Here is a 229,437-nt window from a genome sequence, read left to right on the forward strand (position 1 = left end):
CACCGAGCCCGAGCCGGTCCTGCCAGCAGACGGCCGGTGTGCCGGCGGTCATCGGACGGCGTCCGCGGGGGCGGCGGCGCGTACGGTGTCGCGGAAGGCGCGCGCCCGCTCGCGGAGTGCTTCGAGGCTGCCGCCGTCGGCCGCGTCGCTGATCAGCGGCGACCCGACACCCACCGCGGTAGCCCCGTGCGCGAGATAGGCCCCGGCCGCGTCGGCGTCCACCCCCCCGACCGGCACGAACGGCGCGTCCGGGAACGGGCCCTGCAGTGCCCTCAGATATCCGGGGCCACCGGCCTGCGCCGCGGGAAAGATCTTGAACGCGTCCGCACCGAGCCGCCGTGCGGCGACGATGTCGGTGGGGGTCATCACCCCCGCGAGGACGGGCAGCCCGAGCCGCCCGGCCTCCGTGACGGCCTCGCAGACGGCAGGGGTGACGACGAAGCCGGCTCCCGCGTTGCGTACCGCGTGCGCGTCCTCGGCGGTGAGGACGGTGCCCGCACCGAGCGGTGCACCGGGGCCCAGCGCGGCGCGGGCCCGGCGGATGACGTCGAGTGCGTCCTTTCCGCTGAGAGAGACCTCGATGAGCGGGAGGTGCTCCTCCGCCAGGGTCAGTACGGTCCTGAGCGCGGCGTCCGCGTCGTCGCCGCGCACGATGGCGACGATCCGGTGGGTGCGCAGCGCGGTCAGCAGATCCACGTGTGAGTTCCCTTCCTGTCTGTGTCTTCTGGTGCCGTGTCGGTTTCCGGCTCCGTCTGTTGCGCTTGTTGTGTCCACGACTCCGGTGCCTGCGCAGCCAGGGTGAGACGCCAGCGGACCTCGCCGCTGCGCGGGACGCACGCGGCGTCCCCGTCCCGCGCGGCCGCCAGGTCGAAGACCCGGCCGAGCATGGGCTCGACCCCTACGGACCGGTACGGCTCCTGCTCGGGGAAGCCGCCGAGGTTGCGCCACAGCGCTACGGACACCGGCTGGCCTTCGGCCTCGACGGCCATGCGCAACGTGGCCGCGCCGTCGCGGACGTACACCTGCGGGGTGTCGACGATGGCTCCGACGGCCGTCCCGTCATCCGGCCCGAGCCGGTCGAGCCCTTCCGTCCGCCCGGGCTGCGACGGCCAGGAGCAGGGAGTCCACCGGGCGCCGCTGTCGGGATAGAAGCGGGTCGGCGCGCCGTCCCTGATCCCGATATGGGCCTCCTCCGAGAGATCGAACAGCGCGTGCGCGGCCCACAGGAAGCGGTAGCCGGGTTCGGCCGTGAGCCGGTAGTCGGCCACTGCGCAGCCCCCGTTGCTGCGAATCCGGCGGCTGAGCCGGAAGTCCGGGCAGTCGACGGACTCGGTGCCATCGGCCCACTGCCAGGGCCGGGCCCAGGCATCGCCGTGGTCGGGTGTGCCGCGTATGGTCGGTACGCATTCCTCCAGTCCACCGGCGTCGGCGAAGGCGTCGCCCGGACGGACGCCGGGGCGGCGTGGCTCCTCGCGGTGCCAGAGCCATTCGCGGCCGGCCGCACGCAGGGACGTCCACCGTCCGCCGTGGGCCGGGTCGGTCTCGATCCGCGGCGGGGTCATGGCGCTCACCACTCGGCGAAGGCGCCGTCGTCGTGCCGCCACACCGGATTGCGCCAGGCGTGTCCTGTCCGGTCGGCCGCGCGTACGGCTTTCTCGTCGACGGTGATGCCGAGCCCCGGCAGGTCCGTCCGCCGCGCCCGTCCGCCGACGAAACGGAACGGTTCGGTGTCCACGACGTACGACAGCAGGTCGGCGTCCTTGTTGTAGTGAATGCCCCGACTCTGCTCCTGGATGAGGAAGTTCGGGGTGGCGAAGGCGATCTGGAGGCTGGCCGCGAGGGCGATAGGGCCGAGCGGGCAGTGCGGGGCGAGCTGCGCCCCGTAGGTCTCGGCGAGCGAGGCGATGCGGTGGACCTCGGAGATGCCTCCGGCGTGCGAGAGGTCCGGCTGGGCGACCGTGATGCCGGCCGTGAGGGCGGGCAGGAACTCGGCGCGCCCGTAGAGCCGTTCGCCGGTGGCTATGGGGACGGCGGTGGCTCCGACGAGGGCGGGCAGCAGATGCCCCTGCTCGGGCAGGAGGGGTTCCTCCACGAACAGCGGGTGCAGGGGCTCGATGGCGTGCAGCACCCGGCGCGCCCCGGCAGGACCGAATCTTCCGTGCATGTCGATGGCGACATCGCGGCTGGGACCGAGCACTTCGCGGGCGGCGGCCACCCGTTCGACGACGGCGGCGGTCTCGGCGGGGGTGACCAGTGGTGAGGTGCGGCCCGCCGCGTTCATCTTGACGGCGGTGAAGCCGGCCTCGACCTGGGCGGTGATCTCCTCGGCGAGCCGGGCGGGTTCGTCGCCGCCCACCCAGGCGTAGACCCGGACCCGGTCGCGCACGGGGCCGCCGAGCAGTGCGTGCACGGGGGCACCGTAGGCCTTTCCTGCGATGTCCCACAGGGCCTGGTCGATTCCGGCGACGGCGCTGGAGAGTATCGGGCCGCCCCGGTAGAAGCCGCCCTTGCTGAGCACCTGCCAGTGGTCCTGGATGCGCAGCGGGTCCTGTCCGATCAGATATTCGGCGAGGACATCGACGGCGGCCCGGACCACCTCGGCCCGGCCCTCGACCACGGGTTCCCCCCAGCCGACGACACCCTCGTCGGTCTCGATCCGGCAGAACAGCCAGCGTGGCGGTACGAGGAAGGTCTCGATGCGAGTGATCTTCACCGGTTCGCGGTCCCCTCGTCGGTGGCCGGCCGGGTGCCGTGGACCCGGTCGAGGTCGCGTACGGCCTGGTCGAGCAGGGCACGCATGGCGCGTTCGGCGGCGGCCGGGTCGTTCGCCCGCACGGCGTCCAGGACGGCACGGTGACTGGGTACGGGGTCCTCGCCGTGCAGTGAGCTGTGCACGATCTCGTCGCGGTGCGCGAGGCCGGACTCGATGACCATCTCCATGCGTTCCAGCAGTTCGTTGTGGGTGGCCGCGAGGAGCGCGCGGTGGAAGGCGAGGTCCGCCTCGACCGCGTGGGCCGCGCCGCCCTCCTGCTCGCCCATCGCGGTGAGGGCCGCTTCGAGTGCGTCGAGGTCGGTATCGGTGCGGCGTTCGGCGGCCAGCCGGACGGCGGCCGGCTCGATGATGCCGCGCACCTCACCGAGGTTGCGCAGCAGCGCCAGGTCGGCGCCGGATTCGGGGCCGCCCGCGAACTGCCAGCGCAGCACGTCCGCATCGAGCAGATTCCAGTCGGAGCGGGCTCTGACGAAGGTGCCGCGCTTCTGGCGCGCGTCGACCATCCCCTTGGCGGCGAGGACCTTCAGGGATTCCCGCAAGGCGGTCAGGCTGACGTCCAACTCGCCCTGCAGTGCCACGAGATCGAGTGTCGCTCCTTCGGGGATCTCGCCGCTCAGCACCCGGCGCGCGAGAGTCTCCACGGTCTGGCCGTGCACTCCGCGGCGCGCGTATGGCGTCATGTCTGTGTACCTTTCTGGTGTGCGATGGGTACGGAGACGGTCAGGCCGAGGCCTTGACGACGGACCAGCCGCCGTCCACCAGCAGGCTCGATCCCGTGATGTAGGACGCCTCGTCGGCGGCGAGAAACGCAATCGCCGCCGCGGCCTCCTGGGGGGTGCCGAAACGCTTGGCGGCAGTCTCGGTGACGCTCTGCCTCCGGTCCTCCTCCGGGACCCGGTCCCATGCCCCGGTGAGGATGGGGCCGGGCAGGACGGCGTTGACCCGCACCTCGGGTCCGTACTCCACCGCCAGTTGTCCGCACAGAGAGAGCAGCGCGCCCTTGGACGCCGCGTACGCGGGATGTCCGGGGATGCCCTTGTGGGCGTGGACCGAGGAGGTGAGCACCACGGCGCCGCGGCGTTCGCGCAGGTCGGGCAGGACCGCACGGAAGCCGAGGAATGCTCCGGTGAGGTTCACTGCGAGCTGGCGCTCCCACGAGGTGACGGTCATCTCGTGCGCGGGGGTGACGTCGACCGTGAAGGCGTTGCTCACCAGGACGTCGACGGGGCCGAAGGTGCGCGCCGCGGAGACGATCCGCCCCCAGTCGCCCTCGTCCGCGACGTCCGTGCGGACGAAGAGGGCCCGGCCGCCCGTTGCTCGGATGCCCGCGGCGACACGCTCGCCCGCGACCTCGGCGATGTCGGCGAGGATCACCGCGGCGCCTTCGGCGGCGAGCCGTTCGGCGGTGGCCGCGCCGATGCCCGACGCGGCTCCGGTGACCACTGCCACCTTGTCGGCGAAGCGGGTGTTTCCGTTCATGGGGCTGTCGGCTCCTCGGGTGGTGATGCTGTCGGCGATTCTGCCGGTGGTGCCGTTCGGACGGTTGGCTACTGCCTCATGCGTACGACGAGTTGGACTGCGGGGTGACCAGAAAGGTGCGGCTCTGTGCTGTGCTGAGGTGTGCCTGTGACTCCGCATGCGCGCCCACGGAACGAGGCCCGGCCTCCTGACCCAGGCGGCCGGGCCCTCGTTCGGCTGATACAGACTGACGGGGCAACCGGGCCACCGTCAAGATTAATTACTAATTTATCTATTGGTGACTGGGTCGGTTCCCTGCCCTGCGGCTTTCGGCCGCGCGGGTCACGAGAGTCCGATCCGGCTCATGGGTATCCGCTGGTAGCCGGGGAGGTGAGAGGCGATCAGGTCGTCGTTGCCCAGGGTCGGCTTCCCGTCCACGACTGTCACGACGCCGGGGTCGGCAGTGAGTGTCAGATTGCGGTCAACCGTTCCGTACGTGCGCGCGGACGGGGCGATGTCCAGCGCGGCGACGGTGTAGAGCGCGTTGTACTCGACGACGTTGTACTTCGGGTACGCCGGCTGGTCGTCGGCGATGTTCACGAGGTTCGGATAGCGCGACCGCCACGGCTCCTTCTGGTAGGGAACGGCGGCCAGCAGGTTGTACATCCCCCACGCGCCGCCGGGTGCCACGTTCTCCGCCGCCCAGTTGAGTCCTCGTTCGTCGAGCGTCACCGAACGGCCGGACGACAGCATGATGTTGTTGGTGATGATGTTGTCCCGGCCGCCGCCGACCTGGAAGGCGGTGTCGACCTTGTAGAAGATGTTGCCGAACATCGTCGTTCCGCAGAAGCAGTCGTCGAGGTAGACGCCCGAGGCGAAGTGGGATCCGCCGCTGCCGACGATGTCGTGCAGGAAGTTGTAGCGGATGACCGTGCCGCGTCCGGTCCACTCCCGTCCCGCGTAGATGGCGCCGGCGTCGTTGGTCTCCTTCACCACATCGTTGATCTCGTTGTACTCGATCACGTGGTCGTTGCCGCGGAAGAGGATGGCGACGTGCGGCGCGTCGTAGATGTGGTTGTTGGCGACGTGGTTTCCGACACCGGCGAGTTCGACCGCGGGGCTGTACGTCAACTGGAGGCGGCTGTAGTCGTGGATCTCGTTGCCGACCGCCCGGTTGCGCGCCGGGGTGAGGGTGGCCCGGTCACCGCCGGCGAGGGCTATGCCCCCCTGGCCGGTGGCCTGGATGTGGCAGCCGCGGACCTCGTTCCGCGTTCCGCCGTGCGGTCCGGCCGAGACACTTGAGTCGCCGATCGTGACCGCGCGACCGCCCAGGAGCCGCAGGGTGCAGTCCGCCACCGTGTTGGACGTGCCGTCGGTGATGACGATGCCGTCTCCGCGCGACCCCTCGAACATGAGGTTCGCGAACGTGACATTCGAGCAGCCGTTGAGGACGGCCATCGGGTCGGCGAGCAGCGACAGTTGCACCGACGCGCCGGACAGGTCACTCGGCGGGTACAGGTACAGCTTCCCGGTGGCCCGGTCGAGGTACCACTCACCCGGCGAGTCGAGTTCCTCAAGCACGTTGTAGTAGTAGTAGCGCTGGCCCGCCTTGACGCTGTACATGCTGGCGGTCTTGGTGGAGACCGTCTGCGCCGCCGGGTCGATCGCCTTGATCTGAAGGTTGCCGTCGGCCCACTCGTAGAACCAGTAGCCCTGCATCCACACGTCACTGGTGTCGGTCCAGGTCGACGGCCGGGGGTCGGTGTACTTGAACGTGGCCCCCTTGGCGAATTCGGCGGCCATCTTGTCGGGGTCACCGAGGACGCTGCGGGGGTTCCCGCCCGGGTCGATGACCTGGCCGACGGCGAGGAACCCGGTGCTCGGGTAACGGGCGAGGGTCATCGCCTCGCTGTTGAAGAACAGTTCGGGCGGGGTGACCGTGCGCGGCAGGCCGTATCCGGTCTGGACGATCTGGCCGTAGTCGTTGATCCCGAGCGCCTTCAGGTCGAACTCGCGGACGATGTCACGTGACCCGGCCGGGAGACGGTTGCGTATCGCCTCGTCGCTGACCGCCTCGAACCCGGTAGCAGGCAGGTCCACGCCGCCGACGAGCCGGACCTGTTCGCCGTTGTAGGCGGCGTAGGTGACCGGCCGGCCCGGCGCACCGGAGTCCTGCGCTTCGAGGGTGAAGCTTCGCGTCCGCCGGTACGTGCCGCCCCGGAGGAAGACGGTCACCGGTGCCGTGGCACGGCCCGGCGCCCCCTGCCGCCAGGTCCGGATCACGTCGCGCGCCTTCTCCAGCGTCGCGAGCGGCGCGGCCTGCGTGCCCCGGTTCGAGTCCTTCCCGTTCGTTGCCACGAAGAAGGACTTCTGGTCCTTGGGCCGGTCCCGCCGGTCACCGGTACCGGCGTAGGCCGGCCCGGCGATGAGGGCCGCCGACGCGACCGCGCCGACGGCCCCGGCAGCCCTGAGGAGATCACGTCGAGAGAATCTGGACATGTTGTGCCTTTCGTAGGTGCCTACTGGAACCGGGCCCTCGGTCCGGGCGCACAGCGCCTCCGGCCGAGCCTGCGTTGCACGACGCTCCGACTAATCGATAATCGCTGAGCGATAAGTAGTGGGTCGGCGGTGACGAGTGTCAAGGGATCCTTCAAAACCCGCTGAATGAAGCACAGTTCGCACGGAGTGCAGGTTGCGAACGGGTAACGCCTCCGTCGACAGGCCTTGACCGTCGTCCGCCAGGTCCTCGATGGTGAGCTCGCTATCGATAAGCGATAAGCGATAAGCGATCGATGGAGGTTTCGATGGTTTCGGGTTCTCGCCGGCACCTGGTCAAGCTGGGTGCCATCGCCATATCCGCCGCACTGCTCACGGGCTGCTCGACCGGCTCGGACTCAGCAGGCGGCGACAAGAACATCCGCATGCTGGTCAACATCACTCCGGTGCTGACCAAGCAGTTCTACAAGGACCTGGTGGCGGGGTACGTCGCCAGTCACCCCGGAGTGAAGGTCACGATCGAGGCGCCCACCGGCAGGGGCATCGAGGACACGCTGAAGCAGCAACTGGCCGCGGGCAGCCCGCCCGACATCCTCGCCGGCGGGCAGAACACGGCTCTCGCCGGACAGATGGAGCCGCTGCCCGACGAGCAGTGGGTGAAGGACGCACCGTTCGCGGAGGCGTCCGAGCTGGACGGCAAGGTGTGGATGGCCGGCACCGGCGTCCAGCTCCAGTCGCTGGTGTTCTACAACAAGGCTGCCTTCGCCAAGGCCGGTGTCACCGGGACGCCCAAGACGGTCGACGAGTTCACCGCCGCGCTGCGCAAGCTGAAGGGCGCCGGTTACACGCCGCTGCAGACCGGTGGTGAGTGGACCACCGGCGCGCAGGCCCTGATGATGGCCAACCCGAACGTGATGAACACCGAGCCGCAGTGGTACGCGAAGCGGAACAAGGGCTCCGTGACCTTCGCCGGCAGCAACTACGCCAAGTACCTGGGCGTCTACCAGTCCTGGATCAAGGACGGTCTGGTTCCCAAGGACGCCAACGGCATCAAGTACCAGGACATGATCAACAACTTCACAGCCGGCAAGTCGGCGACGATGGTGATGGGCAACTGGCTGGTGGCCTCGCTCGCCGAAGCGAAGCCGGGCATCGACGCGGGCGTGTTCCCCGTCCCCACGTTCGACGGCTCCACGCCGCCGCAGGCGGCCAACCCGGCCATGCCGTACTCGGTGCTCAAGAGCTCCAGGCACGCGGACGCGGCAATAGACCTGGTGAAGTACCTGGTCAGCGACAAGAAGGCGATCACGAAGGCGCTGAGCGTGGAGGGCAACTTCCGTACCGGATACAGCTACGAAGCCTCCCCGCTGACCAAGGACATCGCGAAGCTCCTCGACGAGGCCGGCGGCAAGACCGTGGCGATCGGCCCCGGGCTGGGGGACAACTCTTCCCCGGCGGGCTTCCCCGCGGAGTTCAACACCCAGGTCCAGAGCATGTATCTCGGGACGACAGCCGATCAGGTGGCGGGTGCCATGGACAAGTGGTGGGCCGCGAATGCGCCCAAGTAACGTGACGCTTACCGCTCCTGGACCGTCGGACAACCCGCCGGTCCCCGAGCGCCCCCGTCACACTCACCACACTTCCCCGCGCCCGCTGCGCGCACGCGCCGCCCGCAGCCTGCCCAGCATCTTCATGGTCGGCCCCGCACTGGCGGCGATCGTGGCCTTCATCCTCATCCCCGTCGTGGTCGCCGGACGGCTCAGCCTCACCGACTGGGACGGTTTCTCCGACAACTCCAAATTCGTCGGCCTGGACAACTACGTTCAGCTGTTCCACGACCCGGACGTGGCGAGCGCGGCATACGTCACGCTCGTGATCGCGGTGGTCGGCACCGTGGCCTGCAACGTCCTCGGCCTGGGCCTCGCGGTCATGCTCAACGGCCAGGGGCGCGTCAAAGCGATGCTGCGGGGCCTGTTCTTCTACCCGCACGTGCTCGGCGCGGTCATCATCGGTTTCCTGTGGTCGGCCATACTGAGCAGCGAAGGAGCGGTCAACACCCTCCTGACCGCGGCGCACCGCTCGAAGATCCCGTTCCTGTCCGATCCGCAGTGGGCGCTCGCAGCGGTCGTCTTCGTGGTGATCTGGTCGACGTTCGGGGTGAACGTGGTCCTCTACCTCGCCGGGCTGCAGACGATCCCCGAGTCGCTCCTGGAGGCGGCGCGCATCGACGGCGCCTCACGCTGGCAGACGTTCCGCCAGGTCGTGCTGCCGATGCTGGCACCCACGGTGACGATCAACGTGGTCCTCGTACTCGTCCAGCTGCTGCGGGTCTACGACCTGGTACTGGCGATGACCGACGGTGGTCCGGCCGGCCACACGCAGACGTACGCGTACCTGGTCCTGTCGGAGTCGTTCCTGAACGGGAAGATCGGCTACGCCTCGGCCCAGAGCATCGTCCTCATGGTCGTCATCGCGGTGCTCGCCGTCGTGATCGTGGCGCTGCGCCAGCGCAGCGAGAAGGCGGTGGAACTGTGAACCGCAATGCAGGCAGCCGGGTCGGCTCGGTCATGCTCGGTCTCTTCGCACTGGTCATGCTGGCGCCGCTGTACCTCGTGATCGTCAACGCGTTCAAACCGGAATCGGCGATCCGTCAACGGCCGTTCTCCGCCGACCCGGGCGTGCTGTCCACGGACTATCTCCGATCGGCGCTGTCGTCGCCGGACTACAACATCATCAAGGCGTTCGGTGTGACGGTGCTGTTCGTAGTCCTGGTCAACGCGCTGTCTCTGGCGCTTGCCGGTCCGGCCGCCTACGTCATCGCCCGGGGTACCCGCCCGTGGCACAAGGGGATGCTGCTGGTGTTCCTGGCCGGGCTGTTCATCCCCGGGCAGGTCCTGGTCATCCCGGTGATCTACGTGCTGCGCTTCACGGGTCTGATGGGCACGATCCCCGGCTTCGTCATGTACGAGGCGACGCTGACCCTGCCCCTGTCGATGTTCCTGTTCGTGGGCTACATCAAGTCCATCCCCCGGGAGCTCGACGAGGCGGCGCAGATCGACGGCGCGGGCCGGCTGCGCACCTTCTGGCAAGTGATCTTCCCGCTGATGCGGCCGGTCGTGGTCACCGCGGTCGTCCTGCACACCATCGGGGTCTGGACGGACTTCGTGAACCCGCAGATCGTGCTGGGCCCGACGTCGGGCCTGTATACCGTGATGACCGGCGTGTACTCCGCTATCGGTCTGCACACCACCGACCTGTCCGTGGTCTATCCGACGCTGCTCCTGGCGATCGCACCGGTGCTGGTCTTCTTCGTGATCATGCAACGCAAGATCGTCGGTGGCCTCACCGCCGGCGCGACGAAGGGGTGACCGTGGGCAAGCACATGGTGAGCGTGACGGCGTCCGTGCCGGCCTGCGAACCGCCGGCCTGGGCCGTACTGCAACGACAGCTGTTCTCGGTGCTGGACGACGCATGGCGGGTCTTCGAGGACCGGTACTGCCACCCCGACGGCGGGCTGCGCTTCGACGGGGAACTGAAAGGCCGTGACGGGGCGGACGACTTCTACGAACCGTTCTTCAACTGGCCGATGCTGTACATGCTCGGCGGGGCGGACGACCTGCTCGACGCCAGCAAGAAGCATTGGAACGGGATCACCCGGCAGCTTTCCGACGCCGGGTTCCTGGTCGACGAGTACGAGCGCGGGTACGACTGGTTCCACCAGGGCGAGTCGCTGCTGATGTTCTACGGGATCTGCGCGGCCGACCCGTCCGACGAGGCGTTCCGCCGGCGGGCGCTGCGCTTCGCCGACCTCTACCTGCCCACCTCGCCCGTCGGCAACGTCGACGGCTCGCAGCGGATCATCCGGGCTCCGCACACCGGGGCCGGCGGGCCGCGCCGGGGGGTGGATGACGCATGGGCGCAGGGGTTCGGCGCGGAACTGACCAACATGAAACCGTACGGCCTGCCCCTGGAGGATCTGCCCGGCATCGACACCTGGGACGACCTGGCCGACCCCGTCAACGCGCGGCGTATGGGCGAGGCGATGAACCGGCGGCTCGGCGACGGCGACGTCGCGGTGAACCTCGCTTCCACCTCGCTGATCGCCAACGCGTGGCTGTACACGGGCGAGGACCGGTACCGCGACTGGCTCGTCGACTACGTGCAGGCCTGGCGGGACCGGGCCGCCGCCGCGGGCGGCGTCATCCCCGACAACGTGGGGCCCTGCGGGGAGGTCGGTGAGCTGCACGACGGCCGCTGGTACGGCGGCCCGTACGGCTGGACCTGGCCGCACGGTCTGCACAGCGTCGGCGCGGTCGCGGTCGTCGCTGCCATGAACGCCGCTCTGGTGACCGGCGACAACGCGTGGTTCGACCTGGCCCGTGCCCCACTGGACCGGGTGCTGGAAGAGGCGACGCGCGGGCCGGTAGGTGACGGTGACTCCAGCATGGCCTCGACCTGGCTCCAGCGCCTCGGCCCTGATGCCGACAGCGACCTGCAACTGGTTCCCTACCGGTACGGCCTGCACGGCTGGTTCGACCACCAGCCGCTGCAGATCGCCTTCCCGGCCTGGATCTGGTGGTGCTCCGGCGACCCGCAGGACCGGCAGCGGCTGGACCGCGTGGAACGCGAATGCGGCTACGACTGGACGACCGTGCACGCCTTCCGCGACAAGGAGGAGGCTGGACACGAGGCGCCGTGGCTCGCCTACCTCGACGGTCGCAACCCCGACTACCCGGCCCGGGCCCTCGGTATGGCGCTGGGTCAGGTCGCCCGCAGGATGGCACTCGTCCACGAGGACGCGTCATCGGTCCGCACCGATGACATCCACTGGTGGCAGCGGCTCAATCCCGTGGTGACCGAGATCCTGGTGCAGCTGACCACCGGCGCTCCCGCCGCTCCTTACAACGGCGGGCTCCAGCAGTCCCGGGTGCGCTACTGGGACGCCGACCGCGGCCGTCCCGGCCTGCCGGCCGACGTCGCCGCCCTCGTCGACGGGCTCGACGAGACCCGGGTCGGCGTCCAGTTGGTCAACCTGAGCAATACGCAAGAACGGCGTGTGGTCGTCCAGGCCGGCGCGTTCGCCGAGGACGGCATCGACCACGTCGTGGTGGATCAACTCGACGACGGCTACCCCGGCCCCAACCGCGCCTACCGGGCGGACGAGTTCACGACCAGTACCCGGCGCATCGACGTGCGCGACAACCACCTGCTGGTGATCCTGCCGCCGGGTACCCGGCTCGGCCTCGACATGCAGGTCCGGCGCCACCAGTTCACCCCGAGCCACCCCACGTTCGACCGATACCAGGAGAAGCAGAATGACGACCGATGAACAGGCCCAGCCGGTGTTCCCCCTCCCGGTGCGCGGCGACGCGTACCAGCGTGCCGATGCGGAACTGGTGGGCCAGATGGGCCAGGTGAGCAGCGCCACCGCGTGCGCGAAGCTCCACGGCATGGGCATCAGGCGCACGTGGATGGAGGGGCCGCAGCCCCTCGCGACCGGGCAGAAGATCGCCGGGTCGGCGTTGACGCTCCAGTTCATGCCGCAGCGCGAGGACATAGCCAGCGGCCTGGCCCAGGAGGCCGTCGAGCGCCAGACCGCCCTGTGGGCGGTGCTGGAGGCGGTACAGCCCGGTGACGTCCTCGTCATCCAGGCGTACGGGTCGGCGTTCAGCGGCTGTGTCGGCGACATGCTCGTCCGCTACTTCAAGCGCAAGGGCGGCGCCGGGATCGTCGTCGACGGCCGGATCCGGGACGCTCCGCGGATCCGCGAGCTCGGCGTGCCGATCTGGTGCACCGGCACCACCCCGCACTACGCCTCCCAGTCGGAACTGTTCCCCTGGGCGTACGACGTGCCGGTTGCCGCCGGCGGAGTGCTGTGCCTGCCCGGCGACATCGTGGTCGCCGACGACGACGGCGCCGTCGTCGTCCCCCAGGCGACCGCACCCGAGGTGGTCGCCACGGCCCAGGACCACCAGGAGTGGGAGGTGTTCAGCCGGATGCGCCTCGACCAGGGCGCCAAGCTCGGCAACTACTACCCGCTGACCTCGGAGTCGCGCGCGGAGTACGAGCAGTGGCGCGACCAGCAGCGGTCGTCGCAGCGATGAACCAGGTCTCGGGCCCGGGTGTGCTGGGCCGCACCGGTCTCACGGTCGGCAGGCTCGGCCTGGGCTGCGCGCCCCTGGGCAACCTGTACGAGCCGGTTCCGGAGCAGGACGCCACCGGCACGGTGCATGCCGCGCTGGCGGGCGGGACGCGCCTGTTCGACACAGCTCCCCGGTACGGCAACGGCGTGTCCGAACAGCGCCTCGGCCAGGTGCTGGCCGGGGTGCCCAGGTCCGAGGTCGTCGTCGCGACCAAGGTCGGATACCTCCTGACCGGCGACGGGGCCGAGCCGGACTTCTCCTACGACGGCACCATGCGGTGCCTGGAGGAGAGCCTGACCCGGCTCGGCCTGGACCGGGTGGACATCGCGCATGTGCACGACCCCGACCACCATGAGCAGGAGGCCCTCGCGGGGGCCTTCCGCGCCCTGATCGACCTGCGGGAGCAAGGCGTGGTGTCGGCGGTGGGCGCGGGCATGAACCAGAGCGCCATGCTGGAGCGGATCGTCACGCGGGTCGACGTGGACTGCGTGCTGCTGGCCGGCCGGTACACTCTCCTCGACCAGGAAGCTCTGACGGGCCTGTTGCCCGAATGCGAGGCTCGCGGTGTCGGGGTCGTCCTGGGCGGGGTGTACAACTCCGGCCTGCTGGCCGATCCGCGACCCGGCGCGAGGTACGACTACCGGACAGCCGAACCGCACCAGGTTGCCGCCGCGCTGGCCATCGCGGAGATCTGTGCCCGCCACGGGGTGCCGATGAAGGCGGTGGCCCTGCAGTTCGGGTGGGGGCATCCTGCCGTGTCCACTCTGGTCGTCGGAGCCAGGACGGCCGATGAAGTGCGGGAGAACCTCGCCATGGCGCAGACCACCGTCCCCGCCGACCTGTGGGCAGAGCTGCGCGCGGCGGGGCTGCTCCCGCAGGAGGTGCCGACGCCGTGACCGCCCTCGACGCACACGTCCACTTGTGGGACCCCGGCCTGCACGACCACGCGTGGCTGCGGTCCGCGGGCGAACTGAACCGCCCCTTCCTCCTCGACGACCTCACCGCGGCCGCCGGATCGGTGACGGCTGTGGTCGTGCAGGCCGGGCGGACCGTGGCCGAGGCCCGTTGGCTGCTGAGCCTGGCCGCGCGGTCCGCACGGCTCTCCGGCGTCGTCGTCCACGCGGATCTCGCCGATCCGGCCGCTGTGGACACGATCGACGCACTCCGTGCGGAGGACGGGAGTTCGGCGCTGGTCGGGGTCCGTGACCCGGTCGGGGCAGGCGAGGGCGCCCGTCTCGGACTGCCCAAGGTGCGGCGTTCACTCGCGGCTCTCGGTGAGCGGGGCCTGACCATGGACCTGCTGCTGGGGCACGGGACTCTGCGTGAGGCATACGCAGCGGCCAGGGACCTGCCGCAGGTGCGGTTCGTCGTCGACCACGCCGCGATCTCGGCCGTCAATGTGCGGCGCGAAGGCCTCAGCGAATGGGCCGCGCAGCTGACGCCACTGGGCCGACTACCCAACGTGGTGTGCAAGTTGTCCGGACTCGGCAAGGCCACCGCCGAGCCGGGCGGAGTGCCCATGGATGCCGTTGCTCGGGTGCTGCTCGACGTGTTCGGGCCACGCCGGCTGATGTTCGGGTCCGACTGGCCGGTCAGCACACAGTGGTCGGCGTACGAGGACGTGGCCGGGGCCGCGGCCGGTGTGCTGGGCGGGCTGACCGCGGACGAAGCCGCCGCAGTATGGGGCGGAACGGCCGTCGGGGCCTACGGACTCGATCCGGCGGGCACGTCCACCATGGACAGGATGACAATGATCCGGCAGAGGGAGCACTGATGACTGGTCTGAACGATCTGCTCGAACAGAACAGGGGCATGACGTCGGGCGGGCTGCTGTCCGACCGCGTCTACCGGCTGCTGCGTTCGGCCATCCTGAGCGGCGAGATGGCGCCGGATCAGCGGATCGTCGAATCCGACATCGCCAAACGCCTGGGCATCAGCCAGGCTCCCGTGCGCGAGGCCGTCAAACGGCTGGTACACGAGAGCCTGGTCACTCACGTGCCACGGCTGGGCAGCCGGGTCGCCAGCATCTCGATCGAGCAGGCCGAGCAGGCACGAGAGCTGCGCGGTCTGCTGGAGGAGTTCGCCGCCCGAGCCGCCGCCCAGCGCCGCGCCGAGGGCTACGTCGACCAGCTGAACTCGGTGATCGACGACATGCGACGGGCGGCCCTGCACGACGACCCGAGCAGCTTCCGCGACAGCGACATGGCTTTCCACCGCCTCGTCTGCCAGGCCAGCGGCAACCACCTGCTGCCGCGGTTGTGGGAGGTGATGGAGCCCAGTCTCTGGACGCTGCGCGTGGTCTCCAACCCGTTCTACACCGGCAGCCGCGACAAGCTGGTCGACGAACACGCGCGCCTGCTCGACATACTCGTCAACGGCCGGGAGGACGACGCCGCAGAGGCCTTCCGTCGCCACGCGACCGGCGCGGCCAAGCCGTCGCAGCGCGACGAATAGGACCATCCGGCTGCAACACGGTAGGCGGGCGCGATCCGTACCGCGACCGTGTTCACCCATGACCGCGGTGAACGGTACGGGTCGCTGTCGGTGTACGGCGAACCGGTGGGCGCGGGCGACGTGTTCGCCAGCGGCCACCGGTACTGCCCTCTCCCGGCGCTGACTTGGGTGGCCCGGCTACGGCTCGGCCACCTGATCACCGGCGCCGGGGCGTGACCGGAAGGCCGGGCCGCTGCCGGTCATGGACGCCGCTCAGTCACGCATCGAACGACATTGGAGGTTCCGCATGCCCCGGCAAGGCGCGCACGCCATGGGCTCCACCGATACCACCCGGATTCTTCTCACGGGCGCCGCTGGCAGGGTCGGCACGCAACTGCGGCCGCTGGCGGCGCGGGAGGGCCGCACGCTGCGGCTTCTCGACATCACCACGCCGGCCGCCGTCGAAGGGAGCGGAGCGGAGGAGACCGTGATCGCCTCTCTCACCGACACCGAGGCGCTGCTGGAGGCATGCCGGGGCGTCAGCGCGATCGTCCATCTCGGCGGCCAGAGCGTCGAGTCCACCCTGGACGACGTACTGGACCGCAACGTGCGCGGCACACTGAACCTCCTGGAGGCGGCCCGGCTGGCCGGCGTGCCCCGGGTCGTCCTCGCCTCCTCGGCACATGCCGTCGGCTTCCACCAGTACGACGGCACTCCGGTCGCCGCAGACGCACCGGCCCGCCCGGACACCCTCTACGGCTGGAGCAAGGCCGCGATCGAGTCCGCCGGGCGCCTGTACCACGACCGCTTCGGCATGGACATCATCTGTCTGCGCATCGGAAGCTGGTTCCCGACGCCGAACGGGATGCGCGGGCTGTCCACCTGGCTGTCACCGGCGGACGGACACCGCCTCGTCGAAGCCTGCCTGAGCTGCCGCGAACCCGGCTACCGGATCGTCTGGGGAGTCAGCCGCAACACCCGGGGCTGGGTGAGCCTGGCCGAAGGTGAGGCGATCGGCTACCACCCGCTCGACGACGCCGAGCAGTTCGCACCCGAGGTGATCGGCGAGTGCGGCCTGCCGGACCCTGCCGACCCGATCACACCCCGGCTCGGGGGCGACTGGTGCGCCATCCCGCTGGGACAGACCTTGTGACAGCCATCCGTTCGTAACAGCCATCCGTTCGTAACAGCCGTCCGTTCGTGACAGCCATCCGTTCATAACAGCCATCTGCTCGTAACAGTCGGCCGAGTACCGCCTCGGCCGAGGTAACCCTTGAAGTGGAGATTCATCCATGAATACCGTGAAATGCGATGAACGAACAACGCGGCTCTCGGGACTGCTCTCCTTTCCTCTGACTCCCTTCGACGACGCCGACGAGGTCGACCTGGACGTCTTCGCCTCCCACGTCGAGGCACAGATCGCCGCCGGACCCAGCGGGCTGTTCGTGGCGTGCGGCACCGGCGAGTTCCCCGCGCTCGGGCTCGACGAGTACCGGCAGGTCGTGGCCACCGCGGTGAAGCAGGTCGCCGGACGCATACCGGTGTTCGCCGGGGCGGGCGGAGGCCCGCGGGTCGCGCGGAAGTTCGCGCTGGCCGCACAGGAATGCGGCGTCGACGGACTGCTGTTGCTGCCCCCCTATCTGCTGACGTCCACCCCGCAGGGGCTGGTGCACCACATTCGCTACGTCGCCGCGGCCACACCGCTGCCGATCACCGTCTACCAGCGGGCCAACGCGGTCCTCGATCCGGCAGCCGCGGTGGAGCTGCTCGACATCCCGAACGTAGTGGGCATCAAGGACGGCCGCGGCGACGTCGACGCGATGCTGCGCCTGGTCACCGCCGTACGTACCAGCGGACACCCCCGCGCCGCCGAGTTCGGATTCCTCAACGGCCTGCCGACTGCGGAGCTCAGCGCACGGGCTTACGCAGCGATCGGCGTGGAGAGCTACTCCTCGGCGGTGCACTGCTTTGCCCCCGACATCGCCACCGCGTTCCACCGGGCTGTGCGCGACGACGACGAGGAGGCGCAGCGAACACTGCTGACGGAGTTCTACCTGCCGTTCGCCGCGCTGCGCGACCGCGTGCCCGGCTACGCCGTTTCGCTGGTTAAGGCCGGTGCGCAGCTGGCCGGTCTGGCCGTCGGCCCCGTCCGCCCGCCGCTGGTGGAGGCCACACCGGAGCACGTCGCGCAACTCGCGTCCATCGTGGACCGCGGACGCACGGCGCTCCGTCGACTGGAGGAGTCCCGCGCATGACGACTGGTTCTCGTACGAGGAAGGGCCCCATGGAGCCACAGAGCCCGTCAGGGCACCCCACGATCGTCGACATCCGCATCACGCCCATCGCATTCCCTGACCCGCCGTTGCTCAACGCCGTGGGCTGCCACGAGCCGTGGGCGTTGCGCGCGATCATCGAAGTCGACTGCGGCGACGGACTCGTCGGGCTCGGCGAGACCTACGGCGACGCCTCGCACCTGGCGGTGCTGCGTACGGTGGCACCGCTGCTGATCGGGCTGGACCCGTTCCGGACCGAATACATCAAGTCCGTGGTGGACGGGCTGCTCGGCACCGTTGACGCGCCGTCGGAGAAACTCGGTCCGTCCGGCGGCATGGGCCCGGAGAAGGTGTCGCTGCGGGTCTTCTCCGCATTCGAGGTCGCCTGCCTCGACGTACAGGGCCAGGCGATCGGCCGTCCGGTCCACGATCTCCTCGGCGGCCGGGTACGCGACGCCGTGCCCTTCTCGGCGTACCTGTTCTACAAGTGGGCGCAGCATCCCGGCGATGCCCCGGACCTCTTCGGCGCCGCGCTCGACCCTGCCGGGATCGTGGCCCAGGCCCGGACGATGGTGCAGAAGTACGGCTTCCAGTCGATCAAGCTGAAGGGCGGTGTCTTCCCTCCCGACGTGGAACTCGACGCCATTCGCGCGCTGCGTGAGGAGTTCCCCGCGCTGCCGCTGCGCATCGATCCCAACGCCGCGTGGAGCGTCGAGACCTCCCGTCGGGTCGCCGCCGAGACTCAGGGCCTGCTGGAATATCTCGAAGATCCGACCGAGGGCCTGGCCGGCATGGCCGCCGTCGCCGAGACCGCCGGGATGCCGCTGGCCACCAACATGTGTGTGGTCTCCTTCGACCACATTCCCGAGGCCGTCGATCGCGGCTCCGTTCAGGTCATCCTGTCCGATCACCACTACTGGGGCGGACTGCGGCAGTCTGTGCGCCTGGCGGGCATCTGCGAGACCTGGGGCCTTGGCCTGTCGATGCACTCCAACAGCCATCTCGGCATCAGCCTTGCCGCGATGACCCACCTCGGCGCGGCACTGCCGCAGCTGTCCTACGCCGCCGACACCCATACGCCCTGGCAGCTGGGTGTCGACGTGGTGGAGCGCCCGCTGACCTTCGTCGACGGCGCCGTGCCAGTGCCGATGTCGCCGGGGCTCGGCGTGCGGCTGGACCGGGACGCGCTCGCCCGGCTGCATGAGAACTACCTTCGGCAGGGCATCACCGGACGCGACGACACGGGTTACATGCGCCGGTTCCACCCGGACTTCAACCCGACGAAGCCGCGGTGGTGACCGGGGATCCGGTCAGCCTCTCGGGGCACGCCTACTCTCCACGACTCGCTCGGAGTCGGTGACCACGCATGGGCCGTGACAGCTCGTGTCGACACACGGAGGCTCGGGGACGCGAGTGGCCGCGTCTGGCCCTCACGTCCCCGACGCGGACAGGGGCCTGCCGCGCCAGTTCATGGAGATGTGGGAAAAGAGCCGGTGCTCAATCCTGTTCCATTTCGATGTGCCCGGCCAGTGCCGTTGCTTGAGTGTGCCAAGCAGTTCACGGTGACGTTGTAGGAGCGCGGTCGGTCCGGACGGCGCGTGCGCGAAGGCGCTGTTCTTGATGTCCGCGATCGCTTGTTCCACCACAGCGTGCCGTCGGTAATCACGTTCGGCGTCCCTCGGGGAGGGCGGAGAGCCGGTGAACGCGGCGTGGTAGCGCCAGGTGTCGAAGAGCGTGCCCTGCCCGGCGGGCTGGGCACCAGGGCCCAGGCGGTGGAGTACTTGTCGTAGCCGCGGTCGGCGAACAGCCGGCCCGGCCGGCGCCTCGGTCGCCCTCGTGTTCCGCGGATGCGGGGGGTCGCGTCCAGCAGGGGCATCAGCCGGGAGACGTCGTGACGGTTTCCGCCGGCCAGCGAGACGACCAAGGGGGTGCCATGCCGGCCGTTGATCAAATGGTGCTTGCTGCCGAGTACGGCCCCGGCCACGCTGATGAACTGGGCAGACTGGCGCAGACGCCACGTCATTGGGGTCCCCGCGGGGTGCAACCGGTCAGCAAGGACCGATCCCCTTCCCGCAGTGGCGGCAGGGCCATGGTTGCGTCCCACGCGCGTCCGTTACGGGTTCCCGGCCCGTCATCGAATTCCCTCCGTACCGTGACCCCTCTGGCGCGATGTGACAGTGGTACGTCAAGATCACCTGGCCGGCGGTTCTGCCTGGCCGGAGCCGGACGTCGAAATCACGTACTGCTACGCGGGAACCAGTGCACGAGCGGAGAGGGGAAGACGAACGCCATGCTCGATGCGGCCGGTCTCGATCCTGCGGAAGTACGCGCATACCGCAGCCTGGTCAAGATGCCCGCGGCCACGCCGCACCAACTTGCCCGCCGTCTCGGGTTGTCCGATCGCGAGGCAGCCGCACTGCTCGACACGCTGGCGGCCAAGGGCCTGGTCAGCCGCGCCGCGGGCTCGGCTCACCGGTTCCGGGCGTCGCCGCCGGACCTGGCGCTCGGCCCTCTGCTGCTGAGCAGGCAGCAAGAACTGCACGCAGTGCAAGCCGTGGTGGCGCAGCTCACCGAGGAGTACCGCAGTGGGGCCGGGCGCCGTGGTTCGACCGACATGGTCGAAACCGTGATCGGGGCACCAGCCATAGCCTCGATGTTCGACCAGTTGCAGCGAGGTGCCCGGGAGGAGGTCCTGGCGCTGTGCAAGCCGCCGAACATTGTGGTCCCGTCCGGGGGGAACGACACCGAGCTCGGGGTACTGAGTTCGGGGGTGGGGTACCGCGCCGTATACGAACGGGCGGCGTTGGAGGTGCCGCCCGAGGTGTTCCGGATCCGCGAGTTCATCCGGAAAGGTGAGCAGGCCCGTGTCGCCTCGCAGGTTCCGGCGAAGCTCGTGATCGTGGACCGGTTGCTGGCCCTGCTGGTGTCCTCGCCCGCACGGTCCACCGGTGCCGACGGGGACGGTCCGTCCGGCGTCGGCACCAGCCGGGCGCCGGACGATTCCTCCGCCGGACCGTCCGGTGAAACGCTCGTTGGCTCGTTCGACGAAACCGCCGATGAGCCGTCCGCCGTCCTGGTCCACCCCGGTGTGCTGCTCGACGCCTTGCTCGCGTTCTTCGAGAGTTTGTGGGCAGGGGCCTCTCCGCTGCTGCTCACCGAGGACGGCCAGATCGGTGAGAGGAGCCCCGGACAGGCTCCCCCGCCCGAGGACCTGCTCCTGATCTCGTTGCTGCTCACCGGACTGACGGACACCGCCATCGCCGGTCAGCTCGGGCTGAGCCTGCGTACGGTGCAACGCCGTATCCGCGACCTTCTCGAGACCGTCGGGGTCCGCACCCGGATGCAGCTGGCCTGGGAGGCAGCCCGCCACGGATGGCTGTGATCCCCTGCCGGACACGCAGTACTGATCAAGGGCCCTCGACCTGTTCAGCCGGGTCGAGGGCCCCTCGTACGGAAGGCTCCGGTGCGGAGCACACCGTTATCGCCGATTGATCACTTCCCGAACACCTGGAATTCCGAGGCGCGCACATTGAACGCCGACGGGGAGCCGGTGGCGCAGTCGGTCACGTTGTTCGGGTCGTTGTCCTGCTTGCCGGCGTACGCCGGGTTGCCGACGCACTGGTTGGTGATTGCCTCGAAGCGCAGATCGGTCGCCGTGGTCACCGGGATGTCGAAGCTGCGCATGGTCAGGTTCGGCGCCAGCGGACGCGGCTTGGCCGTCTGGAAGGCGTCCTTCGGGCTGAGGTACACGACGTGGAACTGCTTGGCCTGGGAGCAGTCAACGGTCGCGGTACGGGTGCAGGCCGAGACCTCGAACTGACGAAGGGCCGAGAAACGGCTCTGGCTGCCGGTGTCGCCGCCCGGGTCCTTGGCATTGGTCGGCCTGTTCAGGGCACTTACCTGAACGCGACGGATCTTGCTCGCGCTGTCGCCGGCCAGGTGGACGAAGACACCCTTGCCGCTCACCGAGGTCTTGGTCTGTTCACCGACGAACGCCCAGTTGGTGCCCTCGTCGTCATCGATCAGCGCCGACAGGTTCATTCCGTCGCCGCCGGTGATGGCGGCACCAGCCGCCGCCGAGGCGAGGTTGGGCTGCATCTTGACCTTGACCGTCTGCTTGGAGCCGTCGGTCACCTCGAAGTCGAACGGCATCTGACCGTAGCCCGGGGCGACCGCGATCGCATCGTAGTGGCCCTTGGCGAAGGCCGCCTTATTGCTGAGGTCCGCGGTCGTACCGGCGATCGGCGTGGTCCGCGCGCTGAACTGACCAATGTAGACACGAGCGTTGGGGATCTCGTCCCCACTGTCGACGATCTTGAAGGTGATGTTGCCGTTCACGTCGGCAGGGGTCGCGAAGTCTGCGTGCGGCCGGGTGTCACTCGTCGAGAGAGCGGTGGCGTCGGTACCCAGACCGCGCTTGGAGAACGCACCCCACATGACGTCGAGGTCGTCACCGTGGTGGCGGATCTTGTCCGCGGCGAGCATCGCGTCACGGGCATCGACCATGGTGACCTTGCCCGTGCCCATCAGCAGGTACGAGTCGAACATCAGCTGGATCCAGCGGCGGCCGCCGCCGCACTTGTCGACCGCGGTCTTGCCGGCCGCGCACGAGGCGAGCACCTCCTGGGACGGCTCGCCGTACTTACCGACGAGCGCTCGGCGCACCTCGTAGTTGACGGCGTTCCAGATCTCGCCGTCGGAGTGCACCTCCGCCCCACCCATGTCGTAGCTGAAGTTGGAATAGTTGAGCGGGCTGTTGTCAATCGCGAAGTTACGGATGCCGCGCTCGTTGTTGTCGGTCACATACGGGCCGACAACCCACGGATCGACCCCGGCCGGGACCGCGCCCGTCTCGATCAGTCGCTCGGTGGAGACCAGGTCGCTCCAGGACTCACCCATCGAGCCGCCGTGCGCACCGGAGAGGCCGGTGGTACCGCCGCCGATCATGCGGTTGGTGATGGCATGGGTGTACTCGTGGCCGATGACGGAGTTGTCGAAGTCACCATCGGCGCAGCGCCCGTAGAAGGCGCCGGCCTGCGGCTGCCACAGGTACATGTTGGTCAGCGCCACGCCTCCGTCGGCACCGGTGCTCTGGTTGGCGTTGTTGCGGGTCGCCGGATTGTTGCCACCGGAGCGGGCGACGCCCATCTCCGGATCGCCACCCTTGCCGCCCAGGCCGTAGTTGTCGCTCTGCATGTTCCACGTCTTCTCGGTGAAACCGAGCTGGTACGAGAAGTCATGCATGATGTTGTGCTGGACGAACAGGTTGCCGAGCGCGGCGTCCCGGTCGGGCTGGGACGGGTCGGTCAGCACCTTCGGGTCACAGCCGCTGGCGTGCCAGGCGTCGGTGAAAGCGTAGTCGTACACCCGGTCGGGGCGGACGTCCGGCGTGATGCCGAGCCAGTTGCGCCCGCTGGCGTTCAGGCCGTCGCTGCTGAAGGCGTTGGCGCCCAGCGTCGTGCCCAGCTTGTAGTAACTGCCGTAGCTGCCGCCGCCCTCACCGGACGCTATGTCCCAGGCGTGGTGCGGCGAGGCCGGAGCGCTGTTGCTCATCACTCGGTCACAGCCCGGTCCCGCCACCCAGCACACAGTCTCGCGGGTGTCCTTGGACGAGTCGTCCAACGGGGGCGAGAAGGAGAACGCCTTCCACTGCGGATTACCGTCGTGGTCGGCCGCGACCTCGTCCTCGACGAGGGACCGGCGGGACAGCACCTCGCCGGTACGCGCGTCCACGATGCTGTCGTACAGCTGCGGGTCCTCGTCGGCCTTACCGACCTGCACCTGGTAGGCGGAATGCACGGTGCCGTCCGGGTCGGCGACCACGACCGCGCGTACGAGCTGCGTGCCGGTCAGCCCCGCAGCGTCGTACTTCTGCCAGCCGTCGGCGGCATCTGTCGAGGTCAGCTTGCCAGGAGTCATCGTCACGTCGGCCAGCGCGGCCTTGATCGCGTCCTGCGCCGAAAGGGTCGCCGGCTTCGGCGCACCGGTGACCGGGGCGAGCGCGCCGGACACACTGACCACGGTGCCGTCGACGACACCGACGGAGACCTGGCCGTCCTGACCGAAGGGCTTGCCGTCCACCTCCTGGGCGAGCAACACCGCCGCGCCCTTGCCGATCGGGGTACTTGACACCAGCTTGAGGCCGTCGACCTGATCGGCGGATATACCGAAGAGGTCCACGTTGGCCTTGAGGTACGCCCGGGCCGTTTGTTCCGGCTTGGTCGGCAGCCCCTTCGCCAGGGCGGCACCGTCGCCGTCCGACACGACGGTCGTCGGCGTGCCGTACCGGCTCCAGCTCACCCTCGCGCGAGCCTTGGCCGCCGCACTTCTGGCCTTCGCCGACGGAGCCTTGTGGGCCCCGGGCAGGTCCTTGTCGGACTTGCCGTGCTGGTGCGAGGCGAACGCGCCCGAACGGGATTCCGACGGCTTCTGCCCCCCGGTTCCAGGGGCCGCACCGGCGGACGGGACCTGTGCCACCGCCATGACGGCTGCCGAGGCCAGCGCCAGTGCTGCCAGCCGTCTTCGCGCGAAGTCCATGCGCATACGTGCTCCTCCTTGTGGGAAGTCCGGACCGGGATCACCCGTTCCGGATTGCGCGGAGCCTGGCACGGGTCGGGGGTTCACTGGAACGGTTCCTTCGTGGCGGAGTTACGACACTGCACAGTTCCGCCAAACACCCCCGCCGACGGAGAGCGGCGCTACTGACAGAGGGCGCCTCGACTGCGGTGAGCAAGGAGTGACGCTACTGAACCTGAAGCCGGCCCGTAGGGCGGTCGAACGCGACGACGAGGCGGTCGAGTTGTGGAAGAAGGAGGTGTGACCGCAGGTAGAAGCACCGCGGCGGCCCGCGGGGCCCGGATCGTCTGCGAGGACGAGGCCGGCCAGTCGTTGAGGCCGCCACGGGCCAGGACCTGGGGCCGGGTCGGCCAGACGTCAGTGGTCCGGGTACGGGGCCGGGGTTCCGAGGCGATGGCGATCCCGCAGGCGCACGGACGGGGCGGCGCAGAGCAGCCCGTAGGGGACGTCGGCACCGAACCTACCCGCACAAGGCACATGGGTGGAGGAGAACGTCAGCGGGCCTCTGGCAGATCCGCGGAGAGCTGCACGGCCCCGGTGCAGGCCAGTCGGTCTGCCACCTCGACGCACGCCTCAGCCCCCTTCGGGCTGGTCGCGGGCAGCATCGGGCTGCTTCTACCGTGCGTCACCCTGTCCCGGTGCGAGGCGAGCAGCTCGTCCGCTCCGGATCGGATCGAGACCTCCAGGGCGCCGCCGTGCACGTCCGTCTCCACCTCGGTCCAGACGGTGGCGCAGGACGGGCTGAACCGGAGCCGTACGGCGTAGGCATCCTCAGTGACGGTGCTCTCAGTGCGGGCATCCCGGTTGCAGCGGGAGGAGCCCGGATACTGCCCCCGGCAGCTTTCCTTGCGGCAGGACGCCGCCTGCCCTTCCGGGCTGCCGCCCGACAGGGCCGGGGCACCCACGGCGCAGGCCACGGCGCCCAGTGTGGCGCAGACAGCCAGCACGACGGCCGTCCGCAGCCGTCGCACCCGGGCAGTCACCGCGAGGGGAAGCCGCGGCGCAGGGGTCTGGGGCGCCGAGCTCAGCGGTCTGGTCTCGGCCCGGCAGGCGTTCTCCCACAGCGCGATCAGCGGCGCCATCTCCGTGCCCCCGAGTCGCCCCAGCGCCTCGACAGCGGTACGCGGCGGGAGCTTGACGCCGTTGAGATAACGATGCCATGAGGACTTGCTGTGGGCGGTCCGTGTGGCCAGCGCCGCCAGGCTCAGCCCGGTCTGCTGTTTGAGGTCGCGCAGCCGCTCCACCAGCAGCAGCCCGTCGGGGCCGAGCGAGTCGGGCAGGTGCTGCCAGCGAGCCGTCGCTTGCTCCTTCATGCCGTTCCCAGTCCTTCCGTCCGGCATCCGGATCACCCCGGATCGCGTGATGTGTGCCCTGGGGCCAGGGCGGCCACACGCACGGCCGGAGTCATCGGGCGATCGGCTTGTAGTACAGAGAGAAGGCGCGGTCCGAGGATGGGCCCTGGGTGAAGCCCAGACACAGCCAGGGTCCACCCCGGCGCAGCACAGCCAGGCCCTCCGGCTCGCGCGGGTAGAGCCCCCTCGCAGTGTGGTCCAGCACCTGCTGCACCACGCGGCCGGTACGCACGTCGATACGGAACAAACGGACGTCGCCGGTCGAGCCGGCGAGGTTGTCGGCGCCGTATCCGTGGCCGAGCAGCTGGTAGGCGTACGGACCGTACAGCGCCATGCCCTGGAAGGGGAGCCCCAGTTCGGCGCCGGGCTGAGCGAAGCCGGTGACCGGCCGGAAGTCCCCGGCCGCGAACTGTTCGAGCCCGTACACCCGGTAGCGCGCTATGCCGCCCACCTTGTACCGCAGCAGCAACCGGTTGTGAGCCGGGTCGAGGGCCACCTGGTTGTTCGTGGAGCCGGGGAGCGGGCGATGCGTGGCGATCCTACGGCTGGCGCGGGTCAGCACCCGGCCCGCGGTGAAGGTGAAGCGGCAGATGCCGCGGCCGTAGCCGGAGGCCGGCTGTGCGTCCCACTCCGTCCACAGAGCGCCGGCGCGGCGGCCTGTGTCCTCCACGCCGAGGGCGCTGCCGTGGCCGAAGCCCAGCAGGTACATATCGCCGGTGAGCGCGCCGCCCATGGTGAGCCGGTTCAGGCACATGTCGCCGCGGGCCGCGCGCTCGGCACGGGTGTACGCGCGCGGCTCGCCCGGCAGCCGGACGCCGCCCTCCATGACTTGGAGTGCGTACATGTGGCCGTGCCGCTCGTCGAAGGCGAAGGACTGCAGCACCGTGGAGTGGTGCAGCCGTGCACCCTGGATCCACGGCTTGCCTGCCGACGCCAGGCCGGCCGGCTGAGCCCTCGGCTGGGCTTCTGCCCTGCCGGCGGGGAATGTGGCGGCCAGTGCGACCGCGGCTCCGAAGCCGAGGACGGCTCTGCGGCCCGGACTGGGTGGACGGGAAAGGGACATGAGGGTCTCCTCACTTGCTCGACAGCTTCGTGAACGGGCCGGCCCGCCCCGTGAGCGGGACGGGCGGGCCCGGCGGCTCAGCACCAGGGGACGGCGCTCACGTTGCGGACGTAGCGGGCGGAGACGTAGCCCTTGTTGTGGGAGAGCTTGTACCAGCGGTGGTTGCCGCGGACGTTGCTTCCGTACTTCGTGCAGGGGATGTGGACCGTCTTCTTGCAGGAGATGTGGACCGTGCTGCCGGGACGCAGCGAGCCGATGACCCGGTAGCCCGTGCCCGGGCCGGAGCGGATCCTGAGCGGCATGTGGCGGGTTACCACGCGGCCCTGGACGTAGCCGGCGCAGGGCCGGCTCGTGGAGTGGCTGGGCTCCCACAGCTGCGGCGGAGCCGTGCGTCGGTGGGGCATCTGCTGGTGAGGCGCCGCGTGCCGCTGCTGCGCGGCGGCAGCGGTGTCGGCGGAAGCGACTGCAGCGGGCAACACCGCGATCGCCGCAATCGCGGCCACGAGGCTGCGCTGGATCGTGCGATTCATGGGCTCTCCTATGAGGGTGTCTTCAGGATCGGCTGAGCGAGACCCTGTGTCGCTCAGCGTTTCCTGGCCCTCGGACAAAGATTCCGTCCCACGCGTTTCTGGGAGAAACTGGGACGTCCCACCCGAGGGGACCAGCGCGATTCCCGGCAGGCTGCGGATAAGGCCCCGTCAGGGTGGGCGGTGACCAGTTGTTCGATCTCGTCTTCCAGCGCCTTGGGGCGGGCCTTGCCGGCTACCGGCTCGTCGGCGAGTTCGCGGATGAGTTCGGCGGTGCGCCGCTCGCCGGGAAGTGCGAGGTGGTGGGCCCGCGCGGAGTTCACGGCGGCGTCCGCCGGCGCCTGCGCCACGGTCTGCTCGCTGACGCCGTGCCAGCCCAGGTGGCCAGCGATGCGGGTGGTTCCGGCGCGCCGGATCCTGCTCGCGATGACGTAGCGGCCCAGCAGGACGAGTCCGGACTTCGTCGTGGGGTCCACGACGCTTTCCAGGCCGGGGTGGATGCCCGTGAGCAGATCCCGCAGGCGCGCGGTCCGCGCTGTGGCCTCCTTATGAGCGTGGTGCGGTGGCTGACGAGCAGAGCCGCAGTGCCACGCCGGCTTCCTCGGGCAGGTTCACCACACGTAGATCAACGCGGAGCGCATATTCCCCGGACATGGTTGATCTTCGCTCCGTCGACGTGGGAGGAGTCCGACTGGCCGACGCACTGCCGGCCAGACCGGACGGCACGGTCCCGCGTCTGTGAGGCGAAACGGGCGGATCAGTGGGTGCGACGCCCCGCGACGAGCCGATAGATGGCCAGGACGATGACGGACCCGACGACGGCGGCGATCCAGGTGGAGAGATGGAAAAAGCCGTTGATCGAGTGCACGCCGAAGATGACCTTTCCGAGCCAGCCGCCCAGAAGGCCCCCGGCGATGCCGATCAGCATCGTGATCAGGCAGCCGCCGGGATCCTTGCCAGGCATCAACGCCTTGGCGATCGCACCGGCCAGTAATCCGATCACGGCCCACGCAATAATGCCCATGGCGCACGCACCTTTCATTAAAACGCTGTTGTTGGCGGAATACCACCATCCCTTGTGCCCCGCCCCGATTTCTGTAAACTCGCTGGCCGCCCTCGTGGGACAGCACCATCAGCGGGCTGCCAACCCCTTCGGTGCGACGCTGCCGGCGCGTCACCGGGCCGTGAACGAGGACCCCGCTCGGACGAGGGCCTGTGCACAGCGACCGTCACACCCCGACGAGTAGGGTCCACAGCCGGCTTTGGCGGCTGGGGGCGCTGCCGGTGCATGGCTGTTGCTCGCTTCGGCGATGCTGGGGCCGACGCCAACGCTGAGCGGGAGTTCTGCCTTACCGGGTACGTAACAGTCCGGCCAAACAGCCCAGCCAAAGCGCGTCCTGCCAGTCAAGTGGCGTGTTTCGCAGGGTCGTTCGGACGCTTGCCGGAGGCGCGAAGGGGCCCCGGGTAGGGGCGGCGGACGGTAGCCAGGCACGATGGAGATGGTTCGTAAAGCTGCTCCCGCTGTTCCTGCGCTCGCTCACCCGCAACTCTTGCGCGATCACCGCGGTCTTCTCACCCGCCGCGAACCACCCGTCGGCCTCCAGCCGCACCTGTTTCACGAAACGCCGCCAGCAGTCAGGCCCTTACCCTCCGCATACCGCATCCCACCGGCATACCGCAGAGATGACCACGAGCAGGGGTGTGAGCGCGACTGCAGGGCCGCGGCCTGCACATCCAAAGATCCATCCAGAGATCCGAGGCAGTGACCGCTGAAAGCCGCCTCGTAGCAGGGGCCCGGACTTCTTTGGCCGCGCAGTTCACTCGATTGGAGCGTTTGAGTCGCCACCTTGAACGACGTGGGCTTCTTATTGAGCTGCACCGCAACGGAGTTCGACTGGAAGGTGGCGGATGTACAACGTGTGCGCCGAACCCGTAGCGACGGAGAATGGCAGCGGACTCTCGTGGCATGGTGTCGACTGCGAGGGCACCGTCCTGTGCGCTTGGACCTTCGGCGACAAGCCGGCGTCGACACCAGACGGCGTGTGTGACCGCGATGACAACTGTCGCAGCTGCGTGAACCTCGTTGCCCAGGCAGTTCGTCCTTGTCCCGTCACGGCGGATACGTCCAATCGTGACGTGGATCGCCTTCGGTGTCACGTGGGGAACCGTGCGGACCATTACCCACGGTATTCGCGGCGGATGGCTGCCCTGGGGGAACGTCTCCGCCGGCGGCCGGCACCTGCACCACTACAACTTCGGCATCGGCATCCTTGCCGGCATTGGCATCATCGCCGTACGCGGTGACGAGCGCGCCGTCGGCCACTCGGCCGTCGCCGCTGCCTACGGCGCAGGAACTGCCCTCATCGCCGACGAATTCGCCCTGCTCCTCGATCTGCAAGACGTCTACTGGGCCAAGCAAGGACGCATCAGCGTGGATGTCTCCCTCGGCATCCTTTCCGTACTCGGCGCGTACCTGACCGCCAAACCGTTCTGGCACGAGTGCGCACGGGCGACCCACCACCACGTCGTCGCCGCCGCAAAGCAACACCTGACACCCGCCGGGTAGACCGCCCCGGGAACCAACCGCCGTGCCAGTGCCCGCGCGCGGGCACTGGCACGAACGGCGCTGCGGACGGGGACCCGCCCGGCCAGATCGCGGTCCACGTACGCATAGATCGCGTCCAAGGTGAGGGGCCTGAAGCTTGGAGCGCTCCCAACAAGCCGTCCGGCGTGCTCATTTATCTCGACCTGAGTCAGCCGTGCTGGTGCTGGACGAGCGCGGGCGGTGTCCTGCTCATGTACCAACCTTCGACGCGGGGTCCGACGAGGTCGGACGGCCAGCCTGCGGTCTCGACGGCGGCATCGTAGACGGCGTCACCGAACGCCACGATGGCCTGGTGCGGGTCCGCTGCCTCTCTGAGCTTGGCCCACGGCAGACGAACCAGACCAGCGTCGGGATGCCAGGCGGCGCCCTCAACACCCCAGGACCGGCCCTCGAGACCGTCCGGCTGGGGCCAGATGTACGCGTACATGCCGACGTTCGGCGCCTTGGCATCCCCGAAGGAGAATCCCACCGACACGTACGCTTCGAGCTGGGCGTTCTGCATGAACGGCGGCTGGTGGGGCGGCGGCACGGTGGGACGTGCTCGGAATCGCGTGGCGGACAGGTCGAAGCCGCCCCACATCACACCGACCCGGGGGCGGTGTCCCAGGAAAGGGGCCTGCCACGCCTCGAGCCCGTCAGCGGCGAGGTTCAATGCTGTCCAGATCAGCCGGGCCGCGTGGCCATCCCAGGTGCGTTCGACGTGATCGTCCTCGAAACGCGGTGGGGCATCCGGAATCTCGCAGATCAACGAGCTGCGCGGTCGGTGTATCCCGAGCTCGTCCGCCGCATCGCAGAAGGACGCATAGAACGTGGCGACTGATCCCTTGGACAATGGCACCGTTCGCGAGCCATTGTCGGACTCGATGACCACGCCACCGTCGAGCAAGCTGTAGTGCACCGCGAAGGTCACGCCTCGCTGCCGAAAGGTTGGGGTACTGAGCCCCCGGGGGGTGACATCGAGGACGATGTTTCCCCAGCCGACTTCGAAGGGCTCGTCGAGGGTGTATTTGCCTGCGACCTGTACCACCCGGTTCACGTAGTCAACCATGGGCGCCAGGTCCTCATGGACCAGCGTCGGCCACGCATTGAGACGTTCGCTCACGAAGAGCCTCCCAGCGTGTCGATGGGATCAGCGGGAGGGGACGTCGGATGCCGCGCCCGCGTCGTTCTCCAATTCTCACACGCAGATCAGAGTCCTGCACGATCGGGCCGGCCGGCATCTGCCTGAAGCCACAGGCGTCGAAGCAATATGAACGCTTCGTCGCGACCCCAGTCATGAGAGCGGCGTTCGTGGCAGGTTGTGGCGTCGGCCGCGCGTGCCGTCGGCCACGCGTGCGTAGGACACGACCGCCGTCTCGCACGAGATGGCGGTCGTGTCCAATCGTACGCGGGCCCCGGTCCGGCAGGGTGTCACGGCTTGCGGGCGAGGCCGCCGTGCTCGCCGATGGGTTCCGGAGTGGGGGAAGTCGGGTCCGGGCGCCAGAAGGGGACCGAGACGACCCCGGGGTCCAAAAGTTCCAGGCCGTCGAAGAACGCCGCGATTTCATCGACCGGGCGCAGGAAGTACGGTACGGCGCCGGTCTCGTTGTACGCGTCCTGGGCCTGTTCGTAGTCGGCGTCGATGCCCCGTGAACCGTCGTTGATGAAGAGGTAGCTGCCGGACGGCAGTCCGTCCATCAGGCGGGTGACGGTGTCGCGCGCCTGGTCGTAGTCAGCGACGTGGCCCAGGATGTTGCTGAGAATCAGGGCGGTGGGGCGGGTGAGGTCCAGCGTCTCGGCGGCGGCCGCCAGGATGCGATCAGGGTCGGACAGGTTGGCGTCGACGTAGGCGGTCGCCCCCTCGGGGGTGGAGGTGAGCAGGGCACGGGCGTGCGCGAGGACCAACGGGTCGTGGTCGACGTAGACGATCCTGGTCTCGGGGGCGAGCCGCTGGGCGACCTCATGGGTGTTGTTCACGGTCGGCAGGCCGGTCCCGACGTCCAGGAACTGCCGGATGCCCGCCTCGGTGACCAGGTACGTGAGGGTGCGGCGCAGGAACGCACGGCTGCTGCGGGCGATGGTGACGATCCCGGGGAAGACGGCGCTGTATGCGTCGCCGGCTTCCTCGTCAACGGGGTAGTTGTCCTTCCCACCCAGCCAGTAGTTCCAGATCCGGGCCGAGTGCGGCACCGAGGTATCGATCTTCTGATGCGCCGCCGGACCGGGCGACGCGGCGTGGTCGGTCATGGGTACCGTCCGTCTTTCAACCGAGGCGTGAACTGTCAACGCACAACCTACGTCCCAACAACATGGACGCGTACATCAGTTCACGTTTCCCGTGGGCTTGATCAGCGTTGATTTTCCGAACAGGTCTCCACCCGGTCGGTACGAGATCCCGCACCGGCAGCCTCGCCGCCGGCCCGATCCATGTGGGCTGGGCCCCGCCCGGTCCGCCGTCGCGGACGGCGCCACAGCCACCATGATCCTCACCCCCGAGTCCGCAATCCGGCCGTCTGACGCGTGAGTTCCTCGCCGTCGGACGCTCGGATATAGGGCCGGCCGGACGGCGGCGCCTGGTCGTGGTGCCGCTCGCCCTTCCCGCCGCTTCCGGCGGGCAGTCGTTGCCACGCCTCGGGTGTCCGGCCCGTGAACCGGTCGACGCGCGGGCCGTGGACCAGTCGGAGATCCTGCGCCTGCGCGAGTGCAATGCCGCTATGCGGCCCGTAGGCGTCCGATGAAGTCGGCGGCACCGTCCATCTGGCGATAGGGCTTGAACGCTGTTGCGAGCCCGCGGACCAGGGTCACACACCGCTCGGCGCCGATGCGGCTTGCGAGATCAAAGGATTGCGTCGTACCCATGGGTCCGTGAGTTCATTTCGGCGTAGCACCGCATCGTGATCCACCACCCGTAATGACCTTTGAAGGCGGGCCCTAATACCAGAAGCCTTTGACAACTGCTCTTCCGGCCATGGCGGCACGCTGGTAGAAGGCAAGGAGGCCAGCATGATGCTGGTCATAGATGTCCCTGACGTCCTCTTCAGCCCAGCCGGGACCGAACGCTGTGTGCAGCTCAGGGCCCGCCGCCTCCCAGAGGACGTCGAACGAGACGTCCGCCAGGAAGGCTGACGCTCGCCGCACCGTGTCCGGGGGCAGGTGGAGGAAGGGCGGTTGCTCGTCGGCAGGGTGGTAGACGATGTCACCGCCAAAGATGGGCAGTTCCCACGCTCCACCTCGCCCCCCGGATAGATCACTGCCCGCCTCGTAGAGTTCGTGCACCGAACTGAAGTCCTTCTCGATGGACTCCGCGATCCCCGCCTTGTACTCCGCCTGACGGGCGTCCCAGTCCCAGGCAGCCCCCATGAACTCCTCAATCCAGGCGTAATCGAGCCGGACCTCGGAGTTCTGGACGGAGCGCAGATGCATGTGGAAGCTCACCGCGCCCCCTTCGTCCCGAACGACCCAGCGTGCCCGGGCCGTCAACGCCGGAAGCTTATCCCGGGGCGCTGGCACCGGGTGGGTGCCGCAACCCAGGCGTTTCATCGCGGCTGTAGGCAGCGGCACGCCGGCCCGCAGCCGGCTCAATCAGCCGTTGGGACACTCGCCGCCGACGTACATGCCGCCGCTTTTAAGACGGCCCTGTAGGGCTGTGTCGAAATTGGATCACGAGAGCCGGCGCTGTGGCTGGGGGTGGGCGTCATGTGGTTCGGTCGTGCGGATGGGCGCCCGCGGCGAGAAGCATGGCGATCGCTTCGGGGCAGGGCCCGGATATCGCCCATTCAAGCGGGGAACGGCCCATGCCGTGGTCCTCGCGAAGATTTGGGTTGGCGCCGTGGGCGAGCAATGCACGCACCGTTTCGGTGTGGCCCCAGCATGCTGCCGCGCACAGGGGGGTGCCTTCCGTGCCGCGTCCGCTTTCGGAGTTGGGCGAGGCCCCGGCTGCCAGCAGACAGAGGACGTTGTCGGTGGCTCCCATGACTGATGCCGCGTACAGAGGAGTGGTGCCCTCGGTGTCGCTTGTCTCTGGGTGGGCCCCGGCCCGCAGTAGTGCATTGATGTGGGCGCTGTCGCCGAATGTCGCCGCCTCGACGAGACGCTCCGACAGTTTCTTTTGCTGCCGTCTGTTCATGGTTGCTCAGACTAGGTGGGTCAGTAACGGCTTGGCTGCAGCCGAGGCTGGAGCGCGAGGTCTCAGCTGGGCCGTGGGCTGGCTAGGCTACCGGTCATGAATCCGGCCATGACCACCGAGCCCGTCATCCTTGGTGCCAAGGAGCTGACCTCCGATCCGGAGCTGGGCGGCCGGATTGCGGAGTCGGCCCACCAGATCCTGGCGACCCTGGTCAGTGGAGATGCCGCGCTTGGCTGGGTCGAACCACCCTCGCGGGATGAGGTGGCGGAACTTCTCGGCCACGTCGTCTCTGCGGTGCAGGCTGGGGATGCGGCCCTGCGTGCGGCTTACCTCGACGGTCGGCTTGTCGGGTTGGGGTACTGGCTCCGCTACGCCCGACCGACCCATCGGCCACACGGGGATCTGGAGAAAATCGCGGTAGATGCTGCTGCCCAGGGTCGTGGCATCGGTCGGGCGCTGACCGCTGCCTTGATCGCTGATGCCCGGGAGGCGGGTATCGAGGTCCTCACCCTGGACGCCCGTGGCGACAACACCAATGCCCTGCACCTCTACCGGTCGCTGGGTTTCACCGAATACGGCCGTCTCCCCGACTTCGTCGCCGTCGGTGAACGCCGCTACGACAAGGTCTTCTACATGCTGGACTTCCGCCAACGAGGCTGACCACTGTCACGCACGAAGGCCCGGCGGCGACCCGCCGGCGCTACCGGGCCCTGTCTGGTGCCCCGATGTTGGCGGCCGGTGTCAGGCTGCGCTGGTGCTCGGGGGCGTCGATCACGCTGCCCAGGTCTTCGATTCCCTCCGATGACTCCTTCCGAGATCGCTTCCTCCCGGATCGTGCCTCAGCCCTCGCGGAACTCGCTCAGCGGGCGCTCGAACCGACGGGCCGCTATGTCAGCACTGCCATGAACCCGGGCCGCCGCACGGGTCGTTCGGATACCGTCTGATCAGCTCGTACCAACGATGAAAACGGCCAAAGGCCCCCGGCTGAGAGGCCCTGGATGGGGCCCTGCACGCTGGTTTCTCAGGCCCCGTCCAGGGCCGGACGGTGCCCGCCGGCATCAACCGCAGGGCGAACGGAAGTTCACCGGGAGGAGGAAGCATGCGGCAGTAGCCGCACGCCTCCTGATGCAACATGACTCAAACCAGTTCGGGTTGCGGTTCCGGTTGCCGCGCTGATGCGGCCTTCGGTTCCCACCGTTTGGTGGTCCGTACGTAGGCGAGGACCACTGAGGCAGTCGCCAGAATGAGAAGTGGTCCAAACACCCACGGATATCTGGCCATCTCCATCGGAAGGTAACGATATGACACCAAGAGTGCAGCGAAGACCGTTGTGCCGTAGGTGACCAGCTGGATTCCTGACCGGTCCCAGCCACGTTCGAGCGAGCGCAGCGCAGCCTCGATCGTGACCGTGAACACCACGCCGGCAGCGATGTCCGCGCCGTAGTGGTAGCCGAATCCCAGTGTTGCGCCGAGCGTGGCAATCAGCCAGAAGGCGCCGGCGAATTGCAGAACCTGCGGGCCCTTGCGGGAATGAATGAAGATCGCGGTGGCCCACGCCGTGTGCAGGCTCGGCATGCAGTTGCGTGGGGTGATCTCGTCGAATGGCATGTGGCGCGGGGTATTGATCGGCGGCGGGGTGTCCGGCCACAGGTTGGCCACCGCCCAGTGTCCGCCGTCGGCGCCGTAGGCGAAGATCGGTCCGACCACCGGGAAGATCATGTAGATGCCGGGCCCGAGGAGGCCGATGACCAGGAAGGTGCGCACCAGATGATGGCCCGGGAAGCGTCGTTCGACCGCCACGTTACGCAGCTGGTACAGCGCGAAGATGACTGCGGCCACCGCAAGCTGCGTGTAGACGTAGTCGAGAAAATGGAACCCGATCGGGCCGGTGGCCTTGACGATCCGACCTACCAGCCACGACGGGTTGCCCAGCGCCTGATCGGCGGTTGCCACGTATTGGTCGAGCACCGCAGGGCGGGTCTTCGATGTGATGAGTAGCCAGGTATCGCCAGTCTTGCGGCCGGCCACCAGCAGCAGGCCCAGCCCGACGCCCTTCAGTAGCAGGACACGTTCCCGGCCCGTGCGGCGCGTGAGGGCGATGACCGCATAGCCCAAAATCACCCACAACGCGCCGTTGCCGAAGGGGTGGCCTTCGGTCACCTTGGCGTCGGCCGCCCACCGCACCAGCGCGAAGGTGACGTCGATGCCGATCGCGACACCGGCCCCGATGAACCGTTGCCGCCAGGTGAGCACCACCATCATCAACGCCATACTGGCGTACAACAGGAAACCCGATTTGGGGGCGAATACCACCTCTTGCGCCTGGGTGGTGATCGGCCCCGGCAGGCCGTAGTGACGCGCGGCGATCTCCAGCGCGATGAGGAATCCGAAGGCCACCGCCGCCGCCGTGACCCACAGCGCCGCTCGTGGCCGACGCCACGCAGCGAACGTAATTCTCCAGTTTATTCGCGAAAACACCCGCGATACTATCGATATCAATTGTTTGCCCGATTTGTTAGGTGTTGGTTAAGTAGGTGACCCTTCGTGCCGGATGGTGCTGCTTTCCGGTGAAGGGCGGGCGATGAGGGCGATCGCCATGAATTCGATCATGTTATCGGAGTGGTGCCGATGGGGTGGCTGGTCACGGATGGTGCGTAGGTCAGTCGATCCTGGCTCGATGGTCCAGCGTCTCGGGAACGACCATGAAACTCTCGACGCACGGTGGACAACGAGGGTGACGACACGGATTACCCAGCGGCTCCAAAGCATCGTGGTCGCCCTGGCCGGGCGTGTATTCCCGTCGCGTAGGCGCTCTTCTTGCTACGTCCTGTCCGGCGGGAAAGTGCGTGACTGTCGCGCTTTCGGGACTGTCGGGGCGGGGCGCGAAAGAAGCACCAAGGGGGAAGGCGGGAGAGGGAGAATCGGATTTCGTGGGGAAGTTGTTGCCGCGACAGCGACAGTCGCGGCAGCCTTCGGCGTGTTCGGTGTGGTTCCGGCCGGCGCCGCGTCGGAGGGGAACCTTGAGGGGACGTGGATGTCCACCTCGGTATGACCAAGTTCCTGGTCCACTACGTCGACAGCAGTGGCCGACCGCAGTGGCCGACAGCAATGGTCGACAGCAGTGGGGGGAGCACTTCGGATCTGCGATCACCATCCCGAAGAGACGCTCACGCACGGGCACTCGACCAGTGCGTCCGCATCCGACTCGCTCGCGCGGCGCACAGCGAACTCCCCGAGTTTCTCTGCATCCACGAGACCATGCTGTCGGCCCACCTCGCCTACGTGCCCGTCCGGTCTGCTGTGGCGGCGCTCTGAACCGCCGTGCTGCCGCCCCCCGTTGTCCGTGCCGCACCGCGGTCCGCCATGGAGCTCGTCAGTGCCGAACGCCCGCCGAGCAAATTTCCGCTGATCGGTAGTGAGGGGCGGATCACGGGGGTACCGTAGCCGAACCTGAGTCCGACCAGGCCGTTTCGGCCGCACGAGGTGACGAACGATGAACAATTACGCGCTGTCCGTACCGCATCCGACGAGCGCGCACCCCGCCCGCGTCTACAACGTCTGGCTGGGCGGCAAGGATCACTATCCGGTGGATCAGGAGGCAGCGGAACTCGCTGCCCGGGCGAACCCGACGATCGTGCCGTCGGTCCGGGCCAACCGGGCCTTCCTCGGCCGCGCCGTACGTCACCTCGCGGCGGCCGGGGTACGTCAGTTCCTCGATATCGGTACGGGCATTCCCGCCGCAGAGAACACCCACGAGGTGGCCCAGCGGACCGCTCCCGAATCGCGTGTCGTCTACGTCGACAACGATCCGATCGTCCTCTCCCATGCGCGGGCACTGCTGGTCAGCGGCCCCGAGGGGCAGACCGACTACGTGCAGGCCGATGCGCGGGACGTGGACACGATTCTCGACGCGGCCTCCCGCACCCTGGATCTGGACCAGCCGGTCGGTCTCATGCTGGTGGCGATCCTGCAGTACATCAAGGACGCCGAGGACCCGTGGGACGTCACCCGTCGGCTGCTGGACCGGCTTGCCCCCGGCAGTCACCTCGTCCTGTCCCATCCGGCCGTCGACGTCACCGCCCCCGAGGTCGCCGAATCCATGCGGATCTACAACGAGCGCGCCGCCAGCCACGCCTCCGCCACCCCCCGCACCCACGAAGAGGTGCAACGATTCTGCGATGGCCTGGACATCCTGGAACCGGGCGTTGTCACCCTGACCCGCTGGCGTCCCGGACCGTCCGATACCCCGGACGACACCCTGCCCATGTGGTGCGCCGTCGCCCGCAAGGCTTGACCGGCGACTTCCCCGCCCTGCGTCTCACCGGCAGCGGCTGGGTCGATCACAATCACGTTCTGAGCTCGCTTGTGGCCGGGCTCCGCCTCGATGCCACAGAGCTGACGTGACAGCCGTACGCGCCCTGTGAACGGATTGCGTCACGGCCCACGCGACAGCATGGCACTCGCGTGGGCGCCTGGCCCATGTCGCCCACTCGCCGCGGTGGCGGCGTTCGGGCTGACGGAACCTGGCCCGGGGACTTCCTCAGCAGGCTCGTGTGACCGATGTGGGCCACGGACGCGTCCTGGCCGAGGAAGTCCGCCCGCTGGTGACCGTAGGGCCGGCCCGGCCCGCCCTCGACCGCACTGAGCAGCTCGGCGGGACGCGGCCCTCCGCCGAGCTGCTGTGTGCGGCAGGGCCGCGGCTCGCGCCATTGAGGGGGGCCTGTCGTCCTCCTCTGCTCGGGCCCGCCGAGGCGGGTGTGTGCATCATCGGAGCAGGCCGCACCGGACTATGGAGCGCCTACCCCCTCAAGAAGGCGTGACCCGAGTGGGACATCATGGTCCTGGAACGGGAGTTCGCGGGTTCGAGGCGTCAGGGCGCAACGGTGGCCGGCCGGCGGCCAAGGCGCCCGGATCGTCTGATCGGTTCGCCAACGAGCACGGCTGGGCCGCCGTGTTGAGATTCCAGGAAACTATGACCGCCAGGGTCGACAGGATGCTCGGGGGTTCTGCGGCGGGAGAAGTTCGATGCGGACCCGATCAAGAGCGGCCACCTGGGTGAGGGTGGTGGCGCACGCACCAGCCCAACTGGATCTGCTGCGGAACTCTGCGGCCACTTACCGAAGCTGGGACATCGCGACGAAGTCCTGCTGTCATCAGTCGAGTGGGAACGCAGGGTCGGCCTGTCGGGGGATCAGGCCAATACGTGGCCGATGAGTTCCTCGCCGAAGACGTCGTAGACGATGACGCGAATCTGCTGCGAGTAGATGGCGGAGAAGGTCTCCACAATGGTTTTTGCCGTGGACACGGGGTCCTCGACGGAGGGTTGGGCCGTCGTTCATGTCGGTGGAGAGGGAGGAATTTCCGGATTCGGTGTCCCAATCACCGTTGATCTTCTGGACTCGTGCGGCAGCCTTCTGCTGGCTTTCGGTGCCGTGCTTATTTACCGCGACCGGAACTCTCGTGCCTGCTTGGAGGACTTGGCCTGATTGGTGTCCTCGGGGAGTTTCGTGGCTATGTTGGTGGAGGGACGGGCCCGGCAGAGTCGCCATGGAGACTGCATCCGGTGAGCAACGCGGCCGTGACTGCAAGCATTTTTTTGCGGGCTCGCATTCACCGCGAAAGACCAATTGTCTGTAGCGTTCCGCTCCGATTACCCTTGATCACAAGCCGCCGGCCCGCGACCTGAAGACCTTTCCGCCTTCTCTGCCCGGCGTCCACCGAGGAGTTCAGCGACTGACGCACAACGCAAGGACGAGAGCGATGACTACAGAACCGTCCCCTGAAGGTCCCGGCCCCGTACCCAGTCGACCGGATCCGGTTCCGCATGACCCGCAGCCACCACCCGAACCGGGCCCCGGCAAACCTGAACCCCACCCGGGACCGGAACAGCCCCCGGCGCCGGAGCCCGGATCCCGCCCCGTCCCCGAGCCGCCCGACTGACCGGGCGCTCTGCAGCCCTTCTTTCATCAGTTGCTTGTGAGCGTGCCCCACTGATTGCAGCCTCATCAGGGTGATCGGCGCAAGATGGATACGGGTAGCCGAGTGGGCCGTGCACCGCCCGTTTCCGGGCATTCTTTCAAGATTGCGCGGCCGTCGGAGCATGGCCTCGTCGGACGCGTGCAGCGGCACCGCCGGTCAGGGTTCGTTGCTCGCTGAAACGTCGCTGATGACCGCCTCCATCGCGCGCACGCGTGGGTCATCCGGGTCGGTCGAGGCGACCTGGCGGAGCCTGTGACGGGTATGAGGTGCGGTCCGGTGCCGGCGAACCCGCCGTACACACCGTCCGCGAACGCCCGCCTGCCGCGTTGCGGTTCGGCTCGCGCCTGGGAGGCGGGCGACGACGGCCGGGCAGTGATCGACACGCTCTGTACCAAGGTCCCGCGGTTCGTTCCTTTCGGGCCTGTCCCAGCGACATGGGGTTGACCGTCGCGAGCATTTACCGAGAACCGGCGTCGAGGTAGCGCCCGTACGAGGTGTCGAGGTATCGGTCCGCCATCAGATCGGCGAACAACTGCGCGTGGATCTGTTCCGTCCGTCCCGCACCGAATTCGTCGTACTCCGCAGCGGCCGTTCCTGCTGTGGCCCGGCCCGTCAGGAGCGGTAGAAGCAGGGCGGAGGACACCCCGCCTCGGGCTTACGGAAGCTTCATGGTGCTTCCTCTCGCCGCCCCCTCCGGTTGCTCCGGGGGCACCGCACGACAGGAGTGCCGACGGTCGCGACAGATATCCGCACAGGCCCAGGCATCCTCTGGCCCCGACCGGAGGACGCCAGGGGCCGAGATCCCGGCCGAACGCTACGTATACGGCATTATCGGCGAAAAGATCCAAGAAATCGAGATCGCCCGCAACGACGATTCCGTATCGAGCGGCGAAGGGGAGAACTCCTTCAGAGCTTCGGATCCGGAGGGCTCCGTTTCGGCCGTGACCCAAATGGCGGGCTGCGCGGACACCAAACCTCCGTGACTCAACGGCACGTGCCGGGCGCCGCCCGGGCAGTCGGTCACGCAGCCGGTCAGGATCTTTTGCGCCGTGTCCCAAGGGGCCTGTTGCCCCGCTCGGGATGCGTAAACCTGGACGCCGATCACTCTGGAGACATGGCAGAGCTATGCCGGTGAGTGGCGGCCTCCTCAGCAGGTACCGATCGGCTGTATACCCATGAAAAGGTGACTACCCCATGAATAGCGGAAACAGGATTTTGCTTGCCGCCGCGTTGGCCGGCGGCTATGTGTTGGGCCGCACGAAGAAAGGCCGGTTCGCTCTCACGGCGGCGTCGTATATCGCTGGACGCCAATTCGGACTCGAACCGCGACAGCTCGTGACCCAAGGGATGCGCAAGCTCGGGGAGATCCCCCAGGTTGCGGAACTGGGTGAGCAACTGCGTGGAGAGGCCATGGATGCCGGCCGGGATGCCGTCACCGCCGCTTTCAACCGTCGACTGACGACGCTCGCCGATTCGCTCCATGAAAGAACACTCCAGCTCGAGAGTGGTGGGGAAGAACCGGAAGAGGAGGAAGAAGAGGAAGAGGAGGAGCGCGAGGACGAGTACGCACGAGACGGGGGAGAGAGGCCGGAAGAGGAGTACGAGGAGGAGCCCGAAGAGGAGTACGAGGAAGGTGAGGAGGAAACCGAGGACGAAGAAGGTGAGGAAGGGGAGCCGGAGAGGGAGGAGCCCGAAGAGCGGCCCCGCCATCGCACTTCCCGAGCTGCTGAGGAGCCTGCGCCAAGGAGGCGTGAGTCGGCCACGTCGACCGCCGGCCGACGTGAAGCGGAAAAGCGGGGAGCCCCCGCGAAGAGAGACGGGCAAAAACCGGCAGCCAAGAAGGCCACCAAGAAAGAGGCGGCTTCCAGTAGGGCCGCTGCGAAGAAAACAGAGCCCGCCAAGAAACCAGCAGCCAAGAAGTCGGAACCTGTCAAGAAAGCCATCGCGAAGAAGACGCCTGTGAAGAAGGCGCCTGCAAAGAAGGCTGCCGCAGGGAAGAAGAAGACTGCTCCTGCTGCCAAGAAGGCTGTCAAGAAAAGTACGAAGAAGGCATCAGCGCGCGTCGAGCGCCGGAGGTAACAGGTCATGTCAAGAACGGAACAGGGCAATGCGAACTCGGGAATCGATCGACTGCGTGAAGAACTCGGGGACTATCTGAAGGCTCGGGTAGGGGATCTGGCCGAAAAGGCCGGCGACAAGCTGATCGACGCGACGGACCAGCTCACCGGCGTCGCTGAGAACGGCGGATCACTCTCCAAGGTCGGAGCCAACCTCCTCGGAGGCGACTCCCCCCTCAAGGCCGTGCTCTCCGGGACAGCGGAGAACGTCAAGGACAAGCTCGTGGGGAAGGCCAAGGATATGTTCGGCGGGGGAAAGGGGCGCAAGTCAGGAGACAAGAAGGTCACCAACATCATCGAGGTCATCGATGTCGGTGTGCCATTGCGTACGGCCTACGACCACTGGACGCAGTACGAGAAATTCAGCAGCTTCACCAAGGGTGTACGGGATGTTTCTCGGACCGATGAGACGTCCAGTAACTGGAAGGCCAAGGTCGGTCCTTCGACCCGGGGTTGGAAAGCGACCGTTCAGGAGCAGGTACCGGATGAGCGCATTGTCTGGACGTCCGAGGGGGCCAAGGGGTCGACGCGTGGTGCAGTCAGCTTTCATGAACTGGCGCCCGGACTGACTCGCATTGTTCTGGTCGTCGAATACTACGCTTCGGGATTCTTTGAGAAGACCGGAAATCTGTGGCGTGCTCAGGGGCGGCGACTTCGGCTGGACCTCAAACACTTCCAGCGTCATGTCACGTTCACCGACGAAGAGCCCGAGGGCTGGCGAGGTGAAATTCGCGACGGTGAGGTCGTACAGACCCACGAAGAGGCTCTTGAGGAAGAAGAAGCCGCGGACTACGACCGAGAGGACGCCGAGGACTACGACGCGGAGGACGAGGCAGAGGGCGACATCGACGAGGAGAACGAGGACGAGGATGACTGGGAGGAGAGCGACGAAGAGCAGGACGATGAAGATGAAGAAGACAGCAGGTGAGTTGAGGCCCCGTCACGTTCCTTGGCAGACAGTCGTATTCATGTCCTGGTGGAGCGGTGCAGCAGCCCGTCGGTCCCTGCGGAACGGGAAGATGCCGATTCTTCGTCGACGAGCTTGTGAGGCGTCCGTGTCGTCACTCACCGGCCGGCTGCAAGGGGCGCTGTAGCTGATCCCGACGCGGTGATGTGTTACCGAGCGCGGGCGAACCGGACCGGCACCGAATGGACCGGACGCGGGCCCGCCGTCGCCCCGAGTGCGGCGGGTCGCCGTCGTGGCTGTCAATGCCTCGGCATGTCCATCCTTCAGTGCTTGAAGACGTCCTTGCCCTTCTCAAATACCTGCTTCACCTTTCCCTTCGTCTTCTGGGCCCTTCCCTTTCCCTCCAGGCTTTCATTGCCCACGGCCTTCCCGACCGTTTCCTTGGTTTTCCCTTCTGTTATTTTTCCGATGTTCTTGGTCTTCTTTCCGATGCCCATGTCGTGCTCCCTGGGATCATTCGGGTGGTGGCAGTAGAGTTCCGAGCGGTCCGAGATCCAAATTGAGATCTTCCATGGAAAGGTCGTACCGGGCGCAGAGCTCAATCATACGACTGTGCAGAATCATCAGAGTGGCTCCCAGGCGCTCCTCCTGTTCCTCGCTGAGATCTCCTGCGTCGACCCGCTGAAGGGCTTGGCGTTCCATGAGCTGTCGCAGCAGCTCGACGATGGTGAGGACGAGCTTGATCAGGTCCCGTTCCACGGTGTCCGGGTCCGTGGTGACTCGGTGGGCCGGCCTTCGCGCCTCCGTCCCGCCCCGGGGCGGGACGTCCTGTGGCACCGCGGGCAGCATGCGGAAGGCACGGGCGGCGGCGTCGGCGACCTCGTCGAGGCGGTTGCCTGGTGGACGGTCCTCACCTGTCATGGTCGTCTCCGACGGGTGCTGAGACGGCATTCCACGGGGAGGGATTCTGCTCGCTGATGGAGACGATCAGCGCGCGCAACGATATGCGCACGAGGTCGATATCGGCTATGGAAAGCACGATGTCACCGGTGAGGACCACGCCTCCGCTGAGCAACCGGTCCAGCAGGTCGATCAGTGCGATCTGCCGGTCCGGCAGGGGCTCCTCCGGCGTGGCCGTCGCCGGCAGGCTGCCCGCCGCCCTCATGGCGCGGCCCTCTTCAGTGGTTCGGCCTCGGCGGGGGTGGCGAAGGAGTACGGGGCCCACGGCCCGGTGACTTCGACGCGTACCCCGGGAAGCCCTTCTGCGGCCCTCATCACGTCGGCGCGGAATCCTTCGGCATGGTGCAGCGGCACAAGGTAGGCGTCGTTGACGACGTTCTCTCCGGGCCTGCGGGCGAGTTCGCCTTGCTGCGGCCGGTGCTGGACGCGATCGACCGCAAGAGCGCGGGCGGCGGCCTCGACCCGCTCAGCTGCCCGTTCGGCGTTCCGGTAGGCGTCATCGCGGGCGTGTCGCTGTGCTCTGCGCCGACTGAGGTACGCCCGCCCCGGGCTCAGGCCCGTATCCGTGGGTCCGTCGGCCGGATTCTCGGTCGCCTCGGCCGCTTCGGCATAGATCTTGACGCCCCACTCCACCTGCGCTGCCAGGTCGGTCAGTCGGCGGTCGAACGCCTCGTGGCGGGCGCTGAGCATGAGCCGTACCCGCTCGTCGTCCAGGTATACCGTCGCCAGACGAAGCGGCAGGACGGTGGTGCGGGCGGCCAGCGCCTCAATCACACGGTGATGGGCGCGGGCCACCGACTCCAGCCAGTCCAAGTCCTCGAGATGGGCTCGCAGCGCGGCTTCCTGGAAGTCCCGCTCGGGTACCGGGCTCACGGCGATCACCACATCGTCGCCTTGTCCCGCACGCACCAGGTGCACCGGCGTATCCGCTACTCCAGGGAGTCCGGCGAGAGTTTCCTCCAGCGATCCGTCGGCGTCCCGTGCGACGGCGTACGCATAGATGATGGCCTCGGTCATGGCTTGTCCCGCTTCTCGCTGCGGGGGCCGGAACCTGCCCGTTCGGTGCGTGAGGTGCGGCGGCGAGCCGAAGGACGACTCTCCTCGTCCTCGGCCGCTGGCAGCTCACGGTCCTCGCGCAGCGCCGCGATCTCGGCTTGAAGCCGCTTGTTCTCCTCGGCGAGTGACCGGTAGCCGTCGTTGGCGCGGGAGGAAAGCGCGGGGTCGTGCTCCCACCAGTCGATGCCCATTTCCTTCGCCTTGTCCACCGAGGCGACCAGAAGGCGCAGCTTGATCGTGAGCAACTCGATGTCCAGGAGGTTGATCTGGATATCGCCTGCGATGACGATGCCTTTGTCCAGGACCCGCTCCAAGATGTCGGCGAGATTGGCCGAGGAGCCCTGGCCGTACGGAGCGGACCTGGACGGGAGGTCGCCCAGCCTCCTGGCGACGGGTTCGGTCACGACCGCTGCACCTCGATTCCCTGGTATCCCGGCTCTTCAACGGGAGCGCGTGGCAATGCTCCCGTTCCGAGGCTGCTGCGATCAGGCACCGGTGCCCTGGACATGAGCCCTGATCTCGTCCAGCCGGTCCAGCAGTGCGTCCTCGCGCCGGTCGAATGTTTCCTCGTCGATGTCTCCCGCAAGGAGTTGTCGTTCGAGTTCGGCGAGTTCCCGTTCGACGGGTGCTGGGTCGTAGTACTCGTTCTCCGCGGCCTCGACGACGCGCTCCATGACCCAGGCCACGCCGCGCACCGGCGCCAGCGGAAGGGTCGCGAGTTGAGTCAGCAGTCCCATGAGGGCTCCCTAGATGAAGCTGTAGGCGGGCAGCGGACCGAGCAGCCGCAGGTCGAAGTCCTCGCCCAGTTCCTTGGCGAGACCTTGCTCCTCGCTGAGGAAGCTCTTCTCGTTGTCCCGGTCCACAAGGAAGGACACATTCAGGAAGTCGTTCCCGGTCGCCTGCGACGAGCGTTCCTCTCGCGCGAATCCGCGCAGCGTATCGAGGACTCCGGCCGCGAGTTGATCCTGCCGCGCCTGCACTTCCTGCGCGACCAGTTCCCCGAGGGCGAGCGGCAGTTCCGGGTTGCTGTTGCCACTTCTGATCGCCTCGTTGAGCTCGCGGGCCTCGTCGGACTCCTGAAGGATCTGGCGCAGCAGCGCGTTCTCGTCCTGGGCGGCCTTCAGGTGGTATTCGACGCAGCCCTCCAACGCCCGCAACCGTTCGCCGAACTCATCCGCCCGGTCCTCCAGAACCGCTCGTACGGCATCGTCGTCCGTGGTGGTGAAGCCGAACTGCAGCGGCAGAACCGTGCCGTCGGCCATCAGCCGCTCCTGGACAGCCTGGTGTGCGCCGAGATCCCGACGTTTGGGCCGTAGCTCCTCGGGGGCGTCGCTGACGACCGCGGACAGCCTTCCGGTGTGCACCGTGCGGAGGGTCGTCGGCGGGTCTCCCACTCCGTCGAGGCCGTCCAGGCGCTGCGGATGGGTGGTCAGGACGATGGAGTAGACGTATACGGCCATGACTCACTCCTCGCGGCGCCGGGCGGCAGGCCGACGCCTCGGCCGCTCCCGCCTCTCCTCGGGCTCCTTGCGCCTCTTTCCGGACTGTTCGGTCTCCTCGTCGTCGCCTCCCTTGAGGGCATCGGTCAGCACTTCGGCGGCCCCGCTCAGGGCTCCCTTGGCCTTCCCATGCGCTCCGCCCTCGGTCACCTCGCCGACCAGGTCGGTCAACTGGGAAGGCGCCTTGCGGCCCTCCTCCAGGTCGAGGCGGTTACAGGCCTCCGCGAAGCGGAGATAGGTGTCCACGCTCGCCACGACGATGCGGGCATCGATCTTGAGAATTTCGATACCCACCAGCGATACACGCACAAAGACATCGATGACCAGACCGCGGTCCAGAATCAGTTCGAGGATGTCGTAAAGGTTCCCGGACCCTCCTCCACCGCCCCTGGAAATGGCTCCTCCGCCTTGCGGCACCACAGTCATGGTGCCTCCTTTCAGCGGCTCACACCCGGCTGCCCGCGCGGGCTTCTCGTTCGTCCGGCGAACGGTGCCGCGGGCGTGCGATGCCGGGCCTCAGCCCCGGTCGATCTGCCCTCGGGTATAGCGCCGGATGCGTTCGTACGCCACCAGTTCGCCCTCCTCGTCCAGCATCACCCGGTAGCTGGCCATCACGCTGGTCGTGCCGGGGACACGTTCCAGTTCCAGGACTTCTACGTCCGCCTGCCAGCCGTCTTCCGTCGGCTTCAGCGCCGAGACGGATTCCGGAGCTCGTCCGAGCAACTCCTGAAGCTGCTCTGCCGCGTAACGTATGGCCCGCGGAGCCGAAACCCGGCGGGACGTCTGTTTCTTTTCGCTTGTTGGGCTGCCGGCTCGTCCAGTGCTGGTTTTCCTGGCGGTCTCCTTGGCGGGCTTCTTGCTGGACGGATGCCGGACACGCTCTGTCTCGTCCTCTTCGCCTACGGCCATGTTCCCTCTCCGGAATTTCGGAGACGACATGCTGCCCGCGCCATATTCACAAGACGCCATTACATGATATACGGTCCGGGCCGGCCGCATCTCGGTCTGCCGAGCACGGCTCCGTCCAATGCTGGGTGCAGTCTTGCGATCACGTGACGAAGGTCCTGCCGGCTCATTGACGCCCACGGCCGCGCGAGAATCGCTGCGAGCCGGTGGGCGCGCTATACCCCGAGTAGGTATAACTGGCCATTTCCTGAACGGTTGCTCTCGCCGCGTGCAGGGATCACAGTGAAAAGGGAAGGCTTACGCGAGATCGGAGCACATCGTGATCATTCTCGGGATTATTTTGCTTGTCGTCGGGTTCGTGACCAGTATCTCCATACTGTGGACGATCGGGATCGTTCTGGTGGTGCTCGGGGCTGTCCTGTGGGTCTTGGGATCGCTGGGGCACGCAGTCGCTGGTCGAAGGCACTACTGGTAGAGCGGTAGGGCCATCCGTCCGTCAGCCTCCCATGCCTTCGGCGTCGCTCACCAGCGGGCTGGGCTCTATGGGGGAGGCGGCAGAGAAAGATGAATCCGGGGAAGACAGGTACGAACAGCTCTGCCCGTTCTTCGTTTTCAGCGATGCAAGCGAGGAGTTATGTCGACCGGAACCCTCATAGCGATCATCGTCGCCATTGTGATCGTGTTGTTGCTGTGCGCACTGGTGGCCTCGACGGTCGCACGCCGACGTCACCTCAAAGAGCGGTTCGGCCCGGAGTACGAGCGGGCCGTGGAGGACAAGGAGAGCCGCACGGCGGGCGAACGCGAGCTGCGTGAGCGCGAACAACGCCACGATGCACTGGAGATCAAGCCACTGTCGGCGATGGAGCGGGACAAGTACGCCGAGGGCTGGAGCCGAGCGCAGGGGCGGTTCGTCGACCAACCGGACGAGGCGGTCCACGAGGCCGACCGGCTGGTGACCGCGCTCATGAGCGAGCGCGGCTACCCGACCAAGGGATTCGAACAACAGGTAAGCGACCTGTCGGTTGAACACAGCCGCACCCTGGACCACTACCGCGCCGCCCACGACGTCAATGTCCGCAGCGGCGGTCATCAGGCCACCACGGAAGAACTACGGGGCGCGATGGTCCACTACCGCGCCTTGTTCGACGAGCTTCTGCACGATGGTCACCAGCGGTGAGTAGCGGGCGCGAGCGCGCGATGGCGCCTACAGGACGGACTCGGCGGGGCATGCGGCGGAAGACGAGGCGGCAGGTGATCGGCGTACACGCGGGCACGGGGCGGCCGTCCAGGTCGTCGGCGGCGAAATCCGTCCGGCGGAAGTCGATGCCGGGGTCGGCGTGGTTCTGTCGGGCGGCGGCCAAGGCTGTGGGGGAGCAGTCCCCTGAGCGACAGGGTGATCCTCTCACCGGGCAGGCTCATGAGCGTTCCGGGACGGGCGGCGTACTGGGGCGCGGTACGGAGCCACGGGGTTCCGCTGCGTACTGGGCGGCCTGTGTGGCGAACATGGCGGCGTAGCGGCCCTGGGCGGCCATGAGTTCGTCGTGGCTGCCGTGTTCGGTGAGGCGGCCCCGGTTGAGTACGTAGATGGTATCGGCGTGGCGGACGCCGGACATGCGGTGGGTGACCAGCACGACGGCCCGGTGGGGGCCGGCGAGTTGGCGGACGGCGTCGAAGGCGGCGATCTCGGCCTCGGGGTCGAGGGCCGAGGTGGGCTCGTCGACGATCAGCACGCTGTCCGCCGGAGCGGTTGCCGTGCGCCAATGGGCGCGGGCCAGGCCGATCTTCTGCCATTCGCCGCCGGAGAGTTCGCAGGCCCCGCGGAACACGCGGGCCAGCAGGCTGCGCAGGCCGTGGGGGAGTTTCGCGATGACCGGGGCTGCGCCGGCGTAGTCGACGGAGGGCTGGAGTTCCTCGTGCTCGGCGTGCCGGTCGGGGCGGCCGATGCGGATGTTCAGGGCGGCGGTCACCGGCCAGCGCTGGAAGTCCTGGGTGAGCAGCGCCACGCGGTCGAACACCTGTGAGCGGTCGAGGCCGGACAGCTCGTCGTCGCCCCAGTGCACCGTGCCGTCCTGTGGCAGCAGCAGCCCGGCGAGGACCTTCATCAGGGTGCTCTTGCCCGAGCCGTTCTCACCCACGACAGCGGTCACCGAACCCATGGGAAACGCTATCGAGACTCCGTCCAGCGCGGGAGCGTCACGGTCCGGATAGGAGTAGGTGACCTTGTCGAGGACGACTTCGCCCACCCGCTCCGGCAGGTGCTGCCCGCCGTCGGGGATGCGTCGTCGCGCGGCCTCCGCCAAGAACCGGTCGTGGTCCTGCACGTAGAGGCTCTCCTCGTGCAGCTGGTTGACGTTCATGACCAGCGCACCCAGACTCGCCGAGCCCGACCGCACCGCGATCACCGCGGTACCGGCCACGGCCAGGCTCATGTGACCGGCCATGATCAGCCAGAGCATCACCCCGTACGTGCCGGCCATCGCCAGACCGGACAGCGCGGCTGCCACCAGCTCGGTCAGCGCCTTGCCGTTCGCGAGCCGCTTCTGCTCGGCCTCGGCGCTCTCGGCCATGCCGCGGTACTTCTCCAACAGGAACGCACCGACCGCGTGGATCCGCACCTCCTGGGCCGCACTGCGCTCGGTCAGCAGGTTTCCGATCAGACGGCTGGCGCGTACGTGCTCGACCCACGTCATCACCGACACGTACCGTTCCTGCGCCACCCGCATCGCTCCCCAGCCACGAGGAGCCGCGATCAACAGCAACATCGGCAGCAGCACCGGGTCCAGGACGGTCAGGATGCCCGCCGTGGCGATCAGGGAGATCGTTCCGTTGAGTGCGGACACGCACGCACTGATCATGCGCCGGGCGGAGGCGGCCCCGAACTGGGCCACATCGATCAGGCGGCGGAACTCCGGATCCTCGATCGCCTCCAACTCGACCACCGTGGCCGCAGCCAGGTACTCCGTCGTCGCGATCCGCTCCACCAGCGGCTCCAGACGGCCTGCCCGCGACGTGGACAGACCGGCGAGGCCGGCATTCACCACCGCGACCACCGCGCCGATCACCAGCGCGGGCAGAGCAGTACGCAACCGGTCGACGGCATCCCCGCCCCCGAGCAGCGCGTGCATCACGGAGTTGACCGCCAGCAGACCCACGGCCGCCGCGATGCCCTGCCCGACCTCGCTCACACCGACGACCAGCAGCGCCGGCCGGTCCGCCGTCCATGCCCGGCGCAGCGTACTGCCGACCAGCCGGGGCATGGCGCGGATCGCCGAGAGCATGGTCAGATCCAGTCGGGCATGCTCGTGCTGGGCAAAACCCAAGTCGTAGCGCAACGGCCCGCCGAACAGCTCCTGTTCGGCTGCGGAGACCACCGGCTCGACCATCCGGACACGGTGTAAGAACTTCCTCACGTACTGCCTCCTCGAGTGGGGTCCGTCCAGTTCAGTGCCATGTACGAAGGGCCTTCGACGAGCATGCGGAAGATGGCCACGGTGTACGGGTGAGAGTCCCTCGGGGGCTGTTCCGTCGGTACCCGGAAGAGACCGTCGTGTTTGTCAGGCTCCGCGTGGTACGGCTTTCCCGTCCAGACGGGCCACTGCGCTCGAAGTCGATCAGCGACAATCGCTGCCCGTCCCACAGAGGATTGTGCTCCCAGAAATCTCCATGACGCAGCCCCATCTGGAGTCCATCGGTCATGTCCGGCAGCCTCGACGTGAACCGCCGCAGCAGCAGAGCCTCGTCGGCCGTGACGCAGGCGCCTGCCCGGTGCAGATTCTTCTCCACGCCGACAGCCACATCGGTGCCCACCGCGTGCGCCTGTGCGCGGGACTCGGCGGTCATCGTCATCGCTTCGTGGAAGCGGCGCAGCAGCGCTCCTGCCTGGCGGTGTGCCTCGCGTTGCACGCGGGGCGACAAATCCTGCCCTTCGAGGGGCGTTCCCCTGGTGGCGGTCAGGATCACGGCGAGAAGATGAGGCGAACTGTCCACGAGCGCCGCTGCCTTGCCTGCCCCGAGCGCCGGCACCACGTGCCGGTAGGCGAAGGTCTCCCTGGTGCAGAACTCCGGCCCGGGTGCGACCTTCACGAAGTACCGGACCCCGTTGCGCACGCGGACCTTTGCGGACCCGGGAGTTCACTCGCTCGTGCGAGGCGTCCCGCACTTCGGAGATCGGGCCTACCGCCTTCGTGGCCCAGCGCGCGATGTCAGCGGGCATCGCTGTGGCCGCACTCATGCCGGGTACCTCGGATCCCGGCGTGATGAGACCCCGGCCACCGAGCGGCGTCCGCCAACGTTACGCACTCCTGGCGCGGGTGCCGGAAGATCGGTTTCGAACACGGGATGAAGGACGGTGAAGAAGAGCGAGTGATGCACGACGACTCCCGCGATGCGATGAGGCGGACAGGTGCTCGGACAACGTGGGGTTCGTCGTCCCCGTCACGGGTGTGAGCGGGCGAAATCTAGAACGTGATTTCGCATCGCCCGTGTGATCCCGGCGGAATGCCCCTCGCGCGATGTGATGGTGCGTTCGAATCACTCCTGTGGGTGTGGGTACTCCTATCGGGGGATTACGTGGATGGCTGGAGGCGTGGTCACGGTCGCACTCCCGCGCACGACGGCTGAGCCTGGAGACGACGTGTGTGGGGATGGCGGGACCGAGGGGCGCGGCGTCATCGACGACGCTGCGAAGGTCCTGCCGGGAGAGGCGCGCTCGACTACGTCTGAATGGACGCCTGCGACCGGAGCGAGGGGGAACGGGCGTGGGGTGGAGAACACCCAAGGCTGCTTCACCACCCCACGCTCCGTGGCGAGTTGGAGATCAGTCCAGCATGTCCTCGATCAGGTCGGCAGCCCGCGGGGTGCCGCCCTCGGCTCGTGCTTCGGCCTGCAGCAGCGCCGAGCGCCGGGTGGTCTCCGCATCGGTGACCAGCTCGGCAAGCGCTGCCCGCAGGTTCGCCGCGGTGGCGTCCGGGGTGTCGATGCGGCGGGCCACCCCCAGTTCGACGAGCCTGTCGGCGTTGATGAACTGGTCGGCGGCCTGCGGGACGGCGATCATGGGAACACCGGTGAACAGTCCTTCACTGCTGCCGCCCATGCCTGCATGGGTGACGAACGCGTCGGACTGCTCCAGAACCGCCAACTGAGGCAACCACGAGTGCACTTCGACGTTGGCAGGGATGGTGCCCAGTTCACCGGGGTCGGTGTACTTCCCGATCTGGAGCACGACATGCCAGCCGGGCAGGTTCCCATAGGCCGCCAGGCACTGGCGGTAGAACTCCGGCCGGCGTGTGAACGCCGAGCCCAACGAGATCAGCAGCACGTTCTCGGCATCGGCCGGACGCGTCCAGCCGCCATCGGCCGCCCGTGTGCCGAAACAGGGACCGACGAACGTCACCGTGTCGTTGTCGACCTGATCCGCGTACGGCTGCATCGCTCGCGGGATCAGGGCCAGGGCGCGCGCGGGACGGCCCGAGAAGGCGTCCACATCGGTGGTGGACGCCCCGCAATCGGTGAGCCACTGTGCGAACTTCGCCCGGTACGCGTCGGCGCCCGGCAACTCCCACACGTGCGCCGTGACGTCCTGGTCGTAGCCCGTCCAGGCGACGAACGTCGGTGACAACTGCATGACGGGACGGTCCTGTGCCTCGGCCAGGGCGCGCGCGGCGTACGCACCGATGTCGTACAGATAGAGGTCCGCGCTGTCGTGGTCGTACGCGGCGCGCAGCTGAGGGAGAGCTTGAACGGCGTCGTCGAGGAAGAGGTCCATCGCGGCGATGGGGTCGTCCGGCCAGTTGTTGTCGGCGAACGGCAGGACGGAGTCGTACGGGACGAATTCCGCGCCGGTGGCGGTGATCAGGTCGGCCACTGCCGGGTCATTGGCGTACGTCACCCGGTGATCCCGGGCTACCAGTTCGCGGATGATCTCAAGGCTCGGAAGGACGTGGCTCACGACGGGGATACCGACCATCGCGATGTGGGCACGGCGACGGGACATGGAAGATCACTCATTTCAGGTCTGCGGCGAAACGGACACGGCTAGCCGGTGCGCCACCGAACCGGAAGGAAGCCCTGGTGTCGGGACGCACGGGTATGCGGGGCAGGAACGGGGTCCTGCCCGTCCGCGTCAGCCGTAGAACTGAAGGAAGTGCATGTCCGGGACTCTAAACCGCTTCCGGGCTCTCGGCACGGCATTTTTGCGAGTACTGCGGGCCGGGCAGTTCCGTCAGCACCGAGGACATCGGCGAGGCGGTCGGCGTTTCGGACCCAGCATCTAGCGGCATTTCCCCAGCAGGACCGATCTGTTGGTGTCCGCGGTGGTCCGTGGCGGTGAGCGGCGCCGGCTCCATCGTGGGCCAACTCCTTCTCGCGTCGTACGAGGCCTTGGGCACCGCCCCCGGCAGCGTCGGCGACGCGGGGCGCCCGGCGGTCGCAGTCCCGCGGCAACGCCGAGGCGGCTTCCGGGACGCGTTCAGTGTGCGCACGCCATGGCCCGGCGGCACTCCTGGCAGGACCGAATGGGCGAGTGCGTCCAAGGGCGGGAAGGTCCGATCGGCGCGGGATGCAACAGCCGTCCGTACTCCCTATGCTGGGGTGAGGGATCGGTAGACCGTGCTTCACTCCCATCGGCTGGGTAACGCCGATCCGTGCGGCTGGCGCGGCGAGCACCGATACGCACAGCCGGCCCTGCCACTCGGTGTCACGCCGGGCCACGTGCTCGGTGACGCACTTCCGCTGATGCCCATGACGCGTGGAGCCATTCATGACCACACCGAGAGACCTCCTGATCGCCGCCATGGACATGTCGAACAGTCGTCCGGTGGGGCGGGGCGTTCTGTCGCTGGTGCTGGCGGGCGGTGAACTGATCGACCTCCTGGGCGCGGAAGCCATCAGGCTGGACGGCGATCAGATCGTGCCGGGCCACCCGCCTGCCATGACGGATCGCCTTCTGGACGAGGCCGTGTCGTCGCTCGTGCGGGAAGAGCCGTACGAGTCGCTCGACGACTGGCTGTGGCGCAGGGGGCGCGGTCTGGCCACGGCCTACCTGGATGCCCTGGAGGCGGAAGGGCAACTCGCTCGGCAACGGCACACGCGCTGGACGCCTTCCCGCTCCAGCCGGACGGTGTTGGTCGACACACCCGCTCGCCGCGAGGCGGCCGACCGATGGACGTCCGATGAACCCGTTCTCGCCGCCCTTGCCGCCGCCGTCGGAATCCGCGACAAGCCGACCGGTGACTCCCCGGCCGTGGCCGACGACGCGGTGGCGACGGTGCTCGCCGCCGTCGATGACGCGTTGAGGGACCTGGAGTTCCAACGGCAGCGGCGAGCCATCGACGACGCGGCCTTCGACAACATCTGGCGCGGCGGCTGACCGCGACGAGAGGGGTGTGGGGAGCGGGGCGGACACCGCTGGTACGGTGCCGAAGCCCGCAGGACCCCGGCCGGCACCGTCAGCGCGGCGGTCCGCCGCTCTCCGCTCCGGTCACGACGGGCAGCTCCGAGGGCAGCCCCCATTCGCTCCAGGACCCGTCGTACACGGCCAGTTCGCGGTACCCCGCCAGCTCGGCCCCCAGCGTCAGAACGCAGGCGGTGACGCCCGATCCGCAGCTGAAGAACAGCCGCTCCCGTTCCCCCGCGAGCGCGCCGAACGCGGCGCGCAACTCGTCCGCCGGGAGCATCCGGCCGTCGCGCTGGAGCTCCCCGAAGGGCAGATTGACCGCCCCCGGCATATGGCCGGCGCGCAGCCCCGGACGCGGCTCGGCGACAGCGCCGGCGAACCGCTCCGCGGAGCGGGCGTCGACGACGGCCGCCGCGGGGTCGGCCAGAGCCGCGACCACCTCGTCGCTGCCGACGACCAGCCCCGGGCGCGGCCGAGCGATGAAGTCGCCAGGTGCCACGGCGGTCGCGGACACGTTGTCCTCCAGCGGCTGCCCGGCCTCGGTCCAGGCGGGCAGGCCACCGTCGAGCACCGCTGCCCGGTCGAAGCCCATCGCGCGCAGCATCCACCAGGCACGCGCGCTGGAGTAGATGCCCACGCGGTCGTAGACGACGACGGTGTCGGAGTCGTGGACGCCGAGGGCGCGCAGCTCGTCGGTGAACAGGTCGGCGTCCGGCATCGTGTGGGGCAGCGGCCCCGTGTGGTCGGAGAGCGCCCCGTCGATGTCGAAGGGCCGCGCTCCCGGAATCCGCTGCCCGGAGCCGCGGTGTGTGCCCACGGAGCCATCGAGGACCACCAGCCCCGGCGCGCCGAGCCGCGCCGCCAGCCAGCCGACCCCGACCAAAGGGCCCGGGAGCGTTACGGGAAGGTCTTCCCGGGTTGCGTACGCCGGCACGTCGTCGCTCACGTCTGCTCCAGGTCCAGGTCAAGGTCCGGAAATGAGGGCCACCCGACTCGAACCGTGTGGCGATCACAAGATCGCAGCGGCCCTCGGCCGGTGTCAACAGCGGTTCGCCGCCTCCGGGACGTCCGGCCCGACCGCGCCTGGCAGACGGTGTTCACCGACAGGTGCGACATCCATGGCGTCAGTGTGGTGCGGACGCGTACACCTCTCTCGCGTTGTCCGTGGGTTTCGGCTTGCTCCGGCCGCACGGTCCCGCCGCGAACGCGTGGAGCAGATTCTCCGTGGAACGGGTGACGAAGGCCCCCGTACGGGCGTCCATGCCGTGGTTGCGTCCGTTCTCGCGGGTGCCGGCCATCAGGGCCTCGACCCACCGCATCGTCCCGGAGGCGAAGACGCCCGCCCCGCTGGGCACGGTGTAGTAGGCGGAGTCGGCATGACTGGGTCTGCCCGCGCAGACGAGAGGGGAGTGGGCGATGATTTCGAGCGGCGCCGGGGTGGGCATGCCCGGAGTGAGCCGGTCGTACTCCACTCCGACCAGGTGGTCGAAGGAGTCGCCTCGCTTCACGCCCGTCCCCTCGAAGAGCCAGTGGTCGCTCCGGTCGACGACATACGGGGCGTCCACGGGATAGCCCTCGTAGAGGACCCCGGTCAGAGAGGATTCGGGGGAGGCGCCGGGCGGTTGGCGGAAGTCGTTGGTCGGCATGTCCGGGTGTTCGGCGAGGTAGGGGTCCTTCCGGTAATCCGTCTTGTAACAGACGACGGTGCGGTCGGCGCCGGTGGCGTCCGGTTCCAGCCTGATCCTGCGGTAGCAGGCGTTGGCGCCGAGGAAGGCCACGTTGGTGCCCGCGTCGCGCGCCCGGGTGACGTAGGCCCGTTGCCGCGGTGTCCAGTACTCGTCGTGTCCCAGGGAGAGAGCTCCGGCGGCGTTGTGGAGAATGCCGGGGTCCCGATGGATGTCCATGCCCGTGGTGTAGGCGAGCGGGATGCCCAGCCGCTCCGCCAGGACCACCGCCGCCCGTTCGTAGACCATGAACTTCTCGGCGCCGTCGTGGTCATAAGGGCGGTCGAAGCTGACGGCGAGCGACCGCGTGCTGTACGCGCCGTTCTCGCCCTGGTAAAGGCTGTACCCGCCCCATGCGTTGTACGCCTGCCACGTCGCTACGGCGTGCATCAGCACGATCCTGCCCGCCGCGCTCGCCGAGCGGACGATCAGTGGAACGTAGCGCTGGTGGCCGTTCTCCGCGTCCAGCCGCAGCAGATACGCCCCCTCCGGCCACCCGCCGGTGCGGACGTGGAGTGTGCGTCGCCAGTCCGCCCGTACGGTACGGGTGACCTGGATCAGCCGGGGACGGGCCTGAACCGACCCGGCGACACGGTCCGAACGCCAGACCCGTCGCGCCTGCGCCCCGTCGTACCAGCCGACGCGGTAGGCCGAGACCCGGAATGCCGGGGCGGTGGTGGAGACGTACAGGCCGAACTCCTCACCCGGCAACACGCTCACCTTGTCGGTGTAGCCCTCGATGGCGTCGGGCGGTCCCACCGAACGGATTCGCCAATCGGCGTCTCCCGGCCGGGCGCTCTCCCCCTGGCCGGTGGGACGGCCGGTGCCGGGCGGGGCGGACCCGGTCGCGGAGGAGCGGCAGCCGGTCACCGCCGCGCCGCCGGACAGCGCCCCGCCCGCTGCCGCGGCGAGGAAGAGCCTGCGGTCCAGCCGGCCGGGACTCCCGGAGTCCTGCCCCTCACCATGCTTCATGTCGCCCGCCGTACCCGTCCCTCGGTCCTGTCACCGGCCATCGTCACCCGCTGCCCGCTCGGGGACTACCCGGGACGAGCCGAACCGGGGACGGGCCGTGTCGTGCGCGGCCGTCCCGATGGCTGTCGCGCACGTGTGGGGGATTGACCGCGGATTCAGCTCCCCGTTAGCGTCCACTGCAAGCGCTTTCCAGGCCGGGCGTGCTGCGGCGAAATCGGGAGGTGTCATGCGGAGACCGCAGCGGACCGGTGCGGATCTTCTCGCTTCGGCACTGGTCCTCACCAGCTGTACATCCGGGCCTGCGGGAGCGGACGCCGACCACAAGGAGCGATGCCCCATGCCCCCGAGCCCCGAAACCCCCGCGGCGCCCCCGTCCGTCCCCGCCACGACCACACCTCCCACGGTGGCCCCGGACACGACCTGGTTCACCACCGACCGGTTCGGCATGTTCATCCACTGGGGCCTGTACTCCCTCGCCGCACGGCACGAGTGGGTCAAGAACCGCGAGAAACTGACCGACGAGCAATACCAGGTCTACTTCGACCACTTTGCCCCCGACCGCTACGACCCGGCCCAATGGGCACGAGCGGCCAGAGCGGCGGGCATGCGGTACGTCGTTCTCACCGCCAAGCACCACGACGGCTTCTGCCTGTGGGACAGTGCCCTCACCGAGTACAAGGTCACCAACACCCCGCACGGCCGCGACCTCGTCGGCCCGTTCGTCGAGGCGTGCCGAGCCGAAGGTCTCAAGGTCGGCCTCTACTACTCCCTCATCGACTGGCACCACCCGTCCTTTCCCGTGGACGGCACCCATCCGCAGCGCGACGACGAGGAGTTCAAGGCCGCGACCGCCGACCGTGACATCCGCGACTACCAGCGCTATCTGCACGGCCAGGTCCGTGAACTGCTGACGTCCTTCGGACGCGTCGACTACCTGTTCTTCGACTTCTCCTACGCGGACGGCAGCTGGTGGGGCGGCAAGGGCCCGGACGACTGGGACTCACAGAAACTCCTGGAGACGATCCGCGAACTCCAGCCGCACGTCCTCGTCAACGACCGCACCGGTCTCCCCGGCGACTTCGTCACCCCCGAGCAGTACCAGCCCTCCGGCCCCATGGCCGAGAACGGGCGGCCCGTGCTGTGGGAGGCGTGCCAGACGCTCAACGGAAGCTGGGGCTACGACCGCGACAACCTCGACCACAAGAGCGCCGACCTGCTGATCCGCATGCTCGTCGACGGGGTGTCCAAGGGCGGCAACCTCCTCCTCAACGTCGGCCCCACCGGCCGCGGTGACCTCGACCCGCGCGCCGTCGCCGTCCTCGGGGAAATCGGCCGGTGGATGGACCTGCACGAGCGGTCGGTCCGGGGTTGCGGCCCGTCCCCGTACACCGCCCCGGCCGAGTGCCGGTACACCCGGCGCGGCGACCGCCTCTACGTCCACCTGTTCGCCTGGCCATTGCGCCATCTGCACCTGCCGGGACTCGCGGGCCGGGTGCGTTACGCGCAGCTGCTCAACGACGCGTCCGAGATCACCCAGGTCCACATCGCCCCGGACCGGCCCGCGCTCAACACCGAGATGGGCGGGCAGCCCGCCGGAACGCTCACGCTCCAGATCCCCGTACAGCGCCCCGACACCCCCGTACCCGTCATCGAGCTGTACCTGGACACACCGGACGTCCGGGCCGAGGACTGAGAACAGGTCCTGGCTCCGGTCCACCACCCCATTCGCACAGCCGGCGTGCAACGCCGCACGGAAGAGCCCGCGATGGTCACCCACCGACCCGACCGCAGAGCGGCAGACATGCACCTCAAGGAAACAGACGCGCTCCTGTTCATCGGCGACTCCATCACCGACGCCGGTCGCGACCGCACGGACTCCGCGTCGCTCGGCAGCGGTTACGTCCGCGAGATCGCACGGACCCTGCGCGCCCGGACGAGCACCGGATCCGGCCCCGCGGTCGTCAACAAGGGCCTCGCCGGCAATCGTGTGTACGACCTCGAATCCCGCTGGATGAGCGACGTCATCGACCAGCGGCCCACCGTGGTCACGGTCCTGATCGGCATCAACGACACCTGGCGGCGCTACGACGGGGGACTCATCAGCCCGGTGGACGAGTTCGAGGCATGCCTGGACCGCCTTCTCGCGCAAACCGCACGGACCCTCTCCGCCCGACTGTTCGTCATCACGCCCTTTCTGCTCCCGGTCACCCCGGACCAGGGAGGCTGGTACGAGGACCTGTCGCCCCGTACCGACGCCGTCCTGCGCGCCGCACAGGGCAACGGAGCCCACGTGGTACGTGCGGACCTCGCCCTGCGCCGTGCCGCCGAGGAGCGGGAGGCAGCCGAACTGGCCCCGGACGGGGTCCATCCGAGCCCCCTCGGCCACCGGCTGATCGCCGATGCCTGGCTTGCCGCGGTCGACGCCGTCACCCCGAACCCGCCCAGGTGATCGCGACGCCGGCCCGACCGGCGGCCAGGACCGTTTACGGCAGCGGCAACCCCGCGTAGTTCATGGCGAGTTCCGCCGCCGCGTGCGGTGACGCCGAGATGCGGTCCAGCTGGGAGATCTGCAGCCGGGTGTCGAACGCGCTCTGGTCCGGATCGGTGTGCAGCGTCGTCGTCATGAAGTACGAGAAGTGCTCGGCACGCCACACCCGGCGCAGGCACGTGTCGGAGTAGGCGTCCAGCAGGTCCGTCGAGCCCGTCGTGTGACGCCGGATCAGCGCCCGGGCCAGGACGATGACGTCGGCGGCGGCCAGATTCAGCCCCTTGGCCCCGGTGGGAGGCACGATGTGCGCGGCGTCCCCGGCGAGGAACACCCGGCCGTACCGCATCGGCTCGGTGACCGAACTCCGCATCGGCAGAACGCTCTTGGAGGTGATCGGGCCCCGCTCCAGCTTCCAGCCGTCCAGGGCGAACCGGGCGTCCAGCTCGTCCCAGATCCGCTCGTCGGACCAGTCGGCCGGGTCCGTGCCGTTGGGGACCTGGAGGTACAGCCGGCTCACCTCGGGCGAGCGCATGCTGTGCAGGGCGAAGCCGCGCGGCGAGTGCGCGTAGATCAACTCGTCGCAGGACGGGGCGACATCGGCCAGGATGCCGAACCAGGAGTAGGGATAGACCCGTTCGTACGTGCGCCGCACGCCCTCGGGGACCGCGGTCCGGGTCACCCCGTGGAAGCCGTCGCAGCCGACGACGTAGTCGCACGTCAGCGTCTTCTCCTGGCCCTCGTGGGTGTAGCGGATTGTCGGGCGGTCGGTGTCGGCGCCCTCGACGAGCCGGACCTGCGCACCGAAGTGCAGTGCGGCACCGGCGGCCGTCTGCAGGGCGATGAGGTCCTTGACGACCTCGGTCTGCGCGTACACCCACACGCGGCGGCCACCGGTGAGCGACGGGAAGTCGATGCGGTGTGCCCGGCCCTCCCAGCGCAGCTCCACGCCGTCGTGGACCAGCCCCTCGGCGTCCAGCCGTTCGGCGGCATCCGCCTCGCGCAGCGCGTCGACGGTCGACTGCTCCAGGATGCCGGCGCGCTGGCGCTGTTCGACGTACGCGCGGTCACGGCTCTCCAGGACGACGCAGTCGACGCCCGCCCGGTGCAGGAGCCGGGACAGCAGCAGCCCGGCCGGGCCGCCCCCGATGATTCCGACAGTGGTGTGCATGGTTACTTCTCCTTCGGGGCGGCGCTCTCGGCGATGATCCGGTCCGCGAGCGCGAAAGCGGAGTTGGCGGCCGGCACCCCGCAGTACACGGCGGACTGCAGCAGCACCTCCTGGACCTCTTCGGGCGTCAGGTCGCCGCTGCCGAGCGCGGCGCGCAGATGCATTTCCAGTTCGCCCTCATGCCCCAGCGCGATCAGTGCGGTGAGAGTGAGACAGCGACGGGTCCGGTGGTCGAGACCGGGCCGGGTCCAGACCTCGCCCCACGCGTAGCGGGTGATGAAGTCCTGGAACACGGCGGTGAACGGGGTGGTACGGGCGATCGCGCGGTCCACATGGGCGTCGCCGAGCACGGTACGGCGCACGGAGAGTCCGGCGGCGTGGCGGGTGCCGTCGTCCGACCCGGCCTCGGCCGCCGTGCCGAAGTGCCCGAGCAGTGCGGACAGTACGGCGTCGGGCCGCTCGACGTTGGCCAGGTGGGCGGCGCCGGGGATCTCGACCAGACCGGCGCCGGCAATGCCGTCCGCGAGTTCGCGGGCGTGCGCGACCGGGGTCGCCGGATCGTCGCGCCCGGCGACCACCATGGTGGGCGCCGTGATCCGGCCCAGGTCGGCCCGGAGGTCGTACGCGGCGAGCGCTTCGCACAGCGCGGCGTACGCCTCGGGGTCGGTCGTGCGCATGGTGTCGACGAGGGTCCGGGCGGCCGGCTCACCGGCGAACGCGGGGGTGAACCAGCGGCCCGCCGAGCCGTCGGCGACCTGTCCGATGCCGGACGTCCGGACGGTGCGGGCCCGGTCCCGCCAGCCCTGCGGCTCGCCGAAGCGCGCCGAGGAACAGAGGATCGCCAGCGAGGAAACGCGTTCCGGGTGGTGGACGGCGAGCCAGGTCCCGACGGCGCCGCCGAGCGAGATGCCCGCGTACGCGAACCGGTCGATCCCGAGCGCGTCGGCGACCTTGAGGACCTCGCGCCCCAGCTCGGGGACGCCGCCGCCCGGAGGCAGCAGATCCGCCGCGGTGCCGCCGTGGCCGGGCAGGTCCCAGCGGACCACCCGGTGGCCGCGGGTCAGCCCGGCGACCTGCGGGTCCCATACGGAGAGCGAGGTACCGAGCGAGGGCCCGAGGACGAGGGGCGGTGCTGAGGGCGGGCCGTCCACCTGGTGGTGCAGGCCCGCGGTGGTGCGGGATGTCATGAGGCTCCTTGTACGGGCTGGTGCTGGTCGGAGGTGCGGGAGGGCGTGTCCGGTCTCACGGCACGGGCCGCCCGCGGCCGCCGTGGCTCAGCGCGCGGTCGACGAGCGCGCCGGCCGAACCCGGGTAGGCGGTGGGATCGGTGAGGGCGCGCAGCCGTTCCTCGGGGACCAGCCCCACGAGGTCCGGCTCGCCGCGCAGCGCTTCGAGCAGCCCGGTCCGTTCGAGGACGGCCCGCTCGCCCGCGCGGGTCACCGCCGCACGGGCCTCGGCCCGTCCGGCCAGCGGCGCGAGGACGGCAACCAGACGTTCGGTGACGATCAGTCCGTGGGTGGCGTCGAGGTTGCCGCGCATACGGTCCGGATGGACCCGGAGCCCCTCCGCGAGCGATACCGCGGTCTCCGCCATTCCGCCGACCGTGCGCAGCGCGTCGCGCAGCGTCTGCCACTCGGCGTGCCAGGCGCCGGGCGGGCGTTCGTCCTCGGCGACGAGCGAGCCGTACAGCACGCCGGCCAGCGCCGGCACCCGGCGCGCCGCGCCCGCGATCAGCGTCGCACGGGCCGGGTTGGCCTTGTGCGGCATGGCGGAGGAGCCGCCGCCGGTGCCCTCGGACAACTCGCCGATCTCGGTCCGCGACAACACCAGTACATCGGCGGCGAGCTTGCCGAGGGCGCCGGCCGTGAGGGCCAGGGCCCCGCCGAGTTCGGCGACCGGCGTGCGCAGCACGTGCCATGGCAGTACGGGCTCCACCAGCCCGGTCTCGGCGGTGTAGGCCGCGAGCAGCCGCACCCCGATGTCCCGTGTGCCGTCGCTCCGGGACCGCTCCGCCGGGACGGCACCGTCCGGAACCTCGGCGAACGCCGAGAAAGCGGCCAAGGTACCTGCGGCGCCGCCCAGTTGGGACGGGAGCGCGGACCGGACGGCGGTGAGCCGGTCGTGGGCGTCCAGGACCAGCGCGCGCCAGCCCGCCGCCTTGAGGCCGAAGGTCGTCGGAACCGCGTGCTGGGTCAGCGTCCGGCCCGCCATCGGGGTGTCCCGGTGCGTGGTGGCCAGCCGGCCGAGGGCCGCGGCGACCCGGGCGAGATCCGCGAGCACGGCCTCCAGTGCCCTCGACGCCACCAGCATCGTGGCCGTGTCGAGGATGTCCTGACTGGTCGCGCCCCGGTGCACATGGGACGCGGCCGCCGGGTCCATCTCGCCTACAGCCGCAGTGAGTTCGGCGACCAACGGAATGACCGGGTTGCCGCACGAGCGGGCCCGCAGCGCCAGGTCGCGGGGGTCGAACCGGCCGGGCGCCGCGGCCGCCGCCGCGACGGCCCGTGCGGCTGGTTCCGGGGCGAGGCCGATCGACACCTGGGCGCGGATGAGGGCCACCTCGGCGTCCAGCATGGCCCGGACGTAGGCCCTGTCGCCCGTCAGCGCCGCCACGGCGCAACCCGCCCCGACCGGGGTGAGCAGACCGACGTCCGCGGCGCAATCAGCCGAGGTGGCGGGACCGGCCGAGGTGGCGGGACCGGCCGAGGTGGCGGAACCGGCCGTGCCGGCGGGGCCGGTCGTGTTGGCGGAATCAGCCGAGGTGGCGGGACCGGCCGCAGCAGCGGAATCAGCCGAAGTCAAGGAAGACCGTCTCCTCGTGCTGCCCGTCGCCCTGGAGACGGATGTCGAAGCGGTGCACGCCCGCCCCGTCCGGCGTGGTGACCAGCGTGGCCCGGCGCTCGGGCGGCAACTGTGCGAGCAGGGCGTCGGCCGTGCGGCCGTCCGCGTCGTGCAGATAGGCCCGGGTGTACAGATGGTGCAGCAGACCGCGGGCGAAGACGGCCAGAGACAGGTACGGCACCCCTCCCGGCGGCAGGGTCCGCACGGTGAAGTGGCCGTCGGCGTCCGTGCTCACCCGGCCGAAGCCGGTGAACACCAGTCCGTCGCGGCCGATGACCGCACCGGTCACCGGGTCGCGGCGCAGCGATCCGGGCGCCCCGGTGCGCGAGCCGTCCGGGGCGGGCTGCCACACCTCGACGATCGCGTCGGGCACCGGCTGCCCGGCCCCGTCGAGGACGTGACCGTGCAGGGTGATCGTGTCCGGGTGGCCGGTCGGCGCGATGTCGCCGCCCTTCACGAACGGCAGCGCGTAGCCGTAGAAGGGGCCCACCGTCTGGGACGGGGTGGGGGCCGGATCGGCGTGGGGTGCGGGAAGCGTCGGACGGGACATCAGCGGCCCTCCTCGATCCAGGTGGCGGACGGTCCGTCGAGGACGATGTCCCAGCGGTAGCCGAGCGACCACTCGGGGACGGACAGATCGTGGTCGTACGTGGCGACCAGACGGTTGCGGGCGCTGTCGTCGGTGACCGACTGGAGGATCGGGTCGTAGGGGAACAGCGGATCGCCGGGGAAGTACATCTGCGTGATCAGGCGTTGCGCGAACGCGGAGCCGAAGAGCGAGAAGTGGATGTGCGCGGGACGCCAGGCGTTGGTGTGGTTGCGCCAGGGGTAGGCGCCCGGCCTGACGGTGACGAAGGAGTACTCTCCCTGATCATCCGTCAGGCACCGCCCCACACCGGTGAAGTTGGGATCGAGGGGCGCGGGGTGCTGGTCGCGCTGATGGGCGTACCGGCCCGACGCGTTGGCCTGCCAGATCTCGACCAGCTGGCCGCGCACCGGCCGCCCGGAGCGGTCCAGGACCCGGCCGGTGACGGTGATCCGCTCGCCGAGCGGCTCGCCCGGGTGCTGACGCGTCAGGTCGTGGTCCAGATCGGTGATGTCGGTGACACCGAAGGCCGGACCGGTGAGTTCGACGGCCTCCGGGTCGCCGGCGGGCAGCAGCGGCCGCTTCGGGTGGCGCAGCACACTGCTGCGGTACGGGGTGTAGGCCCGGTCCGGGTGCGGGCGGACGGGACCGCCCGTGGCGAGGTGCCCGGCGTACTGCTCGCGCGCTTCGCGGATCTCGGCGCTGATGTCGCCCTGGGTGAGCGGGGTGGTCATGCGGGTTCTACCTTTCCAGTACGAGGGCTGAGCCCTGGCCCACGCCGATGCACAGCGTGGCCACGCCGACGCCGGAACCGGCTGCCTTGAGCTGATGGGCGACCGCACCCGCCAGCCGGGCGCCCGAGGCGCCGAGCGGGTGGCCGATCGCGATCGCGCCGCCGCGCGGGTTGAGGATCGCGGGGTCGAGGTCGGGCCACTCGGCGACGCAGCCCAGCACCTGGGCGGCGAACGCCTCGTTGAGTTCGAGCGTCGTGAGGTCGGCGAAGGTCCTGCCCGCCCGGTCCAGCGCCCGGTTCACGGCCTCGACGGGCGCGAGACCGAAGTACTGCGGCTCGTTGGCGGACACCGCCGTGGCCGAGATCCGGGCCAGCGGCTCGCGGCCGGTGGCCCGCAGCCCCTCCTCGTCGGCGAGCAGAAGCGCGGCTGCCCCGTCGTTGAGCGGCGAGGAATTGCCCGCGGTGACGGTGCCGTTCTCCGTGCGGAACGACGGACGGAGCTTGGCCATGGCCGCCGGCGAGGCGTCGTCCCTGATGCACTCGTCGCGGTCCACGACGAGCGGATCGCCCTTGCGGCGCGGGATCGTGAGCGGCACGATCTCCTCGTCGAACAGCCCGGCGGCCCGTGCCCCGGACGCCTTGCGGTGGGATGCGAGAGCGAACTCGTCCTGCTGCTCACGGCTGAGGGAGTGCTTCTCCGCGATCAGTTCGGCGCTCTCGCCGAGCGGCACCGTCCACTGCGGGTCCATCTTCGGGTTGACCATGCGCCACCCGAGCGTGGTCGAGAACATCTCGGTGTGCCCGGCCGGGAAGGCGCGGTCGCTCTTCGGCAGCACGTACGGGGCGCGGGTCATCGACTCGACACCGCCCGCCACGACCAGCGAGTGGTCGCCGAGGGCGATGGCCCGGGCCGCCTGCACCACGGCCTCCAGTCCGGAGGCGCACAGCCGGTTGACGGTGACGCCCGGGACGGTGACCGGAAGTCCCGCCAGGAGCGCGGCCATCCGGCCGACATTGCGGTTCTCCTCGCCCGCGCCGTTGGCGTTGCCGAGAACCACGTCGCCGATGCGCCCCGGATCGAGCTCCGGGGTGCGGGCCAGCAGCGCGCGGATGGCGTGGGCGGCCAGGTCGTCGGGGCGCACCTGGGACAGCGCCCCGTTGTACCGGCCGATCGGCGTGCGGACGGCGTCGACGACGTAGACGTCGCGCGGTCGGAAACTCATGAGCCGGTCCTTTCGGTGGTACCCACGGGGGCGGTTTCGGCCGGTACGTCGGTACGTACGGGGGCGGCGGTCGCGGCCAGCACCTCGTCGACGCTCACCCCGGGGGCGGTCTCCACCAGAACGAGCCCGTCCCCGGTCACGTCGAGCACGGCCAGATCGGTGATCACGCGGTGGACGCACGCCTTGCCGGTCAGCGGCAGCGTGCACTCGTCGACGATCTTCGGGCTGCCGTCCTTGGCGGTGTGCGTCATGGTGACGATGACGCGGCGCGCGCCGTGCACCAGGTCCATGGCCCCGCCGATGCCGGTCACCATCTTTCCCGGCACCGCCCAGTTGGCGAGGTCACCGCGGGCCGAGACCTGCATGGCCCCGAGCACGGCAGCGTCGATGTGGCCCCCGCGGATCATGCCGAAGGAGAGCGCCGAGTCGAAGAACGAGGCGCCGGGCCGGACGGTCACCGTCTCCTTGCCCGCGTTGATCAGATCGGGGTCGACGTCCTCGTCGTACGGGAACGGCCCGGTGCCCAGGATGCCGTTCTCGGACTCCAGGACGACATGGACGCCCTCGGGCAGGTGGTTGGGGATCAGCGTCGGCAGCCCGATGCCGAGGTTGACGTACTCGCCGTCGCGCAGCTCGGCCGCGGCTCTGGCGGCCATCTCGTTCCGGTTCCAGGCCATCAGCCCCGTGCCTCCCGCTCGGTCACCGTGCGCTGTTCGATCTTCTTGTCCTCGGCCTGCTCCCGGCTCAGCCCGACCACTCGCTGCACGAAGATGCCGGGAACGTGGACGTGGTCCGGGTCGATCTCGCCCGGCTCGACCAGTTCCTCGACCTCCGCGACGGTGACCCGGCCCGCCATGGCCGCGAGCGGGTTGAAGTTGCGCGCGGACTTGTTGAAGACCAGATTGCCGTGGCGGTCGCCCTTCGCGGCCCGTACGAGCGCGAAATCGGTGCGGATGCCGCGCTCCAGTACGTACTCGGCGCCGTCGAACGTACGTACCTCCTTGGCGGGTGACGCCAGGGCCACGTTGCCCACATCGTCGTAGCGCCAGGGCAGTCCGCCCTCCGCGACCTGGGTGCCGACACCCGCGGGGGTGTAGAACGCGGGGATGCCGGCCCCGCCGGCCCGCAGCCGCTCGGCCAGCGTGCCCTGGGGGATGAGTTCGAGCTCCAGCTCGCCCCCGAGGTACTGCCGGGCGAACTCCTTGTTCCCGCCGATGTACGAGCCGGTGACCCGACTGATCCGGCCCGAGGTGAGCAGCACCGCGAGTCCGGTATCCATCGCCCCGCAGTTGTTGGAGACGACTTCGAGTCCGCTGACGCCTCGTGCGTGCAGGGCATCGATCAACACGTTCGGCACGCCGCTGAGGCCGAAGCCTCCCACCGCTATCGACGCGCCGTCCGGCACGTCGGCCACGGCCAGTGCCGCTGACGCGACCACCTTGTCCATCGGACCGCCCATCCAGTAGTGTTCGCATAGTGAAGTTTCCTTCACTCGCTCGCGAGGAGTCTGCCGCCGCGGCGAAGGCGTGTCAATGGTGCTGAGATATTTCGGACACCGCCCGTATGCGTGCCCGGCCATGCGCCCGGCCTGCTGGGACGGGACCGGACCGGAGCCCGCCCCGGCCCCCGGACCGGCTTTCGGACCGGCTCGTGGGGCGGTCACGCCCGCCCCACGACATCGCCCCGCGTCTCCCGCGGCGCGGCCACACCCGACGGAGAACCGATGCCACCGACCCGGACCATCCCGAGCGAGCCGCCGGTACCGGCCGAGGCCGTCGCCCCGCTCATGCGCGGCATCACCGTGCTGCGCCGGCTCACCGACGCCGATGGGACACTCAGCTCCAGTGATCTGGAACGTGCCACCGGACTGGCCCGCTCCACCGTCGACCGGGTCACCACGACCCTCGCCCGCATGGGATACGTCCGCCTCGACGGCCGGGACGTCACACTCGCCCCGGGCCTGATGGAACTCGGCAACGCCTACCTGGCGTCCATCCGCCTCCCCGCCCTGTTCCGGGAACGGGCGGACGCCCTCGCCGACGAACTCGACGAGTCGGTCTCCCTCGCGGTCCCCGACGGCGACGGAATCCGCTTCATCCACCAGGCCGCCCGGCGTCGCGCGATGTCCCTGAGCTTTCGCATGGGCGACCTGCTGCCCGCCGAGCGCACCGCACCCGGAGCGCTGTTCGCCGCCGGCTGGGGCCCGGCGGGGTGGGAGGCCTGGCGGCAGCGGCGCGCGGCCGACCCGGACGGCGCCCGCTTCCCGTCGCTGCCGCCGCGCCCGTCCCCGACGGAGGACGACTTCACGGCGAGAGTGGCAGCGGCGCGCGCCGATGACCGGGCACTGGACGACCAGCTGATCGAAGCGGGCCTCGTCGCGCTCGCGGTGCCGGTCCGCGCCCCCGGGGGCGACGTCGTCTGCGCGCTCAGCGTCGTCAGCCACACCAGCCGTCATACCGCCGGGGGACTGGTCGACACCTTGCTGCCCCGGCTGCGCGCCGCGGCCGCGGCCATGGAGGACCGGCTGCGCACCGCGCCGCCCGCCCGGTCCGTACCCGCCACCGGCGTACTCGCTTCCTGGACGGCCGCGTCCAAACAGGAACTGGGCCGCGAGTTCATCGAGTCCCTCGCCCGCGGCCTGACCGTGCTCACCGCCTTCGGTGACGGCGGCGAGACCCTGACACTCAGCGCCGTCGCGCAGGCCACCGGCCTCTCCCGGGCGACCGCACGCCGTGCCCTGATCACCCTCGAACACCTCGGGTACGTGGCGGTCGACGGCCGGGAACATCGGCTGACCCCGCGCGTCCTCGGCCTCGGATACCCGCCGCTCTCGCGCACGACACTGTCCCTGATCGCCCAGCCCCACCTCGGGTCCCTGGCCGGCCGCATCAAGGAATCGGCGTCGCTCGCCGTCCTCGTGGACGACTCGGTGCAGTACGTGGCGCGCTCCGCCTCCCACCGCATCATGAGCGTCAACATCACCGTGGGTACCCGATTCCCCGCCTACGCGACGTCGCTGGGCCGGGTTCTGCTGGCCGACCTCACCCCCGTCGAACTCGACGCCGCTCTCACCCGTACCGAACTCCGCCCCCTGGCGCCGCGCACCCTGACCCACCGCACCGAACTCGAAGCCGTCCTGGACCGGGTGCGGACCCAGGGCCATGCCCTCGTGGACAAGGAACTGGAGGCGGGGCTCCGCTCGATCGCCGTACCCGTCCGTGACCGGGCGGGCGCGGCGGTCGCCTCCATCAACGTCGCGATGCACAGCAGCAGCCGCACGATCGAGGAGTGCGAGGAGCAGATACTTCCCCAGCTCCGCGACACGGCACTCAAGATCGAGACCGAACTCCACACGGCGGAACGCTTCACCCGCGTCGCTGTCGCCTGAGTCCCGGTGGCGGCGGGTCAGTTCGCCGTACGTCGCCGGACGTCCGCCCGGACGGCGGAAGCGGCCACTTCGACGGCAGGGCGATGAGCCGGGCCCCCGAGCGATGCCCGTCGTGACCCGGCGGATGTTTCCGCGTCCTCCCGGTACCGGGCACCGGGTGTGTGAGCACCTCGTGAGTGCGTGGCCTGGAGGGCGGCGACGTCCGTGGGACTCTCTGACCGGGCAGTGTCGGGCAGCGATATCGGATCGGGGCCGGATGACGCTTGGGGAGCAGGCGCCCGTGCGTGTGCTCGACATCCGACGACAGACCTACTCGACATCCGACGACAGACCTATGTGCGCTCTCTCGAAGCCGCGGAAGTCGGCATCCTGACCGGGCGGACCGGCCGAGGCCGCAGGGGCGACGACGCCCTGTTGGTGCGCGCCCTGGGCGGGGTCATCCTGGAAGGACCGGCCGAGGTCGCCGCCGCGGCGCAGGATCTCGTCCCGCCCACGCCGGCATGAAGCGCCGGACGACCTCGTGCGCGCGAAGCTCGCCTTCGTCTCCGCGGCGCAGCAGGTGGTGAACACGCCGCCTCCCGTTCGACAGACGGCTTGCGGGACCGCGTGGCCCCGTGGCGCGGGTGCACGTCGGTGGCGCGCAGATCACGCGCGTGTCAGAGTCGTACGAGAGGCAGCCTCCGGACGACGGGGAACAGCTGGAGCGGAATCGGCGAGATTTCGCTGGCCGGCCGCGCGGACGGAGTGTGCCGGCGCACCCGCGCCGGGGCGTGCCGCTCGTCATGGGATGCGTCCACGACGAGTTGGCCGAACCTCGTGTAGACCAACTAGGTGACTGAGGCATCTAGTGGAGGGAGATCGGTAGGAAGCCCTCCATCCAGCTTTGCGAGGCCCGCCATGGCAGACACCGAGACCGTCTCCTTCCCGCAGAACCGCAGCTGCCCCTATCAGCCGCCGACGGAGTACCGGCCGCAGCGGGACGGCCGGCGGCCGCTGTCGCCCGTGTCTTCCGCCAGGCTGTTCGACGGCCGTCGGGTCTGGCTGGTGACCGGGCATGCCGAGGCGCGTGCGCTGCTGGTCGACCGGCGGTTGTCGGCCGACCGGGAGAACCCCGCGTTCCCGATGCTCGCCGAGCGGACAGCCGGGAGCGCCAAGCGGCGCGTCGAACTGATCGGTGTCGACGATCCCGAGCACAACGCGCAGCGCCGGATGCTGATCCCCAGCTTCTCCGTGAAGCGGACCGCCGCACTGCGGCCCCGGATCCAGGAGACCGTGGACCGGCTGCTGGACGCCATGATCGAGCAGGGGCCGCCCACCGACCTGGTGAGCGCCTTCGCGCTGCCCGTTCCCTCCATGGTGATCTGCGCGCTTCTCGGCGTACCGTACGCCGACCACGACTTCTTCGAGGCCCAGTCGCGCGCTTTGCTGCGCGGGCCCGGGGCCGCCGATGTCGACAAGGCGCGGGACGCGCTCGACGAGTACTTCCGGGCGCTGATCGAGCGCAAACGGTCCGACCGGGGTGACGGGCTGCTCGACGAGCTCATCACCCGGCAGCTCGACACCGGGGCCGTGGACGGTGAGGAACTGGTCCGGCTGGCCGAGATCCTGCTCGTCGCCGGTCACGAGACGACCGCGAACATGATCTCGCTGGGTACGTTCACCCTCCTTCAGCACCCGGACCAGCTGGACCGGTTGCGCACGTCCGCGGAGCTGATGCCCACCGCTGTCGAGGAGTTGTTGCGTTTCCTCTCCATTGCCGACGGCATCTCACGGTTGGCGACGGAGGACATCGAGGTGGGTGGGGTGACCATTCGGGCAGGTGAGGGCGTCGTGCTGTCCACCTCGGTGATCAACCGGGACGAAGCCGTGTACCCGGAGCCGGACGAACTCGACCTCGGCCGGACATCGCGCCAGCATGTCGCCTTCGGTTTCGGGATCCACCAGTGCCTCGGCCAGAACCTCGCGCGGGCCGAGATGGAGATCGCGCTGCGCACCCTCTTCGACCGGCTGCCGGGGCTGCGGCTGGCGGCACCCGCCGACGAGATCCCGTTCAAGCCCGGCGACACGGTCCAGGGCATGCTCGAACTGCCCGTGGCGTGGTGACGGAACCCTCCCGGAAAGGATGGCAGTGATGATGCGGATCAGTATCGACAGGGATGTGTGCATCGGTGCCGGTCAGTGCGCGTTGACCGCGCCCGAGGTCTTCACCCAGGATGACGACGGATTCAGCGAACTGCTGCCGGGGCACGAGGAGGGCGCCGACGATCCGATGGTGAAGGAAGCCGCTCGCGTCTGCCCGGTGCAGGCGATCACGTTGACGTAGCCGCCCTCGCTCGTGGCGTACCGTTCCTAGCCAGTGTGCATGAGTGAGTCCTGGACCCACTGATGTGTACTGGGCGCATCCCGAACGGTGTTGGATGCACTCGGTCCCCGCTTTCGCGTCCCGTTCGGCGGCACGCCTCCAGGGGCGTGGTCCGTTGCGGGTGGGCGGGTTCCGTCACGCCCCCGTGCACCTGGCCCGGCCTGGGCGGTCCGATGCCCCGCACGATCACTCCGGTCGTGTGGGGGCGGTGCCGTCCGACGCCGGACCAGGTGTCCGAGGGCGCGTCGTCCGATCGCGATGCCGGCGGCATCGTGACGGGACATTCTGCGGTGCGGGGTGGCCAGTGGTTTCTGCCAGTGCTGGGCACCCCACATCGAGGTGTAGGCGGGGTCGACCGCGACCATGCTCAGGCCGTGTTCGGCGGCCATGGAGACCAGCCGGGCCTTGAGCTTCCCGGTCGGGATGCCGGAGATGAGCTGCCGGAACCGTTTCTTGCGGCCGTGCTTCTCGCGGGTCTTCTCGGTCGTGAAGTCGAGGTCTTCGATGGCGATCGCGGTAACACCGGCACGCTTCGCCCAGTGGAGCAGGCGGGTCAGGGCGTGACGGATCTGGGCGTCGCGATGAGCGGTGGTGCCGGACAGGTCGTAGGGGAAGCGGTGCGGGTCGCCGACCGGATTGCCATGCTGGTCGAGCTGGTAGGCGGCGAAGTGGTCGGTGTTGGTGTCGACGCCGACCATGCCCCTGGCTCGGGCAGTCTCCAGCGGGATGGTCTGGGCGACCGGGCGTTGCCAGGACGCGGTGAGGTACCAGCGGCCACGGCCGGTGTCGAGGTGGATGCGGTAGGCGACGGCCCGGTTCGCGCCAATGCGATCGGCCCACTCCGTGCCCCGGTGCGCAAACGCCACGGTCGAGGTGAGGGTATACCGGCCGTACTTGGCGTTGGCCAGGTGCGCGAGAGGGGCGGGCAGTTTGATGGACACTTCACCGTCCGGGGTGACGCGGATGGTCTCGTTCCCGAACCGTTTCCCTGACTCGCCGTCGGCGGCGATGAACCAGCGCTCCGCCTCCCAGCGTTCCCGCCACTGCTCCTCGGTGAGCTGGGCTTCGGCGAGGTGGTGGCGAGTGTTCAGGAGACGTCTGCCGCCCCGCACGACCCGGACCCGTCCGGCCTGCCAGTCGGCGACAGCGGCATCGCGCCGCGCCTTCAGCACCGCGAGACGGCGGGACTTGTGGAACCACTCGCCCTTGGAGCGGTAGCCACCGGCTGCCCGCTTGGTGCCCCGCGCGCCGATGGGGAGGGACAGGCGGTGCCGCAGCGTCCCGATCCCGGCCTCCAGCGTCCGGATGTGCGCCGCCTGGCAACGGCGCGCCAGCGCCCACTGATCGTGCGTGACCTTGGTGATCGCACCCGCGATCCGCGACGACGACTGTGCGGTCAGGGCCCGCTTCCGCGACGCCCAGGTGTCCGCGCTGTGCTCCAGGCCATCCGCACAACGGGCCCTGAGGTCACGGGAAGCGAGCGCGCCCTGGTGCTCACCGACTGCCCGCAGAACCTTCTCGTCCTGGGGCGTGAGGTGCTTGAGACGGTCCCGGACCGCCACCCCGCACGGCCCGGGCGCCACGAAGGGCGCGGCCAGCTCCCGCACACCACCCACCACAACATCCCCTCCCACGAGACCGGACACCTGCTACCCAATCCAACGAGCAGCAGACGCCAAGGTCACCCATTCGGCCCCAGAACTCCCGTTCCGACCCCGCGAAGCCGCCGACAGGACTCACTCCTGCTCACTAAAACTCACTTCAGCTCAGCAAACCGACAGCAGCTCATAACCCCTGCTCGCGTACCCGCGGCCTACTCGAACCGTGCGGTGTCGCCCGCCCCTCGGCGTACGATCTCCGGTTCGCCACCCGAGAAGTCGATGACCGTGGTCGGCTCGGTGCCGCAGTCGCCCGAGTCGACCACGGCGTCCACCACATGGTCGAGCCGTTCCTTGATCTCCCAGCCCTGGGTCAGCGGCTCGTCCTCGTCGGGCAGGAGCAAGGTGCTGGAGAGGAGCGGCTCACCGAGGTCGGCGAGCAGAGACTGAGCGACGACATGGTCCGGAATCCGCACTCCTACCGTCTTCTTCTTCGGATGCAGCAGTTGACGCGGCACCTCCTTCGTCGCCGGGAGGATGAAGGTGTAGCTGCCGGGCGTCGCGGCCTTGATCGCGCGGAACACATCGTTGTCGATGTGCACGAACTGACCCAGCTGCGCGAAGTTCTGGCACACGAGGGTGAAGTGGTGACGATCGTCCAGATTGCGGATCGACCGGATCCGGTTGATGCCGTCACGGCTGCCCAGCTGGCACCCCAGTGCGTAACAGGAGTCCGTCGGATACGCGACGAGCGCGCCCGATCGGATGCTGTCGGCCACGGTGCGGATGGTGCGCTGCTGAGGATTTTCGGGGTGCACGTCGAAATACTTCGCCATCCGCCGAGTCTAGGTGATCAGGACATCGCGCCCGGAACGACGAGGCCCATCCGGCCCGAGCTCACTCCTTGACCGCGCCCGCGTTGGCGCCGCTGACGAAGTAGCGCTGGAAGCAGAAGAACAGCGCGGCCACCGGAATGGTGGACAGCAGGGCCGCCGCGAGTTTCAGCGGATACTGCGTTCCGCCGCCGAGCCCGCCCGACACGAAGCGGGCCAGGCCCGTGGTGAGCGTTTCGTACTGGCCGGACTGTGTGCTGATGAGGAAGTGCGTGAACTCGTTCCACGACCCCTGGAACGACAGGATCGTCAGGGTGATCAACGCCGGTCTGGCCATCGGCAGGACGACGGACCAGAAGATCCGGAACACACCCGCCCCGTCGACCCGTGCCGCCTCCTCGACCTCGCGCGGCACCGATTCGAAGAACTGCTTCATGATGAAGATGCCCGCCGCGTCCACCAGCAGCGGCAGGATCATGCCGGTGTACGTGTCGAAGAGACCGAAGGTGTTCAGCACCAGGAACTTCGGGATGAGCAGGGCCACACCGGGTACCGCGATCACCGTGAGCACAAAGCCGAACAGTACCGAGCGGCCCCGGAAACGCAGCCGCGCCAGCGCGTATCCCGCCATGGAGTCGAACAGCACCCGGCCCGCCGTCACCAGCACCGCGATCAGAGCCGAGTTGCCCAGCCAGCGCAGGAAGGGCACCCCGTCCGCGGCCCGGCTCAGCCCGAGCAGCCGCTGGTACGCGGCCGTGGTCGGAGTGGTCGGCAGCAGGGTCAGCGGGTGCGCGGCGGCGTCCGGGTCCGTCTTGAAGCCCGTCACCAACTGGAGGACGAACGGGAGCAGATAGAGCAGACCCAGCCCGAGCACCGCGCTGTACCCCACCACCCGCCACGGCAGGCGGAATCGGCTCAGGACGGGACGGCCCCGCTCGTGCGGGGTGCGACGGGGCCGGTCGCGTACGGCCGTAGCGGCGACGGTCATCGGTTCCTCCCGGTACGTACGCCGCGCTCCCGCAGCGCCCAGCGCTGGAACACGGTCAGGACGAGGATCAGGGCGAGCAGGATGAACGCGATCGCCGCGCCCTGCCCGAAGTCCGCGTTGTCGAAGCCCGCCGAGTACGACAGGAAGGCGGGCGTGAGCGTCGTGTTGCCCGGAGCGCCCTGGCCCATCACATACACCTGGTCGAACACCTGCCAGGTGGAGATCAGCCCGAGCGTCAGCACCAGGAACAGCACGGGACGCAGGGCGGGCAGCGTCACATACCGCAGCATCTGACGCCGGTTGACCCCTTCCATCGCCGCCGACTCCTCCAGTTCCCGCGGGATGTTCTGGAGCGCCGCGAGGAAGATCAGCATGAAGCTGCCGGAGGTCGTCCACACGGCGAGCACGACGAGCGTGCACATCGCGACCGAGGGACCCGAGAGCCACTCGAACCACGACAGCCCCAGCATGGAGTGATCTGCCAGCATCCCGGTGGGCCGTTCGGGATCGACGATCCCCAGACCTCCCAGGATCAGGGAGAGCACCCCGCGCGGGTCCGCGAACCAGTTCGGTCCCTTGACCCCGATCCAGGACAGGATGGAGTTGACGGCTCCGCTGCCCTGGAAAAGGAAGAGGAAGACGGTGGAGACGGCGATGGAGCTGGTGACCGACGGGAGGAAGAACGTCGTACGGAGGGCGCCGCGCCCCCGCAGCAGTCTCTGATTGACGATCAGGGCCAGACCCAGTGCCAGCCCGGTCTGCAGGGGGACGGTGAGCAGGACGTAATAGAGATTGTTGCGCAAGGCCGTGGCGAAGAGGGTGCGGTCGAGTCCGTCCTGCGTGAGCAGCGACCGGTAGTTGTCCAGGCCGACGAAATCGGCCTGACCGGAGAACGGGTTGGACTGTCCGTCCCAGTGCAGCAGGCTCACCCACAGCGCCATCAGGATGGGAAGCACCATGAACAGGCTGAGGACGAGCACCATGGGGCTGACGAACAGCCAGCCCCAGGTGCTCTCCCCGCGAAGGCCCGCGCGCCGGGCGCGGACCTTCGTGGTCGTGCCGGATTCGCCGGGTGCGCTGTCAGGTGCGCCGGGCGAGCCGGTCGTTCGGGGGGTACCGCTCGCGCGGATCGTGCGGATGGGCATGGGGGCTCAGTTGCCCTTCGCGATCGCCTGTTCGCCGTTGCGCTGAAGGTCGGCGAGGATCTTCTTCGGGTCGGCGGTGCGCAGCGACTGCAGCTCGGTGTTGAACTGGCTCAGGACCTTGTCGAAGCCGGCGATCGTCACCGGGCCCTGTGCGTAGGCGCTGCCGTCCACCCAGGCCTTGGCGGCGGGCTGCTTCTCGGCGTACGTCTTGAGCGCGCTCGTCCGCGTCGGCATGACTCCGAACGCGTCGGCGAAGTCGAGCTGCTGCTGCGCGGAGGTCAGGTACTTCACGAGGTCGACTCCCGCGTCGCGGTGCGCGCTGTCGGCGGCGACGCCCCAGCAGTTGCTGAACGCGAGGGTGCCCTGGCCGGCCGGCCCCGCGGGCAGCGGCGCGACGGCGTACTTCACCTCGGGGTAGTCGAGCTTCATGCCGCCTTCGAGCCAGTTGCCCTCGATGGTCATCGCGGCCTTGCCCTTGCCGAGCGCCTCACCGCCCCAGCTGGTGTCCACCTGCTTGGCGAACTTCATCGAGCCCGACTTGAGGAGGGACTGGACGAATTCGAGCCCCTTGGCGTTCTCCGCGGTGTCGGCGGTCATCTTCTTCTGGTCCGGGTCGGTGAGCCAGCCGCCCGCCTGCTTCATGAAGACGCCGAGCCGCTGGTACTCGTCGCTGGTGACCAGGCCGGTGACGCCGTTGCCGGTGAGCTTGTCCGCGACGGTCCTCAGCTCCTCCCAGCTCTTGGGATAGTCCTTCTCCGTCAGCCCGGCCTTCTTCCAGAGGCCGGTGTTGATGGCCAGGCCGAGGGTGGAGGTGTCCTTGGGGAGGCAGACCAGCTTCCCGTCGTACGAGAACGAGGTCCGCAGCTGCTGGGAGAAGTCGTCGGCGTCGGATATCCGGTCCCCGTACGGGTACAGCGAGCCGCCCTTCGCGTAGTTCGCGAACTGGTCGGAGTTGACGTAGAAGACGTCCGGCGGCTTGTGCCCGGCGAAGGCCTGGGCAAGCTGCTGGTTCATGTCCTTGGCGACCTCGACGGAGACCGAGTTCCCCGACTTCTTCGTGTACGCGGCGGCGGCGGCCTTGACCGCCTGGGTCTCGGCGTCCCCCGAGGTGGCGATCAGTACCGTCAGTTTCTGGTTGGCCGACTTGTCCTGCCTCGGCTTCTTGTCGCTGCCGAAGTCGGACGAGCAGCCGGTGGCGGCCAGGAGCGCCGCGCAGGTGGCGAGGGCGGCGACGGCCGTACGGGTTCCCATGAGTTCCTCCAGGGGGATAAAGGCTTGCGGCTCAGCTGCCCGGAAAGGGCGTGCTGTGAATCGGTGGCCCGTGGAACGGGCGCGGGGGGTGGTTCAGTCGTCCGACGCGGACGTGCTGGCACGCACGACGAGAGACGGTTCGAGCAGGACGCGTTCGGGCGGAGCGCCGGCCTGCGACATCCGGGCCAGCAGAAGCCGGACGCATTCGCGGCCGACGGCCTCCAGCGGCTGGTCGACGGTGGAGAGTCCCGGGGACAGGAGCGCCGCCGTGGGGGAGTCGTCGAAGCCGACCACCGCGACGTCCGTGCCCGGCACGGCCCGTCGCTCGCGCAGCGCCTGGTAGCAGCCCAGCGCGAGCATGTCGCTCGCGGCGATCACCGCCGTCGCACCCGCGTCCAGCAGTGGTCCGGCGGCTGTCTGCGCCGAGGCGATGTCATCGACACTCTGCGCCCGCCTGCCACGCACCGGAAGGCCGTGCCGTCGCATGGCGCGCTGCCAGCCCGCGGCGCGGTCGTCGCCGACCCCGGAGCCGCGCGGCCAGCCGAGGAACGCGATCCTGCGATGCCCCAGGCCCACCAGATGCTCGACCGCGGCGTCCGTGCCCGAGGCGCCGTCGACATCGACCCAGTCGCCGATCTGCCGGCCGGACCACATCCGGCCGAAGGCCACGAACGGCACACGCCGCTTCTCCAGCCAGGCCTGGCGCTGGTCGCCCCGGTCGGTGCCGCTCAGCACGAAGCCGTCCACGCTGTGCTGGTCGAGGAGTTCCTCGTACCCGTCGAGGCCCGCACTGCCGGGGGGTGAGGCGAAGAGCAGGATCCGGTAGCCCGCCTCGTCGGCGGTCTGGGACAGGGCATGCAGGAACCGGTCCATGACCGGGGCCGAGGTGCCGGGGGCGGTGGGACGGATGCCGTAACCGATGAGCTTGCTGGAGCGGGTGCGCAGGGTCTGCGCCGCTCGATGCGGGCGGTAGCCCAGCTCGTCGATGGTGCGCAGGACTCGGTCCAGGGTCTCCGGGCGCAGTAGTTCGGGCGAATTGAGGGCGTTCGACACCGTCTGCGGAGACACTCCGGCCCGCTGCGCGACTGTGGCCAGGGTCACCGAAGCGGCCTTGGGCGCGGGGGTGTTGGGGGAGCGGGGCATGAGGGTCTCCGGAACCGGGTGTGTGAATGGGCGAGTTCATTGGAGCGTTCCAAAACCGTTGTCAACGCCCTGATGTCGTCGTTAGGGTTCTTGGAACGCTCCAATGCCTGAGAGGTTCTGCTCTGTTGGACACCACTGTCAAGACCCACGACAAAACGAACTCCGAGACGGGGGCAGGTCCGTCGGCCGAAGGTCTTCAGCCATTCCTGCACGACGCCTGCGTGACGCTGTATGCCCCGAGCTTCGCGATCTCGCGTGCGGACGGACAGCTCGACGGTGCAGCCGACGGCTTCTACCACGGCGACAGCAGAGCCCTTGCCCGGCTGACCGTCGCGGCGGACAACATCGCGCTCGCCCCGGTGCGTGGAGCCCTGGAGGGAGCGGACCGGGCGGCCTTCCGCAGTGTGCTGCGCGGTCTAGGCGAGGACACGCCGGACCCGGCGGTCTCCCTGCACCGGCGCCGCCGCGTCACCCCCGGGCACCTGGAGGAGACCCTCGAAGTCGCCAACGCCGGGCGGCAGCACGTCCGGGTCCGGCTGATCGTCACCGCCGGGACGGACCTGGCCCCGATCGAGCGCGTCAAGTCCGGACATGCGCTGAGCCCGGTCACCGCCACCCCTGCCGGGGGCGGACTCGGCTGGTCCCGGGACACCTTCGCCGTACGCCTCACCAGTTCCCCGGAGCCGGCGGCCGTGGACCCGGCCGCGGGACGGCTGGAGTACGAGATCGAACTCGCCCCCGGCGCGTCATGGACCGCGGTACTGCACTGCGACGCGACACACGAGGACGGCGACCAGTTCCCCGCGCCTCCAGCGAACAGCGTGCCCTGGCGCACGCCGCGACTGCGCAGCGCCGACCGGCGCTTCGACCACTGGCTGAGCCAGTCCGCGGCCGATCTCGACCGGCTGCGGCTGACCGACCCGGAGCAGCCCGCCGACCAGTTCCTGGCCGCCGGGGCCCCGTGGTTCCTCACTCTCTTCGGCCGCGACTCCCTGTGGGCGGCCCGCATGCTGCTGCCACTGGGCACCGATCTCGCCGCCGGTACGCTGCGCACCCTGGCCCGCAGGCAGGGCACGAAGTCCGACCAGGACACCGAGGAGCAACCGGGCAAGATCCTGCACGAAGTGCGCCGCGCCACCCAGGACTTCAACGAGAACTTCTCCCTGCCGCCCTGCTACTACGGCACGGTCGACGCCACCCCGCTCTGGATCACCCTGCTGCACGACTCCTGGCGCTGGGGCCTCGCACCCGAACAGGTCGAACAGCTCCTGCCGCACGCCGAGTCCGCCCTCGCCTGGATGCGCGACCACGGCGACGCGGACGGGGACGGCTTCCTGAAGTACATCGACCGCACCGGCCGGGGCCTGGCCAACCAGGGCTGGAAGGACTCGGGCGACTCCATCCGCTATCGCGACGGAGGCATCGCTTCCTCCCCGATCGCGCTCTGCGAGGTCCAGGCGTACGCGTACGAGGCGGCCCGGGGCGGCGCGGACCTGCTGCGCGCCTTCGGCCGCCCCGGCGCCGACCGGTGGGAGGAGTGGGCCGAGCGGCTCCGCGACCGTTTCCGCAGCCACTTCTGGGTGGAGGACGAGCGGGGACCGTACCCGGCCGTGGCGCTCGACGGGGACAAGAAGCCGGTGGACTCGGTCACCTCGGGCTTCGGCCACCTGCTGGGCACCGGCCTGCTCGACCACGAGGAGAGCGCCCTGCTGGCCGCCAGGCTCAGCGGGCCCGACCTCGACTCGGGACATGGTCTGCGGACCCTGAGCAGTGACCACGTGGCCTACAACCCGTACGGCTACCACATCGGTTCCATCTGGCCGCACGACACGGCCGTCGCCGTGCACGGCCTGGCCAGGGCCGGGTTCCCGGAAGCGGCCGCGTCCCTGTCCGAGGGGCTGCTGAGCGCATCGACGGCCTTCGACAACAGGCTTCCCGAACTCTTCGCCGGTCATGGAGCGGTGACCGACGCCCGGCCCTCGCCCTATCCCGCGTCCTGCCGTCCGCAGGCCTGGGCGGCGGCCTCGTCCGTCATGATCCTCCAGTCCGTGCTGGGACTCTCCGCCGATGTCCCCGGCGGGACGCTCACGGTCGCGCCCGGGTTCGCGGAGGCATACCGTCCGCTGAAGGTCGAGGGGCTCGACATCGCGGGCGGGCGACTGGACATCTCCGTCGACGCCGACGGTACGGCGCACGTCGAGGCGCCGAAGGGCCTGGAGGTGAGGAGGCAGCACCTGAAACCCCGCTGACGCGAGCCGACGCGCCCGCTCTGCAGCACGACCCCGTGGGCCGGGGCGAGGATTTTCCTCAACCCGGACAGCCGACGCGGACCTCCGGGAGAGCGGTGACGAAGGCGTACGACAGCCCGGCACCAGCGGCTCGGCTCCCGCCCCCGCGCGGGGGCGGAAGCGGAGGCCGGTGCCTCGCTTACACCCCGACGCACCCGTCCCCGTGCGCGCCGCTCACTCCTTCGCGCGCGTGGACTCGTCTGCCGGGCTCAGCGCCTGACGGACCGACCAGAGGACCGACACGAGGGGTACCGCCACCACCGCTCCGAGCACTCCGGCCGCGATGGCGCCGCCGATCACCGAGAGCGCGACCACGACCGGGTGCAGGCGGACGGCCCAGCCCATCACGAGCGGGTGCAGCAGATGGCCCTCGATCTGGCCGATGACCACGATCAGTACGAGGACGACGGCCGCCACGATCGGGCCCTTCGCCGCCAGAGCCACCACGGCCGCGACCGCGAGAGCGATCGGTGAGCCGATCAACGGAATGAAGGCGGCGAAGAACTCCAGCAGGGCCAGAGGCAGGGCCAGCGGCACTCCGAGTGCGAACAGGGCCAGTCCTACGAGTGCGGCGTTGGTCCCCGCCACCAGAATGATGCCGTGGGTGTACCCGGTGAACGTACGCCAGGCGGCCCGGCCCGCGACCGCCACCCGGGCCCGGGCCGTCTGCGGGAGCTGATCGCAGAACCAGTCCCACTGCCGGTCGCCCGAGTGAATGAAGAAGACCGAGCAGAACAACGCCAGAACGAACACCGTCACCACCTCGACCAGCCGGCCCACACCGCTGACGGCCGTGCTGATGAGGGCGGAGCGATGGCTGGACAGGAACTGCCCGATCCGGGACTGGAGGTCGCCGAGCGTCTTCGGATTCAGCCGGAACGGCGGCCCCTCCAGCCAGTGTTCGATCCTGCCGAGACCGTTACTGAACTCCCTTTCCAACCCGGCGCGTTCTCCGGCGACGACCTCGCCGACGAGCGTCAGCACACCGAGGACGAGGACGATACTGCCGAGCAGCGCCACGGCGACGGCGAGCGCCCGCGGCATCGGACGGGCCAGGAGATCCGCGATCGGGCGCAGCACCGCGGTCACGACCAGGCCGAGAAAGACGGCTGCCGCCACTTCGTGGAACCGCCCCAGCGCCGAGAAGGCCGCGTATACGACGGCTCCCACCACGAGGATCCGCCAGGCGTATGCGGCGGCCGTCTGGAATGTGGGGTTCACGCGTGGCGTGTACCGCGGGCCGGGCGGCGCCTGTCGCGCGCCCGGGTCCAGGGCCGCGGGGCCGGCCATGCCGCGCAGCGCCCGGCGTGACGCGGCGCGGATCCGGTGCCGTCGTCCTCCGGACGGTACGCCGGGGTCCGTGTTGTCGGGCTGCGGATGCGAGGGCCTGGGCATTCCCTGCTGGTATCAGGAGGGGCCGCGTCGTTCCGGGCTCCTGCGGCGACATGCGCGGGAAGGTCACCCCGACGGGGGGACGAAGATGCAGTGGCCCGAGGGTCCCACTGCCGACCCGGAACGGGCGTGCGAGCGGTACGACTCCGATATCCGGGCAGTACGCGGGGACTTGCGGCGGTGGCACGGGCAGATCCCCCGCATCGGATATCCGGCAGCGGACCGGGAGTCCCGCAGCCAGGAGCCCGCACAGGGGCGGCTGCGGACGCTGCTGACGCGGCCGCTACCGGTCGCCGACGGGAATCCGTACGACGATCCGAGCGCCTGGCTGGTTGGTCTCGATGTGGGCGCTGCCATGGTGGGCGGTGACGATGTCGCGGACGATGGCCAGCCCCAGGCCGCTGCCGCCCGTGTCCCGTGCGCGCGCTTGGTCGAGTCGGGTGAAGCGCTCGAAGACGCGTTGCCGGTCGGCGGCAGGGATGCCGGGCCCGTCGTCGGCCACGATCAGGTTTGCGATGCCGTCCAGGACGTAGAGGCGGATGTCGATGCGGGTGGCGGCATGGCGCAGGGCGTTGTCCAGCAGATTCCGCACCACGCGCGCGAGGGCATCCCTGTCACCGTGGACGCGCGCGGCGCTGACGGCATGCTGGTCGATGACGAGAGACGTGCGCTGGCGGGCCTCGCCCACCTCGGTGAAGACGATCTCGTCCAGGTCGACCGGGCGTTTACGCAGGCGTGGACGGGCATCGAGGCGGGCCAGCTGTACAAGGTCGTCGACGAGCCGGGAAAGCCGTTCGGTCTCTGCGAGCAGGGCGGGGGCGAGCGATCGCCAGTCCGCGGTGTCGGGATGGCTGACCGCGACCTCCAGACGGGTGTGCAACGTGCTCAGGGGGCTGCGCAGTTCGTGGGCGGCGTCGGCAACGAATCCGCGCTGCCGCCGAGTCGTGGCCTCCAGGCGGGCAAGCAGGTCGTTCAAGGTCTTCGCGAGCCGGCCCAGAGCATCCTCGGCGGGGGGCACGTCGAGTCGGCGCCCCAGGTCCGAGGCGGTGATCTCGGCGGTCTGGGCCCGCAGGGAGTCCACCGGGCGCAGCGCGCGTCCCGTGAGCAGCCATACGATGCCGGTGAGCAGGGCCACGGTCGACGGCACGGTGGTGGCGAGGCCGAACGTCAGCTTGGCCAGGCCGTGGTCGATGTCTTCCGTGGACATGGCGACGTACACGGTCATCGGGTCGTGACGGGTACCGGCCGGAACGGCCACAGCACGCCAGGCACTGTCATCGCCCACGGTGAGGTCCTGGACGGTGCGGGCGTGCGGGATACCGGATCCGCTCGGTGGAAAGTCGAACAACCGGGGTCTGCTGCGCAGATTCGCCGAGCTGGCCTGCACTGCTCCTTTGGCGTCGACCACTTGGACAGCGGCTTCGCCGTGGAAGGTGTGGTGCAGTACCGCGTCGCGCGGTTCGGCCTGGAGGGTTGCTGCGACGACCTGGGCGTCCTGCAGGGCGGTCTGGTCGAGCTCGTTGATGAGAGTCGCATGCAGCCACAGAACGAGCAGCACAGCGGCACCGGCCAGTCCGAACACGATCATGAGGGCAGCCGCAACGGTCAGCCGCAGCCGCAGCGACCGGCGGGACCACCACGCCCGGATGTCGACGCGCATCCGCTACCCTCCTCAGCTCCGGAGCCGGTACCCCGCTCCACGGACGGTCTCGATGGTCCGACGGTCGAACGGGGCGTCGATTTTGCGGCGCAGGTAACCGACGTAGACCTCCACGATGTTGGTGTCGCCGTCGAAGTTCTCGTCCCACACGTGCGTGAGGATCTCCGTCTTGCTGACCACTTGGCCGGCACGCCGGAGCAGGAATTCCAGGAGGGTGAACTCCCGTGCGGTCAGCTCGATCTCATGGTTCCCCCGACGGCACCGCCGACGCGCGGGGTCCAGGGTCAGGTCGTTGGCGGCGAGCACCGCGGGCCGGGGCGGTGCTCCTCGGCGCAGGAGCGCCCGCAGATGGGCCACGAGTACCACGTACGAGAACGGCTTGCTCAGGTAGTCGTCGGCGCCGAGGTCCAGGGCGTCCGCCTCGTCGTACTCTCCGTCCTTCGCCGTGAGCATCAGCACAGGGGTCCACACGTTCGCTGCCCGCATCCGCTTGAGGACCTCGTACCCCGACAGGCCGGGCAGCATGATGTCCAGCACGATGACGTCGTGCGGCTCGTGCAGGGCCCGCCAGAGTCCGTCCACACCGTCATACGCGGCTTCGACGACGAAGCCCTCCGAGGCGAGTCCGTCGGCGATCGCCGCCGCAAGTCCACGTTCGTCCTCGATGATCAGCATCCGCATGGCAGCCTCTTCATCCACCCTAGTGCCGCACCTACGGACTGTCCCCTGAGAAGCCGCTGAGGGCGTGGCGGACTCTCAGCCTCCTCTCAGTGCCCGCGTCACACGCTGGAGGCCTCGAACAGGTGAGGAGAGGAACAATGACAGACAGTCGAGACAGGCGTCGGGACGAGGTCCGGCGAGGCGGGCGTGAGGCCCGCGGGACCGACACGGCGCGAGAGCGGGCGCCGCGTGGTGACGAGCGGGAGCGCAGGGACAGAAGGCCGGATGAGCGCAGGAGGCCCGCAGGCGACCGGGAGAGCCACATCGAGGAGGCGCGTGAGCGCCTGATCCGCACTTCCCGACCCGCCGACCGCCCCGTCGGCGGGTAGGAGCCGGAGCCGCCGACTGCTCTTTGGCAGTGACTGCGTACATCGGCCGGTCGGGTCAACCCGACCGGCCGACGTACGCAGTCAGCGGCGGCGGACGCAGCGCCGTCGTCGAATCGAGACGTGTCGGCGCGGGCACCGTAGTCATTTCTCCATCACCGCATGCACGAGGTCCAGTGCGAGGTCCCGGGTGTGGTGGACCGGGAGGCGGTTGTCGGTGTACCAGTCGTCGCCGGCCTCCGGGTGCGGTCCGGTGACCCCCACGCGGCCGGCGCCGAACCGGGTTACGACCGCGGCGGGCGCGCCGTTGGTGTAGGTGGCCAGGACGGTCGCGTCCGCGTCCGCATCGAGCGCGAAGTACGGTCCGTCCTGGAAGAAGACGGTGCGGGGCCGTCCGCGCCACATCACCCCGACCAGCGTGTTGCCGGTGTCGTGGACTGTGCACCCCGGTGAGCGGATGTACTGGTCGGTGTCGCCGGGCAGCAGCGCGAATCCCGGGGTGGCCCCTGCCAGATAGGCGCCCAGGCAGAAGCCCAGGTAGCGTCCGCCGCCATGGACGAAGTCACGGATCGCGTCACGTTGCCGCCTCAGTTTCCGGTAGGCGGGCCGGAGTGACATGCCACCCGGCTGGGCATAGACAAGGGCCCCGGCCAGCGCCCCGGCCGACAACTTCAGGGCCTCGCGCGGACCGGTGAAGCGCACGTCCAGGTCCCACGGGCCGGCGGCGAGCAGGTCCGCGACCGCCTCCGGGCAACCGGGCAGCGATGCCGGTCCGCGGTAGACGAGTGCGAGTGGGCGGGGCCCCGGCTTCCCGGCCTGAATCATGGCTGCCTCCTCACCACCAGTGTCATGCGTCGCACGCGGTCGACGGTGATGAGTCCCCCCGAACCGGTCGGGGACGGCTCGTCACCCCTTCGGCGGGCAGCCCTCGCCAGCTCGTCCCCGGCGGCAGGTGTTCCCCCTTCATGACCAGGGACAACGCCCCGAGCCCGACACGCTCGCCCACCACCGCGTCGTACAGCACGATGGCCCGGGTGCCGATATCCGCACCGGACCGGACGGTCACCGTCGACATTTTCATGACACGGTCTTCGAACAAATGCGTCTGCAGTGAGACGTTCATGCCGACCGCGACGTCGTCGCCCACCTTCACCAGGTCGAATTCGGTGAGAAAGGTGGTGCCGATCCAGGTACGGCGGCCTATACGGGCACCGAACATGCGGAGTACCGCCGGGAGGAACGGTGTCCCTACCAGCGCACCCACCCCCGCCGGGACCGCGGCCGCCTCGAAAAGGCCGGTGATGAACTCCGTACGCCGTACGAACAGACTCCACAGCGGCTCGACACGCGGCCGGTACCTTCCGACGACGACAAGCTTGGCCACCATGCAGAACGCGATGACCGCGAATGCCGCGCCCATGGCCAGGAAGGGCGACACCAGCACCAGGACCGGCGCGCCGACGCCACGGGCAAGGCCGGACAGTGCCAGCAGGTACAGGTAGGCACTGGTCGCCAGTAGCGACGCGGGCATCGTGACGCGGAAGAACTCGATACTCAGACGAGCGAGTACCGCCCTGCGGGTCGGTCGGTACGTCAGCTCCTCGGGGTACGAACCGCTGCTCTGGCGCACCGGCAGCCGCAACGCGGGGGAGCCTAGCCACGTGGTCCCGTCGGGCACACCGTCGGGCGGCGGGACCGTACCCACGCCGACCAGGGAGTTCGGACCCAGTTCCGTGCCGCCCGCCACCAGCGCGGCATTACCGACGAACGCGCGGCTGCCCACCGTGGTGGGCCCCATGGCCACCTGGCCGGCCGCGAAGACGGCGGAGCCGATGCTCGCCATGTCCGCGACGAAGCTTCTCTCCTTGAGGGTCAGCAGGCCCGGCTCGACGTGCGCGGCGGTGGAAACCTCGGCACCCCGGCCCACGCGCGCGCCGAGCAGCCGCAGCCACGGCACGGTGTAGAGGGTGGCGTAGAGGGCGTTGGTGAAAGTGAGGCTGTACTCCAGCAGCTTGTCCACGAACCACTTGCGTACGCCGAGCGAGGAGCGTGCCGAATGGATGCCCACCGGCGCCCCGGGCCGGACCAGACGCCTGCCGACAGCCACCACCGAGCACACCGTACCCACGAAGACCGGGCCGGACAGTGCGGTGGCGACCAGCCCCGAGCCCGCACCCCAGCGCAGCCACGCGAACCAGAACAACGCGATGCTGGGCAGGACCATCAGCAGAGGAGCCAGTTCCAGGAAGACGAGGCCGAGCAGCGCCGCGGACAGATGCCGCGGTCGCCAGCGATGTGCAGCGCCGCGTGAGCGCAGCATCGTCTCGACGACCGGAGTGAGAGCCTCGACCCGGCGCGCCGGCGATCCGGCCCAGCGCGCTCCGGCAGCCGTCGACTCGTCCTGGCCGATCACGGACTGCTCACCGAGTCCGGAGTCCGGCCCCATGCGCGCGCCGGGTTCGAGCACCGCGTTGGCACCGACGAAGGCCCGCTCGCCAACCGTGATGGGCGCGACGGTGACCCGTCCGTCCGCGACCTTCCAAGGTCGAAGGGAAACGCCGTAGCCGACCGCCGCGTCGCTGCCGATCGTCAGCAGCGCCGGCAGACCGATCATGCCGGTGGCGATCGTGGTGCGGGCTCCGACGCGTGCACCGAGCAGCCGAAGGTAGGGAGCCGCCATGGGAGAACCGCTGAGCACCCGCAGCGGGCTGATCTCCACCAACAGGTTCAGCGCCCACAGACGCAGATAGGTCCGCCCCCACAGCGGGTAGCGGCCAGGTGCGATGCCTTTCCCCAGCAGGCGCGCCAGGGCGGGAGGAAGGATCCAGCGCACCGCCAGGTATCCGGCCACGGCGGCGATCGTCGGCTGCACGACCTCGCCGCCCGAGGCCTGGCCGTGGTGTGCGGCGTACGTGATGGCCACGGGCAGCGTGAACAGAAGAAGCACAACGTAGATGGCCCCGGCCTGGGCCAGTCCGGCGAGCGCGATCCGGCCGCGGCTGTGACGGATGAACGAGCGGGGCGGGCCGGCGGTGCCCGCGGTGGCCGACGAGGCACGTATCCGCTCCGCGAACCCCTGCACGGTCGGGTGCTCGTACAGGTCACGCAGAGTCGGCCCGGTTCCGCTGTCGCCGCCGCGCAACAGCGACACGACCTGGGCGGCGAGCAACGAGTGGCCGCCGAGGTCGGTGAAGAAGTTCGCCTCGGCCGACAACTCGTCGGGAGCGAGACCGAGCACCTGCGCCCAGGTGTCCCGCACCCGCCTCTCCAACTCACCGCGGGCGGGCACCACGCGGCCGGTCCCCATGAGCCGGCGTCCGGTCGGAGGAGGGAGCAGCCGGCGGTCGACCTTGCCGCTCGGCATGGCGGGAAGGCGGTCGAGGATGTCCAGGAACGACGGCACCATGTAGGCGGGCAGAGTACGTTGCAGGTGCTCGTGCAGGCGGCCGACGAGGTCGCCGTCGGAGGCCGCGTCCCGGCCGGGAGCGTCTGTGGCGCGTACGACGTAGGCGGCGAGCACCTTGCCGCTCCCGGTCCCGCTGTGCCCGGCCGGGTCCAGATCGTCCCGGGTCCGCGGAGTCCTGCCGGTGTCCGGCGCGGGGACGAGCGAGGTGACCGCCTGGGCTACGCCGGGGTCCTCCAGCAGCACGTTGTCGATCTCACCGAGTGCCACCCGATAGCCCCGGATCTTCACCTCGGCGTCGGCCCGGCCCAGGTACTCGATCTCCCCGTCGGCGGTCATCCGGCCGAGGTCACCGGTGCGGTAGAGCCGGCCGTTTCGGGGACCCAGCGGGTGCTCGATGAAACGGTCGGCGGTCAGGTCCGGCCGGCCCACGTAACCGCGGGCCAGGCCGGGACCGCCCAGGCATATCTCGCCGGCCGAACCGTGCGGCACGGGCCGCCGCTGTTCGTCGAGAAGTACCACCGAGTACGTCGGCAGCGGCCGTCCGATGGTGACGGGCCGGTTCGCCCGCATTTCCTGCCAGGTCGCCGTGACGGTGGCCTCCGTCGGTCCGTACGTGTTGAGGATGCGCCGTCCCGGCCTGCTCCACCGGTCGACGAGACTGTGCGGGCACGCCTCGCCGCCCACGACGATGCTGCGGACCCGCGGCAGCTCGCGCGGGATCGTCGCCAGTAGCGTCGGCACGCAGTACAGCACCGTGACGCGAAGCGTCTCCAGGAAGTCGGCGAGCTCGTCGCCGAGCCGCGCGGGGCCGCTCGGCCCGGCGACGAGCGTGGCGCCTGCCGTCCAGGTCGGCCAGATCTCCTCCAGGGAGAAGTCGAACGAGATGGTCATGCCCTGGAAAACCCGGTCATCGGGGCGTACGGCGTACACGGGAGTCACGACACCGAGGAAGTTACAAATGCTCGATTGGGCGATCTCCACGCCCTTGGGCCTGCCGCTGGAGCCCGAGGTGTACATGATGTACGCGGTGGGATCGCCTTCGTACCTGCCCGCGCCGGGCGTGTCGGCAGGCGGCCGCGTCGTGGGAAGACGAGCGACTTCACTCGCCCAGGCGTCGGTCCGGATCACCCGGCACGCTCCCGGCTCCACCGTCTCCGCATGTCCGGTGCGTGGCATCAGAGCGCCCGTGGTCAGCAGGACGTCGGCGCCTGAGTCGCCCAGGATGTACGCGATGCGTTCGTGCGGGGAAGCGGGGTCGAGCGGCACGAATGCCGCCCCGGCCTTGCACACGCCCAGGAGCGACACGTACATGCCCACGGACCGCGGCAGCAGGACAGCCACGCGAGTGCCCGTACCGACGCCCGCACGGCGCAGGTAGTGAGCCACCTGGTTGGCGCGTGCGTCGAGATCGGCGTACGTCAGACGCTGCTCATCGCATTCCAGGGCGACGGCCCACGGTGTGCGGTCACAGGCGTCGTGAAAGAAGTGGTGCAGCCGACGGGCCGTGTTCTGCGCGCCCTGGTCGGTGAAGTCCGAAGCCGGAACGACAGGCGGGTCCACAGTGTGCGAGGCCATGAGGAAACCTCCTCCTCAGCTCGGGCCCGGTGGTCCGGGGACTGTTCCAGCTTGTACGGCACCGGCTGAGAGGAGGCTGAGACAGACCCTCACCTGATCGGTCCGTGGCCTCCGGCGCGCACCGCACGAGAAATGTACTGATCGGTACATAACGAGAACGGGCCGCGCGACACGGAACCACATCCTTCGCCCTGTGGAATGAACGATTTCTGCGGGAGGGCCCGGTTCCGATCAGCTTCGGCACCGTACTCCGCGGTTGAGGCCCGACGCCGGTGCCGGACCCGGGCGACGGGATTCCGGCCACCGGCGCCGACGGGGAGAGCCGGGGACGTGGTGTCCCGGCGCAGGCCCCGCGTCGGTTCACATCGTGCGGTCGACGAGGAACGGGAGAAGCGTGAGGATTTCACCGAGCGCGGCCGGGGCCAGCGGGACGTTCTCCAGGCTGCGCCGAGCGCTGTCGAGGTGCTGATGCGCCTCGGCCAGTGTCGCCGAACGCCCACCGGCTTCCTCGACGAGACCGGCCGCCCGCCGCGCGGTGGTGCTGTCGAGTGGACTGCCGGTGCCGAGCAGCGCCGCGAGGCGCCGGGCGGCGGGGTGGTCCGTGGCCAGGGCCGCGAGAACGGGGTACGTCTTCTTCAGCCGGCGCAGATCACTGTGGACGGGCTTGCCCGTGACCTGGGGATCTCCCCAGATGCCCAGGAGGTCGTCCACGGACTGGAATGCCACCCCGAGGTGCCGGCCGGCCGTGGTGAGGGCGGCGACGGTCGTGGCAGGGGCTCCGGCGAGCACCCCGCCCAGGCCCGCCGCGCAGCCGAGGAGCGCGCCGGTCTTGTGCTCGGCCATCCACCGGTACTCGTGCGGCCGCACCGCTTCGGGCCCGGTCCAGGGCCGGGACTCGAAGAGCAGGTCCTCGGCCTGACCGCGGACCAGGTCGGTCAGCGTGCCGGCGAGAAGCCGGACCCCTGCCGCACCGTGCACGCCGGGAGCGTCGGCCAGCGTCTGTACGGCCAGGGCGAAGAGCGCGTCGCCCGCGAGGATCGCAGGGCCGGTCCCGTACACCTTCCATGCGGTGGCGCGCTGTCTGCGGGTCTCGTCGCCGTCCATGATGTCGTCGTGCAGGAGGGAGAGGACATGGATCAGCTCGACGGCGACGGCGCCGACGACGGCGTCCTCCGCAGGGGCGCCGGCCGCCTCGGCGCCGAGCAGGGTGAGGGCCTGACGCACCCCTTTGCCCTGTGAGCCCGTGACGGGGGCACCGTCCGCCGTGCCCCACCCGAGGGAGAACGCGGCCATCTCCGCGTGCCACGGGTGCAGACGCTGCACGGCCTGGGCGAGCGCCGGGCGTACGAGGTCGCGGCAGCGGGCGAGGATCTGCGGTGCCGTGGCCCGCTGGGTTACCGGCGGCGGTGTCATCGTCCTCCGCCTTCCTCGTCGGCCGCGCCACCGACCGGTGCCACGCCGAGTTCGGCGTACGCCTTGTCGACCATGTCCCGGGCATTGAGCAGGCCGATCCGGCTGAGGGTGCGGCGCAGCTCGTCCAGATCGGCGGCGGTCTCGTTCCGGTCGCGGCCGAGCCGGGCGAGCGATTTGACGAGACCGAGCCGGGCCAGCGCCTCGCCCCGGGGCTCGGCCATGGCACGGAACTCGGCGAGCGCCTCCTCGTAGACCTGGCGCGCCGCCTCGTAACGGCGGGCGCGGAAGAGCACATTGGCGCGCATCTTGTGGTTGTACGCGAGCGCACTGGACAACTTCATCTCACGGCAGGTGAGTTCGGCTTCCGTGAGCAGGGCCAGGGCACGCTCCGGATCGTCGTCCCGCAGGGAAACGATGTCGGCCATGCCGCGCAGGGCCCACGCCCGGCCACGCCGGTCGTCCGCGTTCCCGGCCAGCTCGGCGGCCTCCTCGAACATGGTCAGGGCACTGTCGAGCGAGCCGGTGTTGCGGTGAATCTGTGCGATGCCCTCCAGTGCCCACACGGTGTGGCGCGCCTCGCCGCGGGCGCGCGCCTCGGCGAGCAGTTGTTCGTGCAGGACCGCGACCTTCTGGTAGTCGCCCTGTATTCGCCCGGTCTCCGCAAGGCCGGCGAGGGAGTAGCCACGGGCGACGATGTCCCCGCCGCGCTTACCCATGTCGGCCGCCAGTCCCAACAGGCGGAAGGCGAGGCGGAGTTCACCGCGCTGACGGGCAAGCGTCCCTCCGCTCCACAGCGCCCACGCCATTGCCGCCGCGTCACCGGCCGAGCGGGCGGCCCGGTAACTGGCCTTCCACGCCCGGTCGGCCTCCTGTACGTTGCCGAGCCTGCGATGGGCCTCGGCCACCGCGAGCCCGCAACGCGCCACCTCGCGCTGCGAGCCGGAGAGCTCGGCCTCCCTTAAATGACGTACTCCTTCGGCCAGTACATCCGTGAGAGAGGAGTTCACCGACATCTTGGTGAGGGCGCCTTGGTACTCGGGCGCCAGTGCCTTGCTGTGCATGGGAGCCTTTCGCGCGCGGCCGGGCGGCACCGGCAACTATGCGCGTGGTGTATACATGGAGCGCATAGTTGGCCGGTGATCTGACCCGGGCACTCGTGGGGGGTCGGACGTGGCTTGTCACTTGCGGCGAACCGCCTTGTTGTGGATCAAGACGGCAGTCGCGCGTCCGAGGTTGCTCCGCGATCAATAGAAGTCGACATCGGGGGACTGCGGGGGCATCGGAACCGGTGGGTGCCGGCGCCACCACCGTGCTGGGCGCGGGTACCGCCTCGTGGAGCGGCCCCGACACCTTCTGGCTAAGCTCGACGAGGGGCCGAATACCAGATCGATGGAGGCTCCCATGACGACTCTCGAACCCCGCGATGTGGCCCCTCGCCTCGCCACCGGTGCGTTCATCCTGAATTCCGGCCTGGGCAAGCTGAAGGCGGACGAAGAGACGGCCCAGGGCGTGCACGGCATGGCCTGTACCGCCTACCCGTTCCTCAAGAAGATGGAAGCCAAGCGATTCACCCGGCTGCTCGCGCTGACGGAAATCACGGTAGGCGGAACCCTGCTGGCCCCCTTCGTGCCGACCCGACTGGCCGGACTGGCGCTGACCGGGTTCTCCGGCGGCCTGGTCGGCCTCTACCTCCGGATGCCGGGGATGCGGGAACCCGGCAGCCTGCGGCCCACCCAGAACGGCATCCCGCTGGCCAAGGACTCCTGGATGCTGGGCATCGGACTCGGCTTCCTGGCCGCGGGTGTCCGCTGGCCGGGCGGGCGCGCGTCCCGGTGTCCCTGGCGGCGGTGCCGAGGCTGACGGCAGCGGCCGACGCCGGGGCGTGAGCGGGCTGCGCCGGCGCTGTGCCCGGTGAAGGCTCGCGTCGGTCGCATTCTGACTACTCTGGGGGTGGGAAACCGTGTCCGACCGACGCCGGCCGCCCGTGAGGCCGGGCCGATGAATGGCCCTCCGTTGCGGGATTTGTCACGGCAGGTAGCCGCCTGGAGTGCGGTGTCCCGGAAAACCTGGTTCCGTGGCGGGGTCCGCTCCGCCCACAGATCCAAGGAGTGATCATGAGCGAGTCAGAGGAATACCGGGGTCGCGTAAGGGAGATGCGCGCCAAGGCGAAGGACCTCATGGACGCAGCCGAGCGCACCTCGGACCCCAAGGAACGCCAGCGCCTGAAGGAGAAGGCCCGCAGGATCGAAGCCGAGAGCGATCAGGTCAGCGGCATGGCGAGCGGGGACATCTACCCCATGGAGTAGTCGGCCACTGGAGTAGCCGGCCACGGGAGCAGTCGGCCCTGAAGCGGCCGGCCTCCGGAGTGGCCGACGCCTGGAGTGCTCGACGTCGGGTGGTGGCCGATGGCCGTACTCCCGGACCCACGGGCGCCGCCGCCTGGCCCGGATCGCCGAAGTTGATCAGCTGAGCACGCGACCGCAAGCGGGAGCGTGGCAGAGAACGCAGAGGCTGCCCCGCAAGGCGTCCTCTCAGGCTCCAGGGACCTCGGCGCGGGCATCGGCCGGCAGCTGGAGGGCATGCTCGCGATCCTGGAGCAGCAGTCTGCCCTCGCCCGCGCAGGCTGCCACCCTGCCGCCGACCAGGAACTCCTCGGGAGGGCCGGCATGGAAGGTGCCGCACGCCCCGTCGGGTCCCTTGAAGCTCTGGGTGACACCGTCGGACAGCTCGGCGTCGCACTTTCCGGCGACGTACTCGGCCGACGTGGCCCGGACCGACGGCCGTTCGCCCTCCAGCACCCTTGATCGGCCCGCACCGCGGCGTGAACGGCCCGTGGAGCGGACGCACTTACTCAATCCGAAACGATCAGTCGGGACCGATTGGCAAGCTCGTCCCAGTCCGGAAACGGACAGTGCCGAACGCGGCGCGTGTCGATCGCGGGGGAGGGGCGGGAGAGCGGCCATGGTGAGGCCATGAACAGCGTTGACCTTTTGACGGACGCGTTCACCCGCGTCCAGGAGACGGTGCACGAGGCGGTCGAGGGACTGTCACCCACCGATCTCCATGCCCGCCTCGATGGCGGAGCGAACACGATCGCCTGGCTCGTATGGCACCTCACCCGGATCCAGGACGACCACGTCTCCGACGCGGCCGGTATCGAGCAGGTCTGGTTCACCCGGGACTGGGCCTCCCGTTTCGATCTGCCCTTCGAGAAGAACGCCACCGGGTACGGACACAGCGATGCGGACGTCGCGGCGGTGCGGGTGGGGTCGCCGGAACTGCTGCTCGGCTACTACGACGACGTCCATGAACAGACCCTCGATTTCATCAGCGAGCTCGACGGCCGGGCTCTGAACCGCGTCGTCGACGAGGCGTGGTCGCCGCCGGTCACCCTCGGGGTCCGTCTGATCAGCGTCATCTCGGACGACTTGCAGCACGCCGGCCAGGCGGCCTTCGTCCGGGGCGCGCTCGAACGTCGGTAGAACTCTGCGCGAGCAGGGGCCCGTTGCGCGCTCCGGGGCGGGTGCGCACTCCGGTGGCTGTGCCGTCCCCCGGTCCGCCGGGCACCGAGGTCATGAACCACATGGCCTTGGCGCCCGGCGGAATCCCGGCGCGCTTCAGACCTTGCGCCCGACGCCAGGGCGACGACGCCGGGATCGCGACCATCCGCAAGGAGGAGCCGCCTTCCGCAAGCGCCTGGCCGTGGTGGCGGGCATCGATCTCGACGACCCGGAGGCCGGATTCGAGGCGATGCTCCAACTGCGGCTGCACCCGCCGCGGTACTGACGCCGGCCCGGTCCTCACCGTGACACGCGGGATCCACCCGGGGCGGGCGCAATGATGAAAGAGTTCTCGTAGCAGCCGGACACAACGACGCCCGCACGCCCGCGTGTCCGCGCAGCCGTGTATCCGAATGTCGACGATGGGACAGATGCCATGCCTCTCAAGGGCGAGTACGAGCCGAGCCCCGCGCAGTGGGTCCGCGACCAGGTCGAGCTGTTCGAGAGCTCCGGTGGGACGGAGGGGACCATGATGCGGGGCCTGCCGGTCATCATCCTGACCACCCGCGGGGCCAAGAGCGGCAAGATCCGCAAGACGCCGCTCATGCGGGTCGAGCACAACGGCTCGTACGCTGTGGTCGCCTCGCAGGGCGGCGCCCCCAAGCACCCCGTCTGGTACCACAACCTCGTGGCCGACCCGCGCGTGGAACTGCAGGACGGCCCCGTCCGCCAGGACATGAGCGCCCGTGAGGTCACCGGCGAGGAGAAGGCCCTGTGGTGGCAGCGCGCGGTCGAGGCGTTCTCCGACTACGCCGACTACCAGCTCAAGACCGACCGGCAGATTCCGGTCTTCGTCCTGGAACCGGCGGCCGAGCCGCACTGACGAGCGCGCGGGGGAGGCGCGGACCGTACGCCCGCCGCGCCCCCCGGACGCGGCCTCGTGAGCCGGGCGGTCAGCGGTGCTCCGGATCGGGACAGTCCGAGCGGCAGCCCGCCGGCCCGCGGAGGGATCGTGCAACCGAGGAGACGTGCGCTGTCCCGCGCGGCCGGGACCCTTTTTCGGGATCAGGCCGTCAGCTTCCCGGGCAGCCAGCCCAGCTGCGCGGCCTCCTGGAACGGCCCGCCGCCCTCGTGGTCGTTGAAGTCGTACACCTCGATGGCCTTGTCCTGGTGGGCGTATGCGTTGAAGGCGGCGAAGACGGTCGAGGGCGGGCAGGTCATGTCCTCCAGAGCCGTCGAGAACAGGGCCGGTGCACGCCCGCGTGCGGCGAAGTGCACGCCGTCGAAGTAGGACAGGGTGGCCCTCGCCTGTTCGGCCCGGCCCCGGTGCGTCTTGAGGTAGCTGCCCACCTCGCGGTACGGGGTGCGGTCGGTGACGGTGAGCGCGCGGGGGAAGTCGCACAGGAACGGGACGTCCGGCGCGATCGCCACGAGGTCGGGTATCAGCCCGCCGACGGCGAGCGTGATGCCGCCGCCCTGGCTCTCGCCGATCGCCGCGGTGCGCGCCGCGTCGGCCAGCGGATGCGAGCGCGCCGCCTCCACCGCCCGCACCGCGTCGGTGAACACGCGCCGGTAGTAGAACGCGTGCGGGTCCTCGATGCCCCGGGTCATGAAACCGGGGTACGAGGGCGCGCTGCCCACCGGGTCGGGGGTCTCGCCGACCTGCCAGCCGCTGCCCTGGCCCCGGGTGTCCATCACGAAGTGGGCGAAACCGGCCGATGCCCAGAGCAGATGGGTGTGGGCCAGGCCCCGCCCGCCGCCGTAGCCGATGAACTCCACGACCACCGGCAGCGGTTCGGTGGTGCCCGCCGGGAGGACGAACCAGCCCTTGACCGGGTGCCCGCCGGAGCCCGCGAACGTCACGTCGTACACGTCGACGGTGCTCAGCCCCGTGCCTGTACACAGCTCGAACCGGGCGTCGAGGTCGTGGGACCTGGCCTCGTCGAGGGTCTTGGACCAGAACGCGTCGAAGTCCTCCGGCTCCACCGAACGGCTGCGGTAGTCGCGCAGCTGGTCGAGGGGCAGATCGAACAGGGACATGCGGAACCGCCTTCTTCGCAGGGGGGAGGGGGCACCCGTGGGGATGGTTGATCACACGGTACGGGGGCGGGCGGCGCGCGGACGAGGGTGTTCTCGCGCCGACCTGCTCGGACCGGATCACGCCTGCACGGCAGGAGGCCTCCGGACGTGCCGCACACGGGGCGCGACGGTCCGTGTCACGGCCATGTGCTGAACTGTCTGTGGCACATCTGATTCAGGAGCACCTTGTGAGCAGCTACCGGCACCCCGGCATCGTCTTCACCGACCGCTATTTCCCGGTCCCGCTCGACCACACCGATCCGGGCGGCGAGCAGATCGAGATCTTCGGCAGGGAGGCCGTGGCGAGTGGCAGGGCCGGTGAGGAACTGCCCTGGCTGGTCTATCTGGAGGGCGGCCCCGGCTTCGGCGCCCGGCGCTTCATCGGCGCGGAGGCATGGCTGGGACGGGCGGTGGAGGAGTACCGGGTGCTGCTCCTCGATCAGCGCGGCACCGGCCTGTCCACCCCTGCCAACCGGCAGACCCTGCCGCTGCGCGGCGGTCCGCGCGAGCAGGCCGACTACCTCGCCCACTTCCGGGCCGACAACATCGTGCGCGACTGCGAGCTCATCCGCCCGCGGCTGACCGGTGGCGAACCGTGGACGGTCCTCGGTCAGTCCTTCGGCGGCTTCTGCGCCGTCCGCTATCTGTCGGCCGCCCCCGAAGGGCTCAGGACCGTCCTGATCACCGGCGGGCTGCCCTCGCTCGACGCGCACGCCGACGACGTCTACCGGGCCGCCTACCCGCGGATCGAGCGCAAGGTCGCCGCCCACTACGCGCGCTACCCGCAGGACGTCGAACGGGCCCGGGAGATCACCGCTCACCTCGCGGAGCACCGCCCGGAAAGCGCGGGCCACCGTCTGACGCCCGAGGGGTTCCAGTCCCTCGGGATCATGCTGGGCGGCGGCAACGGCAGTCACCAGCTGCACTACCTGCTGGAGAACGCCTTCGTCCGCACGCCGCTGGGCACCGAGCTCTCGGACACGTTCCAGGAGGCGGTGCGCACGGCGAGTTCGTTCGCCGGGCATCCGCTGTACGCGCTGATGCACGAGGCGATCTACGGCCAGGGCGAGCGGCCCACCGGCTGGGCCGCCGAGCGGGTCCGTGCCGAATTTCCCCAGTTCGACGCGGCCACGGCGCTCAAGGGCGACGGCCCGGTGCTCTTCACCGGTGAGAGCATCCATCCCTGGCACTTCGAGGTCGACCCGGCGCTGCGCCCGCTGCGCGAGACCGCCGAACTGCTGGCCTCCCGTACCGACTGGGCGCCGCTCTACGACACCGCGCGGCTGGCCGCCAACGAGGTGCCGGTCGCCGCGGCCGTCTACCACGACGACATGTACGTCGACACCGGGCACGCGCTGCGCACGGCGGCGGCGATCCGCGGGCTGCGTACCTGGGTGACCAACGAGTACGAGCACGACGGGCTGCGCGCGGGCGGACCGCGCGTACTGGACCGGCTGCTCGCCCTGGTCCGGGACGAGGTCTGATCGGTTCCAGCGAACGGCAGGAGCCGGTCACGTACCCGCGTGACCGGCTCCTGCCGCGTCGCTCGGTGCGTCAGCCCTGGAGGGCGTCCAGCGTCGCGTCCAGGTTCGCGGCCGAGCGCGGGGCGCGGTTGTACGGAAGCTTCGACAGGGCCGCCGCCATCCCGCACGTGTTGGTCACGGCGGAGAAGACGAGCCCGGAGCCGATGCCCGCGGCGACCCACCGGGCGGCCGGGAAGCGCACCCCGGCCAGCAGGCCGGCCACCACCAGAGAACCTGCGGCGAGCCGGACCTGACGCTCCATCGGCCAGGTCGGCCGGGCCCCGGCCGGACGGTCGAGATCGCGGCCCTCGCGCTCCCAGGCCGAGGTGCCGCCGGACAGTGTCACGGCGTCGATGTCGGCCGCGGCCAGAATGTCGCAGGCCCGGGTGGAGCGGACGCCGGAGGCGCACACCACGAGCAGCGAGCCGCGGGCGGCGGCGGATTTCAGGGCGGGCACGGCCTCGGGGAGGCGGTCCAGCGGGATGTTCAGGGCACCGGGCACGTGCCCGGAGGCGTACTCGCCGGGGGCCCGCACATCGATGACGGTGAACTCCGCGAGACGGGCCGCGGCCTGGGCGGGCGAGAGGGAGACGGGGCTGGTCACGAGCAGTTGATTCCTTTCGTTCACCGGGGCCGAGGAGGAACTCGGTCTCTCCTGCCCCTTCGGTTAGAATACCCCTTGGGGTATCAGGAGGAGGATGTTGTGGAACTCGACATGGCGGCCGACGAACTGAAGTCGGTCCTCAACCGCCTTCGCCGCGCGCAGGGCCAGCTCGCCGGGATCATCAGGATGATCGAGGAGGGCCGGGACTGCGAGGACGTCATCACGCAGATGGCGGCCGTTTCCCGGGCGCTCGACCGGGCCGGTTTCGCGATCATCGCGACGGGTCTGCAGCACTGCATGCCCGACGGCGGCAGTGAGTCCGCGGACCGGGACCGGATGCGGGCACGGCTGGAGAAGCTCTTTCTCTCGCTGGCCTGACCGAGGAGCAGGGGGCGATGCCGTGAACGGGGCGCTCACCGCCCGGTCCGGCGCGCGGGCGTGGTGAGGTCGTAACCTGCCGGCATGACGGAGCAGCTGACGCCCATGCCCGCGGACTGGCGGCGTGCCCTCGCCGTGGTCGCGCACCCCGACGACCTGGAGTACGGCTGCGCGGCGGCGATCGCGGACTGGACCGATGGCGGGCGCGAGGTCACCTACCTCCTCGCCACCCGCGGCGAGGCCGGTATCGACTCGCTCCCCCCGGAGGAATGCGCACCACTGCGCGAGCGGGAACAGCGGGCGAGCGCGGCCATCGTCGGCGTCACCACCGTGGAGTTCCTGGATCACCGCGACGGAGTGATCGAGTACGGAATCCCGCTGCGCCGCGACATCGCCGCGGCCATCCGCAGGCACCGTCCCGAACTGGTCATCACGCTCAACCACCGCGACACCTGGGGCGGCGTCGCCTGGAACTCCCCTGATCACCGGGCGGTCGGCCGTGCCGCCCTGGACGCCGCGGCCGACGCGGGAAACCGCTGGATCTTCCCGGAGCTGACCGGGGCGGGGCTCCCGCCGTGGGACGGGGTGCGATGGGTCGCGGTAGCGGGGTCGGCCACCCCCACCCACGCAGTGGACGCGACGCCCGGACTGGAGCGGTCCGTGGAATCACTGCTGGCGCACCGCACGTACATCGAAGGGCTGACGGATGAGAACCCCGAGGCGTACTGCCGTACCTTCCTGACCGGACACGCGCAGTCCGCGGCCGAGCGGTTCGGGGGTCGCCCCGCCGTCACGTTCGAGCTCTTCGCCCGCTGAAATCGGGCCCCTGCGGGGCAAAGCTGCAGGTCCAGGTGTTGATGTTGTCCAGACCATTGACATGCAAGCGACACGGTGTTGAATTCAGTCTCGTTGTGTTGTGCGACTCCGGTGACTTGAGTGATCAATGGAGGACCTGTGACGCCTCGCCCATTCCGTTTCACCGCACTCGGCACGGCGGCGACCCTGCTGGCCGGCGGCCTGCTGGCCGCGGTGCCGCCCGCCCAGGCAGCCGACGGCCCCGGGACCGCCGCACCGGCGAAGTCCGCGGCGGGGCAGCGGACCCCCGCCATCGCGCCGACCCCGCAGTCCGTGCGGAACCGGCCCGACCGGATCACCATCAGCCCCACCGTCACCGTGGTGGCGGGCGCAACCGCCGACGAGCCGTCCCTCGAGGTGGTGGAGACCGCCCTGCGCCGGGCCGGTGCACAGCGCGTCGTGCGCAGCGACAAACCCGGCAGGAGCGGGCTCACCGTCCATGTCGGTGACTCCGCCGCGCTCGCCGCCCAGCACCTCGACGGCCCGTCCGGGCTGCCCGCCGAGGGCTATGTGCTCGGCGTCGGCGCCGACCGCATCGTCCTCGCCGGCAAGGACACCACCGGCACGTACTACGCCGCGCAGACCCTGCGTCAGGTTCTGCCGCAGGTGAAGCATCCGGGGGCCGACGTCGCCGGACTCGCCGTACGCGACTGGCCCGGCACCGCACTGCGCGGCGTCATCGAGGGCTTCTACGGCACCCCGTGGTCGCACGAGGCCCGGCTCGACCAGCTCGACTACTACGGCGAGCACAAGATGAACATCTACGTGTACTCGCCGAAGGACGACGCGTATCTCCGGGCGAAGTGGCGCGACGCCTACCCCGCCGACCAGCTGGCCCGGATCAAGGAGCTCACCGACCGGGCCGTCGAACGGCACGTGGAGTTCACGTACGCGCTCTCGCCCGGCCTCTCCGTCTGCTACAGCTCGGACGCCGACGCCAGGGCCCTGGTGGACAAGTTCCAGACGATCTGGGACATCGGCGTACGGACCTTCGCCATTCCGCTCGACGACATCAGCTACACCGACTGGAACTGCGCCGAGGACAAGGCGAAGTGGGGGACCGGCGGGGGTGCGGCGGGCGCGGCGCAGGCCTATCTGCTCAACCGGGTCAACAAGGAGTTCATCGCCACCCACCCGGGCGCCCAGCCGCTGCAGATGGTCCCCACCGAGTACTACGACGTCTCCGCGTCGCCGTACAAGAAGGCGCTGGCCGAGCAGCTCGACCCCGGTGTCCTGGTCGAATGGACCGGTGTCGGCGTTGTCGCACCGACCATGACCGTCGCGCAGGCCGAGGCCGCCCGCACGGTTTTCAACCACCCGATCCTGACGTGGGACAACTACCCGGTCAACGACTACGCGACCAACCGGCTGCTGCTCGGCCCGTTCAACGGACGGGAGAAGGGCCTGCCCGGCAAGCTGGCCGGGATCACCGCCAACCCGATGATCCAGCCGTACGCCTCGAAGATCGCGCTCCACACCGTTTCCGACTACGCCTGGAACGACGCCGCGTACGACCCGCGCACCTCATGGGGCGAGGGGCTGAAGGAGTACGCGGGCGGCGACCCCCGCACCGAGAAGGCGCTGCGGGCCTTCGCCGACGTCAACTACAGCTCCGCCCTCAACAAGGACCAGGCCCCCGAGCTGGCGGCCGAGTTCGCCCGCTACTGGGAGTCCGGCGACGCCGCGCGGCTCACTTCGGTGCTAGGCGCGCTCGGCTCCGCACCCGGACGGTTGCGCGGCAGCCTTCCGGACCGCGGCTTCATCGCCGACTCCGGCCCCTGGCTGGACGCCACCGAGTCCTGGGCCGCCGCCGCCCGTACCGCCCTGCGCATGGTCGAGGCGGCCCGCGCCGGAAAGGGCGCGCAGGCCTGGGAGCTGCGGCAGCAGCTGCCCGCACAGGTCGCCGCGGCGAAGGCGTTCGCCTACACGGGTCTGGACGGCCGCAAGGTGCCGGTCCTCGTCGGTGACGGCGTGCTGGACCGGTTCATCGACGCGGCGAGCGCCGAACACGACCGGATCCTCGGCGTGAGCGGCCGGCCCTCGGCGACGACGAGCCTGGGCACGTACCAGAGCAACACGGTCGCGCGGATGCTGGACGGCGACGACTCCACCTACTTCTGGAGCGACCGCGCGCCCGCCGCGGGCGACCAGGTCACCGTGGACCTGGGCCGGGTCCGGGACATCGGCGACATCACCCTCGCCATGGCCAAGCCCGGCAGCACCGACGACTACCTCCATCAAGGCGTGCTCGAATACTCCTCCGACGGGCAGAAGTGGCAGCAGTTGACCGCCTTCTCCGGAAAGCCGGACGTCACCGCGACCGCGCCCGCCGGAACCAAGGCCCGCTATGTGCGGGCGCGGGCGACGGCCGGCCAGGACAACTGGCTCGTCGTACGGGAGTTCAGCGTCCCGGCCGAGGAGGGCGCGGTCACCGGAGGCCCGCCCGCCGCGGCCGGATCCTCGCTGCGGGCGGCGTTCGACGGGGACCCGGGCACCGTCTACCGGGCGGCCCGCGCTCCGGAGGCCGGGGAGGCGCTGGAGATGGGGCTCCTCGCCGCGCGCCCCGTGCGGTCCGTCACCGTCCTGCAGCCTGCCGGGTCCGCCGGGCGTGCCGACATCCAGCTGCGCGGCACCGACGGAACGTGGCAGACGGTCGGCGCGCTCGCCGGCCCGTACGCCGAGGTGCCTGCCGCGGGCCGCACCGCCGACGCGGTGCGACTGGTCTGGCGCGCGGGGTCGGCGGCGCCGCAGATCGCCGAAGTGGTGGTGGCCGGCCAGGACTGACGTCCGGCCGCACGACCACGCCGGGGACGTGCCGGCCACCCGGCTCGAACACGCCCTGCCCGGCTCGAACACGCCCTGCCCGGCTCGAACACGCCCTGCCCGGCTCGAACACGCCCGGTCCGGCCCGAAGCGCTTCGGGCCGGACCGGGCGCTGTCATGCCCGCCTTCGGCCGAAACCGGCAGCGGCCGGTTGTTCCCAGAGGGGCAAGCAACCGCTTAGTATGCGCCGCAGCAGTGGTAATGCCGACAGTGTTGTGGAGGCCCCTCATGCAGGCATGGCGAGTGCACCGGAACGGCGAGCCGAACGAGGTGATGCGGCTCGAAGAGACGGACCGGCCCACAAGCGGCGCCGGGCAGGTGCTCATCGAGGTGCTCGCGGCGGACATCAACTTCCCCGACGCGCTGCTCTGCCGCGGCCAGTACCAGATGCGGCCCCCGCTGCCGTTCACGCCCGGGGTGGAGATCTGCGGCCGGACGCCGGACGGCCGCAGGGTGCTCGCCACGCCCGCCCTGCCGAACGGCGGATTCGCCGAGTACGTCGTCGCGGACGAGGCGTCCCTGCTGCCCGCCCCGGAAGCCCTGGACGACGCCGAGGCCGCCGCCCTCCACATCGGCTACCAGACCGGCTGGTTCGGTCTGCACCGCAGGGCGCGTCTCCAGGCGGGCGAAACGCTCCTGGTCCATGCGGCGGCCGGTGGGGTCGGCAGCGCGGCCGTCCAGCTCGGCAAGGCCGCCGGAGCGAGTGTCATCGGCGTCGTGGGAGGCCCCGAGAAGGCGAAGATCGCCGGCGAGCTCGGCTGCGACCTGGTCATCGACCGCCGGAGCGAGGACATCGTCGCCGCAGTGAAGGAAGCGACCGGCGGGCGCGGCGCCGACGTGGTGTACGACCCCGTCGGCGGCGACGCCTACGCCAAGTCCGTGAAGTGCGTCGCCTTCGAGGGCCGGGTGATCGTCGTCGGCTTCGCGAGCGGAGCCATCCCCACCCCGGCGCTGAACCACGCCCTCGTCAAGAACTACTCGATCGTCGGACTCCACTGGGGCCTGTACAACACCCAGGATCCGGCCGCCGTCCGCGCCTGCCACGAGGAACTCACCCGTCTCGCGGCCGAAGGGGTCATCAAGCCGCTGATCAGCGAGCGTGTCGGGCTGGACCAGGCCGCGGCCGCCGTCCAGCGGGTCGCGGACGGCACCACCACCGGCCGGATCGTCGTCCTCCCGTCAGGAGCCGCCCGATGACGACCCCCGACGCGGCCGAACTCCGCCGCCGTACCCAGGAGCTGCTCGCCGCACACCCCCCGGCCACCACCGACCGCACCGACTTCCTCAAGGCCCGCTTCGACGCCGGGCTCGCCTGGGTGCACTACCCGGCCGGCCTCGGCGGCCTCGACGCGCCGCGCTCCCTGCAGTCCGTCGTCGATACCGAACTCGCCGCCGCGGGCGCCCCCGACAACGACCCGCGCCGGATCGGCATCGGCCTCGGCATGGCCGCGCCCACCATCCTCGGCTACGGCACCGACGAGCAGAAGCAGCGCTTCCTGCGACCGCTGTGGGTCGGCGAAGAAGTCTGGTGCCAGCTCTTCAGCGAACCGGGCGCCGGCTCGGACCTCGCCGCGCTCGGCACCCGCGCCGTCCGTGCCGGCGAGGACTGGGTGGTCGACGGACAGAAGGTCTGGACGTCCAGCGCCCATCTGGCCCGCTGGGCGATCCTCATCGCCCGCACCGACCCGGACCAGCCCAAGCACCGCGGCATCAGTTACTTCATCTGCGACATGACGGATCCCGGCGTCGAGGTGCGGCCGCTGCGCCAGATCACCGGCGAGGCCGAGTTCAACGAGGTCTTCCTGACCGGCGTACGCATCCCGGACAGCAGGCGCCTCGGCCCGGTCGGTGAGGGCTGGAAGGTCGCGCAGACCACACTGATGAACGAGCGGGTCTCCATCGGCGGGGCACGCATCCCCCGCGAGGGCGGCATGATCGGCCCGGTCGCCCGCACCTGGCGCGCACGCCCCGAACTGCGCACCCACGACCTGCACCAGCGCCTGCTGGGCCTCTGGGTCGAGGCCGAGGTCGCCAGGCTCGCCGGCACCCGGCTGCGCCAGCAGCTCGTCGCCGGACAGCCCGGCCCCGAGGGCTCCGGTATGAAGCTCGCCTTCGCCCGGCTCAACCAGGAGATCAGCGGACTGGAAGTCGAACTCCTCGGCGAGGACGGCCTGTTGTACAGCGACTGGACCATGCGCCGCCCGGAACTCGTCGACTTCACCGGACACGACGCCGGATACCGCTATCTGCGCTCCAAGGGCAACTCCATCGAGGGCGGCACCAGCGAGGTACTGCTCAACATCGTCGCCGAACGCGTCCTCGGGCTGCCCGCCGAGCCGCGCAACGACAAGGACGTCCCCTGGAAGGACCTGACCCGATGACCGCACCGACCGAAGAGACCCAGGCGCCCGATCTGCTGTACTCGCAGGCCGAGGACGATCTGCGGGCGGCGGTGCGTTCGCTGCTCGCCGACCGGTGCGATGCGCCGGCGGTGCTCGCCCGCATCGAGTCCGACGCGCCCTACGACCAGCGGCTCTGGAAGGCCCTCGCCGCCGGCATCGGCGCCGCCGGACTGCTGGTGCCCGAGGAGCTGGGCGGGCAGGGCGCCGGGCACCGCGAGGCCGCGGTGGTGCTGGAGGAGCTGGGGCGCGCGGTCGCCCCCGCGCCGTATCTGACCAGCGCGGTCGTCGCCACCGAGATCCTTCTCGCGCTGGGGGCACTGGACGGCCCGGTCACCGAACTGCTCCGGGACCTCGCCACCGGGCGCAAGGTCGCGGTCCTCGCCGTACCGTTCTCCGCCCTGTCGCCCGGCGCTGCGCAGCCGGCCGGTGTCGTGGCCGACGCGCTGGAGGGGACCATGACCGGCGTCGCCGACGCGCCCGCGGCCGACGTGCTGCTGGTCCCCACCACCGACGGCCTGTACGCGGTGGAGACCGGCGCCGAAGGCGTCACCGTCGAGCCCCTCGTCCCGCTCGACCTGACCCGCCCGCTCGCCACCGTCACCCTCGCCAAGGCCCCGGGAACCCGCCTGGCCAACGGTGCGTCCGCGGTCTTCGCCGTGCGCAGGGGCCTGCTGGCGGGCGCCGGGCTGCTCGCCTCCGAGCAGCTCGGACTCGCCGAGTGGTGCCTGACCGAGACCGTCCGCCACACCCGCGAACGGCACCAGTTCAACCGGCCCGTCGGCTCGTTCCAGGCCCTCAAGCACCGTATGGCGCAGCTCTGGCTGGAGGTCGTGTCGGCCCGCGCCGCCGCGCGGAACGCCGCGGACGCCCTCGCGACCGGCAGCCGCGACACGCCGTTGGCGGTGGCCGTCGCGCAGGCGTACTGCTCGAAGGTCGCGGTGCACGCGGCGGAGGAGTGCATTCAGCTGCACGGCGGCATCGGCATGACCTGGGAGCACCCGGCGCACCTGTACCTCAAGCGCGCCAAGGCCGACTCGATCGCGTACGGAACGGCCGGAAACCATCGCGAGGTCATCGCCGAGCTGGTCGATCTGCCCGCACCGTAAGGAACCCCTCATGGTGCGGGGGCAGTTGGGAGCGGAGGTGCGTGCCGGCGCACCTCCGCTCCGTCGTTCCGGCGGCCGGTGGGGTACCGCGCATCCCTTTGCCTGTTGTTTAATTGCGACTGAATCGCAATAACGGTCGATCTTCAATAAGGGATGTGCAGAGTATGACGGGCCGATCGATACGGGGAGCGGTCGCCGCGACACTGGCGACCGTACTGTCGTTGACCGCGGCAGCCTGCTCACAACCGGGTGGCTCGGACGGCGGCGACTCCGGTTCGGGCGCAGGGGAGTCGGCGGTGGTCGGCATCGCCTACGAGCCCGACAGCCTCAGCCCGCTGCTGGGCTACGGCAAGGACGGCAACTCCAAGATCTTCGACGGGCTGCTCGCCCTCGACGCGCACATGAAGCTGCGGCCCGCTCTCGCCGCCGCCCTGCCCGAGGTGAGCGACGACGGACTGACGTACACGTACAGGCTCCGCCAGGGCGTGAAGTTCAGCGACGGGAAGCCGTTCGGCGCCAAGGACGTCGTCTTCACCTACCGCACCATCCTGGACGAGAAGACCAACAACGCGTCCCGGAGCGAACTCGACGCAGTGAAGAGTGTCGCGGCCACCGGCGACGACACCGTGGTCTTCACACTCAAGTACCCCTACGCGCCCTTCGCCCAGCGCACCGTCCTGCCCATCGCCCCCGAACACGTCGCGGGCAGGCAGGACGTCAACACCGGCGCCTTCACCACCCACCCCATCGGTACCGGACCGTACGTCCTCACCAAGTGGTCCAAGGGCGAGAAGCTGAGCTTCAGGGCCAACCCCGACTACTGGGGCGGCGCACCGAAGGTGAAGAAGTTCACCATGGCGGTCATCAAGGACGACGACGTACGCGCCACCCGGCTGCGCTCCGGTGAGCTCGACGGCGCGATCCTGCCGCCCAACCTGGCCAAGGGCTTCGCCCAGGGCAGCGGCATGCGGACGTACGCCGCCACGACGTACGACTACCGCACCGTGACCCTGCCCACCCACAACAAGGTCACCGGCGACACCGCGATCCGGCGCGCCCTCGATGTCGCCGTCGACCGCGAGGCCATGGTCGACTCCATCCTCAACGGCGAGGGCAGGCCCGCCTACGGCCCCGTCCCCACCGACAGCGAGTGGTTCACCAAGGGCACCGAACGCCCCCACGACCTGGCCGCAGCGAAGAGGATCCTCGACGACGCCGGTTGGAAGCCCGGCAAGGACGGCATCCGCACCAAGGACGGCGTACGCGCCGCGTTCCCCCTCTGGTACCTCACCGGCGACAAGCTCCGCCAGGACCACGCACTCGCCTACGCGTCCGACGCCAAGAAGACCGGCATCGACATCACCACCGAGGCCGGTACCTGGGAGGTCATCGAGCCCCGGATGAAGCAGGACGCCGTCCTCGCGGGCGGCGGATCGCCCGCCGACCCCGACTTCGACCAGTACACCCTGCTGGAGTCCTCGCTCGCGGGCGACGGCTTCAACAACATGGCGTGGTACGACAACAAGGCCGTCGACCAGGCCCTCGAAGCGGGCCGCAGAAGCGGCGACACGACCGCGCGCAAGGCCGCCTACGACACCGTCCAGCGCGAACTGGTGAAGAACCCCGGCTACACCTTCCTCACCCACATCGACCACCTCTACGTTGTGAAGGACCGTTTCGGCGCCCTCACCACCCAGGTAGAACCGCACGACCACGGCCTGGCATCCGGCCCGTGGTGGAACGTCGAGGACTGGACGCCGACGAAGTGAACCACCGCCTCCCCTGGGGGCAGATGGGCAGGATGGCGGGACGACGGGCGCTGCTCGCCGTCCCCGTCCTGGCCGCCGTGACGTTCGGCGTCTTCGCCGTCGCCGCCGCCTCCCCCTTCGACCCCGTCAAGGCGTACGCGGGCACCGCCGGTCTCACCGCCTCGCAGGAGAACCTCGATCAGCTGCGGGCCAACCTCGGCGTCGACCAGCCCCTCGTGACCCGCTGGTGGGACTGGCTGACCGCCGCGCTCAGCGGTGACCTCGGCGACTCCAGCGTGATGCGCCAACCCGTCGCCGATGTCATCGGCGAGCGCCTCGGCTGGTCCGTGCTGCTCGCCGCGACCGCCTTCCTCGTCGCCGTCGTCCTGGGCACGGGCCTCGGCGTACTGGCCGCGCGCCGACCGGGCGGCCTCCTCGACCGGTGCGTCAGCTCCGCCGCGTACACGCTCGAAGCCGCCCCGGCCTTCTGGCTCGGACTGCTCGCCATCTGGTTCTTCGCCCTGAAACTCGATGTGCTCCCGGCCGGCGGCCTCACCGACGCGGCCAGCGATACCATCACCTTCGGCCAGGTCGCCAACCACCTGCTGCTCCCCGCGGCCGTGCTCGGGATCTCCCAGCTCCCGTGGTTCTTCCTCTACGTACGCCAGGGCGTCGCCGACGCGCTCGACGAGGATCCGGTGCGCGGCGCCCGCGCCCGCGGACTGCGCGAACGCACCGTGCTGCTCGGCCACGCACTGCGCTCCGGCATGCTGCCGATGCTCACCCTGATCGGCTCCCGCGTCCCCGAACTCATCACCGGCGCCCTGCTCGTCGAGACGGTCTTCAGCTGGCCCGGCATCGCCGCCGCCACCGTCCAGGCCGCCACCTCCGTCGACTTCCCACTGCTCGCGGCGCTCACCGTGCTCGCCACCGCGGCGGTCGTCCTCGGCAACCTCCTCTCCGATCTGCTGTACGCGATCGCCGACCCGAGAGTGGGCTTCGATGGCTGAACTCGTCCTCGGATCCACCCGCCGCACCAACCGCCGCATCCGGGTGGCCGGCTCCGCCGCAATCGTCGCCGCGGTGCTGCTCGCGGTCCTGCTCGTACCGCCGCTGGTCCAGCTCGACCAGCAGGCCGTCGACCTCGCGGCCAGACTCCGACCACCGTCCTGGGAGCACCCGTTCGGCACCGACGACGTCGGCCGCGATCTGCTGCTGCGCTGCGTGTACGGGCTGCGCGTATCGCTGCTCGTCGGCATCGTCGCCGGGCTCACCGCCACCGTCATCGGGACCGCCGTGGGTGCGCTCGCCGCCGCGTTCGGGGGCTGGACCGACCGGATCGTCATGCGGCTCGTGGACACCTTCTCGTCCGTACCGCACCTGCTGCTGGGCATCTTCATCGTCGCCATGTTCCGGCCCGGCGTCGGCCCGGTGATCGTGTCCGTCGCCCTCACCCACTGGCTCTCGACGGCCCGGATCGTCCGCTCCGAAGTGCTGTCGCTGCGCTCACGCCCGTTCATCGACGCGGCGATCTCCGGCGGCGCCTCACGCGGGCGGGTCATCGTCCGGCATCTGCTGCCCGCGGTGCTCCCGCAGGCGGGCCTCGCCGCGGTGCTCATGGTGCCGCACGCCATGTGGCACGAGTCCGCGCTCTCCTTCCTGGGGCTCGGACTCCCCACCCACCAGGCGAGCCTCGGCAACCTCGTGCAGACGGCGCGCGGTTCGCTGCTCGCCGGGGACTGGTGGCCGACGCTCTTCCCCGGCCTGTTCCTGATCATTCCGACCCTCGCCCTGGCGGGCCTCGCCGGTGCCTGGCGGGAACGGATCAACCCGCGCCGCCGATCGGAGCTGATGCTGTGAACACCGTCCCGGACCCACGGAACCTGGACGCGCAGAGCCTGGACCCGCGGTCGCAGGAACCACGGTCCCCGGTCCTTTCCGTCCGTGGGCTCTCCGTCCGCTTCAGGATGCGCGGCGGGCGGCACATCGCGGCCGTCAGCGACGCGCACTTCGACCTCGCGGCGGGGGAGTGCCTCGCCCTGGTCGGCGAGAGCGGCTGCGGCAAGTCCGTGCTCGCCTCCGCGCTCCTGGGCCTGCTCCCCGGCAACGCGCGGACCGCGGGCTCGGCGCTGCTCCACGACGGCACCGATCTGCTCACCGCCGATGAACGGACCCTGGCCCGCACGGTACGGGGCCGCCGCATCGGACTCGTACCGCAGAGCCCCGCGGCCCACCTCACCCCGGTCCGCACGGTGCGCGCCCAACTGGAGGAGACCCTCCGCGAACTGGCCGGCATCCGAAGGCCCGCACTGCGCGCCGCCGCTGAAAAGGCCGCCGCGCGCGCCGCGTTCCCGGCCGGCCACCTGGACCGGTACCCGCACGAACTCTCCGGCGGCCTCGCCCAGCGCGCCGCCACCGCGCTGGCCCTGATCGGCGACGCACCCCTGCTCCTGGCCGACGAACCGACCACCGGACTCGACCGCGACCTGGTCGAGCGGACCGTCGACGAACTGCGCCGCCACACCGACGGCGGCAGGGCCCTCCTGCTCATCACCCACGACCTGGCGGCGGCCGAGCGGATCGCCGACCGGGTCGCCGTGATGTACGCGGGCCGCATCGTCGAACTCGCCGACGCCGACCGGTTCTTCGGGGGACCAGGACCGCGCCACCCGTACGCCCGCGGTCTCCTCGACGCCCTCCCGGAGCGCGCCTTCGCCCCCATCCCCGGAATGCCGCCGGAGCTCGGCGCGCTCCCCGACGGCTGCGCGTTCGCGGCCCGTTGCGGCCGCGCCGACGACCGGTGCTCCGTCCCGCCCCCGTTCGACGGCCGTCTCGCCTGCCACCACGGCGTGCGGACAGCCGCGGAGGAGTCCGCCCATGCTTGAACTCACCCGTATCACGGCCGGATACGTCCCCCGTGCCCCCGTGGTCCGCGACGCCTCACTGACGGTTGAACCCGGCGAATCCGTCGGACTGCTGGGCCCGAGCGGTTGCGGTAAATCGACCCTGGCCAGGGTCGCCGCGCTGCTGCACCGCCCGGACACGGGCACGGTCACACTGGACGGCCGACCGGTACGGGGCTGGCGGCACCGCGCCCCGAGGGCGCAGCGCACCGCCGTCGGCGTTGTCTTCCAACAGCCCCGGCTCTCGGCCGACCCCCGGCTCAGCCTCCGCGAACTCATCGCCCAGCCCCTGCGCGCCACTGGCCGGCGCTCGACGGTGACCGACCAGGTGGCCGAACTGGCCCCGGCCGTCGGCCTCACCGCCGAACTGCTGAACCGGCGTCCGCACGAGGTGAGCGACGGTCAGTTGCAGCGTGCCTGCCTCGCGAGGGCATTGGTCCTGCGGCCGCGCTGGCTGATCTGCGACGAGATGACGGCGATGCTCGACGCGTCGACGACCGCCGCGCTGGTCGCGGTCGTCGAGTCCTACCGACGCGAGTCCGGGGCCGGTCTGCTGGCGGTCGGCCACGACCGGGTGCTGCTGGAACGCTGGTGCGACCGCACGGTCGGCTGGCAGGAAATCACCGGGCACGGCACACCGGACCCGGCTACCACGGCCCCGTCCAGCTGCTGATCGACATCAGGACCGACGGGGCGGCCGCCTACGTCGAACTCGACCGGCAGCTCCGGCGGTACCGGCAGACGCTGACGGTGTACCAGCACGGCCGCGTCCGGCCCGGCGCGATCACGCCCGTCATCTCCGGCGATCGTGCCGCAGGCATCCCGATGGAGGCCCAGCGCACCCGCTACGCCTTCTACGACGGCGGGCCCGACGACCTCGGGACCGCGGCCACCGCGTCGTTCCTTGCGCTCATCAGCAGCAGTCGGAGCGACAACTTCGGCCGGCTGGGCACGGGCACCTTCCCCGTGGCCGAGCGGGACAAACTGCGCTCGCTCGTCACCACGGCCCACCGAAGCGGTCAACGCGTCCGTTTCCGGGCCACTCCCGACGTCGCGGGACCGGAGCGGGAGGCCGTATGGACCGAGCTGCTGGCCGCCGGAGTCGACCACCTGAACACCGATGACCTGGCGGGGCTCGAACACTTCCTCCGTACCCATGACCGGGACACCGGGGCCGAGCCCGCTGCGCTCGGCGGTGGACCGGAGACGGGCGCGCCGTCCGGGGCGTGACAGCCAGTCAACACCCGTATGGCGGACACGCCAGTCCGCCGGATGGCCTCCCCGCTACGCCACACTGGCGGCCGAATGCCGCATTCCGGCGCGGCGGAGGAGGTTGGCCATGGCCATTTCGATCTCACTGGTGCTGCTTCTGCTGATCCTTGCGGTGATCTTTCTCCGCAACGGGGGGCTGAAGATCTCGCATGCGCTGGTCTGCGCCATGCTCGGGTTCTTCCTCGCGGGTACGAGCATGGCGCCGACCATTCAGAGCGGTCTGACGGCCACGGCCGACGTCGTCAGCAGCCTGAAGCCTTGACGGCAGCGGGGCGGCGGGGCGAGCGACGGACGGCATGTGTTTCTCCTCGCTGACGTGACCGGCTGCGCTCCGGTGGCCGTCGACGCGGGGTCACCCCGCCGGGAGCGCCCCGCCCGCCGGTACCACCGATGCCGCGATCATTCGGTCATCGCCACCGCACCGACAAGGATTCTTGCCGTTCCGGCAAACCGCCGCTGTACGGCACCCCGTCACGAGCCGACGAGGAGCAATGCTCAGGACTTGCGGATCGGCCTCGGGTGGGATGCCCCGTGTGATGTGGAGGGCGTACCTTCCCGAGTGATCGACTCAAGGTCATCGAGGAGGCCCGCGTTGCACCGCGGGTCGGGAGGGCACGCCCGTGCTGAGCGTAGTCAACAAGGACGGCACCACCGAGACTGGCTCCCTGATGGACGACATCGTCCGCGAGGGTGCCCGGCGGATGCTCGCTGCGGCCTTGGAGGCCGAGGTCAACCAGTACATAGCCGAGCTGGCAGGCCAGCGTGACGAGGCCGGCCGCCGCCTGGTCGTCCGTAACGGGCACCACCGTGAGCGGACCGTGACCACGGCCGCCGGGCCGGTCGCTGTGAAGGCGCCGCGCGTGAACGACAGGCGCGTGGACGAGGCGACGGGCGAACGTAAGCGGTTCTCGTCGAAGATCCTCGCGCCGTGGTGCCGGAAGTCTCCAAAGATCAGCGAAGTCCTGCCCCCTTCTCTACCTGCACGGACTGTCCTCCGGCGACTTCGTGCCCGCGATGGAGCAGTTCCTCGGCTCGGCCGCTGGCCTCTCCCCGGCGACGATCACGCGGCTGACGAAGCAATGGCAGGACGACCACACCGCCTTCCAGGCCCGCGACCTGTCGGAATCCGACTATGTCTACGTGTGGGCTGACGGCGTCCATCCCAAGGTCCGTCTCGGCCAGGCACATTCCTGTGTCCTGGTACTCATGGGTGTGCGCGCGGACGGCAGCAAGGAACTCATTGCGCTCGCCGAGGGGCTACGAGAGTCGACCGAGTCCTGGGCGGACCTGCTGCGAGACTGCCGCCGGCGCGGCATGACCGATCCCGAACTCGTCGTTGGCGACGGTGCGATGGGAATGTGGCGGGCCCTCGCGGAGGTGTTTCCGCAGGCCAGGCATCAAAGGTGCTGGGTTCACAAAACCCGCAACGTGATCAATGCCCTGCCGAAGTCGGCCCAGCCCGGCGCAAAGAAGGCCCTCCAAGAGATTTGCAACGCCGAGGACCGTGACCACGCCGAGAAGGCTATCCGCGACTTCGAGAGTGCCTACGGCGCGAAGTGGCCGAAGGCGGTGAAGAAGGTCACCGGCGAGATCGACGAGCTCCTTGCGTTCTACGACTTCCCCGCCGAGCACTGGGTTCACCTGCGCACGACAAATCCAATCGAAAGCACTTTCAGCACCGTGAAACTCAGGACGAAGGTCACCCGCGGGGCCGACAGCGCGGCTGCGGCTCTGGCCATGGTGTTCAAGCTGGCCGAGTCCGCCCAAGCCCGCTGGCGCGCGATCACCGCACCTCACCTCGTCGCTCTCGTCCGCAACGGCGCCCGCTTCAAGAACGGTCACCTCGTCGAACGCCCCAAGGTCACCGCAGCCTGAACAACCCGGCTGCCCCGTCGTGACAATCACTCACCAGGAAGGCACCTCGGCATGACCACCAAGTACGACGTCAAGCGCGAGCTCAAGAAGTGCTACTCGCCCAAGAACACTGACTGGGAGCTCGTCGACATCCCCGAGCTCCATTTCCTTGCGATCGACGGGCACGGCGACCCGAACACCAGCGCCGCTTACCGCTGCGCGGTCGAGGCGCTCTACGCGGTCGCCTATACCGTTAAGTTCGCGACCAAAGGTGACCTCGGCAAGGACTTCGTCGTGGGCCCGCTTGAGGGACTGTGGTGGGCGGACGACATGGACGACTTCCTGGCCAGGCTCAAGGACAACTGGCGATGGAGACTGCTCATCAACGTCCCCGACTGGATCACCAGTGACATGATCGAAGACGCCAAGCACACCGCCCTCACCAAGAAGAACCTTCCGGCTATTCCGGATGTTCGGTCACAGACGCTGCACGAGGGCAACAGCGCCCAGGTCCTCCACATCGGCCCTTACGACGACGAGACACCGATCCTGACCAGGCTGCACCACGAGTACCTCCCCGCCAACAACCTGCGGGAGGCGGGGCTGCACCACGAGATCTACCTCAGCGACCCACGCAGGACTGACCCCGCCAAAGTCAGGACGCTTCTACGGCAACCCGTAGAAGCGCAATCCGGTTGAGCGACCTCGGCGCGTCAGCGAAGGGCCAACGCCCGCGAGGCAAGTTGGAGAGCAGTGCTCGTCGAACGACCAGAAGAAATCAGAAGGTGATCAGCAAGCGCAATGGCACGCCGATCCACAGGTCTTGACTATTCCTCGCCGACGAGACGCGACCGGATCAGGAACCGCACCCCTTCCGGAGCCTCCAGGGAGAATCCGCTGCCCCGCCCCTCCACCACGTCGACGATCAGCCGGGTGTGCGCCCACACCTTGTACTGGCTCCTCGACATCCAGAACGGGACGCTTTCCGTCACCCCGTCGACATCGAGTGAGGCCAGCAGCACGTCCGAGCCGCCGGTACGGAACCCACCGGCCTGGTAACACATGGGCGCACTGCCGTCGCAGCAGCCGCCCGACTGGTGGAACATCAGCGGACCGTGCACCGCGCGCAGCCGGCGCACCAGATCGGCGGCTGCGGGGGTCAGCTCTACGGGTGGCGCGTCCCACGGGATCATCGCGGACGGCTCGAACGGAGTTTCCCCGGCACGCAGTTGGCCGGGATGCGGATTCTTCGTCTCGTCTCGGTTCATGCATCAGCCCTTGTCGCATCGGATGGCGCACCGGTCGGCTGGGACGATATGGGCGAACGCTACCAGTCCGGCTCCGTTCAGCAAGGGGTTGTGAGCTGCTGTCGGTTTGCTGAGCTGAAGTGAGTTTTGGCCTCGAAATTTCGTGACTCTCCGTCGGTTTCTTCGGCGGGCCGTCACGGCTGTTCGGATTGGTAGTGGGCACGCTGATGGCTCGGTTGTCGCGTCGGGTGCGCGCCGGGTTCCACTTTCCCGGGGTGGTGGTGCGGGTCGTCGGGGCGGTCGAAGTGGCTGGTCAGCCGGGGTTCGGGAGGGCTTGGAGCCGGTCGATTGCCCGGGTGATCACGCTGGTCCAGGGCCATCGGGTGGTGAAGCGGAGCCAGTGGCGGCGGCCGGTGTTGATGAGTTGTGCGGCGGCGGAGAACAGGCGGAGCCGGAGTCTTTTGGGCTCCCAGCGGCGCGTGTCGCCGGTCAGGGCGAGCATCGGCATCCAGCCAAGGAGGTCGAGCGCGAGGGAGACGATCTCCAGCCAGACCTGGTTTTGCGCGCTGTCGTGCAGGGGCAGGTTGCGCAGGCCGGTGTCGCGGGCGTTTCGGATGCGGTCCTCGCAGCGGGCCCGTCTGCGGTGACGTAGTTCGAGGTCGGCGAGTTGGCCGCCCTTCGTGTTGGTCGCGAAGCAGGTGAGGCGGTTGCCATCGATGTCGGTGAAACGCAACTGAGCGCCGGGGTGCGGGCGTTCCTTGCGGACGATCAGTCGCATTCCTTTCGGCCAGGTACTCAGGTCAGGCATGTCGGTGATCTCCGCGACCCAGGCGCCGGGCCGCTCGGTGCCGCCCGCGTCATAGGCGGGCGTCCACGCTCTCTCCGGGATCTTCAGCACGGCCTGGTGGATGGCGTCCGTGATGGTCATGCCGACGGAGTACGACAGCCACCGGCCCCGCTTGGAGAGCCAGTCGACAAAGGCATGGGTGCCGCCGCCGGAGTCGGTACGGATCAGCGTCTGCCGCCCTCGCCGCAACGGTCCGGGCAGCTGGGCCAGGGCGAGCCGGGCGGTTTCGATGTGGTCAGCTGCGGTGTTCGAGCCTGCGTTGCCGGGCCGTAGCAGGGCGGCCACCGGCTCCCCGGACCCGGCTTGGCCGTGGTCGACGAACGCGACCAGCGGATGATGGCCGAAGGTTTTCTTCCAGGTGGGTGTGGCGTCCTGTTTCTCGGAGTGCGCGAGGACCAGGACTCCGTCGATGTCCACGACCACCTGCCCACCGGCGGCCGGAGCATTGGCCCCGGCCAACTCCCAGACCCGCTTTCGTACTTCGGCACGGGCCGAGCGGATCACGGTCAGTGCCTTCGGTCCGGATGCGGCCAGGGCGCCGACCAGGCGGGAAACGGTCGGATCGGAGGCCACCGGGCCGAACACCTCGGGCTCGGCCCGCAGCATCGCCACATCCGCCAGGCAATCCCCGCCCAGAGCGACCGTGAGAGCGACATCCAGCAGGACCTTGCCCGGGTCGTGTACCGCCCGCGGCCTGCGCCACGGCGCCAAAGCGGCCGATATCGCTTTGTCCAGACCGGACTTGCGGATTGTCTCGACCAGCAGCACCGCCCCGGCCTGCGAGACCACCGAGCGGCCACCGCCCTCGACACGGACAGGCGGGTACGACCCGCTACGCTTCTTCACCTGAGGAGTGCAGCTTTCTTGACGACGACCAGGACCCTAGACAAGTCCCATCGTCCAAGGTCAGAGGCACTCCTCGCCTCTTTGATCACGCTTTGGACTGACCCGCTCATGAAAGCCCGAGGTTAGCGCAGTTGGTGTACTCCATAGAGAGGACCTGGCGTTCGCGGCTTGGTCGCACGAGTGGGTCGCCCAGCAGCTTGAGACGGCTACGGCGCCGGAGATGACAGCAGCCTTGGAGGCCGCCACCGGTCAGAACGTGCCACACAGCGACGACATATTCGTCCGCCTGGTCGAGGCGGTCAGTCCCGAAGCGGTGTCGCTGCCGCGCAACGTGTTCAACGGCCCTCACGATCAGCGGTGGATTCCGAATTCGGAGGGTACGGCTTTTGTGCCGTTGCCATGAACGTTTAGCCGTGGAGCCACGGTGCGTGCTCGCGAGTCGCTCGCAGATGTGGGACTCCGCCTCTGGGAGTAGACGCCTTGAGCGCACGAAATCCCGCGCCCAGTCCTCCAGGCCCCCGCGTCGGTCTATCAGAGTGTTGTCCAGGTCGAAAAGCGCCAGCACGGAGCGACGGTACGCGATGGGCATGCCGTCTCAGTTCCCATCTCACCGTCCGTCTCCGGATGGTCCGTGCCATGCCGTCCGCTCACGCATCGCTCACGCGGCGGGCGATGCTCGTCGGACGCTCTACTTGTAGGCGCCGATGACCGCTGGGCACCTGCCACCCGCCAGCGGTCAGTGGCTCTCAGTGCAGCCAGGTACGGCCGGGCGCGCCTTGGCGCCCGGCCGTGTTCTGTCACTCCCAGCCGGTGGACGTTGCCGAGCCGGTGGCGGGCTCGGACTCGTTGCCGTAGATATCCACTGCGGTGATCGCGTAGTAGTAGGTGACGCCGGGCTCGATGTAGTGGTCCACGAGGTGGACGGGGGCGGGGCCGCTGTACTCGAAGATCGTGTCCGGTGAGTACACCTCGATGATGTGCCCCTTCAGTGGCTTGCTGTTGAGCCGATACTCGGGGGCGACGCGGACATCGGGGCTGGTGGATCGGTAAATGTTGAAGCCCTTGAGGTCGGCTTCGCCGCCGCTGGTCCAACTCACGTGCGTCTCACGGACGCCGTCGCTCGCCGTGAGGGCCCCGGGGACGGCGGGGGTGTCGCGGATGCTGCTGACGAACGCAGGGGCGGACGCGGTGCCGACGCCGTTGACCCGTACGAGCTTGTAGGCGAGCGGGACGTTCAGCGGCGCCGTGGTGTCCACGTAGTACGTCGCGAAGAGCGACAGCCGGGCGACCGGCTCGTAAGTGCCGCCCTCGCCTGCCGCGCGGTACAGCATCTGGTGGTCGTACCGGCCGACGGCGGAGCCGTTGGGCGGCTGGAAGGGGTCCCACCACAGTTCGATGCCGCCCGTGTTCTCACGGGCCAGCAGTCCCTCCGGAGTCGGCCAGGGGCCGGTGCCGGACCCGTCGAGCCGGGTGGCTGACGCGATGGCCGACGGGAGGGACTCGGCTCCGGAGGCGTCCACAGCCGTGACGTAGTACTGCGACAGCACGCCCGTGGGCGCGGTGGGGTGGTGGAGGCTGGTGGAAGTCACCGGCGTGGACGTCAACTTCGTCCAGTCCAGGTCCGCGGCGGACTTGAAGTAGACGTGGTATCCGGTCGGCGTGGCTCCCGCGGGCGGCTTCCAGGTGACGGTGTTGCCGTCGTACCAGTCGTCGGCGGTCACCCCGGTGGGAGCGGGAGCGGCATCGGCGCCGGCGGCCGGGCGCGCGGCGCTGACGGCCGCCGAGAACGCGGAGAGATTGCCCAGGCGGTCGGACGCGCGCACCTTGTACCAGTAGGTGACGCCTGGCTCGGCAGACGCGTCAGTGTAAGCCGGAATGACGACATCCCCTGAGCCCAGGCGGGTGAAGGTACCGGTGGGCGAGGTGGCCCGGTAGACCCAGTAGCCGGGGTAGTAGGGGTTATCGTCGGTGGTGTCGGGATGCCACGTCAGCGTGACGGCCGGCGGTGTGCCCTTCGCCTTGACGCCGGTCGGCGCGGCAGGCCCCGTCTTGTCCACCGAGGTCACCGTCTGGGCGGCGGAGCGGGCGGTCTCGTTGCCAGCCTTGTCCACGGCGGTGACGGCGTAGCCGTACGCGTCGCCGGTGGCGGGCGGGGTGTCGAGGTACGACGGCGAGGTGACCAGGCCCGTGCCGCTGATCCTGGTCCAGGTGGTGGAGGTGCCGGTGCGGCGGTAGACGCGATACCCCGCCAGGTCCATCTCGACGTTCTTCGTCCAGGTGAGGCTGGTCTTGAGGGTGCTGGTGCTGTAGGCGGCCTTCAGACCGGTGGGCGTCAGCGGCTTGACCTTGTCGACGCTCGCGCTGGTGACCGGGGCGTACGTGAACTTCACGTTGGCCCTGCCGGTGAAGGCGGCGAAGTCGACACGGATGGTGTGGGTGCCCTTGGGGATCGTCACGCGGACGCTCTTGCCGCGCGTCGCGGAGACGTTCGACCACAGGTCGATCTTGCGGACCCCGTCGAGGTAGACCCGGATGCCGTCCTGCGCGGCGGCGGAGAAGGTGAACGGCCCGCCGGAACCGAAGTCGCGGCTCACGGTCCAGCGGACGCCAAAGTTGTCACGCGGCAGCGCAACGCCCGCCGGGCTTCGCCGTCCATACACCGGAGGCACAAGGCGTGGCCGCGTGCGCGGTGGACGCGGCCAGAGTCGCCACACCTGTGGCGGGCAAGAGCAAACCGAGCGCGGCGCAGACCGCGCGTTTGTTGATGCGCATGTGAAAGTCCCCTCCCTGGGGGAAATCTTTGCAAAGTCGCAGTAATAAGGAAAGCCTTCCGGCGGGGAAGGCTCGGCGTGCACACCCGCTCACGCCTGACGCTTCGCGACCCCCGGACGCTTTGGACTGACCCGCTCATGAAAGCCCGAGGTTAGTGAGCAGGAGTGGGTCCTGTCGGCGGCTTCATGGGGTGGGAACGGGAGTTCTGGGGCCGAATGAGTGACCTTGGCGGCTGGTGCTCGTTGGACTGGGTAGCAGGTGTCCGGTCTCGTGGGAGGGGGTGTTGTAGTGGGTGGTGTACGGGAGCTGGCCGCGCCCTTCGTGGCGCCCGGGCCTTGCGGGGTGGCGGTCCGGGACCGTCTCAAGCACCTCACGCCCCAGGACGAGATAGTCCTACGTGCGGTCGGTGAGCAGCAGGGCCGTCTGGCTTCCCGTGATCTCAGGGCCCGTTGTGCGGATGGTCTGGAGCACAGCGCGGACACCTGGGCGTCGCGTAAGCGGGACCTGACGCCGCTGTCGTCGTCGCGGATCGCGGGTGCGATCACCAAGGCCACCCGTGATCAGTGGGCGCTGGCACGCCGTTGCCAGGCCGCGCACATCCAGACGCTGGAGGCCGGGATCGGGATGCTGCGGCATCGCCTGTCCCTCCCCATCGGCGCGAGGGGCACCAAGCGGGCAGCCGGTGGCTACCGCTCCCAGGGTGAGTGGTTTCGCAAGTCCCGTCGTCTCGCGGCGTTGGAAGCGCGGCATGCTGCCGCGGTCCGTGACCGGCAGGCCGGACGAGTCCGGGTCGTGCGGGGCGGCAAACGCCTTCTCAACACTCGCCACCACCTCGCCGACGCCCACCTCACCGAGGAACAGTGGCGGGAACGCTGGGAGGCGGAGCGCTGGTTCATCGCCGCCGACGGCGAGTCAGGGAAACGGTTCGGGAACGAGACGATCCGCGTCACCCCGGACGGCGAGGTCAGCATCAAACTGCCCGCCCCGCTCGCGCACCTGGCCAACGCCCCTCACGGCCGGTACACCCTCACCTCCACCGTGGCGTTCGCGCACCGGGGCACGGAGTGGGCCGACCGCATCGCCGCGAACCGGGCCGTGGCCTACCGAATCCACCTCGACACCGGACGTGGCCGCTGGTACCTCACCGCGTCCTGGCAACGCCCCGTCGTCCAGACCATCCCGCTGGCCACCGCCCGCGCCCGGGGCGTGATCGGCGTGGACACCAACGCTGATCATTTCGCCGCCTACCACCTCGACCAGCATGGCTATCCGATCGGCAACCCGCACCGCTTCCCCTACGACCTGTCCGGCACCACCGCTCACCGCGACGCACAGATCCGCCACGCACTGACCCGCCTGCTCCACTGGGCCAAGCAGGCCGGTGTACCGCGATCGCCATCGAAGGCCTCGACTTCACCGCCGAGAAGACCCGCGAGAAACATGGCCGCAGGAAACGGTTCCGGCAGCTGATGTCCGGTATCCCGACCGGAAAGCTCAAGGCCCGGCTCGTCTCCATGGCAGCCGAACAGGGTTTGGCGATCGTCGCGGTCGATCCGGCCTACACCTCGATGTGGGGTGCCCAGCACTGGCAGAAACCACTGGCCACCCCGCACCGCAGAATGTCCCGTCACGATGCCGCCGGCATCGCGATCGGACGACGCGCCCTCGGACACCCGGTCCGGCGTCGGACGGCACCGCCCCCACACGACCGGAGTGATCGTGCGGGGCATCGGACCGCCCAGGCCCCACCAGGCACCCGAGGACGTGACGGAACCCGCCCACCCGCAACGGACCACGCCCCCAGAGACGTGTCGCCGAACGGGACGCGAAAGCGGGGACCGAGTGCATCCAACACCGTTCGGGATGCGCCCAGTACACATCAGTGGGTCCAGGACTCACTCATGCACACTGGCTAGGAACGGTGTGCGAACGCAGCGGTCCGATCGTCAGCCCCTGTTCGCCGCAGGTATCGAGCCGCACAGCCGTCGCACGCTCGCCGCGGTCGGCGCCCTGCTCCTGTGCGTGATGGCCGCCTCGCTCGCCGGGGTGGGGGCCGGTGACCATGACCTGCACCGAAGCGTGGAGATCGCCCAGGGGGAGCAGCCGGACGGCTGAGACCGGCAGCGGCCGCGCCGCCGTACGCCGCTCAGTTCGCCTTCGCCCACGCGTAACGGTGTTCGGGCCGGCCGGTGTCGCCGTACTTGAGACTGAGGCTGATCCGGCCCGCCCCCTCCAGATACTTGAGGTATCGCTGCGCGGTGGAGCGGCTCAGCCCGGCCCGGGTGGCGACCTCATGCGCGGACAGCGGCTCGTCGGCCGCCGACAGGACATGGCGTATCACATCGGCCGTGGGCGCCGAGTGGCCCTTGGGCAGGGCCGCCGCGAGGCCGGACTCCGCGGTGCGAAGCGCGGCGAAGATCTGGTCGACCTGCTCCTGCCCCGCCTCGCCCCGACCGCCGCCCACGCCTTCCAGGGTGCGGCGCAGGGCCGCGTAGCTCTCCAGCTTCGACCGCAGACCGGTGAAGCTGAACGGCTTGACCAGGTACTGCAGGGCGCCGTACCGCATCGCGGTCCGGACGGTCGTCACGTCACGGGCCGCGGTCACCATGATCACATCGGCCGGGTGACCGAGCTGGCGAAGCCGTCGTACCAGGGTCAGACCCGTCTCGTCCGGAAGATAGTGGTCGAGAAGGACCAGATCGACACGCTCGCGCTCCAGGAAGGCCAGCGCCTGCGCGGCGGTGTGCGCACGCGAGACGACGCGGAAGCCGGGAACCCTGGCCACATACTCGGCGTTGATCTCGGCGACACGGAAATCGTCGTCCACCACCAGGACATCGATCATCGCAACTCTCCCACTTCGGTCGGCGGCCGGACGCCGAGTGCCTCGGGCAGAACGACGGTGAACACCGCGCCACCGCCGGCCCTGGCCGTGACGCGAGCCGCGCCACCGTAGCGCTCGGCCAGCCGGCGCACCAGCGCCAGACCCAGACCGCGGCCGCGGTGCGCGGGGGACTCCTTGGTGGACCAGCCCTCGGTGAAGATGTGCTCGCGCATGCCGGGAGGTATCCCGGGACCGTTGTCGCTGACGCGCAGGACCGCGGTCGTCCCCTCGGCGAGCAGCTCGACCTCGATGAGCGAGGCGACGTCCAGCGCGTTGTCGATGAGATTGCCGAGGACCGTCACCAGATCGCGCGGGTCCACCACCACGTCCGGGAGCCGGGTGCCCGGCGAGACGCGCAGGGACGCGCCCCGCTCCGCCGCGATGGCCGACTTGCCCACCAACAGCGCCGACAGCAGCGGATCGTTGACACGCTCGGCAACCTGCTCCGCCGACGCCCGATGACCGCTGGTCACCTCCGCGACGAACTCCACCGCGGCTTCGTGCCGCCCGAGTTCGAGCAGCCCGAGCAGGGTGTGCAGCCGGTTGGCGTGCTCGTGGTCCTGGGCGCGCAGCGCGTCCAGCAGGCCGTGCGTGGAGTCCAGTTCACGGCCGAGAAGCTCCAGTTCGGTGCGGTCGCGCAGGGTGACGACGGCTCCGCCGTCACCGGTGGGCATCCGGTTGGCGATCAGCACGCGCCCGTTGCAGACGGTGATCAGGTTGGCTCCCTCGACCCGTCCCGCCAGTACCTCCGTCGTACGGCCGGGCGGCAGCACCTCGCCGAGTGCCCGCCCGACGGCGTCCTGGCCCAGCTCCAGCAGGCGCCGCGCCTCGTCGTTGAGCAGCCGGATCCGGCCCCGGGCGTCGAGGGCGAGAACGGCCTCGCGGATGCTGTGCAGCATGGCCTCCCGCTCGTCCAGCAACGCGGAGATGTCGGCGAACGCGAGCCCGTGCGTGCTGCGCTGCAGCCGCCGCGAGACGGCCAGGGCGGCCAGTACACCCACGGCGAGCGCCGCTCCGGAGTAGCGCAGCAGACCGGGAATGGCTTCGAGGAGCCGCGTGTGGACGCTGTCGTAGGCGATACCCACCGAGACCGCGCCCACGATGACGTGCCGACTGTTCCGCAGCGGGACCTTCGCGCGTGCCGAGCGGCCCAGGGTTCCGTTGTCGATCTGCATGATCTCCTGGCCGGACAGCGCCGTACTGGGGTCGGTCGAGACATGCTTGCCGATCTGCTCGGTCTCGGTATGCGACCAACGCACCCCGCGGGTGTCCATGACCACGATGTAGAGCGCTCCGGTGGCGTGCCGCATCCGCTCCGCCTCGGCCTGCACGGGTCCGGAGGGGCTGGGGTCGGTGCTCGTCAGATTGCGTACCAGACCGGGTTCGGCGGCGGCGGTCTGGGCGATGGACAGCGCCTGGCGCATCGCCTGGTCGTCGAGCTGGTGGCTGAGGGGCGCGAGGAAAAGTCCGGTGACGAGCATGATCACGCCGGTGGTGATGGCCACCTGGGTGAGCAGGACCTGGGCGAAGACACGGCGGGGCCAGTGAATCCGCATGTGCTTCGACCTCTGCCTTCCGCCGGCCAGGAACCTGTGCTCCCGGCCAGGAACCTGATGTTCCGTTTCGTCCTTGTGTGAACGCAACGTAAACGTCACCGACGCCGATGACCAGTCTTCGTGTCGCATTCGTTGTCGCAGCGCGAGCAAAACGAGCAGAACCGCGGGTTATGGGCAGAAGCAGGAGTTGTGAGCGCAAGGGTGCCGAGGTCCGCGCGCCGCACTTAGCGTCCCGCTTCATGAACAGCGATACGAGCCCCGCCATCGAGCTGCGGGGGGCGAGCAAAGCGTTCCGGACTCCGTCGGGGACGCTCCACACCGCCGTACGAGATCTGGACCTCACGATCGGGCGCGGCGAATTCGTCGCCGTGGTCGGCCCCACCGGATGCGGCAAGTCGACCACGCTGACCCTGGTCAGCGGTCTGGAAGAGCCCACCGAGGGCGAGGTGCTGGTCGGCGGCGAGCCGGTGCGCGGTATCGGCGACAAGGTCGGCTTCGTCTTCCAGCAGGACGCGGTCTTCCCCTGGCGGACCGTCCTTTCCAACGTGATGGCTGGGCCCCGCTTCCGCGGCGTGCCGAAGCCCGAGGCGAAGGAGCGGGCCAGGGAATGGCTCGCCCGGGTCGGTCTTTCTGCCTTCGAGGACCGTTATCCCCACCAGTTGTCCGGCGGTCAGCGCAAGCGGGTCGCCCTCGCGGCCACTTTCGTCAACGACCCCGAGATCCTGCTCATGGACGAACCCTTCTCCGCGCTCGACGTGCAGACCAGGGCCCTGATGTCGGACGAACTGCTGGAGCTGTGGGCCGGCACCGGCGCCTCCGTCGTCTTCGTCACCCATGACCTGGAGGAGTCCATCGCACTGGCCGACAAGGTCGTGGTGATGACCGCGGGACCGGCCACGATCAAGGAGGTCTTCGAGATCGACCTGCCCCGCCCCCGCAAGGTCGAGCAGGTGCGTCTGGAACCCCGGTTCATCGAGATCTACCGGGAGATCTGGTCCTCGCTCGGTGAAGAGGTCCGCATCACCCGCGAGAGGGGTGCGTTCAATGTCGCCTGAAACCATCACCGCGAGCGCCCCCGTCACCAAGACCGAACGGACCCAAGCCAGGGCGCGGGCCGCCCGGAACCGCAAGTTCCTCGTGCTCGGGAGCCGGGTCGCGGTGCTCATCGCGGTCATCGGGCTGTGGGAGTGGCTGGCCCGCACCGCGGTCATCGACCCGTTCAACTTCTCCATGCCGTCGAAGATCTGGGACCAGATCCGCACCTGGGTCGTCGACGGCACCGCCCAGGGTTCCTTGTGGGAGCAGATCTGGTACACGCTCTACGAGGCGTTGCTCGGCTGGGTCATCGGTGTGATCGCCGGTGTGCTGCTCGGAATCGCACTGGGACGCGTCCGGTTCGCCGCCGATGTCCTCGGCCCGTACATCAAGGTGCTCAACGCCCTGCCGCGTATCGTGCTCGCGCCGATCTTCCTCATCTGGTTCGGTCTCGGACCGGCCTCGAAGGTCGCCTCCGCGGTCGTCCTCGTGTTCTTCCCCGTCTTCTTCAATGCCTTCCAGGGAGCCAGGGAGGTCGACCGCAACCTCGTCGCCAACTCCCGCATCCTGGGTGCCAGCAATCGGCAGGTCACCCTTCAGGTGGTCATCCCCTCGGCCACGTCGTGGATCTTCACCAGCCTGCACGTGAGCTTCGGCTTCGCGCTCATCGGTGCCATCGTCGGTGAGTACATCGGTGCCACCAAGGGGCTCGGACTGCTGGTCGCCGCCTCCCAGGGCACGTTCAACGCCGCCGGTGTCTACGCCGCGATGGTCATCCTCGCGATTGTCGCGCTGTTGGCCGAAGGCCTGTTGACCTTCCTTGAGAAGAGACTCTTCCGCTGGAAGCCGGACGAGGCCGACACCGCACGCTGACGCACCCGTCATCCGCACAACCGACTGTTACTTCACAAGGACGTGAATCAGATGCGCAGATTTACCCGGATCTCGGCCGTTGCCGTCACCAGTGCACTCGCCCTGACCAGCCTCACCGCCTGTGGCGGCGACTCGACCTCGGCCTCCGGTGACAAGAACGACAAGGTCAAGATCATGGTCGGGGGCCTGGACAAGGTCATCTACCTGCCCGCGATGCTCACCGAGCGGCTCGGCTACTTCAAGGAGGAGGGGGTTTCGGTCCAGCTCCTCACCGAGCCCGCGGGCGTCCAGGCCGAGACGGCCCTGGTCTCCGGCGACGTCCAGGGCACAGTCGGCTTCTACGACCACACCCTCGACCTTCAGGTGAAGGGCAAGCAGGTCGAGTCGGTCGTCCAGTTCTCCCATGCTCCCGGCGAGGTCGAGATCGTCTCGAACCAGGCGGCGGGTGACCTCAAGTCGGCGAAGGACTTCAAGGGCAAGAAGCTCGGAGTGACGGGTCTCGGCTCCTCGACCGACTTCCTGACGAAGTACCTTGCCGTGAGCAACGACGTGAAGACCAGCGAATTCACGCCCGTGGCCGTCGGAGCGGGGCAGACGTTCATCTCCGCACTTCAGCAGGGTTCCATCCAGGGCGGCATGACCACCGACCCGACCGTCGCCACCATCCTGGACAAGAAGCTCGGCAAGGTCCTCATCGACATGCGGACCCCCGAGGGCTCCCAGCAGGCGCTCGGCGGCCCCTACCCGTCCTCGAGCCTCTACATGCAGACCGAGTGGGTCAACAGCCACAAGGAAACCGTCCAGAAGCTGGCCAACGCCTTCGTCAAGACGCTGAAGTGGATGTCCACGCACAGCGCCGACGAGATCGCCGCGAAGATGCCCGCCGACTACGCCCAGGGCGGCGGCAAGGACCTCTACGCACAGGCCATCAAGAGCACCCTGCCCATGTTCACCACGGACGGCGTCATGCCCGCGGACGGCCCCGCGACCGTCGAGCGGGTCCTGAAGGCCTTCAACCCGAACCTGAAGGACGCCAAGGTGGACCTCGACAAGACGTACACCACGGAGTTCGTCAAGAAGGCGAACTGACCCAGGGCGTCGACGACGCCCGCGAACCCCCGACCGCGAAGCCCGGGCCCTGAACGACTCGTCACGTCCTGTGAGTTGTTCGAGGCCAGGGCTTCGCGGTCCGCGTTCATCGGCCTATTGCTTCCAGTTCGGAGGCTGGGCGGGGTCGAGCGTTCGCCACTGGGCGAGGACCTCGGGGTCCTGCGCGTCGAGCCAGTCGGTCAGTTCGCGGAAGGACACACAGCGCACCTCCTTGCGCGGGCAGACCTCGCGCATGGTCTCCTCGGCGGCATCCATGTAGATCCCGCCGTTCCAGTCCTCGAAGTGATTCCCGATGAACAGCGGCGCGCGGCTGCCGTGGAACACCCGCTCGAACCCGGCGGTGTAGGCGTTCCGTGCCTCCGTGCGCCACTTCTTGTACTGCGCGGGGTCGCCCTCGGTGCTGCCTTCCGACTGGTTGTAGAGGAAGTTGAAGTCCATGGACAGCACCTGGAAGTCCTTGCCGGGAAACGGCAGCATCTGCAACGGGAGGTTCCAGATGCCGTTCTTCTTCGCCGGCCAGATCTGGAAGTCCCCCGGGGAACTCGCGTCGTAACGCCATCCGAAGAGCTTGGTCGCGGGCAGCAGGGTCTTCTGGCCTTCGAGACAGGGAGCCCGCCCGCCGACGACTTCGCGCGTGGGGTCGAACGGCAGCGGATCGAGATCGGTGAAGCCCGTGTTGGTCTTCCAGTTCTGCACGAAGGAGTAGAACTGGTTGATCTCGCCGAGCCACTCCGGCGTACTCCAGTCCCCACCGCCCTTCTTGTCGCAGAAGTGGCCGTTGAAGTGCGACCCGATCTCGTTGCCCTCCCGCCAGGCGCCGCCGAGCTGTTCCAGCGTCATGCGGATGTGTTCACGCGTCGGGTACGAGATCGCCGCCTCTCCGGGCTTGTGCTGGGGCGGCTCGTAGAGGTTCCGCTTCTCCTTCGGGAGCAGGTAGATCCCGGTGAGGAAGAACGTCATGTGCGCATTGCTCTCCTTGGCCGCACGGCGGAAGCGCGAGAACATGTGGTCGTCCCCCTCGAGCGCGCCGTCCCAGGAGAACACCACGAACTGGGGTGGTTTCTCACCGGGCTTGAGCCGCACGGCCTTCGGCCGGTCCGGCTGCGGGCCGGTGTAGGACGTGGAGCCGTCTCCCAGAATCCTGACCTTTCCGTCCCACTGCTCCTCCTCCGTCTTCTTCCTGTCGCCCCCTCGATGCGCCCGGGCCGTGGGCGTCGGCGCGGCGACGGTGCTGGTGCCCTGCCGCGGGGTCCGGCTGTCCGACGAGTTGTCGGAGGCCAGCGGGATCAGCGCCGCGGAACCCGACGCCACCAGGCAGGCCGCGAGCCCGAGCACGATGCGGGGCGTCGAGCGGGCCCGTATGCGCTGAACGAGGGACACTGCTTCGGTACGTGTCACTTCATCAAGGCTTCCGTGTAGGTGTTCCAGATCCGGGACGGGAGTTCGCGGCCGGCCGCCGAGTTGCCGCCGAGCCCCTTGAGCGGCAGTGGCGCCAGACTCTTCGCCAGGTCCATGCGGTACAGGACAACGGCCGTGGACGCGGACCGGTCGTAACCGACGTACCAGCGCGCGGTGTCGTCCTCGGTGGTTCCCTCCTTGGCGGCGACGGGCGAGGCGGCGACGGTGCCGTTCTCCCCGCTGGGCCGTGCGAGCGCCGCAGTGACCTCGTCGGCGACGGCGGACCGCACGGCGCGCCTGGCCCGCGGCAGATCCAGCCGGACCGGTTCGCCGTTGCGCGTGACCTCGCGGACCGAGTACGGATCGGTGTGCAGTCCGTGCGCCGCGAACATGCCGTACGCGTCCGCCATGCGGATGGCGCTCGGTGTGGAGCTGCCCATCGAGAACGCCGGTACGGGCGGACCGAAACTGGAGGGGAGCAGCCCGGACGCCTCGGCCGTACTGCGGACCGATGGGAGCCCCGTATCCATGCCGAGCTGGAGGAAGGGGGAATCGACGGCCTTCGCCATGGCCTCGTGCAGACTGATAGGGCCGTAGGAGCGGTTGCCGTCGTTGTGACCCTTGACCATCTTCCCGCTGCTGTCCCAGTAGGGGCCTTCGGGCGTGACGACCGGAGTGCCGTCGTCACCGTCGTACACGGTGGACGGTGTGATGGTGGTCCGGGGACCATTGCGTTTGCGTGAGACGCCGTGCTCCAGGCCGGCTGCGTAGACGAACGGAGTGAACGCCGAACCGGCCGGGACGGTGCCCGCGTTGGATTCGTTGAAGGCCTGCCGCTCGAAGTCCGGGCCGCCGTACACGGCGAGGATCCGGCCGTCCGGGGCGACGGACGAGGCCCCGAACCGGACATGGCGGTCGGCCTTGCGCTGTTGGGGATCGAGGGTCTCGCGCGCCTTCTTCACCGACTGGGTGAGGGCGGCCATCCGCGGCTTCTCGAACGTCGTGTAGATCTGGTAGCCGCCGAGGTCGAAGCGTGCGTCGGAGATGTGCCCGGCACGCTTGGCGTAGGACTCGGCGAGCTGGACGAGATAACCGTCCTGTCCGGCCGTGCTGTTGGGCTTGTGAGGCGGCTTCGGTTCGGGAAACGTGGTGTACCGGGCACGCTCGGCCGGGCTCAGCCGGCCGGTCTTCACCATGCGGTCCAGCGTCCACTTCCACCGTTTGACGGCACGGTCATGGTTACGGGGACCGATGGCGGGATCGTAGAGCGAGGCCCCTTTGAGCAGTGATGCGAGGAACGCGCCCTCACTGGCGTCGAGTTGGGTGACCTCCTTCCCGTAGTACGCCTGGGCCGCGCGCTGGAGACCGTAGGTGCCCCGGCCGAACCAGCTGGTGTTCAGATAGTCCTCAAGGATCTTGTCCTTGCTCACCTGCCGGTCGAGTTTGACCGCGAGCAGCATTTCGGTGAACTTGCGGGAGAAGGACTGGTCCTGCGAGAGGTAGACGTTCTTGACGTACTGCTGGGTGATGGTCGATCCGCCCTGCGTGTCCCCGTCGCCGACCGTGCGCCACAGCGCGCGGGTGATTCCCTGGACCGATATGCCGTGGTCCGAGTAGAAGTCGGCGTTCTCGGCCGCCAGCACAGCCCATCGGACGTCGTCGGGGATCTTCGACAGGGGCATTTCCTGGCGGCTCACCCAGCCCGTACGGGCCAGGGGAGTGCCGTCCGCCCAGTAGTAGACGGTGTCCTGCTGCGTGGCGAACGCGTTGAGGTTCTCGGGGATGTCCGTACGTGCGTAGGCGATGCCCACCACGGCCACGAGCGTTGCGGTGACCATCAGGAACGAGCCCGTGACCAGCCGCCACGAGGGCACCCATCTTCGCCAGCCGCGTCGGCCCGTGCGCGGATAGTCCGGCTTGCGAGGCAGGCGCAGACGCGGTCGGTCCGCCTGTTTTCTGCTCCTCTTCCCGGGGGCTAACGCGGCCCGAGCGGCATGTGCCGTTCTGCTGAATATCTTGTGCTGTGTCATTCCGTCCAGCCATGACAGGCCGGGCAGGCCGCAGCTACGACCGTGCCCGTACACGTGTAGTGGTCATTGCTCGTGCGCCGCCACGCGCCGTTCCGGCCGGCCCTCCCGTGGTCCCGCGGACGCCTGCCGGCGCTCGGCGGGCGGCAGAGTCATGCGTCCCGGCCGGTGTATGGCATGTGCATCCCCCGGTTCAGTTCAGGCCGTGCGGCTGCTGATCGGTCCGAAACGCCCAGAGGGCGGCCACGCGCTTCCCCCCTTGCCGACTCCGCCACAGCAAAGGCCAAAGCGTGACTTAGAGTTGCGTCGCGAAGTCACGTAAAGATAACAGGCCGCCGGGGCGGGCCGTGCCTCCTGGCCCCGAGCGCCCGCGGCGGGTGCGTAGTTGGGCTCGGAACGAACGCTTGGTCCCGTGTCATGTCGTTGTCCGGTTCATTCCGATCCGCTGGGCGCGGGGCTCGGTCCATGGGTTCCACTGAGCGGTCGCCGAAACGTTCGCTTTCGGGTGACTTCGCGGCCGGTTGCCGCTGGAGCCCCGACCGCGATACCCCACCATCGCTACCAGCCGGATCCGCCCGGCGTTGGGAGATTGCCATGCACATTCTGATCGTGGCGAGCGCGTTCAACAGTCTCACTCAGCGTGTTCATGCCGAGCTGAGGGATCGCGGTCACGCCGTGGCGGTGGAGCTCGCAACTCGGGACGGTTCCGCTCGCGACGCGTCGCTGCGGCGAGCCGTCCGCGAGTTCGCGCCCGACCTCATCCTGGCCCCCTTGCTGAAGACCGCCATCCCCCGGGACGTGTGGGCGGCGCACACCTGCCTCGTCGTCCACCCCGGCCCGCCCGGCGATCGCGGGCCGTCCTCCCTCGACTGGGCCATCCACGAGGACGCGGACACCTGGGGTGTGACGGTCCTGCAGGCCGACGAGGAGATGGATGCCGGAGACATCTGGGCATCCGCCACCTTCGCGGTGCCTCGGGTGGGCAAGAGCGACCTGTACCGCAACGAGGTCTCCGACGCCGCGTTGCGGGCCGTGCACCTCGCCGTCGAGCGCTTCGCGTCCGGTACGTACGTCCCTCGCGCGCAGACCGGCGGGGACGAGGGGCTGCGCATCCGTACGCGGCCGTACTTCCGTCAGGAGCGCCGCCGTATCGACTGGGAGTCGGACTCCACGGAAGCGGTCCTGCGCAAGCTGCGGGCCGCCGACTCGTTCCCCGGAGTGCTCGACGAACTGCTCGGGGACGCATGGTTTCTGCACGGGGGGCACCCGGAGCACGAACTGCGCGGCAGGCCGGGCGAGCTGGTGGCCGTACGGGCAGGGGCCGTCTGCCGGGCGACGACCGACGGCGCGGTGTGGATCCCCGAACTCCGCCCCCGCCGCTCGCCGGGCGGGCCCGCCACGTTCAAACTGCCCGCTGTGACGGCGCTCGCCGGGCGTCTGCCCGCACTGCCCGAGCATCCCGCGCCGCTGTACGAGGAAGGGGGCCGGCACGGCTGGAGCGACATCGGCTACCGGGAGGTGGGACAGGCCGGGTTCCTCTCGTTCTCCTTCCCCGGCGGTGCGATGAGCACGGCGCAGTGCCGACGCCTGCACGACGCCTACCGGGTGGCCTGCCGACGGCCCACCTCGGTGCTGGTGCTGGGAGGCGGCCGGGACTTCTTCTCCAACGGCATCCACCTCAATGTCATCGAGGCCGCCGCCGACCCCGGCGAGGAGTCGTGGGCCAACATCAACGCCATGGACGACCTCGTGGAGGCCGTACTGACCACCACCGACCGGCTGGTGGTCTCCGCGGTGGGCGGCAACGCGGCCGCGGGCGGGGTGATGCTCGCCCTGGCCGCCGACGAGATCTGGTGCAGGTCGGGCGCGGTGCTGAACCCGCACTACCGACTGATGGGGCTGTACGGCTCCGAGTACTGGACGTACACGCTGCCGCGCCGGGTGGGGAGCGCCGCCGCGGATCGCCTCACCGGCGATGCGCTGCCCGTGAGCGCGGCAGCCGCGGTGCGGCTCGGACTGGCCGACCGGACGGTCGACTGCGCCGCCCAGTCGTTCACGGACGAGGTCACCCGGCTGGCGGCCCGCCTCGCCGCGTCGCCCGCGGCACAGGCGCGGATCGCGGCGAAGAAGGCCGAACGGGACCGGGACGAGGCCCACAGACCGCTGGCCGACTACCGCGAGCAGGAGTTGGCGGCGATGCGGCGGACCTTCTTCGACCCACGGTCGTCCTACCACGCGCTGCGGCGCGCGTTCGTCCACAAGGATCCCCCCTCGGACCGCCCCTCGCACCTCGTCGCGGCAGCCGGATCCGCAGGGGAACGGCCTGCTTTTGCGCCCGGCGTCACCGCACTGGCGGCGCACGATGGTGTACCCGCGCCGAAGGCCTGTTACCAACAACAGTGAGGGCCGATGTGTCGGCCTTCACTGTTGTCTCTTTCCAGGGAGGCATCCTCATGGATGCAACAACGTCGAACACCGTGGACGCACCCACTGCGGCCACCGGAGAAGAGTCCCCGATCCATATCCTCTGGATCAACGCGGGGCTGAGCTGTGACGGCGACTCGGTGGCCCTGACCGCCGCGATGCAGCCCAGCATCGAAGAGATCGTGACCGGTGCGCTGCCCGGTCTGCCCAAGATCGAGGTCCACTGGCCGCTGATCGACTTCGAATGCGGCCCGGTGGGCGGTGCGGACACGTTCATCGAGTGGTTCTTCAAGGGCGAGCGCGGCGAGATCGATCCCTTCGTCCTGGTCGTGGAGGGTTCCATCCCGAACGAGACCATCAAGGCGGAGGGCTACTGGTGCGGCTTCGGTGACAATCCGGAGACCGGCCAGCCGGTCACCACCAGCGAATGGATCGATCGCCTGGCGCCCAAGGCCCTGGCCGTCGTCGCCATCGGGACCTGCGCCACGTACGGCGGAATCCACGCGATGGCCGGCAACCCGACCGGTGCCATGGGCCTGCCCGACTATCTCGGCTGGGACTGGAAGTCGAAGGCCGGGATCCCGATCGTGTGCGTGCCCGGCTGCCCGATCCAGCCGGACAACTTCTCGGAGACCCTGACGTACCTGTTGTACCAGGCGGCCGGATCCGCTCCGATGATTCCGCTGGACGACAAGCTCCGACCGACCTGGCTGTTCGGCGCCACCGTGCACGAGGGGTGCGACCGGGCCGGGTACTACGAACAGGGTGAGTTCGCCGAGACCTACGACTCGCCCAAGTGCCTGGTCAAGCTCGGCTGCTGGGGCCCCGTCGTCAAGTGCAACGTTCCCAAACGCGGCTGGATGAACGGCATCGGAGGCTGCCCGAACGTGGGTGGCATCTGCATCGCCTGCACCATGCCGGGCTTCCCCGACAAGTTCATGCCGTTCATGGACGAACCGCCGGGCGCCAAGGTCTCCGCCACCGCCAGCGGCGCGTACGGCGCGGTCATCCGCAAGCTCCGGTCGATCACGGCGAAGACCGTGGACAAGGAGCCCAAGTGGCGGCACAAGAGGGACCGGCTGACCACGGGCTACCGGCCTCCGTGGTGAACCCGTCCAGGACACCGACGGCATAGTGCACCTTCCGGTGACGACCCCACCTCACGCTTCTCAGAAGGGCTACGGCACACACGATGGCACCGACAACGAAGGCGGCCGGCGACGGCAGCGGCCTGGTCGAGATGGCCTGGGATCCGATCACCCGGATCGTGGGCAGTCTCGGCATCCACACGAAGATCGACTTCAAGCAGAAGCGGGTCGCGGAGTGCTACAGCACCTCGTCGGTCTTCCGTGGCTACAGCGTCTTCATGCGGGGCAAGGACCCCAGGGACGCCCATTTCATCACCAGCCGCATCTGCGGGATCTGCGGCGACAACCACGCCACGTGTTCCGTGTATGCGCAGAACATGGCGTACGGGGTGAAGCCGCCGCACCTCGGTGAGTGGATCATCAACCTCGGTGAGTCCGCGGAGTACATGTTCGACCACAACATCTTCCAGGAGAACCTGGTCGGGGTCGACTACTGCGAAAAGATGGTCCGCGAGACCAATCCCGGTGTCCTGGAACTGGCCGAGCGCACCGAGGCGCCGCACGCCGGGGAGCACGGATACCGCACCATCGCCGACATCATGCGGTCGCTCAACCCCATCGAGGGTGAGTTCTACCGCGAGGCCCTCCAGGTGAGCCGCTACACGAGGGAGATGTTCTGCCTGATGGAGGGGCGTCATGTGCATCCCTCCACGCTCTACCCGGGCGGGGTGGGCACCGTCGCCTCCGTCCAGCTCTTCACGGACTACCTCAGCCGCCTCATGCGCTATGTGGAGTTCATGAAGCGGGTCGTGCCCCTGCACGACGACCTGTTCGACTTCTTCTACGAGGCCCTGCCCGGGTACGAAGAGGTCGGGCGCCGACGGGTGCTGCTCGGCTGCTGGGGGGCGCTCAACGACCCCGAGCACTGCGACTTCACCTACGCCAACATGAGCGACTGGGGACGGAGGATGTTCGTCACCCCGGGCGTGATCGTGGACGGCAAGCTGGTCACCAACGACCTGACCGAGATCAACCTCGGCATCCGGATCCTGCTGGGCAGTTCGTACTACGACGACTGGCAGGGCAAGGAGCAGTTCGTCACCCACGACCCGCTCGGCAACCCGGTCGACCCACGCCATCCATGGAACCAGCACACGATCCCCGCGCCGCAGAAACGGAACTTCGACGACAAGTACAGCTGGGTGATGTCGCCGCGCTGGTTCGACGGCAAGGACCATCTGGCCCTGGACACCGGCGGCGGGCCCATCGCCAGACTGTGGTCCACCGCCCTGTCCGGGCTCGTCGACGTCGGCTACGTCAAGGCCACCGGACACAGCGTCGTCATCAACCTGCCCCGCACCATGACCAAGCCCGAGACCACCTTCGAGTGGCAGATCCCGAAGTGGAGCAACGCGCTGGAGCGCAACCGCGCCCGCACCTACTTCCAGGCGTACGCGGCCGCGATCGCGCTGCACTGCGCCGAGAAGGGGCTTGAGGAGGTCCGCGCCGGACGTACCCAGACCTGGGAGAAGTTCGACGTCCCCGACGAGAGCATCGGCGTCGGATTCACCGAGGCCGTGCGGGGTGTGCTGTCCCACCACATGGTGATCAGAGACGGCAAGATCGCCAACTACCACCCCTACCCTCCGACGCCGTGGAACGCCAGCACCAGGGACACCTACGGAACTCCCGGGCCTTACGAGGACGCCGTGCAGAACACCCCGATCTTCGAGGAGAACCCGCCGGAGAACTTCAAGGGCATCGACATCATGCGCACCGTGCGCAGCTTCGACCCGTGCCTCCCGTGCGGTGTCCACATGTACGTCGGCGGGGGCCGAACCGTGCAGAAGATGCATGTGCCCACCGGTCTGAGCGGACTCGGCGGATGAGCCCGACCACGCATACCGCGACAGCGAAGGTGCCCGACGCGGAGCAGGCCGGGCGCCGCATCGAAGAGGTGCTCGAACAACTGACGACAGCCGGTGACCGGAAGACCTCGGCGACGGCCGAGGAACTGGTACGGGCCCTGATGGACTTCTACGGGGCAGGGCTGGCCCGGATCATCGACGGGCTCCTCGCCGCACCGGGCCGCGAGACCGGCGACACCCTGGACGCACTCCTGGGCGACGGCCTCGTGTCGAGCCTGCTGGTCCTGCACGACCTGCACCCCGAGGACACCGGCATGCGCATCGGGCGGGCCCTCGAAGCCGTCCGTGATCCCGTCGAGGTGGTGAGCTTCGACGACAGCACGGGCACCCTGCGCCTGCGGACCGCCGGCACGGGCGGCTGCGGCTGCGGCGGCGCGCCGGCCGCACAGCTGTCCGTCGAGAACTCCCTGGCCTGCTTCGCACCGGAAGTCACCACGGTCGAGATGGAGCCCGACTCCGCCGGTCGGGAACCGGCACTCCTTCAGATCGGAACCCGCCCGCCGCAAGGCGCGTCGACCGCCCGTCCGGCTCCGGCCGGGGCGTCATGAGCGCGGCTGGGACGAGGGCCGGGCGGTCCGCGCCCGCCAAGGGCGTACACACCCTGCGGCGGTTCGCGGCACCGCGCGAGCCGCGGCAAGAGCGGTGCGAACTGTGCGGAGTACCGGTCGCCGAGGACAGCCACCGGCATCTGGTGGACACCGAGCAACGGTCGCTGGCGTGCGCCTGCACTCCGTGCACCCTCCTCTTCGAGCGGCCCGGCGCCGCCCACGGCCGGTTCCTGAGCGTCCCGGACCGCTACCTCGCCGACCCCGACCACCGCCTCGACGACAACGCGTGGGAACTCCTGCAGATCCCGGTCAGCGTCGCCTTCTTCTTCCGCAACGCCGCCCTGGACCGGCTGGTGGCGCTCTACCCGAGCCCCGCCGGAGCCACCGAGAGCGAACTCGATCCTTCGACCTGGCAGACGGTCCTCGGCACCAGCCGTCTCGCCGAGCTGCTCGAACCCGACGTGGAAGCCTTGTTGTTGCGCCGCTTCGAGGGCCGGGCCCAGTGCTATCTGGTACCGATCGACATCTGCTACGAGCTGGTGGGACGTATGCGCCTGCGGTGGCAGGGCTTCGACGGCGGAGCCGAGGCCCGGGCCGATCTGCAGGCCTTCTTCGAACACATCGAACGCCGCACCGGGACCATGGTGGGGGAGCGCCGGCCATGACGGACTTCACCTTCACCTGCACCGGCGTGCGCGCCGATCCGTACGCCGCCGGCCCCACCCTCGTCTTCCGGCTGCGCATCACCGCGTCCGAGGAGGCGCGGGTCCACGCGCTCGCGCTGCGCTGCCAGATCCGCATCGAACCGGCCCGGCGCGGCTACGAACAGACGGAGGCCGAAGGCCTGACGGACCTGTTCGGAGAGCGTTCACGCTGGGGCCGCACACTCCAGCCCGTGCAGTTCGCCCAGGTCCCGGTCATGGTTCCCGCGTTCACCGGGGAAACCGAGACGGACGTCGTCGTGCCCTGCACGTATGACCTGGAGATCGCCGCGACGCGGTACATGAACGCGCTGACGGATGGTGAGGTGCCGCTCCTGATGCTCTTCTCCGGCACCGCCTTCACCGGTACCGGCGGCTTCAGGGTCGAGCCGGTGCCGTGGGACCTGGAGGCGCCGTTCCGGATGCCGGTGGTGGTGTGGCAGGAGATGGTCGATCAGCACTTTCCCGGGTGCGGCTGGATCCGCCTTCCCCGCGACACCATGGACGCGCTGCTCGAATTCCGCTCCCGGCACGCACTGCCGTCCTGGGAGGCGACCGTCCGGGCACTTCTGGACGCGCCCGGAACCATGGCCCTCCCGCCGGACGGAAGACTCGCCGACGCCGGGCTCGCCGGACTCGCCGAGAGGACGGCGCAATGACCACATCCGCGTTCACCCCCGCGCTGGAAGCCCGTTTCGCCGCCGCCCGGGGCGTGGCCGACGCGGTCCTCTTCGAGGGCTACGTCCTGTACCCGTACCGCGCGTCGGCGGCCAAGAACCGGCTCCGCTGGCAGTTCGGGGTGCTCGTGCCACCGGCCTGGGCGGCGGCCGCAGAGGAGCACGACTTCCAGCACACCGAGTGCCTGATGGAAGCGAAGGCGGACGCGACGCTGGCGGCCGAGGTGCGCTTCCTGCACGCCCAGCGCCGCACCGTGCAGCGGATCCGTGAGGACGGCACCTTCCGGACCGTCCCCGAACTCGATCTCACCGACCGGGTCCTGGTTCCCTGGGACGAGGGCGCGGAGGAACGGGTCGAAGTGCTCACCACCGTGGCCGAGCTCACCGGCGACGGCGTCGTCGTCCACTTCACGCGCCCGGCACGCGAGGAGTACGAAACGGTCCGCGACGAGGAGGGCCGGACCGTCGGTCGCCTGGTGCGCCGCTGCGCGGAGGTCAACGGCACGGTGAGGCTGTCCGCCGCCGAACTCGACGGCCCCTACCGGGCGATGCGGCTCACCGCCGTGGTGGAGAACACCAGCACCTGGACGCCGGACGCCGCTGACGCCGACCGCGATGCCGCGCTGCCCGGATCACTGGTGGCCACCCACCTCCTCCTGGGCCTCGACGCAGGCTCGTTCCTGTCGATGACGGACCCTCCCCAGTGGGCCAAGGGCGCGGTCGCGGGCTGCCGGAACCTGCACACCTGGCCCGTACTGGCCGGGGAGCCCGGCCGCGCGGACCTGATGCTCTCGTCCCCGATCATCCTGGAGGACCACCCGGCCATCGCCCCTGAGAGCCCCGGAGCGCTGTACGACTCCACGGAGATCGACGAGATCCTCGCCCTGCGGACGGCCGCGCTGACCGACCAGGAGAAGCGTGAGGCCCGGGGGACGGACGACCGGGCGGCCGCAGTGATCGACCTGGCCGACTCCATGCCCCCAGAGGTCCTGGAGCGGCTGCACGGCGCGGTGCGGGCCCTGCGCGAAGTCACCGGGCCGGGTGCGCCCGCGGCCGTCGCGGCCGACGGATTCCCGCACGTGCGGGAAGGGGCCGACGAGTACGACCTGATCAGGCCGGAGCAGCCGTGGTGGGACCCGGCGGGCGACGGCGGCGCCGACCCGGCGCACGACCGGATTCTGGTGGCCGGCCGGCCGGTGGGCGCGGGCAGCCGCGTACTGCTGAGACCGGGCCTGCGCCGTACCGACGCCCAGGACCTCTTCCTCAAGGACCGCAGCGCACTGGTCGAAGCGGTACTCCACGACGTGGACGGGGGAGTGCACCTCGCGGTCACCGTGGAGGGCGACCCCGGTGCGGACATCCGGCGCGAGCAGGGCCGGTTCCTCTACTTCCAGCCCGACGAGGTCGCCCCTCTGGAGGACGCATGACGGCGCCCTCGGAGCAGAGAGCGAGGACTCTGGTCGCAGGCGTCGGGAACATCTTCCTCGGCGACGACGGCTTCGGCGTCGAGACCGTACGACGACTGGTGTCGGGCCCCCTTCCCGGCCATGTCGAAGCGGTGGACATCGGGGTGCGCGGAGTCCATCTCGCGTACCAGCTCCTCGACGGGTACGACACGCTGGTCCTGATCGATGCCACGCAACGCGGCGGCGAGCCCGGAACGCTGTATCTGATCGAGGCCGACCGGCCCGGCAGTATCGAGCCGCAGGAAGCGCTGCTCGACGGCCACCGCATGTCCCCCGACGCGGTCCTGACCCTGCTGGAAACCCTGTGCGCCGGAACGGGCTGCACGCCCCCGGGGCGCACGCTGGTCGTCGGATGCGAACCCGCCCGCGTCGACGAGGGCATCGGCCTGAGCGAGCCCGTCGCGGCAGCCGTACCGGAGGCCGTGAACATGATCCTGCGCCTTGTGCGGGACGACGAACGGACCGCGCCGACCGCACAGTCGGCGGCCGGCCCGGCCATGAACTGAGGAGATGAACACCATCGTGAAGAAGATCATCCTCGGCGGCGCGGTCGCCGCCGCCGTTGCCGCACTCGTGGCCCAGGTCATGCCCGACATCAAACGCTACCTGAGGATTCGCGCCATGTGACGCCGTCGCATCTCTCACGCCCCGGGCTGCACCGAATGACGTACGCGGCGTGCGGCGTCGGCGAGCCAGCCCGGCTGCGGCCGTAACCCCCCGGTGTAATGACGCGGGCAGGACGGAGACCCATGCACGAGATGTCCATCGCCATGGCCGTCGTCGGCCAGGTGGAAGAAGCCGCCCGGGCCGAGGGCGCCGTAGCCGTCACATCGGTCCGGCTCCAGGTCGGCGAGCTCGCCGGGGTGGTCCCCGACGCACTGTCCTTCTGCTTCGAACTGGCCTGTGCCGGGACCGTGCTGGAAGGCGCCGAACTGGTGGTCGACTCCGTACGGGCGAGAGCACGCTGCGAGCCCTGCTCGGACGAATGGGCGGTCGGAATGCCACCGCAGCTGTGCTGCCCCGTGTGCGGTGAGGCAACCGCGGAACTGCTCTCGGGCCGCGAACTCCGGATCGCCGACGTCCATTGGGACGAGGGGCCTGCGCAGAGACGTATCCGTGAACCGATTTCCGAGGAGCGCTGAACCATGTGCCGTGTGGTCGATCTCCAACAGGCGGTACTCGCGAAGAACGACACAGCAGCGCACCGCCTGCGCACCGAACTCGCCGCCCGCGGCACCACGGTCGTCAATCTGCTCTCCAGCCCGGGCAGCGGCAAGACGGCACTGCTCGAACGGGAATTGGTACTCGCCAGGGAGACGGGCGTCCCCGTGGCCGCGCTCACCGCCGACCTGGCCACCGAGAACGATGCCACTCGCCTGGCCCGCTCGGGCGCCCCGGTCAAGCAGGTACTCACCGACGGACTCTGCCATCTGGAGGCCCGGATGCTGGGCGGGCACCTCGACGGGTGGCTGCCCGAGGACTCCCGGCTCCTGTTCGTCGAGAACGTGGGCAACCTGGTCTGCCCGGCCTCGTACGACCTCGGCGAAACACTGAGAGTCGTCCTCGCCTCGGTCACCGAGGGCGAGGACAAGCCGCTGAAGTACCCCACCGCCTTCGGGCTGGCGCACCTGGTGCTCGTCACCAAGACGGACATCGCCGAGGCGGTGGAGTTCGACGAGGAAGCGTTCCGCGCCCATGTCGAGCAGGTCAACCCCGGTGTGGAGGTGCTCCTCACCTCCGCCCGGCGCGGTGACGGTGTCGGAGCGCTCCTCGAACGGGCGCTGGCGGCCTCGAACGGCGCCCCGGTCCACCGGCCCGTCATGGCCCAGCAGCACCGGTCCACGCACACCCATGCCCACGTGGAACACGGCGAGGCCTCTCACGACGGACCCCACACGCATCCCTGCGAAGACGAGCCGGACGCCACGACGGATGCGTCCGGTGCCACGGCGCACACCCGCCCGTGACGACCCAACGGTCCGGCCCGGCCACGGGCGAGCCGGTGGAGCGCCGCCGGATCACCGTCCGTGGCATCGTCCAGGGCGTCGGATTCCGGCCCTACCTGTACACGCGCGCCCTCGGCATGGGCCTGGCCGGTCACGTCACCAACACCCCCGAGGGTGTCGTCGCGGAAGTCGAGGGCTCACCGGCTGCGGTGGCCCTGTTCTGCGAAGGGATCGCCGCCGACGCACCGCCGATGGCCGTTCTCGATTCCATCGAGCACAGAGACGTTCCCGCAGCCGGCGGTGCGGGCTTCACCATCGTCGCCTCCCGGGCCGGCGGGCCTTCCCGGACGCTGGTCCCGCCGGACGTGGCCACCTGCGCCGACTGCCTTGTCGAGCTGGCCGATCCCGCGGACCGGCGCCACCGGCACCCCTTCATCACCTGCACCAACTGCGGGCCGCGGTTCACCATCGTCACGGAACTGCCGTACGACCGTGCGCACACCACCATGGCCCGATTCCCCATGTGCCCGGACTGTGCCCGCGAATACGCGGACCCGGCGGACCGCCGCTTCCATGCCCAGCCGGTCGCCTGCCACCGATGCGGGCCCCGCCTCGATCTGCTGGTGGCACACCCGGATCCGGACAAGCCCCCGCGTCGGGCGCCCGGGACGGATCCGGTCGCCGAGGCCCGCCGGCTCCTGGCCGGCGGCGCGATCCTCGCAGTCAAGGGGCTCGGTGGCTACCATCTCGCCTGCGATGCGGCCAACCCCCGGGCCGTGGCCGCACTGCGCCGCCGCAAGGCCCGTGGCGACAAGCCGTTCGCTCTGATGGCCCGCGACATCAGCGACATCGAACACCTCGTCCACGTCGGCGCCGAGGAGCGGACCCTGCTCACCGGCGTCGCCCGGCCGATCGTCCTGCTGAGGCGTCGCAGCCACGCCGTTCTGGGACCGGGCGCTCCGGCACCGTCGGACGACGTCGCCCCGGGCAGCCCCGACCTCGGCGTCATGCTCGCCTACACCCCTCTGCACCACCTGCTCCTCGGCCTGCCCGGCGACCCGGCCGGGCCCCGCCTGCTCGTCATGACCAGCGGCAACGTGGCCGGGGAGCCGATCGTCACGGACGACGCCGAGGCGCTGGACCGGCTCGCCCCCCTGGCCGACGCCTGGCTGACCCACGACCGCCCGATCCATGTACCGTGCGACGACTCCGTCGTACGTGTCTGTGACGGGGAACCGCTGACCGTACGCCGCTCACGCGGTTACGCCCCCCGGCCCCTCGAACTGCCCTTTCCGGTAGCGGCGATCCTCGCCGCGGGCGGTGACCTCAAGAACATCCTGTGCCTGGCGGAAGGGCGCCGGGCCTGGCTGTCCGCTCACATCGGTGACATGGACGACCTCGCCACCCAACACGCCTTCGAGCACGCCGGACAGCAGCTGGAGACCATCACCGGGGTGCGGCCCGGCACCCTGGCCGTCGACGCGCACCCCGGATACCGCTCGGGACGGCTGACCCGACGTCTGGCCGGTGAACGGCAGGTGGTACGCGTACAGCACCATCACGCGCACATCGCCTCGGCGATGGCCGAGCACGGCCTGGACGGCACACTGCGCGTGATCGGCGTCGCGTTCGACGGCACCGGCTACGGCGACGACGGAGCCGTGTGGGGCGGCGAGTTCCTGCTGGCGGACTACGACGGATACCACCGGTTCGGGCATCTCGCGTACGTCCCCCTGCCCGGTGGCGACGCCGCCGTACACCGCCCGTACCGCATGGCCCTGGCGCATCTGCACGCGGCGGGAATCGACTGGGCGCGCGACCTGCCGTGCACGGCTGCCTGTGACGTCGATGAACTGGACGTACTCTCAAGGCAGTTGGAGCGGAACCTTCATTGCGTTCCCACCTCCAGCATGGGCAGGCTGTTCGACGCGGTCTCCTCCCTCACCGGCATCTGCCACCGGGCCGGATACGAGGCCCAGGCCGCCGTCGAACTCGAAACCGCCGCGCTCGGAACGGTTGTGGACGACTGCGGCGGATACGAGTTCGCGCTCCGTCATCCCGCACCGGACAGCGCGAGCTCACTGATCGCCGACCCCGCGCCCGTACTTTCGGCGGTGATCGAGGATGTGCGCGCGGGTACCGCGCCGGGTGTCGTCGCGGCACGCTTCCACGAGGCGGTGGCCGCCCTCGTGCGCAGCACTTGCGTCCTGGCGCGTCAGCAGCACGGCCTGGACACCGTGGCCCTGACCGGCGGAGTCTTCGCCAACACGCTGCTCTCCTCGGCCTGCGCCCGGACGCTGCGCGACCTCGGCTTCACCGTTCTGAGACACCACCAAGTTCCCCCGAACGACGGCGGGCTGGCGCTGGGGCAAGTGATGGTCGCCGCCCGGACCCACGCCCCCGGAACACCCGAAGGCCGCCTCGGCGCGGCGCGGGGAGGCGCGGCCACCCACTAACAAGCGCGCCCGGCAGGACCGGGCGGGCGGGAGCAACCACAGCGAGGAGAAGCCATGTGCCTGGCGGTGCCCGGCAGAGTACTGGAAATCGAGGAACGGGACGGCACACGCATGGCCACCGTCGACTTCGGCGGAGTGGTCAAGGAAGCGTGTCTGGAGTATCTGCCGGACCTTCAGGTCGGCGAGTACGCCATCGTCCACGTGGGGTTCGCCCTGCAGAAACTGGACGAGGAGTCGGCCAGGCAGACGCTGGAGCTGTTTACCCAACTCGGCATGCTCCAGGAGGAGTTCGGCGATCCATGGGAAATGGCGGCAGAGGCCGGCGGACTGCCGTTGCCCGGCGCGGCCGAGGCATCGCAGGAGGCGCGGCAGTGAAGTACATCGACGAATTCCAGGACCCCGAGCTGGCCCGCGGGCTGCTCGACGAGATCCGCTCCACCGTGACCAGGCCGTGGGCGTTGATGGAGGTCTGCGGCGGGCAGACCCACACCATTATCCGGCACGGCATCGACCAACTCCTGCCGGACCAGGTGGAACTGATCCACGGACCGGGCTGCCCCGTCTGCGTCACCCCGCTGGAAGTCATCGACAAGGCGCTGGAGATCGCCTCCCGTCCCGAAGTGATCTTCTGTTCCTTCGGCGACATGCTCCGCGTCCCCGGCACCGGACGGGACCTCTTCCGGGTCCGCAGCGAGGGCGGAGACGTACGCGTCGTCTACTCCCCGCTCGACGCACTGAAGATCGCCCAGCAGAACCCGGACCGGGAGGTGGTGTTCTTCGGAATCGGCTTCGAAACCACCGCTCCCCCCAACGCAATGACGGTCTATCAGGCACGCAGGCTCGGCATCCGCAACTTCAGTCTGCTCGTGTCCCATGTCCGGGTGCCACCCGCGATCGAGGCGATCATGCGGTCGCCGAACTGCCGGGTTCAGGCATTCCTCGCCGCAGGGCATGTGTGCAGTGTGATGGGCCTGGGCGAATATCCCGAGCTGGCCGAACGGTTCGGTGTCCCGATCGTGGTCACGGGATTCGAACCGCTGGACATTCTGGAAGGTGTACGCCGCACCGTGGTTCAGTTGGAACGCGGCGAACATTCCGTGGACAACGCCTACCCCCGCGCGGTGCGCCCCGAGGGGAATCCCGCCGCACTGGCCATGCTGGAGGACGTCTTCGAGGTGACGGACCGGGCCTGGCGCGGCATCGGCGTCATCCCCGGCAGTGGCTGGCGGCTCGCCCCGCGCTATCGGGACTACGACGCCGAATACCGCTTCCAGGTGTCCGGTATCGACACCCGTGAACCCGCCCAATGCCGCAGCGGAGAGGTCCTGCAGGGCCTGCTGAAGCCTCACGAATGCGAGGCGTTCGGCACCGTCTGCACCCCTCGCACCCCACTCGGAGCCACCATGGTCTCCAGCGAGGGCGCCTGTGCCGCGTACTACCTCTACCGGCGGCTGGACATGAACAAGACCGCACCTCTGGAGGCGAGCCCCGTTGGCTGAGACCGTCGAGACCCCCACGCGCGGCGACCGGGCCGTTTCGGCAACGCCCCCCTCCGGCATCGCGCCACTCGATCCCACAGCATGGACGTGCCCGGCCCCGCTGCGGGATCATCCGCGCATCGTCATGGGCCACGGCGGTGGCGGCGCGCTCTCCGCCGAACTGGTCCAGCACATCTTCGCCCCTGCCTTCGGAGGCGACACGCTCGCGCAGCTGGGCGATTCGGCGTCCGTGCAGCTGGGCGGCGCCCGACTGGCCTTCTCCACCGACTCCTTCGTGGTGCGGCCGTTGTTCTTCCCCGGTGGCAGCATCGGCGACCTCGCGGTCAACGGCACCGTCAACGACCTGGCCATGAGCGGTGCGCGTGCCGCCTATCTGTCCTGCGGATTCATCCTGGAGGAGGGCGTCGAGCTCTCCGTCGTCGCGCGTGTCGCCGAGGCCTTCGGCGCCGCCGCGCGCGAGGCGGGCGTCGAGGTGGTGACGGGGGACACCAAGGTGGTCGAAGCCGGTCATGGTGACGGCATCTTCATCAACACCGCCGGCATCGGCCTCATCCCGCCCGGCGTGGACCTGCGGCCGCAGCGGGTCGTTCCGGGTGACGTCGTGATCGTGAGCGGGGCGATCGGTGTCCACGGCGTGGCAATCATGAGCGTGCGCGAGGGGCTGGAGTTCGGAGTCGAGATCGCGAGCGACTGTGCCGCCCTGGGCGGACTCGTGGAGGCCATGCTCGCGGTCACCCCGGACCTGCACGTACTGCGCGACCCCACCCGTGGGGGGCTCGCCGCGTCCCTCAACGAGATCGCGGCCGCTTCGGGCACCGGCGTCCTGATCCAGGAGCGGCACGTCCCCGTTCCCGCGCCGGTGGCCAACGCCTGCGCCATCCTCGGGCTCGACCCGATGTACGTTGCCAACGAAGGGAAGCTGGTGGCGTTCGTACCGCGCGAACACGCCGACGCGGTCCTGGACGCGATGCGGGCACACCCGTTGGGCCGGGACGCGGCGGTGATCGGTGCGGCGGTGGACGCCCACCCGGGCATGGTGGTGGCCCGCACGGGGCTCGGCGGGACGCGCGTGGTCGACCTGCCGGTCGGGGAGCAGTTGCCGCGGATCTGCTGACGTCATCGTTGCGTCGTGCGGGTCCGGTTGCATCGAACCGGCCAATTCGACTACAGCACCACGCGCCGCGCGTGGTACTCGTACTCGTACGGGACCGGGGCACTGCTGCTCGGCCTCGGCGCCCTGGCCTTCGCCGCGGCGCCCGGCTTCGGAGCGCGGGGAGCACTGCTGGTGCTCGGCGCCGCCGTCGTCCTGCTGACGTTCGCCGAACGGCTCCAGGTCGGCGCCTCGTGGACCCTCTCCTTCGACCTGGCACCGGAGCGGTCACGCAGCGCCTACCTGGTGCTGTTCAACACGAGTCGAACCGTCGCCAACCGGGTCGCGGGCCCGGTGCTGATGACCGGCGTCGTCCTCGCCCTCGGAACGGTCGGCTGGATCGCCCTCGCCTGCGTCCTGCTGCTCAGTGCGCTCGTTCCCTTCGCGATGCTGCGCGGACCGGGCGGCACCGGCGGGCGCCACGTCCTCGACGCACCCACCGTGCCGCCCCACCGCCCCACCGCCCCACCGCCCCACCGCCCCACCGGCCCGCCGGTACGGCGCGGTGGCCGGACCCCGACGTCATTCCACCCGCACCCAGTCCAGGGTGCGCTCGACCGCCCGCTTCCAATCGGCGTACCCCGCGGCGCGCCGCTCCTCACTCCACTGCGGTTCCCAGCGCTTCGCCTCCTGCCAGTGCTCCCGCAACTCGCCCTGGTCGCGCCAGAATCCCGTGGCGAGACCCGCCGCGTACGCGGCGCCCAGCGCGGTGGTCTCGGCGACGACGGGGCGGCTGACGGGCACCCCGAGGACATCCGCCTGGATCTGCATGCACAGGTCGTTGGCCGTGACCCCGCCGTCGACCTTGAGCACATCGAGATGGACGCCGGAGTCCTGTTCCATCGCGTCCACCACGTCGCGGCTCTGGTAGCAGATGGCCTCCAGAGTGGCCCGCGCCAGATGGGCGTTGGTGTTGTAGCGGGCGAGGCCGACGATGGCCCCGCGGGCGTCCGAGCGCCAGTACGGGGCGAAGAGGCCCGAAAAAGCCGGCACGAAGTACATCCCGCCGTTGTCCTCGACGGTCCGGGCGAGCCATTCGCTCTCGGCGGCCTCGGTGATGATCTTCATCTGGTCCCGGAGCCACTGCACAGCGGACCCCGTGACCGCGATGGAGCCCTCCAGGGCGTAGACCGCCGGACTCTTCCCGAACCGGTAGGCGACGGTGGTGAGCAGGCCGTGCCGCGACCGGATCGGCTTCGTACCGGTGTTGAGCACGAGGAAGTTGCCGGTGCCGTACGTGTTCTTCGCTTCGCCCGGCTCGAAGCACACCTGCCCCACGGTGGCCGCCTGCTGGTCGCCGAGCACCCCGGTGACCGGGATCGCGGCCCGCAGGGGCCGGGACGTGCGTGTACGGCCGTACGCCTCGGGGTCGGAGGACGGGTTGATGACCGGCAGCATCGCCCTCGGAATGCCGAAGATGTCCAGCAGTTCGTCGTCCCAGTCGAGCGTCTCCAGGTTCATCAGCATCGTACGGCTGGCATTGGTCACGTCGGTGGCGTGGATGCCGCCGTCGGGGCCGCCGGTGAGATTCCACAACACCCAGCAGTCCGTGTTCCCGAACACCGCGTGGCCCCGCTCCGCGGCCGCGCGGACCCCCTCGATGTTTTCGAGGATCCACTTGATCTTCCCGCCGGAGAAGTAGGTGGCCGGAGGCAGCCCCGACTTGTGCCGGATGACCTCGCCGTGCCCCTCGTTCTCCAGGGCCCGGGCGATCGAGTCGGTACGGGTGTCCTGCCACACGATGGCGTTGCAGTACGGACGGCCGGTGCGGGGATCCCAGACGACGGTGGTCTCACGCTGGTTGGTGATCCCGATGGCATCGAGATCGGTGGCGCCGAGACCACTGGTGCGCAGAGCGTTCTGCATGACCGAGTTGGTGCGCTCCCAGATCTCCACCGGGTCGTGTTCCACCCAGCCGGGCCGGGGCAGAATCTGCTCGTGCTCCAACTGGTGCTTGGCCACTTCGTTTCCGTCGTGGTCGAAGACCATGAAACGGCTGCTGGTGGTACCTTGATCCACCGCGCCGATGAAGTCCGCCATGGCATGCCGCCTTTCCGCGGTCCGCACTCGGTGAAGGAACCGGGCGTCAATTCTCCGAAGGCAGGGGAAGGGTGCCCTCCGGCTCCGCTTCCGCTGCGGGCAGGAAGCGGCCGATCAAGGCCTGGTAGAGGAAAGCGCCGACCGGGCCGCCCACGAGCGGGCCCACGATCGGCACCCAGAAGTAGAGATTCCCGTACTGGTCCCGCCACGCCCCTCCGTAGCCGGTGAGGAAACTCGCGAGCCGGGGCCCGAGGTCACGAGCCGGATTGATGGCGTACCCGGCGTTCGTCCCGAACGCCATACCGATGGCCACGATGATGAGACCCACGATGAACGGGCTGAGATGGGCGCCCGGTGGCGTATTGAGCAGATCCGTGACGGCGAAGATCAACAGCATAAGAATGGCGGTGCCGATGACCTGGTCCCGCAGCGCGCCCCACTCGTGGACAGGAAGTGCGGGGTTGCCGTTGGCAGGCAGCGTGGAGAAGACGAATTGCGTTTTGATGGTGTGTCCGGGATCCGCCTTGGCCAGGGCCTCGGTGTAATTCCAACGCACCAGTAACGCACCGATGAACGCCCCGGCGAACTGCGCGACGGTGTAGGGAGCCACCTTCTTCCAGGGGAAATCCTTGAAAGCGGCGAGCGAGAGAGTCACCGCGGGATTGAGATGGGCTCCGCTCAGTCTGCCCGCCACATAGATACCCAGAGTGACTCCGAGCCCCCAAGCCCACGCGATGCTGTCGTGATTCCCGAGCCCGCCCGGCGGTTCGGTGAGTGCTCCGCCCGCCACGACCTGGGCCACCACGCCACAGCCGAACAGGATGAGAATCATCGTGCCGAGGAATTCCGCCGAGAGTTCCCCGACGAATCCCGACGCCTTGAGCCGCTCCATGGGCATCTCGCTTCCTGACCGGGTGCACGACCGTTGGCGGCATGGATCCACATGTGAGCGTAAACGCAGAGAATCGCTCCCGCATTCGGTGGCGGGGACGCCGGCGACGGCGCCCGGCACATTCCATGAATGGGCGTGACCGGCGCCTGGTTCAGTCCACGTCGACGTTGTCGAAAGAGATCTTCGTTGCCCGGCTTCAGCGTTGCCCGGCTTCAGCGGACGGTGGCGGCCACCGCGTCACCGGCCGCCACCCCGTCACCGGCTCCCACCGCTTCCTCTGCGGGAGTGTCGTGCAGGCCGAGGCGCAGGTGCTCGACGTGGAAGAGGGCCTGGTCGAGGAGTTCGGCGACGTGGTTGTCGTACAGCGCGTAGATCACCGAGCGGCCCCGGCGCTCGCCGGTGACCAGGCCGAGGTTGCGCAGCAGCCGCAGCTGATGGGAGCAGGCGGACTGTTCCATGCCGACCGCGTCGGCGAGCTCCGTCGCCGGGCAGGGCCCCTCCTGGAGACGGGCGAGGATGCGGAGCCGGGACGGGGTGGCAAGAGCCTGCAGGGTGGTCGCCACATCGGCGGCCCCCACGGCGTCGAGGCGCTCGCGCGCGGTGGCAGTGTTCGCGTCAGCTCCGTGGCCCATGCCCTACATCCTACGGAGATGAACACATGAATGCGTGTTCATGTAATCCTGTATGGTGCGGGGGTCGAAAAACTCCGCCTTCTCGTGTGAAGGATCAACCTCCATGTCTTTCACCCTCACCCGGCCGCCTTCGCCGGCCGACCCGGTCCGGGACGCCGTCGTCACCGGACGGCGCACCCGGATCCTGGCTCTTCCCGAGGTCCGCTGGGCCGCGGCGGCCCTCGGGCTGTTCCTGTCGGCGCTGTCCCTGCACCTGCTCGGCGCTCCGTGGTGGGCCTGGGGCCCGCTGTACGCGCTGACGTACGTCGCGGGCGGCTGGGCGCCCGGCTGGGAGGGCCTCAAGGCGCTCAAGGACCGGACATTGGACGTGGATCTGCTGATGGTCGTCGCCGCCCTCGGGGCGGCGGCGATCGGGCAGGTGCTGGACGGCGCACTGCTGATCGTCATCTTCGCCACGTCGGGCGCCCTGGAGGCGTTCGCCACCGCACGGACCGCCGACTCGGTGCGCGGCCTGCTCGGCCTCGCCCCCGCCACGGCGGCCCGCCTCGGCGACGGCGGTGCCGAAGAGGCCGTGCCCACCGCGCAGTTGAGGATCGGGGACGTGATCCTGGTGCGCCCCGGTGAGCGCGTCGGCGCCGACGGCCGGGTCCTCGACGGGGCCAGTGAGGTCGATCAGGCGACCATCACCGGCGAGCCGCTGCCGGTGGCCAAGGAGCAGGGCGACGAGGTCTTCGCCGGGACGCTGAACGGCACCGGGGCGCTACGGGTCGCGGTGGAGCGTGACCCGTCCGATTCGGTGATCGCCCGGATCGTCGCCATGGTCGAGGAGGCCTCCGGGACGAAGGCTCCCACCCAGCTGTTCATCGAGAAGGTCGAACAGCGGTACTCCATCGGCATGGTGGCGGCCACCCTCGCCCTGTTCACCCTGCCGCTCGCCTTCGGCGCGGAACTGCAGCCGACGCTGCTCCGGGCGATGACCTTCATGATCGTGGCGTCTCCGTGCGCCGTGGTCCTGGCCACCATGCCGCCGCTGCTGTCCGCGATCGCCAACGCGGGACGACACGGCGTGCTGATCAAGTCCGCCGTCGTGATGGAGCGCCTCGGACAGGTCGACGCCGTGGCCCTCGACAAGACCGGCACCCTGACCGAAGGCGCCCCACACGTCACCGACATCCGCCCCCTGGCCGCCTCCGGCCTGACCACGGACGCCCTGCTCACCCTCGCGGCGGCGGCCGAGCACCCCAGCGAGCACCCCCTCGCGCGGGCCGTCACCGACGCGGCCCGGACGCGGGGTCTCGCGCTGCCCGCCGTGACGGACTTCGTCTCCACCCCTGGTACCGGTGTCATCGCGACGGTGGACGGCCGCACCGTTGCCGTCGGCAGCCCTGCCCGTCTGCTGGACGGCCGCCCCCACGAAGGGGTCGCCGAACTCGCCGCACAACTGGAGGAAGACGGCCGTACCGCCGTGCTGGTGGTCCTCGACGGCACACCCGTCGGCGCTCTGGGCATCGCCGACCGGCTGCGCACCGACGCCCCGGAAACCGTCACCCGACTCACCGCCCTCACCGGCAGCACACCGGTGCTGGTCACCGGCGACAATCCGCGCGCCGCCGCTCGCCTGGGCGCCGAGGCCGGGATCGGCGACGTCCGGGCCGGTCTGCTGCCACAGGACAAGGTGCGCGCCGTCAAGGAACTGGAGAGCGCCGGACGGAAGGTCCTCGTGGTCGGGGACGGGGTCAACGATGCCCCGGCACTGGCCGCCGCCCACACCGGTATCGCCATGGGCAGAGCCGGCTCCGACCTCGCCCTGGAGACCGCCGACGCCGTCGTCGTCCGCGACGAACTCGCCACCATCCCCACCGCCGTGGCGCTCTCGCGCCGGTGCCGCCGCCTCGTGGCGCAGAACCTGGTGATCGCGGCCGTCTTCATCACCGGCCTCGTCATCTGGGACCTGACCGGCACGCTGCCGCTGCCGCTGGGCGTCGCCGGGCACGAGGGCTCCACCGTCATCGTCGGCCTCAACGGACTGCGCCTGCTGCGCGACGCCGCCTGGACGCGCGCCCGCAACGACGGGTGAGCCACCGTGCCTGGCACGCACGGGCCGTTCGTCCTCGTACGCGCCCCGTACGAGCAGGGCGTCCTGCCGTGGTCCGTACGCAGATGGCTTTAGGGGGCACGGCGGCCGAGCATGTCGCCCGGCGGTGCCGGGTTCGACGGCACGGCGTGCGACAGGGCGGGGGAACCCGGTGGGGGTATCGTCGGGCTGGTACCGCAGGACTCGTACGACCGGGAATTCGAGGCAGCCGTGGATCGCAGCCGGACGCGCACACCGGGAATGTCCCGGCTGCTCGTGCTGTGTGCCGTCCTGTGCGGGCTGTTCCTCATGCACGGGGCCCCGGCGAGCGCCGCCGAGGGCTGTCACGGTGGCATGGCCGTGGTCGCGAACCCGCCCATGCCCATGGCGGCCGGTGCCGCTCATACGGCCGTCCCGGAAGAGCACGGCATCTCCCGGGCGGACGCCGCCGTGACCGGGATGAACGGCGAGTCGTGCGTATCCACCCACGCCCGCGACCGGCTGCTGCCGCTCTTGACGGCGCTGGGTCCGGTGATCCTGGCCGGGTGGGTGCTCGGGCGGCTGCGTCCGGCGGTGCGAGGACCGGCACGGCGGGGACCGCCGCTCGCCGGCAGAGAACTACTGCTCCAGGTGTGCGTAGCGCGGACGTGACGGCTGTCCGCCGGTTCCCGGCCCTACGGCCGGGCCGGCCCGAGCGTCCTGTCCGTTTCGCGCGCCACCGATGTGGCGCGATCCGCCTGGAAAGAACCTGTGATGTCCGTTTCCCTGCATACCGTTTCCCGTCGCCGCACGCTCGCGGCCGTCGGCGCCGTCGCCGCACTCGCCCTGACGCTGGCGGCCTGCGGCTCCTCCGAAGGCTCCGACTCCGACGGCTCGTCCATGCCCGGCATGGACCACGGCTCCGTCGGCGCCTCCGTGCCGGCCACGCCCGGCGCCGCGTTCAACGACGCGGACGTGAAGTTCGCGCAGCAGATGATCCCGCACCACCAGCAGGCCGTCGACATGGCGAAGCTGGCCGACGGCCGCGCCGCCGACCCCGAGATCAAGGAACTGGCCGCCGCGATCGATCAGGCCCAGGACCCCGAGATCAACACCATGAAGGGCTGGCTGACGTCCTGGGACAAGCCGCTGCCCGAGTCCTCGTCCTCGATGGGTGACATGCCCGGCATGGACCATGGCCCGAACGCGGGTTCGGGGATGCCGGGGATGATGTCCGACAAGGACATGAGTGACCTCGAAGGTGCCCGGGGCAAGGCGTTCGACAAGAAGTTCGCCCAGCTCATGATCGGCCACCATGAGGGTGCGGTCACCATGGCCGAGGACGAGCGGAAGAACGGCAGTAATGCCGACGCGAAGAAGCTCGCCGGCGCCGTCATCACCGCCCAGACCGCCGAAATCACGAAGATGAACAAGATCATCGCCAGGCTCTGACCCGTGGCACGGGTGCGGGCCTTCGTCCTCCTGAAGGCCCGCACCCCCTGCCGTGCTCCTGCCGGTCCGGCGCTTACGCCTCCGCTTGCTCCGCTTCCGGCGTTGTGAGCAGCTCGCGCACCTCCTCCGCGGTGGTGTCCTGGAGCTCCTCCCCGAGGAGCAGCCAGCGGGTGATGCCGACCGATTCCAGGAAAGGCAGGTCGTGACCGGCGATCAGCAGCGCACCCTCGTACGACCGGAGTGCGCTGATCAGCTGACGCACACCGGCGATGTCGAGGTTGTTGGTCGGCTCGTCCAGCATCAGCAACTGCGGGGCCGGTGCGGCGAGCATCGTCGCGGCGAGCGCGGCACGGAAGCGCTCTCCGCCCGAGAGGGTGCCCGCCGGCTGTTCCGCGCGCTTCCCCTGGAACAGGAAGCGCGCGAGCTGGGAGCGGATGTGGTTGTCGGTGACCCCGGGAGCCATGCGGTTCACGTTCGCCGCGACGCTCAGCTCCTCGTCCAGCACATCGAGCCGCTGGGGAAGGAACCGCAGCGGTACGAACGTCCTGGCCTCGCCGGACAGCGGAGCGAGCTCGCCCGTGAGGGTGCGCAGCAGCGTGGTCTTGCCGGCGCCGTTGCGCCCGACGAGGGCGATGCGTTCGGGCCCGTGCACATGGAGGCTGCCCCGGCGCAGCCTGCCGAACCGGGGCTGCAGTTCGTGCAGGCTCAGCACGGTGCGGCCGGTGGGAACGGCGGTGTGGGGAAGGCTCACGCGGATCTCGGCATCGTTGCGTACCGCGTCCGCGGCTTCCTCGCGGCGTTCGCGCGCCTCGCTGAGCCGCTCCTCGTGCACGCCGCGAAGCCTGCCCCCGGACTCCTGCGCGGACCGCTTCCGGCGGCCGGCGAGGATCTTCGGGAGGCCCCCGTCGGCCTCCGCCTTCCTGCCTTGGCGCTGACGGCGGGCCAGCTTCACCTGGGTCTCCTCCAGTTCGCGTTTCTGCCGGCGCACGTCGGCCTCCGCGGCCCTCAACATCCGTCCGGCGGCCTCCTGTTCGGTGGCCAGGGCCTCCTGGTAGGCCGACCAGCCACCGCCGTACCAGCTCACGGATCCGGCGTGCAGTTCGGCGATGCGGTCCACGCGTTCGAGCAGTTCGAGGTCGTGGCTGACCACGACCAGTACTCCGGAGCGCCAGTTGTCGACGGCGTCGTAGAGCCTGCGGCGCGCGAACACATCGAGGTTGTTGGTCGGTTCGTCCATCAGGAGGACGTCGGGGCGTTCCAGCAGCAGGGCGGCCAGCCGCAGCAGGACGGTCTCCCCGCCGGACATCTGGCCCACGGTGCGGTCCAGCTCCAGGTATCCGAGCCCGAGCGACCCCAGTGTCGCGAGGGCCTGTTCCTCCACGTCCCAGTCGTCGCCGATCGTCTCGAAGTGCTTCTCGTCCACATCTCCGGCCTCGATGGCGCGCAGCGCGTCGCGCCGCTCGGCGATGCCCAGGGCCTCGTCCACCCGCAGCGTCGTGTCGAGGGTGATGTTCTGAGGAAGGTGGGCGAGGCTGCCGCCGACGGTCACCGAGCCCTGGGAGGGGCGCAGCAGGCTGGCCAGCAGGCGCAGCAGTGTGGACTTGCCCGCGCCGTTGTTGCCGACGAGGCCTGTGCGGCCCCGGCCGATGCTGAGCGAGAGCCCGTCGAAGACGGTCGTGCCGTCCGGCCACTGGAAGGACAGGGCGGAGCAGGTGAGGGAGGCACTGGGGGTGGTGGGTGTCGCCATGGTGATCCTCGCAGTCGTGAGCGCGGTGAAGGGGGCTTCGTATGCGAGCACCACGCAGCGACCGAACAGGAACAGGTGCGGCGGTCCGAAAGATCGAGGGACGGCTCATGCACCGAGGTCGCATCCACGCGGGGTCACGGGCAGGACAACACACTGCTACTGCGTGACGGGCGTACGACCGGAGTCGTACGGCGCGATGATCGCGAACCTCAGATGCGCAACGTCCACCTCTATCGGAGACAACAGGACAGCTCGAAACCTTAGCGATCAGGCGGGCGGAAGGCAACGCCTCGATGCCGTGCGGGGGAGTGGCGCGAGCGATCGGAGGCCGGTCCTGCCGGGTGTGGCGGGCCCGACGGTGGTGCACCGGAGCGAGAACAGGCGAAGAGTCAGTCAAATGTCCTATATGTGCGCTTTCGTTAGACATGGGCTCTTGGGCAACAAAGGGGCATTTGGGGGGAGTTGCGATCTCTCGACGCTGCCCGGTATGCCCGTTTCTGAAGCTGCGTGGTGTGAGTCACTTTCAGGCCTCGCGATGTCGTGGCGCGTCACCCGGTTCCCTTCTGTGCAAGGAAATTTGGCATGGCGATGTGAGGTGGCTTACTTCCCCTTCCGTGATTCGATCTTGCAAATGAATTGTGATCAAAAAATAGGGGCTTGTTCCCTTCGGCATTTCTCGCCTACGGTCACCGTCAATCCGGACGGAACGCCGAATCCTGCCGCCGTCCGAGAATCCGACCAACCCACTCACGTACGGCAGGAGCGGGGGACCCAGGTAAGCCGCCGAACCGGTATCCGGTATGGCTCGGGGTGAAGTCGCAATTGCATGCGGCCAGGCATCTCCAGCCTGAACCCGACAGCTCACCTCGTAGGCGACGGAGAGGAATTCGCCATGCCCACAACGGGTGAGTATCGTCGTCGCAAGCCCACTTCGCGGACCCGCGGTTTCATTGCCGCGACCACGGGCGGAGCCGCCCTCGTGCTGCCGCTGGTCTGCGCCGGATTCGCTTCGGCCGCGCCGGCCCAGGCTGCCACCGCAAAGGCCACGGCACCGGCCGCCGTCGCCAAGGAAATCTCCGCCCAGAAGGCCGCGCCCACCATCTATTCCGTGATCGCGGGTGACACCCTTTCCAAGATCGCGAAGGGGCATTCCGTAAGCGGTGGCTGGCAGAAGCTGTACGCGGACAATCGAGAGACCATCGGTGCCGACCCCACGCTGATTCACCCGGGCATGAAACTGACCATCGGCGCCAAGGCTGTGGCCGGCACGTCCACCGGCGTATCGGCCGTGAACACCGTCGCGGTGTCGACCACTGCCGCCGCCCCCGCCAAGTACACCAATGACCTGGACGGCTGGATCAAGGAGTCGCTGGCCGTCATGGCCCAGCACGGCATACCCGGCAGCTACGACGGCATCCACCGCAACATCATGCGCGAGTCCTCCGGTAACCCCCGGGCCATCAACAACTGGGACTCGAACGCCGCCAAGGGAACGCCGTCCAAGGGGCTCCTGCAGATCATCGACCCGACGTTCCGCGCCTACCACGTGCCCGGCACGTCGATGGACAGCTACGACCCGGTCGCCAACATCACCGCAGCGTGCAATTACGCGGCCGACAGGTACGGCTCGATCGACAACGTGTTCGGCGCCTACTGACGCACAAGAGCTCCTGGCGGCGGTTCAGGGCCGACGGGTTCACGGGTTCACGGAGGGCCGAGCAGGCCTCTCGTGAAGGACCGTACCCGCCGGTCAGGGACCGCCGTTCGGTCGCTTCCTGGGGGCAGGGGTACCTACTCCGGCCTGCTGGGCGGTGGCCTGGGAACCTTGGCCGCCGCTCCTTCACGAACGGACTTCACCACCGCGTCGTGGAGACGACGGCTGTCGTCCTCGGAGCAGCACGGCACGGGGCTGCCCGACATGGTGAACCAGTCGATCGCACCCGTGTACTGCACTGTCACCTGAGCCATGTCATCGGCCCAGGTCGTGTGAACCGTCAGGTCCCCGGACAGGACGCCGACCTCGTCCGTCAGCACGCCACCATGCCCGGAGAACACACCGCGAGTCGTCCATGACGCCCAAGCCATGAATCCAGGCTGGCACCAAGTCCATGGATGCGCACCCCCAGTCGGAGCGCGGGCGCTCACGGCCCGGTCGACGCGCGCCCTCCGCCGTCCGCCGTCGGCCGTTCTCCGCTCTCTGCCGTCCGTCCTCCGCGGTGCTCCGGGACGCTCCCGCCTCTCCGGATCCTGAAACGGGCAAAATTTTCCATCGGATTCCGCTGCGGTTCCCGCACCCGTCGATCTCCAGCAGAGTGACGCACTTTCAACGACAAACCGTTGTATCGGCTCGCCGAAACAACGAATTCCGTAGGTGAACAGCTCTTGACCTGCGAAACTCGTCAGGATTGCATGTCGCGCTGGGAGCGAAGAAAACGTTCACTACGTCCTCGTCTGGAGGCGATACCGCTCCCGTGCTCAGTCACCGCACCTGTTGATCGGAATCGCACGATGACCGAAACGCTCAGCGCTCCCCAGGCGCTGGCCCCCGCGACCGGCCCCACCCCACAGAAGCTCAAGCGTTCCATCGGCGTCGTGGGCGGAACACTCCTCACGCTCTCCTGCGTGACGCCCGCTTCGACACTCTTCGTGGTCGTACCGGACCTGTTCTCCAGCCTCGGCACGTACACCGCCCTGACCATCGGCATCGGTTCGCTGCTCTGTATCGCGGTCGCCTTCTGTTACTCGGAACTGGGCACCCTCATCCCGAGTGCGGGCGGTGAGTACGCCATGGTGTCGACCATGGCGGGACGGCTGGCCGGGTGGCTCGTCTTCGTGCTCTCCCTGCTGGTCGTGATGATCGTGCCCCCGGTCATCGCCATGGGCACGGCCGACTACCTCGCTCCCGTGGTGCAGATACCGACCCCACTCGCGGGCGCCGGAGTCATGGCGCTCGCCACCCTCGCAGGCCTCCTGGACCTGCGCGCCAACGCGTGGATCACCGGAATCTTCCTCGTCCTGGAAGTGATCGCGGCCGGCGTCGTCGCCGTTCTCGGCTTCGCGCACTCCGAGCGCGGAGCCTCCGCGCTGGTGCACGGTTCGGTCGCCTCGTCGAGCGGGACGAGCTCCACGGTCACCGCGATGATGGTGGTCTCCGGGCTGGCGATCGCGCTCTTCATCACCCAGGGCTTCTCCACAGCCGTCTACCTCTCGGAGGAGCTGGAGAATCCCCGGCGCAACGTGGCCCGTACCGTCCTCGCCACCCTCGCCATCTCCACGGCGGTCATCCTCGTCCCGGTCATCGCCATCACGTTCGGTGCCCCGGACCTCGCGGCCCTGACCTCGGGCGACCTCAACACCATGGTCGCCGCCTGGTCCAACTCGGCCGTCGGTACGTTCGTCAGCCTCTGCGTCGCTCTCGCGATCATCAATGCGGGCATCGTGATGGTCATCCAGAACTCACGGGTCCTGTTCGCCTCCGCCCGCGACAAGGCATGGCCCGAGCCGGTCAACAACGCCCTGTCCCAGCTCGGCCGGTTCGGCTCCCCGTGGGTCGCGACCCTGGTCGTCGGCGTCCCCGGAGCGGCGCTCTGCTTCGTCAACCTCGACACCCTGTACGGCGTCACCGGCGTCTCCGTCACGGCCATGTACCTGCTGGTCGCGGTCGCCGCTCTGCTCTGCCGCCGCGGGGCGCACCGCGAGGCACCGGCCTGGCGCATGCCGCTGTGGCCTGCGACCCCCGTGCTGCTCATCGCCGTGCTCGCGTACATCCTGACCCAGCAGGAGACCGAGTACCTGCTGTGGACCGGCGGAATCACCGCGGTTGCCACCCTCTACTGGGCGCTGTATCTGCGGCCCCGCCAGGAGACCCGCTGGCTGGTCAGCATTCCGGAGGACGTGCAGCACTGACCGGACGACCGGGGCCCACGACCGACGTCCCGCACCCCGGTCCGTCCGGCCCCGCCGTCACCCCGGGCCGCCGTCACCCCCGCTCCGCCGTCACCTCATGACGGGCGCCGGGGGTGGCGGCGTCGGTGCTGCGGGAATCCGCGGGACACCCGGGAGTCACTTCCAGATGCCGGTGATGTCGGACGCCGAGGCCGCGTTGCCCGCGTGCGTCCTCAGACCGGCCAGGTCCTCCAGGGTGCGGAGCACGTCGTAGTGGTTGTACGTGCTACCGCTGGAGCTGCCGGGGATGACGTGCTCGCCGTAGAGGACGGTGGGGATACGGTTGCCCGACCCCTTGCTTCCCTCGTCGAACGTGACGACCAGGAGGCTGTTGTGGGTCCTGGCCCAGTCGGCATAGGCACCCAGCTTGTTCTTGATCCACGTGTCACCGGTGGAGACCGGGCACGAGTGCATGTCGTCGCACAAGTTCGGCACGACGAACGAGACCTTAGGCAACTCGGTGAAGTCGGCCGGGAACTGCGCCATGGTCTTCGCGGTGCCGGTCGGCACATTGGAGAATCCGAACCAGGGGTTGTGCCGCTGCGTGTAGTCGCCGCTGCCGCAGACCGTCGAACCCTGGTGGGGCAGCGACTCGTTGTAGCTGGCCCAGGTCTTCCCGGCGGCGATCAGCTCGGCGGCGAGATTGGGTGCGGCCAGGGAACCGACGCCCGTACAACTGTCCCTGGTGCGGGCCTGGTCGGAGCCCGAGAACAGCATGAAGTAGTTCGGCTCGCTGGGGTGCGTCAGCGCGAAGGACCGGGTGAGGTCGGCGCCGCCCGCCTTGAGCGTGTTGTTGATGTACGGGGCGTCCGAGCTGCCGATCACCTGGTTGTAGCCGTGATTCTCCATCACCACGACCACGACGTGATCGGGGGCCGGGAGACCGGCGGCCTGCGCGGGTGACCCGGTGGTGGCCCAGAGGCCGATCGAGGCGGCGGCGACAGCCACGGCCCCGGCCGGCCCGGTGAGAGAACGCCGCCGCCGCTTGTGCCGGGACGCCTCGACCTCGGCCATGACGGTCCTCCGGAGGAGAAGTGACGAGCAGATGGTGCCGCGGCCTCCGCAGCCACAGGCGGCCCCGGCCGCGTCCCGTGCATGAAGAGCGGACGAACCCCTTCCTCACCAGTCTGCCGCGCCCGCTCCGTGTCACGCCGCGCTCCCGTAGCGCCCGATCGCCTGACCGCGGACGGTCCTGCGGCCCGGCGACCGAGCGGGCGCACCCGTGGGCCATCAAGGTGGAGTCAGGGCATCGTCACTGCCACCACATCGGAACACGGGGAGTCGGAGCGAGATGAGTGTCGAGCGGGTGGGAATCGTCGTCCACCAGGGCCATCCCGAGGCTGTCGTCGCGGCGCGCGTCGTACGCGACTGGTGCGCGGACGAGGCCATTCCGTGCACGGACATCGACGTGTGGCGCGACGACGCACGTCGTCGCGGCGGACGGGAGGAGGCCCATGTCGCGGGCAACCCCGACCTCATCGTGACACTCGGCGGCGACGGGACCTTTCTGCGCGGCGCCAGGATCGCGGCCAAGAACCACGGCGCCGTCCTCGGGATCGACCTGGGCCGGGTGGGCTTCCTGACCGAGGTACCGGTCGAGGATGTCGTCCGGGCACTCGACGCCGTCCACCGCGGGCGGGCGGACGTCGAGGAACGCATGACGCTGACGATGAGGACCTCCCGGGTGCTGAAGGTCCCCGAGGACATCGACGCCCTGATGGCCTACGGACGACGCCCGATGCTGCCGCCTCCCCAGGTCGACCGGGAGGCCGAGGCCGGGGCGGAGGGCTGGGGGGTGGCATTGGATGTCACGGCCCTCAACGACGTCGTCGTCGAGAAGCTCGCACGCGACCGGCAGGTGAGTCTCGGCGTGTACATCGGTGGCCGGCTCCTCGCCTCGTACTCGGCCGATGCCGTCATCATGGCCACCCCCACCGGGTCGACCGCCTACAGCTTCGCCGCAGGCGGTCCGGTCGTCTCACCCCGCATGGATGCCATCCTCTTCACACCCGTCGCGCCGCACATGACCTTCGATCGCACCGTGGTCGTCGCGCCGGACGAACCGGTCGCGGTGCGGGTCCTGCCGCATTCGGGGCAGGGCGCGGTCACGATCGACGGGCAACTGCGCGGCGTACTGGACGCCGGGGACTGGCTCGGGGTGTACGCGGCCCCGCGCCGTCTGCGCGTCATCAGGCTCGGCCCGCACGATTTCTACGGGCGGCTGCGGACACGTCTCCGCCTCACGGACGCCCCGGCCACGGCCGCCGACGGGGAGAGCGCACCCCTCTTCCGCCACGACGGACCCGTCCCGCACGACCTGGCCCACCTGCATCTCTCCCCGGAGTACCGGGACGCGGCCACCGGTCGCTGACCGTGCAACGGAGGGCCGCAGCCTGAAGAATCGGACAGGAGAGCCGAGGCTGCCGTACGACAAGGAGTTCACATGCCCAGCAGTGCCGATCTTCCCGCCACGACCGGTGTGACGGTGCCCGACACCGCGCTGGCCACCGCGGCCACCGAACTGGTGCGTGACGCGGCCGACGACCTGATCTACCACCACTCCCGCCGGGTCTACTTCTTCGGCAGTCTGCAGGGGCGCAACAAGGGGCTGAGCTTCGACCCGGAACTCCTCTACATCGGCGCCATGTTCCACGACCTCGGCCTCAACGAGGAATTCCGTACCAGTGGGCGCCGGTTCGAGGTGGACAGCGCCGACGAGGCCCGGCGATTCCTGCAGAGCCACGGTGTGCCCGAGGACAGCGTCCGCCGCGTCTGGACGGCGATCGCGCTCCATACGACGCCGGGAATTCCAGCCTTCATGGAGCCCGAGGTCGCGCTGGTGACCGCGGGGGTGGAGTACGACGTGCTCGGCATCGGGTACGCCGACATCAGCGACGTGGACCGGGCGTCGGTCGTCGCCCTCCATCCCCGCCCCGACTTCAAGCAGCGCATCCTGCGGGCCTTCACCGAAGGAATCGAGGCGAAGCCGGACACCACCTTCGGCAACGTGAAGGCCGATGTCCTGGAGCGTTACGTACCCGGATTCGAGCGGGGCGACTTCGTGGACACCATCCTGGATTCCCCCTGGCCGGAGTAGCGCGCCCCCACACGGCACGGAAGCGCGTGTGTCTGCCTCCGGGCGCACCATGAGGGGCGGCCGCGAGCCGCGCCGCTCCGGGGGCGGTGTTCACGGGTGAGGGGGCAGCTCGTACGGTTCTGAGGTGTGCGCCCGTCCCACCGCCGCCTACGGAAAGGGCATGCTGTGCCGGTTGTCCTCGTACTGCTGCTCGCCGGGACCTGGCTGCTCTCCGGCGCTCTGGTCACCGGGACCGACCCGCTGATCGTCGCCGTGGGCCGCACGGCGGTGTGCTGCGCCGTACTCACCGCGGTCGCCGCCTCCAGCGCGGGCGGCCGGGCCGATCTGCGCCGGGCCGCCGCCCGGCCGGGCACCGTATGGCTGCTGGGCCTGCTCGGTTTCGCCGGATACGCGGCCGGCACCCTGCTCGCCATCCCGCGCATCGGCACCTCGCTCACCAATCTCGTCGTCGCGCTGATGCCGTGCGCCTCGGTTGCCGTGGGTGCGTTGTTCTTCGGCGAGCGGTCCGGGCCGCGCAAGGCGGCGGGAGCGGCGCTGGCCTGTGCGGCGGCGGCCGGATACGCGGCGCTCGGCGCCGACGCGGGCGACGTGGACGGCGTGGGGCTGCTGCTGGTGGCGGCCGCGACGGTGGCCTTCGCGGTGTACGGGTTCCTGTACCGGGAACGGCTTTCGGGGCTGCCACCCCTCGCCGTTCTGCCCGTGCTGCTCGCCGCCGCCACCTGTCTGCTGCTCCCGATGGCCCTGCCCGCGCTGATCGCCCGCCCTCCGACACTCGCCGCGACCGGCGGCATCGTGGTGCTGGGCGCGGCTGTGTACGCGCCCGCCTACCTCGTACAGCACCGGCTCATCCTGCTCCGGGGGCCGGTCTTCACCGCCGCTGTGCAGCTGGCCGTTCCGTTCACGGTGCGCCTCGGCGACTGGGCACTGGACACCGCGCCCGCTCCTTCGGTCACCGAGCTCCTGCTCCTCGCGGTGTGCTGCGCGGGCATCGCCCTCGTCACCGTCCAGCCGCACGGCCGGCTCGCCACGGTGAGGTGAGCGCGGGAGCGAGGCACGCACAAGGACGTGCTCGCCGCACCCGCCCGCCCACCGGGCCGGTGCGCGGGCGGGTGCGCGGGCGGGTGCGCGGGCGGGTGCGGACCGGGCTCAAGTTCGAGGCTAGTCAGGGTAGTTGAACATGTTTAGACCATGTGCGGGGGTCGGGCTGCCGGCGAACGCGGCCCGGCTGAAACCGTATTCCCGCCGTGGCTGTCCTGTCCGGCCCCTGTCGAGGTGCCGTGGACGTCAAGAGCGGCTGCCGCAAACGGAGTTGACGGATCGGTTCAGTGCCGCCAGGTGAAGGGCGTCGAGATTCCGTGCGTGGCGCACGCGTACCGCCGAGGCGGCCGGCACTTCGCCGTACGAGGGTACTGGGCGCCACGCTGCCGACGCGGTGACGGCCCGGACGAGGGCCTCGTTGATGCGGTTGACCTCCTTGCGCAGCATGGGGCGGCGGGGCGGCAGCGGCCACGCCGGTGCACAGCACCATGGCGGCTACGAGGGAGGCCGCGGCCACCGTCAGCAAGTGGTTCGACCGTGACGTTTGTTGCATGAGGGCTCTCTGTCAGCGGTTCGATCGTTCGATATCACCGGTTCGGTTGATCTGCGAGGCCGGGGCGGTTCGCAGGGGTCAGCAGGCCGGCCCGCGCTGCGCGGGCTCGTCAGGTTGTGGAGGCAGGACCGGGCGGCAAATGGTGGGACACCGGAAGCGTCGAGTGCAAGAAGCGCGACCGTACGAGAAGACAGGCTGTACAAGCATGAGAAGACAGGCTGTACAAGCATGAGAAGACAGGCTGTACGACCAAGGAAGGCGGGAGATCTTGAAGTCGAGCAGGGGTGCGTCACGCCGGGCAATGCTCGTCGGCGGTCTGGGAGCGGCGCTGGCCACCGTCCCCATGACATCGGCCGCGTACGCCGCCGGCCCGGGGAGCGGGGCGGCGCTGAAGCTGCACGACCTGGAACGGGCGCATGCCGCGCGGCTGGGGGTGTTCGGGTGGAACACGGCGACGGGCAGGGCCGTCCTTCATCGGGGGGATGAGCGCTTCCCCATGTGTTCGGTGTTCAAAACGCCGGCCGTCGGGGCCGTCTTGAGGGACCTCGACCATGACGGGACGTTCCTTTCCCAGGTCATTCACTACACGGAGCAGGACATCAAGAGGTCGGGAGGCGCGCCCGTGACCGGTCTGCCCGAGAACCTCGCGCACGGGATGACGGTCGAGGACCTGTGCGGTGCGGCCATCTCGCACAGCGACAACACCGCGGCGAACCTCCTGCTGGAGGAGCTCGGCGGACCGGCGTCCGTCACCCGTTTCTGCCGGTCCATCGGGGACGAGGTGACCCGGCTCGACCGCTGGGAGCCCGAGTTGAACTCGGCGGAACCGGGGCGGCTGACCGACACCACCAGTCCCCGGGCCATTGGCCGGACCTACGCGAGGCTCACCCTCGGGAACGCCCTGGAGGCGGGAGACCGGAAGCGGCTGACCGGGTGGCTGCTGACCGGCACGACGGGCGGCAACCGCCTGCGCGCCGGCCTTCCCGAGGACTGGACCGTCGGCGACAAGACCGGCACCGGCAGCTACGGGACCACGAACGACGTGGGCATCGCCTGGCCGTCCCACCGGGGGCCGATCGTGATGGCTGTGCTGTCCACCCGGCAAGAGAAGGACGCAGGGGCGGACGACCGCCTGATCGCACAGACCGCCGCCATCCTCGCGGCGGTTCTTACCTGACGCAGGTGACCCACACCCACTGTCCCTGCGCCGGCTCGCCGGCCGCTTCCCCGGCCTGCGCCTGGTACGCCCCAGCGGCGAAGTCGAATGGCGACGCGGCAGCACGTCCCGCAGTCCGCAGCGGATCATCGTCACCCGTCAGGACGGGGACCGGCGGACCGGTCCACGGGGAGGTGAGGTCCGTACGCCCGCTCAGCGCAGGTGCACCGGCAGCGATTCGACGCCGTACACGATCGACAGCTTGCGGAAGGCCAGTTCCTCGGGCGGGACGGCGAGGCGCATCCGGGGAAACCGCCGGGCCAGGGCGGGATAGGCGGAGCGCAGTTCCATGCGTGCCAGTTCGGCGCCGATGCAGCGGTGGATGCCGTAGCCGAAGGCGAGATGCCCCGAGGGATTGCGGTGCGGATCGAAGCGTCCGCCGTCGCTCACGTACGACGTGTCGCGATTGGCGCTGCTCAGTGAGCAGAGCACCATGTCGCCGCGGGGTATGACCACGCCTGCTATCTCTATGTCGTGCCGGGCGAAGCGGGGAAAGGCGAGCTGTACCGCGGAGAGGTAGCGCAGCACCTCTTCGACGAACGGTGCGGCGGCCGCGTCGTCCGTCCGTATCCGCTCGAAGACGTCGGCGTTCCGCAGCAATACGAGGGAGCCGAGGGCGATCGTGCTGGCGGTCGTCTCGAATCCGCCGGTCAGCACTCCGTCGGCGAGGCCCGCGAGTTCCTCGTCGGCGACGCTGTCGCCGTGCTCCTTCACGATCATGCCGAGCAGCCCGTCGCCCGGATCCTCGCGCTGCATCCTGACCACGTCCCTGAAGTACGCCAGGGACTCCGACATGGCGCCGAAGGGAGCGGTCGTGCCGCCGAAGAGATCGAAGCGGTCCATGGCCAACTGCTGGAAGTCGTGGCGGTCCTCGTAGGGCACGCCGAGCAGCTCACAGATCGTGAGGGAGGGTATCGGCAGCGCGAACTCCTTCACCAGATCGACCGGGCCCCGACGGGCTTCCATCGCGTTCAGGCGTTCTTCGACGATGGCATCGATCCGGGGCGTGAGACGACGCAGGCGCCGCATCGTGAACTCCGGGGTCAGGATGCGGCGCAGTCGCGTGTGCACGGGAGGGTCGCTGAACCCGAGCCCGCCGGGGCTCTGTTCCGCCGACATTCCGGCATTCGTGGCGAGATGGGCGAAGTCGGTACTGAAACCGTCGGCCGATCCGAGCACGGCCTTCGACTCCTCGTAGCCGCTGACCACCCACACATCCATGCCGAACGGCAGCGACACCTTGGACACCGGCTCGGTCGCCCGGAGCCCGGCCAGCTTGTCCACGGGGTCCAGGCCATCCCTGCGCAGCAGCATCAGCAGGTCCTCGGGCAGCAGCCGGATCGTTGAGGAGCCGATACCGTACTTCTGGATCCTGGACAGGTACGTGCGCCCAAGCCGGGCGGTGATACGAGAACGGAACTTCGTCCTCAACGTGTTCTCCATGGGTCGTCGCGCGGTCCGCACACGGTGCGGAGATGAGAGTCGGTGCAGCAGGCTCGGAAGCGGACATGGGCGGGCGCCGACGCGGCCTGCACCGAGAGACGCCGTATCCCAGGGCAGAAACCGCAAGAGCGCTGGTAGCACACGGTAGCGCGAGCGGGCGGGACGGGGACGGGACCGGGGCGGGCCGACGGGACGCACAGAACTATGCTCACAGACATGATCGAGACTGAGCGACTGTCGCTACGGCCACTACAGCTCTCCGACGTCGATGCCTTCGTCGACCTCCATGCGGACCCGAGGGTCAACCGGTTCGTCGGAACGTACACCCGTCAGCAGGCGTGGGACCGAATCGCCGTGATCGAGCGTCAGTGGGCCGAGCGGGGCCACGGCCTCTGCGCGGTCGAACTCAGGGCGAGCGGTGAACTCATCGGCCGAAGCGGCCTGCAGTACTGGGAACAGTTCGACGAGGTCGAGCTCGGATGGACGTTCCGGGCGGAGCACTGGGGACACGGATACGCCACCGAGGCGGCCAGGGCGTGCCTCGACTGGGGCTTCGCCACACTCGAGGAGGACTACTTCACCGCGCTCATCCGACCGGGCAACGAGCCGTCCGTGAGGGTGGCCAAGCGTCTCGGTTTCTCACCGCGGCGCCAGGACACGGTCAAGGGCAATCCGGTCACCGTATACGCGCTGGACCGATCGACGGGCCCGTCCGACCGGCACGACCCGGCTGAGTAGTCCCGAGGGAACAGGGCCGTACGCGGCACGGCGCCGGGTGTGGTGAACCCGAACGCGGAGCCGCGCCGGCGGCGACTTGGGGCGTTCAGCCCGGCAGCCGTGGACGGCCGCCCTTGGACGCCGCGACCAGTTCCGTTACTGTGCCGAATTTGACCCGTGAACGGCCGTCTTCGCGGCCGGGTGCCAGTTCGGCCCGGTCGATCGCGGCCGGCCCCCGGGCGTCGACGACATGGCGGCTGCGGCTCCGTACGAGGCGCCGGAACGCCTGGGACGTACCCCCGGGCGGCGGCAGCGCGCCGGCCACGGCACCGGCCAGGAGGGTGCCGACGGTTTCGGCGGCGCAGGCGCGGTTGGCTCCGATAACCATGGCTGCCGAGCACCACCCCCGCTTGCTGGACGCGACGTCTGGCAAGCTGTTGGACGGAACGTATGACAAGAGTGCGGCGCGGGCCTGCCCCTCGTAGAGAATCCGCTCGAACTCTCTTGGCGGCGACGTCGTGCGCGCTCCGTCCCGGAGTCGAGAGTGTCCACCTGCTGCGGGTGGGCGGAGGTGCGGTCACCCGCTCGGCGTCCCGTCCGGTCGTGCACGTCGGCGGGGCTCAGGGCCGCAGGCTCACGGCCCTGCGGGATCCTCCGGAGCCCCGTCTCCGCTCAGCCGGTCACTGCTGGAGTGGCACGGGTCGTCCATCGCCGTAGCATGGTCCACGAGGACGGCTCCTCTCAGAGAGAGATCGGATTCACCGGCAGCCCCCTGTGAGAGCAGGGGGCTGCCACCATGTCAGGCGGTGGCCGGGGGGACGGGCACCCGTTCACTTCCGCACGGTCCAGCTGCCCGCGGTCGCCGACATCTGCCGTGCCGCATGAGTGGTTCAGCGCGGCGGCCTCAGCGCGGCGTAGGTTCCCGCGCCCGCTGCCAGCAGCATCACGCAGCCCGTGAAGATCAGTCCGGCCTGGCGCAGCCCGAGCCAGGTGGCCATGGCGCCGACTCCGACCACCGGAACCGAGATCCCGGCGTAGGCGACGACGAAGAACGCCGAAATGGTGCCGCCACGATGCCGTGCCGGGGCCGCCCCGCTGACCAGGGTGAGCGCCGCGCGAAAGGCCAGTCCCTGGCCGGTGCCGCCGCACAGCGCGCCGAGGACGAGCAGGGGCAGGGATTCGGCGATCAGCGATGACGCCACCAGCAGCAGGCCCACGACGAGGATGCCGCACCCCACGGGAAGCGCGAGGCGCGCGCCGATCCGTGGCGTCAAGGACTGCCCGACGGTCGAAGCGAAGAACACGGAGAACACCACCGCGCCGGAGACGGCCAGGTTGTGCACACCCAGGGTCCGAGCGGCAAAGCTCGGCGCCACCGCCGTGAACAGCCCGAGCAGCGAGAAGCCCGCGAACGCTGCCAGCGAGGCGGGCGTGAACACACCTTTCACCTCGGGAGGCACGGAGACTCCCTGCGGCTTCGGACGCGGCCACCGCTTCGGCTTGGTCACGGTCTCCGGCAAAAGCCAGGTGATCCCGGCGGCCGCGCCCACCAGCCCCAGGTGGACCCAGAACGGCAGCATCAACGGCCAGGGCGCGTACTGCGCGAGGAGGCCGGAGAGCAGTGGACCGCAGCCCAGACCACCCATGTTCGCCGCAGTGGCGGCGAAACCGGCACGCGCCTTCTGCCCGGGACCCGCCAGTTCGATGACGGCCGCCGTTGCCGCGCCGCTCAGCAGCCCGGCCGCGCAGCCGGACAGCAGTCGCCCCACGAAGAGCAGCGGAAGGCCGCTCTGCAGTAGGAAGCATCCCGCGCTCGCAGCCGACAGTGCCATGGCACCCAGGACCACAGGTCTGCGGCCGGCCTCGTCGGAGTAGTTGCCCGCCACCAGGAGCACGGTGATCACCGCGACGGCGTACACGGCGAAGACCACCGTCACCATCAGCTCGGAGAACCCGATCTGCTCCTGGTAGAGCCCGTACAACGGTGTGGGCAGGGTGGTCCCGGCCATCCCGACGGCGAACACCGCCGCCGCGGCCAAATAGCCCGGCCGCCGGCGAACGAGTGGATTCATCAGTCCCAGAGTGCGTCAGTCCCAGAGTTTGTACGTCACGACCCGGTGCGTCTGCGCCGGTGTGCTGTCCGTGTAGACGAGCTGAAGCCGGGTGAAGTGCTGGAGGTCGGGATGCTTCTGCCAGCTCTGCGGGCGGTCGAGCCGCACCTCGACCGGGTAGGTGTGGAACTTGCCCGCGGCACAGTAGGGCTGACAGTCATTCACGGCGTCAAGTCCGCTGCCCACGGCGGACATCGGTCCCCATTGGGTCCAACGCAGTGTGATGAGGCGGTTGTTGCCGTCCCCGCAGGCGATCAGGAAGTCACCGGGGCGTACTTGTGAATTCGAGAAGCAGTCGACGGCCACCGCGCGAGCGGGCGACGCCGGACGTGCGGAAGCGGATGCCGGTACCGCTGCCACCGCAAGCGTTGCGGCAGCACACAGCATGACCGCTGTTCTGAGTCTGTCTCGTTGCATGTCGGCTCCCCAGCTGCTTCTTTCCGAATCCGAGCGGCCTTCCCGTCGCACCGGACCCGCCCTGCGTGCCGAGGTCTGCGCGTCAGCAGCAGTCATCGGTGGCGGTGCCCTTCCTCCAGCGGTCGTTCCTGAATCGACAGTACGACCGTGTCCGGGTATGCACCACCCGTACAGGTATCGGCCACGCGGAGCAGCAGGGAATCAGCTGCCCGAGCCGGAGCTCACCGCTTGTGCCGGACGGTCGGGTCCGGCGTCGTGTACGACCGGTTCGCAGGAGAGCTCATACCCACCTTCCCTCGCCGACGTACGTTGTCGTCGCCGAGCGTCACCTGGTAGCCGGCGGTGAGGCTGATGAAAAGCAATGGACAGAGATCGTACGAGCGACAGACTGGTCCCATGACCCGATCGGACCTCAAGGCAGACCTTCACCTCTACCTTCAGGATGCTCGCGATGCCCTGTTGTGGAAGCTTGAGGGGCTGTCGGAATACGACATCCGCCGCCCCATGACTCCCACCGGAACCAATCTGTTGGGACTGGTCAAGCACATGACCAGCGCCGAGGCGATGTACTTCGGCGAGAACTTCGGGCGGCCGTTCGATGCGCCGCCGCTCTGGATCGTCGGCAACGCCGAGCGGAACTCCGACATGTGGGCGACCGCGGACGAGTCGCGTGAACAGATCGTGAAGATGTATCGCCAAGCTCTGGCCCACTCGGACGAGACCATCGAGTCGTTGCCCCTCGACGCGGTCGGCCGGGTGGCGTGGGGGGAGCGAAGCGAGGTGACGCTCCACCGGAGTCTCGTCCACATGATCGCCGAGACGGATCGCCATGCCGGGCACGCCGACATCGTCCGGGAGCTCATCGACAGCGTCGTCGGGCTGCGGACCGGAAGCGACTGTATGGCACCCGGCGACGCGGCGTGGTGGGAGAGCCACCGCGACCGGCTGGAGCGCGTGGCCCGGGAGGCGGACGGACGCGCTTAGGGCCTCCCGTTCGGATCACGCCGGGCTCGCGTGCCCCGGTGCTGTGTCTCGCCGCCTTGCACGGCACCGGGCACCGTGCATCGTCCGGCCCTGATCCGCAGGAGAGGCCATGTATCCGGGCGGCTGCGTCACACTGATGGTCCCGCCACCGTACGAGCGAGACGACCGATGGCATTGCGGTTCAGCGCCACCAGCCCCGAACACCCCGCTTCTTCTCGAAACTGCCGTGGCACCTGCCGCTCGAGGAGTGGCCGGACAAACACCTGGTGACGCTGCCCCGCGGCATCTCCCGCCACGTCGTGCGCTACGCCCGGGCCGGGTCCGACGTGGTGGCGATCAAGGAGCTGGCCGAGCGCCCGGCGGTACGCGAGTACGAACTGCTGTGCAGCCTTGCCCGGCTCGGCATAACCGCGGTGGACCCACCCGCCGTGGTCACCGGGCGCACCGCCGGCGACGGGGCACCGCTGGAGCCGATGCTGATCACCCGTCACCTCAACGGGTCCCTGCCCTACCGCTCGATGTTCGAGACGACCATGCGCCCGAGCGCGGTGCACCGGCTCATGGACGCGCTCGCCGTACTGCTCGTCCGATTCCACCTTTCCGCGGCTCCATGGACCAGGCCGAGCTCTGTCACGAGTCGTTGGAACACCTGTGGTGCATGTCCGAGCGCGCACAGGGGGACATCGGCCCGCGGGCGACCGTGGCGGACTACGTCGCCACGGCCCTTCTCCGTCCCCGCACCGAAGCGCCCCCGGCAAGCGGCTGTCCGTCACCCGAGTGACTCCGAACCGGGCCGGGCCCCGTGCCGGCCGGCCGGAACCGCCCCGCCGCGACACCTCGCGGCCCTGCCCGTCGGCCGTCGCACAGTGCGTCGCGCGGGTCGCCCGGTGTGTGCGCAAGGTGTACAAAGAGGGCATGACCGGACGGGACAGCCGCCGACGCTCGGTTCTCAGGATGCGAACTGTCGCCGGTCAGGTCTTTCTCCTGCAGGTGGCGATAGTTGTGTTGCTCGTGGCCGCCGCAGTGGCCGCGCTCGTACTTCAGTCGCGGGCCGACAGCAAAGTAGAGGCCCGTAACCGTTCGGTCGCCGTCGCCGAGGCCTTTGCCAGCTCACCGGGGATCGAGGCGGCACTGAAGAGCCCCGACCCGACCGCGGTGCTCCAGCCGCTGGCCGAGCGCGCCCGGAAGCTCACCGGCGTCGATTTCGTCGTCGTGCTGAACCGGGCCGGAATCCGCTACACCCACCCCCTGCCCGACCGGATCGGGAAGAAGTTCGTCGGAAACCTGAAGCCCGCGCTGAACGGCGGCATCGTCGTCGAGGAAGTCACCGGGACCATCGGACCCCTTGTGCAGGCCGTGGTACCCGTCACGGGTCATGACGGCCGCGTCGTAGGTCTGGTCTCCGCCGGTATCACCATCAGACGCGTGAGCGGCGTCGTCGAGCAGCAGCTCCCGCTCCTGTTCGGCTCCGCCGCGGGAATCCTGATGCTCACCACGGCCGGGACGGCGCTGGTGAGCAGACGGCTGCGCCGCCAGACGCACGGCCTCGGTCCCACCGAGATGACCCGGATGTACGAGCATCACGACGCCGTCCTGCACGCGGTGCGCGAGGGCGTCCTCATCGTCAGCGGCGACGGCCGGGTACTGCTCGCCAATGACGAGGCCCGCCGGCTGCTCGGCCTGCCGGCGGATGTGGAGGGGCGCGCGGTCACCGAGCTCGCGCTCGACCCGGTCACCACGGAGTTGCTGGTCTCGGGAAGGACGATGACCGACGAGGTGCTTCCGGTCGGTGAGCGCCTGCTCGCGGTCAACCAGCGGTCGACCGACCGGGACGGCGGCCCGCCCGGCAGCGTGACGACCCTGCGCGACACCACCGAACTCCAGGCGGTCACGGGCAGGGCCGACGTGGCGCGCGGACGACTGAGTCTGCTGTATCAGGCCGGCACCGAGATCGGCACCACACTCGACGTGGTGCGTACGTGCGAGGAACTGGCGGAGTTCGCGACCGCCCGCTTCGCCGACTTCACCACCGTCGATGTGATGCAGGCGGTCCTGCGCGGCGAGGAGCCCACGCGCGCGGGCCCGGACACCGAGTGGCGTCGTACCGCCGTCAGCGGCGTTCGGGACGACTCGGTGCTCCACCCCGTCGGCTCGCTGCTCCGCTTCCCGCCGACCACGCTCATGGGGGCCTGCCTGCGCACGGGAGAGGCGGTCCTCGACGCGGATCTGGTGGCCCTTTCCGGCTGGCAGCGGCAGGATCCCGTGAGAGCCCGGGAACTCCTCGCGTACGGAATCCACTCGATGATCGCGGTTCCGCTGCGCGCCCGCGGCGCGATCCTGGGCGTCGTCCTGTTCTGGCGCGCCGGGGAGTCCGAACCGTTCGAGGACGAGGACCGGTCACTCGCCGAGGAACTGGTCGCCCGGGCCGCGGTGAGCGTCGACAACGCCCGCCGCTACACACGCGAGCACGCCATGGCGGTGACCCTGCAACGCAGCCTGCTGCCGCGCGGTATCCCCGACCAGAACGCCCTCGACGTCGCCTACCGGTACCTGCCCGCACAGGCCGGTCTGGGCGGCGTCGGCGGCGACTGGTTCGACATCATCCCGCTGCCCGGCGCCCGCGTCGCGCTCGTCGTGGGCGACGTTGTCGGCCACGGACTGCACGCCGCCGCGACCATGGGGCGCCTGCGCACGGCCGTCCACAACTTCTCCACCCTGGACCTCTCGCCGGGTGAACTCCTGTGGCACCTCGACGAACTCGTCGCCCAGATCGACCAGGACGAGGCCGTCGACAGCGCCGACGCGGAAGTCGCCGGCGCCACCTGCCTCTACGCGATCTACGATCCGGTGTCCGGGCGCTGCACCATGGCGCGGGCCGGCCACCTCCAGCCCGTGGTCGTCCACCCGGACGGCACCTCGGAATTCGCCGACGTGCCCGGCGGCCCGCCACTGGGACTCGGTGGCCTGACCTTTGAGAGCTTCGAAACGCAACTGCCCGAGAACAGCCGGCTCGTGCTCTACACGGACGGTCTCGTCGAGGACCGGCACCGGGACATCGACGAGGGCCTGTCCCTGCTCGTCCGGACTCTCGCCGAGAACGCCGGCCGGACACCCGAGGAGACCTGCGACGCGGTCCTGCGCACCCTCGTGCCCGATCTCGCCCGTGACGACATCGCGCTGCTCGTCGCCCGTACCCGCAGACTGGACGCCGCGGACGTCGTTCAGATGGACGTACCCAGCGACCCCTCGTCGGTGTCCCGGGTACGGGCCGAGGTGTCCCGCAAACTGGCCGAATGGGATCTGTCGGAAGAGGCGTTCACCACCGAGCTGATCCTCAGCGAACTGGTCACCAACGCCATTCGCTATGCCGCCGGCCCCATCGGGGTACGGCTGCTCCGCGACCGCTCCCTGATCTGCGAGGTCTCCGACCACAGCAGCACCGCGCCCCATTTGCGGCAGGCGGCCACCACGGACGAGGGCGGCCGGGGACTGTTCCTCGTCGCTCAGTTCGCCGACCGGTGGGGAACCCGCTACACGGACCACGGCAAGGTCATCTGGACCGAGCAGGCGCTGCCGACCGACACACTGCCGGGCGGCCCCCCGAGCCTGTGACCGGGCCGGCTACAGACCGTGTGGCGGTACCGGTTGCCGGTCCGGGGAACCGAACCCCGCGCACGAGAGCGTTCACGTGAGCGTGAGGGCGAGCACCGACGAGCGTGCCGCCCTCACCCGCTTCGTAGGAGCCCGCCGCCCGCACCGGACCGATCCGCCGCGGGAACGGCCGGAGCAGTGCCCGCTGCATGGCCTCGGCAACCGAGCGGGCCCGGACCAGGCCGGTCTCGGCACGGATCCGCTGCCGCGACAGCGCGATGCCGGCGACGCCGATCAGCGCCGTGGCGGCGTAGAGGGCCACATGGTGGTCTTCCACGATGTGCTCCGGGCGCCGGGAGGCCGGCCACACTTCCAGCCCCAGACATACGAAGGTGATTCCGGCGGTGCGCCGCGGGCTCCGGGTGACCGGCGCGACGGGGAGGGACTCCGACCAGCAGGAAGCTCAGCGGTTCGCGGCTGTGGACCGTCAGGTCCGCGACCACGTCCACGGCCATCAGCAGCGGAGGAAGCCACCGGACCCACGTTCGCTCGCCGCCACGCCGAGGATGCCACCGCGGCAGGCCCTCGCTCGTTCCCGCACCTCCATCACCGGCATGTGACCTACGGGAACCCTGTGCGCAGCCGCACGCGACGAGGCGGAGAGGCGGGCCGTCAGGGCGTCGGCGAGACGTGCCCGAGCCGCGCCGTCGAACCGCGGCGTCACGGGTGAAATTGTGATGCCACCCATAGGAGCTGGGTCACATCCTAGGGACGGTAGTAGGCCGGAAGCCGCACAAGAGGCGAAGAAACGCCACAGAATATGGCATTTCGGACATTGCTCCGTAGTCGGGTAGTACGTCACATAATTGCGCTCCGTCCTGTCCGTCGCTAACCATGGCTGTCGTTGCAGGAAGCAGCGGTCGGGCCCGGCGGATTCGCCGGACCGGTTCGCTCGGACCCGCAGCAGCGGGGTTCGGCTCCGCAAGCCGCCGCAACCGAGACCGGCCGGCATCACCCAAGACGTCCCCATTGGAGAGTTCCTTCCGTATGACCACGTACACGCAGATCCGCACCAGCCGCATCGCCCGCCTCCGCACGCTGACCGTCGCCGGTGTCGCCACCGTGGGTGCCGCAGCAGCAGCCCTCACGCTGACGTCGACATCCGCGCAGGCCGCCGAGATGGCACCGGCGACGGTGAGCGCCTCCGTGGTCAAGGCATCGGCGGACGGCGGCCAGGGCGGCACGGGATACGCCAACAACCTCGACGGCTGGATCAAGGAGTCGCTGGCCATCATGAAGGCCAAGGGCATCCCCGGCACCTACGACGGTCTGCACCGCAACATCATGCGCGAGTCGGGCGGCAACCCCAGCGCTCAGAACAACTGGGACGTCAACGCGAAGAACGGTGTGCCGTCCAAGGGGCTGCTCCAGGTCATCCAGCCGACCTTCAACGCCTACCACGTCGGTGGCACCGTGAACGACCTCACCAACCCGGTGGCCAACATCACCGCGGCCGCCAACTACGCGGCCGACCGCTACGGGTCGATCGACAACGTCAACTCCGCCTACTGAGTTGTAGACCCCGAGCCCGCTTCACCAGCCAGGACCGGCACGGTCGGCACGCACGCCGACCATGCCGGTCCTTCGGCTTACCGGCGGTCCACCCGGTGAACGGCCGGTGGTGCCGTGGGCCCGTGAAGGTGCGTGCCGTCAGCGCCGCGGGGGGCAGGTGCTGCCGCGCGGCACGAGGCGGGCCGGAGATCCCGTACGCTCTCGGCCGCACCGGCACCGATCAGTTCCAGCAGGTTCTCGGTCGCGCGTGCCCCGTAAGCCGCGATGTCCCGAGTCGGCGCGGTGAGTTGAGGCCGCACCACCTGGGTGACCGGGGAATCGTCCCAGGCCACGACCGGCAGATCGCGCGGGACGTCGAGGGAGAGTTCCTGAGCCACCGGGAGCGCCGCCACCGCCATGATGGCGTTGTCTTAGACGACCGCCGTGGGACGCCCGGATGCGATCAGCAGCTTCCGGGTGGCCCGCGCACCCTCCTCGCCGGTGTGGTCGGTGTGCACGACGGTCGGGCGGGGCAGCCCCGCGTCATGGCACGCCCCGTCGAACGCCGCATCACGCGCCGCCCTGTCCGCGAGGCGGGCAAGCCCCGTGACCCGCGCGATGCGTCGATGCCCCAGCGCCGCGAGGTATCGGACCGTCTCCTGGACGCTCGCCCCGTCGTCGGACCACGCCGCCGGGAACATCCCCGCCGCCTCGGGCGGCCCGAGCGCCACCGCGGGCAGCTTCAGTGCCGCCAGCGAGGGCACCCGCGGATCGGCGTCGCGCAGGTCGACCAGGAGCGCACCGTCCACCCGGCCCTCGCCCCACCAGCGTGTGCACAGCTCGATCTCGTCCTCGGGCGCGGGGGGTCGCCGGGATCGGCTACGCACTCTTCGCCGGCCGGGAGCGCGACATAGGGACCGTCCCCGCAGACGGCACCGGGGCACCCCGCGTGGCCCTGGTGGGCGGATCAGGCTCCGGTGCCGGGGCGGGACTCGATTGCGGCCCGGTGCAGGTCTTCGTTGACGCGCCGGGCTTCGGCGAGCTGGTCCTCGAGGACGACGATGCGGCAGGCCGCCTCGACCGGCGTGCCCTGGTCGACGAGTTCGCGGGCGCGGGCGGCGACCTTCAGCTGGTAGCGGGAGTAGCGGCGGTGCCCGCCCTCGGACCGCAGCGGAGTGATGAGGCGGGTTTCTCCGACGGCCCGCAGGAAGGCAGGAGTGGTGCCGAGCATTTCGGCGGCCTGTCCCATGGTGTAGGCGGGGTAGTGGTCGTCGTCGAGAGGGCCGAGAGGGTTGTCTGCGGTCATGTGCACCTCTGGTCGGGGGCGTGTCGGGGGCCCCGGCGCTGTACGGCACCAGGGCCCAGAGGGATTTGAACACCATCTGCCGGCTCACTACGGCGCCGGCCTGTTGATTCCGCACTGTCTCCCGGCTGAGGGGAGTGAGTACGGAGATCGCGGATGCGTGACCGTGTGACCACCTTCCGTTCCGGGGTCTGCGGTACCCGGGCTGACTACGTCCTCGCTCGGGCGATCCTGATGGCGCTTGCCTCCTTCTTTCTCCTGGCTGATCCATCTGTTAGCCACATACGGGTCCTGGCACTGCCGACGGCGTCTACGAGCCGCCGGTCCCAGCGGTCGACGAGGGAACCCTCGATCCTTGCGGTCCCATCGTTCCGCTGCCGTGCCGCACCCGCATTCGTCGTGTGCGCGCGGCCGTTCGTCTCTGCCGCGCCGCACAGACTTCCTGGCTATGTGAAAGACAGTAACTCCAGGGATGAAGCATGTCTACTATCGCCATGACAGATTTGCGAGGAGGAGAATGGCCGGAGTTTTGCGGAGGGCGGTGCACATTTTGGGACGGGTCGGCCTCCGGTCAGCACTCCCGTGAAGGACCCGTTCCTCCGGAGCCGTGAGGGAAGCCGTCGGACCGGGCGGCCTCTCCGTGATGGAGTCTCGAATTTTCGGCAGGAGCGCGGTGGATCGCGATGACAGCGGCGTCGTCACCGAGATACCCGCCCGCGTGCGCCAGGAGGTCGCGGCGCAGGTGGCGCAGGAGAATCTCCGGAGAACTGTCGGTCCACCGGGCGGCCCGTTCGGCGAACGGATAGAAATCTCCCTCTCGGCCGCGTGCTTCGATGATGCCGTCGGTGTAGAGGAGAAGGGTGTCGCCTTCCTCGAAGGTGAACACGTCAACGGTATAGCCCGTCTGCCCTGTGCCGCCGACTCCCAGCGGGGGTGCGGGGTGCAGACTCGGGACGGAGACGGAATGTCCTGGGCTGAGCAGCAGGGGGGCAGGGTGTCCGCAGCTGGTCATGCGGATGATGGGGTCGTGGTCGGGGATCTCCAGCAGGAGGGCGGTGACGAAACGTTCCCCGGCCTCGCTTTCCGGTTCGAAGTCGGCTTGGTAGCGGCCGACACTCCGTTCGAGCGCGGCGGCGAGTGCGGGCAGGCTGGTGTGCTGGTGGGCGGCCTCGCGGAAGGCGCCGAGCAGGAGAGCGGCTTCTCCGATGGCGGCCAGGCCCTTGCCTCTCACATCGCCGATCATCACGTGGGTTCCGCCCTCGGTACGGGTGGCCGCGTACAGATCGCCCCCGATCAGGGCCTCGTCCTCCGCGGCCAGGTACAGCGAGGCGACCCGCAGCGGCCCGATGCGGTCGGGGAGCGGCCACAGCAGGACCTGCTGCGCGGCTTCGGCCACCGACCGCACCCGGGCGAGTTCCCGGCCGTGCCGCTCGCGCATCAGGCAGAAGAACACGACCAGCGCCGAGAGCACGGCGATGGCGGCAATCTGCACGAGCACGCTCCGGGAGGTCAGCGCGCCGAAGTGCAGACCGATGTACGCCTGGCCCGCCACGGCCAGGATTCCGATCACCGCGGTGGACAGCGGACCGGCGAACGAGGCGGTGATCGCGGGAGCGATGACCAGCAGCGGCCCCAGACGGATGTCCTCCGGGGCCAGAATGTCCACAACCGTGATCACGACGATGAGCGAAAGAGGGATCACCAGTAGCGCATGGCCCGGCCGCCATGACTTCCGCAGACGCGCGATGCGTTCACTGAGATCCACGTCTTCCACAGTGCACCGCCCCCGGGCAGTGCACGAGTCGGGCCGCCGTCAGGAGATGGTGCGGGGCCGGCGCCGCCCGCGACAAGGGAGCAGCATCGACGAGAACCCGGGCGGATACGTGCGGACCATGCCGTTCTGCGGAGCCTGACCCCTGTCGCCATACGCTCCGGTGTCTACCGCGGCGGGTGCGGACCCGGATACGCAGGAAGGCCGCCATGGCCATGGCGGCCTTCCCGCAGCGTGACTCTGCCCCGGTTCGATCGTTGAGTCGATCACGATCACGATCACGATCACGATCACGATCACGATCACGATCACGATCACGATCACGATCACGATCACGATCACGATCACGATCACGATCACGATCACGGACCGGAGTCCTGAAGGTGCTGCTCGTCGATCCGGGAACGTCAGCTGGACGTGAGAGGCATGTCGGCAGGACGTGAGCGCCGGGCAGAAGGCTCACGAATGTCAGGAGGTCGGGGGCGGTTCGCCGCAGAATTCAGGCCTTGTCTCACCATTACATCGGGGAATCTCCATGCGTACGATCAACCGCAACTGCAACCGCAACGTCGTCCTCGGCGCCGCAGCCACTGCCGTTCTCGCCCTGGCACTGACCGCCTGCGGCGGGGAAGACAGCGGCACGAAGGCCGCCGACCCGGCGAACGGCGCCACGCCGGCCGCCGCCTCCCAGCCCGCCGACGTCGCGAAGGCCGGCGACTCGGTGGTGAACACCGGGACCCCGCAAGCAGTCTCCGCAGGCAAAGGCACCGCCAAGGAGGAAACCGCGAAGGCGAGCGGCGGCAACACGGACACCGACAGCTACGCCTACACGCATCCGTGTAAGAGCCAGAAGCTGTCGGTGCACGTGACCAGCCGTGCCGGCGCGGCCACCCAGCGGGTGATCGAGGTGCGCAACCTCGGTGCGAGCGCCTGCGGCCTGAGCTACTTCCCACGGGTCAGCCTGGGCAACTCGCACTCCGCGGACCACAGCAAGGACGTCAGGCCGCTGGTCCCCAGCGGTCTCGGCGGCGCACCCGCATACCCGGTCCGGGCCGGAAAGACCGCCTACGCGGTGATCGACATCAACCCGCGCGGTGCGACCACGGGGACCGTGGCCGGGATCGACGAGATGAACGTGCTGGCCGACGACGCTCACATGCCCAACGCGGAAACGCACAACTTCCCGCTCGGCTCCGGCGCGAAGGTACTCAAGCCGAAGCTGGGCCTCTACCGGAGCACGATCGCCGACGCCGTGAGCTCCATGACCCAGGCGGACACCCAGTCCTGACAGTGAATGATTGGCCATGTCGCCCGCACGCCGTCGAACGGCCGGCCGCGCCCTCCTCCGGCACTGGCTGATCAGCGCAAGTGGTCCGAATGAGAGGCGTCGCGATGCCTGCCGGTCCCAGTGGTGGGCTGCGGGTGACTGCTGGTTCCTAGTCGGGCAGGTGGTAGACGGCGAGAGCCGCGGTGTCGTCGTTGAGGCGGTTGTCGGTGTAGACGAGGAGATCGTGGTGGAGGCGGTCGAGGAGTTCCCGGGGTGGGAGGGGCCCCCAGGAGAGGACACGCTCCGGCAGGGGGTAGAAGGCCCCGGCGGAGTCGCGCGCTTCGGTGACGCCGTCGGTGTAGAGCAGCAACTGGTCGCCGGGGCAGAAGGGGTACTCGTCGACGTGGTAGGCCTCCGTGAGGAGCATGCCGAGGTTGAGTGGCGGTGCGGGGTCGGCCGTTTCCAGCTCAGTGACCCCGTCGGAGCGGATGAGCAGGGGCGGGGGGTGGCCACAGTTGACGATGCGGACCACGTGCCGGCGAGGAATCTCCGCGATGATGGCGGTGACGAAGCGTTCGGCCATGTCGCTTCCGGCAAGGCGTGCGGCCCTGCGGTTCATGCTGGTCTCTACCCGGCGGACAACGGTGGCGAGGTCCGGTTCGTCGTGGGCGGCCTCGCGGAAGGCGCCGAGGAGGGTGGCGGCCGTCTCCACGGCGGGGAGGCCCTTTCCGCGGACGTCGCCGATGACAAGGCGGAGTCCATACGTGGTGGGGACGGCCTCGTACAGGTCGCCTCCGATGCGTGCTTCCGCGTCGGCGGACAGGTAGAGAGTTTCCACCTGAATGGGGCCGATGCGGTGAGGGACCGGGCTGAGCAGGACACGCTGTGCGATCTCGGCCACGAAGCGCACGGTCGCGAGGGTGCGTTCCCGGCGCACGCGGTGGGCGGCCAGGAGTGTGCCGAGAACGCCGACCAGAGCGGTGCACAGGTAAGCGGTCACGTAGTGGCGATCCCATACGTAGCTCACCGGGCGGCCCGCGCAGCACGGGGTGCCGGCCAGGACGCCTTCGAAGACGATCGCGAACACGGTGAGGGCACCGACGACAGCGGGGCCGTGGGCGAAGGCGGCGATCACCGGGAGGGCGACGAGCAGGAAGCTCACGGGCCACTGCACCGGCGTGATGGGTTCGATTACCAGGATGCCCGCGATGTAGAAGGCAGGCAGCCAGCGCATCCACGCGGGCGCGGCAGGCACCGCAGGGCCCCCTTCACCGGGCCGCGCCGTCCAGTCGCTCACCGCTCGGGGGCGGCCCGGCCACCTCACTGCTCGCGCCGGTGCGGGGCGAGCGCGGACGCTGCCCCGCCGGAGCACGGAGCCACTGTGCGACCCGCACGCGGACGGCGCTCCTGGCGGGTCCACTCACAGAGCCTGTACACGCGGAACTCCTGACACAGGACGTGGTCAAGACGCCCATCCTGCTGCGCCGCAGGGTTTCGGGCCGGTCATTGCTCCAGCCAATGGCATGTCAGGACCGGTACGGCCGGCGAGCGACGACGACGCCCCGTCCTGTCGCCCGCTGCACCATTTGCCCGCGACCTCGGTGCGGCGCTTCGGGTGCTGCGCTCGGGCACGGACGCAGCGTCCCGCGACGCCTGCGGCAGAGTTCCCGCACTGCCGGCCCACGCCGCCGTCGAACGGAGGCGCTGCGACGACCAAACCGCAAAAGCCCCGGTCACAGCCCGCACATAAGGACTACGACGGCGGTTTCCTCAGATAGTCGACGGCGGCGAGGTCGTCGTTGTCGTAGCCGGCTGCGGCGGTCGCTTCCAAGCGGTTCCGGACGGCCTGGAACAGAGGGCTGGGGGCGGCGGCTGCCGCGGCCAGTTCGAGGCCATTCAGGGCGAGTTGCACGGCGAATCCAGGCGCGTACGAGGCGTCGTCCATCACACCTACCTTCTGCAACTCGCAGGGCATGGCGAGCGGGCCCGCCGCAAGCACCCGGACGAACGTCGCATGGTCGACGGCGAGTGCGTCGCACAGCGCGCGGACGTTGCTCATGGCGACCGTCGAGGCAGCCATCCAGGCGTTGACCACAAGTTCGACGGCGCTGCCCTCGACCCCGGTTCCGAGCGCTGACCTGGGGTGCTGCGCCTGCTCGAGGCGACTGAGCGCGGTGTCAGTCCACTCCTCGGGTGGTCGGGACAGCGCCGACGGGCGGTCGCGCCTCGTGATGGTTGCCCTGGGGCGGTGCACGGGACGACTCTGGAGGGGACAGGGCCCGCGGTTCGGGGAACTCGGCCGTCAGGCTGTGCGTACGGAGACTACGGAGAGGCGCCGACTGTGGACGGTCGGGAACCCACGGGGGAGCAGCCTGGTGCGAGTGGCCACCGGGCTGTGCCCCACACCGCGGACATGCAGGTGGAGGCGTGGTCGCCGACAGTCGCGGGCTGCATCGTCGAGGCTGTGCGTGCGGTGGTGGAGGGTTTTGCCGACACGTCCGGGGCAGCGGTTGTCGGGGACCACGAATACGCGATTACGGCGGAATCCGATGAGGATCTGCTGGTGTCCGTCCTGGAGGAGGTCGTCTACCGGATGGATGCCGACGGCGAGATCCCGCTCGATGTGGAGGTGGGAGCGATCCGGTCGGCAGGGGACGGCCGGGGTCTTTCGGTCCGCTTCCGAATGGCCGACGCCGATACCGCCGTCCCGGTCGGTGCGGTGCCGAAGGCCGTTTCGCTGCACGACCTGCAGCTGCGGTGCGGACCTGGCGGCTGGACCTGCCGGGTGACCCTCGACGTCTGAGGGGGCGGGGAAAGGACTGGATCATGGCGCTCACGATGGCCCTGGCAGGCGACACCATGCTCGGGCGCAACGTCGCCGAGGAACTGCGCCGCTCGCCGGTGCCGGGGACGCTGGTCTCCACGGGGGTCAGGGAGGCGCTCGCGGAGGCGGACCTGTTCGTACTCAATCTGGAGTGCTGCGTCTCCGATCGCGGGCACCGCTGGCCCGACCCGCGAAAGGCCTTCTTCTTCCGCGCGCCCTCCGCCGCCGCGAAGGTGCTGGCCGAACTGGGGGTGAACTGTGTGACGCTCGCCAACAACCACGCCGTGGACTATGGCTTCGACGCCCTGACCGACACCTGCACCCTGCTGGCCGGGGCGGGTGTCCACACGGTCGGCGCCGGGGCGAACGTGCGCGCGGCCCGGGAGTTCGCGGTGCTGGAGGCGGGCGGTGTGCGGTTGGCGGTGGTCGGCGTCACGGACCACCCGGAGGAGTACGCGGCGGGGGAGAACAGCCCCGGCGTGGCCTGGGCCGATCTCCGCGCGGGGGTGCCCGGCTGGCTGACGGAGTCGGTGGGCCGGGCCGCCGAGGCGGCGGATGTCGTGCTGGTCACCCCGCATTGGGGCCCCAACATGACCTCCCGGCCGCCGCGCCGCATCTCGGCCGCGGCCCCGGAGCTGCTGGCGGCGGGAGCGACTCTGGTCGCCGGGCACTCCGCCCACGTCTTCCATGGGATCGCCGACCGGATCCTCTACGACCTGGGTGACTTCGTCGACGACTACGCCGTAGATCCGGTCCTGCGCAACGACCTCGGGCTCCTCTTCCTGGTGACCCTGGACGGCCCGGATGCCGCGCACCTGGTTCCCGCTCGGGTGAAGGCGGTGCCGCTGGCCCTGGACTACTGCCACACCCGCCTGGCGCGCGGTGAGGAGCGGGAGTGGATCCGCGACCGGCTCACCACCGCCTGCGCCGAGTTCGGCATCGCCGTCGCCGACCGGACCGGATGGCTGACGGCCGACTGGAGGTGAGGGACGTGGAGATCGCACTGCTGGAGAGCAGTCCGTACCGCTTCCGGATCGAGCAGCGGGAGCCGATGCGTGTCCCCGGGGTCGTGTTCGCCTCGCGGGCGCTGCTGCCGCAGGCAGCGGGGGACAAGGCACTGGAACAGGTGGCGAACGTGGCGACGCTGCCCGGCATCGTCCGCGCCTCCTTCGCCATGCCCGACGTCCACTGGGGCTACGGCTTCCCGATCGGCGGGGTGGCCGCCACCGACATCTCCCACGGCGGGGTCATCTCGCCCGGCGGCGTCGGGTTCGACATCTCGTGCGGCGTACGGTTGCTGGCCGCCGGCATCGACCGCGAGGCGCTCGACCACGACCGGACGCGGCGCCTGATGGACATCCTCGACAGGACCATCCCGCGCGGTATGGGGCGCGGCGGCCTGTGGAAGCTGTCGGGTGCCGGGGAGATGGACGAGCTGCTGGTCGGCGGCGCTCGGTACGCGGTCGAGCACGGCCACGGTGTGCCACGCGACCTCACGCGCTGCGAGGACTACGGCGTCCTGGACGGTGCGGCCCCGGGGCAGGTGAGCGCGCGCGCCGTCGAGCGCGGCCTCCATCAGGTGGGGAGCCTCGGCTCGGGCAACCACTTCCTGGAGGTCCAGGCGGTGGACCAGGTCTACGACCCGGCCACCGCGGCGGCCTTCGGGCTGCGGGTGGGCCAGGTGTGCGTCATGATCCACTGCGGCTCGCGCGGCCTGGGGCACCAGGTGTGCACCGACCACGTCCGCGTGATGGACCAGGAACTGCACCGGCACCGCATCCAGGTTCCGGACCGGCAACTGGCCTGTACGCCGGTCGACTCGGCGCGGGGCCGCGCCTACCTCGGGGCGATGGCGGCGGCAGCCAACTACGGCCGGGCCAACCGCCAGTTGCTGTCGGAAGCCGCCCGTCACGCCTTCGCAACCGCTGCGGGAGTCGGTCTGGAGCTGGTCTACGACATCTCGCACAACACCGCCAAGCTCGAGACCCACGAAGTGGACGGTGTGGCACGTCCACTGTGCGTCCACCGCAAGGGCGCGACGCGGGCGCTGCCGCCCGGCGACCCGGGCCTGCCCGAGGACCTGCTCCGGGCGGGCCAGCCGGTACTGGTCCCCGGGACGATGGGCACCGCCTCGTACGTGATGGTCGGCCTGCCCGGCAACGACGCCTTCCACTCCGCATGCCACGGCGCCGGCCGGGTCTGGAGCCGCCACCACGCGCTGCGCATGGTCCGTGGGGAGCGGCTTCGCGGCGAGCTGGAGGCCCGGGGCATCGCCGTGCGGCCCTCCTCATGGCGTGGTCTCGCCGAGGAGGCGCCGGAGGCGTACAAGGACGTCGACGCGGTCGCCACGGTCACGGAGGGCGCCGGACTCGCCCGGCTGGTAGCCCGCCTGGTGCCGCTGGGAGTAGTCAAGGGATGAGCCGGTAGGAAGCGGTAGAGATCGGAACAGCTTCCCCGGAGGCCTCGCCCGTTCGGCCGGTGTTCGCGACGAGCGGCAGGTCGGCGCGCTCCCGTGCGCCCGATCGGCCCGAGCCCCAGGGCCTCTCAGTCGACTGCTTCGGCACCGGACCGCCCGGTCGATGCGTGCAGCCGCCGGGCCCAGGCGCTATCGCTGATCGTCGTGCAGGACCGGGAAGTTGAGCGTCGGCATGCCGCGCGGACGAATTCGCCCCCGTCGTTCGGCGCGGAGCGAGGCGCTCGGTCAAACGGAACCAGACCGTCTATACAACCGGCTTGTCTACGCGCATCATTGAGTTGCTCCGCTCGGACAACCATCCTCGGCCGGAACGCGGGCGTCTTTGCTTGATGTGTCGGGTCGGCGATCAGCTCAACCCTTGTCATGAACTCGTCATTCACGCGAAGGAAGGCAACACGATGGCTTGCGGATCAACCAGCCTGTGGGCCGGTGAAACCAGTTGGTTCTGCTGCGGCAACTCCTGGGGGCCATGCTCCAGTGCCGGCGGCGGGGCCTGCGGCAACTGCCAGTCCAGCGCCCGCCACGGCGCATGGCCCAACGCCTCACAGGCATGCTGGAACATCACCCGGCCCGACCTCTGTGGCGAGAACATACCCAGACGCGGCTGCGGTGCGGTGATGAACGTCAAGCACCAGTGCTCGGGCGCGACGGTGTGCATCACGATCACCGACTGCGGCCCGCGCACCAAGGACTGGTGCGGCGAGGCGACTTGCTGCAACGGTGCCTGTCGCACCAACCGTGTCCTCGACCTGACCCCGGCCGCCTTCTCGGCGATCGGCAACCTGAGCTCGGGCAAGCTGCCGGTCTACATCTACGAGTGAGGAGCACCGACATGACCGTACGACACGACCGGGCCGACGGGATGCGCCGCCGGCGCTTCCTCACCAACGCCGCGCTGGGTGGCGCGACCATCATCGGCGCGACCGCGCTCGGCGGCCTCGACGCCGAGGCCGCCTTCGCCGCAGAACCCTCGCTCGACCCCGCGATCGCCAAGTCCACCTTCGTGGAGGGCCGGATCACGGGCATCACCGGCAGCGTCCTGGAGGTGGCCGGATCCAACGGCGGCCACTCCCGGGTCCAGATGACCAACGTCACCAGTGTGTGGAAGGTCCGCGCCACCACGGCCGAAGTGATCGACGTCGGCGACGGGCTCTACGCACGCGGCGTCAAGATGCCCGACGGCACCGTGGCCGCCGACGCGGTGTGGGTGAACATCGTGAATCTGGACACGCAGATCCGCGGCATCGCGAAGAACCGGCTGCACCTCGCCCACGGGCAGCACGAACTGGTCGGTCACGTCGCCCCGGACGCCAGCGCCTCCTACGCCGGCCGCGCACTGACGTCCGACCTGTCCCGGCTGCGCATCGGACAGAGCGCCCAGGTGCTCGGTGCCTGGCGGCCGTCCGACAACTCCGTGGACGTGGTCCGCATCTCCGTCGGGCACTGATACAGGCCCAGGGACACAGAGAGAGGAAGCGATGCTGTCACTGACAACGGGCCTCGCCCCGCTGGTCCTCGCGGGCCTGCTCGGGTGGACCGGAGCGGTCAAGGCGTTCAGCCGAGGCACCGCACAACAGGCGCCGAAGACGGCGCTGGCCCGCATGCTGCGCAGCAGTGAGCGGGCCACGAAGGTGCTGCGTGCGACAGGCGCAGCTGAACTCCTGATCGCCGCAGCTCTGCTGATGAGCCCGGCGAACCCGGTGCCGGGGGCCGCCGCCGCGGTCCTCGGGGCGGGCTTCCTCGCCTACCTCGGCTACGGCCGGACCGCGGCACCGGAGTCCTCCTGCGGCTGCTCGGCCGGTGAGGAAACCCCCATCACCTGGCGGGCGTTCGCACGGGCAGCGGTCGTGGTCATCGGCGGGGCCATCGCGGCCGTGGCACAGGACACCTGGTGGTCGGCGGTCTCCGAGCGGCCTGCCGGTGCCCTTGTCTTCCTGGCCGGGGCGGCGGCTGTACTGGTCGCCCTCTCGGCCGACCTCGACCGGTGGTGGCTGCTGCCGCTGCGCCGGACGAGGCTGCATGTCTTCGGCCACCCGCTCCTCGGCACCGCCGGGAGGGACCAGGTGCCGGTCGCGGCGAGCGTCGAACTCCTGGAGAACTCCCTTGCCTGGCAGGCCGCCGCACCAGTGGTTCGGTCCGCCTTGCTGGACCACTGGGAGGACGACGGCTGGCGCATTCTCCAGTACTCGGGTGTGTACGGGTACGGGGAGGAGGCGCGCCCGGTCGCGGTGGTGTTCGCACTCGACGCCACGGCCGGGCGCGACACCGGTGACGACCCGATCGTCCGTGTCAGTTATGTCGACGCGGACAGCGGGGAGGCGGTGGCCCTGGACGAACTGGGCGCGGTGCCGTCGCGGAAGAGCCTGCCGATGGCGGGCTGACGCCACGGACGGGTCGCCCGGCCGCCTCGCGGTGGCACGGGCGACCCAAGCCCGCGGATCCCGATCGCCGAGCGCGCCGAGCCCCTACTGGCAGCTCACCGGGAGCAGCCGGATCCTGATCGACCGGGCAGAGGCTGACGAACTGACCGAGACCGCACGGACCTTCGCCGCCGATCTGACCGGCCGGTTCGGGCGCACGAACCCGTGTCGACGGGGTCTCCGCGCCCGGGCGACCTCGTCCTCACCGCTCGCACGGACGACCGCGGACGGGGTACCGAGGACTACCGGCTGATGGGCGTGGGGCACGGCGGTCTGTTCACGCTCGTGCTGACCCTGCCCGTGGTGGTCGGTCCGACGGGCACTTCCCTTCAATGCCTCGGTCGCATCCCGGCGAAGAGAGCTTCGATGACACGATCGACGTAGTCGTGGGTGAGTGGTTCCCGGGCGATCAGGAACTGGAAGTACAGCGGACCGGACAGGATCGCCATCGCCAGGTCCAGGTCGAAGTCGGGCGACAGTTGCCCCTGGTCGCGGGCCGACTTCAGCCGGGCGACGGTCTTGTCGGCCTGCGGGGTGATGAAGCGTTCGTTGAGTGCGGCAGCGAGCTGGGGATCGTGCTGGGCCTCAACCACCAGGGCCTGGTACAAGGGCCCCAGGGGCGGTCCGCTCAGGAGGTCGACAGCCCCGTGGATCTGCTTGCGGAGGTCGGCGACGATATCGCCGGTGTCGGGGTAGTCCAGGCCGGGCGCGTTCAACGACAGGAGCGAGTCGAGAAACAAGGCGCCCTTGGACGGCCAGCGGCGGTAGATCGTGTGCTTGCCCGCGCCGGCGCGGGCCGCGACCGCTTCGATGCTGAGCTTGGCGTAGCCGACCTCCTGGCCCAACTCCAGCGTGGTCCGCATGATGTCCTCGGTCCGGTCGGCGGCGCGACTGCTGCGTTTGGCGGTCATGCCACCAACCATAACGGAACGGCACGTGCCGTATTGACAACTCCGGCTTTCCTTCAGCATGCTCGGCACGACGGCACGGCACGTGCCGTGCAGTTCGCTGAAGGGGATCATGAGATCGGCAACCACAGGTCCGGCGCTTCGGCTCGTCGGTCTGACCAAGACGTTCGGCCGCCGGCGCGTCGTCGACCACCTCGAGCTGGAGGTGCCGAGCGGATCGTTCTTCGGCCTGGTCGGCCCCAACGGAGCGGGCAAGACCACCTCGCTGTCGATGGCGGTGGGCCTGCTCCGGCCGGACGGGGGCCGGGCCGAGATCTTCGGTGCCGACGTGTGGGCAGACGCCGCCCGGGCCAAGAAACTGACCGGCGTACTGCCCGACGGGCTGGCCATGCCCGAACGGCTGACCGGGCGGGAGCTGCTGCGTTTCACCGGTCTGCTGCGCGGCATGGACCGCGCCGAGATCGAGCGTCGCGCGGGGGAACTGCTGCAGACCCTGGGTTTGGACGCGGCCGGGCGCACCCTGGTGATGGAGTACTCCACCGGCATGCGCAAGAAGATCGGCCTGGCCGCCGCGTTGCTGCACGCGCCGAAGCTGCTGGTGCTGGATGAGCCGCTGGAGGCGGTTGATCCCGTCTCGACGGCGACCATCAAGGCGATCTTGCAGCGGTTCGTCCGCGGCGGCGGCACCGTGGTGTTCTCCAGCCATGTGATGGCCGTCGTGGAGCAGTTGTGCGACCACGTGGCGGTGATCGACTCCGGCCGGGTCGCGGCGGCCGGGCCGCTGATGGAGGTCAGGGCCGGTTTGAGCCTGGAGGAACGGTTCGTGAGTCTGGTCGGCGGCCAGTCGCCCGCGATGGAGGGGCTGGCATGGTTGGCGTCCTGATCCGGATGAAGCTGGCCCTCCAGCGCAATTCCATGACCGGGCAACGAGCCGCCCAGGTGATCGTCGGCGGCGCGGTCGGTCTCGCGCTCGCCGGCGCCGTACTCCTGCTCGCAGGCCACCGCTACGCGATCGAGTCGCTGCGGTTCGACCTGCTCGGCGCCGCGCTCGCCGTGTGGACGGCCGGCTGGTTGCTGGGTCCGGCGCTCTTCGGCGGCGGGGACGAGACGCTGCGCCCCGAGCACTTCGCCCTCCACGCGCTGAGCCCGCGTGCTCTGACAGCCGGCCTGGCGTCGGCGGCCTTCGTCGGCATCGCCCCGGTGGTGACCCTGGTGGCGTTCGCCGGACTCGTGGTCGTGGCCGCCGGATCCGGTCCGGGTGCCATCGCCGTCGGTGTGCTCGCGGTCGGCCTTCAACTGGTCTTCACCGTGCTGTCCTCCCGTTTGGTCACCGCCGTGCTGGGCCAGGTCATGCGGTCGCGGACGGGAGCCGCGCTGGCGGCATGCGTCAGCGCGGCCGTCCTGGCCGCCCTCCACTCGGGTTGGGTGCTGGAGCCCCTGGTACGTACGGCCCTGAACACGGGATTCCCCAGCCCCTTCGCCACGTCGGTGCATGCCCTGCCGTCAGGCTGGGGGCTGACCGCCGTCGAGGCGGCCGGGCGTGGTGACTGGGCCGCCGCACTCGCCGCCTTGGCCGGTCTGGCCGTGCTCGGGACCGGGTGTCTGTACGGCTGGGCCGCACTGATGCGGCGACGGCTGACCACCCGCCGCGCCAACGGACGCCCGGTGGGGGCCACTACCGACCGGTGGGCGCGCGGCCCGGTCACCGCGGTCGCTGCCAGGGAATTGCGTACCTACAGCCGCGACCTGCAACGCTTCCACTTCGTCTGCTTCGCCCTGGGCTACGCGCTGGTGTTCTGCCTGCTGCCGCTGATGGTCGGCGCGTCGGTCTTTCTGCCGTGGACCGGACTGCTCTTCGCCCTGTGGATGTCCGCGATCTCCGCCAACCTCTATGGCGAGGACGGCACCGAACTGTGGGGCAAGATCATGATCCCCGGCGCTGCCCGGCATGACGTGCGAGGTCGCCAGCTCGGCTGGCTCCTGGTCACCGCGCCGCCCACCGTAATCCTCACGGTGGGAATGATCGCCGCGACGGGCCGGTACGAGCAGTGGCCGTGGCCGGTCGCACTCGTCCCTGCCTTGCTGGGCGGTGGCGCGGGCGTGAGCGTGCTGGTGTCGGTGCTGCGCCCGGTCCCGCTGACCGACCCGCACCGCAGGAGCGGCAATCTGCTGGACAACGGCACCGATTTCACCCAGGTTCTGCTGATGCTGATCCTCACCGCCGCCACTGCCGCTCCGGCCTTCTTCGCCGTACGGCTCGGACCCTCGTGGGCGGGACCGGTGGTGGGCGTGGTCAGTGGCGCGGCGCTGGCATGGCTGCTGGGCCGGATGGCGGCCGCCAGGCTCCGGAGCACCGCCCCCGAACTCCTCCATCACTTCCGCACCGGCACCCGGCCCGCACGCAAGGGCGGGGAATCCGCCACGACCAGGCTTCGCGCCCCTGATGTCAGCCTGCCGCCGCTCCGCCGTCCCGACCTGGGCCTCCAACGGCTCGGCCTCGACCTGGCCCCGGCCCGACAGCGGCTGTACGTCATCGTCAGCTTGACGCTGTGCTGGGTGCCCCTGGTGGCCCAAGGCGTCGTGCCCGCGATCATGCTCTCCACGGGAGAGATCAACCGCTCGTGGTTCCTGGCGTTGCACCTGCCGGATGGCCTGCGCTGGCCGACGATCATCGCCATGATGGGCCTCGGCCTCGTCCTCCTGACCAGCGGGCTGGCGACAGGCCTCTACTACCTGGTCAAATCACGCAGTGCAGGCGCGTAACCCAACCGCCAGAACGCCCCGTTCACGTCGGCTCTTCCTCGGCGTCGTGCTCGCTCGGATCACGCAGGGGCCGTAAACCTTGGCCGGGCCAGGAGGCGGCGAAGCTGTAGCGGCCCAGGAAATGGGTGTGCCGTGACTGAGCGGCGACAGGTCCACGGGACCGGCGACTGCTGCGGGACTTGGCCAGAGCCCCATGGGCGTTCTGCCGCCGCCGGACATGAACGTGTGGTCCGAGTACTTGGCGGTCCGGCGACGCCGGCGTGGACAGCAGGTGCATGTGCTGACGGTGCAGAGCCTCGCTGTTCAGCATGCCGGTTGCCCCGAGCAAGGCATCGACGGGACCAACCCGACGTTCAAGGAAGTGTGCGGCCGGTCGGCGATTTCCGGCATCCACAACCAGGAATCCATGGGCAACCACTTCGCGACGTTCATGCGCGACATGAGGATCATGGACTGGGCGCATCAGGGGGGCTCCACCAGACCCGGGGCAGACCATCACGGAAGATCGATGCCGCGCCTCCGATGCGGGAAGGCGACGGAGGCACGGCCGCCGACGACCGGTCGGCCGGTGGGCCTCTACGCCTTGTAGGCCGCGGAGATCTGGCCGACCAGGACGGCGAACGGCATGTCGAGGGCAGCGTAGAGGTCACCGGCCTCGGGGCGTGCGTTGTCGGCCAGGGCCTCGACCATGAAGGTGGCGTAGTCGCCGACGACGACGCCCGCCTGCTGCATGCGCAGCAGTCCGGCCTCCCGCTTGGCCCGGCTGAAGGTGCCGGAAGCGTCCACGGCGACGTACGCGTCGTACCCGGCGGCCGTCGCGGAGATCGCGGGCAGCGCCGCGCACACCTCCAAAGAAACCCCGGCCACGATCAGCTTCTGCCGCCCGGTGGCCTCGACGGCCTCGCGGACCCGGTCGTCGTGCCAGGCATTGACCGTACTGCGGTCGATGATCTTCTGCCCGCCGGGCAGCGCCTGGACCAGCTCGGGGATGGTCGGCCCCCACATGCTGTCGGCCGCGGTGGTGGTGGCCACCAGCGGGATGCCCAGCACGGTCGCCGCTCGTGCCAGCGCCACCACGTTGTGCTTCAGCTCGCCGACCGGGATGTCCCGCACGCCTGACAGAAGGCCCACCTGGTGGTCGACCAGCACCACGGTGGCATTCTCCCGAGTGATCGACTCAAGGAACTTGCTGCGCTCGCTCATCTTCCGCTCCTTGGGGGTTGAGTCACAGCACCATTGGTCATCAAACTCGATAGTCCATTTTCATGACAACTTGAAGCTATAACTCGGACGATTGCCCCGCGAGCGGGTTCCAGCGTGCGGACCGTTCCCCGTTCTGCGCCCCATGGCGGCTCCCGTCCGAAGCCATGGTTCGCCTCCCGCCCGCGTGACCGCCTGCGGGGTGTCTGTCCCGGTTGCCGTCCGCGGGCCATACGAGTCATGAAGTGCTGCCGTTCGATGGATGCGGCGGTCGGGTCCGATCGGCTGCCTTTCGGCTGGGACACCTTCTTTGCAGGCGTGCCGGGGGTACGTCCCGGCCCGAAGAGGAACCCGGTGTCGTGCGGGTTCCGAACCGCTTGCCGGTCGTTCACCTGGACGGTTGAAGGAAGGACCCTTGACGTGTCTGATCCCGTAGTCCTTATCACGGGCGCGCTTACCGGTATCGGCCGCGCCACCGCCTTCGCCTACGCCCGTCAAGGCGCGAACCTTGTGGTCTCCGGCCGCCACGAGGGCGTGGGTGGACAACTTGCCGGGGAGTTGGCCGACCTCGGCGCCCCGGCCGAGTTCGTGCGCGCCGACGTCCGCTTCGACGCCGATGTGAAGGACCTCGTCGACCGTGCGGTGGCACGGTTCGGGCGGATCGATGTCGCCTTCAACAACGCCGGCACCGAGGGAACACCCGGCCCTGTCACCGAGGTGACCGACGAGGCTTACCAGGCCACCTTCGATACCAACGTCAAGGGAACGCTGCTGTGCCTGAAGCATGAGTTCCGGGTCATGAGGGAACAGGGCGGCGGCAGCATCGTCAACGTCAGCTCCAACTTCGGCCTGATGGGTTATCCCGGAGCGACCTTGTACGTCGGGAGTAAGCACGCCGTCGTCGGCATCACCAAGGCGGCCGCACTCGAAGGCGCCGCTCACGGCATCCGGGTGAACGCGGTCGCGCCCGGCTACACCAGGACCGCTATGTACGAGCGGTTCACCGGCGACGACACGGCTCGTGCCGCGGTCGATTCGGTGCTGCCCATGCACCGGGCGGGTACCCCGGAGGAGATCGCCGAGGCCGTCCAGTTCCTGGGTTCGGACAAGGCGAGCTACGTCACCGGGCACATCCTCCTGGCCGATGGTGGCCTCATGGCGGGCGGGCCCGTGTTTCCGAGCTCTTGAACCGCGAGGCCGGCGGTGCCAGGTGGTCGGTCTGGCCGGGCCGCAGGTCCATCTGGCTGGCGCGCACGGCAGCGACGAGTGAACAGTCCCGGGTTCGTTGGAGATTGGCCGGCAGGCGCGGACGACGGTGAGCCGACCACCGCCGGACCCTGAAAGCTCTCGCGTGGAAGTGCCGCACCTGCTCGCCCGGGCGCGACGTGCCTGAAGAAGGGCACGCATACCGTCGGGGCCCAGAGGCAGCACTCCGGCACCGCGGGCCGGATCGAGAACGCCCAGGTTGCCGTCTCAGGGACTTCGCGACCAAGCCGGAACCGGCCACCACGATGATCGAACGCTTCTTGGGTAGCCGGGGCCGAGGTCTACGGCGGCAACCCGAAACTGCGGGCCGCGCTGGAGAAACGCAGCCTGCGCCGGGATCTCGGTTCCGGTGGTCGGAGTCGGCACCATGGCCACGTGGCTCGGGCTGCGTCAGGCCGGACTGATCTTCACGGGCGGTGTGATGCTGCTGGCAGCGGGCGCGGGAGCCTACGCTGCGCGCAGGCCACCTGCGGCGGCGTAACCGATCGGTCGTCAGGGCCGCCCGCGTCCGGAAGGATGCCTGTGACGTCCTGGCCGTCCCCGGGCGTCCGGAGCGGCCCGGACGCCCGGGGACGACGTTCTCCAACTGTCGGTCAAGGCACGGCAGGCTCCAGCACGACGGGCAACTCCACGAGGCCGCGGAAGGCCGGGAACGGAACCTCTATCCAAGGGGCCTCACGCGTGGGATCGGCCAAAGTCACCTTCGGGAATCGGCTGAACAGACCGGTGAGAGCGAGTTGCGTCTCCAGCCTGGCCAGAGGTGCTCCCAGGCAGTAGTGGATGCCGTGCCCGAACCCCAGATGAGCACTTTGAGCATGCGTCGGCCGCGTCACATCGAACTCGTCCGGAGCGTCGAATTTCCGTGGGTCGCGGTTGGCTGAACTGAGCGCGATCTGAACCAGGGATCCCTTCGGAATCAGCGTCCCGGCGATCTGTACGTCCTCGGCCGCGAAACGGAACGTCGCGCTCTCCACCGAGCCGTCGTAACGCAGCAGCTCTTCCACCGCCTGTCCGATCAGCTCCGGGTTCTCCCGTACGGTGCGAAGCTGCACAGGGTGGGTGAGGAGATGGTGGACCGCGTTACCGATGAGGTAGGCGGTCGTCTTGTGACCCGCGAACATCAGCAGAAACGCCGTCGAGACCAGCTCCTGCTCGGTGAGCCCGCCGTTTTCGTCCCGGGCTGCGATGAGCGCGCTGAGCAGGTCCTCTCCCGGGCGGCTGCGCTTGCGCGCGAGGAGATCCGCGAAGTACGTATGCAGGTCCTCCTCGGCCTTCTGCTGGGCCTGCTTGGATTCCTTGCTGAAGCCTGTGTGCGCCACGGTGGTGGACAGGCCCTGCAGCACCGACCGTTCGTCCGGCGGCACACCGAGCAGTTCACCGATCACGATGATCGGCAGCGGGAATGCGAACGCGGACAACAAGTCCACCGGTTCCCGGGTTGCGCAGCCGTCCAGCAGCGTCTCGACGATGTCCTGGATCCGCGGCCGCAACGATTCCACGCGACGCGGGGTGAACGTGGACCCGACGAACTTGCGCAGCCGGGTGTGCTTGGGCGGGTCGGAATTGAGCATGTGATCGTCCAGGGCCACGGACGAGTCACCGAAGATCCTTCGGTAGGCATCCATGGCCCCGTACATGTCCTTGCTCAGCCGCGGATCCGTCAGGGCCGCCCTCGCGTCCTGGTACCGCGTGATCAGGTACGTGTCGATGCCGTGTGGCGGCCGCATGGGGCAGACGGGTGCCGTGTCCCTGAGGTTCGCGTAGACCGGGTGCGGGTTCCGTCGGAACTCGGGGGTGCATCGCTCGGCTGCGGCGACCGGATCGTCCACTGTGGTCACGGACGGCTCCTGAGGTCGAAGAGGGTCTCGGCGTTGCCGCCGAGGATGAGCTGCTGGGAGGCCTTGTCGATCGGCAGCTTCTCGATCATGCGCATGAACTCCTCCAGGGGCACGGACATCGGCGGCGAGTCAGTGCCGAACAGCATCCGCTCCGGCCCCAGCACCTCCGCGTTGAGGCCCAGATGCGCGGGGCTGAACGTGCTGGTGTCGACGTACATGCGCTGCAGCGCCCCGGCCGGGTCGGCCGCCGCCGGTACGGAGGACGGCGACGGAGCCGAGGACGGTGCCGACGGCGGGCCCCCGCCCCAGTGCCGGGGACGCGCCGCCGTCTGCAGGCGTTCCGGCAGGAGCGCCAGCGCGCCGCCGCCCGTCGCACCGATCAGTCGCAGGCCGGGATACTTGTCCAGCCAACCCGCGAACGCGATCATGGCCATGCCCATGGTGACGTCGCCGAACCGGCCGATCTGCTCGACGAAGCCGAAGTCGTCGACCCGGTCCGTGCCGATCGGTTCGGCCGGGGCATGCACCAGGACAGGCACTCCCGTCTCGGCGGCCAGCGCGAAGAAGGAGTCGGCCCGCGGAGAGCCGAGCAGTTCGCCGTGGACGCTGGAGGTGGTGATCAGGCCGACGAAGGCGGGGTCCGCCAGCGTCTCCCGGACTCCTTCGAGATGGTCGTCGTCGCCGAACGGGTTGGCGTACACGTACCCGCGCAATTGGTCCGGGAAGGTGGAGATCAGCCCCGACATCCAGGCATGGAAGCCTCTGAGCCGGTCTCGCGGTTGCGCGTAGTTGTCGACGCCCGGGACCCGCGCCATGGCGCCGGCGCCGACGGGACTGCCGATGATGGTGAGGTCGATTCCGGCCTGAGCGCGGGCAGCGAGCATGCCGTCGACGTCGGTCAGGCTGGGAGGCATGGGGAAGCGTCGGGCGGCCTCCGGTGGGGACAGATGTCCGTGGATGTCGATGATCACGTGTGAGTTCCCGGTTTCGGTGTGAGTGCGTGGGCGACGGCGACGCAGTCCTCGTCGCCGTGCCCCTGGTCGGTGGCGCGGACGTGGGTCTGCGCGGCTGCGGCGACGAGAGGAAGTCGCAGCCCGGCCGCCGCCGCCTGGTCCGCGGCGAGCAGGAGGTCCTTGGCCATCAGGCTCAGCCGGAAGTCGGGCTTGTCGAAGCGCCCGGCCGCCAGCCGCTTGGACTTGAACGCCATGACGGGCGAGGCGAAGCCGCTGCCCGCGATCGTGCCGAGGACGAGCTTCCGGTCGAGTCCGGTGGCGGCCGCCAACTCGACGGCCTCGGCCAGCGCCTGCACCTCGATACCCATCAGCAGGTTGAGGAGCAGCTTCATCCGCATGCCGGAACCGAGTTCGCCGAGGTGGACGACCTCCTTGCCCAGTAGTTCGAGCAGCGGCCGCTCCGAGGTGAAGACGCGCTCCTCGCCGCCGACGAACAGCCGCAGGTCACCGCTGCGGGCGTGCTCCCGGTTGCCCAGCATGCCGACGTCCAGAACGGAGTGCGCGCCGCCGGTGAGGCGGACGACCTCTTCGGGGGAGACCGTGCTGGCGCAGACCAGGGCGCCGGGGTACGAGCCCCCGGCCAGGATTCCGTCCGGTCCGTGCAGCACGGCGGCAAGGGCTTCACCGTCGGCCACGGTACAGATGGCGGCGCTCGTACCCTCGACGGCATCGGCCGGATGCGCCGCGGCGACGGCGCCGGCCCGAGCGAGCGGCTCAGCCCGCTCCGCGGTGCGGTTCCAGACGCGTACCTGAACGCCCTGGTCGAGAAGGCGAGTGGCCAGGCCGGTGCCCATCGTGCCGAGACCGAGGACGGCGACCGGCCCTGTGGTGGAGTGCGTCATGACGGCACCCCCACGGTCTCCCGAATGACCCGGTACCGCAGTGACTGGGTCTGGTCGACCCAGTCGCGCAGCGGAGCCAGCAGTTCTCGGTGGTCCTCACCTTGTTGCCAGGCGAAGAAGTGCTCGGGCGTCTCCCACTCGCTGGCGATCACCCACTGCCGGGAGTCGTCGACGGGTTCTCCCAGCCGCTCGATGATGTGTCCGGGGACGCTGGCGACGGACTTCCTTATCCGCTCGTACGCGTCCAGAAAGCCCTGCTCACCGCCCTCGACGACGTGGACCGTGTACACCACGGACAGCCTGTCGGCCGGGTCGCCGTTCTGCGCAGTGCGCATGTCTCCTCCTGAAAGTCGAGAAAGTCGAGATTTGGCAGAGCACGACTCCCACAGACTCATGGCGACCGTGGGCCCGCAACTCCGTGTGGGAGACAGCCCAACGGAGAGAGAGGGAGCCCCCGCGATTCGTGGCCCGGTCGGGTGAGGACCGAAAGGCCTGCTCGGGCGTGGTCCCGGATGCCTCACACCACATCGACGGGGAACCCGCTGCAGGGTGTCGACCAGCTCGCGCGTGGACAGTCCTCGCAGCTTGTCCCTGACCGCGGAGGGAGCGGTGACGATGAGCGGATCTGGTTGATCGTCCGGATGCGGGCCTTGACCGCGCTCTTGCGGACCACCCACAGGGCCCGGATTGCCTCCACGATCCCGTTCCGCGTCCCGGCGTCCCGGCGTCCTGGCGTCCCGGCGTTCCGGCTGGACAGGACAGCGGTCGCCGCGGCGTAGGAGTCGATGGGGGGGCGGACTTGGCGTTGTCCCGCCTCGCCTTGCGGTCGGGCCGGTCCACCTCGACCATGGTGACGCCGTTCGCCGCGAGGAACCGGGCGATCTCGGAGCCGTAGGCGCCGGTTCCCTCGATTCCCACAGCAAGGTTCTCGCCGTGGGGCTGGAGCCAGTTCAGCAGTCGCCGATAGCCCTCCGGGGTGGTCTCGAACTGTTCAGTCGCCAGGTGTCGTCCGATGCTGTCGATGACCGCGGCCTGGTGGAGGTCGGCGTGGGTGTCGATCCCGCCGACCATCGTTGGCTCGTCCGTCAAGCTGTTGTGTGCGGCCTTTCCAACGCTCCCCAGTGGAAGGGCGCTATTGGCGAAGACCACGTGCTCCGTGGCCGTCGTATTCCCCCTCCGGACTTGACGGCTAACACTGTTAGCCATACCGTGACGCCACGTGGCTAACATCGTTAGCCTGGTAGGTCAGTCGCAACGGGAGAGGGCCGCCGTGAACACCGCCACAGCCAGGAGCACCGCGTGCGGCAGTGTCCTGACCGGGCCCCTCCGGGGTACATGGGAGGCACCAGCGCTCCCTTCCGGGGCGTTGGCAGTCGCCGGGGAAGAGCACAAACCGCCAGCCGTCACCGCGCTCGTGTTCCTCGGCGGACCAGGTCCGTTCCCACGAATGCCTACGAAGCGCAACGCAGGAATCCGGTGCCCCGGGCCCGCCTCGTCCCCGGTCCCACCCACCGTTCGAATGCCGGCTTCCGGATCCGGACGGCCCACCGGCTTCTTGGTCGCGCGGATGGCCCGCCGTGGCTGACCGTGCGCAGCAGATCATGGCCGCCGCCCGGGAACTGCTCGACGCCGAAGGGCCGGATGCGTTGTCGATGCGGCGCATCGCCGAGCGTGTCGGCATCCGGGCACCTTCCTTGTACAAGCACTTTCCTGACAAGGGCGCTGTAGAGGCCGGACTCCAGGTGCAGGGGATGACCCAGCTGGCGGAGGAACTGGAGGCCGCCGAAGCGGAGATCGGCGTCGAACCGCCCCTGCTCGTGCTCGCCCGCGCCTACCGACGGCACGCGCTCGCCAGCCCGCACCTCTACCGCATCACGCATACTCGGCCGCTCGCCCGCACCGCACTCCCCGAGGGCCTCGAAGATCGCGCGGCGGCGCCGCTGGCCCGTGCGGTGCACGGCGACATTGACATCGCGCGCTCGGTCTGGGCATTCGCGCACGGCATGGTCGTGCTCGAACTCGACGGCCGCTTCCCGCCCGGCGCAGACCTGGACGCCGCATGGCGCACCGGCTGCGAGGCGTTCGTCCAGGCAATCCGAAACAAGTCCCAGGGAGACCCGGCATGACCAGCATCGCCAAGGATCCTGCTACCGGAATCACCGCCCGCGCCGCCGGATACACACACGCCGCGGCATGGATTCTCGGGCTCGCCGCCGCATGGGGGGCCACACCCGAAGTCGGTGACACACACGCCGAGATCACGACCGCGTACGCCGACCGGCCGTTCCAGGCGGTGGCCCAGGCGCTGCTCGTTCACGGTGTGGCAGCTGTCTGCCTCGTGGTCGTCGGATCCGGACTGCTCGACTGGGCCCGCCGTACCAACAACAGTGCGGGGCGCTTGGCCGGATGGGCCGGGAGAGTCACGGGAGCGCTCGCATGCGTGCAACTCGTCCTGGAACTGATCGCAATACCTGGAGCTGATCCAACGTCACCGGGCAGAACCGGCGCACTGTTCGAGGCGGTCCAGCGTGCGGACGGTGTCAAGATGTTCGCGCTCGCCGCGCTCGCCGCGACTGCCTGCGTGGCCTCGCGGCACGGCACACTGCTGCGGCGTTGGGAGGTCGTCATCGGCTGGGCCCTCGCCGCCACGATCGCCGCGTCCGGCATCGGTTACCTGCTCCTGTCCACCACCTTGACCCCGGCAGCATTCATTTCGCTGCCCTTGCTGCTGATCTGGATCGCCGTACTCGGCGCAGCCCTCAGGCGCCGGCCCTGAGCCCGGAGTTCCGGGACCCGGACCGCCGGGCACCGACAACCCGCTGTCCGGCCCCACTCGCACCTCCGCTCGCAAGGAGGCGCCCCTCTTGCTGCGGACATCTTCACGAGTGCCGTCGGCGTCCACCGGACGCCGGCCATCGCCTCCCCGTGAGCGCTCACTCGACCAGACAAGTGTTTCACCGACATCCGAATGAGACTCCTACGGAGTGAGCATGGATCTCGCCCACCTCCCCAGTCCTTCGACCGGGGTCCTTCACCTCGGCCCGGTTTCGTTGAGGGCGTACGCCTTCTGCATCATCCTGGGCGTGTTCGTGGCCGTCCGGCTCGGCAACCGGCGCTGGGTTGCGCGGGGCGGGGAGCAGGGCGTCATCGCGGACGTCACCACCTGGGCAGTGCCGTTCGGCATCGCCGGTGGACGGCTGTACCACGTGATCACCAGCCCCGACGCGTACTTCGGCGAAGGCGGCGAGCCGATCCGAGCCCTGTACGTGTGGGAGGGCGGGCTCGGGATCTGGGGCGCCATCGCCCTGGGCGGGGTCGGCGCGTGGATCGGCTGCCGGCGCCACCGCATCCCCCTTCCTGCCTTCGCGGACGCGGTCGCCCCTGGCATAGCCCTGGCCCAGGCGATCGGCCGCTGGGGCAACTGGTTCAACCAGGAACTCTACGGCCGCCCCACCACGCTCCCCTGGGGCCTGGAGATCGACCGGACCCACCGTCCGTCCGACGTGCTCGACATCGCGACCTACCACCCCACCTTCCTCTACGAATCCCTCTGGAACATCGGAGTTGCCGTACTGGTCCTCTGGGCGTCCCGCCGGTTCACGCTCGGACACGGCAGGACCTTCGCCCTGTACGTCGCCGCCTACACGGTCGGCCGGTTCTGGACCGAGTACCTGCGGATCGACGAGTCCCACACGTTCCTCGGCCTGCGTCTGAACAACTGGACCTCTGTCGTGGTCTTCCTTGGCGCCATCGCCTGCCTCGTCGTATCGGCGCGCCGCCACCCGGGCATCGAGGACGTGTCACGGTCAAAGGACGAGGGCGGCAACGAGAGGGCCGGCGAGCCGCGCCTGGACGTCGCCGTCAAGACAGGAAGTAACGACGCGCGATGACACGTGCGACCGCCGGCGCCACCACGAGCCGTGGATCCAGGACCACAAGGCTCGCCCGGGGGTGTCCCTATGACGTCGGTCAAGGGGGCATCGGGGCCGGTGGTTGGTGGAACGTGCCGTCGCGGAGCTCGTACCCTGGACGACCCGCGATGCAGATCGGCAGGGCTCGGCATCCTCGCCGCACAGCAAGACAGAGCGGGACAACCAAAGCCAAAGCCCCCGCCGGCTGAGAAAAACGCTTGGACTCCGGGGGCGCCGTCGCGGGACACTGAGGTTCCTGGCCCGGCCTCCTCGTACGCGCACGCATGCGTCGCCACGAGTTGTGCGGGGCTCTGCTGTTGTGTCCCGCCTGCCGCAAGTCGGCCCGAGCGAGGACGCTCAATCGAAACCGAAGCTCCGCGCGACCAGTGAGGCAACGGCCTCTCCCGCAGAAGCACATGGCGGGCTGTCGCACGACCAGGCAGGGTTGGTATGGGATCGCCTGAATCGCACAGAGCGCCGGGCAGGGGCCCGGTGCTGCTCGCACTTCGTTACTACGGACGAGAGTTGACCCGACGTCGGTGGCTGACGGTGCCTGCGATGCTGCTGCCCGCGCTGGGCAACATCGGCATCAACTACGTCGCGCCGCTGGTCGTCGCAAAGCTCGTCGGCCGAATCGCCGAAGACGCCGGTACCACCATCCGCTCGACGCTGCCGTACGTCCTCGGCTTCGCCGGCGCTCTACTCCTCGCGGAGACGCTGTGGCGCGTCGGCCTGCACTTCCTGAACCGCCTCGATGCCCTCGGTATCGAGCACCTGTACGTGATCGGCATGGACGAGCTGTTCAACAAAGATGCCGCGTTCTTCCACGACAACTTCGCCGGGTCGCTGACCAAACGAGTCCTGAGCTTCGCCTCCCGTTTCGAGGAGTTCGTCGACACGCTGACGTTCTCGGTCGTGGGCAGCTTTGTGCCGCTGGTGTTCGGGTCGGTGGTGCTGTGGCGCTACGAACCGCTGCTCGTTGTAGGGCTCTTGGCGATGATCGCGCTGACGGCGCTGTGTGTGGTGCCTCTCATCCGTCGTCGTCAGGCGCTCGTCGACCAGCGTGAGGAGGCGATCGCCCAGGTGTCGGGCCACGTCTCCGACAGTCTGATGAACATGGACACGGTCCGGGCGTTCGCCGCCGAGGAACGCGAGGCTGCCGAGCACCGGTCCCGCGTCGCGGAGTCGCGGCGGCTCTCGTTGCGTTCGTGGGACTACGGCAACCTGCGCATCGACACGCTGGTCGCGCCGATGTCCGTGCTCACCAACGCGATGGGTCTGCTGCTCGCGGTCACTCTCGGCGGGGGTGGGCACGGCGTGGAGACGGTGGTTCTCGCCTTCACGTATTACACCAACGCAACGCGGATCATGTTCGAGTTCAACCAGATCTACCGCCGTTTGGAGAGCTCGATGACGGAGGCCGCGCAGTTCACCGAGCTGCTGCTGACGCCACCGACCGTACTCGACCCGGCGTCGCCGGAGCCGCTGCTGTCCCAGGCCGCCGATGTCCGCTTCGAACAGGTGAATTTCACCCACGCGGGTGCGGAGCCGCTCTTCGAACGCCTCGACCTGGCCGTGCCCAGCGGGGCGAAGATCGGCCTCGTCGGCCGGTCCGGCGGTGGCAAGACCACGCTCGGCCGACTGCTGCTGCGGATGACGGACATCGACGGCGGCCGGATCCTGATCGGAGGTCAGGACATCAGCAGACTGCGCCAGGCCGACGTGCGCAGCCTGATCGCCTATGTGCCCCAGGACCCGGCGATGTTCCACCGCACGCTGCGGGAAAACATCGCGTTCGCCCGGCCGGACGCCACCGACACAGAGATCCGCCGTGCTGCCGAGGCGGCGCACGTCACGGAGTTCGCCGACGCGCTGCCGGACGGCTTTGGCACCATGGTGGGCGAGCGCGGTGTCAAGCTGTCCGGCGGACAGCGCCAGCGGGTCGCGCTCGCTCGGGCGATCCTGCGCGACGCGCCGATCCTGCTGCTCGACGAGGCGACCAGTGCCCTGGACTCCGAGAGCGAAATCCTCGTCCAGGAAGCGCTGTGGCGGCTCATGGAGGGGCGGACGGCGCTCGTGGTGGCGCACCGCCTGAGCACGGTCGCCACCATGGACCGGCTCGTGGTCCTTGACCGCGGCCGGATCGTCGAGCAGGGCACGCACCAGGAGCTGCTCGCGTCGGACGGCGCCTACGCGAAGCTGTGGCAGCACCAGTCGGGCGGCTTCCTCGACGACATCCCCGCGCCGCAGGTCGACCTGTAGTGAACGCGAGCCCGGTGGGTGTGGCCCGGTGCTGTGGTACGCGGTACGCCACCGGTGACCTGGTCCGACGGCCCGAGGCCGAGCCGGAGTGTTTCGGGCTCAAGTGGTTCACGCGGGGCTCCTCGCCGCCATGCTGTGTGCCATACGGTGGCGTCCCGGGAGGTTTCTCTGCACAACGGGACAGTCGGTTTGGCCGCTGGGCTGTGGGAGCTCGGGAGGGGGCAGGGGGGCCGCCAGTTCACCGAGCTGGCCATCGCGCTGCTGCTTTCCACCGCCATCGGCCTTGAACGAGCAGTGCCGCAGAAGAGCGCGGGGCTGCGCACCCACACGCTGGTCGGCGTGGGCAGCGCCCTGTTCATGGAGGTGTCGCAGCATGGCTTCGACATCCTTGAGGAAACGACGTCACGCGGACTGCGGGTGGTTGCTCTGACCGTAGAGGGCGAATCGGAACCGGGCCCGGACTCCGGTGGTGTTTCCACGGTACGGCTGGAGTTGGCCGGGCGCACTGGCCTGGGCCGGTTGGTGACCGCACTTGCCGACCTCGACGGGGTCGTCGAGGTCGGCATGGTCGGTGACGATGGAGACTGATGTGCGACTGGCCTCAGTGGTTCACGCCTCGCAGCCGTTGGTCCGCCCGGCCTGGGTTCCAGCATGTCGCTTGCGAGGGTGACGCGGATCGGCGGTTGGCCGCGTGAAGCGCGGGGGCGCGGACCCATCGGTCAAGCGGGCAGTCGCGGCACGCTTTCGACGAGGCGACGCGTGTACGGGTGCGCGGGAGCGCCCAGCACCTGCGCGGTCCTGCCCTGTTCGACAATGCGGCCGCGCTCCAGAACGGCGGTGCGTTCGCACAACGAGGCGACCACCGACAAGTCGTGGGAGACCATGACGAGCGTCAGGCCCTGCTCCTGCTTCAACTCGTTGAGCAGGTCGACGACCTTCACACGCGTGGTGACGTCGAGTGCACTGACGGGCTCGTCGGCGAGCAGCACTCGCGGGTCGCACACGGTCGCGCGGGCAATCGCGATGCGCTGGCGCTGGCCGCCGGAGAACTCGTGTGGATAGCGCTGCGCCGTGTCGGCCGGGAGTCCGACCCGCTCCAGGGCGTCGGCCACCTTGGGTACGGCGGTGACTCGGCTGTCGATACCGAGGGAACGCAGTGGTTCGGACACGATGCTGCCGACGCGCTGACGCGGATCCAGCGACGAGTACGGGTCCTGGAAGACGCACTGCACACTGCGCCTGAATCGCCGCATCTGCTCGCTGTCGCGCGGGTTCAGCTCCTCGCCGTCGAACCGGACGGTACCGGCGGTTGTCCGGGCGAGCCCGAGCAGCAGCCGCAGCAGAGTCGTCTTGCCGGCGCCCGATTCGCCGACCAGAGCGAGGCTCTGCCCGGTCTCGATGGCGAGGGAGATGTCCTCGACGACGGGCTCAGTGTGTCCTCGGTAGCTGAAGGAGGCTCCGTTCAGCTCCAGTACCGGCGTCATCGCGCACTCCTCAGATCCAGAGCCGATTCCAGCTGCCGCGCGCTTTCCACCAGCGCCTTGGTGTACTCCTCGCGCGGGGTACGTACGACCTCGCGGACGTCGCCCTCCTCAACGGCGCGACCGTCCTTCATGACCAGGACACGATCGGCGACCTTCGAGACGACCGCGAGGTCGTGGCTGACGAAAAGGACGGCCATGTCCCGTTCCTGGACGAGGGTGTCGAGCAGGTCGAGCATGTCGGACTGCACGGTGACATCGAGAGCGGTGGTCGGCTCGTCCGCGATGAGCAGCTTCGGGTCGCAGGCCAGTGCCATGGCAAGGGCGATGCGTTGTCGTTGTCCGCCGGAGATTTCGTGCGGGAAGGCGCGGGCGATGCGGTCGGGCTCGGGCAGCCGCACTTGCTCCAGCGCCTTCGCGACAGCCCGCTTCAGCTCGGCGCCCTTCAGCCTCCGCCTTCTGGCCAGCGGTTCGGCGATCTGCCTGCCGACGCGCATCAGCGGATCGAGTGCGGTGAGCGGCTCCTGGAAGACGATGGCGGCGTCCCGGCCCCGTACACCTGTGAGCTGTTTCTCGCTCGCGCCCACGATCTGGGTGCCGACGAGCTCGGCGCTGCCGGTGACCGTCATGCCGTCGGGCAGCAGGCCGAGCACGGCGAGCGTGGTCAGCGACTTCCCGGAGCCCGACTCACCGATGAGGCCCAGGCGTTCACCGGGTGCCATGGTCAGCGAGAGACTGTCGACCAGGGTGCGCCCGTCAGCCGCACGGATCGTGAGGTCAGTTACGTCGAGGACGTTCATGCGCGCCTCCGCCGGGTCGCAGGGTCGAGGGTGTCGCGCAGTCCGTCGGCGACGAGGTTCACGCCGATGACGAGCAGGACGAGAAGGATGCCGGGGGCCAGCGCGCCTGCCGGGGCCGTGGTGAAGGTGGCCTGCGCCTCCTGGAGCATGCGGCCCCACGAGGCGTTGGGCGGCGGCGCTCCCAGACCCAGGTAGGAGAGGCCGGCCTCGGCCAGCACCGCGAGCCCGAACTGGAGGGCCAGGTTCACCACGAGCGTCGGCCAGATGTTGGGCAGTACGTGCCCGGCCACGATTCGCGCCCATGACGTGCCCGATGTGCGCGCGGCCGTGATGTAGTCCTGAGCAAGGACCCGCTTGACCAGGATCCGCACCAGCCGTGCCACGACCGCGCTCTGAGCGAGGCCGATCGCCAGCACGGCGGACCCCAGCGTGGCCGAGCGGGCGGCGACGATGAGCATCGCCAGCAGCAGCGTCGGGAAGGCGATCAGGATGTCGAGGAACGCGGAGAGCGTATCGTCGAGCCACCCCTGCGCGAACGCCGCAAGCACGCCCAACGCGCCACCGAGGGCGGCCGCGATGAGGACCGATCCCAGGCCCGCTTCGAAGGCGATACGGGAACCGGTCATCAGCTGGGTGAACAGATCGCGGCCGAGCTTGTCGGTGCCGAGCAGATGGCCCGCACCGGGGCCCGTGAGCCGTCCGCCGGACGTGTCGTCGGCGGCGTACGGAAGCCAGAAGAGCGAGACCAGTGCGAGGACGGCGATCAGACCGGCCAGGACGCATCCGATGGCCAATGTGTACGAGCGCTTCGCCGACTGCTTCATCGGACACCTCCCGAGAGCCTGCCGCGCAACCGCGGATCGATGATCCGCTGTGTGAAGTCGGCCGCGAAGCCGATGATCAGCACCGCGAGCGTGGAGACGAACAGCACGCCCTGAATCACCGGATAGTCGTGTTGCGCTATGCCGGTCGCGAGCAGCGAGCCGAGACCCGGGAGCGCATACACGGACTCCACGACCACCGCGCCCAGCAGCGTGGACGCCAGCTCGATGCCGAGGATCGAAATCACCGGCACGGAGGCGTTGCGCAGCCCGTGCCGCCACATGGCCCGTCCGAACGACGAGCCCATGGCTCGTGCGGTACGCAGATAGTCGCTGCCCAGCACGTCGAGTGCGGCCGACCTGACGTAGCGGATCAGCGAGGCGCTCATCACGAGGGCGATGGTGACGACGGGCAGGGTGAGTGAGCGGATCGCCTCGGCCGGCTGTGCCCAGCCGTCCTGCGGGAAGCCGCCCGCGGGAAGCCAGCCGGCGTTCAGGGCGAAGACGGCTATGAGGATCATGCCGAGCCAGAACACGGGCACGGCGATGCCCAGTTGGGACACTCCATTGAGCAGCGCGCCGTACCAGGTCCGGCGTCGGTGTGCGGCCACGAAGCCCACCGGAACGGCGATGAGCACCGCCAGGGCGAACGCGGCCAGTGTGAGCGGGATGGTGACGTTCAGCCGGGAGCTGATCTCGGGCCCGACCGGCAGTGAGCTGACGAACGACGTACCGAGGTCGCCGCTCGCCAACTGCCCGATCCAGTGGATGAACTGCTCGGGCAGCGGCCGGTCGGAGCCGATGGAGTGCCGTGCCGCCGCGATCTGCTCGGGGCTGGCGCCCACCGAGGTGAGGGCGTTCGCGGGGTCACCCGGCAGCATTCGCAGCAGCACGAACAGGACCACGCTCGCGAGCGCCAGCGAAACCAACAGGAAGGCGAGGCGGCGCAGGAGGTACCGGCCCATCAGCCCTTCTTGATGTCGTAGGCGAGGAACTGGGAGTTCAGACCGTTGACCGGGTAGCCGGACAGCTTGCTGTTGGCCACGACGATCTGCGGGTACAGGTACAGCCAGTCGCTGGCCGCGTCCTCGGCGGTCTTGCGGTTGACCTTCTTCAGGAGTTCGGTCTGCTCAGCGGTCGTGGACGCCTGCTCGGCCTCCTCGACCCACCGGGTGACCTGCTTGTTGTCGTAGCCCCAGTAGAAGTCGGGGTTGCCGTACCAGACCAGGTCGCGGTCGTTGACGTGTTCCTGAAGCGTGGCCGTGAAGTCGTGGTTCTTGTAGACCTTCGTGTACCACTCGTCCGGCGTGATCGTGTTGATCTTGACGGTGATGCCGACCTTGGCGAGCTGCGACTTGATGAAGGTCGCCGCGGTGGGGTGCGGGTCGTAGTTCGGGGTGTCGAGCGTGAAGGAGAAGCCCTTCGCGTATCCCGCCTCGGCGAGCAGCTTCTTGGCGCGCGCGGTGTCGTAGGCGTTGACCTTGGTGAGGTCCTCGTACCACGGGTCGGTGGGCGGCACCATGGAGCCAATGGGCTTGCCGTAGCCGCCCCAGACGGACTCCAGCAGCTTCTTGTCGTCGATGGCCGCGGAGACAGCCTGGCGGACCTTGACGTCCGTGAAGGGCTTGGCCTTGTCGTTGAAGGCGAGCAGCAGCTTGGTCGTCGAGTTGCCGTCGCTGACCTTGTAGTTCTGGTTGCTCTTGAACTGGTCGAGGGCGTCGGGCGACTGCTCGCTCGTGACGACATCCACTGCGTCGGTCAGGAGCGCGTTGTTCAGAGCGGTCGCGTCCTTGTAGTAGTGGAAGACGACCTGCTTGTTGGCGGCGGCGTCACCCCAGTAACCGGCGAACCGGTCGAGGCTGAGTGCGGAACCGCGAGTCCACTTCTTGAGCTGGTACGGGCCGGTGCCGTCCTCGGTCGTCTTGAGGCCCTTCGCCTCGGAGTTGATGATCCAGACGTAGGAGAGGTTGTAGACGAAGGAGATCGACTTCTTCGACAGCTGGACCTTCACCGTGCGCGCATCGGGCGTCTCGATGGACTCGATGACCTCAAGATTGCTCTTGCGCGCGGACTGCGAGTCCTTCGCGATCACCTTCTCCAGGCTGTACTTGACGTCCTGGCTGGTGACCTTCTTGCCACTGTGGAACTTCACACCGTCGTGCAGGGTGAAGGTGTACGTGAGCCCGTCGCCGCTGACCTTGTAGTCCTGGGCGAGCAGGTTCTCGACCTTGCCGTCGTCGGTGAGCTTGAACAGCCCTTCGTAGACGTTCCCGTTGAGCGCCTCGGTGACGCCCTGGCCGCCGCCCGCGGTGTTGTCGAGGTTCTGCGGCTCGTAGAGCGAACCAATGTTGATCGTGGCGTTCTTGTCGTGCGCCCCTGTGCCGGCGCCGCCCGTGTGGGAGCCTCCGCCACAGGCGGTGAGGGTCAGGGCGAGGGCGGCGGCGGTGGCTCCGCCGTACAGGGAGGTCTTCTTGATGCTCATGAGGAGTACGCGCTTTCGTGCTGCGGGGCGGGAGAGTACGGGGTTGATCAGTGCTGCGCGGGGAAGCCGTCGCGGAAGACGGGGCGCTTCTCTCCGGCCTCGACCGGCAGGTGGAAACGGTTCTGCCGCGGCGGCATCGGACAGTTGTACTGGTCGGAGAATCCGCAGGGCGGCACGAAGGCGCGGTTGAAGTCGAGGAGGACACGGCCCTCGCCGCTGTGGGTGACGAAGAGGAAGCGCCCGGCACCGTAGGTGATGTCGCCGTTGGTGGGGTCACCGAAGACGAGCAGCAGGGTGCCGTCGTCGTCGAAGGCGCTCAGTGTGTAGTCCCGGCCGTCCAGGGTGAGCTCGATGTCTCCCGGCACGACGAGATCTCGGGTGCCGCCGTTGTCCCGGATGTGCTCGAATCCGACCCGCCTGGCACCTGGCACCGGGGTGTACGAGGCCTCCAGCACCCAGGCCGGGTCGTACGGGAAGACATCGGTGCGATCGAAGTTCTGGATCGCGGGGGACTGCGCGTCCCAGAAGCGGAGACCGTACTCGGGCCGGCCGCTGACGAAGTCGGTGCGCTCGACCGTGGTGACGGTCACGGAATCCGGCTGTCCGGCACGTGCCGCATCGGGGTCGGGGCGCTCACCGGCCGGGGCCCAGTGGGTCTCGACGAGGGCGAGATTCCCGGTGGCCGAGGTGACGGAGCGCCGCCGCTCGGCGCGCCATGCCTCCCAGTCCTCGGCAGGATCGGTCGGCTGGTCAGGGACTGCGGCGGCGTGGGACACGGCATTACTCATTCACGTAGAGGTTCGTCGGCACTCACGCCACGAATGTCACGCTGCGTGAACTTCAACCCAAAGGATCCTCTTTATCCTCCATAAGGCGAGCTAATGTCAAATTGGACCGCAGGGTGAGACCGGGACGGAGTCGATCCCGGCGTCGTCGCGAAGGGACCGGGGAGGTCGGGTTGCCGATTGACTCCCGGTTGGCGCCCAGCTTCTCGGCCGCCCTTGACCGCGAACTGATCGCCAGGCGATCAGCGAGGGCGTTCAGGCGAGGGTCGCGCGGGACAGCAGCGGGGCGAGTTCGCGGCGTGCCTGTTCTGGGGTGACCACGTCCTTTGGGGACAACTTCTCGTAGCGGTAGCCCGCCGAGTCCACGTAGATGCGTTCGCCGATGAGCTGGGCTTCGTCGGTGTGGGCGAACACCGGGAAGATGTTGTAGTTCACCAGGTAGTGCGCGTCGGCGTCGGCGTCGACGCCGTGATCGTGCAGGAACTCCCCGGGTACGACGTGTGCCCAGTAGGCCTCGGTGGTCACGCCGGAGTCCTCGACGCACATGTTCATCGTCCGGGCGCCCATCACGTTGGACCGCGATTCGTAGGTCTCCCGGTAGAAGTCCTCGACGGCGGCCCGACACGGGGGGCAAGGTTCTCGAACAGGGCGCTGCTTCAAGACGCTGTGCCCCCGGCTGCGCGGGGAGCGGTGGCGGCGGTAGTAGGAGAGGGTGACGGCGGCGAGTACGGGCCCCACAGGGCCAGCGGTTGGTAGGGGATGCCGACCACGAGGTCGCCGGTGTCCGTCATGTCATCGTGCGGGTACGTCCGCCACCAGGGAACATTGGCCCACATCGCGGTCGGTGCCACTGCGCCGAGGGCGACTGGGACGACGGCGGCCATCGGGCGCACGGCGCGCCCTCGGAGCAGCGGTATCCAGCGCGGCACGACCTCGCCTCAGGGCCGCACCAGACCGATCGTCAGGAAGGCGAGAAGCTCCCAGACCACGCTCAGCGTCAGCATCCAGACCTTCGCGCCGAGCGTCTCGAAGTCCGCGAAGCTCGCGTCCAGGTAGCCGGCCGGATGCCCGAGCACCAGGACGATCCGCCACAGCTCGCTCGGCAGTACAACCAATGCGGTCAGTTGAGGTCCCACACGCCCTGATTTCCCAGTTGTCGAAGTCAGGCGACAGGGCCTCGTGGACCTGCATGGACTGGATTCGATGAGGCGGCTGCCACTCCTGCTCAGACTCCTCCTGGAGTTCGTTGTGGACCTGGTCGTCGAGTCCCTGATGGATGGCGCGAAGGCCTGCGGCGGCGGGTGCGATGCACCTGCTGCAGGGCGGAGGCACCTGCCAGAGTCTCCCTCCGCAAGGAACCGTAGCGACTGCGCCTCCCGCCGCAGCATCGCAGGGGGAGGGCCGGACAGTCCGGCCCTCCCCCTGCGTGTACCGGGAGTTACTCGGTGACCTCGTGGTCGTGGCCCTCGTGCAGGCCACCGCCGCTGCCCGCCGAACCCTTGGTGTTCTGCGGCGCCACCGGCTTGCTCAGAAGGCTGGTGTCCCAGGCGTACTGGCCCACCGCGCTGGCGATGACGTCGACGTTGACGTCGAACGCCTTCATGTTGATGTTCTTCAGGGTGTCGCAAGCGGCGTGGTAGCAGGCGTCGTACGCGACACCGGCCTTACCGCCGTACACCTTTGCCTGCTCGGTCGTCTTGACGCCCTCGGCACCGGTGAAGGTGCCGCCCGAGGGGATGCCCACCTCGATGAACGGCCCGTAGTCCGACCGGCCGGTGAAGTCGGTGCCCTCGTGCGGGATGCCCCGGCTGTCCAGGTAGTCGGTGATCTGCCGCTCCAGCTGCGCCGAGCCCTCCGGGCCGGGGCCGGCACCGACCTGGTCGGAGTCGTCGCCGTCGTAGACGAACTGGGCGTAGTTCGGCGAGGCGATCATGTCGAAGTTCAGGTACAGCTTGACCTTCGCAAGGTCCGCCGCCGAGAGGCTGTTGACGTACGCCTCCGAGCCCAGCAGTCCGAACTCCTCAGCCGACCACCAGGCGAAGCGCACCTTGTTCTTGACGTTCTCGTGGGCGAGGTTCAGGGCCACGTCGAGGATGCCGGCGGAGCCGGAGCCGTTGTCATTGATGCCCGGGCCGGCCGCCACCGAGTCCAGGTGGGCGCCGAACATCACCACGTTGTCGGCGTCGCCGCCCTTGGTCTCGGCGATCACGTTGTAGGTGTGCCGGGTCTCCGCGAAGGTGCGGATCTCCAGGTTGACGGTCACTGCGCCGGCGGCGGCCTTGGCCGCGAGCGCCTCGCCGTCCGCCTGCGTGACGCCGCCGGCCGGGATCTTGGCGACGGACGGGTCTCCCAGGGTGCCGTTGAGCGCGCCCTCGGTGTTGTTGTAGATGATCGCGCCGACCGCGCCCGCACCGGCGGCGGTCTCCTGCTTCTGCGCAAAGGCGCAGCCGCCGCGCTTGATCAGCGCGATCTTTCCGGTGAATGCCCCGGGGGCGTAGTCCTCCGGCTCGCAGCCGGTGGTGGCGTTGACCGGCACCACCGCGACCGGGGCGGTGATGCCGCCGACCGGGCTGCTGGCGGAGTACGTCATGGCGATCAACGGGACGTCCTGCTGCTGCGGCGACACCACCCGCAGGCTCTCCGCCAGCGTCTGGGTGAACGGGTAGTCGAACTCGTTCCGGGTCACCGAGTACCCGGCCTTCCTCAGCAGGCCTTCGACGTACTCGGCCGACTGCCGGTGCCCCTCCGACCCGGCCACCCGGGTGTTCCCGTTCCTGTCAGCGATCCGCTGGAACTGCTTCAGATGCTCGTAGGCATCCGCGGCGTTGCTTTTCTTGACGAGCTTCTCGGCGAGCTTGGCAGCCTCCTTGGCAGGGTCGCTGTGGGCGGAGGCGGTGCCCGATCCGATCAGCAGCAGCGGCGCTATGAGCCCTGCGACGGATACGGCGGCTACCGTGGTGCGGCGGTTCCGAGCGTTCAAAACGCTTCCTTCCGGCGGTCCATGAGAAATAGGCGTAATGGCCGAAAACGGGCTGAACAATGTACGGCGGTACTCCAGGGCAGGCAGGGACGACTGGATCGCTCCGCCCCTTGGCACCGGCAAGGAGAAAGGTATCTGCTCAGTAAACGCTTGGTAATGGGTTGACGGGAATCTTCGGCGCCGGCGCCGTCCGTGCGCGGGACGGAGCACACCGATCGGCCGCTGACCCAACCGAAGTTGGCTGGAAGCCACCGGTGCTGACCAGGCATGGTCGGCGCCTAACAGCCGCGCGGGCTCGGTGCGCGTCAGCACGAGGTCGACGTCGGCCCCATGCTCGTCGACCTGATACAGGTGCAGTCGTCGCACCGGCGGACCGCGGTGCCTGGCTTCCCGCATGGGTGATCCGGACATGGACGGACTGCGGGTCACCGCACGTCCGGTGGCGCACGCCTCGCATTCCAGTCGCGGATACCGGATCGAGGCCGGCGGTGTGGCGGCCGCAGGCGCCGGGGTTCTGAGGGTTCCGGCGTGGGTGGGGGTGTCTGACGCGGACCGGACGTGCGCGGAAACGGCCGGTTGAGAAGGATGTCGCCGACGTTCAGGGCTCCGCCAATTGTCTGTGGAGACCGCCGGTTGGGCGAACGGAGTCACACCGTCGAGGGCGACGCGGCGACGCGCGTCAGTCTCTTGCGGCGGCGAGGCCCCGCACATCGCTCGCGGGGTGGGGCCGACGCACCAGCGCGGCCCCCCGCCACGTCAGGGCCAGGTCGGCCGATCAGGTGCCGATACCGCGATTCTGCGTAGTCCCTTCGAGTAATGCGCTTCCGATAAAGGGCGAAACGTAACAATACGGGGTGGGGGTGGAAGGAAGATCGACGGGAGAGTGGTGCATGCCCCTGCGGAGACGTAAGGCGCGACTGAAGGCCCGGGCCGGGAAGACGGCGTTCAGTGGTTACGGCGCGGTGGATGGGCGCCTGCCCGCCAGCGAGCTGGCCAGGCAGTTGCTGCGCAAGGCCTTTCCCGACCACTGGTCCTTTCTCCTTGGTGAGATCGCTCTCTACACTTTCGTGGTCCTGCTCCTCACCGGCGTGTACCTCACCCTGTTCTTCGACCCGAGCATGATGGAGAGCGTCTACACCGGTTCCTATGTGCCCCTTCAGGGGGTGAGGATGACGCGGGCCTACACCACCACCCTCGACATCAGCTTCGTCGTGCGCGGAGGCCTGCTGATCCGTCAGATCCACCACTGGGCGGCACTCGTGTTCGTCGCCGCGATCGCCGTCCATTTACTGCGTATCTTCTTCACCGGCGCCTTCCGTAAACCGCGGGAGGCCAACTGGGTCGTGGGCGTGACGCTGTTCGTACTCGCGCTTCTCGAAGGATTCGCGGGCTACTCGCTGCCCGACGACCTGCTGTCCGGTACGGGCCTGAGGACGGCGGCCACCATCGTGGGGTCGATCCCTGTCGTCGGAACCTACTTGGAGCTGTTCGTCTTCGGCGGACAGTTCCCGGGCCATGCCGTGATTCCCCGTTTGTACCCCGTGCATATCCTGCTCGTGCCCGGCCTGATCGTGGCGCTGATCACCGCTCATCTCATCCTGGTTGTCTATCTCAAACACACCCACTGGGCGGGTCAGGGGAAGACCAACCAAAACGCTGTCGGCTCACCGGCGTTTCCTCACTTCACCGCGAAGACCACAGGTTTTTTCCTCATGGTGTTCGGCGTACTGACCTTGCTGGGCGCGCTCGCTCAGATCAACCCCGTATGGAACTACGGCCCCTACCGCGCCAACCAGGTCTCCGGTAACGCACAGCCGGACTGGTATGTCGGGTTCCTGGAGGGCGCGCTCCGGCTGATGCCACCATGGGAGACCGACTTTGCGGGCCACACCATCATGTGGAATGTGTTCATTCCGGCGATCGCCCTGCCAGGCGTGGTCTTTACAGTGCTGTTCCTCTATCCCTTTTTCGAGAAATGGGTGACGAGCGACCGCGGGGAACACCATCTGTGCGACCGGCCGCGCAACCGGCCGACCCGTACGGGGCTCGGAGTGGCGGCCATCGTGTTCTACGCCGTTCTCCTGGTCGCCGGCGGCAATGACGTCGTCGCCTTCTCGTTCAGGGTTTCGGTCGAGGCCATGATCTGGATCCTCAGAACAGCGCTGATCGCCGCCCCACTCCTGGCCTTCGCGCTGACCAAACGCCTCTGCCTCGCCCTTCAGATGCGGGACCGCCGCCGACTGACCGAAGGAGAGGAGACCGGCCAGGTGACACAGTCGGTGAACGGCGATCTCTCGGAGAGCCGCCGTAGCCTGAGCCCGACAGCCCGCTACCGCATCCTGATGCGTGATGTCCCGACGCCCCTGGACCTCCCTGCGGAGGGCTCGATCTCGAGTCGGCGACGGCTTCGGACCGTACTGAGCGGCTGGTACTACGGGGACCTCGTGGAACTGCCCGTCACGGAGGAGCAACGGTCCCGGATCGCGGAGCGGACGACACCACCGGAGCCGGTCCGCGAACGCGAGGAACGAGAACCGCCCTCAGCCCTGGACACGCACGTACTGGAAGACCATTCCCAACACCCCCGCCAGGACCAAGCCCAGCCCGATCAGGAACAGCCACAGACCGAACACCACACCGAGGACGAGCAGGGCCATCCCCGCAGCTGTCAGTGACGGCCAGATGCTGTGCGGAGGAAAGAAGTCCACCGGACCGGACCGCTCATGGATGTGCCCGTCCCCGCGGTCTTCGGGGCGCAGGCCCTTCCTCCGGTAGTTGGTGGCGAAGAAGAACGTGACCAGCAACGCCATGAGGAACGAGACGGTGAGAGCCGCCGTGCCTGTCGGATCATGGGACCACACAGCGTAGAGAACATCGGTCACGAGGAAGAACCCCGCGACTCCAGCGAAGAGAATAGCCTCGGTCCTCATTCGCCCGACTCCTCTTCAGCGCCCGATGCGGGGCGGGACCCGCCTCGGCCGAGGCCCGGCTTCTGCTTCTCCGGCGTGAGGGGGTGGTGCAGGTCGAAGGCCGGCGAGTCGGAACGTACGCGGGGCAAAGCCCGGAAATTGTGCCTCGGGGGCGGACAGGAGGTCGCCCACTCCAGGGAACGGCCGAACCCCCACGGGTCGTCCACATCGACCTTGGGAGCGTAACGGCTGGTGCGCCACACGTTGTACAGGAACGGCAGTGTCGACAGGCCCAGAAGAAAGGAGCCGACGGACGAGATCGTATTGAGCAGGGTGAAGCCGTCCGCCGCGAGATAGTCGGCGTAACGCCGGGGCATTCCGGCCTCTCCCAGCCAGTGCTGGACCAGGAAGGTCAGCTGAAAGCCGATGAACAAGGTCCAGAAATGTATACGTCCGATGCGTTCATCCAGCATGCGTCCCGTCAACTTGGGCCACCAGAAGTAGAAGCCGCCGAACATCGCGAAGACCACTGTTCCGAAGAGCACGTAATGGAGGTGGGCGACGATGAAGTACGAATCGGTGAGATGGAAGTCCAACGGGGGTGAGGCGATCAGCACTCCACTGAGGCCGCCGAGGAGAAAAGTCACGAGGAAGCCGATCGCCCAGAGCATGGGTGTCTCGAACGAGATACTGCCGTGCCACATGGTGCCGATCCAGTTGAAGAACTTGACGCCGGTGGGCACGGCGATGATGAACGACATGGCAGAGAAGAAGGGCAGGAGAACGGCTCCTGTCGCGAACATGTGATGGGCCCAGACAACCGCCGAGAGCATGGTGATGCTGATCGTGGCCATCACCATTCCGAAATACCCGAACATCGGCTTCCGGCTGAACGCGGGAATGATCTCGCTCACCACTCCGAAGAAGGGCAGCGCGACAATGTAGACCTCGGGATGGCCGAAGAACCAGAACAGGTGCTGCCACAGCAGCGCCCCGCCGTTCGCGGCGTCGTAAACATGGGCCCCGAACTTCCGGTCGGCTTCGAGGGCGAGCAGGGCGGCGGCGAGCACCGGAAACGAGAGCAGTGCGAGGATCGAGGTGAACAGTACGTTCCAGGTGAAGATCGGCATCCGGAACATGGTCATACCCGGCGCCCGCAGACAGACGATCGTAGTGATGAAATTGACCGATGCCAGGGTCGTACTGATCCCCGACAGCACGAGCCCCATGGTCCAGAGGTCTCCGCCGGCGCCGGGTGAGAAGACGGCACTGTTCAGTGGTGCGTAGGCGAACCAGCCGAAGTGCGCCGCGCCGCCGGGCACCACGAATCCGGACACCACGATGATTCCGCCGAAGAGGAAGAGCCAGTAGGTGAGCGCGTTGAGGCGGGGGAAGGCGACGTCGGGCGCGCCGATCTGAAGCGGCATGATGGCGTTCGCGAAGCCGCCGAACATCGGCGTGGCGAACAGCAGCATCATGACGGTGCCGTGGATGGTGAACAGCTGGTTGTACTGTTCCACGCTGACGATCTGCAGTCCTGGCCGGGCCAGCTCCGCTCGCATGAGCATGGCCAACACTCCGGCCAACAGGAAGAACCCGAACGCGGTGACCATGTAGAGATTGCCGATGACCTTGTGGTCGGTGGTCGTCAGCCAGCCCATGAGTCTCACACCGGCATTGATGCGCTTGTTGGCCACCGGCTCAGCCGGCGCGGCTTCCTGCAGGTCCTGCGCCATCGGTTCTCCGTCCCTCCCGGTTGACTCGATGGTGGAGCCTGCCACCGTGCACGGCCCGTACGACTGGCGGTGACACCTCGAATTTCACCAGTTCACCGGTGCTCCGATCGGGTGTCCCAGGGGCCCGCCGCGTCCAGGATGCCCGGCGGTCATGAGCCGGACCGTCGTCACGTCCGGTGCGAGCGCCGGGTGGGCGACCGGTTGACGGCGCGTCTGTTCGGGCGGGCACCAGCATGCGAGGGCACGGCCGCCGGACACGGCTCGGCCGAAGACCTCTTCCCCGGGACCGCAGTGGCGCGCCGTCCTGGCATCCGCTCTGGAAGCGTTCCGGGCCGACCCGCCGCAGGAGCGTCCCTGGGCTGCGATCCTCGTGCCGAAAGCCGCGCAGTACGGCCGCCTCCGGGCTTGGCCGGACCGGCTTGCCGCACCTGTGCGGATCGGCCCGATGTCCCTCACTTCAGTGCCGACTTGGGTCAGCCAGCCTCACCCTCACCCCGACGACATGTCGGTCGCTCTCGGGATGGGTTACTGGCCGCTCCTCGTCACGGGCATGGCTCCCGGCTACCACCGTGCCGGTGCGGTGCAGGCTGCGGCTCGGGACCTCCTTCGTTTGCAACGGCTCCTGACCCTCGTCCTGATGAGTCGTCAGGATCTTTGGATCGCGAGTCAGATGGTTTGCCGTCCCCGCGGCAATGGGCGGTACGGCCTGAGCCGGGTCACTGCACTAGGCACTGTTCATCGCCCCACCCCAATCGAGCACATCGATATTGGCCGACCGGACAGATCCCACCGCGGCGCAGCTCACGATGCTGGGCAGATGCGTCGACTGGAGGTGCCCGCCGTGACAGAACACCGCGCCGTGGTGAATCGAACCACTGGGCAGGAGGACGGTGCCCGGCCGGAGAGCCGGGACCGAGAGCGTGCGGCCGCGATGATCGCAGACGTCGAGCGGCTGGTGCGCTGCGAGTCCCCCTCGGACGACCTGGCCGCGGTCGCCCGCAGCGCCGAGCTGGTGGCCCGGATCGGCGCCGGTCACCTCGGGGCCGAGGCGGAGCGGATAGTCATCGACGGATGCACGCATGTGCGGTGGCGCTTCGGCCGGACCCCGCGCGTGCTGCTCATCGGGCATCACGACACGGTGTGGCCGGTCGGGTCGTTGAAGAGCCATCCGTTCGAGGTTCGCGACGGAGTGCTGCGCGGACCCGGTTGCTTCGACATGAAGGCCGGCCTGGTGATGGCGTTCCACGCCTTGGCGGACCTGATCGGCACGGGGGCACGGACGAGTGTGTCCGGACCCGGGGCCGCGCATCCGCTGGACGGTGTCACCCTCCTCATCACCGGTGACGAGGAGCCGGGTTCGCCCTCGTCCCGGGAGCTCATCGAGGGCGAGGCCGGCTCCTGCGCTGCCGCCCTCGTACTTGAGGCCGCCGGACCGGGTGGGGCCCTGAAGACGGAACGCAAAGGGGTGTCGCGCTACGAGGTGCTGGTTCGAGGACGTGCCGCCCACTCCGGCCTTGAGCCGGAGCGTGGCGTGAACGCGACGATCGAGGCCGCCCACCAGATCCTGGCCGTGGCCGCACTGGGCGATGCGGCACACGGTACGACTGTCACCCCGACCCGCCTGGAGGCGGGCACCACGAGTAACACCGTCCCCGCCTCGGCCAGCTTCGACGTCGACGTCCGTATACGGGACGCGGCAGAGCAGCACCGTGTGGACCGAGCGATGCGCGACCTGCGGGCCCGGCTGGCCGGCGCAGCCGTGGAGGTCACAGGCGGTCCGAACCGGCCGCCCTTGCAGGCCACCGCATCGAAGGATCTTTTTGCGCGGGCGTGCCGGCTCGCGACGGACCTCGGGCTCGGCCCGCTCACGCAGGTGGCCGTCGGCGGCGCCTCTGATGGAAATCTCGCCGCGGGAGTCGGCACCCCCACCCTCGACGGCCTGGGAGCGGTAGGCGGCGGCGCGCATGCCGACGACGAGCATCTGCTCGTCGCGGAGCTGCCGCGGCGGACCAGATTGCTCACCGCGTTGGTGGCCGACCTCCTGGCACCGCAGGACGGCTGTCCGCCCGGACGAAGCGGGAGCCCGCATCCTGTGCCCTCGAACCAGCTGCGCGAAGATCGGGGTTGAAACCATGACCTGCGTGACTGATCTCCTGCGCGACCGTACCGAATCCCCGCCCGTCGACGCGGCGTACACCGCGGCTGAGACCGCCGCGCGCGTCGCGGGCGTCGACATCCGTTCCCTGGACAGTGTCAGTGAGCTTGAGTCCGTTCGGCGCCTGTACGAGCAGATCTGGCGCACCGGCGAGAACAGTCCGGTGGTGACCGCCGACCTGCTGCGTGCGCTGGCGAAGGCGGGCAGTTACGTCAGCGGCGCCTTCGTGGGGGACGAACTGGTCGGCTCCTGCTTCGGGTTCTTCTCCCCGCCGGCACGCGCGGCCCTGCACAGCCACATCGCAGGGGTGTTGCCCTACGTACGGCGGCGCAACGTCGGATTCGCCCTGAAACTGCACCAGCGGGCCTGGACGCTGGCGCGGGGTGTGGGCGAGATCTGCTGGACGTACGACCCTTTGGTGCGCCGCAACGCGTACTTCAACATCGCCAAGCTGGCTGCCGAGCCTGCCGAGTACCTGCCGGACTTCTACGGCCCCATCGACGACGGGATCAACCGCAGCGACGACAGCGACCGGATTCTGGTGCGGTGGCGTCTGGCGTCGCCGGACGCCGAGTCGGTCTGCGCCGGGCGGCCCAGACCGGCCGACGCGGAAGTCGCCCGGTCGCGCGGAGCGACCGTCGCCCTCGGAGTCTCCGCCACGGGCGCGCCGTCGGTGGGGCGCACCGGCGGCAACGCACGCACCGTACTGGTGGCCGTACCCGAAGACATCGAGGCACTGCGCGAGAGCGACCCGGCGTGCGCCGTGAGCTGGCGCACGGCGGTACGGGACGTGCTGGGCGGACTGCTCGCCGACGGCGCGCGGGTGCGCGGCTTCGACCCGGCGGGCTGGTACGTCGTGGACCGCGGAAGCCCGACGCAGGTCGCCGGCGGCACGCGCCGGCACGGAACACACCACAACGAAGCGCCACAGGAGACAGCGTGAAGGTCACCGGAGTCGAACTGCGCACCATCAAGGCACCCCTCGTATCCCCGTTCCGCACCTCGTTCGGCACCGAGACCGTGCGGGAGGCCCTCCTGGTGCGCGTCGTCACCGACGAGGCCGAGGGCTGGGGCGAGTGCGGCGCGGGCACCGCTCCTCAGTACTCGTCGCAGTACACGCACGCCGCCGCGGACGTCCTCAGCCGCTTCCTGGTCCCGGCGCTCGCCGGGGTGGCCGACCTCGACGCCCACCAGGTCGCCCCGGCTCTGGCCGCGTTCAAGGGGCACCGCATGGCCAAGGCCGCCCTGGAGACGGCGGTGCTGGACGCGGACCTCCGGGCCCGGGGAGTGCCCCTCGCACACGCCCTCGGCGCGGTCCGCGACAGAGTGCCGTGCGGGGTGTCGGTGGGGATCACGGAGTCGATCCCCGCGCTTCTCGACGCCGTCGCCGGATATCTGGACGCCGGCTATCTGCGGATCAAGCTGAAGATCGAACCCGGCTGGGACATCGAGCCGGTGCGCGCCGTCCGCGAACGGTTCGGCGACATCCTGCTGCAGGTGGACGCCAACGCCGCCTATCGCCGCGGCGACGCCCGCCATCTGGCCCGGCTCGACCCGTTCGCCCTCCTGATGCTGGAGCAGCCTCTCGCGGAGGACGACCTCCTCGGCCACGCGGAACTCGCGAAGCGCATCACCACCCCGATCTGTCTCGACGAGTCGATCGTCTCCGCCCGCGCCGCCGCCGACGCGCTCGTGCTCGGCGCCTGCCACGTGGTCAACATCAAGCCGGGCCGCGTCGGCGGCTATCTGGAGGCGCGGCGGATCCACGACGTCTGCGCGGCGCACGGCGTCCCCGTCTGGTGCGGCGGCATGCTCGAGACGGGACTGGGCCGCGCCGCCAACGTGGCGCTTGCCGCACTGCCCGGGTTCGTGCTGCCCGGCGACACCTCGGCCTCCGACCGCTACTACCGGACCGACATCACCGCACCGTTCCACCTCGTGGACGGACATCTCGTCGTGCCGACCGGGCCGGGCCTCGGCGTCACCCCCGTCCCGGAGATTCTGGACGAGGTGACGGACTCGACGACCTGGGTACCCGTCCCATGAGGCCCTCACCGCGCCGGCCCGTTCGTCCGTGTGGACGAACGGGCCGGCATCATTACGTCATGCGCGACCAACTCCGATGCCGGTGGGCCGGGCTAGTTTCGGCCCCGTGCTCATTCCCGTGACCAGCCTTCCGCGAGCGAGCCTCGCGCGTGTCCTGGAGGAACTCGGTTCCACCCTGCTTGACGTGGTCTGCGGTGACGTAGAACGCGCCGACGGCATCGGCGGCGTCGTCATCCACGACCCACTCGACGAGCCGGAACTCCCGGACAACGCACTGGTACTGGGCGTAGCCCTGCACGACCTCTCCGACATCGCCCGAATCGTCACCCGCCTGGGGCAGCGCGGCGCCACCGCCCTGGTGGTACGCGCGCCCCTCACCGCCGACGAGGCGCTGATCGATGCGGCCGAGGCGTCGGGCGTGGCCGTGCTCTCTTTCGCCCGCGGCGCCTCCTGGACGCACCTGGCGGGGATGCTCCGGACACTGACGACCGACAGCAACCGGCATGACATGGATGGTCACACGGCCGACCGGATCGAGTCCGGCGACCTCTTCGCGGTCGCCAACGCGATTGCCGCGCTGCTGGACGCGCCCGTCACCATCGAGGACCGCAACTCGCGCCTGCTGGCTTTCTCCAGCCGGCAGGAGGACATCGACCCCTCGCGGGTCCAGACGATCCTGGGCCGGCAGGTCCCCGAGCACTACACGCGCATCCTTGAGGAACGCGGGGTGTTCCAGGCGATCTACCGCAGCGACCGCCCCGTCTTCGTCGCGTCTCTCCCCGAGTCGGGCGATATGACACAGCCGCCCGAACTGCCGCGCGCGGCGATCGCCGTGCGCGCCGGGGACGAGATCCTCGGCGCGATCTGGGTGGTCGTCGCCGAGCCGCTGAGCGAGGACCGCAGCGAAGCACTCTACGAGGCGTCCAAGCTGGTCGCGATGCACATGGTGTGGCAGCGCGCGGACGCGGACATGGAAAGGCGGCAGCGCGCGGAGCTGCTGGCCACCGCACTGGAGAGCGGCCCTGGATCACCCGAGGCGATCCGCCGCCTCGGCCTGAAGGACGAGCCCGCCGTCGTTCTCGCACTCACCGTCGTCGACGTGGCGAATGAACGCCGGCTGCCCGCCCGTATCGCCACCGAACGCAAACGCCTCACTGACGCGTTCGCCATGCATCTGGCCGCGGTGCACCCGCGCGCCACCGCGGCGCTGATCGGCGACATCGCGTACGGTATCCTGCCCCTTCTTCCGCAGAACCGGCACGACGCCGAGGAACGGGCGGCCCGCATCGCCACCGAGTTCCTGGCCCGCGTGGGCTCCCGGCTGCGCCCCGTGATCGGCGTAGGGCCGTACGCCGAGGAGAGTGCGGCGCTGGCCCGGTCGCGTACCGGAGCCGAACGGGCGTCGCGCGTCCTGCGCTCGGGAACCGCCGGGCAGTCGGTCGCCCGCCTGGACGACGTCCACGTCGAGGCACTGCTGCTGGAGCTCGCCGACCTCGTCCCGCGCGGGGACCTGCCCAGCGGCGTCGTCGCACGCGTTATCGCCTACGACGAGATCCACGGGACCAACCTGGCCTAGACGCTGCGGAGTTGGCTCGACGCCTTCGGCGATGTCGCCACGGCCGCCGCCTCGATGTTCGTGCACCCCAACACGTTCCGCTACCGGCTTCGGCGCGCGGCGGAGGTCGGCCGGATCGACCTCAATGATCCGTCCGCACGTCTCTCGGCCATGCTGCAGCTGCACCTGATGTCGCTCAGGTCCGCCCCGGACGGCGGATGAGCGGACAGGCCTTCCCGCCCGCTCATCCGGAAGCTTCCTGATGGCCCAGACTGAGTGTCCTGATCAGAAAGGCCAGCCACTCGGCGTCCTGTGCGGTCGCGACCTCGTACGACGTCGCCGCGCCATGCCCGGCGTTGTCGAAGACGTGCAGGAGGATCGGCGCGTCCCCTTCCTGTGCCGCCTGCAGGCGGGCGGCGAACTTGCGCGCATGCCAGGGAGGACACCGCGGATCGGTCGCCCCGGCCTGAAGATAGATCGCCGGGAAGACGCCGGGCCCGACCAACTGGTAGGGCGAGAGCCGCAGCAGCCGCCGTACTTCCGCAGGATCGTCCGGATCCGCCCACGCCTTGCGGATGACGAAGTCCAGATAGGGATCGCGGGTGCCCCCGATGAGGTCAAGGAGCGGCGCCATCGGCAGCACGGCACACCACAGCTCGGGGCGCGTCGTGAGGGCGACCCCGCACATGAGACCGCCGTCGGAGCCACCGGTCAGCGCGAGCCGGTCGGGTGTGGTGAGCCCTGTGGCGACGAGGTGCTCGGCGACGGCGATGAGGTCGCGGTCGCGCACGTGCTTGCGTTCCCGGTGCGCGGCCAGGTACCAGTCGCGGCCGAACTCGCCGCCCCCGCGCAGATGCGCCTGTACGAGCACGCCGCCGGCCGCGACGAAGGCGGCGAGCTCGGGCTGGTACTGCGGCAGCAGAGGCACGTTCGCCGCGCCGTACGCGGAGATCAGCGTGGGCGCGGGCTGCGTCGGGTCGCTGCCCGCCGGTCGCACCACGTGGTAAGGGATCTCCACGCCGCCGAATGCGACGGCCCGCTCGAACGTCACGTCGGCGTCGAGGGTGACCGCCGGGGCCGAAAGCGTCTCGATGTCCGCCTCTCCCGGACGGTGCCGATAGACGCCCCAGGAGCTGGTCAGGGTGGAGAAGGCGAAGACGAAGTCGTCCGGGGGAGAGCCCACGGCCAGGCCGGTCAGGGCGAAGAACGGTGCGGAGAGCGCCCCCTTCCCGGGCAGCGGAACCTCCCCGGTGACGGCGCCGGAGCGGTCGAGGATCCGTACCCGGGCGCACGTCTGGTCGAACTCACTGAGGTACAGATGGTCACCGACCGGAGACAAGGACCGCAGCACCGTCTCGCCCTCCGGAACCAACTCCGTCCACGAGGCTGGGTCGTTGGGGCCGTCGGCGTCCAGCGGGAGCGCAACCACGCGCCCGCGTGGTGCCGCTACATCGGTCACCGCGATGTAGCGGTCGCCGACGATGTGTCCGGCGACGGTCCCGGCGCAGTCGGTGACGAAGGGACGCCAGGGGGTGGCGGGCCGGGACAGATCGCGTACGGCGACCGGAACAGGACTGCCCACCCGGTGACTTGCGACGGCCCAGCGGCCGTCGGCCGAGAACTGCACGAGTGTGTACTCCTGGGAGCCCTCACCGACCGGGATCGGTTCCACCACGGTGTTGCCCGCGCTGTCCCGCGTGGCGAGCCGGTGACGGTACACGGCCTGCCGGAACTCATGCGGCGAACCGGTCAGGGCGAGGAAGAAGAAGCCGCTGCTGTCGGGCAGCCACGACACGCCACCGGCCCACGCGCTGTGCAGGACCTGGCGCGGCGCGCCGTCCAGTACGCGCCCCGAGTCCACCTCGATGAGCCGGACCGTGTTGTGCTCGCTGCCGTCGGTGCAGACGCCCAGGGCCAGGACGCGACCGTTCGGCGACGGCGCGAGCCACGACAGGAACGCGGGGTTCTGCCCGTCGCCGAACGCGGTCAGGTCGACCACCGGTCGGCCCGCGCCGAACGGCCGGTCGGCGACGACCACGCTGGGCGCCGCCGCACCGGGTGCGTTCACGGCGCGGAACCAGCGGGCCGCCGCGAACCTTGGCAGTGCCGGGCGGGACCCGGCATCGTGGGTCTCGATCAGCTTCCGTACGGCCGCAGGGTCCTGCCCGTCGTAGGCGATCGAAGTGGCGATTTCGGCCTGTCGGCGCTGCCACCGCTGTACCTCGTCGGTCTCCGGCTCCAGCCACCGGTACGGGTCCGGCACCCGGACGCCCGCGACGTTCTCGAAGGCGTCGACGGTCCGCGCGGGCGGATACGGCGGAGGGCTGCTGTTCACTGTGACTCCGACTCCTCGGTGTCCCGGAGACCGTCAAGGTCTCCGGGACGCATGGACTGATCTGCTGGTGCGTCTGCATCCGGGGCCGCCTCGAAGCCCGCTCGCGCGGCCGCGGCGAACTCGGCACGCAGCCGCTCGAACGCCCCGGGGATCCGGTTCACCTGCCGGACGTGGAGCAGTGCGTCGTAGGCGGCCGGGAAGTCGTCGACGGGGTCGAGCTCCCCACCGGCGAGCGTCCCCTCGACGCCGTCGAAGAACCCGGCGGGCGCGCGGCGCGGATCGAGGAGGGTCACCTCCGGGCCGAGACGGTCGAGCCGCGATTCGACGGACGTCGGCGTCAGGGTCCGCGCCCCGAGCGTGACGTCGCAGTCGAACGGACGCGACGACCGCTGGGTGAAGGTGACTTCGGGCCCGGAGCCGTACGTCATCCCGATGACGACGAGGTCCGCTCCCAGCTCGGAGGAGAGCAGACCGCCCAGGGTCGGCCGACCGTGCAGCGGCGTACGGCGGACGTGTGCGTTGTGGGCGCTCACCACGATGCGCCGCTCCCGGCGCAGGATCCACTCCACGCTGCGCGCCATGAACGCCTCCCGCGGATAGGGACCCTCCGAGGAGGTCCCGTCCTCGTCGGCCTCGGCGACGAAGGCTTCGAGCGAGGCCGCGCACCACAGGGCGATCTCGGCGTCCTCGTCGTCCGGGCCGCTGTGCCGGCGGGAGCGGAGTGCGCGCTCGTCCAGTCCGCGAAGGCCGTCGAGCAGTCGGGCACGGTCCGAGGAGGACATCGCCGCGTAACGGACCGCCGCCTGCGACCGGTCGCCCAGATCGCTCAGTCGCAGCAACTCCTCGTCGCCCGGGCGTGCGGGCAGCCGGTCGAGGCAGGCACGGACCGCCGGGCCGGGGGAGGTGGACGAGCCCGGCAGGTCCATTCCGTAGGAGGAGACCTTCGCCGACCCGCCGGAGTTGTGCCGACGCATCCAGCCCAGTTGCCTCCGCATCGGCTCGCACTCGCCGAAGCGGTAGGTGACGCCGTCCCGGGCGACGGTCTCGACCCGTCCCGGCCCGCCGTCGATCCACTCGTCGACGGCCAGCCCCTCGGCGAAACCGGACTCCAGGACCAGCCCGGTGAACCCGCACTCCCGGACCAGGAACCGGAACAGCAGGTCCCTGATCCCGTAGAACTCCGTGATGTTGTGCGCGCCCTCGCCGAGCGCCACCACCCGTGCTCCGCCGATCAGTTGACGCAGCGCAGCCATGTACGCAGACGTGTCGTGGAACGTATCCATGACGGCTCACCACCTTCCCCCGCGCGGCATTCAGTTGGGGTGTGTCCAGTAGACGGCTGATCCAGTTTTTGTAGGGGTCAGTTGGCGGCCGGGGTGAGCCGGCCTTCGAAGGCGATCTGGAAGGCGTTCAGGGGTGCCTTCCAGCGGATGGTCCACCGCTTGCGGCCCTTGCCGGTCGGGTCCAGGCTCATCAGTGCCATGTAGACGCACTTGAGGGCCGCGGCCTCGTTGGGGAAGTGTCCGCGGGCGCGGACGGCCTTGCGGATGCGGGCGTTGACGGACTCGATCGCGTTCGTCGAGCAGATCACCTTGCGGATCTCGACGTCGAAGGAGAGGAAGGGGACGAACTCGGCCCAGGCGTTCTCCCAGAGCCGGATGACCGCCGGATACTTCTTCCCCCACGCGTCCTGGAACTCGCTGAACCGCTCGGCCGCGGCGGCCTCGTTCGGGGCCGTGTAGACGGGCTTGAGCGCCTTGGCGATCTTGTCCCAGTCCTGGCGGGCCGCGTGCCGGAAGCTGTTCCTCAGCAGGTGAACGACGCAGGTCTGGACAATCGTGCGAGGCCAGACCGTCTCAACCGCCTCGGGCAGGCCCTTCAACCCGTCGCAGACCAGCATCAGGACGTCGTCCACGCCCCTGTTCTTGAGGTCCGTGAACACGCTCAGCCAATACTTCGCGCCCTCGCCGCCGTCGCCGGCCCAGATTCCGAGGATGTCGCGGTGGCCCTCGGCGGTGACCGCCATGACGACGTAGATCGGCCGGTTGGCCACCTGCCCGTCCCGGATCTTGACGTTGATGGCGTCGACGAACAGCACCGGATAGACGCGGCGGTTTCTAGCGGTGATTGCGAATCACGGAAACTGTGATGCTATGCCCCAGTCTTGCATGACCTCGGACGGAGTACGGTCTCCCAGGACCATTCGGGGGCGCTCGTTGAGCTGACGGGCCACGGCCGTCAGGTTGCGCAGGGAGTGGACCGTAAGGTCGGTGCCCTTGGGGAAGTACTGCCGCAGCAGCCCGTTGATGTTCTCGTTGGTGCCGCGCTGCCAGGGAGAATGAGGATCGCAGAAATAGATCCGGAAGCCGGAGAGGGCCTCTATCTCTTCATGGAGCACGAGCTCGCGCCCCTGGTCCCAGGTCAGGGTCCGCCGCAACGC

At 69.4% G+C, this 229,437-nt stretch carries 203 protein-coding genes, 14 pseudogenes and 1 riboswitch (2 of these 218 running past the window's edge); of the genes and pseudogenes, 109 read left to right on the forward strand and 108 right to left on the reverse strand.

What is annotated here, in order from left to right:
• The 7 genes from OG306_RS37135 to OG306_RS37165 all read right to left on the reverse strand — a co-directional run.
• On the reverse strand, window positions 1-52 hold the start of the coding sequence (locus tag OG306_RS37135; RefSeq protein WP_266750892.1) for an SMP-30/gluconolactonase/LRE family protein. It extends 818 nt beyond the left edge of the window; the window shows 52 of its 870 coding nt (coding positions 1-52); its start codon is at window positions 50-52; the stop codon falls past the left edge of the window.
• Entirely contained in the window at window positions 49-696 is a 648-nt protein-coding gene (locus OG306_RS37140; RefSeq protein ID WP_266904544.1) for a bifunctional 4-hydroxy-2-oxoglutarate aldolase/2-dehydro-3-deoxy-phosphogluconate aldolase, read from the reverse strand. Before OG306_RS37140 ends, OG306_RS37135 begins: the two co-directional genes overlap by 4 nt.
• Complete coding sequence (locus OG306_RS37145) at window positions 684-1,562, reverse strand: hypothetical protein (RefSeq protein ID WP_371666122.1); 879 nt, start codon at window positions 1,560-1,562, stop codon at window positions 684-686. Before OG306_RS37145 ends, OG306_RS37140 begins: the two co-directional genes overlap by 13 nt.
• A gap of 5 nt (window positions 1,563-1,567) precedes the next feature.
• Window positions 1,568-2,713: a galactonate dehydratase gene (gene dgoD / locus OG306_RS37150; RefSeq protein ID WP_371666123.1), complete on the reverse strand. Its 1,146-nt coding sequence runs from the start codon at window positions 2,711-2,713 to the stop codon at window positions 1,568-1,570.
• Complete coding sequence (locus OG306_RS37155; protein ID WP_266750898.1) at window positions 2,710-3,453, reverse strand: FadR/GntR family transcriptional regulator; 744 nt, start codon at window positions 3,451-3,453, stop codon at window positions 2,710-2,712. Before OG306_RS37155 ends, dgoD begins: the two co-directional genes overlap by 4 nt.
• A gap of 40 nt (window positions 3,454-3,493) precedes the next feature.
• Window positions 3,494-4,252, reverse strand: a complete 759-nt coding sequence (locus OG306_RS37160) for an SDR family NAD(P)-dependent oxidoreductase (RefSeq protein WP_266750899.1) — start codon at window positions 4,250-4,252, stop codon at window positions 3,494-3,496.
• A 321-nt stretch (window positions 4,253-4,573) separates the two neighbouring features.
• Window positions 4,574-6,730: a right-handed parallel beta-helix repeat-containing protein gene (locus OG306_RS37165; protein WP_371666124.1), complete on the reverse strand. Its 2,157-nt coding sequence runs from the start codon at window positions 6,728-6,730 to the stop codon at window positions 4,574-4,576.
• A 305-nt stretch (window positions 6,731-7,035) separates the two neighbouring features.
• Here OG306_RS37165 and OG306_RS37170 point away from each other — a divergent pair, with 305 nt between their 5' ends.
• The 12 genes from OG306_RS37170 to OG306_RS37225 all read left to right on the forward strand — a co-directional run bounded on the left by OG306_RS37170 (window position 7,036) and on the right by OG306_RS37225 (window position 18,874).
• Window positions 7,036-8,295, forward strand: coding sequence for an ABC transporter substrate-binding protein (locus OG306_RS37170; protein WP_266750903.1), 1,260 nt, complete (start codon window positions 7,036-7,038; stop codon window positions 8,293-8,295).
• Window positions 8,282-9,262, forward strand: a complete 981-nt coding sequence (locus OG306_RS37175) for a carbohydrate ABC transporter permease (RefSeq protein WP_266750904.1) — start codon at window positions 8,282-8,284, stop codon at window positions 9,260-9,262. Before OG306_RS37170 ends, OG306_RS37175 begins: the two co-directional genes overlap by 14 nt.
• Window positions 9,259-10,095 (forward strand): carbohydrate ABC transporter permease, encoded by an 837-nt coding sequence (locus OG306_RS37180; RefSeq protein WP_266750906.1) that lies wholly within the window; start codon window positions 9,259-9,261, stop codon window positions 10,093-10,095. The genes OG306_RS37175 and OG306_RS37180 overlap by 4 nt, the downstream gene beginning before the upstream one ends.
• Window positions 10,096-10,097: 2 nt before the next feature.
• Complete coding sequence (locus OG306_RS37185; protein WP_371666125.1) at window positions 10,098-12,056, forward strand: hypothetical protein; 1,959 nt, start codon at window positions 10,098-10,100, stop codon at window positions 12,054-12,056.
• Window positions 12,043-12,831 carry a ribonuclease activity regulator RraA gene (locus OG306_RS37190; protein ID WP_266750909.1) on the forward strand — a complete coding sequence of 263 codons (789 nt, stop codon included), beginning with the start codon at window positions 12,043-12,045 and terminating at the stop codon, window positions 12,829-12,831. The genes OG306_RS37185 and OG306_RS37190 overlap by 14 nt, the downstream gene beginning before the upstream one ends.
• Window positions 12,828-13,766: an aldo/keto reductase gene (locus tag OG306_RS37195; protein WP_266752623.1), complete on the forward strand. Its 939-nt coding sequence runs from the start codon at window positions 12,828-12,830 to the stop codon at window positions 13,764-13,766. Before OG306_RS37190 ends, OG306_RS37195 begins: the two co-directional genes overlap by 4 nt.
• Window positions 13,763-14,644, forward strand: coding sequence for an amidohydrolase family protein (locus tag OG306_RS37200; RefSeq protein WP_266750910.1), 882 nt, complete (start codon window positions 13,763-13,765; stop codon window positions 14,642-14,644). The genes OG306_RS37195 and OG306_RS37200 overlap by 4 nt, the downstream gene beginning before the upstream one ends.
• Complete coding sequence (locus tag OG306_RS37205) at window positions 14,644-15,324, forward strand: GntR family transcriptional regulator (protein ID WP_241200358.1); 681 nt, start codon at window positions 14,644-14,646, stop codon at window positions 15,322-15,324. Before OG306_RS37200 ends, OG306_RS37205 begins: the two co-directional genes overlap by 1 nt.
• A 48-nt stretch (window positions 15,325-15,372) precedes the next feature.
• A complete protein-coding gene (locus OG306_RS37210) occupies window positions 15,373-15,540 on the forward strand; it encodes a hypothetical protein (RefSeq protein WP_266750913.1) in 168 nt (55 codons plus the stop codon).
• Between the two features lie 94 nt (window positions 15,541-15,634).
• Entirely contained in the window at window positions 15,635-16,456 is an 822-nt protein-coding gene (locus OG306_RS37215) for an NAD-dependent epimerase/dehydratase family protein (protein WP_371666126.1), read from the forward strand.
• A gap of 139 nt (window positions 16,457-16,595) precedes the next feature.
• Window positions 16,596-17,558, forward strand: coding sequence for a 5-dehydro-4-deoxyglucarate dehydratase (locus tag OG306_RS37220; protein WP_266750915.1), 963 nt, complete (start codon window positions 16,596-16,598; stop codon window positions 17,556-17,558).
• A gap of 29 nt (window positions 17,559-17,587) precedes the next feature.
• Window positions 17,588-18,874: a glucarate dehydratase family protein gene (locus OG306_RS37225; protein WP_266750917.1), complete on the forward strand. Its 1,287-nt coding sequence runs from the start codon at window positions 17,588-17,590 to the stop codon at window positions 18,872-18,874.
• A 144-nt stretch (window positions 18,875-19,018) separates the two neighbouring features.
• Here OG306_RS37225 and OG306_RS37230 read toward each other — a convergent pair.
• From OG306_RS37230 to OG306_RS37240, 3 pseudogenes are all read right to left on the reverse strand, one after another.
• A pseudogene (locus tag OG306_RS37230) lies at window positions 19,019-19,102 on the reverse strand (ISAzo13-like element transposase-related protein); the annotation flags it as partial.
• Between the two features lie 60 nt (window positions 19,103-19,162).
• Window positions 19,163-19,321 (reverse strand): annotated as a pseudogene (locus tag OG306_RS37235) (IS1380 family transposase); the annotation flags it as partial.
• Window positions 19,322-19,359: 38 nt separating this feature from the next.
• Window positions 19,360-19,542 (reverse strand): annotated as a pseudogene (locus OG306_RS37240) (transposase); the annotation flags it as partial.
• Between the two features lie 324 nt (window positions 19,543-19,866).
• Here OG306_RS37240 and OG306_RS37245 point away from each other — a divergent pair.
• Complete coding sequence (locus OG306_RS37245; RefSeq protein WP_266750919.1) at window positions 19,867-20,958, forward strand: helix-turn-helix domain-containing protein; 1,092 nt, start codon at window positions 19,867-19,869, stop codon at window positions 20,956-20,958.
• Window positions 20,959-21,068: 110 nt separating this feature from the next.
• On the opposite strand, the gene OG306_RS37250 is transcribed toward OG306_RS37245, so the two are convergent.
• A complete protein-coding gene (locus OG306_RS37250) occupies window positions 21,069-24,119 on the reverse strand; it encodes a M36 family metallopeptidase (protein ID WP_266750920.1) in 3,051 nt (1,016 codons plus the stop codon).
• Window positions 24,120-24,330: 211 nt separating this feature from the next.
• Here OG306_RS37250 and OG306_RS41020 point away from each other — a divergent pair.
• Window positions 24,331-24,539 (forward strand): annotated as a pseudogene (locus OG306_RS41020) (IS630 family transposase); the annotation flags it as partial.
• 107 nt (window positions 24,540-24,646) lie between these two features.
• On the opposite strand, the gene OG306_RS37255 reads toward OG306_RS41020, so the two are convergent.
• The 6 genes and pseudogenes from OG306_RS37255 to OG306_RS41025 form a co-directional block, all read right to left on the reverse strand.
• Entirely contained in the window at window positions 24,647-25,465 is an 819-nt protein-coding gene (locus tag OG306_RS37255; RefSeq protein ID WP_266750921.1) for a helix-turn-helix domain-containing protein, read from the reverse strand.
• 91 nt (window positions 25,466-25,556) lie between these two features.
• Complete coding sequence (locus tag OG306_RS37260) at window positions 25,557-26,567, reverse strand: teichoic acid biosynthesis protein C (RefSeq protein ID WP_266750922.1); 1,011 nt, start codon at window positions 26,565-26,567, stop codon at window positions 25,557-25,559.
• Between the two features lie 77 nt (window positions 26,568-26,644).
• Window positions 26,645-27,097, reverse strand: coding sequence for an SH3 domain-containing protein (locus tag OG306_RS37265; RefSeq protein ID WP_371666127.1), 453 nt, complete (start codon window positions 27,095-27,097; stop codon window positions 26,645-26,647).
• Window positions 27,098-27,150: 53 nt separating this feature from the next.
• Window positions 27,151-27,570, reverse strand: a complete 420-nt coding sequence (locus OG306_RS37270) for a hypothetical protein (protein ID WP_266904536.1) — start codon at window positions 27,568-27,570, stop codon at window positions 27,151-27,153.
• 281 nt (window positions 27,571-27,851) lie between these two features.
• Window positions 27,852-28,118, reverse strand: coding sequence for a GlsB/YeaQ/YmgE family stress response membrane protein (locus OG306_RS37275; RefSeq protein WP_266750925.1), 267 nt, complete (start codon window positions 28,116-28,118; stop codon window positions 27,852-27,854).
• A 505-nt stretch (window positions 28,119-28,623) separates the two neighbouring features.
• Window positions 28,624-28,757: pseudogene (locus tag OG306_RS41025) on the reverse strand (IS630 family transposase); the annotation flags it as partial.
• Window positions 28,758-29,225: 468 nt separating this feature from the next.
• Between OG306_RS41025 and OG306_RS37280 the strand changes: the two are divergent.
• Window positions 29,226-29,660: a hypothetical protein gene (locus OG306_RS37280; protein ID WP_266750926.1), complete on the forward strand. Its 435-nt coding sequence runs from the start codon at window positions 29,226-29,228 to the stop codon at window positions 29,658-29,660.
• 187 nt (window positions 29,661-29,847) lie between these two features.
• On the opposite strand, the gene OG306_RS37285 is transcribed toward OG306_RS37280, so the two are convergent.
• From OG306_RS37285 to OG306_RS37305, 5 genes are all read right to left on the reverse strand, one after another.
• The gene (locus OG306_RS37285) at window positions 29,848-30,801 is read right to left on the reverse strand and encodes a DUF5996 family protein (protein WP_266750927.1); all 954 of its coding nucleotides are present in this window, start codon (window positions 30,799-30,801) and stop codon (window positions 29,848-29,850) included.
• Between the two features lie 308 nt (window positions 30,802-31,109).
• Window positions 31,110-31,925 carry an SAM-dependent methyltransferase gene (locus OG306_RS37290; RefSeq protein WP_266750928.1) on the reverse strand — a complete coding sequence of 272 codons (816 nt, stop codon included), beginning with the start codon at window positions 31,923-31,925 and terminating at the stop codon, window positions 31,110-31,112.
• 465 nt (window positions 31,926-32,390) lie between these two features.
• Window positions 32,391-32,537, reverse strand: a complete 147-nt coding sequence (locus tag OG306_RS37295; RefSeq protein WP_266750930.1) for a hypothetical protein — start codon at window positions 32,535-32,537, stop codon at window positions 32,391-32,393.
• A 72-nt stretch (window positions 32,538-32,609) separates the two neighbouring features.
• The gene (locus OG306_RS37300) at window positions 32,610-33,113 is read right to left on the reverse strand and encodes a DUF1877 family protein (protein WP_266750931.1); all 504 of its coding nucleotides are present in this window, start codon (window positions 33,111-33,113) and stop codon (window positions 32,610-32,612) included.
• Window positions 33,114-33,372: 259 nt separating this feature from the next.
• A complete protein-coding gene (locus OG306_RS37305) occupies window positions 33,373-33,804 on the reverse strand; it encodes an ankyrin repeat domain-containing protein (RefSeq protein ID WP_266750933.1) in 432 nt (143 codons plus the stop codon).
• 96 nt (window positions 33,805-33,900) lie between these two features.
• Between OG306_RS37305 and OG306_RS37310 the strand changes: the two genes are divergently transcribed.
• Window positions 33,901-34,464, forward strand: coding sequence for a GNAT family N-acetyltransferase (locus tag OG306_RS37310; RefSeq protein ID WP_266750936.1), 564 nt, complete (start codon window positions 33,901-33,903; stop codon window positions 34,462-34,464).
• A gap of 477 nt (window positions 34,465-34,941) precedes the next feature.
• Here the strand turns inward: OG306_RS37310 and OG306_RS37315 are convergent, their stop codons facing one another.
• Window positions 34,942-36,222, reverse strand: coding sequence for a phosphatase PAP2 family protein (locus OG306_RS37315; protein ID WP_371666297.1), 1,281 nt, complete (start codon window positions 36,220-36,222; stop codon window positions 34,942-34,944).
• 1,075 nt (window positions 36,223-37,297) lie between these two features.
• Between OG306_RS37315 and OG306_RS37320 the strand changes: the two genes are divergently transcribed.
• Window positions 37,298-38,098, forward strand: a complete 801-nt coding sequence (locus OG306_RS37320; protein ID WP_266904530.1) for an SAM-dependent methyltransferase — start codon at window positions 37,298-37,300, stop codon at window positions 38,096-38,098.
• Between the two features lie 2,142 nt (window positions 38,099-40,240).
• On the opposite strand, the gene OG306_RS37325 is transcribed toward OG306_RS37320, so the two are convergent.
• Window positions 40,241-40,426 (reverse strand): iron-containing redox enzyme family protein, encoded by a 186-nt coding sequence (locus OG306_RS37325; RefSeq protein ID WP_371666128.1) that lies wholly within the window; start codon window positions 40,424-40,426, stop codon window positions 40,241-40,243.
• A gap of 551 nt (window positions 40,427-40,977) precedes the next feature.
• On the opposite strand from OG306_RS37325, the gene OG306_RS37330 reads away from it, so the two are divergent.
• Together OG306_RS37330 and OG306_RS37335 are read left to right on the forward strand one after the other, a co-directional pair.
• Window positions 40,978-41,862 carry a histone protein gene (locus OG306_RS37330; RefSeq protein WP_371666129.1) on the forward strand — a complete coding sequence of 295 codons (885 nt, stop codon included), beginning with the start codon at window positions 40,978-40,980 and terminating at the stop codon, window positions 41,860-41,862.
• 6 nt (window positions 41,863-41,868) lie between these two features.
• Complete coding sequence (locus OG306_RS37335) at window positions 41,869-42,828, forward strand: SRPBCC family protein (protein WP_266904528.1); 960 nt, start codon at window positions 41,869-41,871, stop codon at window positions 42,826-42,828.
• A gap of 302 nt (window positions 42,829-43,130) precedes the next feature.
• Here the strand turns inward: OG306_RS37335 and OG306_RS37340 are convergent, their stop codons facing one another.
• From OG306_RS37340 to OG306_RS37380, 9 genes are all read right to left on the reverse strand, one after another.
• Entirely contained in the window at window positions 43,131-43,304 is a 174-nt protein-coding gene (locus tag OG306_RS37340) for a CsbD family protein (protein ID WP_266750944.1), read from the reverse strand.
• Between the two features lie 16 nt (window positions 43,305-43,320).
• Window positions 43,321-43,728 (reverse strand): gas vesicle protein K, encoded by a 408-nt coding sequence (locus OG306_RS37345; protein WP_266750946.1) that lies wholly within the window; start codon window positions 43,726-43,728, stop codon window positions 43,321-43,323.
• A complete protein-coding gene (locus tag OG306_RS37350; RefSeq protein WP_266750948.1) occupies window positions 43,718-43,972 on the reverse strand; it encodes a gas vesicle protein in 255 nt (84 codons plus the stop codon). Before OG306_RS37350 ends, OG306_RS37345 begins: the two co-directional genes overlap by 11 nt.
• On the reverse strand, window positions 43,969-44,784 hold the full coding sequence (locus OG306_RS37355; protein WP_266750950.1) for a GvpL/GvpF family gas vesicle protein: 816 nt from the start codon (window positions 44,782-44,784) through the stop codon (window positions 43,969-43,971). The genes OG306_RS37350 and OG306_RS37355 overlap by 4 nt, the downstream gene beginning before the upstream one ends.
• Complete coding sequence (locus tag OG306_RS37360) at window positions 44,781-45,227, reverse strand: gas vesicle protein (RefSeq protein WP_266750951.1); 447 nt, start codon at window positions 45,225-45,227, stop codon at window positions 44,781-44,783. The genes OG306_RS37355 and OG306_RS37360 overlap by 4 nt, the downstream gene beginning before the upstream one ends.
• An 81-nt stretch (window positions 45,228-45,308) precedes the next feature.
• Window positions 45,309-45,560: a gas vesicle protein GvpG gene (locus OG306_RS37365; RefSeq protein ID WP_266750952.1), complete on the reverse strand. Its 252-nt coding sequence runs from the start codon at window positions 45,558-45,560 to the stop codon at window positions 45,309-45,311.
• Between the two features lie 9 nt (window positions 45,561-45,569).
• Window positions 45,570-46,283 (reverse strand): GvpL/GvpF family gas vesicle protein, encoded by a 714-nt coding sequence (locus OG306_RS37370; protein ID WP_266904526.1) that lies wholly within the window; start codon window positions 46,281-46,283, stop codon window positions 45,570-45,572.
• Between the two features lie 3 nt (window positions 46,284-46,286).
• Window positions 46,287-46,748, reverse strand: coding sequence for a gas vesicle structural protein GvpA (locus tag OG306_RS37375; protein WP_266904524.1), 462 nt, complete (start codon window positions 46,746-46,748; stop codon window positions 46,287-46,289).
• A gap of 90 nt (window positions 46,749-46,838) precedes the next feature.
• Window positions 46,839-47,231, reverse strand: coding sequence for a gas vesicle protein (locus tag OG306_RS37380; protein ID WP_266904522.1), 393 nt, complete (start codon window positions 47,229-47,231; stop codon window positions 46,839-46,841).
• A gap of 316 nt (window positions 47,232-47,547) precedes the next feature.
• Here OG306_RS37380 and OG306_RS37385 point away from each other — a divergent pair, with 316 nt between their 5' ends.
• Window positions 47,548-47,703: a DUF6131 family protein gene (locus tag OG306_RS37385; RefSeq protein WP_266750959.1), complete on the forward strand. Its 156-nt coding sequence runs from the start codon at window positions 47,548-47,550 to the stop codon at window positions 47,701-47,703.
• 159 nt (window positions 47,704-47,862) lie between these two features.
• Window positions 47,863-48,405 (forward strand): hypothetical protein, encoded by a 543-nt coding sequence (locus tag OG306_RS37390; protein ID WP_266750961.1) that lies wholly within the window; start codon window positions 47,863-47,865, stop codon window positions 48,403-48,405.
• A gap of 238 nt (window positions 48,406-48,643) precedes the next feature.
• Here OG306_RS37390 and OG306_RS37395 read toward each other — a convergent pair whose 3' ends face one another.
• The 3 genes from OG306_RS37395 to OG306_RS37405 form a co-directional block, all read right to left on the reverse strand.
• Window positions 48,644-50,611 (reverse strand): ABC transporter ATP-binding protein, encoded by a 1,968-nt coding sequence (locus OG306_RS37395; protein WP_266752624.1) that lies wholly within the window; start codon window positions 50,609-50,611, stop codon window positions 48,644-48,646.
• Between the two features lie 58 nt (window positions 50,612-50,669).
• Window positions 50,670-51,335 (reverse strand): phosphotransferase, encoded by a 666-nt coding sequence (locus OG306_RS37400; protein WP_266750962.1) that lies wholly within the window; start codon window positions 51,333-51,335, stop codon window positions 50,670-50,672.
• A gap of 709 nt (window positions 51,336-52,044) precedes the next feature.
• Window positions 52,045-53,220: a macrolide family glycosyltransferase gene (locus OG306_RS37405; protein ID WP_266750964.1), complete on the reverse strand. Its 1,176-nt coding sequence runs from the start codon at window positions 53,218-53,220 to the stop codon at window positions 52,045-52,047.
• Window positions 53,221-53,985: 765 nt separating this feature from the next.
• Here OG306_RS37405 and OG306_RS37410 point away from each other — a divergent pair.
• Entirely contained in the window at window positions 53,986-54,594 is a 609-nt protein-coding gene (locus tag OG306_RS37410; protein WP_266750965.1) for a GOLPH3/VPS74 family protein, read from the forward strand.
• Window positions 54,595-54,673: 79 nt separating this feature from the next.
• Here the strand turns inward: OG306_RS37410 and OG306_RS37415 are convergent, their stop codons facing one another.
• Complete coding sequence (locus OG306_RS37415; protein WP_266904520.1) at window positions 54,674-55,567, reverse strand: sulfurtransferase; 894 nt, start codon at window positions 55,565-55,567, stop codon at window positions 54,674-54,676.
• A gap of 178 nt (window positions 55,568-55,745) precedes the next feature.
• Window positions 55,746-57,317 carry a N,N-dimethylformamidase beta subunit family domain-containing protein gene (locus OG306_RS37420; protein ID WP_266904518.1) on the reverse strand — a complete coding sequence of 524 codons (1,572 nt, stop codon included), beginning with the start codon at window positions 57,315-57,317 and terminating at the stop codon, window positions 55,746-55,748.
• A 337-nt stretch (window positions 57,318-57,654) separates the two neighbouring features.
• On the opposite strand from OG306_RS37420, the gene OG306_RS37425 reads away from it, so the two are divergent.
• On the forward strand, window positions 57,655-59,010 hold the full coding sequence (locus OG306_RS37425; RefSeq protein WP_266904516.1) for an alpha-L-fucosidase: 1,356 nt from the start codon (window positions 57,655-57,657) through the stop codon (window positions 59,008-59,010).
• A 72-nt stretch (window positions 59,011-59,082) separates the two neighbouring features.
• Window positions 59,083-59,766, forward strand: a complete 684-nt coding sequence (locus OG306_RS37430) for an SGNH/GDSL hydrolase family protein (RefSeq protein ID WP_266904514.1) — start codon at window positions 59,083-59,085, stop codon at window positions 59,764-59,766.
• 34 nt (window positions 59,767-59,800) lie between these two features.
• Here the strand turns inward: OG306_RS37430 and OG306_RS37435 are convergent, their stop codons facing one another.
• The 8 genes from OG306_RS37435 to OG306_RS37470 all read right to left on the reverse strand — a co-directional run bounded on the left by OG306_RS37435 (window position 59,801) and on the right by OG306_RS37470 (window position 67,803).
• A complete protein-coding gene (locus OG306_RS37435) occupies window positions 59,801-60,973 on the reverse strand; it encodes a 4-hydroxybenzoate 3-monooxygenase (protein WP_266904512.1) in 1,173 nt (390 codons plus the stop codon).
• Window positions 60,974-60,975: 2 nt separating this feature from the next.
• Window positions 60,976-62,160 (reverse strand): 3-oxoadipate enol-lactonase, encoded by a 1,185-nt coding sequence (pcaD, locus tag OG306_RS37440; protein ID WP_371666130.1) that lies wholly within the window; start codon window positions 62,158-62,160, stop codon window positions 60,976-60,978.
• 55 nt (window positions 62,161-62,215) lie between these two features.
• Window positions 62,216-63,616, reverse strand: coding sequence for a 3-carboxy-cis,cis-muconate cycloisomerase (gene pcaB / locus OG306_RS37445; RefSeq protein ID WP_371666298.1), 1,401 nt, complete (start codon window positions 63,614-63,616; stop codon window positions 62,216-62,218).
• Window positions 63,617-63,761: 145 nt separating this feature from the next.
• The gene (pcaG, locus tag OG306_RS37450; RefSeq protein WP_266750976.1) at window positions 63,762-64,364 is read right to left on the reverse strand and encodes a protocatechuate 3,4-dioxygenase subunit alpha; all 603 of its coding nucleotides are present in this window, start codon (window positions 64,362-64,364) and stop codon (window positions 63,762-63,764) included.
• Entirely contained in the window at window positions 64,364-65,134 is a 771-nt protein-coding gene (gene pcaH, locus OG306_RS37455; RefSeq protein ID WP_266750977.1) for a protocatechuate 3,4-dioxygenase subunit beta, read from the reverse strand. Before pcaH ends, pcaG begins: the two co-directional genes overlap by 1 nt.
• 7 nt (window positions 65,135-65,141) lie before the next feature.
• Window positions 65,142-66,356 (reverse strand): thiolase family protein, encoded by a 1,215-nt coding sequence (locus OG306_RS37460; RefSeq protein WP_266750979.1) that lies wholly within the window; start codon window positions 66,354-66,356, stop codon window positions 65,142-65,144.
• On the reverse strand, window positions 66,353-67,033 hold the full coding sequence (locus OG306_RS37465; RefSeq protein WP_266750980.1) for a CoA transferase subunit B: 681 nt from the start codon (window positions 67,031-67,033) through the stop codon (window positions 66,353-66,355). Before OG306_RS37465 ends, OG306_RS37460 begins: the two co-directional genes overlap by 4 nt.
• Window positions 67,033-67,803 carry a CoA transferase subunit A gene (locus OG306_RS37470; protein ID WP_266907541.1) on the reverse strand — a complete coding sequence of 257 codons (771 nt, stop codon included), beginning with the start codon at window positions 67,801-67,803 and terminating at the stop codon, window positions 67,033-67,035. The genes OG306_RS37465 and OG306_RS37470 overlap by 1 nt, the downstream gene beginning before the upstream one ends.
• 276 nt (window positions 67,804-68,079) lie before the next feature.
• Between OG306_RS37470 and OG306_RS37475 the strand changes: the two genes are divergently transcribed.
• From OG306_RS37475 to OG306_RS37490, 4 genes are all read left to right on the forward strand, one after another.
• Window positions 68,080-69,744, forward strand: coding sequence for an IclR family transcriptional regulator domain-containing protein (locus tag OG306_RS37475; protein WP_266904508.1), 1,665 nt, complete (start codon window positions 68,080-68,082; stop codon window positions 69,742-69,744).
• Between the two features lie 336 nt (window positions 69,745-70,080).
• A complete protein-coding gene (locus tag OG306_RS37480) occupies window positions 70,081-70,248 on the forward strand; it encodes a hypothetical protein (protein WP_266904506.1) in 168 nt (55 codons plus the stop codon).
• Between the two features lie 393 nt (window positions 70,249-70,641).
• A complete protein-coding gene (locus tag OG306_RS37485; protein WP_266904504.1) occupies window positions 70,642-71,847 on the forward strand; it encodes a cytochrome P450 in 1,206 nt (401 codons plus the stop codon).
• Between the two features lie 31 nt (window positions 71,848-71,878).
• A complete protein-coding gene (locus OG306_RS37490; RefSeq protein WP_266752630.1) occupies window positions 71,879-72,067 on the forward strand; it encodes a ferredoxin in 189 nt (62 codons plus the stop codon).
• A 26-nt stretch (window positions 72,068-72,093) separates the two neighbouring features.
• On the opposite strand, the gene OG306_RS37495 is transcribed toward OG306_RS37490, so the two are convergent.
• The 6 genes from OG306_RS37495 to OG306_RS37520 form a co-directional block, all read right to left on the reverse strand.
• Window positions 72,094-73,722 (reverse strand): transposase, encoded by a 1,629-nt coding sequence (locus OG306_RS37495; protein ID WP_266752631.1) that lies wholly within the window; start codon window positions 73,720-73,722, stop codon window positions 72,094-72,096.
• A gap of 197 nt (window positions 73,723-73,919) precedes the next feature.
• Window positions 73,920-74,540 (reverse strand): L-threonylcarbamoyladenylate synthase, encoded by a 621-nt coding sequence (locus OG306_RS37500; protein ID WP_266750987.1) that lies wholly within the window; start codon window positions 74,538-74,540, stop codon window positions 73,920-73,922.
• 61 nt (window positions 74,541-74,601) lie between these two features.
• The gene (locus tag OG306_RS37505) at window positions 74,602-75,525 is read right to left on the reverse strand and encodes a carbohydrate ABC transporter permease (protein ID WP_266750988.1); all 924 of its coding nucleotides are present in this window, start codon (window positions 75,523-75,525) and stop codon (window positions 74,602-74,604) included.
• Window positions 75,522-76,670 (reverse strand): carbohydrate ABC transporter permease, encoded by a 1,149-nt coding sequence (locus OG306_RS37510; protein ID WP_266750990.1) that lies wholly within the window; start codon window positions 76,668-76,670, stop codon window positions 75,522-75,524. The genes OG306_RS37505 and OG306_RS37510 overlap by 4 nt, the downstream gene beginning before the upstream one ends.
• A 6-nt stretch (window positions 76,671-76,676) precedes the next feature.
• Complete coding sequence (locus OG306_RS37515) at window positions 76,677-77,921, reverse strand: sugar ABC transporter substrate-binding protein (protein WP_371666131.1); 1,245 nt, start codon at window positions 77,919-77,921, stop codon at window positions 76,677-76,679.
• Between the two features lie 93 nt (window positions 77,922-78,014).
• Window positions 78,015-79,064: a LacI family DNA-binding transcriptional regulator gene (locus OG306_RS37520; protein WP_266750992.1), complete on the reverse strand. Its 1,050-nt coding sequence runs from the start codon at window positions 79,062-79,064 to the stop codon at window positions 78,015-78,017.
• Between the two features lie 125 nt (window positions 79,065-79,189).
• Here OG306_RS37520 and OG306_RS37525 point away from each other — a divergent pair, with 125 nt between their 5' ends.
• Entirely contained in the window at window positions 79,190-81,313 is a 2,124-nt protein-coding gene (locus tag OG306_RS37525) for an amylo-alpha-1,6-glucosidase (protein ID WP_266904500.1), read from the forward strand.
• Window positions 81,314-81,526: 213 nt separating this feature from the next.
• Here the strand turns inward: OG306_RS37525 and OG306_RS37530 are convergent, their stop codons facing one another.
• The 7 genes from OG306_RS37530 to OG306_RS37560 form a co-directional block, all read right to left on the reverse strand.
• Window positions 81,527-82,642, reverse strand: a complete 1,116-nt coding sequence (locus tag OG306_RS37530; RefSeq protein ID WP_371666299.1) for an AI-2E family transporter — start codon at window positions 82,640-82,642, stop codon at window positions 81,527-81,529.
• A gap of 385 nt (window positions 82,643-83,027) precedes the next feature.
• Window positions 83,028-84,404, reverse strand: a complete 1,377-nt coding sequence (locus tag OG306_RS37535; RefSeq protein ID WP_266751011.1) for a sensor histidine kinase — start codon at window positions 84,402-84,404, stop codon at window positions 83,028-83,030.
• 12 nt (window positions 84,405-84,416) lie between these two features.
• The gene (locus OG306_RS37540) at window positions 84,417-85,085 is read right to left on the reverse strand and encodes a winged helix-turn-helix domain-containing protein (protein WP_266751013.1); all 669 of its coding nucleotides are present in this window, start codon (window positions 85,083-85,085) and stop codon (window positions 84,417-84,419) included.
• 509 nt (window positions 85,086-85,594) lie between these two features.
• A complete protein-coding gene (locus OG306_RS37545; RefSeq protein ID WP_266751015.1) occupies window positions 85,595-86,275 on the reverse strand; it encodes a BPL-N domain-containing protein in 681 nt (226 codons plus the stop codon).
• Window positions 86,276-86,297: 22 nt separating this feature from the next.
• On the reverse strand, window positions 86,298-90,431 hold the full coding sequence (locus OG306_RS37550) for a Pls/PosA family non-ribosomal peptide synthetase (RefSeq protein ID WP_266751016.1): 4,134 nt from the start codon (window positions 90,429-90,431) through the stop codon (window positions 86,298-86,300).
• A 360-nt stretch (window positions 90,432-90,791) separates the two neighbouring features.
• A complete protein-coding gene (locus tag OG306_RS37555; RefSeq protein ID WP_327258386.1) occupies window positions 90,792-91,844 on the reverse strand; it encodes a polyprenyl synthetase family protein in 1,053 nt (350 codons plus the stop codon).
• On the reverse strand, window positions 91,841-92,905 hold the full coding sequence (locus OG306_RS37560) for a tetratricopeptide repeat protein (protein WP_266904496.1): 1,065 nt from the start codon (window positions 92,903-92,905) through the stop codon (window positions 91,841-91,843). Before OG306_RS37560 ends, OG306_RS37555 begins: the two co-directional genes overlap by 4 nt.
• Window positions 92,906-93,245: 340 nt before the next feature.
• Here OG306_RS37560 and OG306_RS37565 point away from each other — a divergent pair, with 340 nt between their 5' ends.
• Both OG306_RS37565 and OG306_RS37570 read left to right on the forward strand, forming a co-directional pair.
• Window positions 93,246-93,704: a hypothetical protein gene (locus OG306_RS37565; RefSeq protein ID WP_266751018.1), complete on the forward strand. Its 459-nt coding sequence runs from the start codon at window positions 93,246-93,248 to the stop codon at window positions 93,702-93,704.
• 254 nt (window positions 93,705-93,958) lie between these two features.
• Entirely contained in the window at window positions 93,959-94,150 is a 192-nt protein-coding gene (locus OG306_RS37570; protein WP_266751019.1) for a DUF6381 family protein, read from the forward strand.
• A 225-nt stretch (window positions 94,151-94,375) separates the two neighbouring features.
• On the opposite strand, the gene OG306_RS37575 is transcribed toward OG306_RS37570, so the two are convergent.
• Window positions 94,376-94,699, reverse strand: coding sequence for a hypothetical protein (locus OG306_RS37575; RefSeq protein ID WP_371666132.1), 324 nt, complete (start codon window positions 94,697-94,699; stop codon window positions 94,376-94,378).
• A gap of 117 nt (window positions 94,700-94,816) precedes the next feature.
• On the opposite strand from OG306_RS37575, the gene OG306_RS37580 reads away from it, so the two are divergent.
• From OG306_RS37580 to OG306_RS37590, 3 genes are all read left to right on the forward strand, one after another.
• On the forward strand, window positions 94,817-95,326 hold the full coding sequence (locus OG306_RS37580) for a mycothiol transferase (protein ID WP_266751022.1): 510 nt from the start codon (window positions 94,817-94,819) through the stop codon (window positions 95,324-95,326).
• Between the two features lie 142 nt (window positions 95,327-95,468).
• The gene (locus tag OG306_RS37585; protein WP_266751023.1) at window positions 95,469-95,630 is read left to right on the forward strand and encodes a hypothetical protein; all 162 of its coding nucleotides are present in this window, start codon (window positions 95,469-95,471) and stop codon (window positions 95,628-95,630) included.
• 150 nt (window positions 95,631-95,780) lie between these two features.
• Window positions 95,781-96,227: a nitroreductase family deazaflavin-dependent oxidoreductase gene (locus OG306_RS37590; protein WP_266751024.1), complete on the forward strand. Its 447-nt coding sequence runs from the start codon at window positions 95,781-95,783 to the stop codon at window positions 96,225-96,227.
• Between the two features lie 182 nt (window positions 96,228-96,409).
• Here the strand turns inward: OG306_RS37590 and OG306_RS37595 are convergent, their stop codons facing one another.
• Window positions 96,410-97,384: an acetylxylan esterase gene (locus OG306_RS37595; RefSeq protein WP_327258384.1), complete on the reverse strand. Its 975-nt coding sequence runs from the start codon at window positions 97,382-97,384 to the stop codon at window positions 96,410-96,412.
• Between the two features lie 227 nt (window positions 97,385-97,611).
• Here OG306_RS37595 and OG306_RS37600 point away from each other — a divergent pair, with 227 nt between their 5' ends.
• A complete protein-coding gene (locus OG306_RS37600) occupies window positions 97,612-98,907 on the forward strand; it encodes an alpha/beta fold hydrolase (protein WP_266751027.1) in 1,296 nt (431 codons plus the stop codon).
• A gap of 70 nt (window positions 98,908-98,977) precedes the next feature.
• On the opposite strand, the gene OG306_RS37605 is transcribed toward OG306_RS37600, so the two are convergent.
• A complete protein-coding gene (locus OG306_RS37605; RefSeq protein WP_266751029.1) occupies window positions 98,978-99,550 on the reverse strand; it encodes a rhodanese-like domain-containing protein in 573 nt (190 codons plus the stop codon).
• Window positions 99,551-99,649: 99 nt separating this feature from the next.
• Between OG306_RS37605 and OG306_RS37610 the strand changes: the two genes are divergently transcribed.
• The 15 genes and pseudogenes from OG306_RS37610 (at window position 99,650) to OG306_RS37680 (ending at window position 115,590) form a co-directional block, all read left to right on the forward strand.
• Window positions 99,650-99,928 carry a metal-sensitive transcriptional regulator gene (locus tag OG306_RS37610; RefSeq protein WP_323184003.1) on the forward strand — a complete coding sequence of 93 codons (279 nt, stop codon included), beginning with the start codon at window positions 99,650-99,652 and terminating at the stop codon, window positions 99,926-99,928.
• A gap of 84 nt (window positions 99,929-100,012) precedes the next feature.
• Window positions 100,013-100,744 (forward strand): PIG-L deacetylase family protein, encoded by a 732-nt coding sequence (locus OG306_RS37615; protein ID WP_266751031.1) that lies wholly within the window; start codon window positions 100,013-100,015, stop codon window positions 100,742-100,744.
• Window positions 100,745-100,882: 138 nt separating this feature from the next.
• On the forward strand, window positions 100,883-103,567 hold the full coding sequence (locus OG306_RS37620) for a beta-N-acetylglucosaminidase domain-containing protein (protein ID WP_266904493.1): 2,685 nt from the start codon (window positions 100,883-100,885) through the stop codon (window positions 103,565-103,567).
• Window positions 103,568-103,834: 267 nt separating this feature from the next.
• On the forward strand, window positions 103,835-104,803 hold the full coding sequence (locus OG306_RS37625; RefSeq protein ID WP_266751034.1) for an NADPH:quinone oxidoreductase family protein: 969 nt from the start codon (window positions 103,835-103,837) through the stop codon (window positions 104,801-104,803).
• Window positions 104,800-105,987 (forward strand): acyl-CoA dehydrogenase family protein, encoded by a 1,188-nt coding sequence (locus OG306_RS37630; protein WP_266751035.1) that lies wholly within the window; start codon window positions 104,800-104,802, stop codon window positions 105,985-105,987. Before OG306_RS37625 ends, OG306_RS37630 begins: the two co-directional genes overlap by 4 nt.
• On the forward strand, window positions 105,984-107,114 hold the full coding sequence (locus OG306_RS37635; RefSeq protein WP_266751036.1) for an acyl-CoA dehydrogenase family protein: 1,131 nt from the start codon (window positions 105,984-105,986) through the stop codon (window positions 107,112-107,114). Before OG306_RS37630 ends, OG306_RS37635 begins: the two co-directional genes overlap by 4 nt.
• 164 nt (window positions 107,115-107,278) lie before the next feature.
• A complete protein-coding gene (locus OG306_RS37640; RefSeq protein ID WP_266751038.1) occupies window positions 107,279-108,883 on the forward strand; it encodes an ABC transporter substrate-binding protein in 1,605 nt (534 codons plus the stop codon).
• A 23-nt stretch (window positions 108,884-108,906) separates the two neighbouring features.
• A complete protein-coding gene (locus OG306_RS37645) occupies window positions 108,907-109,872 on the forward strand; it encodes an ABC transporter permease (RefSeq protein WP_266907537.1) in 966 nt (321 codons plus the stop codon).
• Complete coding sequence (locus tag OG306_RS37650) at window positions 109,865-110,722, forward strand: ABC transporter permease (protein WP_266751039.1); 858 nt, start codon at window positions 109,865-109,867, stop codon at window positions 110,720-110,722. Before OG306_RS37645 ends, OG306_RS37650 begins: the two co-directional genes overlap by 8 nt.
• 107 nt (window positions 110,723-110,829) lie before the next feature.
• Window positions 110,830-111,747 (forward strand): ABC transporter ATP-binding protein, encoded by a 918-nt coding sequence (locus OG306_RS37655; protein ID WP_371666300.1) that lies wholly within the window; start codon window positions 110,830-110,832, stop codon window positions 111,745-111,747.
• Window positions 111,740-112,438: an ABC transporter ATP-binding protein gene (locus tag OG306_RS37660; protein ID WP_266751041.1), complete on the forward strand. Its 699-nt coding sequence runs from the start codon at window positions 111,740-111,742 to the stop codon at window positions 112,436-112,438. Before OG306_RS37655 ends, OG306_RS37660 begins: the two co-directional genes overlap by 8 nt.
• Window positions 112,375-112,995: pseudogene (locus OG306_RS37665) on the forward strand (hypothetical protein); the annotation flags it as partial. The gene OG306_RS37660 and the pseudogene OG306_RS37665, both read left to right, overlap by 64 nt.
• A 109-nt stretch (window positions 112,996-113,104) precedes the next feature.
• Complete coding sequence (locus OG306_RS37670) at window positions 113,105-113,299, forward strand: hypothetical protein (protein WP_266751042.1); 195 nt, start codon at window positions 113,105-113,107, stop codon at window positions 113,297-113,299.
• 358 nt (window positions 113,300-113,657) lie between these two features.
• Window positions 113,658-114,912: pseudogene (locus OG306_RS37675) on the forward strand (IS256 family transposase).
• Window positions 114,913-114,963: 51 nt separating this feature from the next.
• Window positions 114,964-115,590: a GyrI-like domain-containing protein gene (locus OG306_RS37680; protein WP_327258383.1), complete on the forward strand. Its 627-nt coding sequence runs from the start codon at window positions 114,964-114,966 to the stop codon at window positions 115,588-115,590.
• Between the two features lie 128 nt (window positions 115,591-115,718).
• On the opposite strand, the gene OG306_RS37685 is transcribed toward OG306_RS37680, so the two are convergent.
• Entirely contained in the window at window positions 115,719-116,084 is a 366-nt protein-coding gene (locus tag OG306_RS37685) for a DUF779 domain-containing protein (RefSeq protein ID WP_266752643.1), read from the reverse strand.
• A 367-nt stretch (window positions 116,085-116,451) separates the two neighbouring features.
• Complete coding sequence (locus OG306_RS37690) at window positions 116,452-117,831, reverse strand: IS1380 family transposase (protein ID WP_371666133.1); 1,380 nt, start codon at window positions 117,829-117,831, stop codon at window positions 116,452-116,454.
• Window positions 117,832-118,051: 220 nt separating this feature from the next.
• Here OG306_RS37690 and OG306_RS37695 point away from each other — a divergent pair, with 220 nt between their 5' ends.
• The gene (locus tag OG306_RS37695; RefSeq protein WP_266751052.1) at window positions 118,052-118,234 is read left to right on the forward strand and encodes a hypothetical protein; all 183 of its coding nucleotides are present in this window, start codon (window positions 118,052-118,054) and stop codon (window positions 118,232-118,234) included.
• A 394-nt stretch (window positions 118,235-118,628) separates the two neighbouring features.
• Here the strand turns inward: OG306_RS37695 and OG306_RS37700 are convergent, their stop codons facing one another.
• A complete protein-coding gene (locus OG306_RS37700; protein ID WP_266751053.1) occupies window positions 118,629-120,425 on the reverse strand; it encodes a fibronectin type III domain-containing protein in 1,797 nt (598 codons plus the stop codon).
• Window positions 120,426-120,891: 466 nt separating this feature from the next.
• Between OG306_RS37700 and OG306_RS37705 the strand changes: the two are divergent.
• Both OG306_RS37705 and OG306_RS37710 read left to right on the forward strand, forming a co-directional pair.
• A pseudogene (locus tag OG306_RS37705) lies at window positions 120,892-122,519 on the forward strand (IS200/IS605 family accessory protein TnpB-related protein).
• 7 nt (window positions 122,520-122,526) lie between these two features.
• Window positions 122,527-122,718: a hypothetical protein gene (locus OG306_RS37710; RefSeq protein WP_266751054.1), complete on the forward strand. Its 192-nt coding sequence runs from the start codon at window positions 122,527-122,529 to the stop codon at window positions 122,716-122,718.
• A 31-nt stretch (window positions 122,719-122,749) separates the two neighbouring features.
• Here OG306_RS37710 and OG306_RS37715 read toward each other — a convergent pair whose 3' ends face one another.
• Window positions 122,750-123,448: a response regulator gene (locus OG306_RS37715; RefSeq protein WP_266751056.1), complete on the reverse strand. Its 699-nt coding sequence runs from the start codon at window positions 123,446-123,448 to the stop codon at window positions 122,750-122,752.
• Entirely contained in the window at window positions 123,445-125,043 is a 1,599-nt protein-coding gene (locus OG306_RS37720) for a sensor histidine kinase (protein WP_266751058.1), read from the reverse strand. Before OG306_RS37720 ends, OG306_RS37715 begins: the two co-directional genes overlap by 4 nt.
• Before the next feature lie 239 nt (window positions 125,044-125,282).
• On the opposite strand from OG306_RS37720, the gene OG306_RS37725 reads away from it, so the two are divergent.
• Genes OG306_RS37725 through OG306_RS37735 form a run of 3 tightly spaced genes read left to right on the forward strand, consistent with a single transcriptional unit; the run spans window position 125,283 to window position 128,040 of the window.
• Entirely contained in the window at window positions 125,283-126,098 is an 816-nt protein-coding gene (locus tag OG306_RS37725; protein ID WP_266751059.1) for an ABC transporter ATP-binding protein, read from the forward strand.
• On the forward strand, window positions 126,088-126,951 hold the full coding sequence (locus OG306_RS37730; protein ID WP_266751061.1) for an ABC transporter permease: 864 nt from the start codon (window positions 126,088-126,090) through the stop codon (window positions 126,949-126,951). The genes OG306_RS37725 and OG306_RS37730 overlap by 11 nt, the downstream gene beginning before the upstream one ends.
• Before the next feature lie 51 nt (window positions 126,952-127,002).
• Window positions 127,003-128,040, forward strand: coding sequence for an ABC transporter substrate-binding protein (locus OG306_RS37735; protein WP_266751064.1), 1,038 nt, complete (start codon window positions 127,003-127,005; stop codon window positions 128,038-128,040).
• Between the two features lie 114 nt (window positions 128,041-128,154).
• Here OG306_RS37735 and OG306_RS37740 read toward each other — a convergent pair whose 3' ends face one another.
• Both OG306_RS37740 and OG306_RS37745 read right to left on the reverse strand, forming a co-directional pair.
• Window positions 128,155-129,459, reverse strand: a complete 1,305-nt coding sequence (locus OG306_RS37740) for a hypothetical protein (protein ID WP_266751065.1) — start codon at window positions 129,457-129,459, stop codon at window positions 128,155-128,157.
• A complete protein-coding gene (locus OG306_RS37745; RefSeq protein WP_371666134.1) occupies window positions 129,456-131,489 on the reverse strand; it encodes a transglycosylase domain-containing protein in 2,034 nt (677 codons plus the stop codon). The genes OG306_RS37740 and OG306_RS37745 overlap by 4 nt, the downstream gene beginning before the upstream one ends.
• A gap of 591 nt (window positions 131,490-132,080) precedes the next feature.
• On the opposite strand from OG306_RS37745, the gene OG306_RS37750 reads away from it, so the two are divergent.
• The 15 genes from OG306_RS37750 to hypE all read left to right on the forward strand — a co-directional run bounded on the left by OG306_RS37750 (window position 132,081) and on the right by hypE (window position 147,333).
• Window positions 132,081-133,889 (forward strand): hydrogenase maturation protein, encoded by a 1,809-nt coding sequence (locus OG306_RS37750; protein ID WP_266751069.1) that lies wholly within the window; start codon window positions 132,081-132,083, stop codon window positions 133,887-133,889.
• A gap of 50 nt (window positions 133,890-133,939) precedes the next feature.
• On the forward strand, window positions 133,940-135,019 hold the full coding sequence (locus OG306_RS37755) for a hydrogenase expression protein HypE (protein WP_266751071.1): 1,080 nt from the start codon (window positions 133,940-133,942) through the stop codon (window positions 135,017-135,019).
• An 83-nt stretch (window positions 135,020-135,102) separates the two neighbouring features.
• Window positions 135,103-136,887 carry a nickel-dependent hydrogenase large subunit gene (locus OG306_RS37760; RefSeq protein ID WP_266751072.1) on the forward strand — a complete coding sequence of 595 codons (1,785 nt, stop codon included), beginning with the start codon at window positions 135,103-135,105 and terminating at the stop codon, window positions 136,885-136,887.
• The gene (locus tag OG306_RS37765) at window positions 136,884-137,474 is read left to right on the forward strand and encodes a hypothetical protein (protein WP_266751074.1); all 591 of its coding nucleotides are present in this window, start codon (window positions 136,884-136,886) and stop codon (window positions 137,472-137,474) included. The genes OG306_RS37760 and OG306_RS37765 overlap by 4 nt, the downstream gene beginning before the upstream one ends.
• Entirely contained in the window at window positions 137,471-138,139 is a 669-nt protein-coding gene (locus tag OG306_RS37770; protein ID WP_266751075.1) for a DUF5947 family protein, read from the forward strand. The genes OG306_RS37765 and OG306_RS37770 overlap by 4 nt, the downstream gene beginning before the upstream one ends.
• Window positions 138,136-138,834, forward strand: a complete 699-nt coding sequence (locus OG306_RS37775) for a DUF6084 family protein (protein ID WP_266751076.1) — start codon at window positions 138,136-138,138, stop codon at window positions 138,832-138,834. Before OG306_RS37770 ends, OG306_RS37775 begins: the two co-directional genes overlap by 4 nt.
• On the forward strand, window positions 138,831-140,279 hold the full coding sequence (locus tag OG306_RS37780; RefSeq protein WP_266751078.1) for a hypothetical protein: 1,449 nt from the start codon (window positions 138,831-138,833) through the stop codon (window positions 140,277-140,279). The genes OG306_RS37775 and OG306_RS37780 overlap by 4 nt, the downstream gene beginning before the upstream one ends.
• Window positions 140,276-140,824, forward strand: a complete 549-nt coding sequence (locus OG306_RS37785) for a hydrogenase maturation protease (protein ID WP_266751079.1) — start codon at window positions 140,276-140,278, stop codon at window positions 140,822-140,824. The genes OG306_RS37780 and OG306_RS37785 overlap by 4 nt, the downstream gene beginning before the upstream one ends.
• Window positions 140,825-140,828: 4 nt before the next feature.
• Window positions 140,829-140,945: a DUF6893 family small protein gene (locus tag OG306_RS37790; protein ID WP_371666135.1), complete on the forward strand. Its 117-nt coding sequence runs from the start codon at window positions 140,829-140,831 to the stop codon at window positions 140,943-140,945.
• Window positions 140,946-141,067: 122 nt separating this feature from the next.
• The gene (hypA, locus tag OG306_RS37795) at window positions 141,068-141,460 is read left to right on the forward strand and encodes a hydrogenase maturation nickel metallochaperone HypA (protein ID WP_266751080.1); all 393 of its coding nucleotides are present in this window, start codon (window positions 141,068-141,070) and stop codon (window positions 141,458-141,460) included.
• Window positions 141,461-141,463: 3 nt separating this feature from the next.
• Entirely contained in the window at window positions 141,464-142,285 is an 822-nt protein-coding gene (gene hypB / locus OG306_RS37800) for a hydrogenase nickel incorporation protein HypB (RefSeq protein ID WP_266751082.1), read from the forward strand.
• The gene (gene hypF / locus OG306_RS37805; protein WP_371666136.1) at window positions 142,282-144,720 is read left to right on the forward strand and encodes a carbamoyltransferase HypF; all 2,439 of its coding nucleotides are present in this window, start codon (window positions 142,282-142,284) and stop codon (window positions 144,718-144,720) included. The genes hypB and hypF overlap by 4 nt, the downstream gene beginning before the upstream one ends.
• A gap of 54 nt (window positions 144,721-144,774) precedes the next feature.
• Window positions 144,775-145,095 (forward strand): HypC/HybG/HupF family hydrogenase formation chaperone, encoded by a 321-nt coding sequence (locus OG306_RS37810; protein ID WP_266751085.1) that lies wholly within the window; start codon window positions 144,775-144,777, stop codon window positions 145,093-145,095.
• Window positions 145,092-146,219, forward strand: coding sequence for a hydrogenase formation protein HypD (gene hypD, locus OG306_RS37815; RefSeq protein WP_266751087.1), 1,128 nt, complete (start codon window positions 145,092-145,094; stop codon window positions 146,217-146,219). Before OG306_RS37810 ends, hypD begins: the two co-directional genes overlap by 4 nt.
• A gap of 124 nt (window positions 146,220-146,343) precedes the next feature.
• On the forward strand, window positions 146,344-147,333 hold the full coding sequence (hypE, locus tag OG306_RS37820) for a hydrogenase expression/formation protein HypE (RefSeq protein ID WP_266752645.1): 990 nt from the start codon (window positions 146,344-146,346) through the stop codon (window positions 147,331-147,333).
• Window positions 147,334-147,891: 558 nt separating this feature from the next.
• On the opposite strand, the gene glpK is transcribed toward hypE, so the two are convergent.
• From glpK to OG306_RS37835, 3 genes are all read right to left on the reverse strand, one after another.
• Window positions 147,892-149,409, reverse strand: a complete 1,518-nt coding sequence (gene glpK / locus OG306_RS37825; RefSeq protein WP_327258376.1) for a glycerol kinase GlpK — start codon at window positions 149,407-149,409, stop codon at window positions 147,892-147,894.
• 46 nt (window positions 149,410-149,455) lie between these two features.
• A complete protein-coding gene (locus OG306_RS37830) occupies window positions 149,456-150,301 on the reverse strand; it encodes an MIP/aquaporin family protein (RefSeq protein ID WP_266751092.1) in 846 nt (281 codons plus the stop codon).
• 212 nt (window positions 150,302-150,513) lie between these two features.
• Window positions 150,514-150,933, reverse strand: a complete 420-nt coding sequence (locus OG306_RS37835) for an ArsR/SmtB family transcription factor (protein WP_266751094.1) — start codon at window positions 150,931-150,933, stop codon at window positions 150,514-150,516.
• 103 nt (window positions 150,934-151,036) lie between these two features.
• Between OG306_RS37835 and OG306_RS37840 the strand changes: the two genes are divergently transcribed.
• From OG306_RS37840 to OG306_RS37850, 3 genes are all read left to right on the forward strand, one after another.
• Window positions 151,037-153,010 carry a heavy metal translocating P-type ATPase gene (locus OG306_RS37840; RefSeq protein WP_327258374.1) on the forward strand — a complete coding sequence of 658 codons (1,974 nt, stop codon included), beginning with the start codon at window positions 151,037-151,039 and terminating at the stop codon, window positions 153,008-153,010.
• Window positions 153,011-153,121: 111 nt separating this feature from the next.
• The gene (locus OG306_RS37845) at window positions 153,122-153,658 is read left to right on the forward strand and encodes a hypothetical protein (protein WP_266751097.1); all 537 of its coding nucleotides are present in this window, start codon (window positions 153,122-153,124) and stop codon (window positions 153,656-153,658) included.
• 102 nt (window positions 153,659-153,760) lie between these two features.
• Complete coding sequence (locus tag OG306_RS37850) at window positions 153,761-154,438, forward strand: DUF305 domain-containing protein (protein ID WP_266751098.1); 678 nt, start codon at window positions 153,761-153,763, stop codon at window positions 154,436-154,438.
• 73 nt (window positions 154,439-154,511) lie between these two features.
• Here OG306_RS37850 and OG306_RS37855 read toward each other — a convergent pair whose 3' ends face one another.
• Window positions 154,512-156,185, reverse strand: coding sequence for an ATP-binding cassette domain-containing protein (locus tag OG306_RS37855; RefSeq protein WP_371666301.1), 1,674 nt, complete (start codon window positions 156,183-156,185; stop codon window positions 154,512-154,514).
• Between the two features lie 725 nt (window positions 156,186-156,910).
• Window positions 156,911-157,075, forward strand: a riboswitch (cyclic di-AMP (ydaO/yuaA leader).
• Window positions 157,076-157,077: 2 nt separating this feature from the next.
• Between OG306_RS37855 and OG306_RS37860 the strand changes: the two genes are divergently transcribed.
• Window positions 157,078-157,842: a transglycosylase SLT domain-containing protein gene (locus OG306_RS37860; protein WP_266751102.1), complete on the forward strand. Its 765-nt coding sequence runs from the start codon at window positions 157,078-157,080 to the stop codon at window positions 157,840-157,842.
• A 134-nt stretch (window positions 157,843-157,976) separates the two neighbouring features.
• On the opposite strand, the gene OG306_RS37865 is transcribed toward OG306_RS37860, so the two are convergent.
• Window positions 157,977-158,270, reverse strand: a complete 294-nt coding sequence (locus tag OG306_RS37865) for a hypothetical protein (protein ID WP_266751104.1) — start codon at window positions 158,268-158,270, stop codon at window positions 157,977-157,979.
• Between the two features lie 423 nt (window positions 158,271-158,693).
• On the opposite strand from OG306_RS37865, the gene OG306_RS37870 reads away from it, so the two are divergent.
• Window positions 158,694-160,091 carry an APC family permease gene (locus OG306_RS37870; protein WP_266751106.1) on the forward strand — a complete coding sequence of 466 codons (1,398 nt, stop codon included), beginning with the start codon at window positions 158,694-158,696 and terminating at the stop codon, window positions 160,089-160,091.
• Between the two features lie 156 nt (window positions 160,092-160,247).
• On the opposite strand, the gene OG306_RS37875 is transcribed toward OG306_RS37870, so the two are convergent.
• Window positions 160,248-161,144: an alkaline phosphatase family protein gene (locus tag OG306_RS37875; RefSeq protein WP_266751108.1), complete on the reverse strand. Its 897-nt coding sequence runs from the start codon at window positions 161,142-161,144 to the stop codon at window positions 160,248-160,250.
• Window positions 161,145-161,421: 277 nt separating this feature from the next.
• Here OG306_RS37875 and OG306_RS37880 point away from each other — a divergent pair, with 277 nt between their 5' ends.
• From OG306_RS37880 to bla, 4 genes are all read left to right on the forward strand, one after another.
• Window positions 161,422-162,501, forward strand: coding sequence for an NAD(+)/NADH kinase (locus OG306_RS37880; protein WP_266751109.1), 1,080 nt, complete (start codon window positions 161,422-161,424; stop codon window positions 162,499-162,501).
• Between the two features lie 72 nt (window positions 162,502-162,573).
• Complete coding sequence (locus tag OG306_RS37885; protein WP_266751110.1) at window positions 162,574-163,227, forward strand: HD domain-containing protein; 654 nt, start codon at window positions 162,574-162,576, stop codon at window positions 163,225-163,227.
• A 165-nt stretch (window positions 163,228-163,392) separates the two neighbouring features.
• On the forward strand, window positions 163,393-164,265 hold the full coding sequence (locus OG306_RS37890) for an EamA family transporter (RefSeq protein WP_371666137.1): 873 nt from the start codon (window positions 163,393-163,395) through the stop codon (window positions 164,263-164,265).
• An 854-nt stretch (window positions 164,266-165,119) separates the two neighbouring features.
• Entirely contained in the window at window positions 165,120-165,995 is an 876-nt protein-coding gene (gene bla / locus OG306_RS37895; RefSeq protein WP_266752647.1) for a class A beta-lactamase, read from the forward strand.
• Between the two features lie 192 nt (window positions 165,996-166,187).
• Here bla and OG306_RS37900 read toward each other — a convergent pair whose 3' ends face one another.
• A complete protein-coding gene (locus tag OG306_RS37900; protein ID WP_371666138.1) occupies window positions 166,188-167,477 on the reverse strand; it encodes a cytochrome P450 in 1,290 nt (429 codons plus the stop codon).
• A 216-nt stretch (window positions 167,478-167,693) separates the two neighbouring features.
• Between OG306_RS37900 and OG306_RS37905 the strand changes: the two genes are divergently transcribed.
• Entirely contained in the window at window positions 167,694-168,215 is a 522-nt protein-coding gene (locus tag OG306_RS37905; protein WP_266904473.1) for a GNAT family N-acetyltransferase, read from the forward strand.
• 85 nt (window positions 168,216-168,300) lie between these two features.
• On the opposite strand, the pseudogene OG306_RS37910 reads toward OG306_RS37905, so the two are convergent.
• The 3 genes and pseudogenes from OG306_RS37910 to OG306_RS37920 all read right to left on the reverse strand — a co-directional run.
• A pseudogene (locus OG306_RS37910) lies at window positions 168,301-168,576 on the reverse strand (ferredoxin-NADP reductase); the annotation flags it as partial.
• A 508-nt stretch (window positions 168,577-169,084) separates the two neighbouring features.
• The gene (locus OG306_RS37915) at window positions 169,085-170,266 is read right to left on the reverse strand and encodes an MFS transporter (RefSeq protein ID WP_266751116.1); all 1,182 of its coding nucleotides are present in this window, start codon (window positions 170,264-170,266) and stop codon (window positions 169,085-169,087) included.
• A 15-nt stretch (window positions 170,267-170,281) separates the two neighbouring features.
• On the reverse strand, window positions 170,282-170,470 hold the full coding sequence (locus OG306_RS37920; RefSeq protein WP_323184004.1) for a hypothetical protein: 189 nt from the start codon (window positions 170,468-170,470) through the stop codon (window positions 170,282-170,284).
• A gap of 648 nt (window positions 170,471-171,118) precedes the next feature.
• Between OG306_RS37920 and OG306_RS37925 the strand changes: the two genes are divergently transcribed.
• The 6 genes and pseudogenes from OG306_RS37925 (at window position 171,119) to OG306_RS37950 (ending at window position 176,869) form a co-directional block, all read left to right on the forward strand.
• Entirely contained in the window at window positions 171,119-171,706 is a 588-nt protein-coding gene (locus OG306_RS37925; protein ID WP_371666139.1) for a DinB family protein, read from the forward strand.
• Window positions 171,707-171,874: 168 nt separating this feature from the next.
• Window positions 171,875-172,320: pseudogene (locus OG306_RS37930) on the forward strand (DUF4032 domain-containing protein); the annotation flags it as partial.
• A complete protein-coding gene (locus tag OG306_RS37935) occupies window positions 172,317-172,487 on the forward strand; it encodes a DUF4032 domain-containing protein (protein ID WP_371666140.1) in 171 nt (56 codons plus the stop codon). The pseudogene OG306_RS37930 and the gene OG306_RS37935, both read left to right, overlap by 4 nt.
• Window positions 172,488-172,621: 134 nt before the next feature.
• Window positions 172,622-175,318 carry a SpoIIE family protein phosphatase gene (locus tag OG306_RS37940; protein WP_266751118.1) on the forward strand — a complete coding sequence of 899 codons (2,697 nt, stop codon included), beginning with the start codon at window positions 172,622-172,624 and terminating at the stop codon, window positions 175,316-175,318.
• 383 nt (window positions 175,319-175,701) lie between these two features.
• Complete coding sequence (locus tag OG306_RS37945; protein ID WP_266751119.1) at window positions 175,702-175,917, forward strand: hypothetical protein; 216 nt, start codon at window positions 175,702-175,704, stop codon at window positions 175,915-175,917.
• A gap of 427 nt (window positions 175,918-176,344) precedes the next feature.
• Window positions 176,345-176,869: a transglycosylase SLT domain-containing protein gene (locus OG306_RS37950; RefSeq protein ID WP_266751121.1), complete on the forward strand. Its 525-nt coding sequence runs from the start codon at window positions 176,345-176,347 to the stop codon at window positions 176,867-176,869.
• Between the two features lie 77 nt (window positions 176,870-176,946).
• Here the strand turns inward: OG306_RS37950 and OG306_RS37955 are convergent.
• From OG306_RS37955 to OG306_RS37970, 4 genes and pseudogenes are all read right to left on the reverse strand, one after another.
• Window positions 176,947-177,549, reverse strand: a pseudogene (locus tag OG306_RS37955) (substrate-binding domain-containing protein).
• 266 nt (window positions 177,550-177,815) lie between these two features.
• On the reverse strand, window positions 177,816-178,154 hold the full coding sequence (locus OG306_RS37960; RefSeq protein ID WP_266751122.1) for a helix-turn-helix domain-containing protein: 339 nt from the start codon (window positions 178,152-178,154) through the stop codon (window positions 177,816-177,818).
• Between the two features lie 568 nt (window positions 178,155-178,722).
• Complete coding sequence (locus OG306_RS37965) at window positions 178,723-179,916, reverse strand: PP2C family protein-serine/threonine phosphatase (RefSeq protein ID WP_266751123.1); 1,194 nt, start codon at window positions 179,914-179,916, stop codon at window positions 178,723-178,725.
• Window positions 179,917-179,964: 48 nt separating this feature from the next.
• Complete coding sequence (locus OG306_RS37970; RefSeq protein WP_371666141.1) at window positions 179,965-180,288, reverse strand: hypothetical protein; 324 nt, start codon at window positions 180,286-180,288, stop codon at window positions 179,965-179,967.
• A gap of 169 nt (window positions 180,289-180,457) precedes the next feature.
• On the opposite strand from OG306_RS37970, the gene OG306_RS37975 reads away from it, so the two are divergent.
• Window positions 180,458-181,210, forward strand: coding sequence for a DUF4232 domain-containing protein (locus tag OG306_RS37975; RefSeq protein WP_266751125.1), 753 nt, complete (start codon window positions 180,458-180,460; stop codon window positions 181,208-181,210).
• Between the two features lie 148 nt (window positions 181,211-181,358).
• Here OG306_RS37975 and OG306_RS37980 read toward each other — a convergent pair whose 3' ends face one another.
• Window positions 181,359-182,444, reverse strand: coding sequence for a PP2C family protein-serine/threonine phosphatase (locus tag OG306_RS37980; protein ID WP_266751127.1), 1,086 nt, complete (start codon window positions 182,442-182,444; stop codon window positions 181,359-181,361).
• 498 nt (window positions 182,445-182,942) lie between these two features.
• Complete coding sequence (locus OG306_RS37985) at window positions 182,943-183,443, reverse strand: NAD-binding protein (protein WP_266751128.1); 501 nt, start codon at window positions 183,441-183,443, stop codon at window positions 182,943-182,945.
• Between the two features lie 141 nt (window positions 183,444-183,584).
• Between OG306_RS37985 and OG306_RS37990 the strand changes: the two genes are divergently transcribed.
• From OG306_RS37990 to OG306_RS38000, 3 genes are read left to right on the forward strand one after another with little or no spacing between them, the layout of a single operon-like run.
• The gene (locus OG306_RS37990; RefSeq protein ID WP_266751130.1) at window positions 183,585-183,992 is read left to right on the forward strand and encodes an archease; all 408 of its coding nucleotides are present in this window, start codon (window positions 183,585-183,587) and stop codon (window positions 183,990-183,992) included.
• Between the two features lie 23 nt (window positions 183,993-184,015).
• Window positions 184,016-184,999: a CapA family protein gene (locus OG306_RS37995; protein WP_266751131.1), complete on the forward strand. Its 984-nt coding sequence runs from the start codon at window positions 184,016-184,018 to the stop codon at window positions 184,997-184,999.
• Between the two features lie 5 nt (window positions 185,000-185,004).
• On the forward strand, window positions 185,005-186,432 hold the full coding sequence (locus tag OG306_RS38000) for an RtcB family protein (protein WP_323187778.1): 1,428 nt from the start codon (window positions 185,005-185,007) through the stop codon (window positions 186,430-186,432).
• Window positions 186,433-186,865: 433 nt separating this feature from the next.
• Here the strand turns inward: OG306_RS38000 and OG306_RS38005 are convergent, their stop codons facing one another.
• The gene (locus tag OG306_RS38005; protein ID WP_323184006.1) at window positions 186,866-187,117 is read right to left on the reverse strand and encodes a hypothetical protein; all 252 of its coding nucleotides are present in this window, start codon (window positions 187,115-187,117) and stop codon (window positions 186,866-186,868) included.
• Between OG306_RS38005 and OG306_RS38010 the strand changes: the two genes are divergently transcribed.
• Genes OG306_RS38010 through OG306_RS38020 form a run of 3 tightly spaced genes read left to right on the forward strand, consistent with a single transcriptional unit; the run spans window position 187,107 to window position 188,870 of the window.
• Window positions 187,107-187,310, forward strand: coding sequence for an RlpA-like double-psi beta-barrel domain-containing protein (locus OG306_RS38010; RefSeq protein ID WP_323184007.1), 204 nt, complete (start codon window positions 187,107-187,109; stop codon window positions 187,308-187,310). The genes OG306_RS38005 and OG306_RS38010 overlap by 11 nt on opposite strands.
• Window positions 187,311-187,321: 11 nt before the next feature.
• Window positions 187,322-187,936 (forward strand): cell wall protein, encoded by a 615-nt coding sequence (locus OG306_RS38015; protein WP_266751132.1) that lies wholly within the window; start codon window positions 187,322-187,324, stop codon window positions 187,934-187,936.
• A gap of 31 nt (window positions 187,937-187,967) precedes the next feature.
• Entirely contained in the window at window positions 187,968-188,870 is a 903-nt protein-coding gene (locus OG306_RS38020) for a MauE/DoxX family redox-associated membrane protein (protein WP_266751134.1), read from the forward strand.
• 368 nt (window positions 188,871-189,238) lie between these two features.
• On the opposite strand, the gene OG306_RS38025 is transcribed toward OG306_RS38020, so the two are convergent.
• On the reverse strand, window positions 189,239-189,820 hold the full coding sequence (locus OG306_RS38025) for a TetR/AcrR family transcriptional regulator (protein ID WP_266751136.1): 582 nt from the start codon (window positions 189,818-189,820) through the stop codon (window positions 189,239-189,241).
• A gap of 109 nt (window positions 189,821-189,929) precedes the next feature.
• Between OG306_RS38025 and OG306_RS38030 the strand changes: the two genes are divergently transcribed.
• The 3 genes from OG306_RS38030 to OG306_RS38040 all read left to right on the forward strand — a co-directional run bounded on the left by OG306_RS38030 (window position 189,930) and on the right by OG306_RS38040 (window position 193,169).
• Window positions 189,930-190,700 (forward strand): ABC transporter ATP-binding protein, encoded by a 771-nt coding sequence (locus tag OG306_RS38030; RefSeq protein WP_266751138.1) that lies wholly within the window; start codon window positions 189,930-189,932, stop codon window positions 190,698-190,700.
• Window positions 190,685-192,580, forward strand: a complete 1,896-nt coding sequence (locus tag OG306_RS38035; protein ID WP_371666142.1) for a hypothetical protein — start codon at window positions 190,685-190,687, stop codon at window positions 192,578-192,580. The genes OG306_RS38030 and OG306_RS38035 overlap by 16 nt, the downstream gene beginning before the upstream one ends.
• Window positions 192,581-192,773: 193 nt before the next feature.
• Window positions 192,774-193,169, forward strand: coding sequence for a hypothetical protein (locus OG306_RS38040; protein ID WP_371666143.1), 396 nt, complete (start codon window positions 192,774-192,776; stop codon window positions 193,167-193,169).
• Here the strand turns inward: OG306_RS38040 and OG306_RS38045 are convergent.
• Complete coding sequence (locus OG306_RS38045; protein WP_266751143.1) at window positions 193,157-193,783, reverse strand: isochorismatase family protein; 627 nt, start codon at window positions 193,781-193,783, stop codon at window positions 193,157-193,159. The two genes, OG306_RS38040 and OG306_RS38045, sit on opposite strands and share 13 nt — an antisense overlap.
• 417 nt (window positions 193,784-194,200) lie before the next feature.
• Here OG306_RS38045 and OG306_RS38050 point away from each other — a divergent pair, with 417 nt between their 5' ends.
• On the forward strand, window positions 194,201-194,968 hold the full coding sequence (locus tag OG306_RS38050; protein ID WP_266751144.1) for an SDR family NAD(P)-dependent oxidoreductase: 768 nt from the start codon (window positions 194,201-194,203) through the stop codon (window positions 194,966-194,968).
• Window positions 194,969-195,639: 671 nt separating this feature from the next.
• Here OG306_RS38050 and OG306_RS38055 read toward each other — a convergent pair.
• From OG306_RS38055 to OG306_RS38075, 5 genes are read right to left on the reverse strand one after another with little or no spacing between them, the layout of a single operon-like run.
• Window positions 195,640-196,884 carry a cytochrome P450 family protein gene (locus tag OG306_RS38055; RefSeq protein ID WP_266751145.1) on the reverse strand — a complete coding sequence of 415 codons (1,245 nt, stop codon included), beginning with the start codon at window positions 196,882-196,884 and terminating at the stop codon, window positions 195,640-195,642.
• Window positions 196,881-197,855, reverse strand: a complete 975-nt coding sequence (locus tag OG306_RS38060; RefSeq protein ID WP_266751147.1) for an amidohydrolase family protein — start codon at window positions 197,853-197,855, stop codon at window positions 196,881-196,883. The genes OG306_RS38055 and OG306_RS38060 overlap by 4 nt, the downstream gene beginning before the upstream one ends.
• Window positions 197,852-198,739, reverse strand: coding sequence for an NAD(P)-dependent oxidoreductase (locus OG306_RS38065; protein WP_266904453.1), 888 nt, complete (start codon window positions 198,737-198,739; stop codon window positions 197,852-197,854). Before OG306_RS38065 ends, OG306_RS38060 begins: the two co-directional genes overlap by 4 nt.
• Window positions 198,736-199,074 carry an antibiotic biosynthesis monooxygenase family protein gene (locus OG306_RS38070; protein ID WP_266751150.1) on the reverse strand — a complete coding sequence of 113 codons (339 nt, stop codon included), beginning with the start codon at window positions 199,072-199,074 and terminating at the stop codon, window positions 198,736-198,738. Before OG306_RS38070 ends, OG306_RS38065 begins: the two co-directional genes overlap by 4 nt.
• Window positions 198,998-199,969: an IS110 family transposase gene (locus OG306_RS38075; RefSeq protein WP_371666144.1), complete on the reverse strand. Its 972-nt coding sequence runs from the start codon at window positions 199,967-199,969 to the stop codon at window positions 198,998-199,000. Before OG306_RS38075 ends, OG306_RS38070 begins: the two co-directional genes overlap by 77 nt.
• 371 nt (window positions 199,970-200,340) lie before the next feature.
• Here OG306_RS38075 and OG306_RS38080 point away from each other — a divergent pair, with 371 nt between their 5' ends.
• From OG306_RS38080 to OG306_RS38100, 5 genes and pseudogenes are all read left to right on the forward strand, one after another.
• Entirely contained in the window at window positions 200,341-200,865 is a 525-nt protein-coding gene (locus OG306_RS38080; RefSeq protein ID WP_371666302.1) for a TetR/AcrR family transcriptional regulator, read from the forward strand.
• Window positions 200,862-201,515, forward strand: coding sequence for a hypothetical protein (locus tag OG306_RS38085; protein ID WP_371666145.1), 654 nt, complete (start codon window positions 200,862-200,864; stop codon window positions 201,513-201,515). The genes OG306_RS38080 and OG306_RS38085 overlap by 4 nt, the downstream gene beginning before the upstream one ends.
• A 214-nt stretch (window positions 201,516-201,729) precedes the next feature.
• Window positions 201,730-202,629, forward strand: coding sequence for a prolipoprotein diacylglyceryl transferase (gene lgt, locus OG306_RS38090; protein ID WP_266751157.1), 900 nt, complete (start codon window positions 201,730-201,732; stop codon window positions 202,627-202,629).
• Window positions 202,630-203,100: 471 nt separating this feature from the next.
• Window positions 203,101-204,912 (forward strand): ABC transporter ATP-binding protein, encoded by a 1,812-nt coding sequence (locus OG306_RS38095; RefSeq protein WP_266751158.1) that lies wholly within the window; start codon window positions 203,101-203,103, stop codon window positions 204,910-204,912.
• A gap of 201 nt (window positions 204,913-205,113) precedes the next feature.
• Window positions 205,114-205,398, forward strand: a pseudogene (locus tag OG306_RS38100) (MgtC/SapB family protein); the annotation flags it as partial.
• Window positions 205,399-205,631: 233 nt separating this feature from the next.
• Here the strand turns inward: OG306_RS38100 and OG306_RS38105 are convergent.
• From OG306_RS38105 to OG306_RS38145, 9 genes are all read right to left on the reverse strand, one after another.
• A complete protein-coding gene (locus OG306_RS38105; protein ID WP_266751160.1) occupies window positions 205,632-206,396 on the reverse strand; it encodes an ABC transporter ATP-binding protein in 765 nt (254 codons plus the stop codon).
• Window positions 206,393-207,193, reverse strand: a complete 801-nt coding sequence (locus tag OG306_RS38110) for an ATP-binding cassette domain-containing protein (protein ID WP_266751161.1) — start codon at window positions 207,191-207,193, stop codon at window positions 206,393-206,395. Before OG306_RS38110 ends, OG306_RS38105 begins: the two co-directional genes overlap by 4 nt.
• A complete protein-coding gene (locus OG306_RS38115) occupies window positions 207,190-208,017 on the reverse strand; it encodes an ABC transporter permease (RefSeq protein WP_266751163.1) in 828 nt (275 codons plus the stop codon). Before OG306_RS38115 ends, OG306_RS38110 begins: the two co-directional genes overlap by 4 nt.
• On the reverse strand, window positions 208,014-208,979 hold the full coding sequence (locus OG306_RS38120; protein WP_266751164.1) for an ABC transporter permease: 966 nt from the start codon (window positions 208,977-208,979) through the stop codon (window positions 208,014-208,016). The genes OG306_RS38115 and OG306_RS38120 overlap by 4 nt, the downstream gene beginning before the upstream one ends.
• Entirely contained in the window at window positions 208,979-210,496 is a 1,518-nt protein-coding gene (locus OG306_RS38125) for an ABC transporter substrate-binding protein (protein WP_266751166.1), read from the reverse strand. The genes OG306_RS38120 and OG306_RS38125 overlap by 1 nt, the downstream gene beginning before the upstream one ends.
• A 47-nt stretch (window positions 210,497-210,543) precedes the next feature.
• On the reverse strand, window positions 210,544-211,284 hold the full coding sequence (locus tag OG306_RS38130) for a DUF1684 domain-containing protein (protein WP_266751167.1): 741 nt from the start codon (window positions 211,282-211,284) through the stop codon (window positions 210,544-210,546).
• Window positions 211,285-211,536: 252 nt separating this feature from the next.
• Window positions 211,537-212,019, reverse strand: coding sequence for a hypothetical protein (locus tag OG306_RS38135; protein ID WP_371666146.1), 483 nt, complete (start codon window positions 212,017-212,019; stop codon window positions 211,537-211,539).
• A 200-nt stretch (window positions 212,020-212,219) separates the two neighbouring features.
• The gene (locus OG306_RS38140) at window positions 212,220-212,396 is read right to left on the reverse strand and encodes a hypothetical protein (RefSeq protein ID WP_266751170.1); all 177 of its coding nucleotides are present in this window, start codon (window positions 212,394-212,396) and stop codon (window positions 212,220-212,222) included.
• 323 nt (window positions 212,397-212,719) lie between these two features.
• Window positions 212,720-214,261 (reverse strand): M28 family metallopeptidase, encoded by a 1,542-nt coding sequence (locus tag OG306_RS38145; RefSeq protein WP_266751172.1) that lies wholly within the window; start codon window positions 214,259-214,261, stop codon window positions 212,720-212,722.
• Between the two features lie 890 nt (window positions 214,262-215,151).
• Between OG306_RS38145 and qcrB the strand changes: the two genes are divergently transcribed.
• Complete coding sequence (qcrB, locus tag OG306_RS38150; RefSeq protein WP_266751174.1) at window positions 215,152-216,936, forward strand: cytochrome bc1 complex cytochrome b subunit; 1,785 nt, start codon at window positions 215,152-215,154, stop codon at window positions 216,934-216,936.
• On the opposite strand, the pseudogene ctaF reads toward qcrB, so the two are convergent.
• Both ctaF and ctaD read right to left on the reverse strand, forming a co-directional pair.
• Window positions 216,871-217,191, reverse strand: a pseudogene (gene ctaF / locus OG306_RS38155) (aa3-type cytochrome oxidase subunit IV); the annotation flags it as partial. The gene qcrB and the pseudogene ctaF sit on opposite strands and share 66 nt — an antisense overlap.
• Window positions 217,188-218,906: an aa3-type cytochrome oxidase subunit I gene (ctaD, locus tag OG306_RS38160; protein ID WP_432762247.1), complete on the reverse strand. Its 1,719-nt coding sequence runs from the start codon at window positions 218,904-218,906 to the stop codon at window positions 217,188-217,190. The gene ctaD and the pseudogene ctaF, both read right to left, overlap by 4 nt.
• Before the next feature lie 931 nt (window positions 218,907-219,837).
• Here ctaD and OG306_RS38165 point away from each other — a divergent pair.
• The 5 genes from OG306_RS38165 to OG306_RS38185 all read left to right on the forward strand — a co-directional run bounded on the left by OG306_RS38165 (window position 219,838) and on the right by OG306_RS38185 (window position 224,884).
• Entirely contained in the window at window positions 219,838-221,034 is a 1,197-nt protein-coding gene (locus OG306_RS38165; protein WP_266752655.1) for a M20 family metallopeptidase, read from the forward strand.
• Between the two features lie 13 nt (window positions 221,035-221,047).
• Window positions 221,048-222,004, forward strand: coding sequence for a GNAT family N-acetyltransferase (locus tag OG306_RS38170; RefSeq protein ID WP_266751175.1), 957 nt, complete (start codon window positions 221,048-221,050; stop codon window positions 222,002-222,004).
• Window positions 222,001-223,107 (forward strand): o-succinylbenzoate synthase, encoded by a 1,107-nt coding sequence (gene menC, locus OG306_RS38175; protein WP_266751177.1) that lies wholly within the window; start codon window positions 222,001-222,003, stop codon window positions 223,105-223,107. The genes OG306_RS38170 and menC overlap by 4 nt, the downstream gene beginning before the upstream one ends.
• 106 nt (window positions 223,108-223,213) lie before the next feature.
• Window positions 223,214-224,683: a PucR family transcriptional regulator gene (locus OG306_RS38180; RefSeq protein ID WP_371666147.1), complete on the forward strand. Its 1,470-nt coding sequence runs from the start codon at window positions 223,214-223,216 to the stop codon at window positions 224,681-224,683.
• Window positions 224,684-224,686: 3 nt separating this feature from the next.
• On the forward strand, window positions 224,687-224,884 hold the full coding sequence (locus OG306_RS38185; RefSeq protein WP_266752657.1) for a helix-turn-helix domain-containing protein: 198 nt from the start codon (window positions 224,687-224,689) through the stop codon (window positions 224,882-224,884).
• Between the two features lie 22 nt (window positions 224,885-224,906).
• Here OG306_RS38185 and OG306_RS38190 read toward each other — a convergent pair whose 3' ends face one another.
• The 4 genes and pseudogenes from OG306_RS38190 to OG306_RS38205 all read right to left on the reverse strand — a co-directional run.
• Window positions 224,907-226,997 (reverse strand): prolyl oligopeptidase family serine peptidase, encoded by a 2,091-nt coding sequence (locus tag OG306_RS38190; protein WP_266751180.1) that lies wholly within the window; start codon window positions 226,995-226,997, stop codon window positions 224,907-224,909.
• Complete coding sequence (locus tag OG306_RS38195) at window positions 226,994-228,280, reverse strand: erythromycin esterase family protein (protein ID WP_371666148.1); 1,287 nt, start codon at window positions 228,278-228,280, stop codon at window positions 226,994-226,996. Before OG306_RS38195 ends, OG306_RS38190 begins: the two co-directional genes overlap by 4 nt.
• A 77-nt stretch (window positions 228,281-228,357) precedes the next feature.
• A pseudogene (locus OG306_RS38200) lies at window positions 228,358-229,107 on the reverse strand (IS256 family transposase); the annotation flags it as partial.
• Window positions 229,108-229,131: 24 nt separating this feature from the next.
• Window positions 229,132-229,437, reverse strand: the end of a protein-coding gene (locus tag OG306_RS38205; RefSeq protein WP_432762221.1) for an IS30 family transposase. It continues 852 nt past the right edge of the window; only the last 306 of its 1,158 coding nucleotides appear in the window; the start codon falls outside the window, past its right edge — the gene reads right to left on this strand; the stop codon is at window positions 229,132-229,134.

It is taken from the genome of Streptomyces sp. NBC_01241, assembly GCF_041435435.1.
GTDB lineage: Bacteria > Actinomycetota > Actinomycetes > Streptomycetales > Streptomycetaceae > Streptomyces.

Excerpts from the sequence above, each read along its gene's own strand:
- OG306_RS37145 (WP_371666122.1), bottom strand. The coding sequence starts at position 1,562 with ATGACCCCGCCGCGGATCGAGACCGACCCGGCCCACGGCGGACGGTGG.
- OG306_RS37155 (WP_266750898.1), bottom strand. The coding sequence starts at position 3,453 with ATGACGCCATACGCGCGCCGCGGAGTGCACGGCCAGACCGTGGAGACT.
- OG306_RS37160 (WP_266750899.1), bottom strand. The coding sequence starts at position 4,252 with ATGAACGGAAACACCCGCTTCGCCGACAAGGTGGCAGTGGTCACCGGA.
- OG306_RS37165 (WP_371666124.1), bottom strand. The coding sequence starts at position 6,730 with ATGTCCAGATTCTCTCGACGTGATCTCCTCAGGGCTGCCGGGGCCGTC.
- OG306_RS37170 (WP_266750903.1), top strand. The coding sequence starts at position 7,036 with ATGGTTTCGGGTTCTCGCCGGCACCTGGTCAAGCTGGGTGCCATCGCC.
- OG306_RS37175 (WP_266750904.1), top strand. The coding sequence starts at position 8,282 with ATGCGCCCAAGTAACGTGACGCTTACCGCTCCTGGACCGTCGGACAAC.
- OG306_RS37190 (WP_266750909.1), top strand. The coding sequence starts at position 12,043 with ATGACGACCGATGAACAGGCCCAGCCGGTGTTCCCCCTCCCGGTGCGC.
- OG306_RS37195 (WP_266752623.1), top strand. The coding sequence starts at position 12,828 with ATGAACCAGGTCTCGGGCCCGGGTGTGCTGGGCCGCACCGGTCTCACG.
- OG306_RS37205 (WP_241200358.1), top strand. The coding sequence starts at position 14,644 with ATGACTGGTCTGAACGATCTGCTCGAACAGAACAGGGGCATGACGTCG.
- OG306_RS37215 (WP_371666126.1), top strand. The coding sequence starts at position 15,635 with ATGGGCTCCACCGATACCACCCGGATTCTTCTCACGGGCGCCGCTGGC.
- OG306_RS37220 (WP_266750915.1), top strand. The coding sequence starts at position 16,596 with ATGAATACCGTGAAATGCGATGAACGAACAACGCGGCTCTCGGGACTG.
- OG306_RS37225 (WP_266750917.1), top strand. The coding sequence starts at position 17,588 with ATGGAGCCACAGAGCCCGTCAGGGCACCCCACGATCGTCGACATCCGC.
- OG306_RS37245 (WP_266750919.1), top strand. The coding sequence starts at position 19,867 with ATGCTCGATGCGGCCGGTCTCGATCCTGCGGAAGTACGCGCATACCGC.
- OG306_RS37250 (WP_266750920.1), bottom strand. The coding sequence starts at position 24,119 with ATGCGCATGGACTTCGCGCGAAGACGGCTGGCAGCACTGGCGCTGGCC.
- OG306_RS37255 (WP_266750921.1), bottom strand. The coding sequence starts at position 25,465 with ATGAAGGAGCAAGCGACGGCTCGCTGGCAGCACCTGCCCGACTCGCTC.
- OG306_RS37260 (WP_266750922.1), bottom strand. The coding sequence starts at position 26,567 with ATGTCCCTTTCCCGTCCACCCAGTCCGGGCCGCAGAGCCGTCCTCGGC.
- OG306_RS37265 (WP_371666127.1), bottom strand. The coding sequence starts at position 27,097 with ATGAATCGCACGATCCAGCGCAGCCTCGTGGCCGCGATTGCGGCGATC.
- OG306_RS37275 (WP_266750925.1), bottom strand. The coding sequence starts at position 28,118 with ATGGGCATTATTGCGTGGGCCGTGATCGGATTACTGGCCGGTGCGATC.
- OG306_RS37290 (WP_266750928.1), bottom strand. The coding sequence starts at position 31,925 with ATGACCGACCACGCCGCGTCGCCCGGTCCGGCGGCGCATCAGAAGATC.
- OG306_RS37295 (WP_266750930.1), bottom strand. The coding sequence starts at position 32,537 with ATGGGTACGACGCAATCCTTTGATCTCGCAAGCCGCATCGGCGCCGAG.
- OG306_RS37305 (WP_266750933.1), bottom strand. The coding sequence starts at position 33,804 with ATGAACAGACGGCAGCAAAAGAAACTGTCGGAGCGTCTCGTCGAGGCG.
- OG306_RS37310 (WP_266750936.1), top strand. The coding sequence starts at position 33,901 with ATGAATCCGGCCATGACCACCGAGCCCGTCATCCTTGGTGCCAAGGAG.
- OG306_RS37320 (WP_266904530.1), top strand. The coding sequence starts at position 37,298 with ATGAACAATTACGCGCTGTCCGTACCGCATCCGACGAGCGCGCACCCC.
- OG306_RS37330 (WP_371666129.1), top strand. The coding sequence starts at position 40,978 with ATGAATAGCGGAAACAGGATTTTGCTTGCCGCCGCGTTGGCCGGCGGC.
- OG306_RS37335 (WP_266904528.1), top strand. The coding sequence starts at position 41,869 with ATGTCAAGAACGGAACAGGGCAATGCGAACTCGGGAATCGATCGACTG.
- OG306_RS37340 (WP_266750944.1), bottom strand. The coding sequence starts at position 43,304 with ATGGGCATCGGAAAGAAGACCAAGAACATCGGAAAAATAACAGAAGGG.
- OG306_RS37345 (WP_266750946.1), bottom strand. The coding sequence starts at position 43,728 with ATGACAGGTGAGGACCGTCCACCAGGCAACCGCCTCGACGAGGTCGCC.
- OG306_RS37350 (WP_266750948.1), bottom strand. The coding sequence starts at position 43,972 with ATGAGGGCGGCGGGCAGCCTGCCGGCGACGGCCACGCCGGAGGAGCCC.
- OG306_RS37355 (WP_266750950.1), bottom strand. The coding sequence starts at position 44,784 with ATGACCGAGGCCATCATCTATGCGTACGCCGTCGCACGGGACGCCGAC.
- OG306_RS37365 (WP_266750952.1), bottom strand. The coding sequence starts at position 45,560 with ATGGGACTGCTGACTCAACTCGCGACCCTTCCGCTGGCGCCGGTGCGC.
- OG306_RS37370 (WP_266904526.1), bottom strand. The coding sequence starts at position 46,283 with ATGGCCGTATACGTCTACTCCATCGTCCTGACCACCCATCCGCAGCGC.
- OG306_RS37375 (WP_266904524.1), bottom strand. The coding sequence starts at position 46,748 with ATGACTGTGGTGCCGCAAGGCGGAGGAGCCATTTCCAGGGGCGGTGGA.
- OG306_RS37380 (WP_266904522.1), bottom strand. The coding sequence starts at position 47,231 with ATGGCCGTAGGCGAAGAGGACGAGACAGAGCGTGTCCGGCATCCGTCC.
- OG306_RS37390 (WP_266750961.1), top strand. The coding sequence starts at position 47,863 with ATGTCGACCGGAACCCTCATAGCGATCATCGTCGCCATTGTGATCGTG.
- OG306_RS37395 (WP_266752624.1), bottom strand. The coding sequence starts at position 50,611 with ATGGTCGAGCCGGTGGTCTCCGCAGCCGAACAGGAGCTGTTCGGCGGG.
- OG306_RS37405 (WP_266750964.1), bottom strand. The coding sequence starts at position 53,220 with ATGTCCCGTCGCCGTGCCCACATCGCGATGGTCGGTATCCCCGTCGTG.
- OG306_RS37410 (WP_266750965.1), top strand. The coding sequence starts at position 53,986 with ATGACCACACCGAGAGACCTCCTGATCGCCGCCATGGACATGTCGAAC.
- OG306_RS37420 (WP_266904518.1), bottom strand. The coding sequence starts at position 57,317 with ATGAAGCATGGTGAGGGGCAGGACTCCGGGAGTCCCGGCCGGCTGGAC.
- OG306_RS37425 (WP_266904516.1), top strand. The coding sequence starts at position 57,655 with ATGCCCCCGAGCCCCGAAACCCCCGCGGCGCCCCCGTCCGTCCCCGCC.
- OG306_RS37430 (WP_266904514.1), top strand. The coding sequence starts at position 59,083 with ATGGTCACCCACCGACCCGACCGCAGAGCGGCAGACATGCACCTCAAG.
- OG306_RS37435 (WP_266904512.1), bottom strand. The coding sequence starts at position 60,973 with ATGCACACCACTGTCGGAATCATCGGGGGCGGCCCGGCCGGGCTGCTG.
- pcaD (WP_371666130.1), bottom strand. The coding sequence starts at position 62,160 with ATGACATCCCGCACCACCGCGGGCCTGCACCACCAGGTGGACGGCCCG.
- pcaG (WP_266750976.1), bottom strand. The coding sequence starts at position 64,364 with ATGTCCCGTCCGACGCTTCCCGCACCCCACGCCGATCCGGCCCCCACC.
- pcaH (WP_266750977.1), bottom strand. The coding sequence starts at position 65,134 with ATGACCACCCCGCTCACCCAGGGCGACATCAGCGCCGAGATCCGCGAA.
- OG306_RS37460 (WP_266750979.1), bottom strand. The coding sequence starts at position 66,356 with ATGAGTTTCCGACCGCGCGACGTCTACGTCGTCGACGCCGTCCGCACG.
- OG306_RS37465 (WP_266750980.1), bottom strand. The coding sequence starts at position 67,033 with ATGGCCTGGAACCGGAACGAGATGGCCGCCAGAGCCGCGGCCGAGCTG.
- OG306_RS37470 (WP_266907541.1), bottom strand. The coding sequence starts at position 67,803 with ATGGACAAGGTGGTCGCGTCAGCGGCACTGGCCGTGGCCGACGTGCCG.
- OG306_RS37475 (WP_266904508.1), top strand. The coding sequence starts at position 68,080 with ATGCCACCGACCCGGACCATCCCGAGCGAGCCGCCGGTACCGGCCGAG.
- OG306_RS37485 (WP_266904504.1), top strand. The coding sequence starts at position 70,642 with ATGGCAGACACCGAGACCGTCTCCTTCCCGCAGAACCGCAGCTGCCCC.
- OG306_RS37490 (WP_266752630.1), top strand. The coding sequence starts at position 71,879 with ATGCGGATCAGTATCGACAGGGATGTGTGCATCGGTGCCGGTCAGTGC.
- OG306_RS37500 (WP_266750987.1), bottom strand. The coding sequence starts at position 74,540 with ATGGCGAAGTATTTCGACGTGCACCCCGAAAATCCTCAGCAGCGCACC.
- OG306_RS37505 (WP_266750988.1), bottom strand. The coding sequence starts at position 75,525 with ATGACCGTCGCCGCTACGGCCGTACGCGACCGGCCCCGTCGCACCCCG.
- OG306_RS37510 (WP_266750990.1), bottom strand. The coding sequence starts at position 76,670 with ATGCCCATCCGCACGATCCGCGCGAGCGGTACCCCCCGAACGACCGGC.
- OG306_RS37515 (WP_371666131.1), bottom strand. The coding sequence starts at position 77,921 with ATGGGAACCCGTACGGCCGTCGCCGCCCTCGCCACCTGCGCGGCGCTC.
- OG306_RS37520 (WP_266750992.1), bottom strand. The coding sequence starts at position 79,064 with ATGCCCCGCTCCCCCAACACCCCCGCGCCCAAGGCCGCTTCGGTGACC.
- OG306_RS37530 (WP_371666299.1), bottom strand. The coding sequence starts at position 82,642 with ATGGCCGGCCCCGCGGCCCTGGACCCGGGCGCGCGACAGGCGCCGCCC.
- OG306_RS37535 (WP_266751011.1), bottom strand. The coding sequence starts at position 84,404 with ATGCGCGTCGACATCCGGGCGTGGTGGTCCCGCCGGTCGCTGCGGCTG.
- OG306_RS37540 (WP_266751013.1), bottom strand. The coding sequence starts at position 85,085 with ATGCGGATGCTGATCATCGAGGACGAACGTGGACTTGCGGCGGCGATC.
- OG306_RS37545 (WP_266751015.1), bottom strand. The coding sequence starts at position 86,275 with ATGATTCAGGCCGGGAAGCCGGGGCCCCGCCCACTCGCACTCGTCTAC.
- OG306_RS37550 (WP_266751016.1), bottom strand. The coding sequence starts at position 90,431 with ATGGCCTCGCACACTGTGGACCCGCCTGTCGTTCCGGCTTCGGACTTC.
- OG306_RS37555 (WP_327258386.1), bottom strand. The coding sequence starts at position 91,844 with ATGACACCGCCGCCGGTAACCCAGCGGGCCACGGCACCGCAGATCCTC.
- OG306_RS37560 (WP_266904496.1), bottom strand. The coding sequence starts at position 92,905 with ATGCACAGCAAGGCACTGGCGCCCGAGTACCAAGGCGCCCTCACCAAG.
- OG306_RS37565 (WP_266751018.1), top strand. The coding sequence starts at position 93,246 with ATGACGACTCTCGAACCCCGCGATGTGGCCCCTCGCCTCGCCACCGGT.
- OG306_RS37570 (WP_266751019.1), top strand. The coding sequence starts at position 93,959 with ATGAGCGAGTCAGAGGAATACCGGGGTCGCGTAAGGGAGATGCGCGCC.
- OG306_RS37580 (WP_266751022.1), top strand. The coding sequence starts at position 94,817 with ATGAACAGCGTTGACCTTTTGACGGACGCGTTCACCCGCGTCCAGGAG.
- OG306_RS37590 (WP_266751024.1), top strand. The coding sequence starts at position 95,781 with ATGCCTCTCAAGGGCGAGTACGAGCCGAGCCCCGCGCAGTGGGTCCGC.
- OG306_RS37595 (WP_327258384.1), bottom strand. The coding sequence starts at position 97,384 with ATGTCCCTGTTCGATCTGCCCCTCGACCAGCTGCGCGACTACCGCAGC.
- OG306_RS37615 (WP_266751031.1), top strand. The coding sequence starts at position 100,013 with ATGACGGAGCAGCTGACGCCCATGCCCGCGGACTGGCGGCGTGCCCTC.
- OG306_RS37625 (WP_266751034.1), top strand. The coding sequence starts at position 103,835 with ATGCAGGCATGGCGAGTGCACCGGAACGGCGAGCCGAACGAGGTGATG.
- OG306_RS37630 (WP_266751035.1), top strand. The coding sequence starts at position 104,800 with ATGACGACCCCCGACGCGGCCGAACTCCGCCGCCGTACCCAGGAGCTG.
- OG306_RS37635 (WP_266751036.1), top strand. The coding sequence starts at position 105,984 with ATGACCGCACCGACCGAAGAGACCCAGGCGCCCGATCTGCTGTACTCG.
- OG306_RS37640 (WP_266751038.1), top strand. The coding sequence starts at position 107,279 with ATGACGGGCCGATCGATACGGGGAGCGGTCGCCGCGACACTGGCGACC.
- OG306_RS37645 (WP_266907537.1), top strand. The coding sequence starts at position 108,907 with ATGGGCAGGATGGCGGGACGACGGGCGCTGCTCGCCGTCCCCGTCCTG.
- OG306_RS37650 (WP_266751039.1), top strand. The coding sequence starts at position 109,865 with ATGGCTGAACTCGTCCTCGGATCCACCCGCCGCACCAACCGCCGCATC.
- OG306_RS37655 (WP_371666300.1), top strand. The coding sequence starts at position 110,830 with ATGCGCGGCGGGCGGCACATCGCGGCCGTCAGCGACGCGCACTTCGAC.
- OG306_RS37660 (WP_266751041.1), top strand. The coding sequence starts at position 111,740 with ATGCTTGAACTCACCCGTATCACGGCCGGATACGTCCCCCGTGCCCCC.
- OG306_RS37670 (WP_266751042.1), top strand. The coding sequence starts at position 113,105 with ATGGCCATTTCGATCTCACTGGTGCTGCTTCTGCTGATCCTTGCGGTG.
- OG306_RS37680 (WP_327258383.1), top strand. The coding sequence starts at position 114,964 with ATGACCACCAAGTACGACGTCAAGCGCGAGCTCAAGAAGTGCTACTCG.
- OG306_RS37685 (WP_266752643.1), bottom strand. The coding sequence starts at position 116,084 with ATGATCCCGTGGGACGCGCCACCCGTAGAGCTGACCCCCGCAGCCGCC.
- OG306_RS37695 (WP_266751052.1), top strand. The coding sequence starts at position 118,052 with ATGACAGCAGCCTTGGAGGCCGCCACCGGTCAGAACGTGCCACACAGC.
- OG306_RS37715 (WP_266751056.1), bottom strand. The coding sequence starts at position 123,448 with ATGATCGATGTCCTGGTGGTGGACGACGATTTCCGTGTCGCCGAGATC.
- OG306_RS37720 (WP_266751058.1), bottom strand. The coding sequence starts at position 125,043 with ATGCGGATTCACTGGCCCCGCCGTGTCTTCGCCCAGGTCCTGCTCACC.
- OG306_RS37725 (WP_266751059.1), top strand. The coding sequence starts at position 125,283 with ATGAACAGCGATACGAGCCCCGCCATCGAGCTGCGGGGGGCGAGCAAA.
- OG306_RS37730 (WP_266751061.1), top strand. The coding sequence starts at position 126,088 with ATGTCGCCTGAAACCATCACCGCGAGCGCCCCCGTCACCAAGACCGAA.
- OG306_RS37735 (WP_266751064.1), top strand. The coding sequence starts at position 127,003 with ATGCGCAGATTTACCCGGATCTCGGCCGTTGCCGTCACCAGTGCACTC.
- OG306_RS37745 (WP_371666134.1), bottom strand. The coding sequence starts at position 131,489 with ATGACACAGCACAAGATATTCAGCAGAACGGCACATGCCGCTCGGGCC.
- OG306_RS37750 (WP_266751069.1), top strand. The coding sequence starts at position 132,081 with ATGCACATTCTGATCGTGGCGAGCGCGTTCAACAGTCTCACTCAGCGT.
- OG306_RS37755 (WP_266751071.1), top strand. The coding sequence starts at position 133,940 with ATGGATGCAACAACGTCGAACACCGTGGACGCACCCACTGCGGCCACC.
- OG306_RS37760 (WP_266751072.1), top strand. The coding sequence starts at position 135,103 with ATGGCACCGACAACGAAGGCGGCCGGCGACGGCAGCGGCCTGGTCGAG.
- OG306_RS37765 (WP_266751074.1), top strand. The coding sequence starts at position 136,884 with ATGAGCCCGACCACGCATACCGCGACAGCGAAGGTGCCCGACGCGGAG.
- OG306_RS37770 (WP_266751075.1), top strand. The coding sequence starts at position 137,471 with ATGAGCGCGGCTGGGACGAGGGCCGGGCGGTCCGCGCCCGCCAAGGGC.
- OG306_RS37775 (WP_266751076.1), top strand. The coding sequence starts at position 138,136 with ATGACGGACTTCACCTTCACCTGCACCGGCGTGCGCGCCGATCCGTAC.
- OG306_RS37780 (WP_266751078.1), top strand. The coding sequence starts at position 138,831 with ATGACCACATCCGCGTTCACCCCCGCGCTGGAAGCCCGTTTCGCCGCC.
- OG306_RS37785 (WP_266751079.1), top strand. The coding sequence starts at position 140,276 with ATGACGGCGCCCTCGGAGCAGAGAGCGAGGACTCTGGTCGCAGGCGTC.
- OG306_RS37790 (WP_371666135.1), top strand. The coding sequence starts at position 140,829 with ATGAACACCATCGTGAAGAAGATCATCCTCGGCGGCGCGGTCGCCGCC.
- hypA (WP_266751080.1), top strand. The coding sequence starts at position 141,068 with ATGCACGAGATGTCCATCGCCATGGCCGTCGTCGGCCAGGTGGAAGAA.
- hypB (WP_266751082.1), top strand. The coding sequence starts at position 141,464 with ATGTGCCGTGTGGTCGATCTCCAACAGGCGGTACTCGCGAAGAACGAC.
- OG306_RS37810 (WP_266751085.1), top strand. The coding sequence starts at position 144,775 with ATGTGCCTGGCGGTGCCCGGCAGAGTACTGGAAATCGAGGAACGGGAC.
- hypE (WP_266752645.1), top strand. The coding sequence starts at position 146,344 with ATGGGCCACGGCGGTGGCGGCGCGCTCTCCGCCGAACTGGTCCAGCAC.
- glpK (WP_327258376.1), bottom strand. The coding sequence starts at position 149,409 with ATGGCGGACTTCATCGGCGCGGTGGATCAAGGTACCACCAGCAGCCGT.
- OG306_RS37830 (WP_266751092.1), bottom strand. The coding sequence starts at position 150,301 with ATGGAGCGGCTCAAGGCGTCGGGATTCGTCGGGGAACTCTCGGCGGAA.
- OG306_RS37835 (WP_266751094.1), bottom strand. The coding sequence starts at position 150,933 with ATGGGCCACGGAGCTGACGCGAACACTGCCACCGCGCGCGAGCGCCTC.
- OG306_RS37840 (WP_327258374.1), top strand. The coding sequence starts at position 151,037 with ATGTCTTTCACCCTCACCCGGCCGCCTTCGCCGGCCGACCCGGTCCGG.
- OG306_RS37845 (WP_266751097.1), top strand. The coding sequence starts at position 153,122 with ATGTCGCCCGGCGGTGCCGGGTTCGACGGCACGGCGTGCGACAGGGCG.
- OG306_RS37850 (WP_266751098.1), top strand. The coding sequence starts at position 153,761 with ATGTCCGTTTCCCTGCATACCGTTTCCCGTCGCCGCACGCTCGCGGCC.
- OG306_RS37855 (WP_371666301.1), bottom strand. The coding sequence starts at position 156,185 with ATGGCGACACCCACCACCCCCAGTGCCTCCCTCACCTGCTCCGCCCTG.
- OG306_RS37860 (WP_266751102.1), top strand. The coding sequence starts at position 157,078 with ATGCCCACAACGGGTGAGTATCGTCGTCGCAAGCCCACTTCGCGGACC.
- OG306_RS37865 (WP_266751104.1), bottom strand. The coding sequence starts at position 158,270 with ATGGCTTGGGCGTCATGGACGACTCGCGGTGTGTTCTCCGGGCATGGT.
- OG306_RS37870 (WP_266751106.1), top strand. The coding sequence starts at position 158,694 with ATGACCGAAACGCTCAGCGCTCCCCAGGCGCTGGCCCCCGCGACCGGC.
- OG306_RS37875 (WP_266751108.1), bottom strand. The coding sequence starts at position 161,144 with ATGGCCGAGGTCGAGGCGTCCCGGCACAAGCGGCGGCGGCGTTCTCTC.
- OG306_RS37880 (WP_266751109.1), top strand. The coding sequence starts at position 161,422 with ATGAGTGTCGAGCGGGTGGGAATCGTCGTCCACCAGGGCCATCCCGAG.
- OG306_RS37885 (WP_266751110.1), top strand. The coding sequence starts at position 162,574 with ATGCCCAGCAGTGCCGATCTTCCCGCCACGACCGGTGTGACGGTGCCC.
- bla (WP_266752647.1), top strand. The coding sequence starts at position 165,120 with ATGCTCGTCGGCGGTCTGGGAGCGGCGCTGGCCACCGTCCCCATGACA.
- OG306_RS37900 (WP_371666138.1), bottom strand. The coding sequence starts at position 167,477 with ATGGAGAACACGTTGAGGACGAAGTTCCGTTCTCGTATCACCGCCCGG.
- OG306_RS37905 (WP_266904473.1), top strand. The coding sequence starts at position 167,694 with ATGATCGAGACTGAGCGACTGTCGCTACGGCCACTACAGCTCTCCGAC.
- OG306_RS37915 (WP_266751116.1), bottom strand. The coding sequence starts at position 170,266 with ATGAATCCACTCGTTCGCCGGCGGCCGGGCTATTTGGCCGCGGCGGCG.
- OG306_RS37925 (WP_371666139.1), top strand. The coding sequence starts at position 171,119 with ATGACCCGATCGGACCTCAAGGCAGACCTTCACCTCTACCTTCAGGAT.
- OG306_RS37935 (WP_371666140.1), top strand. The coding sequence starts at position 172,317 with ATGGACCAGGCCGAGCTCTGTCACGAGTCGTTGGAACACCTGTGGTGC.
- OG306_RS37940 (WP_266751118.1), top strand. The coding sequence starts at position 172,622 with ATGACCGGACGGGACAGCCGCCGACGCTCGGTTCTCAGGATGCGAACT.
- OG306_RS37950 (WP_266751121.1), top strand. The coding sequence starts at position 176,345 with ATGACCACGTACACGCAGATCCGCACCAGCCGCATCGCCCGCCTCCGC.
- OG306_RS37960 (WP_266751122.1), bottom strand. The coding sequence starts at position 178,154 with ATGACCGCAGACAACCCTCTCGGCCCTCTCGACGACGACCACTACCCC.
- OG306_RS37975 (WP_266751125.1), top strand. The coding sequence starts at position 180,458 with ATGCGTACGATCAACCGCAACTGCAACCGCAACGTCGTCCTCGGCGCC.
- OG306_RS37995 (WP_266751131.1), top strand. The coding sequence starts at position 184,016 with ATGGCGCTCACGATGGCCCTGGCAGGCGACACCATGCTCGGGCGCAAC.
- OG306_RS38010 (WP_323184007.1), top strand. The coding sequence starts at position 187,107 with ATGAACGTCAAGCACCAGTGCTCGGGCGCGACGGTGTGCATCACGATC.
- OG306_RS38015 (WP_266751132.1), top strand. The coding sequence starts at position 187,322 with ATGACCGTACGACACGACCGGGCCGACGGGATGCGCCGCCGGCGCTTC.
- OG306_RS38020 (WP_266751134.1), top strand. The coding sequence starts at position 187,968 with ATGCTGTCACTGACAACGGGCCTCGCCCCGCTGGTCCTCGCGGGCCTG.
- OG306_RS38025 (WP_266751136.1), bottom strand. The coding sequence starts at position 189,820 with ATGACCGCCAAACGCAGCAGTCGCGCCGCCGACCGGACCGAGGACATC.
- OG306_RS38030 (WP_266751138.1), top strand. The coding sequence starts at position 189,930 with ATGAGATCGGCAACCACAGGTCCGGCGCTTCGGCTCGTCGGTCTGACC.
- OG306_RS38035 (WP_371666142.1), top strand. The coding sequence starts at position 190,685 with ATGGTTGGCGTCCTGATCCGGATGAAGCTGGCCCTCCAGCGCAATTCC.
- OG306_RS38040 (WP_371666143.1), top strand. The coding sequence starts at position 192,774 with ATGGGCGTTCTGCCGCCGCCGGACATGAACGTGTGGTCCGAGTACTTG.
- OG306_RS38045 (WP_266751143.1), bottom strand. The coding sequence starts at position 193,783 with ATGAGCGAGCGCAGCAAGTTCCTTGAGTCGATCACTCGGGAGAATGCC.
- OG306_RS38065 (WP_266904453.1), bottom strand. The coding sequence starts at position 198,739 with ATGACGCACTCCACCACAGGGCCGGTCGCCGTCCTCGGTCTCGGCACG.
- OG306_RS38070 (WP_266751150.1), bottom strand. The coding sequence starts at position 199,074 with ATGCGCACTGCGCAGAACGGCGACCCGGCCGACAGGCTGTCCGTGGTG.
- OG306_RS38075 (WP_371666144.1), bottom strand. The coding sequence starts at position 199,969 with ATGTTAGCCACGTGGCGTCACGGTATGGCTAACAGTGTTAGCCGTCAA.
- OG306_RS38080 (WP_371666302.1), top strand. The coding sequence starts at position 200,341 with ATGGCCGCCGCCCGGGAACTGCTCGACGCCGAAGGGCCGGATGCGTTG.
- OG306_RS38085 (WP_371666145.1), top strand. The coding sequence starts at position 200,862 with ATGACCAGCATCGCCAAGGATCCTGCTACCGGAATCACCGCCCGCGCC.
- lgt (WP_266751157.1), top strand. The coding sequence starts at position 201,730 with ATGGATCTCGCCCACCTCCCCAGTCCTTCGACCGGGGTCCTTCACCTC.
- OG306_RS38095 (WP_266751158.1), top strand. The coding sequence starts at position 203,101 with ATGGGATCGCCTGAATCGCACAGAGCGCCGGGCAGGGGCCCGGTGCTG.
- OG306_RS38105 (WP_266751160.1), bottom strand. The coding sequence starts at position 206,396 with ATGACGCCGGTACTGGAGCTGAACGGAGCCTCCTTCAGCTACCGAGGA.
- OG306_RS38110 (WP_266751161.1), bottom strand. The coding sequence starts at position 207,193 with ATGAACGTCCTCGACGTAACTGACCTCACGATCCGTGCGGCTGACGGG.
- OG306_RS38115 (WP_266751163.1), bottom strand. The coding sequence starts at position 208,017 with ATGAAGCAGTCGGCGAAGCGCTCGTACACATTGGCCATCGGATGCGTC.
- OG306_RS38120 (WP_266751164.1), bottom strand. The coding sequence starts at position 208,979 with ATGGGCCGGTACCTCCTGCGCCGCCTCGCCTTCCTGTTGGTTTCGCTG.
- OG306_RS38125 (WP_266751166.1), bottom strand. The coding sequence starts at position 210,496 with ATGAGCATCAAGAAGACCTCCCTGTACGGCGGAGCCACCGCCGCCGCC.
- OG306_RS38130 (WP_266751167.1), bottom strand. The coding sequence starts at position 211,284 with ATGAGTAATGCCGTGTCCCACGCCGCCGCAGTCCCTGACCAGCCGACC.
- qcrB (WP_266751174.1), top strand. The coding sequence starts at position 215,152 with ATGCCCCTGCGGAGACGTAAGGCGCGACTGAAGGCCCGGGCCGGGAAG.
- ctaD (WP_432762247.1), bottom strand. The coding sequence starts at position 218,906 with ATGGCGCAGGACCTGCAGGAAGCCGCGCCGGCTGAGCCGGTGGCCAAC.
- OG306_RS38165 (WP_266752655.1), top strand. The coding sequence starts at position 219,838 with ATGATCGCAGACGTCGAGCGGCTGGTGCGCTGCGAGTCCCCCTCGGAC.
- OG306_RS38195 (WP_371666148.1), bottom strand. The coding sequence starts at position 228,280 with ATGGATACGTTCCACGACACGTCTGCGTACATGGCTGCGCTGCGTCAA.